The sequence below is a fragment of the Arthrobacter sp. NQ4 genome (assembly GCF_029077345.1).
Classification (GTDB): Bacteria; Actinomycetota; Actinomycetes; order Actinomycetales; family Micrococcaceae; genus Arthrobacter.
Genome location: NZ_JARETC010000006.1, coordinates 57,672 through 258,940 on the forward strand (window position 1 = coordinate 57,672; position 201,269 = coordinate 258,940).

The 201,269-nt window shown below is 64.0% G+C and carries 165 protein-coding genes, 7 tRNA genes, 2 pseudogenes and 1 riboswitch (1 of these 175 only partly in view); of the genes and pseudogenes, 94 read left to right on the forward strand and 80 right to left on the reverse strand.

Features of this window, described 5'->3' with window-relative positions; all coding sequences use genetic code 11:
* From PUN51_RS12025 to PUN51_RS12050, 6 genes are all read left to right on the forward strand, one after another.
* Positions 1-443, forward strand: the 3' portion of a protein-coding gene (locus tag PUN51_RS12025; protein WP_275181063.1) for a hypothetical protein. The gene continues 118 nt to the left of window position 1, outside the view; 443 of the gene's 561 nt are visible here — the last part of the coding sequence; its start codon lies off the left edge, out of view; the stop codon is at positions 441-443.
* Between the two features lie 9 nt (positions 444-452).
* A complete protein-coding gene (locus tag PUN51_RS12030) occupies positions 453-1,430 on the forward strand; it encodes an aldo/keto reductase (protein WP_275181064.1) in 978 nt (325 codons plus the stop codon).
* Between the two features lie 6 nt (positions 1,431-1,436).
* Positions 1,437-2,462 (forward strand): nucleoside hydrolase, encoded by a 1,026-nt coding sequence (locus tag PUN51_RS12035; RefSeq protein WP_275181065.1) that lies wholly within the window; start codon positions 1,437-1,439, stop codon positions 2,460-2,462.
* A gap of 186 nt (positions 2,463-2,648) precedes the next feature.
* A complete protein-coding gene (locus tag PUN51_RS12040) occupies positions 2,649-3,545 on the forward strand; it encodes an ECF transporter S component (protein ID WP_275181067.1) in 897 nt (298 codons plus the stop codon).
* A gap of 10 nt (positions 3,546-3,555) precedes the next feature.
* Complete coding sequence (locus tag PUN51_RS12045; RefSeq protein WP_275181069.1) at positions 3,556-4,338, forward strand: energy-coupling factor transporter transmembrane component T; 783 nt, start codon at positions 3,556-3,558, stop codon at positions 4,336-4,338.
* The gene (locus PUN51_RS12050; RefSeq protein WP_441296770.1) at positions 4,331-5,911 is read left to right on the forward strand and encodes an ABC transporter ATP-binding protein; all 1,581 of its coding nucleotides are present in this window, start codon (positions 4,331-4,333) and stop codon (positions 5,909-5,911) included. Before PUN51_RS12045 ends, PUN51_RS12050 begins: the two co-directional genes overlap by 8 nt.
* Before the next feature lie 12 nt (positions 5,912-5,923).
* Here the strand turns inward: PUN51_RS12050 and PUN51_RS12055 are convergent, their stop codons facing one another.
* The 9 genes from PUN51_RS12055 to PUN51_RS12095 all read right to left on the reverse strand — a co-directional run bounded on the left by PUN51_RS12055 (position 5,924) and on the right by PUN51_RS12095 (position 16,059).
* The gene (locus PUN51_RS12055) at positions 5,924-8,089 is read right to left on the reverse strand and encodes a 3-hydroxyacyl-CoA dehydrogenase NAD-binding domain-containing protein (RefSeq protein WP_275181070.1); all 2,166 of its coding nucleotides are present in this window, start codon (positions 8,087-8,089) and stop codon (positions 5,924-5,926) included.
* Positions 8,086-9,363 carry a thiolase family protein gene (locus PUN51_RS12060; RefSeq protein WP_275181071.1) on the reverse strand — a complete coding sequence of 426 codons (1,278 nt, stop codon included), beginning with the start codon at positions 9,361-9,363 and terminating at the stop codon, positions 8,086-8,088. Before PUN51_RS12060 ends, PUN51_RS12055 begins: the two co-directional genes overlap by 4 nt.
* 121 nt (positions 9,364-9,484) lie before the next feature.
* On the reverse strand, positions 9,485-10,819 hold the full coding sequence (locus PUN51_RS12065) for an HRDC domain-containing protein (RefSeq protein WP_159632161.1): 1,335 nt from the start codon (positions 10,817-10,819) through the stop codon (positions 9,485-9,487).
* A gap of 12 nt (positions 10,820-10,831) precedes the next feature.
* Positions 10,832-11,524, reverse strand: a complete 693-nt coding sequence (locus tag PUN51_RS12070) for a DUF3000 domain-containing protein (protein WP_224025723.1) — start codon at positions 11,522-11,524, stop codon at positions 10,832-10,834.
* 58 nt (positions 11,525-11,582) lie between these two features.
* A complete protein-coding gene (locus PUN51_RS12075; RefSeq protein WP_224027128.1) occupies positions 11,583-12,680 on the reverse strand; it encodes a threonine aldolase family protein in 1,098 nt (365 codons plus the stop codon).
* Between the two features lie 42 nt (positions 12,681-12,722).
* Entirely contained in the window at positions 12,723-13,469 is a 747-nt protein-coding gene (locus PUN51_RS12080; protein ID WP_275181072.1) for an SDR family NAD(P)-dependent oxidoreductase, read from the reverse strand.
* Positions 13,466-14,833: a DUF6421 family protein gene (locus PUN51_RS12085; protein ID WP_275181073.1), complete on the reverse strand. Its 1,368-nt coding sequence runs from the start codon at positions 14,831-14,833 to the stop codon at positions 13,466-13,468. The genes PUN51_RS12080 and PUN51_RS12085 overlap by 4 nt, the downstream gene beginning before the upstream one ends.
* Before the next feature lie 201 nt (positions 14,834-15,034).
* Positions 15,035-15,553 carry a peptide-methionine (R)-S-oxide reductase MsrB gene (gene msrB, locus PUN51_RS12090; RefSeq protein ID WP_275181075.1) on the reverse strand — a complete coding sequence of 173 codons (519 nt, stop codon included), beginning with the start codon at positions 15,551-15,553 and terminating at the stop codon, positions 15,035-15,037.
* A gap of 14 nt (positions 15,554-15,567) precedes the next feature.
* Positions 15,568-16,059 carry a hypothetical protein gene (locus tag PUN51_RS12095; protein WP_159632156.1) on the reverse strand — a complete coding sequence of 164 codons (492 nt, stop codon included), beginning with the start codon at positions 16,057-16,059 and terminating at the stop codon, positions 15,568-15,570.
* Between the two features lie 232 nt (positions 16,060-16,291).
* On the opposite strand from PUN51_RS12095, the gene PUN51_RS12100 reads away from it, so the two are divergent.
* From PUN51_RS12100 to PUN51_RS12115, 4 genes are all read left to right on the forward strand, one after another.
* Positions 16,292-17,575, forward strand: coding sequence for an alpha/beta hydrolase family protein (locus PUN51_RS12100; RefSeq protein ID WP_275181077.1), 1,284 nt, complete (start codon positions 16,292-16,294; stop codon positions 17,573-17,575).
* A 1-nt stretch (position 17,576) separates the two neighbouring features.
* Positions 17,577-19,151: a succinic semialdehyde dehydrogenase gene (locus PUN51_RS12105; RefSeq protein WP_275181079.1), complete on the forward strand. Its 1,575-nt coding sequence runs from the start codon at positions 17,577-17,579 to the stop codon at positions 19,149-19,151.
* A gap of 36 nt (positions 19,152-19,187) precedes the next feature.
* Positions 19,188-20,078: an SDR family oxidoreductase gene (locus tag PUN51_RS12110; RefSeq protein ID WP_275181081.1), complete on the forward strand. Its 891-nt coding sequence runs from the start codon at positions 19,188-19,190 to the stop codon at positions 20,076-20,078.
* 66 nt (positions 20,079-20,144) lie between these two features.
* Entirely contained in the window at positions 20,145-21,920 is a 1,776-nt protein-coding gene (locus tag PUN51_RS12115; protein WP_275181082.1) for a multicopper oxidase family protein, read from the forward strand.
* A 24-nt stretch (positions 21,921-21,944) separates the two neighbouring features.
* Here PUN51_RS12115 and ybaK read toward each other — a convergent pair whose 3' ends face one another.
* The 3 genes from ybaK to PUN51_RS12130 are packed head-to-tail and all read right to left on the reverse strand — an operon-like array spanning position 21,945 to position 23,875.
* Complete coding sequence (gene ybaK / locus PUN51_RS12120) at positions 21,945-22,457, reverse strand: Cys-tRNA(Pro) deacylase (RefSeq protein WP_275181235.1); 513 nt, start codon at positions 22,455-22,457, stop codon at positions 21,945-21,947.
* 10 nt (positions 22,458-22,467) lie between these two features.
* Positions 22,468-22,920, reverse strand: coding sequence for a SufE family protein (locus tag PUN51_RS12125; RefSeq protein ID WP_159632150.1), 453 nt, complete (start codon positions 22,918-22,920; stop codon positions 22,468-22,470).
* Between the two features lie 28 nt (positions 22,921-22,948).
* Complete coding sequence (locus PUN51_RS12130; RefSeq protein ID WP_275181083.1) at positions 22,949-23,875, reverse strand: sulfurtransferase; 927 nt, start codon at positions 23,873-23,875, stop codon at positions 22,949-22,951.
* Between the two features lie 215 nt (positions 23,876-24,090).
* Here PUN51_RS12130 and zapE point away from each other — a divergent pair, with 215 nt between their 5' ends.
* On the forward strand, positions 24,091-25,128 hold the full coding sequence (zapE, locus tag PUN51_RS12135; protein ID WP_224025730.1) for a cell division protein ZapE: 1,038 nt from the start codon (positions 24,091-24,093) through the stop codon (positions 25,126-25,128).
* Here zapE and PUN51_RS12140 read toward each other — a convergent pair.
* The 7 genes from PUN51_RS12140 to PUN51_RS12170 form a co-directional block, all read right to left on the reverse strand.
* Positions 25,125-26,351 carry a benzoate/H(+) symporter BenE family transporter gene (locus PUN51_RS12140; protein ID WP_275181084.1) on the reverse strand — a complete coding sequence of 409 codons (1,227 nt, stop codon included), beginning with the start codon at positions 26,349-26,351 and terminating at the stop codon, positions 25,125-25,127. The two genes, zapE and PUN51_RS12140, sit on opposite strands and share 4 nt — an antisense overlap.
* 141 nt (positions 26,352-26,492) lie before the next feature.
* A complete protein-coding gene (locus tag PUN51_RS12145) occupies positions 26,493-26,756 on the reverse strand; it encodes an antitoxin (RefSeq protein ID WP_159632146.1) in 264 nt (87 codons plus the stop codon).
* 148 nt (positions 26,757-26,904) lie between these two features.
* Positions 26,905-26,976 (reverse strand) — tRNA-Val (locus tag PUN51_RS12150).
* Between the two features lie 33 nt (positions 26,977-27,009).
* Positions 27,010-27,082, reverse strand: a tRNA-Gly gene (locus PUN51_RS12155).
* A gap of 58 nt (positions 27,083-27,140) precedes the next feature.
* Positions 27,141-27,212, reverse strand: a tRNA-Val gene (locus PUN51_RS12160).
* Positions 27,213-27,249: 37 nt separating this feature from the next.
* Positions 27,250-27,320: transfer RNA gene (locus tag PUN51_RS12165), tRNA-Cys, on the reverse strand.
* Positions 27,321-27,367: 47 nt separating this feature from the next.
* Positions 27,368-27,440 (reverse strand) — tRNA-Gly (locus PUN51_RS12170).
* A 338-nt stretch (positions 27,441-27,778) separates the two neighbouring features.
* Here PUN51_RS12170 and PUN51_RS12175 point away from each other — a divergent pair.
* The 14 genes from PUN51_RS12175 to hisF all read left to right on the forward strand — a co-directional run bounded on the left by PUN51_RS12175 (position 27,779) and on the right by hisF (position 39,085).
* Positions 27,779-27,850 (forward strand) — tRNA-Val (locus PUN51_RS12175).
* Between the two features lie 104 nt (positions 27,851-27,954).
* Positions 27,955-28,809, forward strand: coding sequence for a cytochrome (locus PUN51_RS12180; protein WP_224025732.1), 855 nt, complete (start codon positions 27,955-27,957; stop codon positions 28,807-28,809).
* A 77-nt stretch (positions 28,810-28,886) separates the two neighbouring features.
* Complete coding sequence (def, locus tag PUN51_RS12185; protein ID WP_159632144.1) at positions 28,887-29,489, forward strand: peptide deformylase; 603 nt, start codon at positions 28,887-28,889, stop codon at positions 29,487-29,489.
* Positions 29,486-30,406: a methionyl-tRNA formyltransferase gene (gene fmt / locus PUN51_RS12190; RefSeq protein ID WP_275181085.1), complete on the forward strand. Its 921-nt coding sequence runs from the start codon at positions 29,486-29,488 to the stop codon at positions 30,404-30,406. Before def ends, fmt begins: the two co-directional genes overlap by 4 nt.
* Positions 30,403-32,034: an RsmB/NOP family class I SAM-dependent RNA methyltransferase gene (locus PUN51_RS12195; RefSeq protein WP_275181086.1), complete on the forward strand. Its 1,632-nt coding sequence runs from the start codon at positions 30,403-30,405 to the stop codon at positions 32,032-32,034. Before fmt ends, PUN51_RS12195 begins: the two co-directional genes overlap by 4 nt.
* A 49-nt stretch (positions 32,035-32,083) precedes the next feature.
* On the forward strand, positions 32,084-32,761 hold the full coding sequence (gene rpe / locus PUN51_RS12200; RefSeq protein WP_224025735.1) for a ribulose-phosphate 3-epimerase: 678 nt from the start codon (positions 32,084-32,086) through the stop codon (positions 32,759-32,761).
* Positions 32,762-32,800: 39 nt separating this feature from the next.
* Positions 32,801-32,949, forward strand: a riboswitch (FMN riboswitch).
* Positions 32,950-33,120: 171 nt separating this feature from the next.
* Entirely contained in the window at positions 33,121-34,260 is a 1,140-nt protein-coding gene (gene ribD, locus PUN51_RS12205) for a bifunctional diaminohydroxyphosphoribosylaminopyrimidine deaminase/5-amino-6-(5-phosphoribosylamino)uracil reductase RibD (protein WP_275181087.1), read from the forward strand.
* Entirely contained in the window at positions 34,260-34,922 is a 663-nt protein-coding gene (locus PUN51_RS12210) for a riboflavin synthase (protein ID WP_275181089.1), read from the forward strand. Before ribD ends, PUN51_RS12210 begins: the two co-directional genes overlap by 1 nt.
* A complete protein-coding gene (gene ribB, locus PUN51_RS12215) occupies positions 34,919-35,704 on the forward strand; it encodes a 3,4-dihydroxy-2-butanone-4-phosphate synthase (protein ID WP_374114938.1) in 786 nt (261 codons plus the stop codon). The genes PUN51_RS12210 and ribB overlap by 4 nt, the downstream gene beginning before the upstream one ends.
* Positions 35,701-36,435 (forward strand): GTP cyclohydrolase II, encoded by a 735-nt coding sequence (gene ribA, locus PUN51_RS12220; protein WP_224025737.1) that lies wholly within the window; start codon positions 35,701-35,703, stop codon positions 36,433-36,435. Before ribB ends, ribA begins: the two co-directional genes overlap by 4 nt.
* Before the next feature lie 33 nt (positions 36,436-36,468).
* The gene (ribH, locus tag PUN51_RS12225) at positions 36,469-36,957 is read left to right on the forward strand and encodes a 6,7-dimethyl-8-ribityllumazine synthase (RefSeq protein ID WP_224025738.1); all 489 of its coding nucleotides are present in this window, start codon (positions 36,469-36,471) and stop codon (positions 36,955-36,957) included.
* A 104-nt stretch (positions 36,958-37,061) separates the two neighbouring features.
* A complete protein-coding gene (locus tag PUN51_RS12230) occupies positions 37,062-37,325 on the forward strand; it encodes a phosphoribosyl-ATP diphosphatase (protein WP_009358176.1) in 264 nt (87 codons plus the stop codon).
* A gap of 82 nt (positions 37,326-37,407) precedes the next feature.
* Entirely contained in the window at positions 37,408-38,268 is an 861-nt protein-coding gene (gene hisG, locus PUN51_RS12235) for an ATP phosphoribosyltransferase (RefSeq protein ID WP_159632138.1), read from the forward strand.
* A 40-nt stretch (positions 38,269-38,308) separates the two neighbouring features.
* Positions 38,309-39,085, forward strand: a complete 777-nt coding sequence (hisF, locus tag PUN51_RS12240) for an imidazole glycerol phosphate synthase subunit HisF (RefSeq protein ID WP_141160745.1) — start codon at positions 38,309-38,311, stop codon at positions 39,083-39,085.
* 81 nt (positions 39,086-39,166) lie between these two features.
* Here hisF and PUN51_RS12245 read toward each other — a convergent pair whose 3' ends face one another.
* Positions 39,167-39,811: a TIGR03085 family metal-binding protein gene (locus PUN51_RS12245; protein ID WP_275181091.1), complete on the reverse strand. Its 645-nt coding sequence runs from the start codon at positions 39,809-39,811 to the stop codon at positions 39,167-39,169.
* Between the two features lie 112 nt (positions 39,812-39,923).
* On the opposite strand from PUN51_RS12245, the gene hisI reads away from it, so the two are divergent.
* The 11 genes from hisI to pyk all read left to right on the forward strand — a co-directional run bounded on the left by hisI (position 39,924) and on the right by pyk (position 55,289).
* A complete protein-coding gene (hisI, locus tag PUN51_RS12250) occupies positions 39,924-40,379 on the forward strand; it encodes a phosphoribosyl-AMP cyclohydrolase (protein WP_255175222.1) in 456 nt (151 codons plus the stop codon).
* A gap of 114 nt (positions 40,380-40,493) precedes the next feature.
* Positions 40,494-42,056, forward strand: a complete 1,563-nt coding sequence (locus PUN51_RS12255; RefSeq protein WP_224025741.1) for an anthranilate synthase component I — start codon at positions 40,494-40,496, stop codon at positions 42,054-42,056.
* Entirely contained in the window at positions 42,056-42,709 is a 654-nt protein-coding gene (locus PUN51_RS12260) for a Trp biosynthesis-associated membrane protein (protein ID WP_275181098.1), read from the forward strand. Before PUN51_RS12255 ends, PUN51_RS12260 begins: the two co-directional genes overlap by 1 nt.
* Before the next feature lie 105 nt (positions 42,710-42,814).
* A complete protein-coding gene (locus PUN51_RS12265; protein ID WP_141160741.1) occupies positions 42,815-43,102 on the forward strand; it encodes an HGxxPAAW family protein in 288 nt (95 codons plus the stop codon).
* Positions 43,102-43,923, forward strand: coding sequence for an indole-3-glycerol phosphate synthase TrpC (trpC, locus tag PUN51_RS12270; RefSeq protein ID WP_275181100.1), 822 nt, complete (start codon positions 43,102-43,104; stop codon positions 43,921-43,923). The genes PUN51_RS12265 and trpC overlap by 1 nt, the downstream gene beginning before the upstream one ends.
* 122 nt (positions 43,924-44,045) lie before the next feature.
* Positions 44,046-45,365: a tryptophan synthase subunit beta gene (gene trpB, locus PUN51_RS12275; RefSeq protein WP_159632131.1), complete on the forward strand. Its 1,320-nt coding sequence runs from the start codon at positions 44,046-44,048 to the stop codon at positions 45,363-45,365.
* Positions 45,362-46,210 carry a tryptophan synthase subunit alpha gene (trpA, locus tag PUN51_RS12280; RefSeq protein ID WP_275181104.1) on the forward strand — a complete coding sequence of 283 codons (849 nt, stop codon included), beginning with the start codon at positions 45,362-45,364 and terminating at the stop codon, positions 46,208-46,210. The genes trpB and trpA overlap by 4 nt, the downstream gene beginning before the upstream one ends.
* A 2-nt stretch (positions 46,211-46,212) precedes the next feature.
* Positions 46,213-47,379 (forward strand): prolipoprotein diacylglyceryl transferase, encoded by a 1,167-nt coding sequence (lgt, locus tag PUN51_RS12285; protein WP_275181107.1) that lies wholly within the window; start codon positions 46,213-46,215, stop codon positions 47,377-47,379.
* Positions 47,380-47,639: 260 nt separating this feature from the next.
* A complete protein-coding gene (gltB, locus tag PUN51_RS12290; RefSeq protein ID WP_275181109.1) occupies positions 47,640-52,253 on the forward strand; it encodes a glutamate synthase large subunit in 4,614 nt (1,537 codons plus the stop codon).
* Positions 52,246-53,703 (forward strand): glutamate synthase subunit beta, encoded by a 1,458-nt coding sequence (locus tag PUN51_RS12295; protein ID WP_159632128.1) that lies wholly within the window; start codon positions 52,246-52,248, stop codon positions 53,701-53,703. Before gltB ends, PUN51_RS12295 begins: the two co-directional genes overlap by 8 nt.
* A gap of 77 nt (positions 53,704-53,780) precedes the next feature.
* Positions 53,781-55,289, forward strand: coding sequence for a pyruvate kinase (gene pyk / locus PUN51_RS12300; protein WP_224025746.1), 1,509 nt, complete (start codon positions 53,781-53,783; stop codon positions 55,287-55,289).
* A 126-nt stretch (positions 55,290-55,415) separates the two neighbouring features.
* Here pyk and PUN51_RS12305 read toward each other — a convergent pair whose 3' ends face one another.
* On the reverse strand, positions 55,416-56,021 hold the full coding sequence (locus tag PUN51_RS12305; protein ID WP_009358190.1) for an ANTAR domain-containing response regulator: 606 nt from the start codon (positions 56,019-56,021) through the stop codon (positions 55,416-55,418).
* 202 nt (positions 56,022-56,223) lie between these two features.
* Here PUN51_RS12305 and PUN51_RS12310 point away from each other — a divergent pair.
* Positions 56,224-56,305, forward strand: a tRNA-Leu gene (locus PUN51_RS12310).
* 549 nt (positions 56,306-56,854) lie between these two features.
* Positions 56,855-57,586: a GntR family transcriptional regulator gene (locus PUN51_RS12315; RefSeq protein WP_275181115.1), complete on the forward strand. Its 732-nt coding sequence runs from the start codon at positions 56,855-56,857 to the stop codon at positions 57,584-57,586.
* Positions 57,587-58,352: 766 nt separating this feature from the next.
* Here the strand turns inward: PUN51_RS12315 and PUN51_RS12320 are convergent.
* The 7 genes from PUN51_RS12320 to PUN51_RS12350 form a co-directional block, all read right to left on the reverse strand.
* Positions 58,353-59,165, reverse strand: a complete 813-nt coding sequence (locus PUN51_RS12320; RefSeq protein ID WP_275181117.1) for an ABC transporter ATP-binding protein — start codon at positions 59,163-59,165, stop codon at positions 58,353-58,355.
* 36 nt (positions 59,166-59,201) lie between these two features.
* On the reverse strand, positions 59,202-59,963 hold the full coding sequence (locus tag PUN51_RS12325) for an ABC transporter permease (protein ID WP_275181119.1): 762 nt from the start codon (positions 59,961-59,963) through the stop codon (positions 59,202-59,204).
* 72 nt (positions 59,964-60,035) lie between these two features.
* On the reverse strand, positions 60,036-60,818 hold the full coding sequence (locus PUN51_RS12330) for an ABC transporter permease (protein WP_275181121.1): 783 nt from the start codon (positions 60,816-60,818) through the stop codon (positions 60,036-60,038).
* 39 nt (positions 60,819-60,857) lie between these two features.
* The gene (locus PUN51_RS12335) at positions 60,858-61,841 is read right to left on the reverse strand and encodes an ABC transporter substrate-binding protein (protein ID WP_275181122.1); all 984 of its coding nucleotides are present in this window, start codon (positions 61,839-61,841) and stop codon (positions 60,858-60,860) included.
* 741 nt (positions 61,842-62,582) lie between these two features.
* Entirely contained in the window at positions 62,583-63,980 is a 1,398-nt protein-coding gene (locus PUN51_RS12340) for an MmgE/PrpD family protein (protein ID WP_275181124.1), read from the reverse strand.
* Between the two features lie 9 nt (positions 63,981-63,989).
* Positions 63,990-65,450: a 4-hydroxyphenylacetate 3-hydroxylase N-terminal domain-containing protein gene (locus PUN51_RS12345; protein ID WP_275181125.1), complete on the reverse strand. Its 1,461-nt coding sequence runs from the start codon at positions 65,448-65,450 to the stop codon at positions 63,990-63,992.
* 129 nt (positions 65,451-65,579) lie between these two features.
* Positions 65,580-66,827 (reverse strand): flavin reductase family protein, encoded by a 1,248-nt coding sequence (locus tag PUN51_RS12350; RefSeq protein ID WP_275181127.1) that lies wholly within the window; start codon positions 66,825-66,827, stop codon positions 65,580-65,582.
* 532 nt (positions 66,828-67,359) lie between these two features.
* On the opposite strand from PUN51_RS12350, the gene PUN51_RS12355 reads away from it, so the two are divergent.
* Together PUN51_RS12355 and PUN51_RS12360 are read left to right on the forward strand one after the other, a co-directional pair.
* Positions 67,360-69,342 carry a flavin-containing monooxygenase gene (locus tag PUN51_RS12355; RefSeq protein WP_275181128.1) on the forward strand — a complete coding sequence of 661 codons (1,983 nt, stop codon included), beginning with the start codon at positions 67,360-67,362 and terminating at the stop codon, positions 69,340-69,342.
* A complete protein-coding gene (locus tag PUN51_RS12360) occupies positions 69,339-70,742 on the forward strand; it encodes a carboxylesterase family protein (RefSeq protein ID WP_275181130.1) in 1,404 nt (467 codons plus the stop codon). Before PUN51_RS12355 ends, PUN51_RS12360 begins: the two co-directional genes overlap by 4 nt.
* 498 nt (positions 70,743-71,240) lie before the next feature.
* On the opposite strand, the gene PUN51_RS12365 is transcribed toward PUN51_RS12360, so the two are convergent.
* The 8 genes from PUN51_RS12365 to PUN51_RS12400 form a co-directional block, all read right to left on the reverse strand.
* Complete coding sequence (locus PUN51_RS12365; protein WP_275181132.1) at positions 71,241-72,221, reverse strand: NAD(P)H-quinone oxidoreductase; 981 nt, start codon at positions 72,219-72,221, stop codon at positions 71,241-71,243.
* Positions 72,222-72,452: 231 nt separating this feature from the next.
* Positions 72,453-73,958 carry an NAD-dependent succinate-semialdehyde dehydrogenase gene (locus PUN51_RS12370; protein ID WP_275181134.1) on the reverse strand — a complete coding sequence of 502 codons (1,506 nt, stop codon included), beginning with the start codon at positions 73,956-73,958 and terminating at the stop codon, positions 72,453-72,455.
* A gap of 60 nt (positions 73,959-74,018) precedes the next feature.
* Positions 74,019-74,840: an HpcH/HpaI aldolase family protein gene (locus tag PUN51_RS12375; protein ID WP_275181135.1), complete on the reverse strand. Its 822-nt coding sequence runs from the start codon at positions 74,838-74,840 to the stop codon at positions 74,019-74,021.
* Positions 74,825-75,610 carry a 2-oxo-hept-4-ene-1,7-dioate hydratase gene (gene hpaH / locus PUN51_RS12380; protein ID WP_275181137.1) on the reverse strand — a complete coding sequence of 262 codons (786 nt, stop codon included), beginning with the start codon at positions 75,608-75,610 and terminating at the stop codon, positions 74,825-74,827. Before hpaH ends, PUN51_RS12375 begins: the two co-directional genes overlap by 16 nt.
* Before the next feature lie 2 nt (positions 75,611-75,612).
* Positions 75,613-76,704: a 3,4-dihydroxyphenylacetate 2,3-dioxygenase gene (hpaD, locus tag PUN51_RS12385; RefSeq protein WP_275181139.1), complete on the reverse strand. Its 1,092-nt coding sequence runs from the start codon at positions 76,702-76,704 to the stop codon at positions 75,613-75,615.
* 106 nt (positions 76,705-76,810) lie between these two features.
* Positions 76,811-78,322 (reverse strand): 5-carboxymethyl-2-hydroxymuconate semialdehyde dehydrogenase, encoded by a 1,512-nt coding sequence (hpaE, locus tag PUN51_RS12390; RefSeq protein ID WP_275181140.1) that lies wholly within the window; start codon positions 78,320-78,322, stop codon positions 76,811-76,813.
* A 28-nt stretch (positions 78,323-78,350) separates the two neighbouring features.
* Positions 78,351-79,025: a GntR family transcriptional regulator gene (locus PUN51_RS12395; RefSeq protein WP_275181142.1), complete on the reverse strand. Its 675-nt coding sequence runs from the start codon at positions 79,023-79,025 to the stop codon at positions 78,351-78,353.
* Positions 79,018-80,481 (reverse strand): fumarylacetoacetate hydrolase family protein, encoded by a 1,464-nt coding sequence (locus PUN51_RS12400; protein WP_275181144.1) that lies wholly within the window; start codon positions 80,479-80,481, stop codon positions 79,018-79,020. Before PUN51_RS12400 ends, PUN51_RS12395 begins: the two co-directional genes overlap by 8 nt.
* A 191-nt stretch (positions 80,482-80,672) precedes the next feature.
* Here PUN51_RS12400 and PUN51_RS12405 point away from each other — a divergent pair, with 191 nt between their 5' ends.
* The 3 genes from PUN51_RS12405 to PUN51_RS12415 all read left to right on the forward strand — a co-directional run bounded on the left by PUN51_RS12405 (position 80,673) and on the right by PUN51_RS12415 (position 84,620).
* Entirely contained in the window at positions 80,673-81,566 is an 894-nt protein-coding gene (locus PUN51_RS12405) for a VOC family protein (protein WP_275181146.1), read from the forward strand.
* Positions 81,567-81,779: 213 nt separating this feature from the next.
* The gene (locus tag PUN51_RS12410) at positions 81,780-83,144 is read left to right on the forward strand and encodes an MFS transporter (protein WP_275181148.1); all 1,365 of its coding nucleotides are present in this window, start codon (positions 81,780-81,782) and stop codon (positions 83,142-83,144) included.
* Between the two features lie 204 nt (positions 83,145-83,348).
* A complete protein-coding gene (locus tag PUN51_RS12415) occupies positions 83,349-84,620 on the forward strand; it encodes an NtaA/DmoA family FMN-dependent monooxygenase (protein ID WP_275181236.1) in 1,272 nt (423 codons plus the stop codon).
* Here the strand turns inward: PUN51_RS12415 and PUN51_RS12420 are convergent.
* Complete coding sequence (locus PUN51_RS12420) at positions 84,617-85,588, reverse strand: LysR family transcriptional regulator (RefSeq protein ID WP_275181150.1); 972 nt, start codon at positions 85,586-85,588, stop codon at positions 84,617-84,619. The genes PUN51_RS12415 and PUN51_RS12420 overlap by 4 nt on opposite strands.
* 148 nt (positions 85,589-85,736) lie before the next feature.
* Here PUN51_RS12420 and PUN51_RS12425 point away from each other — a divergent pair, with 148 nt between their 5' ends.
* Both PUN51_RS12425 and PUN51_RS12430 read left to right on the forward strand, forming a co-directional pair.
* Positions 85,737-87,344, forward strand: coding sequence for an FAD-binding oxidoreductase (locus PUN51_RS12425; protein WP_275181152.1), 1,608 nt, complete (start codon positions 85,737-85,739; stop codon positions 87,342-87,344).
* Positions 87,345-87,574: 230 nt separating this feature from the next.
* On the forward strand, positions 87,575-87,724 hold the full coding sequence (locus PUN51_RS12430; RefSeq protein ID WP_275181153.1) for a hypothetical protein: 150 nt from the start codon (positions 87,575-87,577) through the stop codon (positions 87,722-87,724).
* A 127-nt stretch (positions 87,725-87,851) separates the two neighbouring features.
* Here the strand turns inward: PUN51_RS12430 and PUN51_RS12435 are convergent, their stop codons facing one another.
* Together PUN51_RS12435 and PUN51_RS12440 are read right to left on the reverse strand one after the other, a co-directional pair.
* Positions 87,852-90,479, reverse strand: coding sequence for a trehalase-like domain-containing protein (locus PUN51_RS12435; RefSeq protein ID WP_275181237.1), 2,628 nt, complete (start codon positions 90,477-90,479; stop codon positions 87,852-87,854).
* Between the two features lie 513 nt (positions 90,480-90,992).
* Positions 90,993-91,526: an NUDIX domain-containing protein gene (locus tag PUN51_RS12440; RefSeq protein WP_275181154.1), complete on the reverse strand. Its 534-nt coding sequence runs from the start codon at positions 91,524-91,526 to the stop codon at positions 90,993-90,995.
* Between the two features lie 942 nt (positions 91,527-92,468).
* Here PUN51_RS12440 and PUN51_RS12445 point away from each other — a divergent pair.
* The 17 genes from PUN51_RS12445 (at position 92,469) to PUN51_RS12525 (ending at position 108,935) form a co-directional block, all read left to right on the forward strand.
* Positions 92,469-93,410, forward strand: coding sequence for a 3-carboxyethylcatechol 2,3-dioxygenase (locus PUN51_RS12445; RefSeq protein WP_275181155.1), 942 nt, complete (start codon positions 92,469-92,471; stop codon positions 93,408-93,410).
* Positions 93,407-94,267 (forward strand): alpha/beta fold hydrolase, encoded by an 861-nt coding sequence (locus tag PUN51_RS12450; RefSeq protein ID WP_275181156.1) that lies wholly within the window; start codon positions 93,407-93,409, stop codon positions 94,265-94,267. Before PUN51_RS12445 ends, PUN51_RS12450 begins: the two co-directional genes overlap by 4 nt.
* Positions 94,267-95,067, forward strand: coding sequence for a 2-keto-4-pentenoate hydratase (locus PUN51_RS12455; protein WP_275181157.1), 801 nt, complete (start codon positions 94,267-94,269; stop codon positions 95,065-95,067). The genes PUN51_RS12450 and PUN51_RS12455 overlap by 1 nt, the downstream gene beginning before the upstream one ends.
* The gene (locus PUN51_RS12460; protein WP_275181158.1) at positions 95,060-95,512 is read left to right on the forward strand and encodes a nuclear transport factor 2 family protein; all 453 of its coding nucleotides are present in this window, start codon (positions 95,060-95,062) and stop codon (positions 95,510-95,512) included. Before PUN51_RS12455 ends, PUN51_RS12460 begins: the two co-directional genes overlap by 8 nt.
* Positions 95,509-96,261, forward strand: a complete 753-nt coding sequence (locus PUN51_RS12465; RefSeq protein ID WP_275181159.1) for an HpcH/HpaI aldolase family protein — start codon at positions 95,509-95,511, stop codon at positions 96,259-96,261. Before PUN51_RS12460 ends, PUN51_RS12465 begins: the two co-directional genes overlap by 4 nt.
* The gene (locus tag PUN51_RS12470) at positions 96,258-97,901 is read left to right on the forward strand and encodes a bifunctional 3-(3-hydroxy-phenyl)propionate/3-hydroxycinnamic acid hydroxylase (protein WP_275181160.1); all 1,644 of its coding nucleotides are present in this window, start codon (positions 96,258-96,260) and stop codon (positions 97,899-97,901) included. The genes PUN51_RS12465 and PUN51_RS12470 overlap by 4 nt, the downstream gene beginning before the upstream one ends.
* 122 nt (positions 97,902-98,023) lie before the next feature.
* Complete coding sequence (locus PUN51_RS12475; RefSeq protein ID WP_275181161.1) at positions 98,024-99,019, forward strand: ABC transporter substrate-binding protein; 996 nt, start codon at positions 98,024-98,026, stop codon at positions 99,017-99,019.
* A 168-nt stretch (positions 99,020-99,187) separates the two neighbouring features.
* On the forward strand, positions 99,188-99,955 hold the full coding sequence (locus PUN51_RS12480; protein ID WP_275181162.1) for an ABC transporter permease: 768 nt from the start codon (positions 99,188-99,190) through the stop codon (positions 99,953-99,955).
* Positions 99,952-100,725 (forward strand): ABC transporter permease, encoded by a 774-nt coding sequence (locus PUN51_RS12485; protein ID WP_275181163.1) that lies wholly within the window; start codon positions 99,952-99,954, stop codon positions 100,723-100,725. Before PUN51_RS12480 ends, PUN51_RS12485 begins: the two co-directional genes overlap by 4 nt.
* Entirely contained in the window at positions 100,715-101,551 is an 837-nt protein-coding gene (locus PUN51_RS12490; RefSeq protein ID WP_275181164.1) for an ABC transporter ATP-binding protein, read from the forward strand. The genes PUN51_RS12485 and PUN51_RS12490 overlap by 11 nt, the downstream gene beginning before the upstream one ends.
* Positions 101,548-102,243 (forward strand): TetR/AcrR family transcriptional regulator, encoded by a 696-nt coding sequence (locus PUN51_RS12495; protein WP_275181165.1) that lies wholly within the window; start codon positions 101,548-101,550, stop codon positions 102,241-102,243. The genes PUN51_RS12490 and PUN51_RS12495 overlap by 4 nt, the downstream gene beginning before the upstream one ends.
* Positions 102,240-102,953, forward strand: a complete 714-nt coding sequence (locus tag PUN51_RS12500) for an SDR family oxidoreductase (RefSeq protein WP_275181166.1) — start codon at positions 102,240-102,242, stop codon at positions 102,951-102,953. The genes PUN51_RS12495 and PUN51_RS12500 overlap by 4 nt, the downstream gene beginning before the upstream one ends.
* Before the next feature lie 779 nt (positions 102,954-103,732).
* Positions 103,733-104,575 (forward strand): fumarylacetoacetate hydrolase family protein, encoded by an 843-nt coding sequence (locus tag PUN51_RS12505; RefSeq protein ID WP_275181167.1) that lies wholly within the window; start codon positions 103,733-103,735, stop codon positions 104,573-104,575.
* A gap of 20 nt (positions 104,576-104,595) precedes the next feature.
* The gene (locus tag PUN51_RS12510; protein ID WP_275181168.1) at positions 104,596-106,191 is read left to right on the forward strand and encodes an FAD-dependent monooxygenase; all 1,596 of its coding nucleotides are present in this window, start codon (positions 104,596-104,598) and stop codon (positions 106,189-106,191) included.
* 18 nt (positions 106,192-106,209) lie between these two features.
* Positions 106,210-108,189: a flavin-containing monooxygenase gene (locus tag PUN51_RS12515; RefSeq protein ID WP_275181169.1), complete on the forward strand. Its 1,980-nt coding sequence runs from the start codon at positions 106,210-106,212 to the stop codon at positions 108,187-108,189.
* Positions 108,190-108,443: 254 nt separating this feature from the next.
* Positions 108,444-108,647 (forward strand): hypothetical protein, encoded by a 204-nt coding sequence (locus PUN51_RS12520; protein WP_275181170.1) that lies wholly within the window; start codon positions 108,444-108,446, stop codon positions 108,645-108,647.
* A gap of 24 nt (positions 108,648-108,671) precedes the next feature.
* Positions 108,672-108,935, forward strand: coding sequence for a hypothetical protein (locus PUN51_RS12525; protein ID WP_275181171.1), 264 nt, complete (start codon positions 108,672-108,674; stop codon positions 108,933-108,935).
* Positions 108,936-108,997: 62 nt separating this feature from the next.
* Here the strand turns inward: PUN51_RS12525 and PUN51_RS12530 are convergent, their stop codons facing one another.
* The 5 genes from PUN51_RS12530 to PUN51_RS12550 form a co-directional block, all read right to left on the reverse strand.
* Complete coding sequence (locus PUN51_RS12530; protein ID WP_275181172.1) at positions 108,998-111,007, reverse strand: flavin-containing monooxygenase; 2,010 nt, start codon at positions 111,005-111,007, stop codon at positions 108,998-109,000.
* Between the two features lie 105 nt (positions 111,008-111,112).
* Positions 111,113-111,904, reverse strand: a complete 792-nt coding sequence (locus PUN51_RS12535; RefSeq protein WP_275181173.1) for an IclR family transcriptional regulator — start codon at positions 111,902-111,904, stop codon at positions 111,113-111,115.
* Between the two features lie 67 nt (positions 111,905-111,971).
* Positions 111,972-113,564 (reverse strand): bifunctional 3-(3-hydroxy-phenyl)propionate/3-hydroxycinnamic acid hydroxylase, encoded by a 1,593-nt coding sequence (locus PUN51_RS12540; RefSeq protein ID WP_275181174.1) that lies wholly within the window; start codon positions 113,562-113,564, stop codon positions 111,972-111,974.
* A gap of 3 nt (positions 113,565-113,567) precedes the next feature.
* Positions 113,568-114,506 (reverse strand): fumarylacetoacetate hydrolase family protein, encoded by a 939-nt coding sequence (locus PUN51_RS12545; RefSeq protein ID WP_275181175.1) that lies wholly within the window; start codon positions 114,504-114,506, stop codon positions 113,568-113,570.
* 3 nt (positions 114,507-114,509) lie between these two features.
* Positions 114,510-115,397 (reverse strand): VOC family protein, encoded by an 888-nt coding sequence (locus PUN51_RS12550; protein ID WP_275181176.1) that lies wholly within the window; start codon positions 115,395-115,397, stop codon positions 114,510-114,512.
* 278 nt (positions 115,398-115,675) lie between these two features.
* Between PUN51_RS12550 and PUN51_RS12555 the strand changes: the two genes are divergently transcribed.
* Together PUN51_RS12555 and PUN51_RS12560 are read left to right on the forward strand one after the other, a co-directional pair.
* The gene (locus tag PUN51_RS12555; protein WP_275181177.1) at positions 115,676-117,046 is read left to right on the forward strand and encodes an MFS transporter; all 1,371 of its coding nucleotides are present in this window, start codon (positions 115,676-115,678) and stop codon (positions 117,044-117,046) included.
* On the forward strand, positions 117,039-117,653 hold the full coding sequence (locus PUN51_RS12560; RefSeq protein WP_275181178.1) for a carboxymuconolactone decarboxylase family protein: 615 nt from the start codon (positions 117,039-117,041) through the stop codon (positions 117,651-117,653). The genes PUN51_RS12555 and PUN51_RS12560 overlap by 8 nt, the downstream gene beginning before the upstream one ends.
* Before the next feature lie 308 nt (positions 117,654-117,961).
* Here PUN51_RS12560 and PUN51_RS12565 read toward each other — a convergent pair whose 3' ends face one another.
* Positions 117,962-118,990, reverse strand: coding sequence for an acetylxylan esterase (locus tag PUN51_RS12565; RefSeq protein ID WP_275181179.1), 1,029 nt, complete (start codon positions 118,988-118,990; stop codon positions 117,962-117,964).
* A 159-nt stretch (positions 118,991-119,149) separates the two neighbouring features.
* Here PUN51_RS12565 and PUN51_RS12570 point away from each other — a divergent pair, with 159 nt between their 5' ends.
* Both PUN51_RS12570 and PUN51_RS12575 read left to right on the forward strand, forming a co-directional pair.
* Entirely contained in the window at positions 119,150-119,881 is a 732-nt protein-coding gene (locus PUN51_RS12570; RefSeq protein WP_275181180.1) for a FadR/GntR family transcriptional regulator, read from the forward strand.
* A gap of 137 nt (positions 119,882-120,018) precedes the next feature.
* The gene (locus tag PUN51_RS12575; protein WP_275181181.1) at positions 120,019-120,780 is read left to right on the forward strand and encodes a glucosamine-6-phosphate deaminase; all 762 of its coding nucleotides are present in this window, start codon (positions 120,019-120,021) and stop codon (positions 120,778-120,780) included.
* A gap of 47 nt (positions 120,781-120,827) precedes the next feature.
* Here PUN51_RS12575 and PUN51_RS12580 read toward each other — a convergent pair whose 3' ends face one another.
* From PUN51_RS12580 to PUN51_RS12615, 8 genes are read right to left on the reverse strand one after another with little or no spacing between them, the layout of a single operon-like run.
* On the reverse strand, positions 120,828-122,084 hold the full coding sequence (locus tag PUN51_RS12580; protein ID WP_275181182.1) for an N-acetylglucosamine-6-phosphate deacetylase: 1,257 nt from the start codon (positions 122,082-122,084) through the stop codon (positions 120,828-120,830).
* A complete protein-coding gene (locus PUN51_RS12585; RefSeq protein WP_275181183.1) occupies positions 122,081-122,764 on the reverse strand; it encodes an N-acetylmannosamine-6-phosphate 2-epimerase in 684 nt (227 codons plus the stop codon). Before PUN51_RS12585 ends, PUN51_RS12580 begins: the two co-directional genes overlap by 4 nt.
* Before the next feature lie 2 nt (positions 122,765-122,766).
* Complete coding sequence (locus PUN51_RS12590) at positions 122,767-123,741, reverse strand: ROK family protein (RefSeq protein ID WP_275181184.1); 975 nt, start codon at positions 123,739-123,741, stop codon at positions 122,767-122,769.
* A gap of 6 nt (positions 123,742-123,747) precedes the next feature.
* Complete coding sequence (locus PUN51_RS12595; RefSeq protein ID WP_275181185.1) at positions 123,748-124,665, reverse strand: dihydrodipicolinate synthase family protein; 918 nt, start codon at positions 124,663-124,665, stop codon at positions 123,748-123,750.
* Between the two features lie 45 nt (positions 124,666-124,710).
* Complete coding sequence (locus tag PUN51_RS12600; RefSeq protein ID WP_275181186.1) at positions 124,711-125,517, reverse strand: ATP-binding cassette domain-containing protein; 807 nt, start codon at positions 125,515-125,517, stop codon at positions 124,711-124,713.
* Positions 125,514-127,640 (reverse strand): dipeptide/oligopeptide/nickel ABC transporter permease/ATP-binding protein, encoded by a 2,127-nt coding sequence (locus PUN51_RS12605; protein ID WP_275181187.1) that lies wholly within the window; start codon positions 127,638-127,640, stop codon positions 125,514-125,516. The genes PUN51_RS12600 and PUN51_RS12605 overlap by 4 nt, the downstream gene beginning before the upstream one ends.
* Before the next feature lie 3 nt (positions 127,641-127,643).
* Positions 127,644-128,600: an ABC transporter permease gene (locus tag PUN51_RS12610; protein ID WP_275181188.1), complete on the reverse strand. Its 957-nt coding sequence runs from the start codon at positions 128,598-128,600 to the stop codon at positions 127,644-127,646.
* Between the two features lie 21 nt (positions 128,601-128,621).
* Entirely contained in the window at positions 128,622-130,262 is a 1,641-nt protein-coding gene (locus PUN51_RS12615) for an ABC transporter substrate-binding protein (protein ID WP_275181189.1), read from the reverse strand.
* A gap of 150 nt (positions 130,263-130,412) precedes the next feature.
* Between PUN51_RS12615 and PUN51_RS12620 the strand changes: the two genes are divergently transcribed.
* Positions 130,413-131,318 (forward strand): DUF4862 family protein, encoded by a 906-nt coding sequence (locus PUN51_RS12620; RefSeq protein ID WP_275181190.1) that lies wholly within the window; start codon positions 130,413-130,415, stop codon positions 131,316-131,318.
* Here the strand turns inward: PUN51_RS12620 and PUN51_RS12625 are convergent.
* Entirely contained in the window at positions 131,275-132,981 is a 1,707-nt protein-coding gene (locus tag PUN51_RS12625) for a sialidase family protein (protein ID WP_275181191.1), read from the reverse strand. The genes PUN51_RS12620 and PUN51_RS12625 overlap by 44 nt on opposite strands.
* 173 nt (positions 132,982-133,154) lie before the next feature.
* On the opposite strand from PUN51_RS12625, the gene PUN51_RS12630 reads away from it, so the two are divergent.
* Positions 133,155-136,076, forward strand: coding sequence for an exo-alpha-sialidase (locus PUN51_RS12630; protein ID WP_374114941.1), 2,922 nt, complete (start codon positions 133,155-133,157; stop codon positions 136,074-136,076).
* 378 nt (positions 136,077-136,454) lie between these two features.
* On the opposite strand, the gene pdxR is transcribed toward PUN51_RS12630, so the two are convergent.
* Positions 136,455-138,020: a MocR-like pyridoxine biosynthesis transcription factor PdxR gene (pdxR, locus tag PUN51_RS12635; protein ID WP_275181193.1), complete on the reverse strand. Its 1,566-nt coding sequence runs from the start codon at positions 138,018-138,020 to the stop codon at positions 136,455-136,457.
* 122 nt (positions 138,021-138,142) lie between these two features.
* On the opposite strand from pdxR, the gene PUN51_RS12640 reads away from it, so the two are divergent.
* The 3 genes from PUN51_RS12640 to PUN51_RS12650 are packed head-to-tail and all read left to right on the forward strand — an operon-like array spanning position 138,143 to position 141,497.
* A complete protein-coding gene (locus tag PUN51_RS12640; RefSeq protein WP_275181194.1) occupies positions 138,143-138,379 on the forward strand; it encodes a hypothetical protein in 237 nt (78 codons plus the stop codon).
* Complete coding sequence (locus PUN51_RS12645) at positions 138,376-139,857, forward strand: sodium:solute symporter family protein (RefSeq protein WP_275181195.1); 1,482 nt, start codon at positions 138,376-138,378, stop codon at positions 139,855-139,857. The genes PUN51_RS12640 and PUN51_RS12645 overlap by 4 nt, the downstream gene beginning before the upstream one ends.
* A 2-nt stretch (positions 139,858-139,859) precedes the next feature.
* Positions 139,860-141,497 carry an amidohydrolase gene (locus PUN51_RS12650; RefSeq protein ID WP_275181196.1) on the forward strand — a complete coding sequence of 546 codons (1,638 nt, stop codon included), beginning with the start codon at positions 139,860-139,862 and terminating at the stop codon, positions 141,495-141,497.
* A 675-nt stretch (positions 141,498-142,172) separates the two neighbouring features.
* On the opposite strand, the gene PUN51_RS12655 is transcribed toward PUN51_RS12650, so the two are convergent.
* The 7 genes from PUN51_RS12655 to PUN51_RS12685 form a co-directional block, all read right to left on the reverse strand.
* A complete protein-coding gene (locus PUN51_RS12655) occupies positions 142,173-145,211 on the reverse strand; it encodes an SIR2 family NAD-dependent protein deacylase (RefSeq protein ID WP_275181197.1) in 3,039 nt (1,012 codons plus the stop codon).
* 301 nt (positions 145,212-145,512) lie between these two features.
* Positions 145,513-146,541, reverse strand: coding sequence for a DUF4192 domain-containing protein (locus PUN51_RS12660; RefSeq protein WP_275181198.1), 1,029 nt, complete (start codon positions 146,539-146,541; stop codon positions 145,513-145,515).
* Between the two features lie 394 nt (positions 146,542-146,935).
* A complete protein-coding gene (locus tag PUN51_RS12665) occupies positions 146,936-147,385 on the reverse strand; it encodes a hypothetical protein (protein ID WP_275181199.1) in 450 nt (149 codons plus the stop codon).
* A 1,010-nt stretch (positions 147,386-148,395) separates the two neighbouring features.
* Positions 148,396-149,109: a YoaK family protein gene (locus PUN51_RS12670; RefSeq protein WP_275181200.1), complete on the reverse strand. Its 714-nt coding sequence runs from the start codon at positions 149,107-149,109 to the stop codon at positions 148,396-148,398.
* A 208-nt stretch (positions 149,110-149,317) separates the two neighbouring features.
* Positions 149,318-149,890 (reverse strand): flavin reductase family protein, encoded by a 573-nt coding sequence (locus tag PUN51_RS12675; protein WP_275181201.1) that lies wholly within the window; start codon positions 149,888-149,890, stop codon positions 149,318-149,320.
* A gap of 5 nt (positions 149,891-149,895) precedes the next feature.
* Positions 149,896-150,939 (reverse strand): methionine synthase, encoded by a 1,044-nt coding sequence (locus PUN51_RS12680; RefSeq protein WP_275181202.1) that lies wholly within the window; start codon positions 150,937-150,939, stop codon positions 149,896-149,898.
* 20 nt (positions 150,940-150,959) lie between these two features.
* The gene (locus PUN51_RS12685; protein WP_275181203.1) at positions 150,960-151,952 is read right to left on the reverse strand and encodes a DUF1852 domain-containing protein; all 993 of its coding nucleotides are present in this window, start codon (positions 151,950-151,952) and stop codon (positions 150,960-150,962) included.
* 122 nt (positions 151,953-152,074) lie between these two features.
* Here PUN51_RS12685 and PUN51_RS12690 point away from each other — a divergent pair, with 122 nt between their 5' ends.
* From PUN51_RS12690 to PUN51_RS12715, 6 genes and pseudogenes are all read left to right on the forward strand, one after another.
* Positions 152,075-153,016, forward strand: coding sequence for a LysR family transcriptional regulator (locus PUN51_RS12690; protein ID WP_275181204.1), 942 nt, complete (start codon positions 152,075-152,077; stop codon positions 153,014-153,016).
* 1,335 nt (positions 153,017-154,351) lie between these two features.
* Positions 154,352-155,266 (forward strand): LysR family transcriptional regulator, encoded by a 915-nt coding sequence (locus tag PUN51_RS12695; protein ID WP_275181205.1) that lies wholly within the window; start codon positions 154,352-154,354, stop codon positions 155,264-155,266.
* Positions 155,267-155,399: 133 nt separating this feature from the next.
* Complete coding sequence (locus tag PUN51_RS12700) at positions 155,400-156,497, forward strand: tartrate dehydrogenase (RefSeq protein ID WP_275181206.1); 1,098 nt, start codon at positions 155,400-155,402, stop codon at positions 156,495-156,497.
* A 133-nt stretch (positions 156,498-156,630) separates the two neighbouring features.
* Positions 156,631-158,115, forward strand: a complete 1,485-nt coding sequence (gene dctA, locus PUN51_RS12705; RefSeq protein ID WP_275181207.1) for a C4-dicarboxylate transporter DctA — start codon at positions 156,631-156,633, stop codon at positions 158,113-158,115.
* Position 158,116: 1 nt separating this feature from the next.
* Positions 158,117-159,292, forward strand: coding sequence for a glycerate kinase (locus tag PUN51_RS12710; protein WP_275181208.1), 1,176 nt, complete (start codon positions 158,117-158,119; stop codon positions 159,290-159,292).
* Positions 159,293-159,479: 187 nt separating this feature from the next.
* Positions 159,480-159,769 (forward strand): annotated as a pseudogene (locus tag PUN51_RS12715) (pyruvate kinase); the annotation flags it as partial.
* Between the two features lie 104 nt (positions 159,770-159,873).
* Here the strand turns inward: PUN51_RS12715 and PUN51_RS12720 are convergent.
* Positions 159,874-160,614, reverse strand: coding sequence for a hypothetical protein (locus tag PUN51_RS12720; RefSeq protein ID WP_275181209.1), 741 nt, complete (start codon positions 160,612-160,614; stop codon positions 159,874-159,876).
* A 609-nt stretch (positions 160,615-161,223) separates the two neighbouring features.
* Between PUN51_RS12720 and PUN51_RS12725 the strand changes: the two genes are divergently transcribed.
* Positions 161,224-162,669: an aldehyde dehydrogenase family protein gene (locus PUN51_RS12725; protein WP_275181210.1), complete on the forward strand. Its 1,446-nt coding sequence runs from the start codon at positions 161,224-161,226 to the stop codon at positions 162,667-162,669.
* A 129-nt stretch (positions 162,670-162,798) separates the two neighbouring features.
* On the opposite strand, the gene PUN51_RS20840 is transcribed toward PUN51_RS12725, so the two are convergent.
* Positions 162,799-162,966 carry a BBE domain-containing protein gene (locus PUN51_RS20840; RefSeq protein ID WP_374114942.1) on the reverse strand — a complete coding sequence of 56 codons (168 nt, stop codon included), beginning with the start codon at positions 162,964-162,966 and terminating at the stop codon, positions 162,799-162,801.
* An 835-nt stretch (positions 162,967-163,801) separates the two neighbouring features.
* A complete protein-coding gene (locus tag PUN51_RS12730; RefSeq protein ID WP_275181211.1) occupies positions 163,802-164,686 on the reverse strand; it encodes a helix-turn-helix transcriptional regulator in 885 nt (294 codons plus the stop codon).
* A gap of 130 nt (positions 164,687-164,816) precedes the next feature.
* Here PUN51_RS12730 and PUN51_RS12735 point away from each other — a divergent pair, with 130 nt between their 5' ends.
* The 5 genes from PUN51_RS12735 to PUN51_RS12755 all read left to right on the forward strand — a co-directional run bounded on the left by PUN51_RS12735 (position 164,817) and on the right by PUN51_RS12755 (position 168,620).
* Positions 164,817-166,190, forward strand: coding sequence for an MFS transporter (locus PUN51_RS12735; RefSeq protein WP_275181212.1), 1,374 nt, complete (start codon positions 164,817-164,819; stop codon positions 166,188-166,190).
* Positions 166,191-166,220: 30 nt separating this feature from the next.
* Complete coding sequence (locus tag PUN51_RS12740) at positions 166,221-166,652, forward strand: (R)-mandelonitrile lyase (RefSeq protein ID WP_275181213.1); 432 nt, start codon at positions 166,221-166,223, stop codon at positions 166,650-166,652.
* Positions 166,653-166,662: 10 nt separating this feature from the next.
* A complete protein-coding gene (locus PUN51_RS12745; protein WP_275181214.1) occupies positions 166,663-167,520 on the forward strand; it encodes an aldo/keto reductase in 858 nt (285 codons plus the stop codon).
* Positions 167,521-167,656: 136 nt separating this feature from the next.
* Complete coding sequence (locus PUN51_RS12750) at positions 167,657-168,241, forward strand: flavodoxin (RefSeq protein ID WP_275181215.1); 585 nt, start codon at positions 167,657-167,659, stop codon at positions 168,239-168,241.
* Between the two features lie 58 nt (positions 168,242-168,299).
* The gene (locus PUN51_RS12755; protein ID WP_275181216.1) at positions 168,300-168,620 is read left to right on the forward strand and encodes a carboxymuconolactone decarboxylase family protein; all 321 of its coding nucleotides are present in this window, start codon (positions 168,300-168,302) and stop codon (positions 168,618-168,620) included.
* 380 nt (positions 168,621-169,000) lie between these two features.
* Here the strand turns inward: PUN51_RS12755 and PUN51_RS12760 are convergent.
* From PUN51_RS12760 to PUN51_RS12795, 7 genes and pseudogenes are all read right to left on the reverse strand, one after another.
* Positions 169,001-170,007 (reverse strand): annotated as a pseudogene (locus PUN51_RS12760) (PEP/pyruvate-binding domain-containing protein).
* A gap of 88 nt (positions 170,008-170,095) precedes the next feature.
* A complete protein-coding gene (locus tag PUN51_RS12770; protein ID WP_275181219.1) occupies positions 170,096-171,976 on the reverse strand; it encodes a PEP-utilizing enzyme in 1,881 nt (626 codons plus the stop codon).
* Positions 171,973-172,830: an HAD-IIA family hydrolase gene (locus PUN51_RS12775; protein WP_275181220.1), complete on the reverse strand. Its 858-nt coding sequence runs from the start codon at positions 172,828-172,830 to the stop codon at positions 171,973-171,975. Before PUN51_RS12775 ends, PUN51_RS12770 begins: the two co-directional genes overlap by 4 nt.
* Positions 172,827-174,329, reverse strand: coding sequence for a pyruvate/oxaloacetate carboxyltransferase (locus PUN51_RS12780; RefSeq protein WP_275181221.1), 1,503 nt, complete (start codon positions 174,327-174,329; stop codon positions 172,827-172,829). Before PUN51_RS12780 ends, PUN51_RS12775 begins: the two co-directional genes overlap by 4 nt.
* On the reverse strand, positions 174,326-175,678 hold the full coding sequence (locus PUN51_RS12785) for an acetyl-CoA carboxylase biotin carboxylase subunit (RefSeq protein WP_275181222.1): 1,353 nt from the start codon (positions 175,676-175,678) through the stop codon (positions 174,326-174,328). Before PUN51_RS12785 ends, PUN51_RS12780 begins: the two co-directional genes overlap by 4 nt.
* On the reverse strand, positions 175,675-176,217 hold the full coding sequence (locus tag PUN51_RS12790; RefSeq protein ID WP_275181223.1) for an acetyl-CoA carboxylase biotin carboxyl carrier protein: 543 nt from the start codon (positions 176,215-176,217) through the stop codon (positions 175,675-175,677). The genes PUN51_RS12785 and PUN51_RS12790 overlap by 4 nt, the downstream gene beginning before the upstream one ends.
* 130 nt (positions 176,218-176,347) lie before the next feature.
* A complete protein-coding gene (locus PUN51_RS12795) occupies positions 176,348-177,127 on the reverse strand; it encodes an IclR family transcriptional regulator (RefSeq protein WP_275181224.1) in 780 nt (259 codons plus the stop codon).
* A 202-nt stretch (positions 177,128-177,329) separates the two neighbouring features.
* Here PUN51_RS12795 and PUN51_RS12800 point away from each other — a divergent pair, with 202 nt between their 5' ends.
* From PUN51_RS12800 to PUN51_RS12815, 4 genes are read left to right on the forward strand one after another with little or no spacing between them, the layout of a single operon-like run.
* Positions 177,330-178,682 carry an MFS transporter gene (locus PUN51_RS12800; RefSeq protein ID WP_224025920.1) on the forward strand — a complete coding sequence of 451 codons (1,353 nt, stop codon included), beginning with the start codon at positions 177,330-177,332 and terminating at the stop codon, positions 178,680-178,682.
* 43 nt (positions 178,683-178,725) lie between these two features.
* Positions 178,726-180,714 carry an acetoacetate--CoA ligase gene (locus PUN51_RS12805; protein WP_275181225.1) on the forward strand — a complete coding sequence of 663 codons (1,989 nt, stop codon included), beginning with the start codon at positions 178,726-178,728 and terminating at the stop codon, positions 180,712-180,714.
* Complete coding sequence (locus tag PUN51_RS12810; protein WP_275181226.1) at positions 180,711-181,607, forward strand: amidohydrolase family protein; 897 nt, start codon at positions 180,711-180,713, stop codon at positions 181,605-181,607. Before PUN51_RS12805 ends, PUN51_RS12810 begins: the two co-directional genes overlap by 4 nt.
* 31 nt (positions 181,608-181,638) lie before the next feature.
* On the forward strand, positions 181,639-182,400 hold the full coding sequence (locus PUN51_RS12815; RefSeq protein WP_275181227.1) for an SDR family oxidoreductase: 762 nt from the start codon (positions 181,639-181,641) through the stop codon (positions 182,398-182,400).
* Positions 182,401-182,681: 281 nt separating this feature from the next.
* Here the strand turns inward: PUN51_RS12815 and PUN51_RS12820 are convergent, their stop codons facing one another.
* From PUN51_RS12820 to chvE, 8 genes are all read right to left on the reverse strand, one after another.
* Positions 182,682-184,268, reverse strand: a complete 1,587-nt coding sequence (locus PUN51_RS12820; RefSeq protein WP_275181228.1) for an IclR family transcriptional regulator — start codon at positions 184,266-184,268, stop codon at positions 182,682-182,684.
* Positions 184,269-184,752: 484 nt separating this feature from the next.
* Entirely contained in the window at positions 184,753-186,192 is a 1,440-nt protein-coding gene (locus PUN51_RS12825) for a sugar porter family MFS transporter (RefSeq protein WP_224025924.1), read from the reverse strand.
* Positions 186,193-186,560: 368 nt separating this feature from the next.
* Positions 186,561-187,493, reverse strand: a complete 933-nt coding sequence (locus PUN51_RS12830; RefSeq protein ID WP_275181229.1) for an intradiol ring-cleavage dioxygenase — start codon at positions 187,491-187,493, stop codon at positions 186,561-186,563.
* 47 nt (positions 187,494-187,540) lie between these two features.
* Positions 187,541-188,479: an aldo/keto reductase gene (locus tag PUN51_RS12835; protein WP_224025926.1), complete on the reverse strand. Its 939-nt coding sequence runs from the start codon at positions 188,477-188,479 to the stop codon at positions 187,541-187,543.
* A 130-nt stretch (positions 188,480-188,609) separates the two neighbouring features.
* Positions 188,610-189,689, reverse strand: coding sequence for a maleylacetate reductase (locus tag PUN51_RS12840; protein ID WP_224025927.1), 1,080 nt, complete (start codon positions 189,687-189,689; stop codon positions 188,610-188,612).
* Between the two features lie 69 nt (positions 189,690-189,758).
* The gene (gene mmsB / locus PUN51_RS12845; RefSeq protein WP_224025928.1) at positions 189,759-191,000 is read right to left on the reverse strand and encodes a multiple monosaccharide ABC transporter permease; all 1,242 of its coding nucleotides are present in this window, start codon (positions 190,998-191,000) and stop codon (positions 189,759-189,761) included.
* Positions 190,997-192,535 carry a multiple monosaccharide ABC transporter ATP-binding protein gene (mmsA, locus tag PUN51_RS12850; RefSeq protein WP_224025929.1) on the reverse strand — a complete coding sequence of 513 codons (1,539 nt, stop codon included), beginning with the start codon at positions 192,533-192,535 and terminating at the stop codon, positions 190,997-190,999. The genes mmsB and mmsA overlap by 4 nt, the downstream gene beginning before the upstream one ends.
* 72 nt (positions 192,536-192,607) lie before the next feature.
* Positions 192,608-193,768: a multiple monosaccharide ABC transporter substrate-binding protein gene (gene chvE / locus PUN51_RS12855; RefSeq protein WP_275181230.1), complete on the reverse strand. Its 1,161-nt coding sequence runs from the start codon at positions 193,766-193,768 to the stop codon at positions 192,608-192,610.
* A gap of 307 nt (positions 193,769-194,075) precedes the next feature.
* On the opposite strand from chvE, the gene PUN51_RS12860 reads away from it, so the two are divergent.
* The 7 genes from PUN51_RS12860 to PUN51_RS12890 form a co-directional block, all read left to right on the forward strand.
* Complete coding sequence (locus PUN51_RS12860; protein ID WP_275181231.1) at positions 194,076-195,683, forward strand: IclR family transcriptional regulator; 1,608 nt, start codon at positions 194,076-194,078, stop codon at positions 195,681-195,683.
* 153 nt (positions 195,684-195,836) lie between these two features.
* Positions 195,837-196,919, forward strand: a complete 1,083-nt coding sequence (locus PUN51_RS12865; RefSeq protein ID WP_224025931.1) for a Gfo/Idh/MocA family protein — start codon at positions 195,837-195,839, stop codon at positions 196,917-196,919.
* Positions 196,916-197,806 carry a sugar phosphate isomerase/epimerase family protein gene (locus tag PUN51_RS12870; protein ID WP_275181232.1) on the forward strand — a complete coding sequence of 297 codons (891 nt, stop codon included), beginning with the start codon at positions 196,916-196,918 and terminating at the stop codon, positions 197,804-197,806. Before PUN51_RS12865 ends, PUN51_RS12870 begins: the two co-directional genes overlap by 4 nt.
* Positions 197,807-197,896: 90 nt before the next feature.
* The gene (gene iolG / locus PUN51_RS12875; protein WP_224025933.1) at positions 197,897-198,910 is read left to right on the forward strand and encodes an inositol 2-dehydrogenase; all 1,014 of its coding nucleotides are present in this window, start codon (positions 197,897-197,899) and stop codon (positions 198,908-198,910) included.
* Between the two features lie 138 nt (positions 198,911-199,048).
* Positions 199,049-199,297: a hypothetical protein gene (locus PUN51_RS12880; protein ID WP_224025934.1), complete on the forward strand. Its 249-nt coding sequence runs from the start codon at positions 199,049-199,051 to the stop codon at positions 199,295-199,297.
* 68 nt (positions 199,298-199,365) lie between these two features.
* On the forward strand, positions 199,366-200,052 hold the full coding sequence (locus tag PUN51_RS12885; protein WP_224025935.1) for a substrate-binding domain-containing protein: 687 nt from the start codon (positions 199,366-199,368) through the stop codon (positions 200,050-200,052).
* Positions 200,053-200,148: 96 nt separating this feature from the next.
* The coding region (locus PUN51_RS12890; RefSeq protein ID WP_275181233.1) for a thiolase family protein at positions 200,149-201,269 on the forward strand (1,121 nt) is incomplete at its 3' end.

The following is a 201,269-nucleotide window of genomic DNA, read 5'->3' on the forward strand; positions in this document are numbered from 1 at the left end:
AGAGCAAGACCGAGGAAACCGACGTCCCCGATGCCGGTGCTGCAGACGGCCTCCTGGACGCCTTTGCCGCACAGTGCGCCGAGGACGGCTACGCGGAGATCCCCAACGAGGAGCAGTTTTGGGTGGTGGCACAGTTCGCCCTCAAGACCAGGGAAGGCACCGACCGGGACCGCCGCCTTGAGCAAAAGGCCAAGGACGCCCTCATCGGCCACCTGGCCTGGCGCGGCCTGGGAACGGTTGAGCGGTCCGAATTCACCGACTACAAGCTGAATATCTTCTGCCTGTGCCCGGACGTCAACAAGGCAGTCAACGCCATCAAGGTGTGCGCCCGCGGCGAGGACCTCGACTTCACCAAGCTCAGCATCGCGGCCGCCCCGTTCAACGACCCCGACCAGTACAAGCTCAAGCACTCCGCCAAGACCGCCAGCAGCTTCAGCCTCTAGGAGATCCCCGTGACCAGTTACCGCCGCGTTGGAAAATCAGGCCTCACCGTCTCCACCGTTGGCCTGGGCTGCAACAACCTGGGCCGCGCCAACACCGCCACGGAGTCGCAGGACGCCACGGACGCGGTGGTCAACGCCGCCATCGACTCCGGCATCACGCTGTTCGATGTGGCAGACAACTACGGCAGGGAACCGGGACTCAGCGAAACCATGCTGGGCAAGGCCCTCGGCAGCCGGCGCGGTGACGTGGTGGTTGCCACCAAATTCGGGATGGATGCCAAGGGGGCCAATGGTCCGGACCTCGGCGCCCGTGGTTCCCGGCGGTACATCATCCAGTCGGTGGAGGCCTCGCTGCGGCGGCTCGGTACCGACTGGATAGACCTTTACCAGTTCCACACCCCCGATCCGCTCACGCCCATCGACGAAACCCTGTCCGCGCTGGACACCCTGGTCCGCAGCGGCAAAGTCCGCTACATCGGCCACTCCAACCGCTCCGGCTGGCAGATCGCCCAAGCGGAATACGTGGCCCGCGAACTGGGCACCGCACGGTTCATCTCCTCGCAAAACCACTACAACCTCCTGGACCGGCGCGCCGAACTGGAGGTGACCCCGGCGGCGGAGGAATTCGGCCTGGGCGTCCTGCCATACTTCCCGCTGGCCAACGGCCTGCTGACCGGCAAGTATTCGCCGGGCCACGCTCCGGAAGGATCCCGGCTCAGCCACACCCGCACCAACATGGTGGACGACGCCGACTGGGACCAGCTGGGAAGGTACAGCGCCTTCGCGAAGGAGCGCGGCCTGACCGAGATCGAGGTGGCCTTCTCCTGGCTCGCCGCCCAGCCCTCGGTGGCCAGTGTCATCGCCGGCGCCACCAGGCCGGAACAGGTCCAGCAAAACGCGGAAGCGGCGGACTGGGTGCCCACCCCGGAGGACCTGGCCGCCCTGGACGGGATCTTCCCCGCCGTGCCCAAGGTCGCGCTCTTCTAGGCAACAGTGCCCGCCTACCTCCTGGACGTCGATACCGGCATCGACGATGCCCTGGCCCTTGCCTATCTTGCCGCCCTCCCGGACACGGAGTTCGTGGCGGTCACGGCCACCCCGGGCAACGTCGACGCCGACCAGGTGGCGCGCAACACCCTCGCCCTGCTGGAGCTGTGTGGCCGCCCTGGAGTGCAGGTGGCGGTGGGTGCCCGGAAGCCCCTGTCCATCCCCCTGATCACGACCCCGGAAACGCATGGGCCGCAGGGAATCGGCTACGCGGTGCTGCCTGAACCATCAGGACAGCCCAGTCGGCAGAACGCAGTGGACCTGTGGATCGAACATGCCAGGGCCAGGCCGGGGGAGTTGACCGCGCTCATTACCGCCCCGCTCACTAACTTCGCCCTGGCCCTGCGGCAGGAACCGGCACTTCCGGACCTCCTGGCCAAGGTGGTGATCATGGGCGGCGCCTTCTACCACCAGGGCAACACCACGCCCACCGCCGAGTGGAACACCCACGTGGATCCGCACGCGGCCAAGGAAGTCTATGCCGCCTACCGCGGCCGGCCGTTGGAGAAACTGCCCATCGTCTGTTCGCTGGACACCACTGAACGCATGGAAATGCACCCGGCCCACGTCAAGGCGCTGGCCCGGGCTGCAGGTGCCGCCGTTCCGGAACTGGTACTCCCGGAAGACCCAGAGGGCCGCCGCAGCACTTCCGACAACACCCTCATCAGGCACCTTTCGGACGCCCTGCGCTTCTACTTCGAGTTCCACCGGCTCTACGACCAGGGCTACCTGGCCCACGTCCATGACTTCTTTGCCGCCGGCGTGGCCGCCGGCACCCTTGAGTACGCCGCGCGCCCGGCCACGGTGGACGTCGAAACGGAATCGGCGCTCCTCATGGGAACGACCGTGGCAGACTTTCGCGGGCTCTGGGGCGCACCACCGAACGCCCGGATCGTGTCCGCCAACAACCCGGAGCAGGCGTTCGGTGAGCTGGTGTCCGCTGTGGGGCGCCTGGCCCGGAAGACGGGGTGAGGCAGGGGATCCACGGCCGGCGCGGCAGGAACATCCTGCCCGGGACGCTGCCGGAGGATGGCCGGTAGAATGGGCTCCGGACCGGCCCGGCGCAGTTGCCGCCGGCTGCTGCCGAGGTGACATAGGCAGCCACATCCCGGCCCGGTACTGCCGGGCCACTGCCTGCACCCCAAAGGAACAGTCCCCATGTCATCGCCCTCTTTGACGCTTCCGTCCCAGGAACGCCCCGCGGCCCGCCGCCGGCTGCTGGAGATCCTCGGCGCCCTGGCCATTGCCGCCACCTACGTCTACCTGGTCCTTAACCAGCCCGCAGACATCACCGGTGGTCCGGGCAGCGCATCGGCCCTGATCGCCCTCACCGGTTTCCTGGCCGGGGCGGTCCTGCTGATCGTCGCCGTGCTGCCCACCCTTCCGGCCTCCACCCTGGTGCTTATCCCGGTGGCGCTGGTCCTGAACATCGTGCTGGGCCAGTTTGTCGGCAGCACTCTTGTTCCCTTCTACCTCGACGCCATCGGCACAGTGCTGATCGCCGTCCTGGCCGGCCCCGCCGCCGGCGCCGCCACTGGCGCGCTCAGCAGCATCGTCTGGTCCTTCTTCAACCCCACCGTGCTGCCGTTCGCGGCCGGCGCCGCGCTCATCGGCTGCCTGGCCGGGCTCGCGGCACGCTACGGCCTCTTCCGCCGCTTCTACCTTGCCCCGGTTGCCGGCTTCGTCACCGGGATCATCGCAGGCGTCGTGTCCGCCCCCGTGGCTGCCTTCGTCTTCGGCGGAACGTCGGGCGTGGCCACCGGCGCAATCGTCAGTGCCTTCCGGGCCATGGGGGACACCCTCCTGGCCGCCATCACCAAGCAGGCACTCCTGTCCGACCCCATGGACAAGGCCATCGTGTTCACCATCGTGGCCGTCCTGGTCTACGCGCTGCCGCGCCGGACGCGCCAGCAGTTCCCCTTCATCCGCCGCCACCGGGTGCTCGCCGGCAGCAGCCCGGCCCCGGCGCCGCAGACGGGTGCGCACGCCGACGGTTCGAAGCAGGCACCGGGTAATGCGTCGGGACCGGCCAGCGATTCAGCGCTGAACGGCTGAGCCGGGCACCGTGACAGCATCCCCGGCGGGCAGGACCGCGGCCCCGGCCAGGCGGGAGCGGATCAATCCGCTGACCTCACTTGCCGCTGCCGCCAGCACCGCGGTCATGACGACGGCGGCAGCAAACTGGGTGCTCTCAGGCACCGTGGTTGCCGCCTGCCTTGGCCTGTCGCTGGCCAGGGGCGCGGCCCGCCGCGTTGTGCCGGCTGCTGCGGCAGTCCTGGTCCCGCTCGGCCTGTCACTGCTGGTGCTGCACGGCCTCTTCTTCCCGGAAGGAAGGACTGTGCTGGCGGAGTGGGGACCTGCCCGCATCACGGCAGAGGGCCTGCAATTTGCCGTGCAGCGCATTCTACAGCTGGCCGCCGTGGTCCTGGCCCTGCTGCTGTTTTCCTTCAGTGTCAGCGTGCCGGACCTGGTGGCGGCGTTGTCGGCCCGCGGCGTGCAGGGCCGGTTCGCTTTCGTGCTGGCCTCCACCCTGACCCTGCTGCCGGCCATTGCCGGCCGGGCGCGCCGGATCCGGCAGGCCCAGGAATCGCGCGGCCTGGTCATCTCCCGCGGCCCGCTGTCCAGGATGGCCGCATTCCGGCTGCAGGCGGTTCCCTTGGTCCTGTCCCTGATCGAGGATGCAGGGACCCGGGCTGCTGCCCTGGAAGCGCGTGGACTGGGCAACCCCGGACCACGGACCACCTACCGGGAAGTGCCCGATTCCACCGCCCAGCGGGCAGTGCGGGCCGTCCTGGTGGTGGCGGCCCTGGCCGCAGTGGTTCTCCGGGTGGTGCAGGCCGGTGCCTGAACGCATGGCGGCTGCCGGCCGCGCCGTCCCCCTGAACAGCCCCGTGATGGCTGCCGGCATCAGGGACTTTACCTTCCACGACGGGCATGCCCCCGCCCTGCATGACCTGGCGGTTTCCGTTGCGCCGGGCTCCTTCACGGCCATCCTGGGCGCATCCGGGAGTGGCAAGTCCACCCTGGGCCGATTGCTGGCCGGCTGGCTGGCACCGGGCGGCCACGGCACGCTGGCGGGGTTCCTTGAGCTGGCCGGCACGCGGCTGGACTTCGACGGCGGCACCGGGGACCCACGGATCGATCCCGCCCAGTGGGGCCGGCAGGTGGGTTTCGTGCCGCAGGACCCTGCGGGCGTCCTGTCCACCGTCCGCGCCACGGTGGCCGAGGAACTCGCATTCGGTCTGGAAAACACCGGCATGGACCGTGCCGGGATGAAAACCGCCGTTGAGCGCACCGCCGCGCTCCTGGGACTTGCCGGCCAACTGGACCAGGACCCTGCCAGGCTGTCCGGCGGCCAGCTGCGGCGCCTGGCCATCGGCTGCGCGATCATCCCCGGACCTCCGGTGCTGGTCATGGACGAGCCCTTCGCCTCCCTGGACGCGGCAGGGGCCAACGACCTGGCCGTGTTGGTCCGGGACCTCCTCCAACAGGGCACCGCCGTCGTGATCCTCAGCCAGGCGGTTGACCCGCTGCTGCTGGAAGCCGGCACGTGGCTGGTGCTGGCGGGCGGCACGCTCACCGCCGGCGGACCCCCTGCCGCCCCCGGGTCCGGCTCCGGGCTCCTGCCACCGGCCATCCGGCGCCTCGACCTGGAAGCCGCTGCGACGCCCAAGCCCGGGCCCTCCAGCCGCCGGGCGGAGGAGCTGCCGGCGGGGCACGCGGCGCTGGAGCTGCGGGGGGTGTCCTTTGGATACCCGGAAGCGCCCGAACGCCGCCGCAGGCGTCGACGGCAGGAACCAGGGCCCGACCGCCGGGCAATGGTGCTCCAGGACATCAACCTGGCAGTCCATCCGGGGGAAATCGTAGCTGTCACCGGCCCCAACGGTGCCGGGAAATCAACGCTCCTGCGGCACTTCAACGGCCTGCTCCGTCCCACCGCAGGCACAGTCGTGGTCCGCGGCGGCGACATCGCGGGAGCTCCGGTGGGAAAGACAGCGGCGTCCGTCGGCCTGCTCTTCCAGCAGCCCCGTGACCAGCTGTTCGAACGCACGGTGCTGCGGGAAGTCGGTTTCGGGCTGGACCGCCTGTTCGGCCCGGCGATGGCGGCCGATTACGCCGCCGCGGCACTGGAAGCTGTGGGACTCGCAGGTGCGGCCCGGGAACATCCTGCCGAGCTGCCGGCGTCCGCCCAGCGACTGTTGGCCCTGGCCACCGTCCTGGCGCGCAGGCCTGCCGTCCTGGCGCTGGACGAGCCGACGGTGGCGCTGGACGGCGACGGACTCGCCCTGCTCGACACAGCCGTACGGTCGGCAGCGGAGGCGGGCGCCGCCGTCGTGCTGGTCACCCATGAACTGGGCTATGCACGCGCGGCGGCGCACCGCATCCTGGCGCTCGACGGCGGCCGGCTGGTACCGGCCTGACCCCGAGTACGCCTAGTCCCGGGACTTGCTCGACGCGACGCCGGGCGCCAGGAAGCGCTTGCCGTTGACCCGCTCCGATGCGCCCACCCGGTCCAGGTACGGCGTAATGCCGCCCAGGAACATGGGCCAGCCAGCGCCCAGGATCATGCACAGGTCGATGTCCTCGGCGCCGGCCACGACGCCCTCGTCCAGCATGAGGCCGATTTCCTCTGCCAGGGCATCCTGGACGCGGCGCAGCACCTGCTCCGCGGTGGACGGGCTGGAGCCAAAGGACATCAGCTCAAGCGTGGACTGGGGGATGGCCCGGGAACCGTCCGGGGCGGTCTCCCACAGTGCCTTGACGTTGTTGTCGATGAGCTTCTTGAGGTTGTCGGAAACCGGGAAGCGGTCGCCGAAAGCGGCGTTCAGGGACTCCTGGACATGCTGCGCCACGGGCAGGCCCACCATGGCCAGCAGCGTGAACGGGGTCATGGGCAGCCCCATGGGCCGCAGCGCAGCGTCCGCCACTTCCGCGGGGGTGCCCTCGTCGAAGGCAGCTGTTACTTCGCCCATCAGCCGCAGCAGGATGCGGTTGACCACGAACGCGGCCGCATCCTTGACCAGCACGCCGGTCTTCTTCAGGGCCTTGGCCAGTTCGAAGGCGGTGGCGAGCACGGCATCGTCGGTCCGCGGGGCGCGGACGATCTCCAGCAGCGGCATGACGGCCACCGGATTGAAGAAGTGGAAGCCCACCAGCCGCTCCGGGTGCTGCAGGTCCGCGGCCATCTCCGTCACTGAGAGGGAGGACGTGTTGGTGGCCAGGATGCACTCCGGCGACACGATGCCCTCCAGTTCGGCGAAGACCTGCTTCTTGATGTGCAGTTCCTCGAAGACGGCCTCGATCACGAAGTCGGCATCCGCGAAGGCTTCCTTTGACACCGAGCCCGTCACCAGCGCCTTGGTGCGGTTGGCAGCGTCCTGGCTGACGCGCTTCTTCGCCAGCAGTTTGTCCACCTCGCCATGGACATAGGCCACGCCCTTGTCCACCCGGGCCTGGTCGATGTCGGTCAGGACCACAGGCACCTTCAGCTGCCGCGCGAAGAGGAGTGCCAGCTGGCCGGCCATCAGGCCCGCGCCCACCACGCCCACCTTGGTGACGGGCCGGGCCAGCTTGCGGTCCGGAGCGCCGGCGGGGCGCTTGCCGCGCTTCTGCACCAGGTCGAGGAAAGCGTAGACGGTGGAGCGGAACTCGTCCGCCTGCATGAGCCCGGCGAGGGTTTCGCACTCCAGAGCGGCTGACTCCGCAGCGGTCATGGTGCGGTTCGCATCGAGGATGTCCAGGACCTTGGCGGGGGCAGGGGAAGCGTTGGACGTCTTGCCTTCCACGAACTTCCGGGCGGCATCCACGGCAGCGGTCCAGCGGGCCGCGGCGTCAGGGGAAGAGGGGTCGACGGCGTTGGGCCGCTCCGGGACCACGTCGCCGGAGATGACGCCCGCGGCCCAGGCCAGCGACTGCTCCAGGAAGTCGGCAGGTTCGAAGAGCGCGTCCGCGATTCCGAGACCGAACGCCTGGGCGCCGGAAAGGGTCCGGTTGTTGCTCAGCGGGTTCTCGATCATCACCTTGACGGCGTTTTCGGGCCCCACGAGGCGGGGGAGGATGTACACGCCGCCCCAGCCGGGTACCAGGCCCAGGAAGGCTTCCGGCAGCGCCAGGGCGCCGGCACCTGTTGACACCGTCCGGTAGGTGGACTGCAGGGCAATCTCCAGGCCGCCGCCCAGGGCGGCGCCGTTGATGAAGGCGAAGCTGGGGACGCCCAGGTTGGCCAGGGTGGCATAGACGTCGTGGCCCAGTTGCGCCATCCAGAGTCCGTGCTCGCGCTTTTCCAGGGACTTCACCGCGGAAAGGTCGGCTCCGGCCACCAGGTAGTGCGGCTTGCCGGTGACGCCCACGCCCACGATTTCCCCGCGGTCGGCACGGTCGCGCAGGCCTTCCAGCACCGTGCCGAGCTCCACCAAAGTGTTGGGGCCAAGGGTGGTGGGCTTGGTGTGGTCAAAGTCGTTGTCCAGGGTGACCAGGGCAAAGGTGCCCGGGCTGGGCTTCCCTGCAGTTCCCGGCAGGGCGATGTCCTGGACGTAGGAGTGGGTCACGGTTTCGTTGGGGAAGAGGTCCGCCAACGTGCGGAAATCTGCGGCGCTCATGCCATGGCTCCTTCGGAAGCGGTAGCAGCGGTGTCCCCGGCGGGAGTTCCACTGTAGTCGGGGTGGTGCGGGTTCTCCCAGATCACGGTGCCGCCCATGCCCAGGCCCACGCACATGGTGGTCATCCCGTAGCGGACCGACGGATCTTCCTCGAACTGGCGGGCCAGCTGGATCATCAGCCGGACGCCGGAGGACGCCAGGGGGTGGCCCACGGCGATGGCACCGCCGTAGCGGTTGACCCGGGGGTCGTCGTCGGAGATGCCGTAGTGGTCAAGGAAGCTCAAAACCTGGACGGCGAATGCCTCGTTGATTTCGAACAGGCCGATGTCCTCGATGCCCAGGCCGGCGTGCTTCAGCGCCTTCTCGGTGGCCGGGACAGGGCCGATGCCCATGACCTCCGGCTCCACCCCGGCATAGGCGTAGCTGACCAGCCGCATCTTGACGGGCAGGCCCAGTTCGGCGGCGGCTTCCGAGGACGCCAGGACGGCGGCGGTTGCGCCGTCGTTCAGTCCGGCGGCGTTACCGGCGGTGACCCGGCCATGGGCACGGAACGGGGTGCGCAGGCCGGCGAGGTCGTCCAGGGTGGTGCCGGGGCGCGGCGGTTCGTCCTTGCTGTGGACAGTCCAGCCCTCGCCGGGCTTCCGGGCGGCAACGGGAACCAGGTCGGGCTGGATCATGCCGTCCCGGTAGGCGGCTGCCAGCTTGTCCTGGGAGGCCACCGCATAGGCATCGGTGCGCTCCTTGGTGATGGCGGGGAAGCGGTCATGCAGGTTCTCGGCGGTGTTTCCCATGTTCAGGGCTGCCGGGTCCACCAGCCGTTCGGACATGAACCGTGGGTTGGGATCGGCGCCCGAGCCCATCGGGTGGTGGCCCATGTGTTCCACCCCGCCGGCGATGACGACGTCGTAGGCGCCGAAGCCGATGCTGCCGGCCGTGGTGGTAACAGCGGTCATGGCGCCGGCGCACATGCGGTCGATGGCGAAGCCGGGAACCGTGCGCGGCAGGCCGGCCAGCAGCGCGGCGGTCCTGCCGAGGGTGAGGCCCTGGTCGCCGGTCTGGGTGGTCGCGGCGATGGCAACCTCATCGATCCGCTCCGCCGGCAGCGACGGGTTGCGGCGCAGCAGGCCGCGGATGCATTTCACGATCAGGTCGTCGGCCCGGGTCCCGGCGTAGATTCCCTTCTCGCCGGCCCTGCCGAAGGGTGTGCGGATGCCGTCCACAAAGACGACGTCGCGGACAGTGCGCGTGGATGCGCCGCTTCCGTGCTGGCTCACGTGTAACTCCTCATCGAGATGTGGCGCGCCGGGTGCATGCCGGAGGGCGGCAGCAGCCTGGCGTCGGTCACACCGATGTTACTCGTGAGTAACTTAGCCTGCAAGGGGTGGTGCGGGACAGTTACTGGCCGCCGGCCGCGGCGACAGGTTTGGCTTCCTTGGGCGGCAGCGGCTGCGGGTTCAGGAATGCGCCGGCGATCAGCGGTGCACTGAGTTCCACCTGCCACCCGCGGGCCCCGAGCGCCCGCAGCTCAGCGGCAATGGAATCTTCGGTAACGATTGCTGGAGGCCGCCACGCCACGCGCCGCAGGTAGTCGGGCGTCAACAGGTTCTCCAGCGGCAGGTTCAGTTCCTCTGCCTTGGCCTGGAGGAGGGGCCGGGCAGTGGCCAGCCTGGCGGCGGCTTCGGGATCGCGGTCCGCCCAGACCCTCGGCGGTGGCGGGGCGTTAGTGGGCAGGTGCAGGGGCGGCAGTTCCTCCAGGTCCCGTGCTGCGGCGATGCAGCGCAGCCACCGTGGAGCTTCGCGCTGGGCCGCGCGGCCGTGGAACCCCTTGGTGCTGAGCAGTTGCGGGACGGTGGCGGGCATGGCCTTCGCCGCCGCTACCAGGGCGGAGTCCGGAATGAGCCTGCCCGGTGCCACGTCGCGTTTTTGCGCCAGGGAATCGCGTTCCAGCCACAACTCGCGGACAGCGGCCAGTTGGCGGCGGTCCCGGATCTGGTGCAGGCCGGAGGTCTTCCGCCAGGGGTCCACCCGGGGCGGAGCGACGCCGGCTTCGAGGATGGCGGCAAATTCCTGCTCGGCGTACTCCAGCTTCCCGTCCGCCTGGAGCAGTTCAATGAGTTCCTCGCGCAGTTCGGTGAGGACCTCCACGTCCAGGGCGGCGTAGCGCAGCCACGGCTCCGGCAGGGGGCGGGTGGACCAGTCGGCGGCGGAGTGTTCCTTGGCGAGCCCGAATCCCAGGAGCTGTTCGATGACAGCTGCCAGCCCCACACGGGGAAGCCCGGCCAGGCGTGCGGCCAGTTCGGTGTCGAAGAGCTTGTCCGGCCACATCCCGAGTTCGGACAGGCAGGGCAGGTCCTGGCTGGCGGCGTGCAGGATCCATTCGACGCCGCGCAGGGCGTCATTGATAATGTCCAGGTTTCCGAAGGGTTCGGGATCGATCAGCCAGGTCCCGGCACCTTCGCGCCGGATCTGGACCAGGAAGGCCCGCTGGCCATAGCGGAACCCGGAGGCGCGTTCGGCGTCAACGCCTGCAGGGCCGGTGCCGGCGGCAATGGCGGCGGCGCAGCGCTCCAGGCCGGACTGGGTTTCGATGACCAGGGGAACGCCGTCCCGGGGTGCGTCAAGATCGATGATTTCGGGGATGGGGCTGTCAAAGCCCTCCACCGTGATGTGGGGTGCGGCAGCAGCAGCCGGGACGCCGGCTGTGGTGTTTTCCGGAATGTTTGGGGTCATGATGCCCCCAGTTTACCGGGCTGCCCCATAACCGTTCTGCTGGCCCCGGCGCCGGGGCGGAAGGGCCGTCACACCGTCGGGCAGTGGTGGCAGGCCCGCGAACGTGCAGACCATGTCGGACCAGGCTTCCAGGTGTGCCTGGACATCGGAGGAATCCGGCGTCCAGGAGGCCCGGAGCTCGATGTCGATGGAACCCGGGCGTTCGGCCAGGGTGCCGAAGCTTTCGGACAGGACGCGGGTGGCTGTGCCGCCGGCTGCCCTGTAAGCGGCCCTGTGGTTCTCCAGCGCTTCGACCAGCCACGTCCATGCCACGGTACCCAGCATCTGGTCGTTGCCCATTTCCGGTTCCAGTTCGGCCCGTATATAGGTCACGATGCGGAACTCACCGTCCCAGACCGCTGAGCCGTCCGGATCGTGCAGCAGGATGAACCGTCCGGTGGCGAGTTCCGTCTCATCGTCGTCCGTCGCTCCTGCGGCGGCGGTCCCGGATGCTGCTGCGAAAGCCAGTGCCGCCGGTCCGTGGACGGGCGTGGAAAGGCTGCCTGTGCCGGGGGCCATGACTTCGGCACCGAGTGCGACGGCGAACGGAGCCAGCCGCGCAGGGGCAGGGATTTCGGCCAGGTGCAATTCCTTGCGGCACCGGGCTTTCCTGAGGGTTCCCAAGGCGTGGAGGAAATCCGGGGGAACCTGGTCAAGTGCGTTCACCTTGGCAGATTACGGGGCCGGGCGGCGCCGGGCAGGCAGGCTCGCCGTCAACGGACGGTCACCCTGCCTGGCCGTCCCGGTAATCCCGCAGTTCATGGCCGATCGCGGCGGCAAAGGCATCAACATCCTCCTCGGTGGTGTCGAAGGAGCACATCCAGCGGACTTCCCCTGCTGCCTCGTCCCAGTCGTAGAAGCGGAAGGAACTGCGCAGCCGGTCCGCCACGCCGGGTGGAAGGACGGCAAAGACGCCGTTGGATTCCGTCTTCTGGGTGGGGCGGACGCCCTCAATGATGTCGACGGCGTCCCTCAGCCGGGAGGCCATGGCGTTGGCATGCGAGGCGGAGCGCAGCCAGAGGCCGTCTTCGAGCAGGGCGATGAACTGGGCGGACATGAACCTCATCTTGGATGCCAGCTGCATGTTCATCTTGCGCAGGTACACCAGGCCGTGGGCGGCCTCAGGGTTCAGCGCCACCACGACCTCGCCGAAGAGCAGCCCGTTCTTGGTCCCGCCGAAAGAGAGGATGTCCACGCCGGCGTCCCTGGTGAAGGCCCGCAGGGGGAGGTCCAGGTGGGCGGCGGCGTTGGCCAGCCGTGCCCCGTCCATGTGCAGCTTCATGCCCTTTGCGTGGACATGGTCGGCGATGGCCCGCACTTCCTCAGGGGTGTAGCAGGTGCCCAGTTCAGTGGTCTGGGTGATGGAGACGGCCAGCGGCTGCGCACGGTGCTCGTCGCCCCAGCCCCAGGCCTCCCTGTCGATCAGCTCCGGGGTCAGCTTGCCGTCCGGGGTGGGGACCTGCAGCAGCTTCATGCCGCCGATGCGCTCGGGTGCCCCGTTCTCATCCATGTTGATGTGGGCGGTGGAAGCGCACACCACGGCGCCCCAGCGGGGGAGCAGGGACTGCAGCGAAAGGACATTGGCGCCGGTCCCGTTGAAGACCGGGAAGCATTCGATGCCCGGGCCGAAGTGTTCAACCATCAGTTCCTGCAGCCGTGCGGTGTAGTCGTCCTCGCCGTAGGAAACCTGGTGCCCCTCGTTGGCTGCAGCCAGGGCTGCCAGCACCTCGGGGTGGACGCCGGAGTAGTTGTCGGAGGCAAAGCCGCGCACGCTGGGGTCGTGCAGCCGCAGCGTCGAGCGTGTTTCTGCTGTTGTCGTCATAGGGTTGCTCACGCTTTCAGTGTAGGTACAGTTATGGCGGTATCAGCCCGCCAGCCGGAGGCGGACCCCGTTGAGTTCGGCGGACGGCGTGCCGAAAAGGAGTACGACGGCGGCGGCCAGGTCAGCCACGTCCGTGGCCCCCGGGAATTTCCGCTCGGGGTGCGCGCGGCGCAGTTCGTCGTCAACGAGTGCCTTGACCACCAGGATGGTGGCAGCAGCCAGGTGTCCGCCGTCCCCGGCGGCGCGGCGGAAGCCATCCGCCATGGCCATGGTCCAGGCTTCCGCGGCGGCCTTCGCTGCAACGTAACTGGCCACCGCGGCGGTTGGTTTGTCCAGGGCGGTGGAGGACACCATGGCAAACCTGCCGGCCGGAGATGCGGCGATGTCGTCGAAGAAGACGCGGGAGACGTTGCGCAGTGTGGTGATGGCCCCGCGCTCCAGGAAGTCCCAGTCGTCGTCGGACTGGTCGGCGATGCCCTTGGCCCCGCGCCAGCCACCCACCAGGTGGATCACGGCGTCAACGGGCCCGACGGCGGCGCTGACCTCCGCGCGAAGCTGCCGGACGGCCTGGAGATTGGCGAGGTCGCACGTGAAGGGGGTGACGCCGTCGCCCGCCTTGTCCGCAGCCTCCGTGATCCTGGCCTGTTCCGATCCCACGGTGGCCACGCGGTGCCCGGCCGCAGCCAGTACGCGCGCAACAGCGACGCCGGATGCGCCGCTGCCGCCCGCCACCAGGACGGTCAGGGACCCGGTGGTGTGGGCGGCAGCGGCGGTGCCGGAAGGGGTCACAGGGCTGAGTGGCCGGTGATGCCGGCGGTTGACTCAATGACGGGGCGCATCTTCTTCTCCAATGCCTCGTAGAACATGGACAGCGGGAATTCGTCGTCCAGGACCTGGTCCGTGAGGCCGCGGGGTGTTCCCGCCAGCGGCAGCGCGTCCGGCCCCTTGGCCCACACGGAGGCCGGGTTGGGGGTGACGGTTGCGGACACCAGCTGGTAGGCCGCCAGCCAGTGGGCGGTCTTGGGCCGGTCGATGGAGCGCCAGTACAGGTCATCGATGCTGGCTCCCAGGGCGATCACAGCGTCCGCCACCTCATCCCAGTCGATGGTAAGCCGTGTGTCCGTCCAGTGCAGTACGTGCTGCTGGTGCAGCCAGGCGAAAAGGAGCTGGCCACCCAGGCCGTCATAGTTGCGGACCCGGCTGCCGGTGATGGCGAAGCGGAAGATGCGGTCGAAGATAATGGCGTACTGCACGAGCCTGGCGTGCCGCCGGGCCTCGGGGTCGGCGTCGTCGTCCTTTTCGATCCGGACGGACTCGCGGAACGCGGTGAGGTCGCAGCGCAGCTCCTCGAGCGAGTACAGGAAGTAGGGCATCCGCTGCTTGATCATGAAGGGATCGAAGGGCAGGTCGCCGCGCATGTGCGTCCGGTCGTGGATCAGGTCCCACATGACGAAGGTGGCCTCGGTGAGGTCCTGGTCAGCGAGCAGTTCGGCCGCGCCCTCCGGAAGCTCCAGGGAGGTGATCTCCGCGGCCGCCTTGAGCACGCGGCGGAACCGGGCAGCTTCGCGGTCGGCGAAGATGGCACCCCAGGTGAAGGTGGGGGTCTGGCTGACCGCTACCGTCTCGGGGAAGAGGACGGCCGAGTTGGTGTCGTAGCCGGGCGTGAAATCGACGAAGCGGATGGGGACGAACAGCTTGTTGGAATAGTCGCCGGCTTCCAGTCCCGCGATGAACTCAGGCCAGATCACTTCGACCAGCACGGCCTCAACCAGCCGGTTGCTGCTGCCGTTCTGGGTGTACATGGGGAACACCACCAGGTGCTGCAGGCCGTCAATGCGCTGCTGCTGCGGCTGGAACGCCAGCAGGGACGACAGGAAGTCCGGGACGGCGAACCCGCCCGCGGCCCATGCCCGGAAATCAGCGCAGGCGGCCTCAAGGTACTCCGCGTCGTGGGGGAAGGCAGGGGCCAGCGCCGTGAGGGCCTCCACGATGGTTTCCACGGACCGGGCTGCCGACGTGTGGTCCGCGGGCTCGGGGACGGAACCGTCCTGGACCTGGAGGGCCTGAAGGGCGGTGGCTGCGCCCTTCAGCCGCAGCCAATCCTCGTTCTGCGCGGAAATACCGGTGACGGCGGTGGTCAGGGTTTCTGTCATCGTCGGCTGCCTTTCTGGTTACTTGCTTCTCTGGTGAGCGTAACAAGCAACCAGCAGGACTTATGCCCGAAGGGTCGTTGAATAAGATATTCTTAGCCTATGGTCCGGCTGGGGAGGAACGAGACCGGCCCCCGGCTGTGGGAACAGCTGGGGGCCCGTCTTTTTGGACGGGTTGCGGGGACTTCCCGTGGTGCTTATCGCTTAGCCCTGGGGTCCGTCGCTGGCTGCCTCTTTGGCCACGAGCCGGAGGGAGACCGAGTTGATGCAGTAGCGCTGGTCGGTGGGCGTTCCGTAGCCCTCACCCTCGAACACATGGCCCAGGTGTGAGTCGCAGGCGGCGCACCGCACTTCGATCCTGTCCATGCCCAGGGTGCGGTCATGGATGTAGCGCACTTTGCCCTCAGTCAGAGGGGCCCAGAAGGAGGGCCAGCCGCAGTGGGAATCGAACTTCTCATTGCTGGTGAACAGTTCAGCGCCGCACGCGCGGCACTGGTACACGCCCTCCGTATGCGTGTCCCAATATTCGCCGGTGTATGGCCGTTCCGTCCCCGCCTGGCGCAGGACGTGGTATTCCTCCGGAGTCAGTTCCTCCCGCCACTGGGCATCACTTTTTTGGACTGCGGCCTCGCTGTCCGCAGCCTCCTGTGCGCTGCCGTGCTGCGTTCCGGCGCCAACGCCCGGTGCCTTGTTGCCGAAGATGCTGTTTCCAAAGATGCTCATAGCTTTCCCAACGCTTAGGAGTCGCCGATAAATCCCGAGCCCGCGTACAGGTGGAGCACGGGGACGCCGAGTTGGTCCTGGGCCTTGTTGGCCCAGTCAGTGTGGAACGTATCGGCCACGGCATGCGGCCGCGTGATCACCACGGCCTGGGAAGCGCCGGTTTCGCGGACCTTGGCCACCAGGCTGTCAACGGCCTTGCCGTCCACCACCTGGCCGGTCACGCCGGAGCCCAGTCCCTCGAGCGCTGCCAGGGAGGCCGCCAGGGTTTCGTCGGCGTGCGCCCGTTCGGTGGCGGCATCAGGGTTGCGGGCGGCGAGCTCGCGGAAAGCCTTGGCAACGTCCAGCATGGACAGGTTCTCAAGGAAGTCCACCAGCAGGTGCCGCTCGGTATTGGCCGGGACCAGGACCAGCAGGCGGCTGTCCGCACCATCTACGAGCCGTTCGATGTTAACGCGGTCGTCCGCGCCCAGGGGTTCTTCAGTCAGGATGACGATGGGATCACTCATGGCCTTAGCCTAGTCCCGCCCGCTGGCCCCCGCACTGCACCTGCCTTTGGACTGCGCGGGCCCTTGAACTGCACCGGCCCCTGAACTGGACCGGCCCCTGAGCTGCACCCCAGCCCGGGTCCCTCCCGGGCCGGCCCGGCGTCGCCGTGCGCCCGGGTGCGGGAATGCGGGTATCTGCGGCAGGGCCGGTAAGAATAGTCCCATGGCACCTTTCCGGCGAGCGCGCCCTGCAATGACTGCATCCACCAGGGAATCCGTTGGGGTGTCGCCGGGGGCCAAATGGGCCGTTGGCGGCGCCATCGCCGGCGGCTCGGTGGCAGGCCTGCTGGGAGCGGGTTCCTCGGCGCTCGCCGTGTATTTCGCGCGGCGGGTCATCACTCCGGCACGGCAACGGGCGGCCGACAAGGAAGTCCTGGCGGTGATCCGGGACCGGCAGAAGCTGCAAGTGATCCTGGCTGCCGATGATGACACCACGGTGGACGGCGTCTACGGGTTCTTCTTCGACGGCGGCAAAGGGCACGCACGGATCGGCCGCATCGTCTCCTACTCGCCCGCCGAGCGGACTGTGCTGCGCGAGGTCGAAGCCGTGTACAGCGGGGATCTCTCCACCGCCCGCTGGGGATGGTGGAGCGGTGCCACCTACCCGGACCCGGCCGCCGTCGGAATCCCTGCCGAGGACGTCCTGATTCCCGTCGAGCGCGGCGAAGCTCCCGCCTGGCTGGTCCGGGCAAAGGGAACTGCCCGGACCTGGGCCATCATGGTGCACGGGCGCGGTGCCACCCGGCAGGAAGCGCTGCGGGCCGTGGGACCCGCGCTGGAACTGGGCCTGACCAGCCTGCTGGTGTCCTACCGGAATGACGGGCTGGCACCGTCAGCCGATGACGGCCGCTATGGCCTGGGCTCGACGGAGTGGCAGGATATCGAGGCTGCCATCGGGTACGCGCTGGCCAACGGTGCCGAGGAAGTTGTCCTGTTCGGCTGGTCCATGGGAGGGGCCATTTGCCTGCAGACTGCCGATCTCTCCCGCCACCGCCACCTGATCAGGGCGATGGTGCTGGACGCACCGGTCATCGACTGGGTGACAGTGCTTGCCCACCATGCGCAGCTGAACCGGATTCCGTCGCTGGTGGGCAGGTACGGCCAGCTGATGCTGGGCCACCCCCTGGGACGCAGGCTCACGGGCCTCTCAGCGCCCGTGGACCTGAAAGTCATGGACTGGGTGTCCCGGGCCGTCGAGCTGCGGACGCCAACACTGATCATCCACAGCGTCGACGACGAGTACGTACCGTACGGGCCGTCCGCCCTGCTGGCCGAGCGGAACCCGGAGATGGTGACGTTCGAGACGTTCAACCACGCACGGCATACGAAGGAATGGAATGTGGACCCCGAACGCTGGGAACGGCTGGTGAAGGCCTGGCTGCGCCAGCAGCTCGCTCCGCGCCTCAATCCCGGCTCCGGCCTGACCCCTGGACGCATGGCAGAATCACCGGCCCAGCCCACGCAGGCGGGTGGCTGACATGGCGAAAGCACGCCCGGCAGGAACTGTGACCGGCCGCGGCAGGGAGCTGGCGGCGGAGCTTGCCGGGCTGGTGGCGTCGTCGGGCCCCGGCCGGCCGGCGCAGGCCTCGCACTCGCCCTTCGACGGCTCAGTGGTGGGTGAAGTGCCCGTATGCACCCCGGACGACGTCCATGCCGCCGTCGAAACCGCACGCATGGCGCAGCGGCAGTGGGCAGCCCAGCCAGTCGCCGAACGCCGTGCGGTGATCCGGCGGTTCCTGGCGCTGCTTTTGGACCGCGAGCAGGACGTCCTAGACCTGGTCCAGGCGGAGAGCGGCAAGTCCAGGTTGAGCGCCTTCGAGGAGTTCGCGGACGTGGTCCTGACGGCCGGCTATTACGAGCGGACCGCTGACCGGTATCTCCGCGCGCGCCGCCGGAAGGGCGCGGCCCCGGTCCTCACGCGCACCACGGAATACCGGATGCCCAAGGGGGTTGTGGGTGTCATCAGCCCCTGGAACTATCCCTTGACCCTTGCGGTTTCGGACGCCATCCCGGCCCTGCTGGCGGGCAACGGCATCGTCCTGAAGCCTGACTCGCAGACGCCCTTCACGGCCCTGCTGATGCTCAGCCTCCTGCGGGAGGCGGGCCTTCCGGCGGACCTGTTCCGGATCGTCACGGGACCGGGCACGGAAATAGGGCCTGCCTTGATCGGGCGGGTGGACTTCCTGATGTTCACGGGATCCTCCAGGACCGGCAAGACCGTCGCCAGGCAGTGCGCTGAGCGGCTGATCGGCTTCTCCGCCGAACTGGGCGGCAAGAACCCGATGCTGGTGCTCGCGGATGCGGACGCGGGCAAGGCGGCCGCCTGCGCGGTGCACGCCTGCTTCTCCAACTCCGGGCAGCTGTGCGTCAGCATTGAGCGGATCTACGTCCATGCCGACCTTTATGACCGGTTCCTGGCGGCGTTTACAGCCAAGGTGAAGGGCATCCGGATGGGGTCCGGACCGGACTGGGACATTGGCATGGGGTCCCTTATCAGTACGGCACAGGTGGAGCGGGTGGACCGCCACGTCCAGGATGCGCTCGCAAAAGGCGCCCAACTCCTGGCCGGAGGACGGCGCCGTCCGGACCTGGGTCCGCTGTTCTATGAACCCACCGTCCTGGCCGGCGTTACGGATGAGATGCTCGTCGCCCGGGAAGAGACGTTCGGGCCGGTGGTTGCCGTCTACCGCGCGGCCGACGACGACGCCGCCGTCGCCCTGGCCAATGACTCCGACTTCGGGCTCAACGCCAGCGTCTGGTCCGCCCGCCGCGGCGAAGCAGTGGCCCGCAGGCTCCAGACGGGGACCGTCAACGTCAACGAGGGCTACGCGGCCACCTGGGCCTCCCACGATGCACCGATCGGCGGCATGAAGGACTCCGGCGCGGGCCGCCGCCACGGCCGGGAAGGCATCCTCAAGTACACGGAACCGCAGACCATCGCTGTGCAGCGGCTGCTCGGGGTGGCCCCCGCCCCCGGGATGTCCAACCATGCCTACGCGCGGATCATGAAAGGGGCCATCACGTTGATGGGCCGCCTTCCCCGAAACCGCTGAGGACACAGCCTGTGCCAACACCCGAGGAGAACTGAGATGGCCAAAGGAACACGACTTTCCGGTGCAACACTGTTGGTCACGGGAGGGGGAAGCGGGCTGGGCCGCCGCCTGGCACTCGGCGCCGCCCGGCGCGGGAGCCGGGTGGTGATCTGGGATGTGGACGCGGCAGCGGGAGCTGCGGTCCGCGACGAAATCCGGGCCGCCGGCGCGCTGGCTGAAGCCCACGCCGTGGATGTCACGGACCGGGAGGCGGTCAAGGCCGCCGCAGCGGGGACCGGGCCGGTGGATGTGCTGGTGAACAACGCCGGGGTGGTCAGCGGGAAGCGGCTCCTTGATGCGACGGAAGAGGCCATCCAACGGACCATGGACGTCAACGTCATGGCCCTGTACTGGGTCACCCGTGCCTTCCTCGGCGGGATGGCGCAGCGCGGGCACGGCACCGTGGTCACCGTTGCCAGTGCTGCGGGGATGGTGGGCGTCGCCCGGCAGACGGACTACTCCGCCAGCAAGTTCGCCGCATTCGGTTTCACCGAGTCACTCCGGGCCGAGCTCCGGGCGGACCACACCGGGGTCAACACGCTGGTGGTCTGCCCCTACTACATCAACACGGGGATGTTCGACGGCGTACAGACCCGTTGGCCCCGGCTCCTCCCCATCCTCGAGGAGGAGGACGTGGCAGCTGAAGTCCTTGACGCAATCGAGGCCGGCCGCCGGAAGCTCGTCCTGCCGCCCTTGGTGAACCTGCTCCCGGTCCTGCGGATCCTTCCGGTCGGCGTCTTTGACCGGCTCATGGACGTGCTGGGCGTCAACCGCACCATGGACCACTTCACGGGCCGTTCCGGCAGCCGCGCGGGGGAGCCGGTCCGGGAAGGCCCAGGGCGGGCCCCGGCCCTTTCCCCGGAAGGGGACACTCGGCCCTGGCGCTGACAAAGAGAGCTGCCTACCGTCGGCTGCAAGGGGGGAACCATCAAGGCAATTGAAATGGGGCCCACAATGTATCTGACAAGGCGGCAACTCCTGCAAGCCGGCGCCGCAGCCGGTGCGGCCGTTGCGATGCAGCCGTATGGACCGGGAAGTGGGCGGGCAATTGCCACGCCAGGACAGGCCGGCCTATTCACCGAGCAGCTTCCAACGCTGGCCGAACTGGGCGTCCTGGACATGAGTGCCGGCGGCACTGCGTCTCTCTGGATGCGAAACGCCCAGCACCGCTTCCAGGCCGGCATGGGCGTGGCCGACACCCTGGCGTACCAGGACGGGACCTCCTCCCGTACATATTTGGGCCCGGTCATCATCGCCCGGAAAGGAACCCCATTCAGCCTCACCGTCCATAACGGGATCGAACGGCATCCCCTTGGCTACGCCGTCGACGCGGAGCTCGTTCCTCCCGGCAGCAACGATGCTGCAGCGCCGAGGACGTCCGTGCACCTCCACGGAGGCAACACCAGGCCAGAGTACGACGGCGGCCCCGAGCAGGCATTCCGGCCCGGCGCTTCCTACACGTACAGGTATGGCAACGACCAGGACGCAGCCGGTCTCTGGTACCACGACCACGCGCTCGGCATTACGCGGTTGAATGTCTATGCGGGGCTGGCCGGTGGCTACCTGTTGCGGGACTCAGGTGGATCAGGAATAGATACCGGCGACGGTACCCACCTGCCCCCGCCGCCCTATGAAGTTCCGCTGATCATCCAGGACAAAATGTTCAACCCCGACGGCACGCTTGCGTACCCGCCGAACCCGGACCTTTCCACTGCCGGCGGAACACCGCGTCCCTGGGCGCCGGAGTTCTTCGGCGACGCGGCAATAGTCAACGGCAAGTGGCGGCCGAATCTCGACGTGGCCCGGGGGAAGTACCGGCTCCGCATGTTCAACGGCTCCAATGCCCGGTTCTACGACCTCAAGTTCACAGTGGATGGCGCGGCGCTCGCCTTCTTCCAAATAGGAACGGACGGCGGCCTGCTCAACGTACCGGTCAGGCTGAACAGGCTGCTCATGGGACCGGGCGAGCGGGCGGATATCGTGATCGATTTCGCCGGACACAAGCCCGGCACACGGGTTGTTCTGGCCAACAGTGCCCGCGTCCCCTACTCGGACGGCCCCGCCACCATCCAGCTCGGGGGACTCCCGCTGCCGCAAATCATGCAGTTCACTGTGACATCCCAGGCCGGATACACAGCGCCGGTGCCTGGCAGCCTCCGGGACTGTTCCATCACCGATCTGGTGGCCAGGACCCCGGAGGCCATCAGGCCCATGGCACTGGTGGAAGTGGCCAACGCCGCCGGGGTTCCCCTCATGGCGCTCCTGAACAACCGAAAATTCGAGAGCGAAGACATTCTCCGGGTCCGGAGCGACAGCCTCGAAGAATGGGAACTAATCAATACCACGGGGGACGCCCACCCGATCCATGTGCACTTCACCCAGTTCCAGGTCCGCGACCGGCAAAAATTCGACGTCGACGGGTACCTGGCAGCCACCGGCTATGTAGACCCAGGGACCGGCCTGGTGACGCCGGGCCGCGGCAGCGCCGTTCCGGTCCGGCCCTTCCTGATCGGACGCCCCAAAGGGGCGCCGGCACATGAGCAGGGCTGGAAGGACACGGTCATTGCCATGCCTGGGGAAGTCACCAGGATCCGTGTTCCGTTCGGGGCAGGGGCGGCGGACGGAGCCCCGCTGGCCATCGGCTCATCCTTCAATGGCGAGTACGTCTGGCACTGCCACATCCTGGAGCACGAGGACAACGAGATGATGCAGCGGTACATCATCGAGTAGCGGGATGAACCACCCCTGCTGCGGCTAAGCCCGGAGGTTGCCTGCGGCCAGGGAGCCGATGGGAGCCGTGACGGCGTCTGTCAGCCTGACCAGGTCAGCGGGCGCCAGCTCGATGTCCAGGCCCCGCCGGCCGCCCGAGACCAGCAGGGTCTCCAGTGCCAGGGCACTGGAATCCAGCACCGTGGGGGAAGGCTGGCGCTGGCCGAGCGGGGAGATGCCGCCGAGGACATAGCCGGTGCGGCGCTGTGCTGCAGCGGGATCTGCCATGGCGGCCTTCTTGGCCCCCAGCGCCATGGCCATTGCCTTCAGGTCCAGGGTTCCGCTGACGGGAACAATGCCCACCGCGAGCCTGCCCTCCACGTCCACCATCAGGGTCTTGAAGACGCGGGACGGATCGATCCCCAAAGCCTCGGCTGCCTCCACACCGTAACTCGCCGCCGAGGGGTCATGGGTATACGGATGCAGCACAAAGGGAACCCCGGCCGCGGTCAGGGCCGCTGTGGCCGGGGTTCCCTGGGAGTTGTTCCTGCGTGCCATGACGGCGGGGTCAGGCCTGGCTGCGGGATGCTGCGGCAACCTTGCGCTTGATCCTGCCCAGCATGGCGGTCATGCCCCGCATGCGCAGGGGGGTGATGGCGCGGGTGAGTCCCAGCAGCTCCGGCATGTCGTCCGGAACCGACAGGATCTCGTCCGCTGTCAAACCGTCCAGGCCCTCGTGCAGCACCCCGGCGAAACCGCGCGTGGTGGGCGCCTCGGGCGGTGCCTTGAAGAACAGGCGGACGGCGCCGTCGTCGTTGGTTCCCGTCTCAACGGTGAGGAACAGCGGCGACTGGCATTCCACCACCTGCTCCAGGAGTTCGGGGTGGTCCTTGAGCCGGTCCGGGAGTTCCGGCAGTCCTTCCGAGAACTCCAGCAGCAGCTGCAGCCTCTCGGGTTCGGACAGGGCCTGGAAATCGTCCACGATCGCCGCCAGGGCGGAAGGCAAAGCTTGAGTAGTCATCGTTCCAAGTCTACGCGGGGGAGCGGGGTCAGGCTCCGACGGCGACGGGAACGGAACCCCGCTCGGCGCCCTTGACGATCGGCACGCGCACGGCGTTGCCCCACTCGGTCCAGGATCCGTCGTAGTTGCGGACGGTCTCAAAGCCCAGGAGGTACTTCAGGGCGAACCAGGTGTGGCTGGACCGCTCGCCGATGCGGCAGTACGCCACGACGTCGTCGCCTTCAGCCAGGCCGGCTTCGCCGAGGTAGATGGCTTCCAGTTCCTCCCTGCTGCGGAAGGTGCCGTCGGCGGCAGCGGCGCGTGCCCACGGGATGGACGCTGCAGTGGGGATGTGGCCGCCGCGGAGGGCACCCTCCTCCGGGTAGGCCGGCATGTGGGTGCGCTGACCGGTGTACTCCTCGGGGGAGCGGACATCGATCAGGGGACCGGTGCCCAGGTGGGCCAGGACGTCATCCTTGAAGGCGCGGATCGGGGCGTCGTCACGCTCCACCACCGGGTAGTTTCCGGGAGCGGGAGCTGGCCGGTCCCTGGTCAGTTCGCGGCCTTCGGCAACCCACTTGTCCCGGCCGCCGTCCAGCAGACGGACGTCCTGGTGGCCGAACAGCGTGAAGACCCAGAGGGCGTAGGCGGCCCACCAGTTGGACTTGTCGCCGTAGATCACCACGGTGCTGTCGCGGGAAATGCCCTTCGACGCCGCGAGTTCAGCAAAGGCGGCACCGTCAACATAGTCGCGGGCCACGTCGTCGTTCAGGTCAGTGTGCCAGTCGATCTTGACGGCGCCGGGGATATGGCCGGTTTCGTACAGGAGCACGTCCTCGTCGGACTCCACCACGACGAGTTCGCCGCGGGCCACGGCACCGCTTTCAACGGCGGCAGCAAGCCACTCAGTGGAGACCAGCCGCTCCGGGTGGGCATAGGCTGCGAACTTCTCATTCTGTTCAACCGGGTAGGGCATGGCTTGGCCTTTCACTAAGAGCACGGGAAACCGCGGAACATGCATTGGAACCTGTTCCCACACTAACCAGCGCCCGTGGGGTTGTCCGTATTCCGTTAACAGGGCGAAATGTTGCCTTCATCACGCCCCTGGGCGTGAGGCCGGCGCCCCGCCCGGGTAGGGCCCGCATTGCCGGTATCCTTTCTGGGGACCAACCACCAGCAGAACGGACCACCTTGGTACAGATCGAACAGCTTGCCGCCCGCACTCCGGCAGTATCGGTGGACGAACTCCTTAAGGGCTTCTACCCCTCGCCCCGGTTTGGGGAGGTTTCCTTTTCGAGCTACCGCCCCGACCCGAAGCAGCCCAGCCAGGCCGCCGCCGTGCGTGCCCTGGAGGGATTTGCCGACGGCGTGGGGTCGGGCAACGGAGGCGGGCTTTTCAAGAAGCTGTTCGGCAAGAAGGACGAATCCAGGGCGGGAATCTACCTGGACGGCGGCTTCGGCGTGGGCAAGACCCACCTGCTCGCCTCCCTGTGGCACGCGTCGCCCGGCCCCAAGGCCTTCGGTACGTTCGTGGAGTACACCAACCTGGTGGGCGCTCTTTCCTTCCGCAAAACGGTGGACGCGCTGAGCAGCTACCAGCTCGTGTGCATCGACGAATTCGAACTGGACGATCCCGGCGACACCGTCCTGATGTCCCGTCTCATGCGTGAGCTGGCTGACGCCGGGGTCAAACTTGCCGCCACGTCCAACACGCTGCCCGGCTCCCTGGGCGATGGCCGGTTCGCCGCTGTGGACTTCCAGCGCGAAATCCAGGTCCTGGCGGACCAGTTCGACGTGATCCGCATCGACGGCGAGGACTTCCGGCACCGTGGCCTCCCGGCCGCGCCGGCGCCGCTGAAGAACAGCGAGCTCAACGCGCACATGAAGGCGGAATTCGACGGGAAGACCGTGGCCCAGGATGAGTTCTCCACCCTCATCCACCACCTGGCCGGCGTGCACCCCAGCCGCTACCGCCAGCTGATCCACGGCATTGACGGCGTGGTGTGGCGCAACGTGGAAACCATCACGGAACAGGCTGTGGCGCTGCGGTTCGTGGTCCTTGCAGACCGGCTCTACGACAAGGATGTGCCGATCCTGGCCAGCGGCGTCCCCTTCGACAAGCTGTTCACCGAAGAGATGATGGCCGGCGGGTACATGAAGAAGTACTTCCGCGCCGTCTCCCGCCTCACTGCGCTTGCTCGTGAAGGCCAGAACCACGAGCCCTCCTAGGCGGACTTCTTCCCGGGCCGGGGCCGCAGCGCCAGCCGGACCAGCAGTCCGGCCAGCAGCGCCCAGAAAGCAGACCCGATCCCGGCGAACGCCAGGCCGGACGCGGCCATCAGGAACGTGACGGCCGGGGCAATCCGGTCGTCCGGGTCCGCCAGGGCTGCCGAGACCGCCGAGGCGAGGGTGCCGAGCAGTGCCAGCCCGGCAACGGCTTCAAGCATCCCGGCCGGCGCTTTGCTGACCACCGACACCAGGGCCGCCGAGAAGGCAGCCAGCACCAGGTAGGCCAGGCTGGACGTGAAGCCCGCGATCCACCTCCTGCTCCGGTCCCCGCCGGCTTCCTCGCCGGCGGCCAGGGCAGCACTGAGCGCCGCGAGATTGATGGCGTGGCCGCCGAACGGGGCCCCCGCAACAGTTCCCACCCCCGTGACGAGCATCGCCGGGCGCCACGGTGCCTCATATCCACAAGACCTCAGCACGGCCACCCCGGGAATGTTTTGCGAGGCCATCGTCACCACGAACAACGGGAGCGCAAGGCCCGCCATCGCCTGGAGGCTGAACGCGGGTGTGGTCCAAGCCAGTGCCGGGACCAGGCCTGCCGGTTCAACAGGGGTTCCGGCAGATACCAGGGTTATTCCGATCACGCCCAAGGCGGCCAGCAGGGCTGCCGGCACCGCCCAGCGCGGGGCGAACTTCATCATCAGCAGCCAGCACAAGATCACCGGCGCTGCAAACGCCGGGGCGGAGCCGAGGGCCTTGAAGGGTGCCAGGCAGAGCTGGAGCAGGACACCGGCCAGCATGGCCTGGGCCAGGGAAGTCGGGATACGGGCCATCAGCCTGCCAAGCGCCGGCACCAGGCCGGTCATGGCCAGCAGCAGGCCCGCACCAAGGAAGGCTCCGACGGCGGCCGGCCACCCGCCGTCGGGCACTCCCGATGACGCAAGCAGTGCTGCGCCCGGCGTTGACCAGGCCAGTGTCACCGGGACCCTCGAACGCCAGGCGAGCACCAGCACGCCGAGTCCGACGGTGAGCGTTACGGCCAGGAGGCCGGACGGAGCCTGGGCAGGATCAGCGCCGACTGCCTTGAGTCCGGCCAGGACCACGGCAAAGGATGAGGTGAAGCCCACCAGCGCGGTGACGATCCCTGCGACCACCGGCCGGGAATCGGTCCGGGTCGGTCCGGGCTTGGTTGCCGTGGTGGGGGCGGGAGACGGAGACTTGGGCATACCGGCAGGTTACCGGCCCGGGTTTGGCAACCGGCAATTCGGGGCGGCGAATGTCGCCGTTAAACGCCAAAGGTGCGGGCGCCGCCTCCCGGCGGGACCCGCACCTCCTTGACGTGCCGGGCAAAGCCCTGGCCAAATCCTTTACGGAGCCCTGTCAACCGGCGGAACCGGATTTCCAGGAGCTGCCGGGGGAACCTGCTCGGCGGCAGGTTCCTGCCCCGGGGTGCCGTTCTTGTCAACGAGCTTGGAAGCGCCATCCTGGATCTTGTCGACGTGGCCTGCGTACTTGCCGCCGGTCCTGGTGTCGACGAAATCGCCAGCCTTGGTGATGCCGTCCTTGATGGCCTGCTCGTTGCCGCGGATGAGACCCTGAGCCTTGCCCTTTAGATCGTCAATCAAACCCACGGGCACCTCCCTTCTATCGCGGAGCCAGGTCGCTCCTCGCGCATTCGATCCTATCCGGGCCCGGGAGGCGTGCCAAGGGAATCACGTTCGCCAGCAGCGGATGCGGCTTAAACGAAAAAAGCAGCTCCGGAGAGCTGCTGTTCGTGTGTGGGCGATACTGGGATCGAACCAGTGACCTCTTCCGTGTCAGGGAAGCGCGCTACCGCTGCGCCAATCGCCCGGAACCGGAAGACCGGCTTATGGGATATAAGAGAGCGGACGACGAGATTCGAACTCGCGACATCCACCTTGGCAAGGTGGTGCTCTACCAGCTGAGCTACGTCCGCATTGTGCAGATTGTTCCGGAAAAATCCGGCGGTTCTGCCAGCAAGTTGCCTTGCCGAGTGGGCGATACTGGGATCGAACCAGTGACCTCTTCCGTGTCAGGGAAGCGCGCTACCGCTGCGCCAATCGCCCATTGCATCCGGAAACCCGGAAACCATGGTTTTCACCGAGGTGGGTACGGGATTCGAACCCGTGTATACGGCTTTGCAGGCCGCTGCCTCGCCTCTCGGCCAACCCACCGTGTTAGCGTCAATTCCGAAGAATGTTTGCTGTGACAGTGTCCTGCGAGCGGACGACGAGATTCGAACTCGCGACATCCACCTTGGCAAGGTGGTGCTCTACCAGCTGAGCTACGTCCGCATTTTGGAGGCTTGATTCCTTGCCGTTTCCGGCATTTCCTCGCGTTCCAACGAGTAAAAACAATATAGGAGGTTCCGGGAAACTCCAAATCGCCCCGGCGCGGCCGGCCCGCATGGGCCCAACAACCGCGGAATTGCGCGAAATTTTCGAGTTACAGGCGTGTAATTCCGGCCAGGGTGAGTACGGCCGCCCCACCTTGTACTGCCCGATGCGCTGCTTTCGTGCAGGCGCGGGCGGGGGTGGACGTGGCTGCAGGACCCCCGTGGAGCATGGCTTTGCGTGTGGCGCCGGCCGATTTTTCAATTGGGGCAGACGTGGGCTAGCATTCAAATGCATCGGGGCGATTGGCGCAGTGGTAGCGCGCTTCGTTCACACCGAAGAGGTCACTGGTTCGAACCCAGTATCGCCCACCGCAGAGGTCCGTTTCCGCTCATCAGCAGCGGAAACGGACCTTTTTTGCGTGCGGCTCCTGCCGCCGGAGATTTTGTCGGCCCCCTGTGAAAGAGTCTTTTGTATGACTGATCCGCTTCTTGCCCACGCCACCGAATACGGCCGGATGTACGCACGGTCAACGTCTGAGCAGTTCTCGGTTCCTTCCATCACCACGGTGATCAGCCAGCAGCCGCACGGCCTCGATGGCTGGTTCGGCTATATGGGTGCCAGCAGCCTGGCCAACGATCCGCTGCTCTCCGACTGCCTGGGGAGCCCGGCCAAAATCAAGCAGGCCATCAACCGTGCGGCAAAGGCGGCCGAAACGTACCGGGACGACGCCGCCAGGCGTGGGGACCGCGTACATAACTACTGCGAGCAGGTGGCCCTCCGGGCGCTCGGACGCCCCCATTCCATGAAGGAAGCCCGCGATGCCCTGGCCGCCAACGGGGAGGAGGCTTTCGCCGTGCGCTTCGACGAATGGTGGGAACTCTTCCGCGTGGAGCCCATCGCCCCGGAAATCACGGTCTGGAACAACTCGGTGGGATACGCCGGAACCCTTGACCTCGTGGCCAGGATCAACGGACGCATCTGCCTGATCGACTACAAGACCAAGGGCACAACCCGGGACGGTCAGGTCAAGCCCCTGGATGACAAGGTGGTGATGCAGCTGGTTGCCGGCATGAAGGCGGAAGAAAGCCTCGTGGATCCGGAGGCGGGGACCTGGGAGCCCTGGAAGTACGGTGAGGACCCGGTCCTGCTGGCGGTGGCCATCGGTGAAACGGAGGTCCGCCCCGTCCGGGCCAACCCTGAGGTCCTCAAGCACCACTGGTGGAAGTTCTGCGCCCTGCGCCGCGTCTGGGAACTTTCCGCGGACACCATCAGCGCGGGCACTGCGCTGCTGCCCATCGCACCCCCGCCCCTGGCCCGTACTGCCTAAGGAGACGGTGCACGTGAAGAGACTGCACCTAAACTGGACAGGTTCACTTTCCCGCCAACCGTGAGGACACCCAGCGCATGGCTATTCTGAATATCCGCATCATCGGCGATCCTGTGCTGCGCACAGTTGCCGATCCCGTGACGGAATTCGGACCCGACCTTGCCAAACTGGTCGCCGACATGACCGAGACCATGGAGGACGTGGAAGGAGCCGGCCTTGCCGCTCCCCAGATCGGCGTCAGCAAGCGCATCTTCACCTACCGGATCGACGGCGTCGAGGGCCACATCATCAATCCTGTCCTGGAGAACAGCGAGGACTACCAGCCGGACCACGTGGAGGGCTGCCTGTCCATCCCGGGCCTGGGCTTCCCGGTCCGCCGTTTCCGCGCCACCCGTGTCACCGGCGTTGACATGCACGGCAACCCGGTCACCATTGACGGCGAGGGGATGCTGGCGCGCTGCTTCCAGCACGAAAACGACCACCTGGACGGCATCCTTTACACGGACCGCCTCGAGGGCGAGGACCGGAAGGCGGCGCTGAGGTCCATCCGCAACGCCAATTACGACGCCGTCGCCGGACGGACCACAGCCAAACGCGCCAAGAGTGTGGGGTCAAGCTTCGGCGGGACCAGCTTTGGCGGAACCAGCACCCCCGGCTCCAGCTTCGGCGCAGCCGGGTGAGGGTCCTCTTCGCGGGGACACCCGCCGTCGCAGTTCCCTCCCTGGACGCGCTGGTCAACGCCGGCTTCAACGTCGTTGCCGTCCTGACCCGGCCCGACGCGCCGCTGGGCCGGAAACGGGTGCTGACGCCGTCGCCCGTTGCCCAGCGGGCCGCGGAACTGGGCATCGAGGTCATCCGTGCCGCACGCGTCGATGCCGAGGCCATAGCCAGCATCAGCGCGGTGCAGCCGGACGTCGCGGCCATCGTCGCCTATGGCGGACTGGTTCCCCGCGATGCCCTGGGCATTCCGCGGCACGGCTGGGTCAACCTGCACTTCTCCCTGCTGCCCGCCTGGCGCGGGGCGGCGCCGGTCCAGCGGTCCATCATGGCCGGGGACGACGTCACCGGCGCAGTGACGTTCCAGCTTGAGGAAGGCCTGGACACCGGGCCTGTCTTCGGCACCCTGACGGAGTCCGTCAAGCCCCAGGACACGGCGGGTGACCTTTTGGAACGGCTGTCCCACAGCGGCGCGGTCCTGCTGGCCCAGACGCTTTCTGCCATCGATGCCGGAAAAGCAGCGCCGCAGCCACAGGCCGGCGATGTCACGCTGGCGCCGAAGCTGACCCTGGAGGATGGCCACCTGAACTGGGCGCATCCGGCCCTGGCCATCAGCAGGCAGGCGCGCGGTGTCACCCCCGAGCCCGGTGCGTGGACCGTGCTGGACGGGCAGCGGGTCAAACTTGAGCCGGTGCGGCTGCGGCCGGATGTTTCCGGGCTTGCCCCGGGATCCGTGGCACTGCGGGACAAGGCCGTGTTGGTGGGGACAGGTTCGCACGCGGTGGAACTTACCCGGATCCAGCCCGCCGGGAAAAAGATGATGGCCGCCGCCGACTGGGCGCGCGGTTTGGCTTCACTGGAGAGCGTGGTGTTCGAATGACCGGGTCCGGAGGCAATACAGGCGGACGGGGAAGTGCCGGGGGACGCAGCGGCGCCGGGAAAGGCGGGCAGGGCGGCAGCGGCGGACCTGCCGGCGGCGGCCGTGGCAACGGCGGTCCCCGGGACGCCAGCCGGCGGAACGCCAAGGGGCGGGAACGCAACCGCGGGCCGCAACGGAGCTTCACCGACCAGGCGCCGTCCCAGCGCACCAGGCGTGCAGATCCCGCACGCCTGGTGGCCTTCGAGGTGCTCCGCGCCGTGGCGGCGGAGGATGCCTACGCCAACCTGGTCCTGCCCGCACGGATCCGGCACCACCACCTGGACAAGCGGGACGCCGGATTCGCCACCGAACTGAGCTATGGGGCCCTCCGCGGCCAGGGAACCTATGACGCCATTTTGGCGCGGTGCGTGGACCGCCCCCTGGCGCAGCTTGACCCGGCTATCCTCGATGCCCTCCGCATCGGTGCCCACCAGCTGCTTGCCATGCGGGTCCCCGCCCACGCTGCCCTGGACCAGACCGTAGGGCTGGCCCGCGCAGTGATCGGGGCCGGACCGTCGACGTTGATCAACGCCGTCCTTCGCAAGGTCGCCGCCCGGAGCCTGGAGGAATGGCTGGACCTGCTGGTGGAAGGCGAAACCGACGCTACGAAGGTAGCCGCGGTGAGGTACGCCCACCCCGAGTGGATCGTCCGGGCCATGCGCCAGTCCCTCGTCGCTCACGGCCGTTCAGCAACAGAGATCGACGACCTTCTGGAAGCGGACAACGACGCACCTGTGGTTAACCTCGTTGCCCTGCCCGGCCTGGGCAGCCTGGACGAAGCGCTGGAAAACGGCGCCACCCCCGGGGAGCTGGTTGAAGGCTCGGCGCTCTCCAGCGGCGGGGACCTGGGCCGCCTGGCCTCCGTCCGCGCCGGTACCACCAGGGTGCAGGACGTCGGTTCCCAGCTGGTGGCCAGGGCCCTGGCCGCGGTGGACCTCGGTGCACCCGGGGGAGCGGGCGGCACGGGAAGTGAACCCACGGCCGGTGACGCTGAAGCATGGCTTGATCTCTGTGCCGGTCCAGGCGGAAAGGCAGCGCTCCTTGGTGCGCTGGCACACCAGCGGGGCGCCACACTGCTCGCGAACGAGCCCGCGCCGCACCGGGCCAAGCTGGTCAGCCAGGCACTGTCCGCCGTTCCGCACGACAGCTGGCAGGTCCGCACCGGTGACGGCCGTGAAGTGGGCGGTGAGCAGCCCGGGCGGTATGACCGTGTCCTGGTGGACGTTCCCTGCACGGGCCTGGGAGCATTGCGCCGCAGGCCGGAGTCCCGGTGGCGGCGCTCGCCCAAGGACATTGCAGATCTCGGGCCGCTGCAGCGCGAACTGCTGGCCTCGGCCCTGGGTGCCGTCCGGCCAGGGGGAGTGGTGGCCTACGTGACCTGTTCACCGCATCCCGCCGAGACAACAGCCGTCGTTGACGACACCCTGCGCAAGCGCCCTGACCTGGAACTCCTCGATGCCGGTGCGGCCCTGGACGCGGTCAGCCTGACCGGGAGCCTGGGCGCCGGCCACGAGTCAACGGCGCAGCTCTGGCCCCATATCCACCACACCGACGCGATGTTCCTGGCCCTGATAAAGAAGAAGGCCTGACCGGGCAGAACGCCTGGGTTTCCCACCACGCACCTTGAAAGGCACCCCCGTGACGCAATGCTGCATCAATCCGAGCATCCTCTCCGCCGACTTCGTGAACCTTGAGGCCGAACTACAGCGGATCAGCAATGCCGACGCCGTGCACGTTGACGTCATGGACAACCACTTCGTGCCCAACCTGACCATCGGGTTGCCCGTCGTGCAGCGGATCCAGGCCGTCAGCCCCGTACCGCTTGACGCCCACCTGATGATCGCCGACGCGGACCGCTGGGCGCCTGGTTTCGCGGACGCCGGCCTGGCCTCCGTGACGTTCCACGCCGAAGCTTCCATTGCGCCCATCAAGCTGGCACGGGAACTGCGCAGCAGGGGATCCAAAGCGGGCATGGCCCTGCGCCCGGCAACCCCGGTGGAGCCATACCTTGACATGCTGCCGGAACTCGACATGCTGCTCATCATGACGGTGGAACCGGGCTTCGGCGGCCAGGCGTTCCTGGACATCACCCTGCCCAAGATCCGCAGGGCCCGCGCGGCCGTGGAGGGCTCCGGGCTGGGGGTGGCCATCCAGGTTGACGGTGGCATCACGGAAGAGACCATTGCCCGGGCCGCCGAGGCCGGGGCGAACGTCTTTGTGGCCGGTTCCGCCGTCTACGGCGCCGACGATCCGTCCGCTGCCATCGACCTGCTGCGCGCCAAGGGCAGCCGGACATTACGCGCGGCGACGGAATAACCGGGAGCCCATCCCGGTTGTGGCACAATAACAACACACATACGTGCTCCGGGGTCGGTGTAAGTCCGAACCGGCGGTGACAGTCCGCGACCCGCGCGCCGTTGTTCTCCCAGGAGGGCTCCGGCAAACGGTTGAACCGGTGGAATTCCGGTACCGACAGTTAAAGTCTGGATGAGAGAAGCACGTACAGCTGTATCTGCGCAGCCTTTTGGCTCCGCAGCGTTCTGCTGTCGTATCCCCGGAGCCATCGCGGTTCGACAGGGAAGGAACGACACACGAATGAACCCCCAGCGATGGCTCTTAAACGCCGTAAGTCCTGCCGCTTCAAAGGCAGGCCACACCTCCGCAACGGCAGCCGCATGACGGGCGCCGTAAAGCTTCAGCCCGCCGCCGGGGTGGTCACCGCCTTCAGCGCCGCCGAAACCGCGGCCATGGAGCAGGCCCTCCAGGCAGCGCTGAAAGGCCCCCGCGGCGCGAATCCCCTGGTGGGCGCCGTCGTCGTAGGCGCTGACGGCAAGCAGCTCGTTGCCGGCTACCACCGCGGCGCCGGCACCGCACACGCCGAAGCCGACGCGATTGCCCAGGCCGCCGCCGTCGGACTGGACCTGTCCGGCTGCACCATGGTGGTCACGCTGGAACCCTGCAACCACGTGGGCCGCACCGGACCGTGCACGGAGGCGATCATCGCGGCCGGGATCACTGATGTGGTCTATGCCGTGGATGACCCCCACGATCCCGCTGCCGGGGGCGCGGCAACACTGCGCGCAGCCGGCGTCAGGGTCCGCAGCGGCCTGGGTGCCGACGAGGCCCTGGACCTGAACCGCCAGTGGTTCGAGGCGGTGGCTGCCAAGCGGCCGTTCGTCACCCTGCACATCGCGCAGACCCTGGACGCCCGCATCGCTGCCGAAGACGGCACCAGCCAGTGGATCTCCAGCCCGGAGTCCCTGGCTGACAACCACGGGATCCGCAGCCGCATCGACGCCATCCTGGTGGGCACCCAGACCGTGATGGTGGACAACCCCCGGCTGACCGCCCGGGACGCCGCCGGCAACCCCGCGCCCAAGCAGCCGGTCCGTGCCGTCATGGGTCTCCGCGATATTCCGGAGGGCGCCGCAATCCACGGCGACGATGGCCTTGCCGTCCACCTTCCCACCCGCGACCCGCGCGAAGCCCTGTCCATGCTGTACTCGTCCGGCATCCGGCACGTCATGGTGGAGGGCGGGTCCAGCATCCTCAGCTCCTTCCTGGCGGCAGGCCTGGTGGACGAACTGATCGTTTACCTGGCGCCCACCCTGCTGGGATCGGGCACCCCCGCACTGAACGGGCTGGGCATCACCAGCCTTCCCGACGCCCAGCAGTGGGAATGGGACGCGTCCGACGGCGGCGCGGTCCGGACGCTGGGCCGGGACCTCAGACTCCACCTCAGACCGCAACGGCACGTTGCACTTGACCACCCACCAACCCGCACAGCCGCGGAGCCAGCCCAGGGAGGCTACTGATGTTTACCGGAATTATTGCCGAGCAGGGGCAGGTGCTGTCCGTCGAGCGCGACGGCACCACCAGCGCCACGGTCCGGCTGCACGCGCCCGCCTCCACCGAGGGCCTGGCCCTTGGGGGCTCCATCGCCGTCAACGGGGTCTGCCTCACGGCAACAGCGATTGACGGCAAGGACTTCAGCGTCGACGTCATGGGGGAGACCCTGGTCCGGAGCACCATCGGCGAGCTCACTGCAGGGGACTCCGTCAACCTGGAGCGTTGTGTTCCCGCAGGCGGCCGCCTGGACGGCCACGTGGTGCAAGGCCACGTGGACGGCGTGGGCGTCCTGCTCGAACGGGAACCGCAGGGCAACTGGGAGCGGCTGCGCTTCGGCGTCCCCGCCAACCTGGCCCGCTACATCGCCGAGAAAGGCTCCATCGCCATCGACGGCGTCTCCCTCACCGTGACGGCGGTCAGCCCGGCCGCAGAGCAGGAACCCTGGTTCGAAGTGGGCCTGATCCCCACCACCCTCGCCGAAACCGGCCTGGGCACCAAGACCACCGGCAGCCGGGTAAACCTTGAAGTCGACGTCCTGGCCAAATACACCGAACGGCTCCTTGCCTTCAGCAGCGCCGCCGCACCGGCCGGCAGCGGCGAAGCTGCCACCGCGGGAGGTGCACGGTGAACGCAGCAGTACGCCTGGAACCCGCCGTGGCCCATGACCCCGTGACCAACGCCGTGACCGGCACCCCGGCATCCGGTGACCCGGTGACCGGCCGGGCATCGTCCGCGCCCGCCCGGGGACTGGACCCCATCGCGGATGCCGTGCGCGCCATGGCCGCCGGGCGTCCGGTGCTGGTGGTCGACAACGAGGACCGCGAAAACGAAGGCGACATCATCTTCGCCGCCCAGCACGCCACGCCCGCGCTGATGGGCTGGACCATCCGGTACAGCTCGGGCGTGATCTGCGTGCCGTTGACCGGGGACCGCGCGGACGCACTGGCACTGCCTCCCATGACGGCTGTCAACGAGGACGCGAAGGGCACTGCCTACACCGTCTCCTGCGACGCGGCCGTCGGCGTCAGTACGGGAATCTCCGCAACGGACCGGGCCCTGACCGCGCGCATCCTGGCGGACCCGCAGGCCGGTCCGGCATCCGTGACCCGGCCGGGGCATATTTTCCCGCTCCGTGCAGTTGACGGAGGTGTGCGGGAACGCCAGGGCCACACCGAGGCCGCTGTGGACCTGTGCCGCCTGGCAGGCCTTGCACCCGTCGGGGTGATCGCGGAAGTGGTGTACGACGACGGCGAAATGATGCGCCTGGACGGGCTCCGTTCGTTCGCAGCTGAACATGGGTGCCCCCTGATCTCCATCGAGGACCTGGTGGCGTATCTTGAAGCCGGGACCGGGGGAGCACCGGACGAGGATGCCCGGGCGGTCCCGGGTGAAGAAAAGGAGAAACGATGACGGCAGCGGCAGCCAGCGACGACAGCCAGCACAATGGTCACCGGAAGCCCCACGCGGTGTCCGGTGAAGCGCCCCATCCCGTCAGCGGAGGGCCCGTGGTGCAACTGCCCACCGCCTTTGGCGACTTCGTGGCGCAGGCGTGGACAGACCTCGTGACAGGCGTGGAGCATCTGGCCGTCAGTTCCCCCAATGCTCCCACCGACGGAAAAGCTCCCCTTGTCCGGCTGCATTCCGAGTGCCTCACCGGGGATGTTTTTGGTTCCTACCGTTGCGACTGCGGGGAACAGCTCGCCTTCGCGCTGGAGCTGATCCGGGACAACGGCGGAACCCTGCTCTACCTCCGCGGCCAGGAAGGCCGCGGGATTGGCCTGGCCAACAAGATCAAGGCCTACGCGCTGCAGGAAGCGGGCTTTGACACCGTCGAAGCCAACGAGCAGCTGGGCCTTCCCGTTGATGCCCGCTGCTACAAGGCCGCGGCCCAGATCCTCGCGGAAATGGGCCTGCATGAAGTCCGGCTGCTGAGCAACAACCCGGACAAGCAGAACAGGCTGGCCAAGGCCGGGGTGACGGTCGTGGAAATGGTTCCCACAGAGGTCCCCTCCCGCGAACAGAACATCCGGTACCTGCGCACCAAGAAGGACCGCATGGAACACCGGCTGGTGCTGGACACCCAGGTGGCTCCCGTGCCTGTGACGGCCCCCGAAACCCCTTACGACCACGAACAAGACTGACGTCTTCACGAACGAACGGAACACAACAAACCCATGAGCGGACACGGCGCCCCCGACATTGACCTCAGCACCCTCAACCCGGCTGAAACCTCGCAGCTGAAGCTGGCCATCATTGCAGCCAGCTGGCACACGCAGATCATGGATGGCCTCCTGGACGGTGCACTCCGCGCCGCCAAGGATGCCGGGATCGCCGAGCCCACGGTGCTCCGGGTTCCGGGCAGCTTCGAACTTCCCGTGGCCGCCGCGCGGCTGGCACCGCACTTTGACGCCGTGGTGGCCCTCGGCGTCGTGATCCGCGGCGGCACGCCGCACTTCGACTACGTCTGCCAGGCTGCGACGTCGGGCCTCACCGACGTCAGCGTCTCCACCGGCGTGCCGGTGGGCTTCGGCGTGCTCACCTGCGACACCGAACAGCAGGGCCTGGACCGCGCCGGCCTGCCCGGCTCCAAGGAAGACAAGGGCCACGAGGCCGTCACCGCGGCACTGGCCACCGCCGTCGTCCTCAAGCAGTACCGCAGCTAAGCGGCACTCCGCTGCACGGGCGCGGTGTGTATTCCCTCACATCGCGCCCGTCATGCAACCGCCCGGGAAGCGCCCCCACGGCCGCAGCAAGTAGGCTGGAGGGCGTGAAGAATTTCGAGACGCTGTTCGCTGAGCTCAGCGAGAAGGCAGCCACCCGCCCGGAAGGCTCCCGCACCGTCGCTGAATTGGAGTCCGGTGTTCACGGCATCGGCAAAAAAGTCGTTGAGGAAGCAGCCGAAGTATGGATGGCTGCCGAATATGAATCCGATGAAGCTGCGGCCGAGGAAATCTCCCAGCTGTTGTACCACCTGCAGGTTCTGATGCTCGCAAAAGGCCTGACCCTGGAAGACGTCTACAAGCATCTGTAGCCACCGGCCGGCGCTTTGCCGCCGGCCTCCTGTGGCCTGCATTGCCTGAAGACCCAGACCTTCCACCCAGAAAGAATTTCCCATGCTGCGAGTAGCCGTCCCCAACAAGGGCTCCCTGTCCGAAGCCGCCTCCGCCATGCTCTCCGAAGCCGGATACCGCCAGCGGCGCGACAGCCGCGAGCTGGTCATGGTTGACCCCGACAACGACATTGAGTTCTTCTTCCTCCGCCCCCGTGACATCGCGGTTTACGTGGGCCGGGGAACGCTCGACGTCGGCATCACCGGCCGCGACCTGCTGCTGGACGCCGAGGTGGAAGCGGAAGAACTGCTTCCGCTGGGCTTCGCCGCCTCCACGTTCCGCTTTGCCGGCCCGGTGGGCGATTTCAGTTCCGCCGCCGAACTCGAAGGCAAGCGCCTTGCCACCAGCTACGACGGACTGCTGCGCAACTACCTGGCAGAACGTGGCATCAATGCCAAGGTGGTCCGGCTCGACGGCGCCGTTGAATCCTCCGTGCGGCTCGGCGTTGCGGACGCCATCGCCGACGTCGTGGAAACCGGCAACACCCTCAAGGCCGCCGGCATGGAAATCTTCGGCGAACCCATCCTCAAATCCGAAGCCGTCCTGATCCGTCGCACCGGCGCCGGCGGCGCCGCCAACGGCACGGCCAAGGAGATCGAGGTCCTCATCCGCCGCCTCCAGGGCGTCCTGGTGGCGCGCCAGTACGTCCTGATGGACTACGACATCCGCAAGGAACTCGTGGAGAAGGCCGCCAGCCTGACTCCCGGCCTCGAATCGCCCACCGTCTCCCCGCTGCGGGACTCCGACTGGGTAGCCGTCCGGTCCATGGTGCCCAAAAAGGAAACCAACCGGATCATGGATGAACTCTACGACCTGGGCGCCCGCGCCATCCTGGTCAGCAGCATCCACGCCTGCCGCATCTGATCACCGGCTTCCCCAGCACCACCGAATATCAGGAGTTCCCATGGCAGTAGCAGTACGGGTCATTCCCTGCCTTGATGTCGACGCCGGGCGCGTCGTCAAGGGCGTCAACTTCGAGGGCCTCCGCGATGCCGGCGACCCCGTGGAACTCGCCCACCGCTACGACAACGCAGGCGCCGACGAACTGACCTTCCTCGACGTCACCGCGTCGTCCGGCAACCGGGAAACCACGTTCGACGTCGTCCGGCGCACCGCCGAGGAAGTCTTCATCCCGCTCACCGTTGGCGGCGGCGTCCGCGGCGTGGCCGAGGTGGACAAGCTCCTGCGCTACGGCGCGGACAAAGCCTCCATCAACACCGCGGCCGTGGCGCGCCCGGACGTCATCGACGAGATCACCCGGCACTTCGGTTCCCAGGTGCTGGTCCTGTCCGTCGACGCCCGCCGGACGCGCCCCGGATCCCAGCCGACGCCGTCGGGCTTCGAAGTGACCACCCACGGCGGCCGCACCGGCACCGGGATCGACGCCATCGAATGGGCCCGGGAAGCAGCCGACCGCGGCGTCGGGGAGATCCTGCTGAACTCCATCGATGCCGACGGCACCAAGGACGGCTTCGACCTCGAACTCATCAAGCTGGTCCGGGCCGCCGTCAGGGTCCCCATCATCGCCTCCGGCGGTGCCGGGGAGCCGGCGCACTTCCCGCCCGCCGTCGCGGCCGGCGCGGACGCCGTCCTGGCTGCGTCAATCTTCCACTGGGGCCCGGACAACATGATGTCCCAGGTCAAGGACGCCATCCGCGAAGCAGGCTTCGAGGTCCGCTGACCTGTCTGCCCACCCAACTAAGTAGCGCTAAGTGCCGTTATGAGCCCTCATAACGGCACTTAGCGCTACTTAGTTGGGAAGTCAGAGTCCTACTTCGGCTGACTGGAGGAGGACGACGGCGTCCGGCTGGCCTTCGAACGTGACCAGGGCGTGGCGCGTGCGGCCGTGGGCGTGCATCAGCAGCTCGCCCGGCTCGCCGACGATGGCCACCGAAACGGGCGCACGTTTTGCCACGTGCCGCGGCCCGGACGGGCGGACCAGGACAATGCCCAGGTCCACGCCGCGGTAAAGGATGGCGGCGCGTTTGACCAGTTCGTCCCAGAGCGCGTCCGAGTAAGCCTCGTCCAGTGCCCGGGGCGCCCACCGGTCCACGGCGCGCCGGACGTCCTCCGTGTGCACGAAGTACTCGATCAGGTTGGCGCTTTCGTCCAGCGCCCGGATGCTCATCGGGGAGAGGGCCGGCGGCCCGGCGCGGAAGGTGTTCACCAGCCGGGCGTAGTCCTCGTTGCTGGTGAGCTTGGCGGCCAGCTTTGCGGTGGCCTGGTCCGAGGCCTTGGCCAGGCGCTTGATGATCAAACCGAGCCCGACGGCGGCCTTCCGCTCGCGCAGGTAAAGGTGCGCGGCAAGGTCCCTGGTACGCCAGCCCTTGCACAGCGTGGGCGCATCAGGGCCGGCCGCAAGCAGGGTTTCGGCCAGGACTTCTCGGGACGGTTCGACGAAATGCATCACTTGTGAAACTAGCACGAGTGGTGTGGAGATGGGCAGCACTGCGGCGGCCGGTGGCGTGCCGTTGTTCACAACAGGAGACCGGCCCGGCGAAGGCACTAGACTTGACCCGATGTCTGAGCAGCCAACCCCCGTCCAAACCGCAGGATCCGCCGTGTCCGCGCCCGTGCAGTCCGTGCCGGCGCCTTCCGTTGAATCCGCCCCGCCGGCAAGCCCGCTTCCCGAGGAGGTGGCCGCCGCGCTCAAGCGCGACGGTGCAGGCCTGGTGGCCGCTGTGGTGCAGCAGTACGACACGAACGAAGTGCTCATGCTTGGCTGGATGGACGACGAAGCCCTCCACCGCACCATGACCACCGGCCGCGTGACGTTCTACTCCCGCTCCCGCCAGGAGTACTGGCGCAAGGGGGACACCTCGGGGCACGTCCAGTGGGTCAAATCCGTGGCCATGGACTGCGACGGCGACGCACTGCTGGTGCGCGTCGACCAGGTGGGCGCCGCCTGCCACACCGGCACCCGGACCTGCTTCGACGGCAGGGACCTCGACGTGGTGGCCGGCCAGGCAGGGTAGGCGGCAGCCGCAGCCCGGCCGGCGTTTCCACCCGGCGGCGGCCATCCCAGCAAAGCACAACCAAGGTGCCGGCAACGCCGGCCCTTTTTGAAGAACAGGCGGACAAGCACAGCCATGCAGGACCTCGGAACCATCAGCCCAAGCCTTGAGGAGTTCCGGGAACTCGCCGGCCACAGCCGCGTCATTCCCGTCCGGCTCAAGGTCCTCGCCGACGCCGAAACCCCCATCGGCCTGTACCGGAAGCTGGCCCAGGGGCAGCCCGGCACCTTCCTCATGGAATCGGCTGCCGTGGGCGGAGCCTGGTCACGCTACTCCTTCATCGGTGCCAGGTCCCGCGCCACGCTGACCACCAAGGACGGCCAGGCGCACTGGCTGGGCGAGCCGCCCGCCGGGGTGCCGGTCAGCGGCAGTCCGGTGGACGCCATCCGCGACACCATCGATGCCCTGCGCACGGACCGGTTCGAGGGACTGCCGCCCTTCACCTCCGGCCTCGTGGGCTTCCTCGGCTGGGAAACCGTCCGGCACTGGGAGCGTCTGGTCAGTCCGCCGGAGGACGATCTGCACCTGCCCGAGATGGCCCTGAACCTGGTCACGGACATGGCGGTGCACGACAACGTGGACGGCACGGTCCTGCTGATCGCCAACGCCATCAACTTCGACAACAGCTCCGAGCGCGTCGATGAGGCCTGGCACGACGCCGTGGCCCGGGTCAAGGAACTCCTGGCCAGGATCAGCGCCCCCGTGGTGCAGCCTGTGTCCGTGCTGGCACCCGCTGCCCTGGACTTCGCCTCGAGCGTCCAGGAACGCTGGGATGAAGCCGAATACCTGGCGGCCCTGGACCGAGGCAAGGAAGCCATTGTCGACGGCGAAGTCTTCCAGGTGGTGATCTCGCGCCGCTTCGAAATGGAGTGCAAGGCATCCGCCCTGGACGTCTACCGCGTGCTCCGGAACACCAACCCCAGCCCGTACATGTACATCTTCAGCCTCGAAGACGCCGAGGGCCGCGAATACTCCATCGTCGGGTCCTCCCCGGAAGCGCTGGTGACGGTCACGGGCGAGGAAGTCATCACCCACCCCATCGCCGGCTCCCGCCCCCGCGGCAAGACGGTCGAAGCGGACAAGGCCCTGGCCGAGGAACTGCTGGCGGACCAGAAGGAACGCGCCGAGCACCTGATGCTGGTGGACCTGTCCCGCAACGACCTCTCCAAGGTCTGCGTTGCCGGCACGGTGGATGTCACCCAGTTCATGGAGGTGGAGCGCTTCAGCCACATCATGCACCTGGTATCCACCGTGGTGGGCAAGCTCGCCCCGCAGGCCAAGGCTTACGACGTCCTGAAGGCCACGTTCCCGGCCGGCACGCTCTCCGGAGCCCCCAAGCCCAGGGCGCTGCGCCTCCTCGATGAACTGGAACCGCACCGCCGCGGCATCTACGGCGGCGTGGTGGGCTACCTCGACTTCGCCGGGGACATGGACATGGCCATCGCCATCAGGTCCGCGCTGCTCCGGGAAGGGCGCGCCTACGTCCAGGCCGGCGGCGGGATCGTGGCGGACTCGGTGAACCCCACCGAGGCCATGGAAACCGTCAACAAGGCTGCCGCCCCGCTGCGCGCAGTCCACACCGCCGGATCGCTGCACAACATTTCGGCGGAATCCCTGCCCGGCGGGACGGATTCCTGATGTCGGAGTCCGGAGTAACTGCGGGCAAGGCCGGCAAGGCAGGCAAGGCGCGGAAGAACCGCAGCACGCCGGTGTGGGCACGCAAGTCGACGCTGGTGATGCTGATCGCCCTCCTCGCGCTGGCCGCCTTCGGCACCACCACCCAGACCTGGATGACTGCCACCCTGGACCCCAACCAGGTGGGCCAGGCTGCCGCCACCCAAAGTGCCATCCAGGTGCAGGGCAGCAAGGCCGCCACCACCGTCACGGCCCTGGCCCTGGTGGCCCTTGCCGGGGGACTGGCAGCGGCGATCGCTGGCCGGATCGCACGGTGGATCATCACCGCCATCATCGTCCTGGCCTCAGCCGGCGTGGTCACCGCCGCGGCAACGGTCCTGGCGGACCCCCTCTCGGCCGCGCAGGGAACCATTGCAGGCGCCACCGGGATCTCCGGCAGCCAGGCGCACGTGGAGCTCACTCCCTTTCCGGTCCTCGCCGTCGTCGCCGGCTGCCTCCTGGCGCTGGCAGCCCTCCTGATCCTGCCGGCGTCCCGTTACTGGAAGACGCGCACCAAATATGACGCGCCCGGCGCCGCGGGAACCGCTGCAGCGGCAGGGCCGGTGGACGAGATTGACAGCTGGGACCGGCTTTCCCGCGGCGAGGACCCAACGTAAGGCCTGCGGCCACCACCGCCGGCGCGGGCGTCGGGCCCAGCGGTACGCGGTCGGCGGCCAAAAAATGGCAGAATGTAAGCAGTATCCACCCTGAGGAGATTTTCCATGAGCAAAGCACCTGCGTCCGTTTCCAAGTCCGGCACCCGCCAGGTCGCCCCGGGCGCCATTGACCACAGCCAGGAACTGGGCCACGGCAACAGCCCGGCAGCATGGACCTGCGTCATCGTCATGCTCGTCGGCGCCCTCATCGCAGCCATCGCCTTCGTCATCGCCAGCACCCCCATCTTCATTGGCGGCGCCGTCGTCATGGTGATCGGCCTGATCCTCGGTTACGTCATGCGCAAGGCAGGCTACGGCGTCGAAGGCAGCAAGCTGAAGAACTCCGGCCACTGATGGCGACTGTTCTCGACGACATCAACGCCGGTGTCAGGGAGGATATGGAGGCCAGGAAGCGGCTCGTTTCCCTGGCTGAGCTGAAGGACCTGGCCCAGGCAGCGGCACCCGCCCGCGATGCCTGGGGGGCCCTCGGCGGAACCTCCCCAACCCGGGAACAGCTGAAAGTCATCGCCGAAATCAAGCGCCGGAGCCCCTCCAAGGGCGATCTCGCCAGCATCGGGGATCCGGCGTCGCTCGCCCGGCAGTACGCCGACGGCGGTGCCTCCGTCATCAGCGTCCTCACCGAACAGCGCCGCTTCAACGGGTCCCTGGCCGACCTTGACGCCGTGCGCGCCGCCGTCGACATCCCGCTGCTGCGCAAGGACTTCACGCTCGACGAGTACCAGATCTGGGAGGCCCGTGCCCACGGTGCCGACCTCATCCTGCTCATCGTGGCCGCGCTTTCCGATGCCCAGCTCACGGAGTTCAGCGCCCTCAGCCGCGAGCTCGGCATGAACGTGCTGGTGGAGACGCACACGGAAGAAGAAATCGAGCGGGCCGTCGCGGCCAACGCCCGGATCATCGGCGTCAATGTGCGCAACCTGAAGACGCTCGACGTCGACCGTTCTGTTTTTGCCTCCCTGGCAGGAATGATCCCCGCCGAGGCCGTCGTAGTTGCCGAATCAGGCGTCCGCGACGCGGACGACGTCACGCATTACGCCGCCAGCGGCGCCAACGCCATACTGGTGGGCGAGGCCCTGGTAAGCCACGCCACGCCGCGGGAACGCATCGCCGAGTTCACTGCCGCCGGCGCCGCCGCCATCGCTGCCCGCAGCTAAGGCACGCACCATCGAGCCTCCTGCGGGGCAGCAGCACGCTGGCCCGCGGGACAGGCACCCGTTCCGGCCCGGTACCGGAACTGCACACTTTTTGACCACCAACTTCGAACAGGACAGGACTGATGGCTGAAGCACCCTCAGGAAACGCTGACAACACCACCGCGGAAGCATTCCTGCAGGGGGGATCCCTCCGCCACGCCCCGGGGCCGTACTTCGGCAACTACGGCGGCCGATGGATGCCCGAGTCCCTCATCGCCGCCCTGGACGAACTTGAAGAGACCTTCAACAAGGCCAAGGACGACCCCGAGTTCCGCGCCCAGATCGCGGACCTGAACAAGAACTACTCCGGCCGCCCGTCCCTGCTCACGGAAGCCAAGCGGTTCTCCCAGCACGCCGGGGGAGTACGGGTGTTCCTCAAGCGCGAGGACCTCAACCACACGGGCTCGCACAAGATCAACAACGTCCTGGGCCAGGCCCTGCTCGCCAAGCGCATGGGCAAGACCCGCATCATCGCCGAGACCGGCGCCGGCCAGCACGGCGTGGCCAGTGCCACCGCCGCCGCCCTCATGGGCCTGGAGTGCGTGGTGTACATGGGTGCAGAGGACTGCCGCCGCCAGGCGCTGAACGTTGCCCGCATGGAGCTGCTGGGGGCCAAGGTCATTCCCGTGACCAGCGGGTCCCAGACCCTCAAGGACGCCATCAACGATGCCCTCCGGGACTGGGTAGCCAACGTTTCCACCACCCACTACCTGCTGGGCACCGCCGCCGGAGCCCACCCGTTCCCCGCCATGGTCCGCTACTTCCACGAGGTCATCGGCGAGGAAGCCCGCGCACAGATCCTCGAGCAGGAGGGCAGGCTCCCGGACGCTGTCTGCGCCTGCATTGGCGGCGGCTCCAACGCCATCGGCATCTTCCACGGGTTCCTGGATGATCCCAGCGTGAAGATCTACGGGTTCGAGGCCGGCGGCGAAGGCGTGGAGACCGGCCGGCACGCCGCCACCATTACCCTGGGCAAGCCCGGGGTGCTCCATGGTGCACGCTCCTACCTGATGCAGGACGACGACGGGCAGACCATCGAGTCGCACTCGATCTCCGCCGGACTGGACTACCCCGGGGTCGGCCCGGAGCACTCCTACCTGGCCGATATCGGGCGGGTCAGCTACGAGCCCATCACCGACGGCGAAGCGATGGACGCCTTCCGGCTCCTGTGCCGCACCGAGGGCATCATCCCCGCCATCGAGTCCTCGCATGCGCTGGCCGGAGCCATCAAGGTGGGCCAGCGGCTTGCCGCCGAGGACGCCGCTTCCGCCGGTGAAAAGATCATCATCGTCAACCTGTCCGGGCGCGGTGACAAGGACGTGGCCACCGCCGCCGAATGGTTTGACCTGTTGGACAAAAATTCCGCCGAATCGGAAATCGGCAAAGAGGGGGAGCAGCTGTGAGCAGCGCAGACATCGCCAACCAGGCTGAGACGGCCAGCAAGTCGGCAGCAGCGATCGACAGGGCCCGTTCCCAGGGGCGCTCGGCGCTCATCGGCTACCTTCCCGCCGGCTACCCCAGCGTGCAGGAAACCATCGCCGCAGGCATCGCCCTGGCGGAGAACGGAGCCGACCTGATCGAAATCGGCATCCCCTACTCGGATCCGGTCATGGACGGGCAGGTCATCCAGGCCGCCACCACCGAGGCCCTGGCCAAGGGCTTCCACGTCAGCCAGGTGTTCGACGTCGTCGCCGGCATCACCAGCAGGACCGATGCTGCCGTCCTGGTCATGACCTACTGGAACCCCGTAGTCCGCATGGGCGTGGATGAATTCTCGCGCCGGCTCGCCGAAGCCGGCGGCGCCGGGCTCATCACCCCGGACCTCATTCCGGACGAAGCCGCCGAGTGGATGGCAGCCTCTGACAAGTACGGCCTGGACCGGGTGTTCCTGGTGGCACCGTCCTCCACGCCGGAGCGGATGCAGCGCACCGTGGACGCAAGCCGCGGGTTCGTTTACGCCGTATCCATCATGGGCGTGACGGGCGCACGGACATCCGTCAGCACCGCCGCCAAGGATGTTGTGTCGGCAGCGCACAATGCAGGCGCCGAACGCGTCTGCGTGGGGCTTGGCGTCTCCACCGCTGACCAGGTCCGTGAAATCGCAACCTACGCCGAAGGCGTTATCGTGGGCACCGCCCTGGTGGCCGCCCTCCGCGACGGGGGAGTGGACGCCGTCGGCGCCCTCACCAAGGACCTCGCCACGGGGCTGACCCGGGAATCCGGCCTCACGCAGGAAACCGGGGCGTAGCCATGCAGCCGCTCCTTCAGGCAACCGCCCTGGCACCCACGTTGCTGTCCGCCAGCATCCCCAGCCCGGACTGGTCCGGCTTCGACATCCCCCTCCCGTGGGGCAGCCTGCGGATCCACGCCTACGCGCTGTGCATCCTGGCCGGCATCGTCGTAGGCCTGTGGCTGACGTCCGTCCGCTGGGCCAAGCGTGGTGCCCCTGAAGGCAGCGTCTGGGACATCGTCATCTGGGCCATCCCCTTTGGCATCATCGGCGGCCGGCTCTACCACGTGGTCTCATCCCCGGACGCCTACTTCGGCCCCGGCTTCGACGGCACCGGAGACCTCTCCCTGATCCCGCAGATCCAGCGGGGTGGCCTGGGAATCTGGGGCGCCGTCGTGCTCGGCGCGGTGGGTGCCTGGATCGGGTGCCGCCGCAGCGGCGTCAAGCTGAGCGCCTTCGTCGATGCCGCAGCACCGGGACTGCTCCTGGCACAGGCCATTGGCCGGTGGGGCAACTACTTCAACCAGGAACTCTTTGGCGGCCCCACCACGCTGCCGTGGGGCCTGCAGATTGACGCGAACAACCCCAACTTTCCGGCCGGCATGCCCGCCGACACCCTCTTCCACCCCACGTTCCTCTACGAGTCGCTGTGGAACCTGGCCGGCGTCGTGATCCTGCTGGCCCTGGACCGGCGCTTCACCTTCCGCCGCAGCAGGCTCTTCTGGCTGTACGCCATGTACTACACGCTGGGCCGCGTCTGGATTGAAGCGATGCGCATCGACGATGCCGAGCAGATCAGCATCTTTGGCATCACCACCAGGCTCAACGTCTGGACCAGCATCTTTGTGTTCCTGGCAGCCCTGGCCGCCTTCATTCTGCTGGGCCTCAAGGGCCGGCCGGATCCGGACACCGTGTACCTCGCCGGCCGTGAACCGGACAAGGCCGTGGCAACGGGACCACATGCCGGGACAGTCACAGAGGTCCGTGATCCGGACAATGTTGTCTCAGATAGTGATTCGCGTGGTAATCTCCCTGATAACCACAGCGGTTCCAGGCATGCTTCCGACCCCACGGAAGAAGCCGAGGCGGCACCGGCCGGCCGAAAGCCCGGAGCGGATGCGACGGCTGCCGGACACTCCGGCAGCACAGCCACGGAACCCGCACCGGAGGCCGGCACCGGCAAGTAGGCGCCGGCCAGGCAGGGCAGTAGAGCCACCGCTCGAAGAGCCCGAAACCACAACGTCGTGGCATGGGGCACCGTCCGTACAGCGTGAAGCTGCTGTCCGGTGTTGCCCCGGGCAGGGGCCTGCGTAACCGTTAGTTCAGCAGGCTGCGCTGACCTACAATTTCCAGTAATCAACACTTTGTTGTGCCCTTGCAACGGCGCCGACGAGTGGGGCCAACGGTGTCCCTTCCATACGCACGATCAGGAGGAAGGACGTCTCCCATGACCCAAACTCTTAACACTCCCAGCTGGTCCGAACCGGATCAGCCCGGGGCTGCACTGTCGCCGTTCAAGCGCTTCGCCGCCATGCCGGAGGCCGCCGGGCTGTACAACCCGGAACAGGAAAAGGACGCGTGCGGCCTCGCCATCATCGCCACCCTTCGCGGCGAACCCGGGTACGACATCGTCGATGCCGCCCTCACCGCGCTGCGCAACCTTGAGCACCGCGGTGCCGTGGGCGCCGACGAGGGAACCGGCGACGGCGCGGGCCTGCTCATGCAGATCCCCGACGAGTTCTTCCGGGCCGTCACCGAATTCGAGCTGCCGGCACCCGGCCAGTACGTTGCCGGCACCGCCTTCCTTCCGGCCGAGCAGCGGGAGGCCGACGCCGCCAAGACAGGCATCGAGGGACTGGCCGCCGACGAGGGCCTGAAGGTCCTCGGCTGGCGCGAAGTGCCGGTAGTTGCCGACCTCGTGGGCGCCATGGCCCGTGCCTGCATGCCGTACTTCTCCCAGCCGTTCCTGGCATCCGCCAACGGTGAGGAACTGGACCGCAACGAACTGGACTCCCGCGCCTGGCGCATCCGCAAGCGCGCCCAGAACAAGTTCGGCGTGTACTTCCCGTCGCTGTCCTCGCGCACCATCGTCTACAAGGGCATGCTCACCACCGCCCAGCTGGAGCCGTTCTACCCGGACCTGTCGGACAAGCGCTTCAAGACCAAGCTCGCGATCGTCCACTCACGCTTCTCCACCAACACCTTCCCGTCCTGGCCGCTCGCGCAGCCGTTCCGGACCATCGCCCACAACGGTGAAATCAACACCGTCAAGGGCAACCGGAACTGGATGCGCGCCCGGCAGTCCCAGCTTGCCAACCCGCTGCTGGGTGACTCGCCGGAAGAGCTGTACCCCATCTGCACCCCCGGCGCCTCCGACTCCGCCTCCTTTGACGAGGTAGCGGAACTGCTGTGGCTGTCCGGCCGCCCCATCACGCACTCGATCATGATGATGATCCCTGAGGCCTGGGAAAACCACGCCACCATGGATCCGGCCCGCCGCGCCTTCTACGAGTACCACTCGCTGCTGATGGAACCCTGGGACGGCCCCGCCGCCGTCTCCTTCACCGACGGCAACCTGGTGGGCGCCACCCTGGACCGCAACGGACTGCGTCCCGGCCGCTTCTGGATCACCGAGGACGGTCTGATCGTCTTCGCCTCCGAGGTGGGCGTGATCGACGTCGAACCCTCCAAGGTGGTCAAGAAGGGCCGTGTGTCCCCGGGCAAAATGTTCCTGGTGGACACCGAGGCCGGCCGCATCATCGACGACGAAGAGGTCAAGGCCGAAGTCGCTGCAGCCAACCCGTGGGCCGAGTGGGTCAAGGACAACCTGATCGACCTCAACGACCTCCCCGAGCGCGAGCACGTGGTGCACACCGCCGCGTCCGTCAACATCCGCCAGCGCACCTTCGGCTACACCACCGAGGAACTGAAGATCCTGCTGGGCCCCATGGCCCGCACCGGCGCCGAGCCCCTGGGTGCCATGGGTTCCGATACCCCGGTGGCCGTGCTGTCGAAGCGCCCGCGCCTGCTCTTCGACTACTTCGTGCAGTCCTTCGCGCAGGTCACCAACCCGCCGCTGGATGCCATCCGTGAAGAACTGGTCACGTCGCTGACCTGCGCCATCGGACCCAACGGCAACCTCCTGGACACCAAGCAGGTCCGCCAGCCGCAGGTCCAGCTGCCCTTCCCGGTGATCAATAACGACCAGCTCGCCAAGATCGCCAACATCGAGGACGCCGACGGCAACCGCGTGGCCATGAAGGTCCGCGGCCTGTACCGCCCCGAAGGCGGCGAGAATGCGCTCCGCGCCCGGCTCACCGAAATCTGCGAGCAGGTCTCCGGTGCGATCAACCGCGGTGTCCAGTACATCGTGCTGTCCGACCGTGACTCCAACGCCCAGTGGGCGCCCATCCCGTCGCTGCTGCTGGTCAGCGCCGTGCACCACCACCTGCTGCGCAGCGCCAACCGCACCAAGACCGCCCTGGTGGTCGAGGCCGGCGACGTCCGCGAGACGCACCACGTGGCCGTCCTGATCGGCTACGGCGCCTCCGCCGTCAACCCGTACCTGGCCATGGAATCCGTGGAGCAGCTCATCGCGGCCGGTGACGTCACCGGGGTGACCCCGCAGGACGGCGTCTACAACCTCATCAAGGGCCTGGGCAAGGGCGTCCTGAAGATCATGTCCAAGATGGGCATCTCCACGGTGGCCTCCTACACCGGCGCCCAGACCTTCGAGGCGCTGGGCCTGGGCCAGGAACTGGTGGACGAATTCTTCGCCGGCACGCACTCCCAGCTGGGCGGCGTGGGCCTGGACGTCATCGCAGCCGAGGTCTCCGCCCGCCACCAGATGGCCTACCCGGAAGGCGGCATCGAACAACCCCACCGCCCGCTCCTGGGCGGCGGCGAGTACCAGTGGCGCCGCGACGGCGAGCCGCACCTGTTCAACCCGGAGACCGTCTTCCGGCTGCAGCACGCCACGCGTGAGCGCCGCTACGACATCTTCAAGGCGTACACCAGGGGAGTGGACGACCAGTCCACCAACCTCATGACCCTCCGCGGCCTGCTCAAGTTCAAGAATGAGCGCCCGTCCGTTCCCCTTGAGGAAGTGGAGCCCGTCTCCAGCATCGTCAAGCGGTTCTCCACCGGCGCGATGAGCTACGGCTCCATCTCCCAGGAGGCCCACGAGACGCTGGCCATCGCCATGAACCAGCTGGGCGGCAAGTCCAACACCGGTGAGGGCGGCGAGGATGTGGACCGCCTGCTCGACCCGAAGCGGCGCTCTGCCGTCAAGCAGATCGCGTCCGGCCGTTTCGGCGTGACCAGCCTCTACCTGACCAACGCCGACGACATCCAGATCAAGATGGCGCAGGGTGCCAAGCCCGGCGAAGGCGGCCAGCTGATGGCGCAGAAGGTCTACCCGTGGGTTGCCCGCACGCGGCACTCAACCCCCGGCGTCGGGCTGATCTCCCCGCCCCCGCACCACGACATCTACTCGATCGAGGACCTGGCGCAGCTCATCTACGATGCCAAGCGTGCCAACCCCTCGGCCCGTGTGCACGTAAAGCTCGTCTCCGAAGTGGGGATCGGCACCGTGGCCTCCGGCGTGACCAAGGCGAAGGCCGACGTCGTCCTTGTCTCCGGACATGACGGCGGCACCGGCGCCTCGCCGCTGAACTCGCTCAAGCACGCCGGTGTTCCCTGGGAACTTGGCCTGGCCGAGACCCAGCAGACGCTCATGCTCAACGGCCTGCGCGACCGCGTGGTGGTGCAGGTGGACGGCCAGCTCAAGACCGGCCGCGACGTCGTCATCGCTGCCCTGCTGGGCGGCGAGGAGTTCGGTTTCGCCACCGCTCCGCTCGTGGTGGAAGGCTGCATCATGATGCGCGTCTGCCACCTGGACACCTGCCCCGTGGGCGTCGCCACCCAGAACCCCGAACTGCGGGCCCGCTTCAGCGGCAAGCCGGAATTCGTGGTCAACTTCTTCGAGTTCCTCGCCGAGGAAGTCCGCGAAATCCTGGCCGAGCTTGGATTCCGGAGCCTCGAGGAGGCCATCGGCCACGCCGAGGTCCTGGACACCCGCGACGCGGTGGACCACTGGAAGGCCGACGGCCTGGACCTGGACCCGATCCTGCACGGCCTCGAGTTCGACGACGATGCGCCGCTGCGGAACATGACCGGCCAGAACCACGAGCTGGACAAGCACTTTGACCAGCGCCTGATCACCATGGCCACCGAGGCCCTGACCGACCGCAGCCCGGTGAAGATCACCGTGGACGTCATCAACACCGACCGTTCGGTGGGCACCATGCTGGGCCACGTGGTCACCAAGACCTTCGGTACCGATGTCCTGGCCACGGACACCATCGACGTCACACTGAACGGCACCGCGGGCCAGTCCCTGGGCGCTTTCCTGCCCGCGGGCATCACGCTGCGGCTGTACGGCGACTCGAACGACTACGTGGGCAAGGGCCTGTCCGGCGGCCGGATCATCGTCCGTCCGGACCGTACCAACGTGTTCAAGGCGGAGACCAACGTCATTGCCGGCAACGTGATCGGCTACGGCGCCACCAGCGGTGAGATGTTCCTGCGCGGCCAGGTGGGCGAACGCTTCCTGGTGCGCAACTCCGGTGCCACCGCCGTCGTCGAAGGCATTGGCGACCATGGCTGCGAGTACATGACCGGCGGCCAGACGCTGATCATCGGGCGCACCGGCCGCAACTTCGGCGCGGGCATGTCCGGCGGTACCGCCTACGTCCTGGACCTGCGGACCACCCGCGTCAACAAGCAGGCGCTGGAGTCCGGCGAACTGCAGCTGCGCGAGCTGGACTCCGAGGACCGCGACATCGTCCACGGCCTGTTGGTCAAGCACGTGGAAGAAACTGACTCCCAGCTGGCGGCACGCCTCCTCGAGAACTTCGATGACACCGCCGCCCGTATCACCAAGGTGCTGCCGCGCGACTACGCGGCCGTGCTGCAAACCCGTCTCGACGCCATCGAAGAGGGCCTTGACCCCGACGGCGAAGAAGTATGGTCTCGAATCCTGGAGGTTACCGGTGGCTGATCCACGCGGATTTCTGAAAGTACGCCAGCGTGAAACCCAGCCACGCCGCCCCGTTCCCGTCCGCATCATGGACTGGAAAGAGGTATACGAGGCGCAGGAAAAGGGCACGCTGAAAGCCCAGGCCGGACGCTGCATGGACTGTGGTGTTCCCTTCTGCCACCAGGGCTGCCCGCTGGGCAACCTCATCCCCGAGTGGAACGACCTCATGTGGCGGGACAAGGGCGATGAAGCTATCGAGCGCCTGCACGCCACGAACAACTTCCCCGAGTTCACCGGCCGGCTCTGCCCGGCGCCCTGCGAGGCGTCCTGCGTGCTGGGGATCAACCAGCCCGCCGTGACCATCAAGCAGGTGGAAGTGTCGATCATCGACGAGGCCTGGGACAACGGGTGGGTCAACCCGCTGCCGCCGGCCCGCCTCACCGGCAAGACTGTTGCGGTGGTCGGCTCCGGCCCCGCCGGCCTGGCCGTCGCCCAGCAGCTCACCCGGGTGGGCCACACCGTTGCCGTCTACGAGCGGGACGACAAGATCGGCGGCCTCCTGCGGTACGGCATCCCCGACTTCAAGATGGAAAAAGAGCAGGTGGACCGCCGCGTCGAGCAGATGAAGGCGGAAGGCACCCGGTTCCGGACCGGCGTGTCCGTGGGCACCGACGTCACCTGGGAGCAGCTGCGCAGGCGCTACGACGCCGTCGTAGTGTGCACGGGTGCCACCGTTCCGCGTGACCTGCCCATCCCGGGCCGCGACCTGGACGGCGTCCACTTCGCCATGGACTACCTGGTGCCCGCCAACCGCGCGGTGGCCGGGGAAACCATCGAGAACCAGATCAACGCCCACGGCAAGCACGTGGTGATCCTGGGCGGCGGCGATACCGGTGCCGACTGCCTGGGCACCGCCCATCGCCACGGCGCCGCCTCCGTCACCACCCTGGCCATCGGCAAGCAGCCGCCGGCCGAGCGGGCCAGCCACCAGCCGTGGCCGACGTTCCCCACCCTCTTCGAGATGGCCAGCGCACACGAGGAAGGCGGCGAACGCACCTACCTCGCCTCCACCGTCGAGTTCGTGGGCGAAAACGGCAAGCTCACCGGGGTCAAGGTGGCCGAGACCGAGTTCGTGGACGGCAAGCGGCTCCCCAAGGCCGGCACCGAGCGGATCATCCCCGCCGACCTGGTGTTCCTGTCCCTGGGCTTCACCGGCGCCGAACCTGCCGGCATCACCGAACAGGTGCACGCTGAATTCGACGGCCGCGGCAACGTGGCACGCGACGGCTACTACATGACCAACACCGAGGGTGTGTTCGTTGCCGGTGACGCCGGCCGCGGGCAGTCCCTGATCGTGTGGGCCATCGCCGAAGGCCGCGCCGCCGCCGCCGCGGTGGACAAGTACCTGATGGGGAGCACCATCCTTCCCGCACCCGTCGCGCCAACGGACCGCGCCATCGCTGTCCTCTGACCACTGTCCCGGGGGATGCATCGAGGGTTCACCTCGCAGACAACTTAACCAATGCAAGAGACCAATAGGGTAGGTATATGAGACGCGCAAAAATTGTGGCTACGTTCGGCCCGGCAATTGCCAGCTACGAAAACACCCTCGCGGTGCTGGAGGCCGGCGTTGACGTCGCCCGCATGAACATGAGCCACGGTGACTACACCGTGCATGACAACACGTACGAGAACGTCCGCAAGGCCGCGTCCGACCTGAGCAAGGCAGTGGCCATCATGGCCGACCTGCAGGGTCCCAAGATCCGCCTGGGCCGCTTCGTTGACGGCCCGCACGCCCTCGCTGTTGGCGACATCTTCACCATCACCACCGAGGATGTTCCCGGCACCAAGGACATTTGCTCCACCACGCTGAAGAGCCTCACCGAGGACGTCAACGTGGGCGACGCCCTGCTGATCGACGACGGCAAGGTGGCGCTGCGCGCCATCGAGGTCGACGACGTCAAGGTGGTCGCCGAGGTAACCGTCGGCGGCATGGTGTCCAACAACAAGGGCATCAACCTCCCCGGCGTGGCAGTCAACGTCCCCGCGCTGAGCGAAAAAGACGAGGATGACCTCCGCTGGGCCATCCGCCGCGGGGTTGACCTGGTGGCGCTCTCGTTCGTCCGGGATGCCTCGGACATCACCCGCGTGCACGAGATCATGGACGAGGAAGGCCGCCGCGTGCCGGTCATCGCCAAGATCGAAAAGCCGCAGGCCGTGGAGCAGCTGCCCGAGATCATCGACGCGTTCGACGCCATCATGGTGGCCCGTGGCGACCTCGGCGTGGAACTGCCGCTGGAGGAAGTGCCGATCGTCCAGAAGCGCGCCGTGGAACTGGCACGCCGCTGGGCCAAGCCGGTCATCGTGGCCACCCAGGTCCTGGAGTCCATGATCGACAACCCCCGACCCACCCGTGCAGAGGCGTCCGACTGCGCCAACGCCGTGCTGGACGGTGCTGACGCCGTCATGCTGTCCGGTGAGACCAGCGTGGGCAAGTACCCGATCGAGACGGTCAAGACCATGGCCCGGATCATCGAGTCCACCGAAGTGCATGGCCTGGAGCGCGTTCCCCCGCTGGGGACCAAGCCCAAGACCCGTGGTGGCGCCATCACGCGTGCCGCCGTCGAAATCGCCGACCAGCTGGATGCGAAGTACATCTGTACCTTCACCCAGTCCGGCGACTCCGCCCGGCGCCTCTCCCGCCTGCGGCCCATCAAGGCCGTGTTTGCCTTCACCCCGGTGGAGCACGTGTGGAACCAGCTTGCACTGACCTGGGGCATCCAGCCGGTGCTGGTCCCCATGGTGGGCCACACCGATGAGATGACGTCCCAGGTTGACCGCAGCCTGCTGGAAATGGACCTGGTGGACGACGGCGACCTGGTGGTCATTGCCGCCGGTTCACCTCCCGGAAAAGCCGGCTCCACGAACATGCTGAAGGTCCACAAGGTGGGCGACCTCGCCGATGCCGGCAGCCAGGGCGGCGAGCCCGGCAGCAACCGTGAAAAGCTCGGCCCCTGGCCGGAAAAGAAGAAGAAGAACCAGGCCGCCCAGGCCTAGGCTTCACCGAAAAGGACCCCTGCCGGTTGGCAGGGGTCCTTTTTCGTTGTGGTGGTTGGCTGGTTCGGTGACCTGCCTGTGCGAGGCTGGCCCGCCGTCGTGCGTTTCCGCGGGCCAGCCGAAGCGCTAGTTGACCTGGTTGATGATGGTTTCGGCGACCTCACGCATGCTGAGGCGGCGGTCCATGGAGGTCTTCTGGATCCAGCGGAAGGCTTCCGGTTCCGTCAGGCCCATCTTGGTGGTCAGCAGGCTTTTGGCGCGCTCGACGAGCTTGCGGGTGGCGAACTGCTCCTGGAGGTCCGACACTTCACTTTCGAGGGCCTTGATTTCCTCGTGGCGGGAGAGTGCAATCTCCAGGGCCGGGATGAGGTCAGCAGGCGTGAACGGCTTGACCACATAGGCCATGGCGCCGGCGTCGCGGGCACGCTCCACCAGTTCCTTCTGGCTGAAGGCGGTTAGCAGCACCACGGGGGCGATGCGGGCCTTGACGATCTTCTCGGCCGCGGAAATGCCGTCCATGACGGGCATCTTCACGTCCATCAGGACCAGGTCCGGCTTCAGTTCCTCGGCGAGCTGGACGGCCTTCTCGCCGTTGTCCGCCTCACCCACAACGTCGTAGCCTTCACCGCGCAGGATCTCGATGATGTCGAGGCGGATGAGGGTTTCATCCTCTGCCACAATGACGCGGCGCGCCGGCTGGGACGTGGGCTTGGACTCCGTCTGTTCAGTCACGGGATCTCCTTGAAAAGGTACGGCGGGACATCACTATCTTAGGTGCCACCGCGGCTGTACTTGGCTTGCAGGGGTTCGTTTGCGGCGACGGCGGCGCGATTCTGGAATTCAGCCTATCTGCATGTAGAGTAATTCCGCGTACGTGAAGCGATCGCGTTGCTCACAGTCAGCTGTGGGCGTACTTCGGCTCCACGTAATCCGCGCCCGAGTGGCGGAATTGGCAGACGCGCCGCACTCAAAATGCGGTATCGAAAGGTGTGTGGGTTCGAGTCCCACCTCGGGCACAACAAATCGCCTCGTCAGGGGCGATTTTGCTTTAACGTGTGTACAAAGCTTGCGCTGGGGTGCCTCTGACGCTAGGAGTGCGGGCGTTGGCCTGGCTGCCGCGGGGCCTATTCAGATGTGTGGGTGGCGGGTTCAGGACCTTGGCTGGTGGGTGCTCCGCCTGCTGATTGCTGGGATTATGCGGTTCCTCGCTTCCGGTTTTATCGGGTAGACCCGGGGTGGCTTACACCTATTCATGGGCCCGGGGGAGCGGGGACTACATGACCGCTGTGCGGTTGACTGGAGGCCTTCGTCCGGAGCTTCAACGACGTAAAAAGGACCACGGGTTCTTCCCTTTGTCCAGCCAAAGGGGGTGTGGACACTGTCCACACTGTGTCTGCTTTCGTTTTATGGTCGGGACCGATCCTGCAGAGAGTTGATCGGTGGAGGGGCCCAACACGAACCGGACGTTGATCTTCGGACGAATCTAAAACAGAATGCAAATCGCAGGCATAATACATTAGCGCGCGGTGGTGACATGTTTGCGTAATTTAAAGTATATTGCAGTCATGGCACGAAGCGGCAATTCTGAAACCCTCAGCACGGGCGTACGCGACCGGATACGCAAAGACATTCTGGCGGGGCGCTGGCTACCGGGGCAAAATCTGCAATTGATGCCCCTGTCAAAGCAGTATGCGACCTCCAGCACCGTCGTGCGGGAAGCCCTCACCCGACTCTCTGGTGACCGGCTGGTGGAGCTCAAGCCGAATCGTGGCTTCTTCGTTCCCCAGATCTCGCTCGATGAGCTGCGGGACTTTAACGAGTTGAGGTGCCGTGCCGAGGAGTACGGTATCCAGCTCGCCATCGAGCGGGGCGACCTGCATTGGGAGTCTGAGGTCTTCGCCGCCCACCATATGCTGGAGCGCATTCCGCGCTTCTTGGACGGGACCCTGGAGCTGAATCCTGAGTGGGTCGAGGCTCATGACAACTTCCACAAGAAGATGCTGTCGGCGTGTGGGCTGCCCGTACTGATCGACCTGACCTCCGTGTTGGCCGATGAGAACTCGCTGCACCGCCGCTGGTCGGCGCCTTCAAAGAAATCCGTGAACCGCGACATGGACCAGGAGCACCGAGAAATCCTGCAGGCCGTTGTGGACCGAGACGCCGAGTTAGCAGGACGGTTGCTGAGAGAGCACTACACGAGGTCCATGAACAACATTCTCGAGGTGGGGTTCCTTCCGGAGGCGCAGCGAGTCGCCCAGACTGAAGGTCTGTCGGATGTGACCCAGACCTCAGCTTGATGAAGCTACTTCATCATCGTGCTTCAGAGAGACTAGTGCCCCAACCTGCGATCGGTGAAAGGGAACTGGCCTTGAATAACGCTCTTCACTACCCGCTGATGCCGCACATCTGCTGATCAGGAAACACTCCACTTGTGTGGCGTCGGGTACTGCTGGACGGAGACGTCGACTTTGCTCCGCATCGTTCCGGCATGCACTGACGTTGCCTCTTAGCAACGATGCCATGGGCCTAGCCGGCCACTTGACGCCGCATCCTACGGGCTGAGAAGCCATGCTTTTCGTTCGTGGATAGGTGGAGCTCGGAGAGTTCATTTGGCCGTGCAGGCATTGGGGAAAGCGCACTAATCAGGGGAAGGCGGATGAACAACGCGCTTGGCAGTCCTGCCGACTGCCGGCATTTGGCTTCGAAAGTGGCCGGCACAAGGGCAGCTAACCTACTGATGTGCGGTGGGTCATTCCGCCGGCAACATTTCCGCGACAGTATGTCGGTGCCGCCAGCATCTTCGTGGAGCGCCACACGGACCTGGATCACGTCTACGACGAGGAGCCGTCCCCCGTTAAATTGGTGGGACGACGTCCGCGCCTGAGCCAGGAGGGGTTCGACCGCGACTTCAGTGAGATTCGCGGACATGGCTTTCGGCTCGGGGGAGACGGCCATCAGGGTCAGGTGAACAGCCATTGTCACTGTAGGCAACTTGCGCACTCGCGCACATCGCACTTTCGCTGACGGCCGACCTCCCTTCCGGAACGAAACGCCAAGGTGCGGCTACTTGCGAAGCCGAGTCAGGATGCGCCCGCGGGCGTCCTGGAACCGGGGGTCCGCTTTAGTGGCAACTTGATCGCGGTGCGTGCCGAAGCCGGTCTCGATCACGTCCACGACAGTGGCCGGCTTCTCGGCGATGACGATCACCCTGTCAGCCAGATAGATGGCCTCGTCCACGTCGTGAGTCACGAGCATAATGGTCACTCCGAGCTTCTCCCGGAGGTCGATTACCAGGTCTTCGAGGTCAAAGCGTGTTTGCGCATCAACGGAGGCGAACGGCTCGTCCATCAGCAGCACCTTGGCGTTGTACGCCAGTGCACGGGCGATGGCCACACGCTGCTGCATGCCACCGGACATCTCCCACGGGTACTTGTTCCCTTGGCCGCCCAGCCCGACGGCATCCAGGGCCTCATCTGCAGCTTTGTTGCGCAGGGGCTTCTTCTGACCGCGCCCTTGCAGCGGGAAGGCGATGTTCTCGCGGGTGGTCATCCACGGCATCAGGGACCTCGAGTAGTCTTGAAAGACCACCGCCACATCACGGTGCGGTCCCTCGAGCGTATCTCCGCCCACCAGGACTTGGCCGGCCTTGGGCTTGAGTAGACCGGACAGGCCTTTGAGCAGGGTGGTTTTGCCGACGCCGGACGGGCCGACAATCGAGACGAATTCCCCGTTGCCGACAGTGAGGCTGAGGTTCTCGATGATGCACTTCTCATCAGCACCCTCCCCGTAGCCCAGGGAGAGATCTGTGACGTGCAGCAGGGTATCTTCGCTGACGCGTGTCAGCGTACCGCCGGGGACGCTTTCGGTGTTAGGCATGATTCAGACTCCTTGTAAAAGACGTGTCGTGGCGCATCAACGGGCGCCGGATTTGTGATACCAAGCCAGGATCTGCCTGTCGATCAGGCTGAAGCCGATCACGAGGATGTAGCCGATGACACCCACCAACAGCGCCCCACTCCATGTCTCTGGGATCCGGAACGTGCTGGAGGAGTGAAGGATGTAGAAGCCCAGCCCGACGTTGGAGGCGAAAAGCTCGCTGACTACCATGACGACGATGCCAATTGGCAGCGCCACACGTATGCCGGCGATGACCTGAGGCATGGCTCCCGGAAGCACCACCCGGCGGTAGTAGAGCATCCGCGGGATACCGAAGACGCGGGACACCCGGCGCACCCCGACCTCCACGCCCAGGCTTCCGTCGATTGTGTTCAGCAGGATCGGCCAGACGCAGGCGAGGGCTACGGCATAGATTTTCGAAGCTGAGCCCAATCCGAAAATGCCGATAATCAGCGGAACCAAGGCGGACTGCGGCACGGAACGCACGAAATGTATATAGGGGTCGAGGATTAGCCGCAGCCGTTTTGTTTCGCCCAGGATGAGTCCCAGGGCCACACCCACGACACTGGCGATCAGCAGCCCTAGCGCCAGGTTAGAGAGACTTGAGCCCATGGCCTGCAGCAGCACGCCGTTGGTAAGGTCCCGGCCCATCACGCCGAGGATCCGCGAGAGCGGGGGTACAAACAGGTTGGTGCTGTTCGCCGAGGCGAACCACCAGAGGACTACTAGTAAAACGGGCAGCCAGAGCCGCCACAGCACGTTTGTCAAAGTTCTCATATGACGCTCCTGGTCGGTTTGAGCTCGATGCACTGGAGGTTTATCGGAGGGGTTGTGCTCGTCGTCGAGGGCTCAGTCATCACTCTGTCTGTTCCACCGGAGCAGCCGCCCCTCTGCCCTGCCCAGTAAAGAGGCCACTAGCCATCCGAAGATGCCCGCGAAGAACAAGTAGGCGAATGCGTTGTCCCAACGCTCTGCCTCCTGCGCGAGCGTGATCAATCGTCCCAGCCCCGGCACCTGGGTCAAGACCTCGACTCCAACCGCGGCCAGTATCGCGATGGACGCTGAGATGCGCACGCCGGTGGCGATGAATGGCAGAGCTGACGGCAACAAGACTCTTCGGAACCACAAGCCCTTCGGGATCTGAAAGACCGTCGCAGTGGATACGATGCCTGGATCCAGTCTTCGAGATCCGAGGATTGACTGCACCAGTACGGGCCAGACCGCGGCGAGCACGACCATGGTGATCTTCATGTTCGTCGTGGCACCCAGCACCAGCATCATCACCGGCATTAGCGCGATGGTCGGAAAGGCGCGGCCGAATTCAACGATCAAAGCGGCTGAGCGGCCCAGCGGACGGACCGTGCCGATCAGCAGCCCCAGGACGACGCCGATTGCGCAGGAGAGCAACCAGCCCGCCAATGCGGCGAAGAGCGTGTAACCGAAGCCCACCCAGAAGTTGCCCGTGGTGACCACGGTGAAGATGGAGGTCACAATATCGGGGACGCCTGGGGTGATTTTGGGCAGAAGCCCGCTCATCACTGCGAACTGCCAAAGAAGCAGAATCACTACCAGGGTAATCACTCGCTGGAGGGTAAGCGTCCATTTAACGCTGGGCTGGCCGGTGAAGGCCATTGGAGTGGTTGTAGTTGTAGCCATGGCTCAAATCTCCGCTCAGGCGCGCGGAGCTCCTTCCCACAAGATCTCATCAACGCTCTTGGGCTTGGAGGCCATGCCGAACTTTTTCAAGGCGTCCGTTGTTTCCTGTGACACCTTTGGATCAACAGCCACTTGCTGCTCGACCAGCGGGCCCTTGGAATTTTCGATGGAGTTTCCAGTCACCTCGCTACGCACCTTGTAGACGGCATCCGCGTTGCCAGGGTCGTTGTAGAAAGCGACAGCCTTGGCCATGGCCTCATTGAACTTTTTCGCGGTCTCACCATTTGTCTGCAGCCATGGGTCCGTGGCCGCCCAGAGAGTGATACCGAGCCCAGCGCGATACTGACGGGAAGGGTTCGCGATCACATGGAAGGAGGCATCAGAGATGACTTGGTTGTAGAAGCTGTCCGCCGGAAAGATTGCATCCACCTGGGAACTGGACAGTGCGGTACGCATTGACGCATAGGGCAGTGCGACCTGCTTGACGGTATCCAGATTCACACCAGCGTCCGTCAGTGCCTGCAGAACCGGCACATTGCCTCCGGAACCGAGTGAGTTGAAGGCGATTGTCTTGCCTTTCAAGCCGGACAGATCGGTGATGCCGCTGTCCTTGCGCACAACCACACCGGAGGTGTCGACCACCTTGGAAATGAGACCCGCACCGGAGATCAGCTTGATGGGCAGGTCCTCAGCAGTAGCGGTTACAGCTGCGTCCCAAGAGACCGTGCTGATCGCAGCCGATCCTCCTACAAGCTGGCTGAGGTTGTCCTGGGCGGTGCCGCCCGGCCGGATATCTACATCCAGACCAACTTCATCGAAGAAGCCCTTCTGCTTCGCAATGTACAGCGGCTCGTAATTAATGGGTGCATGCAGCACGGTGATCTTCTTAGCCGAGGCGGGCTCAGCCCCCCCGCCGCCGCAGGCCGTAACAGCCATGACACCTGCCAACGCCATGGCCAGGGCGGCCCTACGGGGCAATATCGGGGTCATTTTCTTCATGCGCCTTCTCGCTTTCCAATCTGAGGGTGATATGACACTCTCGTACAGAGAATGCATAAAGTGAGGATAACGTAAATGTGGTCCACTGCACAGTCTTTTCCGTGAGCCGCGTCATACAGTGTGGAAGGTAAAGAGAAAAGCTGTGGGCGCGGTGTGTTTCCGTGACTGTGCAGCGACACTGGGTTCCTTACGCAGCAGCATTAGTCACTGATGTTGCTGCTTTCCGTGTGGGTGCCTTCCGGATTCGCCACTGCAACATGATTTTTCCCGGCTATCCCGGTGATCGTGCGGACTCCGCATTCAAGCAGGGCAGCACCGTCATTGGCGCTCAGGAGCTCCGTGTTCCGTCTCGTTTGTCCTTCCCTTCTGTGGAAGGGCAACCATGTGCTTCGCGAAACGGGTTGCTTGCTGTGGCGGCTGCCCTTTAGCAAGAGTCTCTTTGTGTTCGCGTCAGGTGACAGATCTCGATGGCTGGCTTTTCTGCCAGTTCATTGCCAGGTGGGCACCCGGTCCAGCAGCACATATGCCGCCCGTGTTGCAGGCAGAGGCCGACTCCTGACGACAGGGGGCGGGGCAGGTTGACAAGAGCAGATCAGGCTGCAGGCCGAGACAGACGGAGAGGCTCACGCAAGGTAGCTGCCTCGTACTCGGTTAGTGCGTAGCCCCGCGCCTGCAGCTCCGGAATCAGCAGATTGCGTTCTGACCCATACCGCCCCAGGCTGAATCAAGGTTCCTTCGAGATCAGCGCTGCCCGGCCGGCTCCGCCAGCAGGGCAGCCAGCTCGGACATGTCCTCCAGCTTTTCCAAATGGTGGACCAGCTCAAGCACATGGTCGGCAACCGAGTCCTCAAGAGTTCCGTTCCACGCGATGTTGCTGCGGAACTTGGCCTCTATGCGCTCACGGTTCAACGGAGCGAAGTGAATGTCCCCAAGCACCCGGTCGACACGAATGCGGTGGCGATCGCCGGAGGTAAGCCGCACCTCGACCTCAGCCGTCTGGGCCTGTTCGCGAGGTAGCGAGCCGATGATCTCTATCTTTTCCAACATCCTCTGCAGCGCTGGATCGCGCATGTGCGCCTCGTTCATGTGCTGCAGGCCAACGGTTCCGTACATCAGCGCCGTGGCCACAGCGAACCTGATGCTGAAGGCGCCCGAGACCTCCGGGCAGCTTCCAACGGTGAACTCCTGCCCGACGAAGCCGGCCTTTGTCTGCGGATTCACAAAGATCTGGATTCTCTCCAAATTGTCGGGAGCGATTCGATACGCCTCCACCAGCTGCACGGTGGCATCCAGCGACGCCTGGCTCGCCCGGCACGTCGGCCATGGCTTAATAACGGCATCGGCGTAGAACTCCTGACCGAGGCCCTCGGTGATCTTTTCAGGTTGCGGCGTGGTGCTCCACTGGGCCAGGAAACCAAAACGTCCCCCGATCGGGTCGTGAGGTCCCCGGAATCCCGTGGCGGCCAGCTCAGCGGAGAAGACAGCGTTGCGAGCGGACAGGGAGATCGGCAGCTTGAACGCCAGTGTCTTGTCGTTGATGTTGTCGATGGTCCCGGAGACTTGGTTGATGACCAGCCCAAGCCCGTGATGCAAGGTGGCAGCGTCGTGCCCCATTAGTAGTCCGGCCGTGGCCACGCCGCCCAGGGCATTGATCGTCCCAGTGTTGTCTCCGCCGCCGTAGACATCGAAGCCGGTGGCATGACCGAGCCTCGCGGCCAGATCGTCTCCATAGATAAGTGCGGTGAGCAGGTCCCGACCACTGCGTCGTCGGGCCTCAGCCACGGCGAGTGCCACGGAGACGGTAGTGCCCGTGATGTGCGAGGGGATCTGCACCCCCTCGGCGTGGTCGGCCCCGACAGGCTCGAAATCATATGACCTCATCAGGGCCGCGTTAGCCAGAGCGGCATGCATCGCGGGTACCTTGGCGCCCGTGGTCAGAACGGTCGACTCTGGGCGGCCACCCCAACCGGTGACGAGGTCGATCAACGAGGAGCTGCCTTCAGCCTGAGTACCGGCCGCGATCAGACCCAGAGCGTCCAAAACACGCGTCTTGGCCCGATCGATTGCTTCCGAGGGCAGCGACTTGAAGTCCGCTGCCGCAAGATGGTCGGTCAGGACCGCCGTAAGTGTCTTGTCCATCGCCTTGGGTTACGCCCGGCCGGCCGTGGGAACCTTTTGACGATCCAGGAATTCCCATACCGTTCCCTTGTCTCCATTGCGCTGGCCCTTGATGTGCTCGAGCATGCGTGCCCGTCCTACGGAACCAAGGTAAAACCGCTCATACAGCTCGATGCGCGAACCCAAGGCCGATCCAGCGAAATCCCAAGCGGTTCGGAAGATCCGGGAACGCTCTTGAGCGCTGATGCCCCCGGCTCCCGGAAGGTACTTCTCGAGCATAGGAGCCAACTCCGGGTTATCGAACGCCGCCAGGGAGGGAGTGGCCAGCAGATTGTGCGAACCCAACGTTTTGATGATGTCGTTCACCCGGATCATCCATTCCGGCATGATCGTGCGCAGCACACCGATATCATCGTGCACGAAGTAGGCACCACCGCCCCAGTCATGGGCTCGGCGCTCAGCGGAGTCGATGATCGCCCGGGTCATCACCAGGAAGCCGTGAACCTCACCAAGCATGGTAGTGACGTCCGGCCGCGCACCCGACCCGGTGACCCGGGCCATCTCGGCGAGCAAATCGTAGGCAAACTCCAGCTTTACAGCGGCCCGGATGGCCGTCTGCTGCTGGGTGCATCCGGTAGCAGTTCCTTGGTTCACCGAGTTGTAGAGATCCAGCTCCCCATCAATGAAGATACGGTCGTGGGGGATGAGCACGTCATTAAATATGACCACTCCATCCTGCTCGTCAAACCGGGAGGAGAAGGGCCGGTCCTCGCGGGAGGCATCTACACCGTAATGATCACGGCAGATAATTGCGACGCCCTCGGCCGCTACGGGGATGGCGAAGGACAGGGCGTACTTCTCGTATCCGGGCTTGATGGGAGTTGCCGGGTAAACATAGATTTCATCGGCGATCGGGCCGAGGGTCGCCAGAACCTTCGCGCCGCGAACGATCACACCCTTCTCCGTGCGATCCACCACCTGAAGTGTAAGGTCTGCGTTGGCTCCGTCCAGCTCACCGATCGATTTGTCGATGTTGGCGTGCACGATGGTGTGTGTGAGGGCCAAGTCATTCTCGGCCACGTACTTCTGGTAGGCCTTGATTCGCTCGAAGTAGATTGGATCGGAGGAGGCCTTTTCCCAGAGGTCTGTGCGGGAGACGTGTCCAGCCAAGACCACGTTCACGTAGTCGGGAGTGCGCCCCAGCATGCCCATGGAATAGCGGGCGAACCGGTCAAAGGCACGGTGCCGGCGTTCGATGTCCTCCTGGTTGGCGGGACGCAGGTGAGATACCGAGATCATGTCGCCGCTGTCGGGACTTTCGAACAGGCAGTCGTCCCAGTGCTCCCATTGGTAGTCGAAGTATTCGGCCATTCCTGCAAGGGAGCCGGCGAAATCCGGATGTTCAGTAACATCGATCTGCTCGTTTCCGTACCAGACCGTGCGTCCGTCCTTAAGTCCCTCTACGTATTCATATCCACGTCGTGCTCCCATTGAGCTCTCCTTCATCTCTAACGTCAGGTGAGACACAGGACGCCTAGCGGACGCCCCGATTTGTTCTCATGTTGGTTGTTTTGCTGTTGACGGCCATCTGACCGGCGGTCCGCGCGCCTTTGGGATGGATCAGGCCGAGCGCAGGCCGGCTGCGGTGTACCGGCGGTAGTCCTTGGCAGCCGGACCCGCCAGGGTGCGACTGACTTCTGCTGCTGCCTCCTGAAGGGCCGTGGCCCATTCCCGGACCGTGGCCGCATCCACGCCCGACGGCAGGTTGCCGAGCCGAATAACAAGTCCGGAGTTGGTGGGCTCACCTGCTTCGGGGGCAAAGACTGGTACGACCACAGATGCGAGGTCGATATTGGTGTCTACCTCGTCCAGCGCGCATCCGAAGTATTGGCGGCTTTGTGCGATGGTGGTGCGGACTGCGCGATCACGAGCGGGCGTCAGCTCTGCGCCGGCCCATTCGGCCAAGGCTTCGTTGAGTTCGTCATAGCCTGCCGGATCGTGGTTGATGCGGGAGACGGCGTATCCCTGCTCGCGCACGCGGGTAAGAGCTTCGCGATAATAGGTGAGGACAGCCTCGTCCTGCGGGAAGATCCGGCCCAGCCAGGCAGTGACCTGGTCTGGGCTCCATGCCACGGCGGCCTCGCCCAGCGGTGGGATCAAAGGGATCCGGACGCCGATGCGTTCGTCCGCGTCGGTGCTGCCGCCGTAGGATGTGGCACCGATCGTTTGGTCCAGGGAACTGATCTGGACCAGAGCTGCGGCCGAGCAGCTGAACCTCTGGGCAAGCTCATCGAGCTGTGGACGAGCGGCTTCCGCCAACCGGACTGCCGAAATCAGTGACTCGTCCACGTGAGCCGACAGGCCGGTGGTCGAGAAGCCGCCGTAGCCGCCTTGGAAGAACAGTAGCGGTGTCACACCTCGGTCGACGGCGAGGTCGTCGACCGAGACCAGGGTGATGTAGTGGTCACCGGCCTCCACTTCCTCAGTGATTCGCCCATGGATGTGCGCGACGGCGCCGTCGATCATGGGGGCGCCCCAAGCCGAGAGAGTCCATCCGACCTTGTCGAACTTTTCCGGATCCTTAGACGCGAGACTGCGGCAGGCCTGCATCTGGTCGTGGGCGAACACCGAGATGCAGACATGGTCTGCCTCACGCAGCTTCGGGTAGGTCGATGATGTGGTCATGGGCATGAAGGCGACCAGCGGGGGCTCCAAGGAGACTGAGCTGAAAGTGCCTACGACCATACCCACGGGCGTTTCGTTGACCATGGCGGAGACTACGACGACGCCGGTTGGGTAATGACCCATGACGTCGCGGAATGCGCGGGGGTCGAAATGCGGCCTTTGGTCCACCTCAGCAATGCTCATGGTGTCCTCCTGGGAAGGGTTGTGTAATCGGCTCCACCAGTTTGCAATATCCGGCGGAGAATATATTTGATGTCTACGACCATAACGCGCTGGCGCCAAGGAGTCCACCATCAATTTCTGGCACATGGGGGAGAGGGCCGCGGCAGGCTGAGAATATATTCTCGCTTGCGTAATGCAGCGTCACCGGCATACTATTTACCTAGATGTGATGCAAAGTACTAACTCGTCGCCACGAAAGGGTGCCCTGCCTCACCCCACGCACGGCACGGCACCCTGAGGATTTTTCCGCAGGGGGCGGTTTGAGCAGCATTCAGAGGTTGGGCAGCGACACGGGCTCCGTGATGCCCTCACGGAGCCCGTGTCGCCTACGGCGGTCAAACCCGGGATCTATAACCGGTCGCTAGTCCTGCCGTCCTAAGTAAAAGGAGGAGGCCGTCCGGGGGCGGCAGACCTTCCTCGACAAGCGTCCGCCGGGTATGCCCGGCTGACCGCGCTTTACCACCCTAACCACGCTTCATCTCGAGGAGATCTTATGGCGAGCAAGCCCACCAACGGTGACCTGTACTGGACAGAGGAGTACCCGACAATCACCGAGTCAGATGAATCTCTGCAGGCGTACCTCGCAGGGGCTGAAGCTCCTGTTCTGCTGGCAGCGTTGGCCACCACCTTGCAGGATCTATCTTTTGTGCCAGCCGAACTATCCCCGCCGCTTCCCCCGCTGGGCACGGCGCTGCTGCCCCATGGAGGGATGTCTCCCGAACAGGTCCAGCGTGCCCAGGATCTGGCGCTGAGCGGATTGAAGCGGCTGAGAGATGAGGGAATCCGCAGCGTGCAGCAATTGAGCGCTGAAGATACTTCCGTGATTTTGGATTGGTTCACCGGCGGCCGCGCCGCCAGAGACCGATCGTGGATGGGACAACTGAAGCATGAATTCGCCCCTGCTGCAGATCGCAACGGTTCGGCTGAATGGAACTATGCCGACTACCCCGACCACCGCGCCGTCACGCCATTCACGACCCTGATAGTCGGTGCAGGCATCTCCGGCATCGCCGCCGCCTATCGCCTGCAGGAAGCTGGGCTGCCATATCGCTGGATTGAGGCTTCGCACCGGATCGGCGGCACGTGGTGGAAGAATCACTATCCGGGTGTGCGTTTGGACACCCCCACCTACGGCTACAGCTTCTCCTTCGCACAGCGGGTCGACTGGCCGAACCAGTTCGCCGCCGGCGCGGAGGTTCTGGATTACTTGGAGACACTGGCGGAGAAGGCCGACTTCACGGAGGGGATCGAGTTGAACACGTCCCTGACGTGCGCCGTCTGGGATGAGGACTCGGCGACTTGGAGGGCCACCACGCGCACCAAGGACGGTCATGAGACTACCGAGAGCTACAACGCGATCATCACCGGTGTGGGGCAGTTGGATCATCCCTTCATTCCGACCTGGCCGGGGCAGGCTGACTTTAAGGGAGCCCAGATGCATTCCCAGGAGTGGGATCATTCGGTGGACCTGAAGGGCAAGAAGGTGGCGGTAATCGGCACAGGCGCCTCCGCCTACCAGATCGTCCCGGCCATCATCGGCGATGTGGACAAGATGTACCTGTTCCAGCGCAGTGCTCCCTGGATGCTGCCGGCACCGACCTACCACGAGGCGATGTCGGACGCCGCCCAGTGGCTGCACCAGAAGGTCCCAGCTTACGGACAGCTGTTCCGTCTCTTCGTCACCGCCGGCGGTATTGAAGGGCGCATGGAACTCGCAAGGGCTGAGGAGGGCTGGGATGGTGCACCCCTAAGCGTTTCAAAGGCCAACGAGGAATTTCGCCAGGCCATCATCGAACGCATGCGCGAGCAGTATGAAGGCCGCCCTGACCTGCTGGAGAAGGCGATCCCGAATTACCCGCCGTCGGCCAAGCGCATGCTCCGCGACAACGGCGTGTGGGCCGCAGCCCTGCGCGAACCACACACGGAAGTCATCACAGAAGGTTTGACATCCTTCACAGAGACCGGACTGGTCACCGACAATGGACGAGAACTCGATGTCGATGTTGTCATCTACGCGACCGGGTTCCGCCCGTCAGATTACCTCGACCCCATCAAAATCGTAGGCCGCCACGGCTTGGAGATTCATGACTACTGGGGCGGGGACGCGAAAGGCTTCGCCGGCATCACCGTTCCCAACTTCCCCAACCTGTTCATGCTGCTTGGCCCCAACACCGGCGGAGTAGTCGCCGGAGGGCTGCATTTCATGATCGAACGCGCGGCGGAGTACGCGGTCGAGGCCATTCATCAGATCCTGGATCACGACGTGCGCGCCCTGGATTTGAAGCAGGAGGCGTTGGACGAACACATAGCCTGGGTCGACGCTGAGAACGACAAGATGACCTGGGGCCAGCCGTACGTGAAGACATGGTACAAGAACAAATTCAATCGGGTATCACAAGTGTGGCCGTTTCAAACCACTGAATACTGGCGTATTACGGAGCAAGTGAACAGTAATGACTACGAGTTTCTGAAGTGACTGCTCTTGACGTGACAGTCCGGTACGCCCGGCTGTCCGACCCCGATAATAGGTTCTCCGAGGCCGAGCCTCTCACGGCGACGGCGGAAGGACTGCCCGCACCGGTCGGGCCTCTGGCCTTCCCGCAGCTGCCAGGCGGATTGAACGCGCTACTGGGGGCAGCCAACAGCGAGGTCGCACAATCGCACGATGCCTTCCAGCTGCGCGTGCAGGCTCCAAAGATGGCTGAGGGGCTGCCTGTGGTGGTATTCATACCCGGTGGCGGGTTCACCACGGGGACGGGCAATGCCCGGTGGTTCAGTGCCCCTTCGCTGGTTCACGACGACCGGTGCGTGTTGGTCACCGTCAACTATCGGATCGGCATCCTCGGACATCTGGGAATCGATGGAAACCCACTTGACTCCCAGCGGCCGCTGCGCGACCTGACCGTGGCTCTGCGCTGGGTCAAAGAGAACATCCTGCTGTTCGGCGGAGATCCGGAAACGATTACTCTCGCCGGCGACTCGGCGGGGGCATGGTACGCCTACGCGCTTTCCACTCTTGAGGAGACCCGCGGCTTGTTCCGCCGCACCGCACTGATCAGCCTCCCGTGGGAGCCTGCGTTGACAGTTGAACAGTACCGGGACAGGTGGTCACTGGCCACCACCTCGCTGTCGGGCTGCGGCGGACTCGCTGAGGCCTCGTGGGAATCGGTTCTCCGCGCCCAAGCCAGCCTCGCTAAGGCCTACGCCGGTCGCGGGATGCCATTGATGCCAGCCGTCGGCGATAATCTGGGTGCCGACCTCCACAACTACTCTGTTACTGCATCGAAGCTACATGTCGAATCACTGGCGATTCTCTCAACCTCGGAAGAATGCGCAGCTTTCCTGCTCTCCGTCCCTGAGACGGCCTTCCCGGATGAAGCCGCCGATGGCTTCACCCAGACCCGGTTCGAGAACCCGGACGCGGTGCGCGACTGGGTCGACCGCAAAGTCCCCGGGGCGTCCGCCAAGGCCCGGATGGTGGAACTGATGACCCTACACCAGTTCCGGCTCGCGAACCTGGAACTGGCCAAGGCTGCTGCATGTGCCGGCCTCACCGTGTATCTGGCCGGGTTCTCCGTGCAGAGCCCGCTGCCGGGCGCAGGCAGCCCCCACTGCATGCCGATGCCGTTCCTGTTCGATTCTCTCCGGCAATGGAACGATGCACCCATGCTGGCTGGCCTGGAACCGAAGATATTCGCCACCACCTCGGAAGCCTTGAGGGGCTGGTTCGCGGGGTTCATTCACGACGGCCGCATCCGTGTGGCGAACGAATACGGGACTCCTTTCGCCGTCTCCGACCCCCTCCGTCTGGAGTTCGACGGCGGCCAACCTCACTACGACGTTCCCTCCGAGCTCGGGCTGGTCGCTCGTCGCTGAAAGAGCTGCCCAGCCGTTCCTGCGCTTCAAAACCGGCAAGACCCAGGACCGCGTTTCCTGGTTCCACAATCCCAATCCATGGGAAGGCCGATTAACTAGCTGAGCTTCTACGCAGCGGACGGGCAATAGGCTTGGACATGTCGTATGAATCGCGTGGCTTTCAATCAGTGTCCGATAGGGCGGAAGGCAACAGGGCGGATAGAGGCGGCGACTGGGACAGTCCTGGTCCCATGGCGTCGATCTTAGTTGGGAGGCAAACATGCGCAACATCTGGTCCGCCGCCAACCCCAAGGTCGAACGGCGGCGGCATCACCGAAGGAGGCTTCCTCCGCGCGCTCCCGGACCCGACAGGGAAACCACAATAGGGACGCACCTTCGGCAGCCCCAATCTCGCCGAACGCCGGCTTCGCTTCGCTCCTTGCCGCCGAGAAGCCTGCGGCAAAGGTAAGCAAAGGATGCCGTCTTCAAATACCCAATACCTACGGCACCTCCACCGCTCTAATCAGTTTCTCGGCAGTCCAGCAGGATCTTGCCAATATGGACCCTGCTGTCGAAGTGGACGTGAGCCGTACTTACTTCAGAAAGTGGGTACACCCTTTCTGTTACCGGTTTGATGGCTCCGGCCGTGAGGAGCGGGAGGACAAGACGTTTCACGCTTGCCATGATGGCTGCCTTCTGCTGGGGGGAGCGGTCCCGCAGCAGGGTCCCTGACACGGATGCCTTTTTCTTCATTAGGGCTGCGAAGTCCAAAGTGCCTTCAGGACCGCCTTGCATACCGATGGTCACGATCCGGCCGAATGGCGCCAGGGCTTCAACATTCTTGGGCAGATACTTTCCTCCCACAGTATCGAGGACGATGTCTGCGCCACCTTCAGCAAGCATCCTTTTGGCGAAGTCCTCTTCCTTGTAGTTAATCAAGATGTCAGCACCGAAGCTATGGGCCACTTCGAGCTTCGCACCGCTGGACGCCGTGACTGCTACCCGCCCTCCAATAGCCTTGACGAGCTGGATCCCGAAGACTCCAATACCCCCAGAGGCCCCGTGGATCAGAACCGTCTCACCGCGAGCGAATCGGCCTGTGTCACAGATATTCGAGACCAGCGTGGCGGCAACCTCTGGTACCCCCGCGGCTTCGATCAACTCGATTCCCTGCGGAATCGCCAAGACATGCTCCGCGTTGACGGCAACGTATTCCGCGTATCCGCCGGACGCCAACAGTGCCATGACGTGATCGCCCCGTACGAAGCCGTCCACACCAAAACCCGCTTCTGCAATGGTTCCAGAGACTTCCATTCCGAAAATTTCCGAGGCGCCTGGGGGAAGGTTCGAGCGTCCAAGCCGCTGCAGTGAGTCAGCCCGGTTCAGACCGGCTCCTGCTACGCGGATGAGAACCTCCCCGTCGTGTGGTCTTGGGTCCGGGAGTTCCTCCACGACGAGGGTTTCTGGGCCGCCGGGTGTTCTGAAGCGAACAGCTTTCATGTTTCGTCTTCCTAGGTCTAAGAAACTTAGGGTGCCAATTCGACGGGCCCGGACATGTCGAATGGCGGGTGCATTCTGATCCGTCAGCCGTGGTTATTCCAACTGGCCGGACAGCTACGACGACGCAGGTTGTTGGAACATCTGTTGGTGCTGCCGCGATGACGTCGAACGGGTTCCCGCTGCGGGCCAGCATCCGCAGATAGCGTCACGTCCCGCCCCTAATTCGCCTGGCTAGTGGGTGTAGGGGTCGTTGATGCCGATGTATTGGGTGGTGGTGTATTCGGCGATGCCTTCGGAGCCGCCTTCGCGGCCGAGGCCGGATTGTTTGACGCCGCCGAAGGGTGCTGCGGCGTTGGAGATGACCCCGGCGTTGAACCCGACCATGCCGAATTCGATCTGCTCTGCTACCCGGAGCAGCCGGTTGAAGTCGCGGCTGTACAGGTAGGAGGCGAGGCCGTACTCGGTCACGTTGGCGAGTTTGATGGCTTCTTGTTCGGTTTTGAAGGTGGTGACCGGGGCGACGGGGCCGAAGATTTCCTGGCCCAGGATCGCGGCGTCGTTGGGGACGTTGGCCAGGACGGTCGGCTGGTAAAAGTAGCCGGGCCCATCCACCGGGGCTCCGCCCGTGACCGCGACGGCCCCGGCCCCGACGGCGGCAGTGACGAGGGAGTGGACGTCGTCACGGGCGCCGCCGTCGATGAGCGGTCCCACCTTGGTGTCCGGGTCGGTGCCGCGGCCGGTGGTCAGAGCGCCCATTGCCGCGGCGAACTTCCGGGTAAATTCCTGCGCCACCGCCTCGTGGACGAGGAAGCGGTTGGCCGCGGTGCAGGCTTCGCCCATGTTCCGCATCTTCGCTGCCATGGCCCCGTCGACGGCGGCATCGAGGTCTGCGTCTTCGAAGACGATGAAGGGGGCGTTCCCGCCCAGCTCCATCGAGGTGCGGAGGACGTTCTGCGCGGCGTCGGCCATGAGGCGTTTTCCGACCGGGGTGGAGCCGGTAAAGGAGACTTTCCGCAGGCGCGAGTCTTTCAGGAGCGGCCCGGAGATCCCTGAGGCGGAGGAGGAGGCGACGACGTTCAACACCCCTGTGGGGAGGCCGGCGTCGAGCATGGTTTGGGCGAAGTACTGCGCGGTGAGGGGGGTGAGTTTGGCGGGTTTGAGGACCATGGTGCAGCCGGCGGCGACGGCGGGGGCGACCTTGCGGGTGGCCATCGCCAGGGGGAAGTTCCAGGGGGTGATGAGCAGGCAGGGTCCGACGGGTTTGTGCTGGACCAGGATCTTGTTCTTCCCCTCCGGCGTCGTGAGGTAGCGGCCGTAGTCGCGGACGGTTTCCTCGGCGAACCAGCGCAGGAATTCGGACCCGTAGGTGACTTCGCCGCGGGCTTCGGCCAGGGGCTTGCCCATTTCCAGGGTCATGAGCAGGGCGAAGTCTTCGGCGCGTTCGGTGACCAGGTCGAAGGCGCGCCGCAGGATCTCGGACCGCACCCGCGGGACGGCGCGGGCCCAGGCGGCCTGGGCGGCGTCGGCGGCGTCCAACGCGGCGACCGCGTCTTCGCTCGTGGCCGAGGCGAGGGTGGCGAGGACCTGCCCGGTGGCGGGGTCGTGGACGTCGAATGTGCCGCCGTCGGACGCCTCCACCCACTTCCCGTTGATCAAAAGACCTGTGGGCACCGAGGCGAGCAGGGACGCCTCACGCTCCGCCGGGACGGCCCGGGAGGTTGCGGGTGAAGAAGTCATGGGTGTCTCCTAGGAAAGTGTGGGCCGGGGGTGGGTCTGCCGGCTAGCCAACCCCGGGGCTTAGTAGCTGGCGGGGGTGCCGCCGTCAGCAGGTTTGATGTACTGGGCGGCCAGGGCCTCGGAGCCGCGGGCCAGGAGGGCGACGTCGGCGCCGACCAGGATGAAGTCGGCGCCGTTTGTGAGGTAGTGCTGGGCGGTGTCGGGGTTGAAGGCGTTGACGCCGGCGGGTTTCCCGGCTGCCGTGGCAGCGGAGAGGCAGTGTTCGACGGCGGCACGGACCTCGGGGTGTTCCTGCTGTCCCAGCAGGCCCATGGAAGCGGCGAGATCGGACGGCCCGACGAAGACGGCGTCCACGCCGTCGACCTTGAGGATGTCCTCGACCGCTTCGACGGCGGCACTGGATTCGATCTGCACGGTGACGCTGATGGTTTCGGCGGCGCGGGCCAGGTAGTCCGGGACGCGGTTCCACTTGGCGGCGCGGGCCAGTGCCGAGCCCACGCCGCGGACGCCTTGGGGCGGGTAGCGGGTGGCCGCCACCGCGGCTGTGGCCTCGGTCACCGAGTTGACCATGGGTATCAGCAGGTTGTGCACGCCGAGGTCCAGGTACTGCTTAATGACCACGGTGTCGTTGACCGGCGGCCGGACCAGGGTGTGGACCGGGTACCCGTGGGTGGCCTGGAGCTGGGCGAGGATGGATTCGAGCCCGTTGGGGCAGTGCTCGGCGTCGACCAGCAGCCAGTCCAGGCCTGCGCCGGCGCAGAGTTCGGCGATGAGCGGGCTGCCGGAGCAGACCCACATTCCTGCCAGCGGACGGCCTGCGCTGCCTTTTTGCTTTTCCGCAGCGAGGGCGGACCGGAAGGTGTCTTCTATTCGAAACGGCATGTCACGCTCCCCAGGGGTCCGTAGTCGGCGTGGACGGTGTCGCCCTTGTAGACCCACATGGGGCGGGTGAAGGAGCCGGCCAGGATGATGTCCCCGGCCTTGAGCGAGTCGCCGTGGGCGGCGATTTTGTTGGCCAGCCAGTGGACGCCGTTGGCGGGGTGGTCCAGGACGCCGGCGGCCACACCGGTTTCCTCCACGGTCTGGTTCTTGTAGAGGATCGCGGAGACCCAGCGGAGGTCGACGGCGTCCGGCTTGACCGGGTTCCCGCCGATCACCATGGCGCCCATCGCGGCGTTGTCCGAGATGGTGTCCACAATGGTCCGGCCCTCCATCTCGATCCTGGAGTCCAGGATCTCGAGGGCCGGAACCACGTAGTCGGTGGCCTTCAGGACATCGAAGATGGTCACTCCGGGGCCTTTGAGCCCGTCCTTGAGCACGAACGCGAGCTCCACCTCCACCCGCGGGTGGGTGTACTGGTCCCATTCCACGGAGCAGCCGGTGTCCAGGACCATGTCGTCGAAGATGGCGCCGTAGTCCGGTTCGGTGATGCCGGTGGCGGCCTGCATGGCCTTGGACGTGAGGCCGATCTTGCGCCCTACCAGGGTCCGGCCGGCCTCCTCATTGCGGCGGCGCCACAGCTGCTGGACGGCGTAGGAGTCCTCCACGGTCATGTCCGGGTAGCGGGCGGTCAGGCGGGGGACAGGGGTGCGGGTCCGGCCGGCTTCCACCAGCTCGTCCGCGATGGCCTCAATCGTCTTTGGCTCCAGCATGGTTAGACCTGGACCCCCAGCTTGAAGCCCACAGGGTCTTTGCCGGCGGCCGCGTCTTCGGGTTTGCGGGTGTAGGAGAAGCCGTCGGCGCCCACGGTGACGGCCATCTCGGACTTTTCCTCGCGGACGATGACCGGCTGCGGGTTGCCGTCCAGGTCCAGGACCAGGGAAGCCTCGGTGTACCAGGACGGGACCACGGGGTTGCCCCACCAGTCGCGGCGCTGGTTGTCGTGGACGTCCCAGGTGATGGTGGGGTTGTCCGGGTCGCCGGTGTAGTAGTCCTGGGTGTAGATCTCGATGCGGTGGCCGTCCGGGTCCAGGATGTAGAGGTAGAAGGCGTTGGAGACGCCGTGCCGGCCGGGGCCGCGTTCGATCCGGTCGCTGATGCGCAGGGCGCCCATCTTGTCGCAGATCTGGATGATGTTGTGCTTCTCGTGGGTGGCGAACGCGACGTGGTGCATGCGCGGGCCGTTGCCGCCGGTCAGGGCGGTGTCGTGCACGGTCTGCTTGCGGTGCATCCATGCGGCGTACGTAACGCCGTCGGAGTCCTTGATGTCCTCGGAGACCCGGAAGCCGAGGTCCTCCAGGTACTTGCGGCCCTTGGGGACGTCGGGGGTGACCTGGTTGAAGTGGTCAAGGCGGACCAGTTCGCCTGCGGAGTAGAGGTCGTAGCGCTGGGTGAGGCGTTCCACGTGTTCCACCTCGTAGAAGAACTCGTAGGGGAAGCCCAGCGGGTCCTCCACGCGGACGGAGTCGCCGATGCCCTTGGTGAAGCCGTCCTTGCGGCGCTCCACCCGGCAGCCGAGTTCCTTGTAGTAGGCCTCGGCGGCGTCCACCTCGGCGGGGGACTTCACCCGGTAGGCGAAGGCGGCGACGGCGGCGACCGGTCCCTTACGCAGCACCAGGTTGTGGTGGATGAACTCCTCCAGGGAGCGCAGGTAGATGGCGTTCTCGTCTTCTTCGGTGACGTGCAGGCCCAGGACGTCCACGTAGAACTCACGGGACTTGGCGAGGTCGGTGACCACGATTTCCATGTAGGCGCAGCGCACGATGTCCGGTGCCGGGACGGTGGGGGTGGGAACGAAGTTGGTCATTGAATTCTCTCTTCTTTGAAAGGTGTTTTCCCCAACTGACTGGCAGTAGATGCCGTTATGGAGGCCCAAAACGACAACAAATGCGAGCTAGTTGGGCTGGTAGGGGCTAGGCGCCGAACTTGGGGGAGTGGGCCTCGTTGAGGGTGATCTGTACCGACTGCTGGGTGGTGTAGAAGTCGATGGAGCGGTAGCCGCCCTCGCGGCCCAGGCCGGAGGCCTTGACTCCGCCGAACGGGGTGCGCAGGTCGCGGACGTTGTTCGAGTTCAGCCAGACCATGCCGGACTCGATACCGTGGGCGAAGTTGTGGCCACGCTTCAGGTTCGTGGTCCAGACGTAGGCCGCGAGACCATACTTAGTGTTGTTGGCGAGTTCGAGCGCTTCTTCGTCGGTGTCGAAGGGGGTGATGGCGACGACAGGTCCGAAGATTTCCTCCTGGAAGATCCGGGCGTCAGGGGCGACGTCGGCAAACACCGTGGGCGCGACGTAGTTGCCGGCGGGGAAGCCTTCGGCGCGTCCGCCGCCGGCCAGGAGCCGGCCTTCGGTCTTGCCAATCTCGATGTAGCTCATGACCTTGTCGAAGTGGTTGGGGTGCACGAGTGAGCCGACCTCGGTCTTGGGGTCGCTTGGGTGACCGATCACGATGTTCTTGGCGCGTTCCGCGAAGCGGGCGACGAAGTCATCGTAGATGTCGCGCTGGACCAGCACTCGGCTGCCGGCGGTGCAGCGTTCGCCGTTGAGGCTGAACACGCCGAAGACGGTGGCGTCGAGGGCTGCCTCGATGTCGGCATCGGCGAAGACGACGGCAGGGCTTTTGCCGCCGAGTTCGAGCGAGAGGCTTTTGAACTGTGGGGCGGCTGCGGTGGAGATGGTTGCGCCCGTGGAGCTGTCGCCGGTGAAGGAGACAATCGGCACGTCGGGGTGCTTGACGAGGTAGTCGCCGGCGACGCTGCCGGAGCCGAAGATCAGGTTGAAGACGCCGTCGGGCAGGCCTGCTTCGCGGAAGATTTCGGGCCACAGCACGGCGGAGAGCGGGGTGTAGCTGGCAGGCTTCATGACAACGGTGTTGCCGGTGGCGATTGCGGGGGCGAGTTTCCAGGATTCCTGCATGAACGGGACGTTCCATGGCGTGATCAGGGCGGCCACGCCGATCGGCTTGCGGTTAACGTAGTTGATCTGGCGGCCGGGGACCTTGAAGGCATTGTCTTCCTGGCCAACAATGAGGTCTGCGAAGAAGCGGAAGTTCTCGGCGGCGCGCAGGGCCTGGCCCTTGGCCTGGGTGATGGGCAGGCCGGAGTCGTAACTTTCGAGGAGGGCCAGCTCGTCGTCGCGGGATTCGACGATGTCGGCGATCTTGTGCAGCACCCGCGAGCGTTCCCGGGGCAGCATCTTCGACCAAGGGCCTTCTTTGAAGGCCCGCTTGGCGGCGGCGACGGCGCGGTCAACATCTTCTGGCTGGGCAGCGGCGACCGTTGCGTAGTTTTCGTTGGAGACGGGCTCCTGCACGTCGAACGCCTTACCGGATGCCGAATCGACAAACTCGCCATCGATGAAGTGCTGCAGATGCGTGGGCAGGTTTGCCGGGATGTGGTGTTTGCTGGTTTCTACCGAGGTCGTCATCGTTGAGGTCCTATCTGGTGTCTGGGTGCTAGGGGGTTTGGGCGAGGTAGGCGTCCAGGGTGGCGGAGCGGTGGAGCCTGGCGGCTTTTTCGATCTGCTCTGCGTCGGCTCCGGTTTCGATGAGCCTGAGCAGGTTTTCGTGTTCGTCCACGGAGTCGCGGGCGCGGCCAGGGACGAAGCGGAAGGTCGAGGACCGGAGGGAGGCGAGCCGGTTCCAGCCGCGGTGCACCAGGTCCAGGATGTGCGGGTTGGGGCAGTGTTCGAACAGGACGGAGTGGAAGTCCTGGTTGAGCTGGGTGAAGCGGACCGGATCGAAGTGGTCCAGGCAGTCGCGCATGTCCTGGTTCACGGCGCGGGCGCGGGCGATGGCCGCGGCGTCGATCAGCGGGGCGGACAGGGCGGTGGCGGCGCCTTCGACGATGCTCAGCGTTTGCATGGTGTAGAGGTATTCGGTGGGGTCGATCCCGGCGACGGTGGCGCCTACGTTGCGTTCGAATGTCACCAGGCCCTCGGCCTCGAGCCGGCGGATGGCTTCGCGGACGGGGACCACGCTGAAACCGAGGTCCTTGGCGATGGAGCCGAGGACCAGCCGGTACCCGGGGGTGTAGGTGCCTTCCACGATCCGGGCCTTGACGGCCTGGTAGGCCTGCTCCGACTTGCTCCCGGGGGTTGCGGCCGCCTCTGTTACGGCTGTATCAGTCATCGTTCTTTCCAGCCCATTCCTTGTACCGTTCCTGCCACTCCTTGTTCATGGGGTAGAGGCCGTCCACGCTGTTGCCTTGCTTGACCATCTCGAAGATGAAGGTTTCTTCCTTTTCCTGCTGGATGCAGTCCGCCACCAGTTCTTCGGCGATGGCCGGCGGGATCACCAGGATGCCGTCGGAGTCGGCCACGATGATGTCGCCGGGCTGGACGGTGGCGCCGCCGCAGGCGATGGTGATGTCCGTGTCCCACGGGATGTGGCGGCGCCCCAGCACAGCCGGATGTGGGTTGGCGAAGTAGGTGGGCATCTCCAGGTCCGCCACGGCGGAGTAGTCGCGGACGCCGCCGTCGGTGATGATGGCAGCGGCACCGCGGACCTGGGCGCGGAGGGCCAGGATGTCGCCCACGGTGCCGGTTCCCTTTTCGCCGCGGGCTTCCATGACCAGGATTTCGCCTTCGTTCACGGAGTCGATGGCCTTCTTTTGGGCGTTGAAGCCGCCGCCGTGGGTCTTGAACAGGTCCTCGCGGTTGGGGACGTAGCGGAGAGTGCGGGCCAGTCCCACCACGCGGCGGTCCGGGCGGGTGGCCTGCAGTCCGTCGATGCTGACGTTGTTAAGGCCGCGTTTGCGCATCTGGGAGGACAGGGTGGCGGTGGCGACGGACTCCAGCTTGGCTTTCAGCTCCGGAGTGAGGGCAGGCGCGACGGCGGAAAGCCCTGCTGCTTCGCGGGAGCCGTAGGCTTCTTCCCGCTGGAGGACGTCGACCTTGGGCCGGGCACCAAAGTCGGCGAACGCCGTCGTGCCTTCCTCAACGGTGGTGACCAGCCGCCCGGTGGTGAGGCCGCCGTCGATCGTCTCCACTTCCACTTCCAGCACGTCGCCGGGCTTCGCGACCGATGCGCCGGCGGGGGTGCCGGTGAGGATGATGTCGCCCTCTTCCAGGGTGAGCAGCTGGGACAGGTCGGCGACCAGGCGGGCGAAGGGGAAGAGCAGGTCCCCGGTGGTGTCGTCCTGGACCAGGTCCCCGTTGTGCCAGGTGCGGATCCGCAGTTTGGCGGGGTCGACGGCGTCTGCCGGGATCAGTGCCGGTCCCAGGGGGGTGAACCCGTCGCCGCCCTTGGACCGAAGGTTGGAGCCCTTGTCCGCGTAGCGGAGGTCGTACACGCCGAGGTCGTTGCTGGCGGTAACGGCAGCGACATGGTTCCAGGCATCCTCGATGGAAACACGGCGGGCGGCCTTGCCGATCACCAGGGCAATCTCCCCTTCGTAGCCGAGCAGTTCGCAACCGGCGGGCCGCTCAACGGGGCTTCCGCCCAGTGCCAGCGAGCTGGAAGGCTTGAGGAAGTAGGACGGCTGCGCCGGGGTGCGGCCGCGCTGGGCGGCCCGGCTTGGGTAGTTGATGTGCACTGCGATCACCTTGCGTGCTGCTGCCAGGGTGTCGCCGTTGACCTGCTCCAAAGCCTTCTCCTCATCAGGTATGAAATCGTATACGAATGATGGCCAAGACGGATGGATAAGTCAAATAAAGCTGCAGAACGGGCGTTATTTTGCCTTATCAGTGGATAATCGATTCTTGCTGCGATACTGTTTACTGGCATGTAGCGGCGGTCACATGTCCGCCAAGCCGCCCAAGGAGTAAGGAGACAAGGATGTCTTGGGGATTGATAAGCGCTATGGGGCACGTAAGCATTCAGACGACGGACCTGGCTAACTCGGTATTTGATGCGACTCAGATCCTTGGACTGCGTGAAACGGAACGGACCGCTGATGCCGTCTATCTCGCGGCCGCTAACGTGCACCACGAACTGGTCTATGTCGAGTCTGAGGTCAACGGGGTTGATGGTTTCGGCCTCGTCGCGGCCGACGGCAACGCGCTGCGGGAAATCCGGCGGCGCGTGGAGAACGAGAACCTGACGATCCTTAGCAATAAGCCCCGCGGTGCTGGCATCGAGGACGGGTTTTCCTTTATAGGACCCGAGGGGGTCGTTTTCGAGATCTATGTAGGCATGCAGGAAAACAGCGCCCTCCAGCAGTCCTTCGGTCCAGATCGGTACGGGCACTTCAACTTCCACCCCCGTGACGTCGGCGGTATGATGCGTTTCCTGCACAGGGTGCTGGATTTCCGTCTTTCTGATGTCATCGGTGACGACTTTGCCTACTTCATGCGGTGCAACCCTGACCATCACGGCATAGCGCTGGTCCGTGGCGAGGGAACTCTGCACCACCACGCCTGGCAGACGCAGAGCATCGCAGATCTCGGAAAACTTGGTGACCGGCTGAACAAGCTGGGTCGTGAACTCATCTGGGGCCCGGTGCGGCACGGTGCAGGCCACAACATAGCTGCCTACTACGTGGAGACCTCGGGAGCCGTCGTAGAGCTTTATACGGATCTAGAGCAGATTTACGACGACTCCCGCCCTCCCGTGGTCTGGGGCGAGGACGAAAATTGGTACAACATGTGGAGCCCCTACCGCCCCATGGAATTCCGCAAGTTCGGACTTGCCCCCGTAGATTCCCGCTTCCTCAGTAGCCTCCACAGGTAGGCCACACCTCAACGGAGGTAGGGGCCGCGGGCGCGGCCCTCCATCTTGGCCACCAGTCAGCCGGGATTAAATACTTTGACCACGGTTATGCTTTATGCATTGGTCATCTGCTGTGATCTCCGTCATGCTTGAAAGAGCGCATGGAGGGGTTGCTTCGCGATAGAGCAATGTCATCGTCGGTCACCCAACTCTGACAGCTTTCGAAAAGAGATCATGTTGAAACCGAAAACCGCTCACGAGAGAAGCCAGAAACCGGCCGACCTGTCATCGAGCAGCAACCAGTCCCCGGTTGAGTCGCTGAACACCAAAGACATGCGCCGCATCCTGGGCTCCAGTCTCATTGGCAGCATAATCGAGTACTACGACTTCATCCTGTACGCGACCGCGGCATCCCTGGTGTTTGACCGGGTCTTCTTCGCCAACCTCGGCCCCGGCCTCTCCCTGTTTGCCTCCTTCGCGACCCTTGCAGCCGGATATGTCGCCCGGCCTCTTGGCGGCATCGTCTTCGGACACTTCGGTGATCGCATTGGCCGGAAAAAGATGCTGGTGCTGTCGATGCTCATGATGGGCGGTGCGACCGTTCTAATCGGGTTTCTGCCCGCCCCGGCGCAGGTCGGCGCTGCGGCGCCGATCGCACTGGTCCTTCTGCGCGTCATCCAGGGCATTTCAGTTGGTGGGGAGTGGGGCGGTGCCACCTTGATGGCACTGGAACACGCGCCCAGGAAAAAGCGCGGCCTCGCGGCAGCATTCGCCAACGCCGGCGGACCCGCCGGCGGACTGCTGGCCACGCTCGTGGTTTCCGCCGTTTCCGCCCTGACCGGGGACCAGTTCCTGGTATGGGGCTGGCGGATACCCTTTCTCCTCAGCGCCCTCCTGATCCTGATCGGCATGATCATTCGTCTTCGGGTGACAGAGACGCCGGTCTTCCAGCAGCTCGAGGCCGAAGCCACAAAGGTCAAGCACCCGCCCCTGCTTGAGGTACTCCGCAAGTATCCGCGTCTCGTCGTGGTCACACTCGTGGCAACGCTCGGATTTTATGCCTGCCAGGGACTGCTGACCGTGTGGGGAGTCTCCATGGCTGTTGGAAGTGGCGTGGACCGATCCGGGGTCCTGAACTGGAAAGGAATCGCCGCCGTGGTGACGGTGGCCGTTTGCTTCTACAGCGCCCGCCTCAGTGACCGGATTGGGCGACGCGCGGTCCTCACTGGCGCGGGCATTGGAGCCATCGTCCTCGCCTTCCCCCTGATCATGCTGCTCACGAACGGGACCTTGTGGGGCTTTGCGGTAGCAGTGGTGGTGGGCAACGGGCTGGTGCAGGGGGCGCTGGCGGGTCCCATCGGCGCATACATCTCAGAGCAGTTCCCCACCGGGGTCCGCTATACAGGAGCGTCCCTTTCCTACCAGGGAGCCTCGATGATCGGGGCGGGCTTTACGCCCATGATCGCCACAGGCCTCGTTCTTGCAGCAGGCGGCGGCGTGTGGCTGGTAGCGGTGTTTTGGATCGTCATCCTGGCGGCAGGGCTAGCCGCAGTGCGCCTAACGCGTGAAGGTTCTCGCGTGCAACTCGACGCGGTCTAAACAGCGTTCGTTAGTGAAGCCCAGTCTCCGTAGTAGGTCTCTTGGCCACTATTGTCAGTTTAGTTGAACCTATTGAGTGAAAACTTCTACCTTTACGAAACTATGGGGTGTCCCCCAAGCTGGAGTCAGAGAGGCGCTGGATCGGCGCATGACGAAAGGAACCAAGCAATGAAGCCTAAGAATCACATGGTGCTTACTACCTTTATGTTGCCTGCGGGTTATCACAAGGACAGCTGGCGGATGGAAGGAAGCCGGGCAGAAGAGCTGGGCAACCTGGACTTCGTGGCAGACCTCACAGCCATGGCCGAGGCCGCAAAGCTTGACGCCGTCTTTTTCGGCGACATCGTGCACGCCAACACGGTGATGCGGGGTGACATTAAGATGAACGGGTTCTATGAACCCATGACCGTGCTCGCAGCCTTGGCGGCCAGGACAAAGAACATCGGCCTGATCGGCACCATGTCCACGTCCTTCTGTGAGCCGTACAACCTGGCCCGGCAGCTGTGCGGCCTTGACCACATGTCCAATGGCAGGGCCGGCTGGAACATCGTGACGTCCTCGGACGGCTTCAGCAATTATGGGGTGGAGGACGTTCCGGACCCGGCGGTACGTTACCGGAGGGCCACAGAGTTCGTGGACGTGGTGCAGCGTCTTTGGGACAGCTGGTCCGATGACGCCATCATCGTGGACAGGGAATCCGGCGAGTACGTGGACCGTAGCAAACTTAATCCCATCCGGCATAAGGGCGAGTACTTTCAAGTCGAAGGGCCCATCAACATGCCGCGGTCGCCGCAGGGGCGTCCCGTGCTGGTCCAGGCCGGATCCTCAGGGCCCGGCATGGACCTGGGCTCCTCAGTGGCGGACGGGATTTACACCGCCCAGCCGTTCAAGGAACCGTCCATCGAGTTTTACACCAAGTTCAAGAACATGGTGGCGGAAAAGGGTCGGAACCCCGACGACGTCAAAATCATTCCGGGCATCCTGCCCATTCTCGGCGACACGGAGAAGGAGGCGCAGGACCTTGCCGACGAGTTGGCCAGCTACGTGCACCTCGGTAACGGCCGCAAGCAGGTGGGTGCTGACCTGAAGATGGATCTGTCGGAGTTGGAGTTCGATGAAAAGATCCCGGCCGAGTGGTTTTCCGACGACCTCAGGCTGGGGAGCCGCTACCAGATCTACCGGAAGAAGAGCGTAGACATGGGCATGACCTTGCGCGAGCTGATCGTGGATCTTGCCCGTTCCACCGGACATCAGTGGATGGCCGGCACCCCCTCGCAAGTTGCCGACCGCATGGTGGACTGGTTCGAATCGAAGGCCTGTGACGGTTTCAACCTCAACGCTCCCTTCAACCCCGGAGGCTTCAAGCTGATCTGCGACAAGCTGGTGCCGGAGCTGCAGGATCGTGGCTACTTCCGCACTGAGTACGAGGGCAGCACTCTACGCGACAACCTCGGGCTGTCCCGCCCTTCGGCTTAAACCACCACCCCCGCCAGTCCAGTGCCGCTCGGCGCCGTGCCCGCGGAGCCAAATCGTTCGACGGCCACATCCACCCATGCTTGGGCACGGGCGTTCAACCGCCCGCTCCGCGTCCAGGCCAGCGAAACGGTGGCTGGTGGGCGGGTGTCTACGCGGGGTGCGACAGCACGCTTCAGGACAACTTTCAGTTCCTCATAGGGCGCGTCGAGCATGGGCCGCTGGAAGAGAACCGCGACCCCGCGGCCCGTAGCAACGAGGGATCTGACCGTGGCATAGCTGCGTGAGCGGTGCCGGATGTTCGGAGTAAGCCCGGCGTCGCGGTACATGTCCAGGATGCGGGTAGAGATGGGCGGGGCGTCGAAGAAAATGAGTGGGCTGGCGGCCAGATCCCGAAGCGAAACCACCTCGGCCTCGCGCAGGGGATGATCCTGTGGGAGCAGGATATAGGGTTCCACCGAGAGCAACGGCGCCGTCTTCAGGGCAGGGGAAATGTCCATGTCATAGACGAAGGCAGCGTCGATGGAGCCGTTGAGCAGGCGTTCCTGAAGGTCCTCGTGATACCCCTCGATGAAGTCGACCTCCACGTGCGGGCATTGATCCGCAAAGTCGGCCAGCATCTGGGGAATGATGGTGGGCGCCAGCGACATGAAGCACCCCACGATCAACGGGCCGCGGATGTCTGTACGGTCCCTCTTCGACAAGGACGTTATGTCGTCGGCGAGGTCAAGTAGTTGGCGCGCCTGCCTGAACACCACGATGCCGGTGGAGGTAAGTGTTAGCCCCTTGGACTTGCGCTTGATGCACAACTGCGCCCCGACAATTCGCTCGAGTTCGGCGATGGACATGGAGATGGCTGACGGTGCCATGTGCAGTCTGCGGGCCGCCTCGCTCATGGTCCCGGTTTCCGCGGCGACCACAAAGTGCAGGACTTGGCGCAGCGTGATCGCCGGGTTAAGGCTGATATTCATATTGTCAATTCTACTGATGAGCATAAGCAGAAACATGGCATTTACTTGAAGAATTCTGCTTGCCATGATGAAAGAAACGCTTCAGACCGAGGCGCGCCCCAATTCGTTGCCGCACCCGCGGCACCTTCACCGAAAGTGATGTGACCTTATGGATGCCCAAGCCGCATTCCTCGACGAGGCGGAAGCCATTGTCGGCAAAGGCAATGTTGTCCGCCCCACGCCTCAGGAGGGCTACATCGATCCCTACCCCCTGAACTCCGGGCGGGCGAAGTGGCCGGGCGTTCGTCCCGGCAGTGTGGAAGAGGTCCAGGCGCTGGTCCGTCTCGCCAACAGCACGGGCGTTCCGCTGTGGTCCTTCTCCAAGGGTAAGAACCTCGGGTACGGTGGGCCGGAACCGCGCACCCGTGGCATGGTGGCGTTGGATTTGAGCCGCCTTAACAACATCCTCGAGGTCAATGATCACTTGAATTATGCTGTCATTGAGCCCGGCGTCACGTTCTTTGATCTCTTCGAACACATCCAGGAGAAGGGTTTGAAGCTGTGGATGTCCGTTCCTGCCCTCGGCTGGGGCTCCATTATGGGAAATGCGCTGGACCGGGGCTACGGCATGACGCCGATGGGGGACCATGTGCAGTCCATTTGTGGCATGGAGGTGGTCCTGCCGGACGGTGAGCTGGTGCGTACAGGAATGTGGGCCATGGACGGCACGGAACTTGGGCCCATCTTTAAAGGCGGATTTGGCCCCACTCTGGACGGTATCTTCACCCAATCCAATCTCGGCATAGTGACCAAGATTGGTCTTTGGCTCATGCCCTGGCCGGACGTGTACATCAACGGCGACGTTGTGGTGGAGCGCGAGGAGGACATGCCAAAGCTGGTGGACATCCTTACCCAGCTCCGGCGCGAGGACGTCATCCAGAACAACGCCCTCTGCGGCAACGTGGTTCGGGCAGCCACCATGAACGGTCCGCGGTCACGCTGGTACCAGGGGGAGGGGTCCATACCGGACGACCGCCTGGAGGAAATGCGCCAAGAGATGGGCATTGGCCAGTGGAACGCAAAGTTCGCGATCTACGGCGACAAGGGACTCGCCCAACGTAGGCTTGAGATCATTCGGGAACGCTTCGCTGGGCTTGAAGGGTTTACGGTCAAAGCCAGGCTTTATGAAGGTGCGGATGGCGTGCAGGTCGCCTACGAAGATATTGTGGACATGGACCGCACGCAAATGGCCGGCGTGCCCACCCTGAAGCCCTTGTCCACGGTGGCATGGGCGGCCGAAAACGGCGGCCATATCGACGCAGCCCCAATCATTCCCGCTCGAGGGGAGGAAGTGTGGGCGTTCTACCGGGAAGCCAAAGAGCTTTACCGCCAGTTCGGCTTCGACCTGTACATCGGCTACCACCTCTACCCGCGCCACATGGTGCACGTGACCATGATCTTCTTTGAAAACGACAACCAGGAACAGCTGGCCCGCGCCAGGGCTCTCTACTCAGCGCTGCTTGCCGCCGCCCGCAGCCACGGGTACGCGCCCTACCGCAGCCACGTCGACTACATGGATGTCATCGCAGACGGCTTCGACTACAACAACAACGCCATCCGCCGCCTCCAGGAGACACTAAAGGATGCGTTGGATCCCAAGGGCATTCTGGCGCCCGGAAAGCAAGGGGTATGGCCCCGGCGGTATCGCGAGGTCGGAGCGGAGGCCCCGGACGCGGCAGTCGATTCGGGCGTCCCCTTGTCAGGACGCCTGTCCTAGAGAGCCACCGACAAGTTCCCGTCCGGCCCCTCCCGCCTAGCGTCTACACCTGCATGTACGTGGTTACGCCCTCCGGGCCCATCCACGGCTCGACGATTTCGTGTGGCCGCAAAACCGGGTGGAACAGCCATGAAATCTGATTCTGCCTAATGTCCCGCTGCCGAACCCCCGCCGCATCGCCGATGCGGATCTGGATCGGCCGCTGAAGTCCACTTGAAAGGGAAATAGCGATGATTGTTCTGGCACATTACCTGAGACTGCTCTCCCACCTCAAAGACAAGCAGGACCTCGCCCTGTGGGAAGCTGAACTGGCAGCACCCACAACCAAATTGACCTCTTCTGCCTGGCTGGGCTGGTATGAAGCAGACCTCGAGGCCTGACAGAGAAGAGTTTGCAGGCGCCATGTAGTTCCCGGGAAAACTAGCTGTGAGTTCACAACTTCACCTGTCTCCAGTTAGGTGTACGAGTCGGATGTTCGTCCGGAGGCGCTAACGGGGGTGAGCGGGTTCAACTATCCTTGCTTTGGTGCCGGTCTAGTAATTGGGCGCAACGGATCAGGCCCAAGTGCGAGTATGCCTGGGGGTGGTTGCCCAGGTGGGTTTCGGTTGTAGGGTCATATTCTTCGGGCAGCAGCCCGGTGGGGCCCATGAGACTTACAAGTTGGTCGAACAGTACTTCGGCATCATCCGCGCGGTCTACTGCGAGGTAGGCCTCGATTAGCCAGGTCGTGCAGATGTGGAAGCCACCCTCCAACCCGGGCAGTCCGTCGTCATAGCGGTACCGAAAGACGGTGGGTCCTACCCGCAGCACACGTTCCACGGCCTCAACGGTTTTCAGGAACCGTTCATCAGTTACCGGTAGCAGGCCAGAAAGGCCGATGTGAAGGACTGCCGCGTCCAAGTCGGGGCTGTCATAGGCAATGGTGTACGACCCGGATTCCTTGTTCCAGCCTCGCTCGAGGACTTCGCTTCGGATGGCATCAGCGGTGGTGCGCCAAAGGGGATTAGGAACCCGTCCGTGTCGTTCGGCCGTACGTACAGCCCGGTCCAAGGTAACCCAGCACATTACCTTGGTATATACATGGTGGCGCGGTGGGCGTCGAGCTTCCCAGATTCCGTGGTCTGGTTCGCGCCAGCGGGCCAGGACCGCGGCGGCCATTTGCTCCAGCAGTTGCCACTGGAACTCGGTCAAAAGACCACGGTATTCACTGAGCCTGTGGATCAACTCTGCAATTGGGCCAAAAACGTCCAGTTGCACCTGGTGGTCCGCAGCGTTGCCGATCCGTACAGGGCGCGACCCGGCATAGCCAGGCAGGCTCTCAATGGTTGCCTCGCTGGCCATCGATTTCCCAGTTACCGAGTAGAGCGGGTGTAGCCACTCGGGGCCTGGGGCTTGGTCCAAAATGCGGGCCAGCCACCGCAGAAACCCGTCGGCCTCCTCGAGGGAACCAAGATCCACGAGTGCTTTCACCGTCATGGAACCGTCACGCAGCCAGCAGTACCGGTAGTCCCAATTTCGGATTCCACCGATTCCCTCAGGCAACGAGGTAGTTGGCGCAGCCAACACTCCACCGGTCGGCTCGTGCACCATGGCTCGAAGCACCAGCGCGGAACGCTTAACCAGCGAGGGTTTGACCGCAGGGAGCTTCAGCTTGCGCACCCAAGCCCGGGAATCGGCCCCAACACCGGCACGGCGCGCTGGCTCGCCTGCGGCATCAAGGACGAAAGTCCCCGTGTCCCCGCAGCGGAGGTTCAGGACAACCGGCCCGTTGCGTAAGTCCACGTCGGCAGTGGCCGTGGCATGACGGTCATCGGTTCTGACCGTGAAACTCACCCCAGGCGCGTGCAGGACTATAGGATCGGCGGTGCCAAGCACGTGCAAGTCAGTACCGCGGACCTCCATGGTAAAGGGGGCATTCGTGTAGTCCGGTCGTGGCGCGAAAACGATCCTGGCCGCTCCCGTGCCAGTAAGCACGCGTACCAAGCTCGTGAGACCATCCGGAGAGGGCTCCAGATAGTCCGTAATGGTGAGATCCGCCCATCGCGTCTCGACGATCATCGTGCTGTCCACATAGCGTTGCCCCAGCACCCGTGATGCCGGCACGGGCTCAACGCTGAAATGCCCGGCCGCTTCGCCGCCAAGAATGTGCGCGAACAGGGACCCGGAATCCGGCAGCGGGTGGGTCATCCAACAGATCTTCGCGTCCGGGGTTACCAGTGCGGTCGAGGAACCGTTCCCCAACAGTGAATGGCGCTCCAGGCCAACGGCCTCCTCACCGAAAAGCCAGGCCCGCCGCAATTCGAACAGCACGGCCAGAACCATCGCGAAGGCATCCGGATCCGGCAATCGGTGTTCGTCCCCGGGCCCTGGCCCGACCCGCAGGCCCAAGTCCGGACCTCGCAGTGTGGCGAGGGCCTCCTCGTCACTGGGGCCGTCCCCGGCGTAGAGCGCCGCGCTAATGCCCAGCTGCGATCGCAGGCGTTCAAGGGCCTGGCCTTTGCCTGGCGCCACCAGGGACAAATCCAAGACGGAGCCGTCCACGATGAAATACATGCCGCGGTCCCGGGCAATCCGTTCCGCTTTTGCAGTCACCCGGGCGGCGACGTCCGCAGGTTTCCCGATAAGCCGCACTGATACCCCTGCTGGTTTCCGATGGATCCTCTCGATCCTAAAGTCCTCTTCGGCTCTAACTACTTCCGCAAGGGCGTCGGTAACTTCTTGAAGGATCGGCGTTGTGGTCACGGGCTGGTCGTAGACAAAATCCATGTCGAATTCGGCACCGTGCGACCCTACGAGGTGCACCTCGGCCGGCAGCCGGGACACGGCGGCCAAATCTCGCAAGGAGCGGCCTGAAATCACCGCCGCGTGTGTGTTGGGCAGCGACGCCAGGGCGCGCAGGGCAATAGAAGCATTGCCCATCTGCAGGGACACTTTAGAGGTCCCCTCGTCGGGAGAAAGTGTCCCACCATAGTTGCACGCCACCAGCAGGTAGGGGGTGCGTGCCAGCATCTTCAGCTCATTGAGCAGCTGAGGCGACAGCTTATTTCCGGCCGAATCGGAATGAATCAGAGCCCTTAACAAGTCCGGCGGCAAGGAGCCTCCCGACCGACTGGACCCGAGCGCACCACCTGGCATGGTCATCGAGGGTTCCAGCCCTCAACAAACGGCCGGGCAGATAAAGGAGCCCTCCGTCAAAAGCCAGTTCTGCCTGCGCGCAACGGACATGATGTCATCAACTTTCACGACGACCACCATCCAAGCGTCATTCCTTGAAGGCGCCGGTGTCAAGGGTTCGGCCCAGGAGCCCGGGGTTGGATGAGCATAGGAACATACAAACTTCAAGGGAGAGTTCCCGAGACAAACTAGGACAGCCCGAAAGACCAAGTCTTCGCTGCCGTGAACACTCAGCTTGACATGACCGGACCTTCGACTTTACCCGACAGACCAAGAGGGTCGAGCCAACCGATCGCCGGGGGCACTCCGCAGAACCGCCAACTCGGGTGCAAACCAGCGGTCGGGCCGGCTACCACATTAACAGTTCTTACTGGAGCGGCCCCGGCACTAGGCGGACTGCGCCCCGGAATAGAGCTTTGCGTCGTGGGATTCCCCAAACTTACTCGGAGTGTGCACCAACTGGGTGCCGGTCATTCACTTACTCGATGCGGTAGCTTCGACCCTAAGAGCTGGTTCCGTAGTGAGGAGTCGGGACTGTTGGGGCGCCCTGACAGTTGCATCGAGCACGCTGTCCAGCCAGCTAACGCGATTACTAAAGCGCTTTGCCTTGCGCGGATCGGTCCAACGGTAGGAGTCATGCTCCCAATTAATTGTCAGCCGCCTTTGGGTGGTTAAGGCGGTGAAAGTATGAATGAGCCAGGGGGCTCCAAACCCGTCGGTGACAACGAGGTCCTGTCCTTGGTAGAGCGCCTGTAGGTCTTCGACCCGCAGCCCCGCTTCTTCGAAGAGTTCGTCAAGAGCCTGCTGTTCGGGTGTCGCCCCAGCTTCCAGAAATCCGGTAATGCAGTGCCAAAGGCCGCTGTCGTGACTCGGGCGGCGGCTTCTTCTAAACAGGGCAATTCTGCCACGCCATTGGATGACGGCGGCAATTACCCTGTGATCCGGGGGAATTTCCAATGCGGCGCCAGAGGGAACCCTGATGCCCAGGGCCGTACCGTCGCTGCCCATTGTTCCTCCTGGTCCTCCCGAGACGCCGCCGAGTTACCGCCACATGAATCACCAGCACCCAGAAGGGCGAGGAGAATACTTAAAGACAGGATAATGTATTATGGACGAAATGTAACTCCTCGGTTGGTGAGGCCACCGCCGAGTGGTGACCTGCCCGTCAGGGACCTTGACATGGATCACCTCGATAGATGCCACCGTGTAGATCCAGTCCTGCCGCTCGTTCATCCCCTCGATGACCTTCTTGGGGATGCGCGAAATGGTTGGTTCAGGCCTCGGTGGTTGCGTAGAGAAGATCGTGCGCGGCCATCCAGCAGTGCCCTCTGTTGGGCGGCGCGGTGCTCCGCTACGGTGGCGGCGCCGCTGGTGGCAAGACCGATGTGAAGGTGCCCGGTTTCCCTGTCGCAGCCAATTACAGCCTGGTGTTTCCGGGGTTGATCCTGGGCAATGCGGTGATCCCGTAGGTGTGGATTGCGTGCCTGCAAGGCTCCCGCCAGGCCGCCATCGAACATCTTCTACGGCAATCTATTGCATCAATCGAACATGTCGTGGTCGTGGGTGACCATGACTGTCACCACGCCTTTCTCCCGCCTTGTTCGGCGAGCAGCCCTCGCTGCTGTGGGCACGGTCCCATGCCGCCTTCAGCTCATCAATGCGCAAACCTTCGCCCCGAAAAGGGCCCGTGCAATCCCGATGCGCTGCGGGGGGCGAACAGTAGTTCGCGGAGTGCAACGAAGATAGACAGTCCTAAATTCGTGGGAAAGAAGTCGATCCTGCACCCCACCGGCGTCTTTCCGATGTGCCGTCAGAAAGATGGGCCAACAATTACCAACAACTTCGGGCGCAAGGAATAAACCTGCAAACGGGTCTTGCGGAATGTCGAATCTAGAATCTAGACTCTAGGGAACGACCGGGGTGTGGTCGGGATCACTGAGAGGGAAAGCAATGTCGCTTGCACTTGCCGCGTTGTCACACGCGCCATCATTTGGAAACGTCGATCCGGGCGGAACGATCTTCGCCGAAATTAATGAGGCCCTGGGAGAAGTCCGCCCATTCGTTGCGGACTTCGACCCGGACGTCACCGTCATTTTCGGCCCGGATCACTTCAACGGCGTCCTGTACTCGATGATGCCGCCGTTCGCCATTGGTGCGCAGGCCGTGGGAGTCGGTGATTACGGCACGGGGGAGGGGCCGCTTCCCGTCGATTCCGTTACAGCACGGCAACTGCACGCACTGACCATCGCCCAGGGGATCGACATCGCCCGCTCCGAGCGACTGGAGGTTGACCACGGCGTCATGCAGCCCCTGGAATTCCTCTTCGGTGCAGGTTTCACCCGTCCTTTTGTTCCCGTCTTCGTGAATGCGATCGGCAAGCCCCTGACCCCCATGGCGCGCATCCGCTTGATGGGCGAGGCCTTGGGCCGTGCTGCCCAGCAGTTGGATAAGCGAGTCCTATTGGTGGCATCCGGCGGACTTTCGCACAACCCGCCGATTCCCGAGTACGACGGTTCGCCGGAGCCGGTCCAGCAGCGGCTGGTGTCCTACTCGCCGTCGAAGGAGGACCGGGCGGCCAGGGAAGGGAAGATCATACAGGGCATTCAGGCAATTGCCGAAGGACGCGCATCCAGCGCTCCCCTTAATGAGGAATGGGACCAGAAGTTGATGAAGGTGTTCCGTTCGGGCTCCCTGAGTGACGTAGACAGCTGGGACAACGACGAATTCATCGCCGAAGGCGGAAGCGCCGCCCACGAGATGCGTTCGTGGATCGCCGCGTTCAGCGCATTGTCGACGGCGGGGGACTACCGCATGGTTGTTGACCGCTACTGGCCCGTCAAGACCTGGGGTGCCGGCTTCGGCATCACCGCTGCCATTCCCCAAGACTCATGACCCGCAAAACAATGTGGGGGGAGATTGCCGATCTTCCCCACACCCTCGAGTATGTTCAGGCAGGTCCGTGGCGGACACGGGTTCTCACGGTGGGCGCCGGCGAGCAAACCGTGGTCCTGCTCAACGGCACCAGCGGGCACATCGAAGCGTGGACGCACAACATTCGTGCACTGGCGAAGAAGTACAGGGTCATCGGTTACGACTACCCCGGGCATGGCTTTTCCACGTTGGCTGATGCCGACCTGGAAATCCCGGACTACGAGGCACATCTCCTGGAACTCCTGGACGTGCTCGGCTTGGACAAGGTTCACCTCCTGGGGGAGTCCCTGGGCGGGTGGATCGCCATCAAGTTCGCCGCGCACCACCCCGAGCGCCTGCACACCATTGTCCTCAGCGCTCCCGGCGGCCGCATGGTGGGCCCTATGTCCATGGATCGGGTCAGCCCAATCAGCCGCAGGGCCGTGGAGGACCCCACCTACGAGAACGTCAAAGCGCGGCTCCAGGTGGTCATCCACAATCCCGAACAGATCACGGACGAACTGGTGGAAGTACGGCGCGCTGTCTACGGCCGGCCGGGCTTCATCACCTCCATGGAGCACATCATGGCGCTCCAGGTTCCGGACATCCGTGCCCGGAACCAGGTGACCAAGGAAGACTACGCTGCCATCCCGGTTCCAGCCCTGCTCGTCTGGACGGACCATGAGCCGACCGGCGGCGTGGCGACGGGCGAGACCTTGGCGGCCGCAATTCCGGACGGCGAATTCACGCTGATCCGCAACGCCGCCCATTGGCCGCAGTGGGAGGATCCCGCGACATTCAACGCAAAAGCACTCGACTTCCTCAGCAGAAAGGCGTGATGAAGATGCCGGACATCATTACGGAGATCGCGGACGATCTCTACAAGGCGCGCATCACGCGCACCCCTATCGAATTTGTTCGCCACCGACTGCCGGAGAAGGACAAGGACGCCGCCTACCGCATCTCCGAGCTCGTCACCCAGCAGCGCGAAGCCGTGGAAGGCCGCCGTCGTGTTGGCCGAAAGGTTGGGCTGACCAACCCTGTGGTTCAGGAGCGTGCCGGCGTGGACGAGCCGGACTACGGCATCATCCTCGACGACATGGTCTTCGAATCCCCTGTTGAGCGGCCGTCGTCAGCGTACTTCCACCCCAAAATCGAAGCCGAACTGGCTTTCATCCTCAAGTCGGACATCCTGGACACCGACTTGGCATCTGTGGAAGCCGCCATCGATTACGTCACCCCTGCAATGGAACTGGTGGATAACCGCTATCACAGCTACAAGATGGGCATCGTGGACACGATCGCCGATAACGCCGCGTGCGAGGGAATCGTTACCGGATCTGTCCGCATCCCCTACGGCGAAGTCGACCTCAAACAAGTGGAGATGGTCCTCTACCGCGGCAACGAGGAACTGACGCGCGGCGTCGGAGGCAACGTCATGGGTGATCCCATCAACGCAGTCCAGTGGTTGGCGGAAACCTCATTGAGGATCGGCAAACCCCTTCGCGCGGGAGAGATCCTGCTCTCCGGATCCATCGGCCTGATCGTGGACTGGGATCCCAACGTCACGTACACGGCTAGGTACTCCCACGGGTTCGGAGACGTCGTCGCACACCTGACGGAGGCCGTCGATGCGTAAGATAACCGTTGAAACCCGGGTGGCCATCGAGGCGCTCGTCGCGGAACTTCTGTGGCGACTCGACCACGGCAAAGCTGACACGACGTGGGAGCTCTACACCGAAGACGCAGTTTCCACCGGCCCCCTTGGAGACATGGACGGGCGGGAGGCCATCAAGGCCTGGGGCGAACGTCGTGCCAAGGTCACGGGAGTGGTGGGCCGCCACCTCATCGGCGGTATCCGTTTGGAATGGGTAGGCGACGAACTCCATGGCTGGACGCAGTACCTGACGTTCCGCGACTCTTCGGAGAATCCGCTGATGCCCGCCAGCGTAGGTGAATTCCGGGAGGTTTACCGCGAGGTGGATGGCGAGTGGAAGATCGCGCGCCGCGAGATCGACCCCATCTTCGGCGGCATGAACGCTGCCGCGCACGCCAAGCGCCTGACGGAAAGCGCCGTCAAATGAAGTGGGAGAGCCGCGGCGGTCGGCCGCCGGCACTGTTGCACCAGGCCATCCCTTCCCTCGCCGTCACGGAGTGGGCGTTGGCTGCCGGTTACGACGGCGTGGTGGTCGACCTGCAGCACGGCGAAGTGGGACTCGAAGCAGCCTGCGCCATGCTGCGGGCCGCACCGCGGGATTCCGCCTACGCCTATGCGCGGGTGGGAAGCCTGGATCCGGCCCCCATCCTTCGCCTACTCGACAGCGGCGCACGCGGAATCATCGCCCCCACCATCGAGTCGGGCGAGCAAGCGCGAATGCTGGTGGAGGTCACCAAGTACCCCGGCGTGGGCAACCGTAGTCTCGGTCCCAGCAGGCCTGCCCTCTATAAGGGAGAGTCCTACACCGAAGCGGGCAACGTTGCAGTGTCTACCATCGCCCAGATTGAAACAGTGGCGGGCCTGAAGAACGCGGAAGAGATTGTCACGACTCCCGGCCTGGACTCCATCTACATCGGACCGGCGGACCTGGCCGTATCCTTCGGTCTTCCCGGCAGGGGAGACTGGGAGGACGGACCTGTCCGGGAAGCCATCATCGACTTGGCAGCTTTGACGAGGGAACACGGCGTGACCTTGGGCATCTATTCGGGCTCCGGTACCTATGCCGCCGACCTTCTTGACCGGGACCTCGTCGACTATGTCGGCCTCGGCATTGACCTTGTATTCCTTAGCCGTGCGGCCCAAGAATCCATCAAGACCCTGAGGGGCACAAAATGAGCGACCGCAGGGACGTTATTATCATCGGAGCCGGTCCGGTCGGATTGACCTTGGCCAACCTCCTTGGCCAGTTTGGCGTGAGTACGGTGGTCTTCGAAGGCCGCGACGAGCTCATCGACTACCCCCGCGCCGTGGGCATTGACGACGAAGCGCTCCGGACGATGCAGACCATTGGGCTGGTGGACAAGGTGCTTCCGCACACGGTCCCCGACCAGAAGATCCGCATCATCAACGGCGACCGCAAGATCCTCGCAGAGATCAACCCCACCACCCGTGAGTTCGGTTGGCCCCGACGTAACGGCTTTATCCAGCCACTCGTTGATAAGGCCCTACTCGAGGGGCTGGCGCGGTACCCCCATGTGGAGGTGCGTTTCGGTTGCCGGGTGGAGGCTTTCGCATCGGATTCCGACGGCGTCACCGCCACGGTCAGCACGCCCACCGGTGCGGAGCGGATTACGGGCAGCTACGTCGTGGGTTGCGACGGTGGCCGCTCGCTGACCCGTCAGCACCTGGGGCTCAAGTTCGAAGGCGAAACCCGATCGACGCGCGGACTCGTGATCGACGTCGCGAACGATCCCATCGGCACACCGCACGCGGTATTCGGTGGAGACCCAAGCCGCGGCTACGCAACCCTTAGCCTGCCCCACGGCATCCGGCGCTGGGAGTTCACGCTGTTTGAAGGGGAATCGGAAGAGTTGGCCGAAGATGATGAGTTCGTCTTCGCCCTGCTTGCCCCCCACGTGCCCGATCCCGCGAGCCTGGATATCATCCGCCGTCGGGTCTATGCCCATCACGCCCGGGTCGCAGAGAAGTTCCGCGTAGGCCGCTTCCTTCTGGCCGGCGACGCTGCACACGTTATGCCTGTGGTGGCTGGTCAAGGGTGGAACTCCGGAATCCGGGATGCCTTGAATCTGGGCTGGAAACTCGCGGCCGTCGTCCAGGGGAAAGCAAGTGACCGGTTGCTTGATTCCTACGAAGACGAGCGCCGGGAGCACGTGAAGGCCATGGTGGCGTTGTCGCTGAACATGGCGAACCTGGTCACAGACCACAACAGGCTCCGCACGGCTGTCCGCGATATGGCTGCCGCCGTGGTGGACCGGCTCCCCAGGGCCCGCGCACGCCTGAACAGCCAAGGCTATAAGCCTATGCCGAAGTACGATCACGGCGTTGTGGTTCCGTCGAAGCTCCCGACGTGGAAGTCCTTGCCCGACCGGGAAGACGCTCCGCGGACGGTGGGAACCCTGTTCCCTCAGCCCACAGTCCGCAGCGAGGACGGTAAGTCGGTCCTGCTGGACGATGCCACCGGCCAAGGCTGGCGTGTGGTGGTCTGGAACAACGATCCCATGGCGTTCGTGAGTGAGGTCGCGGCAGAGAAGCTCGGACGGCTTGGCGGCGTTCTGGTCCATGCAGTGCCGGCCACGCAGTTGCCGTGGGCCAAAGTTGCTGCTGCACCCGGCGTTCGCGTTGTTGGTGACGAAAGCGGCGTCCTGAAGTCCTGGTTCGACGAGAGGCCCTTCTCGGCGATCGTTGTGCGTCCGGACCACGTGGTGGCTGCGGAGTGTCTCGCGCAAGAGCTCAGCGGTGTTCTGGACGAGGTCTTCAGCGTGGCTGACGTCACACTTACGCCTCAGAACGCATAACATATTTAAGAATGCATAACCTGTTGGCAAAGGCTTAATTAGCAAAATACTGTTGCTGCAACTCGTCGCTGAAGACGGCAGGCAAAGGCCCGCGCAGCAATCACTCAAGGGAGAGCGAATCGATGAATATCAACAAAACCCGCGCAGCGGCCGTCGGCGCCGTAGCCTTGGCACTGGCGCTCAGCGGCTGCGCATCCGGATCTGTCGACGGCAGCGCCCCCGCTGCTGCGGACAGCAGCTCCGGAGCGCTCACCAAGGTCACCTACGGCATCTTCCCGTCCAACACCGTGGCAGCCTTCCAGGTTGCCAAGGACAGAGGCTTCTTCGAAAAGCATGGAATCGATTTGCAGCTGGTAGTGGGCGCAGGCAGCAGTGCGGCACAGCTGCCTGCGCTGGCGACCGGTGACCTGGACTTCATGCTGGCAAGCCCTGTGACGGCGTTGACGGCCACCACCCAGGGGCTCGATGTCCGCATCGTTGAAGGTGTCACCCAGAATGACCCCAAAATCGTTGAAGACTCCACCGCCGTGGTAGTGGGTGCCTCATCCACCATCAAATCTGCCCGGGACCTTGAAGGTAAAAAGGTTTCCGTCAACGCGCTGGGTGGCATCGGCGAGATCGGCATCCGTGAAGCCATTGCCAAGGACGGCGGCGACCCGAAGAAGGTGACCTTCGTCCAGTTGTCCTTCCCGGAAGTTGCAGCCCAGATCGAAGCCGGCCAGATCGACGCCGGTATGGCAGGCTCTCCCTTCATCCAGCAGGTAGTGTCCAAGGGCGGCCGTGTCGTCAGCGACTTCATCCACGACACCGGCCTTGGCGCCAACGAACTGGTCTCCATCTCCAGCGGCAAACTGGTGCAAAGCGATCCGGACAAGGTCAAGCGGTTCACGGAAGCCATGAAGGAAGCCCTGCCTTTCCTGACCCAAAACAATGATCTGATCCGCGACGCCATGCCGGCGGCCCTGGGCACCGATCCCGCGGCTTCGAAGAAGGCCCAACTCTCGCTCTACAACCCGGATGTCTCACAGGAGACAATCCAGTTGTTTGCGGATCTGCTCGTCAAGTACGGCATCGTGAACACCACGCCCGATGTGGCCAAGGTGATCTGGAAACCATAAAGCCGCTGGCGGGGGCCGCTCCCCCCTGCGGCCCCCGCCAGCCACTGATCGCACAAATGAGAGCAGAACAAAACCGTGGAAACGCAAAGTCCAACGCTGAGGAGCGTGGCTGTGAGTGCCCCGCCTGCGCGGGAACACAGAGTGCGTCGTGCTGACCGGTGGATTGCTGTGGGACCCTACGTCCTGGGCGTCGCCGGCATCCTGGCGGCACTCATCGCCTGGGAACTCTTCTCCGCCTTTGGCCCAGTCAGCCAGCACCACCTGCCACCACCATCGGTGGTCATTCCTACCCTCCTTAAAAACTTCACCTTCACCCAGTTCTGGCTCACCGTGGGCCAGACGATGTGGGCCTGGTTCCTTGGCCTGACCATCGCCACGCTGGGCGGCCTCGCAGTGGGCTTGCTCATCGGTTCGAGCCGCTTCCTGCGCGCTGCAACCCACACCACGGTCGAGTTCCTGCGTCCCATTCCTGCTGTAGGCCTGATTCCCTTGGCCGCACTGTTCTTTGGACCGCGGATCGGCGCCGAACTCCTGATTGTGGTTTACGGCTGTTTTTGGATTGTCCTGATCCAGGCCATGTACGGCATCACGGACATTGACAAGGTGGCCGACGACACCGTTCGCACGCTGCGGATGACGTGGCTTCAGCGGGTTCGGCACCTGGTATTGCCCACGCTCCTGCCGTACCTGATGACCGGCATCCGCCTTGCTGCCACGGTTGCCCTGATCCTTGCGATCAGTTCCGAACTCATCGTCGGTACGCCCGGAATAGGCCGGGCAGTGGCGCAGGCCCAGTTGAACGACAACCCGGCGGCGATGATCGCACTGATCCTGACATCCGGCCTCCTGGGCATCCTGGTGAACCTTATTTTCCGCTTCATCGAGCGCAAGGTGCTGTTCTGGCACAGCTCGGTCCGTTCGGAGGTGGCGGCATGATCGTCCTCAAGCGCCTCGGCATGTGGTTCGGCCTGCCGACAGTCCTCATTGCCATCTGGTGGGCGTTCACAGCCCAGGGAGCCAACTTCTTCGTTCCCAAGCCGGACAAACTGGCTACCACGTTCATCAACGTGTGGTTCAGCGAGAAGTTCTTCACCGACGTCGTGCCCAGCATGGGCCGGCTGCTCATCAGCCTTGCCGTCTCCCTGATACTCGGGGTCGCGCTGGGGATCGCCATCGGGCTCTCACGCAGCTTGCGCTGGTTCCTGGAACCCCTGCTGGAATTCATCCGGGCAGTGCCTTCAACCATCCTCATCCCGGTGCTGCTCCTGCTCATCGGCATCAATGACACGATGAAGATCACGGTGATCGTCCTGGGCTGCCTCTGGCCTATCCTGCTCAATACGATCGAAGGCGTGCGGTCCCTAGACGAAGTGCTGAAGAACACGGCGCTCGTCTACCGGCTGCGCGGCTTCGACCGCATACGCTACCTGGTGCTTCCCGGCGCTTCGCCGCTCATCATGGCCGGTATCCGGCATAGCCTTGCGGTGGGGCTTATCCTCTTGGTCGTCTCGGAAATGTTCGCGTCGACCGACGGTATTGGCTACTCCATTATCAACTTCCAGAACCGCATCGCGATCCCCGAAATGTGGAGCGGAATATTTCTCCTGGGGATCATAGGAGTGCTGCTTTCGGTGGTATTCCAGGCAATCCAGAAGCGGGTTCTGGGATGGTACTACGGTCTGAAGGAGGCCTCCAATGACGGCTAGCAAGTCGGATATCCGGCTCAGTGTCCAGCAGGTGCGCAAGGTATATAGTGCAGGCACACGGAACGAGGTGGAGGCCGTACGGTCACTGACATTTGATCTCCACGCCGGCGAGTTCGCCTGCCTGGTCGGGCCCTCCGGTTCCGGAAAGACGACGCTGCTCAAATGCATTGCCGGGCTCCTGGATCCAACATCCGGTGAAGTGGTCCTGGACGGCAAGCGCGTCTCCGGGCCCGCCGAGGGCATGGCCGTGGTCTTCCAGGAATACAGCCGCAGCCTCTTCCCTTGGTTGAGCGTCGAGGACAACGTCGAGCTGCCGCTCAAGACCTCCGGCGTGCCCAAGGCTGAGCGTAAGGACCGGGTCAAGGATGCGCTTGAGGCAGTCACCCTGTCCCACGCTGCCAAGAGCTACCCGTGGCAGCTCTCCGGCGGCATGCAGCAGCGCGTGGCGATCGCCCGTGCCGTGGCTTCCAACCCGAGCGTCCTGCTCATGGACGAGCCCTTCGCGGCCGTCGACGCGCAAACCCGCGGAGAGCTGGAGGACCTGGTCCGTGAAGTCTGGAAGCGGTTGGACATGACCATCCTCTTCGTGACCCATGACATTGACGAGTCCGTCTACCTGGCTGAACGCGTCCTGGTGTTGTCCAGCTCGCCCACTATTGTCCAGGCTGACATCCACATAGACCTTTCCGATGTCCGCAGCCAAGCTGACACACGGTCCCTGCACCGCTTCGGCGAACTTCGCCACCAGGTGTACGAGGAGGTTCAGTTCGCCAAGACCAACCCGGGCGGCGAACGGATGTCCGCCCGGGATGGGTTGCACGCATGAGCCCGCGGGCAGACGCCGAGGCAAGGAGCAACGGAGGAGACAGGCCGGAGGCAGGCAAGCGGCGCCGGGTCCACCAGTCCACCCCGGAGAACGAACGTGCCATCCTGGAAGCCGTGCTGCAGCTGGCCGTGAAGGTGGGCTACGAGGGAACGACTATGGCAGAGGTGGCCCGCGTGGCCGGACTGCCGATCGGCTCGGTGTACTGGCATTTTGAGAACAAGGAAGGCTTGTTCGCCGCCCTGATCGACTACTGCTTCGAGCACTGGAAGACGCGCCACCGCGGCCCGGAAAACAGGGCCATTCTCCGCACGAGTATCGCAGGTTCCGCGGCGAACTCCGCCGATCCTGCCAATGCGCAGGAAGCGTTCTGGATTATCGGCCTGCTCTTCGCGCTTGAGAAGCGGTTGGCGGGCAACGCGGCACGCCAGAAGTACTTGGAAGTCCGTGAGGAGATGTATGAACTCATGGTTGAGGCAGTGACGCCCGGCATCCCGCAGGAAGCGCTGGACGTCAAGCCGGATCTCGCCCGCAAGGTGGTCATGCTCGGCCGCGCTCTGACAGACGGGTTCTACATTTCGGCGTCGGCCGGGGACCAGATTGACTTCGCCGAGGCAGCAGAGCTTTCTGCCCTGGCCATGGAAAAACTCGTGCAGCACTACGCTGAGCTGGGTGCCATGGGGGAGCGGGCATGAAAAGCCAGGACCGCGTCGCACTGATAGTTGGAGGCGGACGCGGGATCGCGGGCGCAGCTATCCGGGCCTTGGCGGCGGACGGATTCCGGGTTGCTGGCATGTCCCCGTCGGGAAGTGCCATGGAACTGGCCCACAGACTGGGCGGGGTGGGTCTGGAAGGTTCCAACCGCTCCGTCGCGGATCTTGAGGCGATCACGGAGCTGGCGCTGTCCGCATTCGGGCGTATCGACGTCGTCATCAACAGCTCCGGCCACGCTGCCAGGAAGCCGGTGCTGGAGATCAGCGATGACGAATGGACCGAAGGTTACGAGCTGTACCTTTTGAACGTCATCCGGATCGCGAGAATCGTAACCCCCCATTTGCTTGCTGCCGGCGGGGGATCGATTGTCAACGTCTCCACCAGTTCACCCTATGAACCGAACCCTAACTACCCGGTCTCCGGGACTTTTCGTGCCGCCCTGGGTTCCTTTACCAAGCTGTATTCCGACGAGTACGGGCCGTCCGGGATCCGGATGAACAACGTCCTGCCTGGCTTCACCAAGGAAGACCCCGATGCCGTGCCGCCTGAGTGGACGACCCGCATACCACTTCGCAGGGCTGCAGGTACCGACGAGGTAGCCAGCGTAGTCCGTTTCCTCGCCAGCCGGGAATCAAGCTACATCACAGGCCAGAACATCCGCGTGGATGGTGGCGCGTCGCGCTCCGTCTAAGGGCTGGCACCTGAAAGAAAGGCTTTTTAAGGACTTCCCGGGTGGCGTTCTTCGGCTTCAGGGTTTCGGACGTCATCGGCCAGGATTTTGCATACTTCCTGCGGTGGCCAACCGGACCATCATGGCATTGCCCTCATCAATGGTCGTGGTTCCCTGCACCACCACGCCTGGCAGGCGCAGTTTGTCGCGGGTCTTGGATGGCTGGGCGACGGGCTGTCGCACGACCGCAGGCTGATCTGGGGCCCGGTGCGGCACGGCGCCGGGCATCACATCGCGTTTATTACGTTGAGCCGAATGGCAGGGGGTGGAGTTGTACACCGATCTGGAGCACATTCATGAGGTTAACCGTCCTCCCATCGAATGGGACCAGGGCGACCGGACGTGGTTAGACCGGTGGGGCGTCTGCAACGGCGAAGACTTCCGTTTCCACGGAGCCTTTCCCATCGCAGTGAAGTAGAACCGGACCGGGCTGCCCCTACTTCCTCGGGAGCCCGCCTCGGGAGGCTGGATGGAGGCTTCAATGTGTCCCGGGACGGCTGGCCGGCTCAATGGCAAGAGGGAGGCCGTATTCCTCCACACTGCCCGCAAGTGCGCCCCACAGCGGAGTTCTTCCCCTCCGCAATCAAGAAGCCCGGGGGCCTGGAGCAGCACTTGGTGCAGTAAAAGTGCATACGCACTTACCCTCGCTATACATTCATGGTTTAATAATGCATTATCGAACTTGATTCACAAATACAGGTACGGCCGCGATGAACGACCCGGCCGCAGAAAGGACAAATATGCGCTACGCGAGTTACCTCAATCACGACGGTCAGGCCACGTGGGGCCTTGAAGCCGATGGAGAGCTTCTGGACCTTGGGCCCAGCGGCGCCAACCTCAGCCCGTCCCTGCAAACGGCGATCGTGGAAGGCTTGCTGTCCGCCCCCTTGGCATCAGACAACGCGCGGACGCAGCCGGTGGAAGGGACCACATTCCTGCCTCTTCTGTCCACCCCCGGGAAGGTGATCTGCATCGGCGTCAACTACAGGAGCCACCAAGAAGAAACCGGACGCGACTCGGTCGGCAAGCCCACCGTCTTCGCACGTTTCTCAGATACCCTGGCTGCCCACGGCGCAGACCTGCCGATCCCCGCCGAAAGCTCCATGTACGACTACGAGGGCGAGGTTGCCCTGGTGATCGGAGCGCACGCAGACCATGTCAAGCCGGAAGAGGCTTGGAACTACATTGCCGGCTACGCAGCGTTCAACGACTTCAGCGCCCGGGACTGGCAGCGCCACACGGGCCAGTGGACCCCTGGCAAGAACTTCCCGCTCAGCGGAGCGTTCGGCCCATACTTCATGTCCGCCGAGGAAGTCGGCGACGTCACCGAACTCGTGGTGGAAACCCGGGTCAACGGTGAGGTGCGGCAGCGTGCCGCCGTCGCTGACCTCATCTTCGACATCCCCGCCATCATCGAATACGTCACCGCGTTCACCCCGCTGGCTCCCGGCGACGTCATCGTCACCGGTACGCCCGGCGGTGTGGGGCTGTTCATGGAGCCGCCCACCTTCCTGGTCCCCGGAGACGTGGTTGAAGTCGAGGTCGGCAAGCTCGGCACCCTTCGCAACGTCCTCGTTGCTTAAGGATGCGTGGAGGTAGCACCATGGAGGACTTCGAAGTTGCGGTCGTGGGGGCCGGTCCCGTTGGACTGACGGCGGCCCTGTTGCTTGCCGACGGCGGTGCACGCGTTGTGCTGCTCGAAACCGCCACGGCGCCGATGGATCTGCCGCGGGCCATCAGCATCGCTGACGAGACCTTCCGGACGATGGACCGATTGGGCCTCGCGGACGCGCTGAAGGCGGAATCGCTGCTGGGAACCGGCAGCCGCTACTTCGGGCTGAATGACAGGCCACTTGCTTCGTCCACGCCTGTTCCCTCCCGCATCGGGCATCCTGCGAAGTCGCAGTTCGACCAGCCCGTGCTCGAAGAACTGCTGTGGAACAAGGCCCGGAACCACCAAGGGATCGAGTTCCTCGCCGGTGCCCAGGTAACTTCCATCAACCGGAAATCCGACGGCGTGTGCCTCGGATTCGAATCCGACGCCGGCGCCGGCACCGTGACGGCCTCCTGGCTTGTTGGGGCAGATGGTGGTCGCAGCTTTGTCCGCGAGAGCCTGGGCATCGACCTGGTAGGTTCCACCCAGCAGGAACGATGGATCGTGGTGGACTTGCTCAACGTCCCCGGGGCACGAGAACCCTTCGCAGAGTTCCATGGCAACGGGACCCGTCCCTACGTCCTCGTTCCTGGAATCAAGGGCCGCCTGCGGCTTGAGTTCATGCTTTTCGATCACGAAGACGCAGACGAAATGACGTCCCCGGAAAAGATCCTGGAGCTGTCCAGGCCCTTCCACCCGGAGCTCCGCACCGAAGACGTCCGGCGTGCCGTGGTCTATGTAGCGCACCAGCGACTGGCTCGCACGTACCGTTCGGGCCGCGCCTTCCTGATCGGGGATGCGGCACACCTAATGCCGCCCTTCTCCGGACAAGGACTGAACGCAGGCCTGCGGGACGCCCTGAACCTGAGCTGGAAGCTGCTGGAGGTGCTCCGCGGTGTGGGCACCGACCGCCTCCTGTCTACTTACGAGTCCGAACGTCGCACCCACGCGGCCAAGATGGTCAAGGTCTCGCGCAGGACCGGCGCGGTGGTCATGGCAGTCGGGGGGGTCCGGACCAATCTCCGGGATATTGCTTTCCGTACGGTCAGCCTGATTCCCGCTGTCCACCGGTACTTGGGGTCCATGCGGTTCATTACTCCGCCGGACTACCGCAACGGCGTGGCGATCAAAGCCGGTCGCGACATTGATCGCCGAGTAGCGGCCTGGGTGGGCCTTGCCCTGAGTCAGCCTTCAGTAGCCGACATGGACGGCTTCACAGCCCCGCTGGATTCTCACCTGGGTAGCGGCTGGGCACTCATCACCCTCGAAGCCGGAAGCACCCGAGCAGTTGTGGGAAACCAGTTCTGGTCCTTGCTCGGTGCCCGCCGGCTTCGATTGGGGGGACATCCCCCCGCATCACCCGGAAATGGCAACGAGCCACTCCTGATTGATAGCGGACGGGTCCTCGCATTACCGGGGCTGACGAAACCTCACACAGTCGTGGTTCGACCGGACCGCTACGTCGCCGCCGTGTTCACAGAGCACAGTGAGCAGGCTGTCATCAACAAACTGCGGTCGTATGTCGACCCGCTCACGCCGCGCTGAACAACCAAGGAGGAAAGAATGCCCAGCATGCAGGGAACGAGGTCTGGAACGACGCGGTTTGACGACCTCTACTGGGAGGCAAACGCGGAGCCTATTGTCGAGGACGACGGCGAACTGGAAAAGATCATTGCGCAGGCGGAACTCCCCGTCCTGCTAACCGCCATCGCGGCGGCGCTGGGCGATACCTCGTTCCTCACCAGCGACTTGCAGCCGCCCCTGACGTTGGTGGACACACAGCCCCATCCGCACGGTGGCATGTCCGCGGAGCAGCAGGAGCGGGCCAAGGCCCTTGCCTTGGAGGGCCTGCGGCAGCTACGTGACAAGGCAGTCACCAGCGTGGACCTGCTGGAGGGCAACACCGTCTCGGACCTCCTCGGCTTCCTCACAGGTGGCCGCGAACACTGGCACCCGTCGCTGAAGCATGAGCTCGATCTCGCCCCGGACAAGGGCGGGGCCCCTGGCTGGCAGTTTGAGGAGGTGGCTGATGGCCGTGACTTTCCCGTCCTGATCATCGGTGCAGGTATCGCCGGGATCGCAGCAGCCTACCGCTATTCCCAGGCGGGCGTGCCCTACACCGTGGTGGAGGATGCACCCACCCTGGGTGGCACCTGGGTTAAGAACACCTACCCCGGTGTGCGCCTCGATACGCCCACGTTCGGCTATTCGTATTCCTTCGCCCAGCGGGGGGACTGGCCCCACCAGTTCGCCGAAGGCGGTGACGTCCTGGACTACGTCCGGGATGTGGCCGAGCGTGCGGGCCTGGTGGAATCCATCGAGTTCAACACCCGTCTTGTCCGCTTGCTGTGGGACGAAGAATCCCGCATATGGAAGGCGACCACCCGCCATGGCGGGCAGGAGCAGGTGCGCACCTTTGCCGCCGTCGTAAGCGCCCTGGGGCAATTGGACCGGCCGAACATCCCCGACTTCCCGGGAGCCGATCAATACCGCGGGGTGACCATGCACTCCCAGGATTGGTCGCACGACGTCGACTACCGCGGCAAGCGCGTGGCGGTCATCGGCACGGGCGCCAGCGCCTACCAGATTGTGCCCGCGCTGGCCGATGACGTTTCCGGGCTGGTGCTGTTCCAGCGCAGCGCGCCGTGGATGCTGCCGGCACCGAATTATCACGACACTGTCAGCGGCACCTTTGACTGGTTGCGGCGCAAGGTGCCCCACTACGCCCAGTGGTACCGCCTGTGGGTGACTCTTCAGGGCATCCCGGGTCGCATGCACACAGTGACTGCCGAGGACGGCTGGCAGGGCGCCCCCTTAAGTGTCTCGGCAAAAAACCAGGAAGTCCGGGAGGTGCTGATCGAGTGCCTCAAGGAGCAGTTCGCAGACCGCCCTGAACTGCTGGAGAACGCCATTCCCAATTACCCGCCCGGTGCCAAGCGGATGCTGCGAGACAACGGTGTGTGGGCTGGGGCCCTCAAGTCCGAGCGCACCACGGTGATCACCGCCGGGATTGAACGGTTCTCCGAGAACGGGATCGTAGACAAGGACGGCGTTGAACACGAGGTGGACATCGTGGTTTTCGCCACCGGGTTCAAGCCCTCGGACTACCTTGACGAGGTGGAGGTTGTTGGCCGCGAGGGCGTGGAAATCCACGACTTCTGGAAGGGTGATGCCAGGGCCTACAACGGTGTCACTGTGCCCAATTTCCCGAACTTTTTCCTGATCTATGGCCCGAACGTTGGAGGAGTGGTGGCGGGAAGCCTGCATTTCATGATCGAGCGGGCCGTTGAGTTCTCCCTGAAGGCGGTCCACGAGGTCCTGCAGCGTGGCGCCTCCGCGATCGACGTCACGCCGGCAGCTCTGGAGCGCTTTGTGGAATGGGTCGACGCCGGAAACCGCCGGATGGCTTGGGGGCAGCCTTACGTGCGCAGTTGGTATCAGAACTCGCACGGCCGCGTGTCGCAAGTATGGCCTTACACCAGTGTTGAGTACTGGGAAGCGACGGAGACGGTCAAGGCCGACGATCACGAGTTCCTTGCGTAACGTCGCTGGCTTGCTTGGCACTGGCTGAGGGAACTTGTACAGCGTGAATTCGTTTACGGCGCGAGTCCAGGAGGCAGTCGGTTGCCCATGGATTCCCAGTACTTTTCTTCATCCCAGAGGTTTTACGACCGTTTCGGATACGCGCCGCGCTGGCGCGGAAGGCCAGGGGCCCGGTGGGCGCGAGTATCACATCGACAGCGCGCCGCCCTCACCCTCGGCCGTAGAACCCCTACCCAGATAGGAGACAACCCCCGATGCACAAAATTGCGGACATTGAAGTTCAGGAAAAAGCTGGGCTGAATGAAAAGCTCGACGCCGCAGTCGCAGCCGCTCATTCTGACCCACGGACAAAGGGGGGAATGGGGGTTCTTATAACCCGTCATGAACTTCACCACTTCACCGTGACCCTGTCACCCGACGTCCCATTCGGCCTGAGCCAAGAAAAAGATCAGGCATGACGCGGAGTCTCGAAGGAGCAATCGATGCCTCCCGCTAAGGTCAGCATCCCCGGTACCACGGGAAACACTTCCGGATCCAAGGCTATGCATCCACTGCTGGCCTGGACCAACATCCGCACCGGAGCTGCCATTGCTCTCCGGCTACGCGGGGGCCGGAAGCTGGTGGGCGTAGTGGAAACAGGAACAGCCGACGGCCTCGTCATCTGGATCAGAACCGACATGAACGAGCGCAAAATGATCCACTTCCATGATTGCGAATCCGTACAGACCCTAGACGATGAATGGTAAAGGACGGCTCCACGGTTGGGCAGGATAAGGAAGTGAACCGTCAGCTGAACCGGTCCGGCTTGTCATCGCAGGAACTCGTAGGCGTCGGCCTCAATCCTGTCAGTGATCCGCCAATATTCGGTGGTTTTGAAAGGCCACACCTGGGAGACCCTGTTAAAGCGGTTCTTGTACCAGTTGGTCACATAGGGCTGCCCCCACGTCATGCGGCGGTTCTCGGCGTCCACCCACTCGATGTGCCGGTCAAGTGCTTCCTGTTTTAGGTCGAGCGCAGCCTTGTCCCGCAGGAGGAGCTGGTGGATTGCCTCGACCGCGTACTCGGCGGCGCGCTCCATCATGATGTGCAGGCCGCCCGCGGCCACTCCTGTGGTGTTGGGTCCCAGCATCATGAACAGGTTGGGGAAATTGGGCACGGTGATGCCTGCGAATCCCTTTGCGTCTCCCTGCCAGTAGTCGTGGATTTCCAGGCCGCCACGTCCAACAATCTCAATGGGATCCAAATAATCGGAGGGCCGGAACCCGGTTGCGTAAATCACCACATCTGCGTCGATGTATTCGCCCGCGTCCGTTACCAGTCCGGTCGGGGTGAACGACTCCAGCCCGTCGGACACCACCGTGGTGACGGGTGCCATGAGCGCGGCGGCCCAGACGCCGTTGTCGCGGAGCATGCGCTTGGCCGACGGCGGGTAGTTGGGGATTGCTTTGTCGAGCAGGTCCGGACGGCCCTCGTACTGGAGCTCCATGCGGCGGATGACCTCCTGCCTGAAGGCCTCGTTCCTGGGGCTGACGCTCAGGGGAGCCTTGTCCCACCCTTCCTCGGCTTCAGCGATGTTGATGCGCCCTTCGATGCCAAGGGCAGTGACCCAGAGGCGGAACCACTTGCCGTAATGGGGCACCTTGGCATGCAGCCAATTGGCGGTGTCCGACATCGGCTCATGGTAGCTCTCGGCGGGCAGCATCCAAGGAGCGCTGCGTTGGAAGACGTGCAGGCTCTCCACCTGGTCAACGATTGCCGGGATGATCTGATAAGCACTGGCACCGGTGCCAATGACTGCCACCTTCTTGCCGCGCAGGTCCACGGAGTGGTCCCACTCCTGGGAGTGCATCTGCGCGCCCGTGAAGTGCTCCTGCCCGGGCCACGTCGGGATGTGGGGATGATCGAGCTGGCCTACGCAGGTGATGATGGCGTTGAAGCGGCGGGTTTGCCGGGTCCCGTCTGCGGATGCGGTGGTGGCTGTCCAGGTCCTGGTCACCTCGTCGAATTCCGCTTTCTCCAGCCACGTGTGGAGTTCCAGTTCATCCGCAAGTTCTGCGCGGTCCACCACCGCTTCCAGGTAGTCGAGGACTTCCTCGCCCTTGGCGAACTGATGCGGCCAGTCATCGCGCTGCGCAAAGGAGAAGCTGTATCCGTAGGTTGGGGTGTCCAGCCGGACTCCGGGGTAGTGGTTCTTCCACCACGTTCCTCCAATCCGGTGGGAGGATTCAATCCAGGTATAGGGGAGTCCGGCTTCCTTGAGTCTGTATGCTGCAGCGATGCCGGAGACACCGGCGCCCACAATCAGCGTCTCAAAGGTTCGCCCATGGGAAAGCTCCTCGAAAGACCAGTTGGCCGACCCGTTCCTTTTGGGGCTGATGAGTAATTCATGCTGCATTTCTCCCGCCCAGCCCGGATCCGAGCTGGTGCGTCCGCCGGTGAACCAGTCCAGGATGTAGTCCGTCTGCTCCGCGGTTAGTTCGGCTACGGTCCGGATGTCTTCATCGCGCAGGCGGCGCAGTCCTTCGAAGGCAATCTGCCGTCCGCGGGCGATCTCGTCCTCGTTCAGGCCTCCGTGGCGTTCCGTCGTGGCGCCCATGGGTGGCAACGGTGGGGAGAGGTCCGGCTCCAGCAGCGACATGTCCTTCAACGCCGCGGCCAGCGCGACCAAGAGGACCGGCAGTTCCGCACCTTCAACGAAGGTCCATAGCTCCTGGTCGGTCTCCGTCACCTGGGCATAGGCGTCCCTGGCGTAGAGGTCTCTGAAGCGGACGGGCGAGGTCCGGTTGGCGGTGGTCGCGGGCGAGGTCAAAGCATTCATGAGTTTCCTCCTGCGCGCCTTAACGGCGCGGGTAATGACGACGTTGTCTTGGTCAGGAAATAGCGCGTTATCCGCGCGGTTACTCGGGAACTAAGAGGAGTACTGTCAGCCCCTGTGAAGGCGGAAATCGTCCGTTGCGGTGCGGACCGCCGCGACGATTTCCGTAATACGTGGTCTCATGCGCTCCGCGGGCCCGGATACAGTTACTGCGCCGAGGACTTCCCCTTTGTCATCACGGACAACAGCACTGACGCCGATGACCCCCGGTTCGCTTTCCTCGTTGTTCAAGGCCCACCCGCGGTTGGAAATTTGGGCGAGTTCGGCAAGCAAGTGGTCGCGGTCGTGGATCGCCAGATCGGTGCCGGTAGTCCAGCTCCGATCCCCTGAGAACATCCGATCCACCTCTTCTGGAGGAAGGGCCGCCAAGAGGCATTTTCCAGCCGAGGTGATGTGGGCCGGAAGGCGGTGCCCCACCCGGGAGACGGCGCGGATGATGTGCGGGCTTTCCACGCATGCAAGGAACAACGCCTGGTCTTCCTTGAGGACCAGATAGTGGGCCGTTTCCCCCGTCTGCCTGGCCAACCAGGCAAGGGTTGGCTCGATCTCGGTGCGGATGTCGCCCTTGTTCGTCAGCGCCTGCGCCAGTTGCATCAGCGCCGGACCCGCAACGAACGACTTGTCGGTCGGGTGGCGTTCCAGCAATCCGGCTTGGGCCAGGGTGGACACCATTCGGTGCGCTGTTGATCGTGCCGCGCCAAGTTCCTCAGCCACGTCAACGATGCGAATGCTGGACCTTGAACGCAGCATGAGGAGTGTGCGGGCGGCATTCTCGACGGACTCAATGGGGTACCGGTAGGCCGGATCCGTCGAGGACTCCTCGGGGACGGTGACATTCATGGGGCTCAGCCTCTTCGTATGCGGGTGGTCTGTAGCCAGCATAGACAGACCTTGGGATGCGCCGGCACTACGCATGGACAGAACCTCCCACCAGCATGGCGGCCTCTTTATCTCGGGCCAACATCCGCGCCTCCCGGCATATGTACGCCCGAAGCTTGTCAATGGACTCCTCCAAAGCCCCCGCGCCCTTGCCGGCGTCGAACACGTAGGCGTCCGGCCGGACCAGCACCCAGTCGGCGTCAGCGGCACCCAACCAATCCGCGAAGCGGCTTCCTTGCTCAACAAAGCTTCCCGGGGTGGCGTCACCCGGCCCCGCACTGATGGCGGCCACAGAGACGTCCAGCAGTTCCAAGTGACTCTCCGCGGTGGCAGACAGACCGTCCAGCACGTTCGGCTGAACCGTCAGCAGCGTCAGTGAGGAACCGAGGAGATCGTCCAAAAGGACGTCCCGGTCACCGGCAATGCGCGGTTGGACGGCCAGTCGACCGCCCAAGGGGCCGTCCACGAAACCGGCCCCGAGTTGGGGCTGAAACGGCGGATTGGCCTCGGTTTGCGCCTCCAGCTTGCGGTCGCGTTCGGCTGCCTTGGCCGGATTCGTCTCGCAGACCATCTGGCCCACACGGACAGATTCGGCGATGTACTCCGTTACGTGGGGCCGCCGGCTGTCGGTGTAGGCGTCCAGGAATTCAACCGGAGCGGTCCCCTTTAGCACCTTGTTGAGCATCCAGGACAGCGTCATGGCATCCCGCATCCCGCTGATCATCCCTTGGCCCATGAACGGCGGCATCAGGTGCGCAGCGTCGCCGGCCAGCAATACGCGGCCCCGGTTGAAAATCGAGGCCACCAAGGACTGGAACGTGTACGTGGTGGACCGGAGGAGAGTGGCTGTCTCCGGAGTGATCCATCGACGCAGCTTGGGCCAGACGTTCTCCGGCTTGGCTGCTTCCACGGGATCGGCGTCATCGACGATCATGAACTCCCAGCGGTAGTGGTCGCCGCCCAGCCAGGCCATGTGCGAGGGCTGCGCAGGATCAAGAACCTGACCGGTGTCCGGAACCCCGGGGGCAGTGGCACCCGCTTCCATTTCGACGTCTATAACCACCCAGGTCGCTTGAAATCCGAGGTCATCCCTCGCTATCCCCGCCTGCTCACGGACCAGGCTGTTGGCACCGTCCGCCCCCACAACGAAACGCGCAAGGATAGGTTCCGTGCCGCCGTCGACCTTTACCTCAACCCTGTCACCGAGCTCGGAAATGGTCCGCACGTTGGTGGCTTGGCGAACGGTCACGCCCGGGGTCGACCTGGCCGTCGCATCGAAGATGCCCTCGATGTCCGGCTGGTAGAAGTGGTACGAGGATTCCCAGCCGCTTGGAGTTTCCCAGCCACGTGGCAGGTTGGACAGGACGCTGAGGTCGGCGCGGAGCAGCAGGTATTCGCGAGCCGGAACGATTGCGTCATTGATCTCCTTGGAGATCCCCATCGCCTGCAGGATCCGCATCGCCTCATGGTCAAGGTGGCAAGCGCGGGGGAGGGGATACAGGCCGGCTTGCTTGTCCAGGACTACCACCGACCATCCCTGACGTCCCAGCAGCGTGGCCAAAGTCTGGCCAACCGGGCCATAACCGACGATCGCGACGTCATAGTTCGTGGTTGCTTCCATCTCCTACTCCAGTCCCTGGCGGCGGAAGGACGCCGGTTCCGGGGTCTTGGCCATTGTGGTGCGCTGGGTCCCGAGGCCCTCGATTTCGATCAGCACCTCGTCGCCCGCCTGCAGCCACGGAAATTCGCCTTCGCCGTGGGTGCGGCTCAGTTCAAGGATGCAGCCCGTCCCGCAGGTGCCTGAGCCGAAGACATCGCCCGGGCGGACTTCGGTGCCGCGGCTGGCGTAGGAAACCATCTCTCCGAATGAGTAGTGGACGTCAGCCCAATTGGCCCGGGAGTATTCGACGCCGTTGAGCTTGAGAGACATGGCGCGGTCAAAGCCCGTTGCCGTCCGGTACGGCTCCAGTTCATCCTTGGTGACCAGCCATGGGCCGAGCGAAGTGGCGGTGTCCTTGCCCTTCACGGGGCCCATCGACAGGAGCATTTCTTCATGCTGGATGTCGCGGCCGCTCCAGTCGCACAGGATGCTGTAGCCGATGACAGCGTCTTCGCCCTCCTCGGCCGTGAGGTCCTGCCCGCCCTTGCCGAGGACGGCGGCAACCTCGAGCTCGAAGTCGAAGCGCTCCGAGCCCGGGGTCATGGGGATTTCGCCTTCGCCCTTGAAGTTGTAGGGGTTGGAGAAGTAGAACACCGGGATCTTGTACCAGAGCGGGTTCATCTCAAGGCCGCGCGATTCCCGGCCGGCCTTGACGTGCTGTTCGAAGGCATAGAAGTCGCGGAACGTGGGTGGCGTGGCTATGGGGGAGAGGTTGCGGACCGTTGAAGGATCGACGACGGGGCCGGCCTGCACTGCTTGTTCGCCCGCCTTCCGCAGGGCTTCTTCGCCCTGTTGAATCAGGCCGAGCAGGTCATTGTGGCCTTCGATGACCCGGTAGGTGTCGTCAACAACGACGCCCACGCGAGGCAGTTCGCCTTCGCGAGTGAATCGAACGAACTTCATGGCTTAGCGTCCTCCCACCAGCAGGGTGTTTTGGCGGTACTTGGACGGGGTCGGGGCCAATCCCAGGGCGCGGAAACCTTCGGGGAGGTAGTCGTTCCACTGGTTCCACCAGACTTCGCCGTCTTCCCACACCACAGGTTCGCGGTTGTCGTCATAAATCTGTTCGATGTCGGTGTAGAGCTCCACCACGTTTCCGGAGTGCTCCTTGTAGTAGCAGGCAATGTTGTTGCCCGCGCCGTGCCGGACGGGACCCCACAGCAACTCACGGCCCAGGGCGTGTAGACGGTCCCCGGCTTTGGTGAGGTCGCTGACGCCCTGGACCTCCCATGCGTGGTGGTGGAAAGTGCCGCGTCCCTGCAGGACGGCGATGCCATGGTGCTCGGTGTTGCAGCGGAGGAAGTAGCCCCTTGAACCGCCGCTGCCGATCACATCTGAAACCCGGAAGTCCAGGACCTTGGTCAGGAATTCCACCATCCCGTAATGGTCCTGCGGATGGAAGTTGAAGTGGCCGTAACGGTTGGGACCGAAACCCTTGGGGGCGATGCCGGCCTTCTGAACGCCCAGGGAAATTTCGAAGGCGAAGCCTTCCGGACCGATGAACGTGAAGCCGTCTTCTACGCCTTCTCCGGTGGGCTTCTCGGAGACGACCAGGAAGCCCTCGTCCTCTACCCGCCGTCGTATATCCCTGAGCGCGTCACCGTTCGCGGCGATAAGTCCCAAGGCTTCTAAGCCGTCGACATCGGACTCGACATACGTCAGTTCATGGTGCACGTCTGCGGCGGCCAAGTAGGAGACGCCATCGGCTCGCTTGTTTTCGCGCAGTCCAAGAATCTGCGTGGCGTCGAAGACGGACTGTTCAAGGTTGGAGGTCCGGATTGATACCGGCCCCATTTCGGAAATTGCGCCCCAAGACATTGGTACTTCACCTCTGCGTGAATAGAATGTTTGATGTTCCAGCAAGTGGAACGTGTTCTGCTGTACGGATGTTACGAGGACGCTAACAGTTTCAGTTCCGTGATCGCAACCTATTTTTTTTGAGCTAACGGTGTGGCTTGTGCTTCAGCTCACACTTCAAGTAGCGTGTGGTCATTCCCCGAAGCAGAACATGTTCTGCTCTGCAAAACTTTCGTTTTCCCTCTACAAAGATGTGACTTGGGAAAGGACATGAAATGACAGAACCAACGTCTACCCGCAGCCCAGAGTTGCGCAGCAGCTCTCGGGAGCGCCGACGCGTGGTCTTCGCGACCGTCGCCGGCACCACCATCGAGTGGTACGACTTCTTCCTTTACGCCACCGCCGCCGGCCTGATCTTCGCTAAGGTCTACTTCGAACCCGCCGGAGAAGCCGCCGCGCCGCTTCTGGCATTCCTGACGGTTGGCATCAGCTTCTTATTCCGACCGCTCGGTGCTTTCCTCGCCGGGCACTTCGGTGACCGTTACGGCCGCCGCGTTGTCTTGATGGCTACACTGGTCTTGATGGGTGCTTCGACCGCACTGATTGGCTTGTTGCCGACCTTCGATTCCATAGGATTGATCGCTCCAATATTGCTGGTCCTGTTGAGGATCCTGCAGGGCATCTCGGCGGGAGGCGAGTGGGGAGGCGCCGCACTCCTGGCCGTTGAGCACGCCCCAACTCGCCGGCGCGGACTCTTCGGCGCGTCACCGCAGATCGGAACCCCCCTTGGGCTGCTGCTGGCGTCGGGCATGCTGGCCACTATGACCCTGATCGCGCCAGGTGAGGCTTTCCTCGAGTGGGGCTGGCGCGTACCTTTCGTCCTTTCCGTGGTGCTGATCGTCGTCGGCTACTACATTCGACGTCGGGTGGACGAGAGCCCGGTGTTCAGCGAAATGGCTGAACGCAAGAAGGAAGCCCGTGCGCCGATTGTTGAGCTCTTCAGGAATCACTGGCGCTTGGTCCTGCTGGCAGCCTTGATTCCGTCCGCAAGCCAGGCTGCCGGCTACATGACTACCGGCGGTTACATCCAGCGGTATGCCACCGATCCTGCGGGCCCGGTTGGTCTGAATCCCGGTGAGGTCCTCTGGGTGGTCACTGCGTCCGCCGTTTCCTGGCTGGTTTTCACCCTCGTTGGCGGGGCGCTCTCTGACAAGCTCGGACGTCGTAAGACGTTGCTCCTCGGCTGGCTCCTGCTTGCTGCCGCACTACTTGTCCTTTTCCCGCTGGTAAACACGGCCTCGACCGTAGGCCTCTTCGCCGGACTGACCCTGGTGACTGTTGGCCTGGGAATGGTCATCGGCCCCTTGTCGGCGCACTACACGGAAATCTTCCCTGCGACGGTGCGATTTTCCGGGGTTTCCATCGCCTATGCATTGGGCGCCATCGTTGGCGGTGCGTTCGCTCCCACCATCGCTCAGGCCTTGGTGCAAGCCACGGGGTCCACCGGCGCCGTGACGGTTTACCTGGAAGTGATGGTGGTGGTATCCATCATCGCCACCCTCCTGGTCCGCGACCGTACAGGAGTTCACTTGGGTGCAGACATGGAGGACCGGGTTGGCGGCCCCATCCAGGGAGTGAATGCCTAAGATGCTGCGACGCACGGATAGCCTGCGGCCGGACCAAATGGAGCCGGACCAGAAGAATCTCTACGAAGCCATCACGCGGGGCGCCCGGGCGCAAGGCCCGCAGCACTTCGCCCTAACGGATAACCAGGGACGTCTCAACGGGCCGTTCGGCGACTTCCTGTTGTCACCATCGGTCGGAATGGCGCTCCAAGGGCTTGGTGCCGCACTGCGCTACGAAACCGAACTGCCCGCCCGGGCGAGGGAACTCGCGATTCTCCTCGTCGCGGCCCGCCATCATTCAACCTTTGAGCGGGAGTCGCACGAGGCCGTAGCCGGGGCCCTCGGATTCAGCTGGGCCGAGTTGGATGCTATCCGGCGCGAAGACCTGACGCCGTTCGACGGAGTGGAATTGCTGGTTGGCCGCACCGTCCTGGCACTGCTCGACGGAGACCTTGGCGATTGTGCTTGGTATGAGGCGGAGGATGAACTCGGCCAGCGCATGGTCTTCGAGCTGGTGACGCTGGTGGGCTACTACTCAACATTGGCGTTGCAGCTTCGGGTATTCCGGGTGGATTCCCAAAAAGCTGCGGACAACCCGTCCAGGGGGTTGCTACCTGTCGCTGATTGAGCATCACAGGATCTCAACCAGCACCTGGCCACAGGTCCACGCATTGCCTCGGAACCGATCACCGTTCCGAGGCAATGCCGTGCTGCCCACCCCCCCCGTGGCACTGGCAAGATGTCATGGTGGGAAGGAGTGAGGACGTCGCCCCCGCCCTCGGCCGGCCACGCAGGCCCTCCAGCTATGCAGGACTTCATGCGCAGCTTGCCGAGGAATGCGTGGTTGGCCAGATCAAACGGTCACTGTTCTCAGCGTCGGAAACGCCCAACAACTGCTGCGACTCCTGTCTCAATGAGAATCCTGGCAACTGGACCCTAGTGGTTGGCCTTGAGCGTGTCGTTTAGGTATCCAAGCTGACGCACCCAATGGTGCTCTTGACCACCCTCATGGCTGTTAAAGGGATAGACGTCAATGGATTTGGCTGGCCTTTTTGCTAACTTCGAGACGATTCCCGCTCCGTAGCTGTTGAAAGAGGCAAAAATTGTGGATGGCGGGCAGACATCGTCGAGCAGCGCTACCGAGTACAAGGCCGGTGCGATGGACCTGCTGGCGAGGTGGACTCCGTCGAAGTAGTTGAGGACCTCGAACGTTTGCTTGGGACGGTCGCGGTGGCGGGCGAGGAATGTTGCGATCTCGGGGTAGGGGCCGCGCTGCGCAAGGCTGATCCCGCGTGGAAAGTCTTGGAGGAAGGGTACATCTGCCAGCACCGCCCGAATCCCATCAAGCCTTCCGGCTGCAAGCCCCGCCGCTGCGAGGGCGAGCCCCCCGCCTTGGCTGATCCCCGCCAGAACGATGCTGCTCGCTTCTACTTCGGGCAGGCCTTGGACGGTTTCGATTGCCCGGAAGGCGTCCACGTACAGCCTGCGGTAGTAGTAGTCCTCCTTTGAGCCGAGCCCCCGCGTCATGAGGCCGGGGTAGGCAATTCCTCCGGCGGAAGGGTGGGGGTCCGGGGTATCACCTGTAATCCCGCCGTAGCCTTGCCCTCGCGTGTCCATTATGAAGTGGGCATAGCCTGCCTGCGCCCACTTAGTGTCCTGCTGCACCAGGCCTCTGCCGCCGGAGTAGCCAATGTACTGGACCACTGCGGGCAGCTGCTGGTCCCGCGGCCGGTGCGCAGGGACGTGTAGCCAGCCCCGGATGCGTGCTCCTCCATAACCAGTAAAGGAGACGTCGAAGCTGTCGATGACCGACAGCAGATTTTCGACGGGCGTGACGACGGGTTGCAAAGGGAGGGCCCTGGCTTCGGTCAGTGTGTCGTCCCAGAACGCGTCGAAGTCCTCCGGCTCGGTTGTTGAGGACGTGTAGCTGCGCAGTTGTTCCAGCGGCATATCAATGGTCGGCATACGGAAACTCCATCGTCTGGGGCTTGTACTCCCGCCTCCGGAAGCGGCGGACTGTAAGATCTGGGAATAACTCAGCGGAAAGAGGACAGAGGACGTCCCATCTCCTGTATCATCAGTGTAACGAATGGCCGCCGCCGCAGTGTGGTCGAAGGAGATGACGTGACATTAACACCCGCCTCGGTATCGTCGGCAAGGTTCAGCGCGCAGATCCGCTCCCAGGCTTTGCAGACAAGGATCATGGATCTCATCCTGGAGCGTGGCTTGGACGTTGGCGATGCGCTTCCGACCGAGAGCGAACTGTCCGCTGAACTGGGCGTAGGCCGTAATACGGTGCGCGAGTCATTGAAGGTCCTGCAGGCCCTGGGCGTCATTGAGATCCGACACGGTTTCGGCATGTTTGTTGCGCCGAACAACTTCAGCGCCTTGGTATCGGGACTGACATTCCGGGGCCGCCTTTCACTCCGCCATAAGGGCGAGGAGGCGCGGGAGTTGATTGATGTGCGTCAGGCCCTGGAATCGGGCCTGATCGGATCGGCCATTGATCTTTTGACGGACGAACACCTTGCTGATCTTCGGGCCACCATGGAGGCGATGGAGGCCGCGGCGGGGCAGAGTGAACCCCTTGCCCAGCATGATGCGGAGTTTCACCGCCGTCTCTACGCACCCCTGAACAACGACCTGCTGATCAACCTGATGGACGTGTTTTGGCAGGTGTACCGCCAAATCCATGAGGCGCTGGGCTCAGGCCCGGTCAACCTTGAGGAACAAGTTCAGATTCATTGGGACATTTACGACGCCGTCGCAAAAAGGGATAAAGCTCTGGCTTCGGAACGTCTCCAGCGCCACTTCGACGGGATCCGCCGGAAGCTCAAAGACGTCGCGTCCTCCTAGCCTCACGACACCGGGGTAGAAGAAAAACACCTCTGTCGTCCCGAATCGGCGTGTGGATCGGTCCGCGCCTTTTTCGTTTCCAGCGTCTGCCGCAGAACGGCCCGATGCCCCCACCAACTAGAGAGCGCCATTTTGCCATGGAAATTTATGTCGTCCCTGACGCGCCCGCGACAGGAGTCATTGCCGCCGGTATCCTCGCCGCCGTCGTGCGCAGCAAACCCAATGCAGTCCTCGGTATCGCAACCGGCAGCTCACCCATCCCGGTCTATAAGGCGTTGGCCGCCCATGGCCTGGACATGTCACAGGTACGGGCCTTCGCCCTGGATGAATACGTCGGCCTCCGGGCAGGGCATCCGCAAAGCTATGCGGAAGTAGTCCGGCGTGAGGTGACCGAGCAACTGGGCTTGGACCCTGCTCGTGTTGCCGTCCCTGATGGCGGTGCCGCCGACCCACATCAGGCGGCAGTCAATTACGATGCAGCGATCCGGGAGGCGGGGGGCATTGACGTGCAGCTGTTGGGGATAGGCCATAACGGCCATATCGCCTTCAATGAGCCCGGCTCGGAGCTGGATTCGCGGACACGGGTGGAGGTCTTGGCGGACCGAACCCGGCAGGCCAATGCACGGTACTTTCGCTCCCTTGAGGACGTCCCCACCAGATGCATCACCCAAGGGCTGGGAACAATCCTGGAAGCCCGGCAGCTGTTGATGGTGGTCCGTGGGGCCGACAAGGCCGAGGTTCTGGCCGCGGCGCTGTCCGGTCCGGTTTCGCCCGACTGCCCCGGGTCCGTGCTGCAGCTCCACCCGCACGTGACCGTGGTGGCAGACCAAGCTGCAGCTATGCACTTGGGTGCGTGCAACGCGCAGGTGCGCGTGCAGATCGCTACGCCCAGCCCCTGATCCAGAGGACATACTGCCCCGGCGGCTGAGCTGCCGGGGTCTTTCTCTTACGGGGAGAGTGACAAAGCGTCAGACATCCCCAGGGCCGGCCGCGATAGCGGAAGGCCGCGGCGGAACACTTTGACGGGGCGGAAGTCACGGTCCACGGCCACGATGTCGGCCAGCAACCCGGAACGGAGGCTTCCGACCTCGTCGTTGAGGCCGAGGAGTGTGGCAGGGACGGCGGTGGCCGACAGCACGGCGGCCTCCGGGGCCACGCCGCCGGCAATCGTCCTCCGTACAACTTCCAACAGGGTAGCTGTACCGCCGGCGAGTGAACCGTTACTGCGAAGCCGGGCCTCACCACTGGTGACGACGACCCGTGCGGGCCCGAGGTCGTAGTCGCCATCGGGCAGGCCAGTGGCAGCCATCGAGTCGGTCACCAGAATGATGTTCGCGCTGCCAACCAAGCCGAAGACCATCTGGACGGTTTCCGGGTCCAGGTGTACGCCATCGGCCACAAGTTCCACCGCCACGGTGCCCGCTGCTGCCAGGTGCAGGCACGCGGCAACGGGCCCGGGCTGGCGGTGGTGCAGCGGCGGCATCCCATTGAACAAGTGGGTGACGGTGGGCCGGGCGCCGGCTTCACGTGGGGATGAGCGGAGCAGGTCGGCTGCTTGTGACAGTGAATCCGAGGTTGTCCGGGCACTCGCATCTGTGTGGCCAAGGGATGGGATGACGCCGAGTTCCACCAATGTTCGTACCAGGGCCTGGGCGCCGGGAAGTTCGGGTGCGCAGGTCATGGTCCGCAGGTGGCCTCCGGACCTGGCGGCAAGGTCACGGAGCAGCTGGAGGTCCGGTTCGAGGAGGAACCGCGGGTCTTGGGCCCCGCAGCGGGCATGGGACAGGAAGGGGCCTTCGGCGTGGATGCCTACGATCAGTCCCTCATCTGCGAGGACTCGTAGGGCTGCCGCGGCCCCAAGCAGGTCCTCGCGTGGCCCAGTGACCAGACTGGCCAGGAGGGTGGTGGTGCCGCTTGCGTGCAGGAAGTCCACCGCAGAACGGGCCGATGCCGGATCACCGCCCGGGAAGTCACCTCCTGCCGCACCGTGGCAGTGCAGATCGACCATGCCGGGAAGGAGCATGCTGCCGGGCGGCAGCTGCACCTCCTCAAACTTTGGAATCGTGCCGGGGTCGAAGCCGGCCCGCGGCCCGGCGTAGGTGATGCGTTTCCCGGAAACGGCGACAACCCCGTCCTCAAGAACGAGCCCGTCGCTGATTATGGTGCCGGAAAGGAGGAACGGTGACTGTGCCTGGGTAATCACTTTAGGGCGTCCGTGAACCAGCCGGTGATGGTGGCGGGGTGGGTGATGGCCGTTCCCACCACCACTGCGTAGGCGCCGGCGTCCAGTGCCTGGCGGGCCTGGGTAGGGGTGTGCAGCCGTCCCTCGGCGATGAGCGGAACACCGAAGCCTGTTGCCGCTATCTGCTCGAGAAGTTCCAGGTCGGGGCCGTGGGTTTTGGGCCGTTCGCCGGTGTAGCCGGCCAGCGTGGTTCCGATCAGGTCTGCGCCGGCTGTGGCTGCGTCAGCGGCGTCTTCAAGTGAGCCGCAGTCGGCCATGACTAGTGCGTGGGAATTTGTGTGGATTCCCTTTACGGTTTCGGCGAGGGTGAGGCCGTCAGGGCGGGCCCGCCGGGTCCCGTCGATTGCCACGATGTGTGCGCCGGCGTTGGCTACCGCCAGTGCGTGCTGGAGGGTGGGAGTGATGAAAACGCCTTCGTGTCCGTCTTTCCAGAGCCCGATGACCGGGACTTCCACCGCGGCACGAGTGTGCTGGATGTCCGCCAGGCCCTGGACCCGGACGGCCGCGGCGCCCCCGACGACCGCGGATGCCGCCACTTGAGCGGTGGTGCGGGGATCGCGCATGGGCTCGCCCGGGTACGCCTGGCAGGACACGATGAGCCGGCCCCTCAGGGATTCGAGGGCTTCGGATGTCAGGAGCATGGTCAGACCCTTTGGGACGTTTGGGCGGGTTGGTGAACGGCGGATTCAAAGGCGAATCGGGCGGCGCCGGTAATGGCGGCCGCATTGCCTAAGGCGGCGGCCCGGACCGGAAGACCGGACAGGGCCGGAAGGAGCTCGGCGCGGAGTGCTGCCTCCATGGGCGTCCACCAGCGGTCCCCGGCGTCGGCCAGCCCGCCGGACACCAGCACCACCTCCGGGTCCAGGATGTTGGCGAGGCCACCGACAGCCTGCCCGGCAGCGGCAGCGGCCATACGGATGGTTTCGGCGGCGGTGGCATCGTCGGCTTCTGCCAACGCAAAGACAGCCCGGGCGTCCGGCGTGGACGACTGCCCGGTCCGGCGGACATAGGACTCCAGGATGGCAGGACCGGACGCGATGGCCTCCACGTGCCCGGAGCGGCCGCACACGCAGGGGAGGGGCGCGCCGCCGTCGTAGGCGTACGGGGAGGCGAAGTGCCCCACGTGGCCGCCGGCATGTCGGTATCCGAGCGCAGGCTTGCCATTCAGGACGTAGCTTCCGCCGACGCCGGTGCCGAATGCCACCAGCAGTGAGCTGGAGGCGCCCGCGGCGGCTCCGGTCCACGCCTCGCCGAGCGCGTGGGCGTGTACGTCGTTCACCGCCAGGACGGACGACGCCGGCAAGCCCAGCCTTGCAGCCAAGCCTGCGGTGAGTGCCGTCCCGGCCCAGCCCGTGATGGCGTCCGTGGCAGAGACCACTACGCCGCGCCCGGCGTCGATGACCCCGGCGGAACCGACGCCTACGCACCGGGCGCTGATGCCGGCGTCGGCCGCCCGCCGGATCAGCACGGCAACAAGGCCTGCCGTGGCATCGAGGATGGCCTCGCCGCCGTCGCGGTTCAGGGTGGGGATGGTTTCCGAGAAAAGCACCTGCCCGTCCGGAGAAACAACCCCGGCAGCCGTCTTGGTTCCGCCAAGGTCAACACCAATGGCATACACGTGGGCCTAGACCAGCCCGTTGCGTTCGAGGATGACCTTGATGGCCGTCGTCTCTTCTTCGTTCAAGGCCTGCATCGGCACGCTCATGGTGTTGGACTCGATGACCCCCATAATCTGCAGCGCGGTCTTGAAGGCACCCAACCCGGCTGCTCCGCCGGAAACGCGTCCATTGGGGGTATAGACGATGTCGAAGAGGTCGGCCAGGCGGTCCTGTTCGGCCGCGGCTTTAACCCAGTCGCCGGCGCTGGCAGCATCTACGAGGTTGCGGTAGCCGCGGGGGTCCACGTTGCCCAGGCCCGGTACCACGCCCTGTGCGCCGCCAAGGAGTGCACCGTCCACCACTACTTCGTGTCCGGTGAAGATGTCGAAGTTGTCGATGTCCTTGGCGGCGAGCAGGAGCTGGCGGAAGGAGACGTCGTCGCCGGAGGAGTCCTTGACGCCGGCAATCACACCGTCCCGGCCCAGGCGGACCAGCAGGTCGGTGGGGAGCTTGTAGTGGGTACGGACGGGAACGTCGTAGGCGAAGACCGGCACGTCGACGGCGGCGTGGATGTTCCGGAAATGCGTTTCGGTTTCGTCTGCGTTGCCGATGGCGTAGTACATCGAGGTGACCACGATGGCGTCCGCCCCCAGGTCGATGACCTTCCGCGCTTCGTCAATGACGCGGTGGGTGGTCTGTTCGTTGGCCCCGACAATCAGCGGCACCGCTCCGGCGTTCGCGTCGGCGATGGTGCTGACCACCAGCGAGCGTTCGGCGTTGGTCATGTACGGCACTTCGCCGGAGGAACCCAGGACGAAAAGACCGGACACGCCGCCGTCGAGCAGGTGCTTGGTGAGGTTCCGCAGCGAGGCGGTGTCGATGGTGCCGTCTGCGTGGCGGGGGGTGACAACGGGCGGGATGACGCCAGAGAACTGGGAAGACAAAGGAATACTCCGATAACTGGTTGGGAAGAAAGTGGGACGGGTGGTTTAGGTGTGCAGCAGGCTGGGGGCGGCGCCGAGGAGCTTCCGGGTGTAGTCGTTCCGGGGGTTTTCGAACACTTGGGCAGCCGGTCCTTCCTCCACGATTTCGCCGAAGTACATGACGCAAATGCGGTCCGAGACGTAGCGGACGGTCTGGATGTCGTGGGAGATGAACACCATGCCGAGGTTCAGCTGGGTCTTCAGGTCGGAAAGCAGGTTCAGGACCTGGGCGCGGACGGAAACGTCCAGGGCGGAGGTTGGCTCGTCGGCGACGATGATGTCAGGGTCCAGCGCAAGGGCCCGGGCGATGGCAACGCGCTGGCGCTGGCCGCCGGAAACCTGCGACGGCGTGACTTCCGCTGCGGAGGCGGGCAGGCCCACCAGCGCAAGGAGTTCACGAACCTTGGCAGCGCGGGAAGCGGCGTTGCCGATCCCATGAACCTGGAGCGGGTCCGTGAGGATGTCCTGGATGGTCATGCGCGGGTTCAAGGCCGTGGCGGGGTCCTGGAAGACCACCGATACGGCGCGGCCGAACTCCTTGCGCATGGCAGCGTTGCGCTTGATGGCGGGCTTGCCGTGGAACAGCACCTGGCCGGATGTTGGCGCCTGCAGGCCGACCAGGACGGAGGCGAGGGTGGATTTGCCGCAGCCCGATTCACCCACGATGCCCACGGTTTCGCCGCGGCTGATGGTGAAGTCCACGCCGTTGACCGCCTTGACGATGTTTGGCCGGAACAGGCCGCCGGTCCTGGCCCGGTGGTGGACTTTCACGTCCTTGAGTTCGATGACCGGCTTGCCGGTGGATTCGCTCACTTGGCGTCCTCCTTAAGGTGGCTGGCCCAGTAGTGGTCCGCCCCGGCGCCCACTGCGGTAAGGACCAGCCGCTGGTTGGGATCGGCGTCAGCGCGCAGGGACCGCGGCGCGAACCGGTCACCGGGGGCAAAATCCTGCGGCGACGGCACGGTCCCCGGGATCTGGTGCAGGCGCGCTGCGTCCGCTTCGATGGAGAGCACGGCGCCCAGCAGGCCGCGGGTGTATTCGTGCTTTGGGTTCTGCAGCAGTTCGGAGGCCTGGGCGGACTCAACTACCTGGCCTGCGTACATCACAGTGATCCGGTGGGCCAGGGATGCCACGAGGGCGAGGTCGTGGCTGACGAACACCATGGCGAAGCCCAGCTGCTCCCGCAGTTCGTTGAGCAGATCCACCACTTGTTTCTGCACGGTGACGTCCAGGGCGGTGGTGGGCTCGTCCGCCACCACGATCTTGGGTGAGCGGGAGAGCGCCATGGCGATGAGGACGCGCTGGCGCTGGCCGCCGGAGAGCTCGTGCGGGTAGCTGGCAAGGGTCCGGGCCGGGTCCAGCTTGACCATTTCCAGCAGCTCGGCCGGCGTCTTCCGGCCGCCGCGGCGGGTCAGCTGGAGCATCTGGTCCTTGATCTTCATGGACGGGTTCAGCGAGCTGAGCGCGTCCTGGTAGACCATGGCGATTTGCTCGCCGCGGAGGCCTTGGTAGGCCTTCATGTTGCTGTGGCCGCTATCCGGGTCCAGTAGTTCCTTCCCGTCGAAGCGGATGGAACCGGTGATCCGTGCGGTCTTGGGCAGCAGGCCCATGACGGCCAGCGAGGTGATGGACTTTCCGCAGCCGGATTCGCCCACCAGGCCCATGGTTTCGCCTTCGCGGACGGTGAAGGAGACGTTGTCCACGATGGCTGTCTCACCGAAGCGGCCGGGGAAGCGGATGGAAAGGTTTTCGACCTCCAGCACCGTCCGGGCGTCCGCGGGGACCTGGGGGAGGCGGTCGGTGCGGTTCGCTTCGACGGCGGCGAGCAGTTCCAGCTCGCGGTCCAGCAGGGCATGCGGGTTGGCCGTGGCGGTCCTGGCGTCGGTGAGTAAGGCTGATGTGTCCTGCCGGCCCTCGGTGGGGGTTGTTCCGGAGGCCGGCAGGACGCCGTCGAGTTCGTGCTGTTCCACGACCGACGGCTGGGCAACCGAGGTGGCCACTTCCGTGTCCACCGCGGAGCCGGTGACGGCGGCGCCGGCCACGGAGGCGGCAGCACCGTCGTCGTCCTTTACCGCCGGGGCCCGGCGGAGTTTCGGGTTGACCATGGCGTCGGTAAGGCCCTCTGCGAGGATGTTCAGCGCCAGGACGGTCAACAGGATGGTGAGGCCGGCGAACGTGGTGGCCCACCAGCCGCCGGAGAGGACCAGATTGCGGCCGTAGGAGATCACGTTGCCCCACGACGGCGCGGGGTCCTGCACCCCGGCACCCAGGAAGGAGAGCGAGGCCTCAAGGATGATGGCGTCCGCCACCATCACCGTGGCAAATACTAGAACGGGGGCAGCGGTGTTGCGCACGATGTGCTTGGCCAGGATGTAGAACCGGCCGGCGCCGATGACCCGCTCGGCGCGGACGTAATCCTCGCCGTACTGGGACAGCACGTTGGCGCGGACCACCCGGGCCAGTTGCGGGGTGTAGATGATGGCGATGGCGACGATGATGGTGGGCACCGAGTTGCCGAAGGCTGCCAGCAGCACCGCGGCCAGGGCGATGCCGGGGAAGGCCATCAGGATGTCCATGACGCGCATGAGGAGTTCGTTGACGGCCTTGCTGGACGTGGCGGCCAGCGACCCCAGCAGGGCGCCGGCCAGCACTGCCAGCCCTACCGCGCCGAGGCCGATCATCAGGGATGACTGCGATCCGTACAGCAGGCGGGAAAAGATGTCCCGGCCCAGGCGGTCGGTGCCGAAGAAGTGCTCGGCTCCGGGCGGGGTGGCGGGGATGAAGGTTTCGAGCGGGTCGTGCGGTGCCAGGACCGGAGCGAAGACGGCGGCGACGGCGATGACCACCAGGAAGGCGAGGGCCAGCCGGGAGCCCCACGGCAGGGCCTTGAAGCGGAGCCCGGGGGCGCTCAGACGTTCAGCGAGTTTGCTGCGCATGGGTCACACGGTCCTGATTCGGGGGTTGATGAGCAGGTAGAGAAGGTCCACGGCGATGTTCACCAGGACGAAGGTGACGGAGATGGTGAGGACCACGCCCTGCACCAGGTTCACGTCCAGGTTGGTGATGCCGTTGAGGATCAGCTGGCCCATGCCGGGCAGCGCGAAGATCATTTCAATGACGACGGCGCCGCCCAGCAGGTAGCCGATCCGCAGTCCAAGGACGGTTACCGGGGTAACCAGCGCGTTGCGGAGCACGTTCTTGGAGACCACTTCACGGTAGGGGACACCGTTGCCGATGGCTGTCCGCACGTAGTCCCGGTCCAGCTCCTCCACCATGGAGGTGCGCACCACCCTGATAAGGGAAGCTGAGACCGGGATGCCGAGTGCCAGTGCGGGCAGGGCCATGGAATTGAGCCAGCCGCCAAAGCCGGACTCGGGGGTGGCGATTCCGCCAGACGGGAACATCGGTGCCGGGCCCAGCGCGAACCATTGGATCAGCAGGATGCCCAGCCAGAATGACGGCGTCGCCACTGCGGCGATGGAGAAAACCCGCACCAGCTGGTCCTGCCACTTGTCCCGGTACAGTGCGCCGATGATGCCGAAGACCAGGGAGACCACGACTGCGATGATGACGCCCAGAAAGGTCAGCTGCAGCGTCAGGGGGAACGCTGAGCCGATCATGGTGGCCACGGATTTGGCCGGGGGAGTGGTGACTCCCAGGTCGAACTGGAGGAGCTTTCCGAGGAAGCGGAAGTACTGCAGCAGCAGGGGATCGTTCAAGCCGTTGGCCTGGCGGTACTGCTCTTTGGCTTCTTCGCTGGCCCCTTCGCCCAGGGCGCTGCTCGCTTGGTCGCCGGGTGCGGCCTGCAGCACGAGGAACACGAGCAAGGTGATGCCCAGGACCATCAGCGGCAGGGCTGCCAGCCTGCGGCCCAGGAGGCGCAAAATCGTGGTCAATGTAGTCTCCGGTTGGTGTGGCTAGGCGGTGCGGCCCACACCAACGAAGGACACTCCGGTGGTGGGAAGGGGCTTGAAGCCGCTGAGCTTCTTGGCATCCCAGGCGCTGGGCAGCTGGCGGTGGAACAACGGGTAGAGGGGGACTTCCTCGGAAACGAGGTTGACGATCTCGCCGGTCAGCTTCTTCGCCTCATCCTTCGTGGCCTGGCCTGCCTTGGACATGAGGTCCACCAGCTGTGCCCGTTCCGGGGTGTCGCCCCAGAAGGCACGGTTCTTCATCCAGGTGTCACCGGCGTAGAACCAGCTCAGCAGCAGGTCCGCGTCATTACCGAAGACGGAAGGATCACCCGGAGCGGCAACCACGGTGTAGTCACCCTTGCCCACCCGGTCCGTGTACAAGGCGCCGGACTGGAGGTTCTTCAGCGTTACCTTCACGCCCGGGATCTTGTTCCAGGACTCGAGCATCAGCGGTGCCACGTCCTTGACCCAGGCAGTGTCCGTGGTGAGGAGTTCAAACTCGAGGTTGGTCACGCCGGCCTGCTGGAGGAGGTCGGCTGCCTTGTTGGGATCGTAGGTGTAGACGTTCTTGGCCTTGACGTAGTCCGGGTGGCCTTCCTGGAAGTACGAACTGGCTGGCTTTGCGTTGCCGAACAGGGCCTTCTTGATAATGGAGTCCTTGTCCAGGCCGTAGTGCAGGGCCTGGCGCACCAGCTTGTTGTTGAAGGGGGCAGCGTTGCAGTTGAACATCAGGAACAGCAAGCCGAAGGACTGCACGGATTCAACGGTGGCAGCGGACTTAAGCCCCTGCATATCCAGGTAGGGGACGTCTTCGATGGCCTGGACGCGGCCGGACTGCATGGCGGTGACCCGGGCGGCGGCGTCCGATAGAAGGAGCCAGGTCATGCCCTTGGCCAGTGCCGGCATAGGTCCGTTGTAGGCCTGGTTGGCCTCGAAGATGATCTTGTCGTCCTTGACGGCCGAGATCAGCTTGTAGGGGCCGGTGCCAACAGGCTTGGCATCGAAGGACTTCAGCTGGTCAGAGCCGGCCGGGAAGTTGGTGAGCGCCTTCGGTACTACCTTTACTACGGAGATGCGCGGTCCGAAGCCGGGGAAGGCGTACTTGAGGGTGAACTCAACGGTCTTGGCGTCCAGTGCCTTGACCTCCTTGATGAACGGGATGAACTGCGAGAACAGCGACTTGTTCGCAGGGTCCATCACCCGGGTGAAGGAGAAAACCACGTCCTCGGCCGTGACGGGCGTGCCGTCATGGAACATGGCTCCATCCCTGACGGTCACCTGGTAGGTGGTTTCATTGACCATCTTGGGGTCGGCAGCTGCCAGGGCGTTGTAGGGCTCGCGGGTTGCCGGATGCAGCTCGATCAGGCCCTCGAAGATGTGCAGGTTAGCGGCCATGGGGGTGGCGCCGGAGGAGGAGATGGGGTCGAAACCTGTGGAGAGGGCGTAGGAGATGCCGGCCTCGATAGTGAGGTCCTTGTTGATGGGGGAGGTGTTCTCAGCTGCGCCGGTGGTGGTGGCCGCGGGTCCCCCACAGGCGGACAGGGAGCTGGCGAAGGCTGCAGCAAGGCCCATGGCCCCGCCGAGCTTCAGGAAGTTCCGGCGGCTGGCGTCATTGACCAGCGGCAGGTTCTTGATGTTGTTCATATGCCTCACCGTTCAGAAGATGTTTATCGGATGTAGGATGTCCTAGCTCGTAGTGAAAACTGTAAGTGCGATCACAGCGAGCGTCAAGTGGACAAAAACACCGCAGGTGGCGTGCGTCTGCCAAGTACCTCTTTTTCGAATGGAGTTCCAATGTCTTTGATCGTCGGTGCCTATGCCGCCCAGCCAAGTGAACTGCGGGAGCAGTTCTACCAGGGCCTCGGAGCGCTTCCCTCGATCCGCGGGGTGGAGCTCCCCTATGGTCCCTACGGTGGCGGGGGATGGCCGGCAGGGGCGCCGCGGGGCTGGTCCGCGGTGGTCACGGCGATACCGGGAACCATGCAGAGGCTGGGTGGGTCGCCAACGTTCGGCCTGGCCTCTCCGGACACGGCCGGCAGACGGGAAGCCCTCGAATTCGCGGCCGGAGTCCGGGAGTTCGTAGTGAAGCTCGAGGATGAGGGGCATGTTGTGGAGGCCGTGGAGCTGCACTCAGCCCCACATCCCGGAGCGTCCGGGCCGATGTTCAGGGAGTCCCTCAAGGAGGTCCTGGACTGGGACTGGGGTTCCACCAGGGTGCTCGTGGAGCACTGCGACGCTCCCCGGGCCGGCAGCAGGCCGGAGAAGGGATTCCTCGCCTTCGCTGAGGAGGTGGACGTGCTTCACTCCCTCCAAAGCGATGCTGCGGGCCCGGTCGGACTGGTCATCAATTGGGCGCGCTCGGTCATCGAAACCCGGAACGCCCGCACCGCTGAAGAGCACATCGCCCAGGCCCGTGCGGCAGGCGTCCTGGCAGGCGTCATATTCTCCGGCTGCTCGCCCGTGGAAACGGAGTTCGGCTACCCCTGGATCGATGCACACCTTCCGCCGGTGGAGGTGAACGGCGCGCCGCCCTCTTCGCTCCTGGACCGCGGCCACATGGCACGCTGCCTCGCCGCCGCCGGCCCCGTGCCCGTACTCGGTTTCAAGATCGGCCTGCCGCCCGTTGGGCTTACCGCCATGCAACGAGTGGACCGCATCAGGCAGATGTGCACCCTGGTGGAGGGGAATCAACCACGGTGACGTCACCGGTGCCGACGTCGAACCGGAAGATCCGCGACAGCCGCACCATCGAGCCCGCGCTCCGCCCCTCCACCGAATAAGTGATTTCCAGGATGCCCCCACGTTCCACGTCCGCGGCCGTGACCGTGTACGAGGGGGTGAAGTAGAGCGCCTCCCCGCCCGGTGGCAGATCGGTGGCGGGAAAAGCCTCGGCCCCGGGCCCGGCGAGCCGGACCTGCGTGACTGCTGTGCTGCCGTCGTTCCTCGCCCTGCCGGTGAACGCCAGGATGTCGCCCGCCCTGTAGCCCGGGACGATAGGACCGTAGTTGAGGTCCTGCGCCTCCCGGGTGCCCAGAACCTGGACCTGCCCGGCTGAGTAGCCCTGGCCGATCTCCTTCGATGCCGGCCCCCAGTCGCCCCCGTCTTCTGCCATGACATGGAACTCGCCCACGTTCTGCCATTCGGACGGCAGGCCCGGCGTGACGGAGCGGAGTTCCATGTCGAACGCGAGGCCGCGCTCCGGCTCTGTGCCTGCCTGGACGGGGACTGCGGCAAGCTGTTCCGTCAACTGCCCCGGTGGAACCGAGACAAACACGATCTCCCGGTATCCCTGGCGCTCGTACAGTACGCCGATGTTGCCGTCCGGCAGCCGGGTGGCCGTGGAATAGGCGGAACTGCCCGCGCACAGGACCAGCCCGGCGCGCCAGGTCTTGCCGTTGTCGGTGGAGAGGCTGAGGACCGTGTTCCGCCGGAGGGCGGGGTCCTGGTTGTTGGTGGCCACCAGCCACCCGTCCGTGGGCGGTGTGGCGAGGCCCTTCACCGCCGGCAACCCGTCAAAGCGGGTGAGCGATCCGTTGTCGCTCGGGTCTGGAAGGTCCTCAACGGGAACCAAAGCGCTCCAGCTCTGGCCGCCGTCGCTGGAGGCGGCAGCCAGCCGGCGAGGCGTCGCCCGGCTGTGCAGGAGCAGGTTCCCGTCGGCCAGGGCCGCCACCTTGTTCTCGTTCGGTGCGGCGCCATGGGTCTCGGCGCCGATGAGCTCCCCGAACCTCCAGCTGTCCCCGTGGTCGTCGCTGTACGCCGAGGCGGCCATGATGGTACCGCCGCACAGCAGCACGAACTGCTGGACCAGGCGGCCGCGGAAGGGGCCGGCGTGGACCTGGATCCCTTGCCCGGCCGCGGCGAACATCCCGGTGATGTCCCCACCTGCGGGGGTGCTGCCCTTCAGTTCTGCGGTGAGGCGCCGGTGCCGCCAGGTCACTCCGTCGTCATCTGACCAACTGAGGTCGCAGTGCTGGACGGACTCGTCATCCGCGGCTATTCCCGTGGTCGACTCGAAGAACCCGGCGCGGGTGCCGGCGGCATGGAACAGGAAGATGCGGCCTGTTTCGGCGTCCACCAGCAGGCTGGGATCGCCGAAACCTTCCAAACCGGTCCCGCGCCGAACCACCTCCTGGGAGCCCCAGCTGGCTCCGTTGTCCGTGCTGCGCCGGACCAGCAGGTCGATGGGGCTGGGCAGGTCGTCAAGGTTCGGCCTGCCGTCATACGCGGCAAGGAGTGTCCCCTTCGCGGTGACGGCGAGCGCCGGAATGCGGTATTGCCGGTAGCCTCCCCGGCCGCGAGTGGCCAGCACATGCTCAACGGTGGGGCGTACAGGGGCGAACGAGGGTGGTAGGTAGGACGTCACATCTTAAGTCTAGCTTTCCTGATGACTGTGCCCTATGGTCGTAGGACGTCGTATGTAGCAAGAATCACAGTGCGGGCATCCGCGGCGGCGTTCACCTCCACTCGAGCCGCACTGCGGCGTCCAGAAAGGGCATGGGTTTGCGAATCAGCACCAAGAGAACCAGGAAAAGATCAGTGGGACAGGCAACGGGCACAGGCGCCCTGGTCCTGGCCCTGCTGGCTGGAACCGGGCTGCCGGCCCAGGCGGCCCCCATCCCGTCCACGAGCCCGACCGCGCCGCCGGGCAGTTTCCAGGAGACCAACCTTGCAGCGGACCGAACCGCCGCCAATTTCTTCTACCGGATCCCCGCCCTGGCATACCTGGGCAATGGTGTGGTCCTCGCCGCATGGGACGGCAGGCCAGGCAGCGCGGCCGACGCCCCCAACCCCAACTCGATCGTGCAGCGCCGCAGCACCGATGGCGGTCGGACCTGGGGACCCGTGCAGGTCATCGCCGCCGGGCACGTGGCCGACGCCACCGGCCCGAAATACGGCTACAGCGATCCGTCCTACATTTACGATGCCGAGGCCGGGAAGGTCTTCGCGTTCTTCGTCTACTCCAAGGACCAGGGCTTCGGCGGCAGCCAGTTCGGAAATGATGATGCCGACAGGAACGTCATTTCCTCCGCGGTCATTGAATCGTCCGACGGCGGCGCCACCTGGAGCCAGCCCCGCCTGATCACCGAGGTCACCAAGCCGGGCACCAGCAAGACCAGTCCCGTGGCGGGGGATGTCCGCTCCAACTTCGCCTCCTCCGGGGAAGGGATCCAGCTCAAGTACGGTCCCTACAAGGGCCGCCTGATCCAGCAGTACGCCGGCGACGTCCGCCAGGCTGACGGCAGCAACCGCATCCAGGCCTACAGCGTCTACTCCGACGACCACGGCGCCACCTGGCACAAGGGCGCCAACGTGGGCGACCGGATGGACGAGAACAAGACCGTGGAACTTTCCGACGGGCGGGTCCTGCTCAACTCCCGGGACAACGCCAACCAGGGCTACCGGAAGGTGGCGGTCTCCACCGACGGCGGCGCCACCTACGGGCCGGTAACGCAGGACACCGAACTGCCGGACCCAGCCAACAACGGTTCCATTGCACGGATGTTTCCCCACGCCCCGGAGGGCTCGGCAGACGCGAAGAAACTGATCTTCACCAACGCCAACTCCAAGACCGCGCGCGAGAACGTCTCCGCCCGGGTGTCCTGCGACGACGGCGCCACCTGGCCGGGCCTGCGCACCATCCGCTCCGGCTTCTCCGCCTACTCCACAGTGAGCCGGCTGGACGACGGCACGTTCGGCGTCCTGTACGAAGGCAACTACACGGACAACATGCCCTTCGCCGCCTTCGACGACGCCTGGCTGAACTACGCCTGCGCGCCCCTGGCCGTTCCCGCCGTCACCACCGCACCCGGGACCACCAAGCCGGTGGCCGTCACCGTCACCAACCAGGAAGCCGCCACGCTCTCCGGCGCGAATGCCACCGTCTACACCCCCAGCGGCTGGTCCGCCACCACGGTGCCCGTGCCCGACGTCGCACCCGGCGCCTCCGCCACCGTGAACGTTGACCTCACGGCACCCGCCAATGCCAGTGGCCCGCAGAACCTCAACGCAGCGTTCACGACGGCGGACGGCCGGGTCTCGCAGGCCACCTTCACGGCCACCGTCCCCGTGGCACCGCAGGTGGGCCTCACCATCACCGGCTCCGCGCCGGACCGTGACGTCGCGGCCAGCCCGTACCAGGCCGGCGACGTCCTCAGCTACACCTTCAACATCAAGAGCACAGCCAACGTCACCGCCAACTCCGTGCCCGTCTCCGGCACGTTCGACGCCGGATTCCTGCCGCCGTCGGCCCCCAACTGCCGGTACAACAACCTGGCTGCCGGTGCCAGCTACACCTGTACCACGGCCAGGCACACGGTGACGGCCGAGGACGTTACCCGCGGCTACTTCGTGCCGCAGGCAACCTTCAGCATCACGGCCAACGCGGCGCCGACCCTCACCAAGACGGTCTCCTTCACCGGTGCGGCCGTGGCACTGCGCGACGGCCTGGTGGCCGCCACCATTACCGGCAGCCGCAACGACGCCGGCCGGGACCTGGCCGTTCAGCCGTACAGCGCGGGGGAGGCTTTCCCCTATAAATTCGATGTCTCCAACACCAGCCCCCTGGTGGAGAAGGTGGTGCCCACCGCCGGCAACTTCAGCCCCCTCGTGCCGGACGGCCCCGGGAACTGCCGGTACAGCGTCCTGTCCGCCGGCCAGTCCTACAGCTGCGCCACACCCCGCCACACCGTCACGGCCGAGGAAGCCGCACAAGGCTTTTTCGTCCCGGAAACCTCGTGGGAGGTCAGCGCCGCTGGACAGACCACCAGGACCTACGCCGTGAACGGCGGCGAGGTGGACCTGAAGGTCCGCGATGCCAGGCTCGAAGGCACCGTCGCGGCGCAATGGACCGACAACGATGGCGACAGATACGCCTCCAGGGGCGACACCGTCACCTACACCTACACCCTGGGCAACGCCGGTAACGTGGCCCTGACCGGAGTCGCAGCCCCGGACGCCGGCATCAGCGAACCCCTCCTCGCCGCCGGCAGCAGCGTGACCGCCACCCGGGACCATGTGCTCACCGCTGCCGACATCGCCGCCGGAAAGCTGGCACCCGTCAGCTTCGAGGCCGCCGCGGACAACGGATCCCGGCACGTCACGACCTCGGTGGCCGGCGGCGCCATCCAGCTCAACCTGCAGCCCGCCCAGCCCGACACCGTGCCGGCCCTGACCGTGCAAGACTTCGAGGACCAGACGCCGCCGTTCGACCTGGGCACCTTGGACAAGTACCGCAACGGCCAGAAGGTGGTCCTCAAGGGCCTCGACTACGGGCAGTGGTACTACGTCTACCTTAACAAGCACAGCTACCGGGTCGGCTGGATCTTTCCCACTACGGACAACACGGTGGAGTTCATCCTGCCCGCAGATGTCCAGAACGGCCGCGACGACGTGGTCGTCTTGGATACGGACGACAAGCAGGTTTCCTTCGACCGGCTCCAGGTGACCCCCAAGGGATAAGCCCCGGCAGTCCAAAGCCCAGCAAAGGTTGGAACGGCCGAGGGGCTTCCATCGGCCGTTCCAACCCAATTTCGGCAATGGGAAATCCATCTTGCAGCTTCGCCGCAACAACGAGGAAACCCGTGGCCCTTGAAATCCGCTGACCCGGAAGATTCCTTCCCTACCGATAGCAGCGGAGTTGTGAAATGCCCCGTTGGTCCCGAATCCCTGGCCAGCCGTAAAACGCAGTTCGAAGCTCAACCGTGCCACACAAAGCGAGCACAGAAACCGAAGTCAGATCATCAGTCGTGCTGCTCCTACTGCCCAACTAGCCGGATCCATTCTTGGACGGCTGCCTGTCCCGACAATTCATAAAATGGTGCTGCTGTTCTGGCCGTCTCATTTGATCCGCTGGGTCAGCCTTGCAGGCAGCTCCTTCAAGGGGTGCGTGCTCTCGTTGTTCGCCAATGAGGCCAGTCGTTCCATTCCGCCTGCGATGCGTTCCAAAGGTATCGCTCCAAATCCAACCCGGATGGACGGAACATCGAGGTTCGGGTTGGAAAAGTACATCGATCCTGGATCGATCAGGATTCCATGCTCGCGTGCCGTTGAAACGAGAGCGTTCGCCGAGCGTGCCGGGTCGGTACGGATCCACAGGCTGGTGCCGCCCGGCGGCAATACCTGCTGCTCCGAGAACAGCTTTTCCGCCGCGTCGTGCGCCGTCTGCCAGCGGTGGGCCAGATCATTTTTGTATCGCCGCTGCGCACGGTGGAAGTCGCCGCTCTCGAAGAGGAGTGCGACAGCCCGCTGCAGGTGGCCAGGGGGCTGCCGATGGGTGTATCGGCGGTTGTTGCGGAGCTCATTGAGTAAAGCCTTCGGGCCGACAACATAGCCGATACGCAGGCCGGGGGCCAGAACCTTGGACATTGTTCCGATGTAAATGGTCCGGCCTGAGGGGTCCAGTGCTGCCATGGCCGGGCTTGGTTGCCCGCGGTAGCGGAGCTCGGAGTCGTAATCGTCCTCGATGATCAGGAAATCCTGTTCCTGGGCCTGCTGGATGAGTTGGAGCCGCCGGTCGACGGACAGGGTCACATTGGTGGGGTGTTGATGGCTCGGTGTGACGTAGAGCAGTCGTGCACCTGAGTATTCATTCTGTGGGACCAGTCCGTTTTCATCCACGGGAACGTCAACGATCGTCCCTCCGGCCCGATGGAAGACGTGGCGGGCATCGATGTAGCCGGGATTCTCGACGGCCACCCGGTCTCCCCAGCGGATGGTGGCCGCAGCCAGCAGCTGCAGACCCTGCTGGCTGCCCAGGGTGATAAGCACGTTTTCGGGGGAAACCGATAGGCCCCGCCCGGGAAGGACACGGCTGCACAGGACCTCTACGAGCCGGCTGTCGTCGCAGATGACGTCGTCCAGGCTGGCGTGGCGGTGCTCCGGACCCAGCGCACGTTTGAGTGCCCGCAGCCACGCCTCGCGTGGAAAGAACGAGCTGTCATGCTGGCCCGTGACGAAGGGGTAATCAAACGCATGCCAGCGGCGTTCCCGGTGCAGCTCGGGCCACGGTCCGGTCCGGGACCGATGTGCCACCCGTTCCCAGTCGACGGAGTTTTCCCATTTCTCCCTGACAGCGTCCATCGAGTTGGATTGCCGCTCAGGATGCGCCGTGGATGGCAGGAGAGAGCTGACGTAAACGCCGCGCCGGTCCGACGTCAGAAGATAACCCTCGTCCACTAGCGTCTGGTATGCGGACTGGACGGTGGTGCGGGAGAGGCCGAGATCTTCCGCCAGCTGCCGGCTCGAGGGCACACGCTCACCCGGGCGCCAAGTGCCGCGCACGATGAGCTGTTCGACAGCTTGTCGCACGCGCATGGCCAGGGACGCACCCTGGGTTGCCGGAACTAAAACAACGGGCGACGAAGGGCTGCCTGCCGTTGCAGCCCTAATCCTGATTGCTTCCACAGCTCCACTATGACACGCGATGCGCTCCAGAATCTGGACCGCTCTAGGTGTTAAAAACTGGATATTGATCAGTCCAGTTCGGTTGCAGATACTTGACTCGAGTTCCCAACAAAGGAGTTGCAGTGAAACCGAATCTCAAAAGCGTGCTGGTGGCCTTGGTGCTGCCGTTCGCGCTCCTGGTCGGAGGGGTCGTAGCGCTCGGCCCCTCCGACGTGCGAGTCGTAGGCATACCGGCGATCTTCGTCTTTATGGTTGCCCTGTTTCCCACGACCGCTGGTCTCATGGCCCTTGCCTGGAATATCTGGGACAAGCATGAGGCCTACGATGAAGACTCCGCCCCCCGGGCGGTGACCCCATGACCGCTGTTATCACCTTCGCCCTCGTCCTCCTCGCAGCCGTGGCGCTGGGCGTCTACTCACGCAGGGGAGTGAAGACAACTGAGGACTTCCTCGTCGGCGGACGCAGTTTCGGCGCCATCCTCCTGTTCATTCTTGTAGTAGGTGAGGTCTATTCCATCGGCACCGTCATCGGGTTTCCCGGGGGTGTGTATGCGGAAGGGGCCGGATTCGCCGTCTGGTTCATGGGGTACATCCTTTTGGGCTACCCCATCGGCTACTTCCTTCTACCGCTGCTTTTCAAAGCGGGACGCCGCTACAACGCCGTCACCCTGCCAGACGTCTTCCGCGGACACTTCAAATCACGTCCCTTGGAACTGACCGCGGCCCTGCTGTGTGTTGTCTTCCTCGTGCCCTGGGCGCAACTGCAGCTGACCGGACTTACCGTCGCCCTGAACGGACTGGGGCTCGGCTTCACACCCTTGGCCACGGTCCTCATTGGCGTAAGCATCGCCCTGGTTTTCGCTTTGCTGTCGGGCATCAAGGCTCCGGCGTACGTCAGCTTCGTTAAGGACTTTGCCCTCATCTTCGCGATCGTGATTGTCGCAGTCTTCGTCCTGAGTCAGAACTCATCCGTCACTGATATCGTCGCCCGTGCCGACGACGTCTCCAGCCACACCGTGATCGAGCATGGCCGTCCGCTGCTTCACACCGTTTCAACGCTGATCTTCCAAGCGGTGGGCTTCTACATGTTCCCGTTCATTATCCAGGCGATCATGAGTTCAAAGTCGGGCCGAACGGTCCGGCGCACCCAGATCTTCATGCCGCTGTACATGCTGATGTACCCGTTTCTTCTTATCGTCGCTTACTACGCGATCTCCACGGTTCCCGGCCTCACCGGCGCCCAGACCAATTTGGCATTCATCGAAGTGGCCCGCAATCTGCTACCCGAGTGGCTGGTCGGCGTTGTTGCCGGCGGTGCGGCACTGTGCGCCATCGTCGTGCTCGCGGCCTCGGCACTGTGCATCGGCACCCTGGTATCGCGAAACGTACTGGTTGGCGTCCCGGAACGACGCCAGAAATCCTTCGTACGGGTCATCATCGCGGTCTACCTGCTGGTTTCCATCGTTCTCACCCTTGTAGTTCCCAACCTCATGGGTGCACTCATTAACACTTCGTACTATGGCTTTACACAGCTCATAATCCCGGTGCTGCTCCTGATATTCGGATCCCGGGTCCGCGCCGGGGTCATGGCAGCCGGCCTCGTCGGCGGCGTGGCCACCGCCGTTTCACTGTATGTGCTGGGCGTAGACCTCGGCGGGCTGAGCCTTGGCGTGCCTGCTCTCGGCCTTAATATCGTGATCGTTGGCCTCGGCCGGCTGCTCTGGCCGAAGGCGGAGCGTAGTGAAGCGATCTGGACCCGTACCAAGGCTGCGTCCCCTGTTCGGGACACGGTCGGCATCCCTGACCAGGACCCCGAACTTGCTAAGGAGAGGATCTGAGCATGAATGAGCTGATACTGACCGGCGGGACCATCCGCACTATGGCCCATTCCGCTCCCGTCGAAGCGCTCGGCATAGCGCAAGGACGTATTATCGCCCTGGGCACCTTTCAGGAGGTGCTCATGGGACTACCCGAAGCAGACGTAATCAACATCGGGGAGCGCACCATTGTCCCCGGCCTTGTGGAGTCCCATGTCCACCCGATCTTCTTTGGCCTGACAAAGAACTGGGTCGATTGCCGCAGCCCCCTTAACAAAAGCATTGGCGAGATCGTTGACAGGCTGCGGGAACGCCTGAAGAACGGCGATACTCCCAACGGCTGGGTCAGGGGATGGGGCTACGACGATACGCTGCTCCACGAAAACCGCCATCCCACCCGTGACGAGCTCGACCAAGTCAGCGTCGACATTCCGATCGTCATCTCGCACATCTCCGGGCACTTCCTGGTCGCGAACACAAAAGCGCTCGAACTCGCAGGCGTCGAGGACGGCAGCCCTGACCCGGATGAAGGCAGATTCATCAAAGATGCACGTGGTCGGCTGACCGGCCTGATGTGGGAGATCGGTGCCGTCAGCCGTGTGCTTGACTGCATTCCCCAGCCTTCCGAAAAGGAGCTCTCGGACGCAGCGCATGTGGCGCTAACAACGGCCGCGCGCCGGGGAATGACCACAATCCATGACCTAGGGATCGGGCTGGTGGCCGGGTATGCGGAACTCGAAACGTGGGAACGCCTGGGGTCCACGGGGGGACTCCCCGTGCGGGTCGAGGGCTACTTACGCGGGGACCTCATTGACCAATTCATAGCCCTTCACCCGGAAGGGTTCCCCTACACCGTTGGAAACTTCACCCTCCGAGGGGTCAAATATTGGTCGGACGGGTCCATCCAAGGTTTATCCGCTGCGCTCAGCCAGCCCTACTCCTGCGCCAAGGAAAGCTGCGGAGACCTCCTGTTTTCACTTGAGGACCTTGTCGCTCTCATTTCCAAAGTCGACAAGTTGGGAGGGCAATGCGCCGTCCATGCGAACGGCGATCTGGCCATACGCACGGTGATCGCGGCCATTAAGGCTGTGAGGGAATCCGGAGGACGGGAGGATTCCCGACACCGTGTGGAGCACCTACAAATGGCATCCGAAAAAGATATCAATGCCCTGGTCGATGCTGGCGGTGTCGCTTCAGTGTTTGCCAACCATATTTACTATTGGGGCGACCGTCACCGGGACGTCTTCCTCGGCAAGGAGCGGGCGAACCGCATGGAACCGCTGGGGGAAGCTGTCCACGCTGGCCTGCATTTCGGTTTGCACTCTGACTGCCCCATCACCCCAATGGACTCACTACGAACTTTGTGGACCGCCGTCAGCCGGCGTACCAGTGGTGGAGAAGTCTTGGGTGAAGCTCAGAAGCTCACCGTCGCCCAGGCGCTGCACAGTCTGACGGCAGACAGTGCCTGGCTGGTCCATGAGGAGGGCCAACGTGGCACGCTGGAGATTGGCATGTTCGCCGATTTCGCCATACTGGACCGGGACATTTTCCAGGCGTCCGAACAAGAACTTGCCGAGGTTGGGGTCCTGGCCACGGTCGTGGCCGCCGAATGGGTATTCGGGAATTCAATGACTCTGGATCACAAACGCTTGAAGTCCTAGCCGATCGCGGTTGAGTCTGCAGGTAGACGCGGGGAGCTTCCAGTCGCATCCGAGTTGTGTAGGACAAGTCGGTACCACCGCGGCGGCATGGGTGATTGCCGACAGTGGCCCGCGGCGTCCCAAATGTAAGGGCGGAGTCAGTCCTCTGATGCTGGCAGCTGCAATTAGGGCGATCCGTGGATCGTCTTGTGCGCGTCAGGCTAATAGGCGGCGTGCTGTCCCGTGGCACCTGCCCACGCCGGGCGGGCATTGCGGGCGAGTGCGAGGTTGGAGGTGACCGAGATGCGGTCTGGGACCCCAATACCCACGAAGCAGCCACAGGACCGCCATTTGCGTTTTCGGCGATGACGGGCCACGGGCGGCTAGTTAGGCTAGTTTCTCCACGGTCAGTCTGGCGATGCTAATTCGACGGAAGATCTGGCGGTGAACTGGAGCCGTCTGGGATGCCGCCTTGAATCGCCCAGCGTGCAAAGACGCAACGACAAAAGCAGGAATACAGCCCCTTTCGAGGCTCTCCCCCGCCATCTCTAAAAGAGCCGATAGTGTACCTTCCGTCAACTAGGGGAGTTGCCAGTGGCTTCGCCCTAGAGCACACTCGTGGGGGGCCCACACGGCGTCTAGCGTCGGTGGGCGTTGATGACGGACTCGTCTCGGTGGCTTACGAACGCTAGGACATCATTTGCCTATGGCACCCGGCTGCCTGCGCTTCAGCACATTCTGTTCAAAAGAAGCCCTGAAGCTCTGTCGGAGTTGTTCCTTCTTAAAGGTAAACAGACGGCTTTCTAAATCAGAAATATAGCGACGCAATCGTGACTGGTCATCGGGCGAATGTGAACCGATTGAGTAGCTGACCATACACAGAAGCTTGAATGCTCTCGCCATAACCTTAGTATCCTTGTATTTGCTTGATACATATTCGAGTTGCTTGACCCACCCCTGTGGCTGCACGTCCAAAAGAAAAACCGAAGCGCCCAAAGCAGCGTCGGGATCATTGGCAAAATCTGGGTCTGATATCGCTTCCGCGAGGGCGGGCACAAGGCGTGTAGTGCTAAGTGAGCTGGCCATGCCCCCGTGGATTATCATGACGGGCGAGTATCCAGTCATCACGTTTACGAATCGTTCCCGCCGCTCCTCAGATGCCCCAAACGATGCAGCTACCTTCTCAATAGTCTTTCTGACTGCCTCAACGAGTTCTGCCGAGTCTGCAAAAAGTGACCCGAGCTTTGCCCAACCTTGGAGTACCTGGACCAGCACCTCACGCTTAAGAGAAGGATCAGCTATTAGAATCGAATCTCTGAGGGCAGTTGAAACGACATCCAAGGCCGTCGAGTAGCGATGAAAATCGGGCAGATCGTCGGGCAGAGTGAGAGGCGAGCCTTCGTTCCGCTGGCGAGGAAATGCCTCAAGATCGTCGGGAGCTTCAACCGCGTGTTCGTCGTCTTCATCCGAAAGCTCGCCCGCTTCAAAAGCGTTTTCGATCCCTTGTAATCTTTCCTCAATATCTTCTGGAGCCTCGATAGCTTTGACGGGCTCATGAATTGAGCGGGAGTTCATCACTCCGACATCCATAATTGCGAAAAACTTACTCAGGCTTGTTAGGAGGTCTATGTCGGACCTGTCAAGCGAAGGATAATGCTTCAGGACGGGTGCGAAGAGGAGTGGGTCGGACAATAGGTAGTCGCGAAATGACTTATCTTTGGTGGCCGCCTTTGCAGCGAATATAAACAAATAGCTGCTGTGAGAGAAGAATATGCGGCCTGTTTCGTGAGAAAGTACCTTACGCCGTCGCAAATTGTGGAGCAGGTCGCTGGCAGATTCTGGAATCCCGCGGTCGGCGAAGTAGCTACTTATTCGACTGACCACATCTGCTTCCGCGAGCGACCCTGCTTCACTCCGTATGAAAAATTCAGCAAGATCAGAAAGAACAGCTGATCGGAGGTCGGAATCCATGCCCCACCGAGAGTCCTCGGCAATATCTCCTCGACCTATAAGCTGGTTCAGATATAGATCTAATAAAGTTGTGTGGGAGCTATTGGGTGCAACGATGTGCCCTGCCGTAAGAACAGATATTAGCAGTGAGACCGTGAATGGAGTGCGAGGAAGGTGCTGCTGTTTGAGTATGCTGACGACGTTGTCTTCAATAGCCCGAGAGCGTGACGGTTTAGCAAGACTGACTAAATCGCGAATGTCCGCCCTGGAAAGTTCACCAACGTAACGCACAACGTGCTGCAAGCCTGCGCTCCCCAAGAGTTTGGCAAGTTCGCCTTCAAACCCTTCCTTGCAACTCAGGAAGACGGGCATTCCCGACTCGGACATGCCAACTAGTTCTTGTATCGTCTGCTCGACAATGCGGGATGAGAAGGGATGCACGTCGTCGATGCCGACAATGAGTTTAGGCAGCGGCGCTCCCTTACTCAAGACGGCTCCGGTCTCTCGTACTCGGTTTCGTAGTGCGTTTGTTAGTGGCTTTCCTCCGCGGCTCAATTCGGAAAATTCTACGAGAACGGGAGCTGACCCCAGTGCCGTTCTGGAAGCCTCTTCCAATAACCAATACAGCGCGGTGGTACGGCCAGAACCTTCTGGGCCGGCAACAATGGTTATGCCCTGAGTGGCGGCAACTTCGCGCGGATCACATCGCTCCAGCTGTTCTGAAGACGAGCTTTCTTCGGTCTGCGATTCCTTGGACGCTTGGAATTGCTCATTCGAGAGCGGCAACAATACGGGCGGCGCCACCAATTGGCTGAGAGAACGCTCATCCAGGTCGTCGAGTTTCTCGCACACGATCGATAGATCGCGAACACGAGCCGTGAGAATGTCTCGCGCGAGCTCTACGTGATTTCGTCGAAGGAGCACAGCGGAGTCATCCTCATGAAACTGCTCCAAGAAGCCCGGCAGATCCTCCCAGGAGGAACCGTAGCTCACGGGTGTGATGTGGTCAGAGCCATGAACTCGCTTTAGGCCCTCAAGCTCCGAGTCCCTGCAGAGCCGAAAGTGCGGAACATCGGAAGCCCCAAATGTCTGCCGGTGCCATCCAAGAAGTTGGGAAAAGTTGGGGTCGTCCAATCCGTCGCCGACGCCCACATATACCAAAGAGGTAACCGAGGAGGCCGCTTGTTGAAGTGCTTGTAAAGGAGCTGAGTGAAGAACGCGAGTGTAATCCGCCTCGGACAAAACTACGGAGTCGCTTTCACTCCAGACTCCATGCAGGTGGCCTACATCATTGGATGTCCGGGCGAGAACCTTTTGCATGTTTGAGGTACTAGTCCAAGACGCGGTTGACCGACCGGTTGCCTGCTCTATGAGAGTGTCATAGTTTGTCGTCAGGATCGGGCACCGCAGTTTGTCCAGGGCACGCGCCCAACTCGAGTCGACTAGGGGCAGGGCTCCAATCGTAGCTGTAAGCCAATTGTGCTTGCCCTGCGCTCCAAGTTCACCGATCTTGTTGGCGATCAAGCTGGCGGCAGAGATGAGCATATTCGTATCGCCTTCCTCTAACGCGGAGGACAAGACCATTTCGACTGTTGTTTTCCACGTTGAGCCTGCCTGTGTATGTTCAATCGCCCAGTCAATGCTTTGGCGCAGGAACCCCACCCAGTTTGCGCCATTCGCGTTACTGGAACAGGACATGGAAAGCCCTGTTCCAACAATTAGAGTCGCTCGATTCTCGGAAAACGCAGATTCCAGTCCCGAGATGATTGCGTCGCTGTCGCTCACTGATTTAGTCCCCAGCTTCATTTGAAGTCCACGCCGACGGAAAATCGTGAAGTCGGCAATAAAATCATATCCATAGTGTCTCGAGCGCTAGACCAACCTCTGATGCTGCCGTTAGCTGGGTGCGTCCCCTGCGCACACATGCCACGCGGATGAAGCAAAATCGTCGAACAAACGCGCGTTTCCTCATCTGATGACCGCCTGCCGGGAACGCCGATACCGACGTTTCGTAAAGCTGCAGAGGTCGTGCGGGCACAGTGTCGAACCAGTCCTGTGGGGTCAGACTCCCTAGCCTGAGTGTTCGCTAATCGAAGGGCAGTGCTTTGTAGGCGGTTTCTTTGTTCATGTTCCAGCCCGCGACGAGGCCGGAGCCGATCATCTGGTCACTGAGGCGGGCGAGGCGGTAGGCGGGGTCGGTGTCGAGGGCGAGTTGGAGGAATTGGTGTGCTTTGCTTCCTCGGCCTTCCCACCAGTTGATGTAGCCGATGGTGGTCAGGACGGGTGCTGCGTGTTGTGGGCTGGTGCGGGTGTAGGCATGCAGGAGCAGTTGCTGTGCCCACTCGATACGCGACCACTTCGGAGCGCCGTCCGTTTGCGCGAAGAGGATGTGCTGCATTGGCTCTTCCAAGTCCGGGATGTCGGCAATGAGGCGGTCGCGGATGGCCGGGAACTGAAGGTTGGCTACCAGGGCATGAGAGTCGTCGTCGCTGGGGAAGGATGCCGTGTCCAGCATGCCGGCCCAGAGCTTCCGAGCTTGCGTTGTTGCAGTAGTGGCCGGCACGGATCGGATGGTGTCCATGTGGTGTTCGACGGCGGCTGCATTGGCGAGTGCCTCTCTGGTGGCGGGGAGGGTGACCTGGTCGGTGGGTTGGACGGCGCTGCCGCGGTAGATGAATTCGGCATTGATTGCGCTGGTTTGGGTTGAGCTGACGGGTAGGGCGAGTTCGTGGCCGGGTTCGCCGTCATAGGGGGAGAAGGTGTCGTCGCCGACGAAGAGCCCGTCGCGGATGGTGATGCCTTGTTCTGCGAGGACTCCGGTGAGGGCTGCGATGGTCGCGGCGTGGGGTTTCGGCTGTCCGGATTGGCAGGGTTCGCTGGTGTAGATGGCGAAGAGGAGGGACGTGGCCGTGGTGTCGCTGGTGAGGTAGTGGGCGACGGTGTGTGCGTAGGGGAGTTCCTGACCTGGTTGCCGGGGAAGGTCAATCCGCAGGGTCGCGCCAACGCTGTTCTCGTTTAGGGTGATGCAGACCAGGCTTTCCTTCGGCCAGAAGCCCAGTGTGTGTCCGATGAAGCTGAGGACATCCGGGGGTGTCTTGATGGTGAGCTTTTCCATGATCCCTGTTCTCCTTGGCCCTTGGATGGCCTTGTCTCTCCGGTTGTTGGTGGTGGGCGTCGTTCTGGTAGGGGACCATCCGCTGGGTCGAGGGGCCGGAGTGCAACTTGGGGAACCGGCGCCGGGGGCGAAAACTTCACCCGCAGGGACTGGTTCCACTGCGACTATGGAGAAGTTTTCGGTTTCGGGGTCGGCGCGGTAGCGCCCTGGTTGCGCGGAGGAACCGCCCAGCGATCATGGGACATATCAGAATGACAAGCAGCGATACAGCTTCCACTTATCCATCGGACAAGGCAGATCAAACAGCATGACTACTCCACGATGGCGGAGCTGCAAGCAGTTCCCGGACCTTTAGGAACGACAAAGGGAGCGGCGCGGCTGGGGGTTTGTGGCGTCAGCGATGTTCTGGGCGCATGGCTTCGATGTCGAGTTCGAGTGCGATCTTCTGGTCCAGGGAGAGGGGACGGACGGCCGCTTGGTAGAGGGCGAGGCCTGCAGTCCAGCTCTCCCAGTGGCCGTCGCTGTGCAGTATCCCCGGGTGGCGGAGGGCGGCGGCGGTGAGGATTGCGGTGACGACAAGGTCGTAGGGTTTGTTCTCGGTTTTGCAGAACCAAGCATGGTTTCCGCGGCCGGCAGCGTTTGCGCCAGGGAGGGAGAAAGTTTCGTAGGCTTCGCCTGCTGCGGCGAAGCCGTTCAGCTTGATCCCGTGGGTTTCGCTGAGGAGCGGCAGCCCTTCACCCCGGGGTCCGCAGATTGTGACACCGGAAGCTTCGATGATTTTCGTGGCTTCGGCGACGACTTCGGGCGTGGCGGTCAGGCCGTGGAAGTAGTGGGTGTAGCCCATGCGCTGCTCCTTCGTAGTCAAGAGCGACTTTAATCCCTCAAGAAGTAGAAGGCGGAAGGCGGTAGAACGTAGCGACCTGGTTCCCTGCTATCGGGGATATCGGTGCGCTCGAAGTTAGCCGGCATAGCTGTTCGGATAGGGGGTAGAAGGGGGTGTGGACAATGTCCACACTTTTCGTCTCGAACTGCCTCGTAGAGCGTTCGGACTACTTCGGATTCCGCATGTTTCCCCGGGTTCCCAGTGTTTGCAGGGGCTGGAATGTAGTTCGAGTCCCACCTCGGGCACAACAGATCGCCTCGTCAGGGGCGATTTTGCTTTGACGTGTTGACAAAGCATGCGGTCGCGTCGCCTGACGGGTTGGGTCGCGGGCTGTAGCCTGGCCGCCGCGGGGGGTATGCAGGTGTGTGGGTGGCGGGTCCAGGACCCTGGCTGATGGGCCCTCCGCGTGCTGTTTGATGGGGTCATACGGTTCCTCGCTTCCGGTCTTGTCGGGTGGGCCCCTGGGTGGCCTACACCTATTCATGGGCCGGGGGAGAGACGACGACATGACCGCAGCGCGTTTGATTCGCGGCCTCCGATGCGAGGTTTCGACGACCCAAAAAGCACCTTGCGTTCATCGCTTTGTCCAGCCAAGTAAGTGTGGACACTGTCCACACTTACGTCTGATTTGATGCTCTGCCCGGCGCCGGCCGGGAGTTCGAGTTCTCGCAGTCCTGCTTGCCGTGACTTAGCGCAGGGCCGTCAGATGAAAGACTGTTGGACTCGGCGGTGTGCCGCTCTTCCCCGAGGCAGGTGGGAGGGTCAGCTTGAGATATATCGCTGCTGGGAGTCGGTGTCCAAGGGGCCGTAATCCGACTCTAACCTGACGCCGTCGGACGGTCAGACTGATGTCCGATTAGGGTGTAGTGCCCTCGGATTCGCGCCCTTATCGGATTTGCTTCTGGTTGAGCCAAGGTTGGCCTCCCGGAGGCTTGTCGGCGGCGCAGGCACGGCCGGTGGGATGTACCGCATCAATGCCAGCGGCGACTCCCCAGGACCGTCACAGCGGCGGTGATGGCGATGCCGAGGCCGATCGGGACGCTGAGATGGATCTGCAGCAGGAGTACTCCGATGGCGGCCCCGGCGAACATAGCGAGGACAGCGCCCAGCCGTCGGTTGAGTAACCGGGGCCGTTGCTTGCCCACAAGTGACTCTCCGGCGAGGGAGGTCATGGTGGAAGTAATGACCACTGTGGTCATGTCTCGTACGCCCAAATGCCGCGCAATCAGGGCCTGGGAGCCCATGTGCATGGCGATAAGGGCGGCAACAATGACACGAATGGACTGGTGGCCGACGTCTTCCACGATGAGAGAGATGGCAGCGGTTCCCGTCAACGCGATACAACCCGCTGTGAGAAGGAGCGTGACCCTGCGGTTCCAGCCTTTCGGGCTTGACTGGAGCGTAAATCCGGCGACCGCAGCGCCGAGGAGAAAGGCGCCAAGTGCTACCAGTGGGCCCAAAGTTGGCAGGTTCGCGGCCCCGGCCAACGCCATCGCAAGAATTACCACGTTGCCGGTCATGTTTCCGGTGAAGACGCGATCAAGTCCAAGGTAGCCGACGGCGTCAACCACACCTGTAACGAGCGTGAGGGCCATCATGAGCATCAGTCGGAACTTTTCCGGAGACGCATTTTCTTGCCGAGTAGAGGTGGTTTTAGTACCTGAGCTGGCTATGGCTGATGTCATGGTTTATGGAATCCTTCATCGTGAGGGGTGGTCTCTACGACACCCCTCGGACATGCTTATTGGTCATCGTCAATCAGGCCCTCGTCAAGGACGTGGTCGTTGGCCGTCTGTGCGTCCATGCCGCCAACCACGAAGCGCGAATGGCGGCAGTTATACTTCCGCCGTCGTGAGCCGTTCTGCTTCCTGCCTCGCATTGTTGGCGCGGCGCTCAGCCTTCAAGCTTGGAATGCTCGCCCAGGCGGTGCCATGAACGGTTGTGGTAGACCAGAGCGTCGGCGGGTTCGCCCGCTTGGACGTCACGCATTACACGGGACTCCAGGGCGTGAACGGCGATGATGGTGGAAGTCCCCACCTCCATGCGATCGATGACGGCGCAGCGCACCCAAGCGCGGACATCGTCATACACCGCTTCGCCGGTTGCAAGGGCCGACCAGCGGTGCGTCTGGTCAAAGCGGTCGGCACCGGGGGTCGCTCCCAACTTGGCCAGGTCGACGTCGTGCGCGTCCAGCAGGTGCACGACGACGGTCTCGGCGCGCGACAGCACCTCGGACGAAGAAGACAGTGCCGAGACCGAGAAGATCAGCAACGGAGGGTCCGCACTCACCGACACGACCGACGATACCGTCAGCGCCACAGGCCCTTCGCCGGCATCGGCCGTGACGACGGCGACACCTCCCGGGTGCCCACGGAACAGTGCTTTGAATTCGTCGGCCGAGAGGGAAGACGGGAAGCTTTGCTTCGGAGCCTCGAGCCACGTGTCTGCAGGGTAGGCGTGAAACACCGTTATCAGGCCCCGAACGCGGAGCGGGCCAGTTCTTCGCGAACGATGGTCGTCCCTGCGCTGAGAGCACTCAGCTTGGCCAGTGCGACATCCCGGGGGAACGGTGCCATGCCGCAGTTCGAGCTGGGGATGAGCTTCTCCGCATCGACGAACTGCAGGGCCTTGCGGAGGGTGTCGGCGACCTCCTCCGGGGTCTCGATGGTCTCGCTTGCGACGTCGATTGCCCCGAGCATGACTTTCTTGCCGCGGAGGAGCTCGATGAGGTCCATGGGCACGTGGGAGTTCTGCGATTCCAGCGAGATGATGTCGATGCTGGAGCTCTGGAGCAGCGGGAACGTTTCCTCGTACTGCCGCCACTGTGAGCCGAGCGTCGCCTTCCAATCATTGTTGGCCTTGATCCCGTAGCCGTAGCAGATGTGCACGGCGGTCTCCGCGCGCAGTCCTTCTGCCGCTCTCTCAAGCGCAGCCACGCCCCAGTCCTTGACCTCATCGAGGAAGACATTGAACGCGGGCTCGTCGAACTGGATGATGTCAACGCCGGCCGCCTCGAGTTCCTTTGCCTCCTGGTTCAGGATTGTGGCGAACTCCCAAGCGAGCTTCTCGCGGCTCTTGTAGTGGTCATCGTAGAGCGTATCCACCATCGTCATCGGGCCTGGAAGGGTCCATTTGATCGGCTTGTCGGTAGTTGAGCGGAGGAATTTTGCGTCTTCGACGAATACCGGCCGTTCGCGGCGCACCGGTCCGACGACGGTCGGTACGCTCGCGTCGTAGCGGTCGCGGATGCGCACGGTTTTGCGTTGTTCAAAGTCGACCCCGCTGAGATTCTCGATGAAGGTCGTGACGAAGTGCTGGCGGGTTTGCTCGCCGTCGCTGACGATGTCGATGCCGCGCCGGGTCTGCTCGTGGATGGCGATGCGCAGCGCGTCCTGTTTGCCCTCGAGCAGCGCATCTCCCTCCAGCTTCCACGGGGACCAAAGAGTCTCCGGCTGTGCGAGCCACGATGGTTTCGGCAGGCTACCGACAAGGGTGGTGGGCAAAAGTGTGTTCATGATTGACGATTCTCCGTGGGTCAGTTGACGAGAGCGGGGTAGTTGGCGGTCCACTGGTCCAACAGATCCTTGTGGGGCGTGATGAAGTGTTCCTCCGTGTACTTCGCCTGCGTGACCGCGAGCTGACCGCGCTCGACGCGGTCGTAAGCGATCTGGGTCCGCGAGAAATCCTGCTCGCCCAGGCTCGGCTGGTAGACGACGGCGGCGGCGGAGTTCGCGTTGTAGACCTCCGGGCGGTAGATCTTCTGGAACGTCTCCATGGTGCTGATCGTGCCGATGAGCTGCAGGTTGGAGTAGTCGTTGAGCAGGTCGCCCCGGAAATAGAAGGCGAGGGGAGCCACGCTGCCGCGGGGCATGAAGTAGCGGACCCGCAGCCCCATCTTTGCGAAGTACGCGTCCGTCAGCGAGAACTCGTCCTGCTGGTACTCGACGCCCAGGACCGGGTGATGGTTTCCGGTTCGCCGGTACGTCTTGCTCGTGGAGACGCTGATGCAGACCACTGGCGCTTGCGGGAAGCGTTCCCGGCATTCCGGGGAATCGAGGAAGTGCTGGAACAGCTTGCCGTGAAGGTCGCCGAAGTCCTCGGGTACGGTGGGCTTGCCTGAGTCAGCTGCTGCCGCTGGCAGTACGACGCTGAAGTCGAAGTCCCGGACGTAGGAGGAGAAGTTGTTCCCCACGATCCCTTGGTGGCGGACCCCGTTCAGCAGGTCGACGATCTGGATATCGAGAACCTCGAACAGCGGGAACTGCTGATCCGTACAGTCCGCGGTGAGCTGTAGCTGCACGGAAACGATTTCAAGCTCGAGCGTGTAGCGGTCCCGGTCCGGGTTGTCCCAGTCTGCGAGATCGTTGAAACGACGCCGAATCATGGTCAAGGCGTTGCGGAGGTTCTCCTGGCGGTGCTCGCCACGTGCCAGGTTGGCGAAGTTCGTCGTGATCCGGGAGCCTTCCGACGGGGAGTAGTCCTCGTCGAAGCGGGTGGTGGTAATGCTGAAGGTGAAATCGTCGGCCATGCGCTGCCAATCGTTGAAGATGGGCCGGAGACGGCCTTTCGGAAGGGGACGTGTCCATAGTGCAGCCTTTCAGGGGGTATCAAGTAACTAGGTGTTACTATGCATTCATATAGGCTTGTCCTATGGCCCAAATTTCGACCGGACTGACCCTGCAGCAGCTGCGCTACTTCATAGAAGTTGCCGCTGAGGGGTCGATCTCCGCCGCGGCCGATCTTCTCTACGTCGCGCAGCCGACCATGTCCGCTGCCATGAAGGACCTTGAGGCACGGGTGGGCCGTGCACTCCTGGTTCGCTCCGCCCGCGGGGTCACCCTCACCGCCGACGGGGTAGAGTTCCTCGGCTACGCGAGGCAGGTGGTCGAGCAGTTCGCCCTCCTCGAGCAGCGCTATCTTGGCAGGCCACCGACACGACGTCTGCTCGGGGTGTCAACGCAGCACTACTCGTTCGCGGTGGACGCCTTCGTCCGGATGGTCAAGGCCACTGAGGTGGCCGAATACGAGTTCTCGCTCCGCGAGTCCCGCACCTGGGACATCATCGAGGATGTCCGGACACTCCGCAGCGAGATAGGCATCCTCTACCGGAACGATTTCAACCGGAAGGTCATCGACAAGCTGCTCCGCGAATCCGGGCTCGCGTTCTCTCCGCTGTTCCTCGCCGATCCACACATCTTCGTTGCGCGGAACAATCCTCTCGCCTCGAAAGAGCGGGCGACTCTGGACGATCTTGCCGCCTTGCCGCGGCTGACCTTCGACCAAGGTGCGAACAACTCTTTTTACTTTGCCGAGGAGATTCTCTCCACCTTGTCCAGTAAGCAGGAGATCCGGGTCTCCGACCGTGCAACAATCTTCAACCTCATGATCGGGCTCCACGGTTACACGATCTCGACGGGCATCATCAGCGGGCAGCTCGACCCGGAGATCGTCGCCATCCCGCTCGAGGTTGACGAACGCATCGAGATCGGCTGGATCGGCCACGCCGCGATTCCGCTCACCGACCAAGCGCAGCGCTACCTCAGGGAACTGCGCGCCGTCGTCGCGGAGTTCGGCGTAGCATTGCTCGACTGACCGCAGTTGAGTGGACGGGTCTGATCTGCTCAGGCGCCATGAGGACGCGTGACGGCATGCCGGGACCTCGAGCATGCCCTTCAAGTAGTCGATCGGTACGACTTCCATGAGGATGATGTCCGTTTGTTGGCCGAGCGTTGGCCAGGCCGGCGACGACTGTCAAGGAGGATGCCGAGGCTTACCCGGAACTGGTGTCGGCGGAGTCGCCGCGGGAACTATTGACTTGCTGGACTCTGCCGCCCAAGTTCACGGCATCTGCTGCCCCGGCAATACTTTGCCATCTCCGAAAACGGGTGTGGACAATGTCCGCACTTTTGGTCTCGAACTGCCGCGTAGAGCCTTCGGACCGGTCCGGATTCCGCATGTTTTCGCGGGTTCGCAGTGTTTGCAGGGCCACGAATGTAGTTCGAGTCCCACCTCGGGCACAACGTATTCCCCTCGTCAGGGGCGATTTTGCTTTGACGTGTTGACAAAGCTTGCGGTCGCGTCGTCTGACGGGTTGGGTCGCGGGCTGTGGCCTGGCTGCCGCGGTGGCCTATTCAGGTGTGTGGGGTAGCGGGTTCAAGTCCCTGGCCGGTGGGCCTTCCGCCTGCTGAAGTGGGTTTTATGGTTCCTCGTTCCGGTTCTGTCTGGTTGGGCGTGGTTGTCCAACACTCATTCATGGCCCAGGGGAGCGGGAACGACATGACTTCAGCGAACTCGCTAAAAGCGCCTTGGGCGGCGGTCTTAGGGCATGCCAGCGAGAGTCGCGCTCTGAGGTTTGTCCTGCCAAAGGGGGTGTGGACAGTGTCCACACTTATGTCTGCTTTATCAAAGACCGCGCGAACTGCCCTTCGGGGCGGCGGAAGAGCCGCCGTCCGGTGCCATTGTCTTGAACTAGCCATAGGAGGGATCCGTCGGTGGATAGGTCGTCCACTGTCCCGGAGATCCTGGCATTCCGCCGGTCTGAAGCTAGAAGTACGACGGCGTCTCCCGGAGCCAAGTCACGCCAGTCGTAATCTCCTTGCCGGGCGAGTGCCGGTCCACAGGGTAGGACGTGGCGGGCTGGGCAGGGTCCATGGGGGTTGCACCTCCGGGGTTTGCTGGCGATGGTGAGTGGATCAGGTGAAGCGGAGGATGTAGCCGACCGTTCTGGGTCGGGCCGGTGACGTGAGCCCGGACGTCGACTGCGATCAGAATGGCGTCGTCGCTCCCATTAGAGCCGCTGTTCCTGCTGGGCGTCCAAGACCTACTTGCAATGAAGCTGATAGGCCTAGGCTATTAGTGGTTCCCTGCAGCACGGGCCAGGCCGCTCCCTAGCCGCTTGCAGGGCCCCGGACTGGTTGAGGAGTTTGAGTGGATACCCGGAAATTAAAGTACTTTCTGGCGGTTGTGGATCACGATGGTTTTAATCGGGCCGCGGAACATCTGCTGATTGCGCAACCGTCCCTTTCGCAGACGATTGCAAGTTTGGAGAAAGATTTGGGGGTTCCGCTGTTCCATAGAATCGGTCGGCGGGCTGTTCTCAGCGAAGCGGGGCAGGAACTTGTGGGTCCAGCCAGGTTAGTGATGCGTGATTTGGACGCGGCTCAATCCGCGGTTCAGGCTCTTCGAGGTATCCGGAGCGGCCGGCTGGACATTATTACGATGCCGTCCCCTGGGATCGAACCATTGACATCCATGATCGCCGGATTCACCCGTTCGCACCCGTCGGTTCGACTGAACGTGGTAGCCGCATTCACTCCGGAGGAAGTCATCGAATCGGTCCGCAGCGGCAGCACTGAGGTTGGACTCGCTGGGTCACCGAACCCCATCCGGGTCCCTGGAGTCCAGGTGCTGGAGCTGGAGCGTCAGCCGCTGATCCTGATTGTGAATCCGCAGGCCGATACCTTTCGGCCTGGAACTGCTATCCAACGGGAAGATCTGGCAGGGCACCGGTTGATCGCGAGTCAGCGTGGGTCTTTGATGCGCTGGCTTGTCGATGATGCTCTAGCCGGCGGCGTCGATTTGGAGATCGTCGTTGAGGTGGCGCACCGGACCTCTATCCTGCCGTTGGTATTGGCTGGCGTCGGGCACGCCGTTATGCCATCGTCCTGGGCCCCGCTCGCGCACAGGTCCGGGCTTCGCACCCTTCTCATCGAGCCGGTGTCCCAGCTCGACGTGGCAATCCTGAGCCGCAAACAGGACCTCACCCCAGCCGCAAGGGCTTTCCTTAAAATTGCCGAGCTGCATGTATCAAGTCCAGAAGAGGCGCCTCATCAGCATTCATAGGCCGATCCTATTTAGCGGATTGAATCTTGGTCTTGGACGCGGGTTGGTTGACGCCCGTCTACTTGAAGAGGAAGGAACGGTGTGAGCCTGCTAACGGGCAAGCACCCAATACTCAACGAGGAGACACATCACCATGAGCACCACCCAGAAGTTCAACATTGCTTCGATCCCTGCAGACGGCGTGGGCAAGGAAGTTGTTGCCGCAGGCCGCCGCGTCCTGGACGCCCTGGCCGAAAACTCCAGCGGCAAGTTCGCCTTCGACTGGACCGAGTTCCCCTGGGGCTCAGAGTACTACGCGAAGACCGGGCAGATGATGGACCCCAAGGGCCTTGATGCCCTGAAAGACTTCGACGCAATCTACTTCGGTGCGGTTGGCTGGGAAAACGTTCCGGACCACATCAGCCTCTGGGGCCTGCGCCTGAACATCACGCAGAACTTCGACCAGTGGGCCAACATCCGCCCGGTGAAGTTCCTCCCCGGCGTGCAGTCCCCGCTGCGCAGGGCCGATAACACCGAACTCGACTGGGTCGTGGTCCGCGAAAACAGTGAGGGTGAATACGCCGGCCTGGGTGGCCGCAATCTCAGCGGCCGGGGCCCTGGCAACGAGGTGGCCCTGCAGACCGCACTGTTCACCGACAAGGGCTGCGAACGCATCATGCGCTTCGCGTTCGACCTGGCCCGCACGCGGACCGTGAAGAAGGTCTCCTCGGTCACCAAGTCCAACGCCCAGCAGTACGGCATGGTCCTCTGGGACGAAGTCTTCAACCGGGTGGCAAAGGACTACCCGGACGTGCAGACCGAAAGCGTCCTGGTGGACGCCATGAGCGCCAAGTTCATCCTCAAGCCCGAAGACCTCTCTGTCGTCGTGGCCTCCAACCTGAACGCCGACATCCTCTCCGACCTCGGCTCCGCCCTCGCCGGAAGCCTGGGCCTGGCCGCCAGCGCCAACCTGAACCCGGAGCGCCGCTTCCCGTCCATGTTCGAACCTGTCCACGGATCGGCTCCGGACATCGCCGGCCAGGGCATCAGCAACCCCATCGGCGCCATCGCTTCAGCCGCCCTGATGCTGGACCACTTCGGTCTGCACGAGGAGGCCCGCCGCGTCGAGGCCGCCATCGAAACCGCCACCGGCTCCGGCCACCTCACCCGCGACGTTGGAGGCGACGCCACCACCGAGGACGTCACCGAAGCCATCATCAAGGCCTTGACGCTCGCCCCGGCAGCCGTCTAGGCAGGCAGTACTCTCCGGCGCCGTCATCCGTTAGCGGATGCAGCACGGGGCGGGCGGTGAGCCGTACCGCCCGTCCCGCGCCAATCTTTCTTCAGAACATCCTCCAGCGACATTCCACAATGAGGTAGGAATCATGGACCACATCCCCACCGCCGGCCACGCGACACCGGCCACCAAACCGCGCTGGTACCGCCAGCTCTATTTCTGGGTACTGACAGCCATTGTTATCGGCATCCTGGTCGGCTGGCTCGCCCCGGCCACCGGTATCGCCATGGAACCCATCGGCACTACCTTCGTGAACGCGATGAAGATGCTCATCGGCCCCATCGTGTTCCTCACGATCGTGGGCGGCATCGCCAGCGTCGCGGACCTGAAGAAGGTCGGCATGACCGGGCTGAAGGCGCTGACCTATTTCCAGATCGGTACCATCTGCGCCCTCGCCTTTGGGCTGGTGGCCATCAACGTTTTCCGCCTGGGCGAAGGCGTGAACGCCGACCCCGGCGCCATCAAGACCTCAGATGCGGCTGCGAAGCTGATCGACGCCGGCCAGCACCAGGAATGGTGGGAATTCATCACCCACATCATCCCCACCAGCGTCGTGCAGCCCTTTGTTGCAGGGGACATCCTGCAGATCATCTTCATCGCCGTCGTCTTCGGCATCGCCCTGAACGCCATGGGCAAGGTCGGCGCCCCCGTCCTGGATGGCGTGCAGCGGCTCACCGGGGTCATGTTCAAGATCCTGAGCTTCATCATGAAGGCCGCCCCGCTGGGCGCGTTCGGAGCGATGGCTTTCGCGGTGGGCAAGTACGGCGTCTCGTCCCTGACCAGCATGGGCGGGCTGATCGCACTGTTTTATGCCACGTCGATCCTGTTCGTGGTGGTGGTCCTCGGTTCGGTCATGGCCTTCCTGAAACTGAACATCTTCACAATGATCCGGCACCTCAAAGAGGAATACATGCTGATCCTGGGCACCTCCACGGCAGAGCCCGCTCTGCCTGGCTTGATGCGCAAGCTCGAGCACGCCGGCGTCAAAAAAGAAACCGTCGGCCTGGTGGTCCCCACCGGCTACAGCTTCAACCTCGACGGTGCCGCCATCTACCTGTCCCTGGCCGCCCTTTACATCGCCCAGGCCACCAACACCCATCTGACCCTCGGCCAGCAGCTGGGCCTGCTCGCCGTCATGCTCCTGACCTCCAAGGGTGCAGCAGGCGTGGCCGGCGGCGGCTTCATCGCCCTGACCGCCACCCTGGCCACCATCGGCACCATCCCCGCGGCCGGCATCATGCTCATCTTCGGCATCGACAAGTTCATGTCCGAATGCCGCGCCCTGGTCAACTTCACCGGCAACGCGGTGGCCACCCTGTTCATCGCCTGGTGGGACCGCACCCTGGACGCCGACCGCGTACGTCGTGTCTTCGCCGGCGAAGCCGTTGAACCGATGCCTAGCGAAGACCCGGCCCATGCCGATGACGTTGCAGCTATCGATGATGACCTCGTCCGATACGGCCACCACTCGCCCAACCACTATGACTCAGCGGCCCCGGCACCCCAGCACCTAGCCGACGTCGACCCAGCCCAGTCCGCTGAAGCCCGCCCCGCCTACTTGGAAAAAGCCTGACATGACCAGCACTACCGCCCTGAAAACCGTGCGAACACTCATCGCCCCCGACAAGTTCAAGGGCAGTCTCACCGCCAACGAGGTTGCACATGCCCTGGCAGCGGGGCTTCGCTCCGCGGCTGACAAAGCCGGTAAAACTGGAGCGATCCAGTGCGAACTGCTGCCCCTGGCCGACGGCGGCGACGGCAGCGTCGACGCCGCCGTCGCCGCGGGTTTCACTCGGCACAGCCACATCGTCGCTGGTCCGACCGGAGCTCCCGTTCAGACCAGCATCGCCTTCGACGGCACAACAGCGGTGGTAGAAGTAGCCAATACCTGCGGCCTCGCTCTGTTACCGGGCGGCAAATTGGAGGTGTTGAAATCCTCCAGTCGTGGGTTCGGCGACGCGGTCCTGTTCGCGCTCAGCCTCAACCCTGCAAGGATTGTCCTGGCTTTGGGCGGCAGCGCCAGCACCGATGGTGGCATGGGACTGCTGTCGGCTCTCGGCTTCGCCTTCTACGACGGGCAAGGTCACCAGCTCGAGGGCAGCGGATCAGTGCTGGGACAAATAGATTACGTCCGCCGAACCGTATTGCCGCAGCTGGCCGGCACAGAACTGATCGTCGCCAGCGATGTCCATAACCCCCTCCGCGGCCCCAACGGGTCACCAGCGGTCTTCGGGCCCCAAAAAGGCGCGGCAGCACAGGACGTGACATTCCTCGACGAAAGCCTGGGCCACTTTGTGACGAAGATGGCAGAAGCAGGATTCCCGGACGCGGAGGGATTGGCAGCACACGAAGGTGCGGGAAGCGCCGGAGGCATCGGCTACGCCTGCCTGCTGCTGAGCGCCAAACAGGTCTCCGGGGCTGACTACTTCCTCGACCTGCTGGACTTCAACGCCCGCAAAGACACCTGCGACGTCGTAATCACCGGCGAAGGCAGCATCGACGAACAAACCCTCGCCGGAAAACTACCCGCCGCCGTGGCCCGGCGCTCAGGAAGCCGGCCCATCATCGCCGTCGCCGGACGCTCCCTGCTCCCCAAGGAACGGTGGCCGGACATGCACCTGACCCAGGTATTCACCCTGGCCGAGTACACCGACCAGGACTCATCCAAAGACCCCCAACTCTCCGCCTCCCTGCTGCAAAAAATCGGCAAAGACATAGGAACAAACCTCCTGCAGCTCAGCTTCACGTAGCGCGGGAAACCCAAAGCACCCGCCCTGCGGTCACGGGCGGATGCCTTTTTGTGGGAGTCCCGGGCGATGATCCCCACCCCATGCAACTTCAACCGTCGGGCATCAGGGACGGCTTTAGAGGCACCGCAGGCCAAAGCAGCTTCTGGCTCAACATCAATTCCGTACAAATGAACCATTTGGTAGGTATATGAGACGCGCAAGAATTGTGGCTACGTTCGGCCCTGCAATTGCCAGCTACGAAAACACCCTCGCCGTGCTGGAAGCCGGCGTTGACGTCGCCCGGTTATCATGCAGAACGACTACACCGTGCACGACAACACCTACGAAAATGTCCGCAAGGCGGCCTCCGATCTGGGCAAGGCAGTGGCCATCATGGCCGACCTGCAAGGTCCCAAGATCCGCCTGGGCCGCTTCGTTGACGGCCCGCACGCCCTCGCTGTTGGCGACATCTTCACCATCACCACCGAGGACGTTCCCCGAATTCGCCGCGCTTCGGTTATGAGACATGCAGAGGGGGTTCAGAGAAGGAGCCGGCGCCCGAGGGCGGGATCGCTTATCGGTTCAGCTGGTCACTTGTCGGACTAGAACACGATCGAGTCGAAGACGGCGCGTGCCTCTCTCATCAGCTCCGGATTGATCGATTCGTCGATGTGGCCCACCGCGACGACAGCCCGCTTGCCGTTCAGGTCGACCACCCGGTAGGTTTCGTGTTCATTCTGGGTTGAGTACCAGCGTGAGCAGTCTTGTCTATCTTCTGAGTGGATGCATAACTTGCCGCCGTTGCAGGCTGTGATGTCCACGTTGCCCTCGACGGAGTGGTCGAACTCGAAGCCGGAGTAAGTGCCTACCATGACCTTGACGGGCGGGGTGCTTGCCGTAGACGACTGCGCCGCCATCGCATCAACGAAGGCCTTGGCCGACGGACCGAAATCGGCAAGGGCGCCCCTCCAGGTGCATGCATCCATCGCCACGTAGTACGCGGGCGAAAGAGTCAGGGAGACGGCCCATTCAGCCGGGTGATCCGGGTCGTCCTTGCCCAGGCTGTGGCCGTCGAGAGCAAGCCAGCCGTCTGGCACGGTGATTTTGAAAGGCTCCTTGTATCCGGCGACGGGGACGAGGTATGTGCCGGCGTCGATATCGCCACGCGCTGGCAGCGGCGGGACCGTGCGGGCCTCTGTGATCGGAGAACTGGTAGACGGGAGGGAAGCGTCGTTAGATTGGTACTCGCACCCGCCGAGACAGCCAATTAGTGCGATAGCCACCAAGGGCAGGAGATGGCGCGACAACTGAGCGGCCTTTTCGAGCGGTGTCACAGAACTCATTGATCCACCAGGCCGCTACAAGGTTCTGTGAGGCCCCGCAGCCGGGTGGCCCCGCGGGCGGCCCTCGATGGTGGCCGTCGGCTCAAGTCTCCTCCGGCCGAGAAACCGTGACAATGACGAACTGCCCGGAAATAGATTCGACTCATGCAATCCCGAAATGACAGGAGCGCCCTGAAGCAGCGGCGAGGAAACGCCAAGTTTGAGGTAGCTTTCACGCCCGCGTCTAACGAGCCAGAGAGATATGACGGTAGCTGACGTCTCGTAACCCTTGAATTTTTCAGGACTAGCGTCGGGTTTGGAGCGGAGTGCGGGCACTCCTCGTCGTCTGATGCCTGCGCGGGCGGCGGACGCTGGTGAGAGAACCTTCATTTGGTCCGTCCTGGCGTTGAACCCGTGGCGAGTCCCGGCCGTGTGTAGGGGGTGTTTGCCGCTCCGGGCTGGGGCTGGACGGCAGGGCTGGTGGTGAGGTTGGTGTATCAGTAGCATCGCTTTCTAACCACCCCCGATCTGCAAGTCCTCTTGGCATTACCGACCAGTTTCCCGGTTGCGCGTGCCTGCAGCGTAGGCGGGCCCCGGCGTGCAGGTGCGCCACACCGTGAGGAGACGGGCATGACCATCGGGACGCGCGGGGCAGAAGCGGGGAACTTCGTCGACGGTGAACTCATCGTCGGCTCCGAGGGGAGCGTGTCGCGGTCGCCGGCGGACGGGTCCGTTCTGGGAACGTACACCGAAGCCGACGCGGCGCAGATACAGGCCGCGCTTTCGGGCGCCCGCAGGACGTTTGACGAGACCGACTGGGCATCTGACAGGCAACTCCGGCACAAAGTGCTCAGTCAGCTCGCGGACCGTATTGAGGGTCGCAGCCCGGAGCTAACGAAGATGCTTTCGCGGGAAAACGGAAAGCTCGTCGGGGAGGCCCGCGGCGAGGTGGGAGGGGCGCCCGCGACGCTCCGCTACTGCGCGGCGCTGGCCCTAACCTCGACCGGACGCGCGGCAGAGGTCCGCGCAGGCGTTCACGTGACCTCGATGCCTGAACCGGTCGGTGTTGCAGGGGTCATCGTCCCTTGGAATTCGCCGGTCATCCTCTCGGTCCGTTCATTTGCCCCGGCGCTGTCTGCCGGCTGCACCGCGGTGGTGAAGATGCCCTCGCAAACCGGGCTAGTGAATGGCATCCTCCACGAGATCTATGCCGAGACGCCCGGTCTCCCACCGGGTGTCCTCAGCTCGCTGACCGAGTCCGGGGACCTGCTCGCACGGGAGCTTGTCGCGTCGCCGCTCGTCGGCGCGCTCTCGTACACCGGAAGCACGCGCGTGGGCCGTGAGATCATGGCGGGCGCTGCGCCCTCGCTCAAGCGGGTCTTGCTCGAGCTCGGCGGGAAGACACCCATGATCGTATTTGACGACGCCGACCTGGATGCTGCCGTGCCTGTCCTGACGAAGGGCGTGACGGTCTTTTCCGGGCAGTTCTGCATGACGGGGAGCCGGGTCCTCGCGCAGCGCGGCGTCAGCGGCAAGCTTCGGGAACGGCTCACCGCGGCCCTCGAGGCCGTGGTGGTGGGTCCCGGCGACGATCCAGCCAGTGACATGGGCCCCCTGATCGACGGGGCCAGTGCTCGCCGTGTCGACGGGTTCGTACGCAGGGCCATCGATGCGGGGGCGAAGCCATTGGTTCGTGGTGGCGTCGTCGCCGACGGCAGCGCCTTGTACCGCCCGAGTCTCCTCGAGGTCGACCGCGTGGAGAGCGAACTCGTCCAAGAGGAGGTCTTTGGCCCCGTGGCGACGTTTGAGGTCTTCGGCAGCGAGGATGAGGCCGTTGCATTGGCCAATGGCACCCGCTATGGGCTCTCCGCGGCGATCTGGAGTAGGGACGTCGATCGGCCCCTTAGGGTGGCCCGACGTCTCCTGGCCGGAACCGTGTGGACCAACTCTTGGGTTGTCATGGCCGACCAGTTCGAGGAGGGCGGGTTCAAGCAAAGCGGCCTGGGCCGCCTTAGAGGACCTCGAGCCCTCGAGGAGTTCCAGGAATACAAGACTTACGTCCACCCTGCCCGTTAGGGCGGCGGGCAAAACCTGCGATCCGGCAATCTGCATAAGGGGCTGGGGCCATGCCACGCTTCCTGGCTCTCAAAGAAGAATTCCAGGCGTTGTCAGGAAGAAGACCACTGTCGTGGTCCGCGCCCACGGTCACGTGGCCTGGGTCCCGTGGCGGATGTTGGCGTTGCAGCGGAACATGTTCTCCGGATCCCATTCGGGCTTGATGCCCGTCAGCCGTTCGTATTTTGCTCTCCATAGGCTGACCTGACACGGATCGCTGCGCTGACCGGAGCGCCCGCCTCCACCGGCGGCTATCACCTCGATGTAGCGGGGGGAAACGCGGATACCCAGCGGTACAAGCTCCTCCGCTGCGGCGAGCTGGAACAGGCCAAGCGCAGGATGAAGCAGTCTCGGGCCGGCGTAGGGGCGGCGGGACGGAAACCCGCAGCGCCGAAGCTGAGGAAATTAGACAGGGAAGACGGATTGACTACGTCGAAACTACCAAGTGGTGACGGGCTTTCCTGTTTGCCCTCAGCAAGAGGATGAACGACTCGGTCAGCGGCCGCCATTGACGTCCGGCGAGGGGTCCTCTTGCGGCCCGCATGGTGACAAATAGCGCTGTAAAAATACCGCCGGTTACCGCTGCGATTCACAGCACATGGTGCTGCCCCATCAGGGGCGATTTTCCTTTGACGTGTGTACAAAGCTTGCGTTCGTAATTCAGTTCCTTGTTCCGGTTTCTGTCGAGCGGGCACAGGGTGGACCACACCTATTCCTTGGCCGCGGGAGCGGCAGCGACATGACCTCTGCGATTTCACTGAAGAGCACCCCTGGTGAGGGGGTCTTAGTGCGTGCCCACAAGAGTCGCGCCCACAGGTTTGTCCTGCCAAAGAGGGTGTGGATAGTGTCCACACCTACGTCTGCTTTATCGAAGGCCGAGTGAACTTGGGCCCGATGTCAGGTGGGGCCCAACACGTCGTCTTCGGATGCCCTCTGCGGGTGCCGGCGGCAGTCAGGCTAGCTCTCGCCTGCCGCCCCTCTGCCTCGAAACGCTTACGATTTGAGGCACCCTGGGTTATGAGACACATGGCTCCGGTCTGTGGAGTTTGCCGATAAATGGCGGCATTCTTTGATCGGTACATGTCATGGGCGATCAAGCCGACGATGGGTTGACGGGTAATTGTTCAATCTTGGCGTTGTTGCTCGCGGCCCAGCTGGCAAGGAAGTCGAGCTGGTCCTGGGCGTGGCTGCCGGGCTCGGCTGAGTATGCGATCAGTGTCAGCCCTTCGCCGGGGAGTTCCAGCGCGTCTCCGGTAAGTTCAATCTCTCCAACGAGTGGGTTGCGCATGGTCTTTCGTGCGGTCCGGTGAAAGCGGACATTATGTCGCGCCCACCGGGTGGAGAATTCAGTGCTGCCCGCGGCCAGGTCACCGATAAGGCTGTTGAGCGCACGGTCGCGCGGGTTACTGCCGGATTCGGTGCGCATGGCGGCGGCGAAGTCATTGGCGAGAGTATCCCATTCAACAAAGAAGTCCCTGGAGCGCGGGTCCAAGAACATGAACCGTGCGAGGTTCACCGGAAGGGTCTCGGGGCTGAGGATGCCGGTGTAGAGGGCGAAGCATAAGTTGTTGGCAGCGACCACGTCGGTGCGGGCGTTCCGGACGTAGGCCGGTGTCCCGGTCATTCCGGCCAGGACTCTTTCGATGCTGGGACGCACCTCAGCCCGTGCCCGCCGTGGTCCGGATACGGGGGCTGGTGCGGCGGCTTTGGCCAGGTCGAACAGGTGGGCGCGTTCTGCCTCGTCCAGCTGTAGTGCCCGGGCGAGGGAGTCAAGAACGGAGTCCGACACTCCCCGGAGGTTGCCTCGTTCGAGGCGGGCGTAGTACTCGGTACTGACGCCGGTGAGCATGGCGACTTCCTCGCGTTTGAGCCCGGCGACCCTCCTGGTTCCTCCGTAGGCGGGCAGCCCCGCCTGGGTCGGGGTAATGCGCGCCCGGCGGCTCATGAGGAACTCGCGGACGTCGTTGGTGGTGTCCATGGGTTCTAGGCTACGGCGGGCCGCGGTGGTCTAACAGGAACTGCCAGTACACCGCACAACAGACACTCCCGCGCGCAGGAAGCGGCTGGTTTTCTGGAATCAGACCGTTCCAGAATTTCGAAAGGACACCATGTCCGTGTCTACCGCCAGCAGCCCGGCAGTGGATGCCCGGCCCAGGACATCCCTGGCCGTGGCGATGCTGGGGTTCTTCGTTGTCGCCCTGGATGCCCAGATCGTCAACGTTGCCCTGCCCGCGATCCACAACCACCTCGGCGGTGGTCTGTCGGGTCTGCAGTGGGTCGTGACCGGCTACACCCTGATGTTTTCCGCCCTCCAGCTGTTCGCCGGGACGTTCTCCGACCGGGCCGGGGCGCGGCGCGCTTACGGGCTGGGCATGATCCTCTTCGTTGTTGCTTCCGGTGCCTGCGCGATGAGCCCCTCGCTCCCGGCCTTGGTCGGGGCCCGTATTTTGCAGGGCATCGGCGCGGCGATGATCACGCCGGCGTCCCTGGCCCTGATCCGGGAGGCTTACCACGACGCTGCAGCCCGTGGCCGGGCCATTGTTTACTGGGGGCTGGGCGGTTCCGTCGCGGCTGCCGCGGGACCGGTGCTGGGCGGGCTTCTCACGCAGCTCGACTGGCGGCTGATCTTCTTCGTCAACCTGCCCGTCGGAGCCGTCTCGCTCGGCATCCTTTCCCGCGTCGCGGTATCACCCCGCCGGCCGGAACCGTTCGACTGGACCGGACAGATCAGCGCCGTCGTCGGACTGGCAGCCCTGACCTACGGCATCATCGAAGGCGCCGAGGCCGGGTACGGAAGTCCTGCCATCATTCTCATGTTCGCCGTCGCCGTCGTGGCCATCACCGCGTTCATCATCGCCCAGGCCCGGGGGTGGCATCCGATGATTCCGCTGGATCTGTTCCGCTCCCGTGCCGTCTCCACCGCACTGACCATTGCTGTGGTCACGATGGCCGGTTTCTATGGCATCGTGTTCGTTCAAAGCCTCTACTTCCAGCAGGAGCGCGGCGCTTCTGCCCTGGAAACCGGGCTGCTCTTCCTTCCGATGACGGCCCTTGTCGCCATCCTGAACCCCTGGATCGCCCGTCTCATGGCCAAGTACGGGCACGTAGCTATGATCGCCGCAGGCCAACTGATCATGGCCGGCGGCCTGGCCGGACTGTGCCTGCTGCCAGCAGACGCACCGGTCCTGCTCGTCTCAGCGCTTATGGTCCCGGTCGGGGTCGGCGGTTCCTTCACCGTCCCGTCCATCATCGCCCAGGTCATGGACAGCGTACCCGCCGAACGGGCCGGCACCGCCAGCGGCGTAGTCAATACCGCCCGGCAAGTCGGCGGCTCCCTCGGGGTGGCCATCTTCGGCGCGGTGATTGCCAGCGGCGAGTTCATCACCGGGCTGCGCGCCAGCCTCGGCGCCACCGCCGTGGTCCTCATCGTTCTCGTAGTCGCGTCTCTGGCATTCCAACGCCGGCGGCACGCAACCACCTGACCAGACCCAACAGCAACGAAAGGAGCAGGCATGCGCCTCGCAGTTCCGGGACCCACGAGTAAAGGACCGGACGAAAAGTTCACCGGCGACGTGTACCTGAACCCACTGCACTCAGCTGAAAGCCCTTCCCGGCTCGGATTCGCGATGGTCCGGTTCGCCCCCGGGGCACGGACCCACTGGCACTCCCACCCACTGGGCCAAACACTGCACTGCACCGACGGAACAGGACTGGTCGCCACCCGGGACGGGACAGTCATCCTGATGCACGCCGGAGAAACCGTCCACACCCCTCCCGGAGAAGAACATTGGCACGGCGCAACCCCGGACTCCCGCCTGTGCCATCTGGCCCTGGTCGAGCACGACGACGGCCACACCGCAACGTGGCTCGAACCCGTCAGTGACCAGGACTACCAGGCCGCCCAGTCCAAAACCCACCCACAAACAACAGCAGAACAACGCTAAGGAACAACCCATGAAGAACGTCACGCTCAACAACGGCATCAAGATGCCCATCCTCGGCTTCGGTGTCTTCCAGATCCCCGAAGAAGAAACCCAGGCCGCCGTCGAAGCAGCCCTCGAAACCGGCTACCGGCACCTGGACACCGCCGCGTCCTACGGCAACGAACAGGCCGTCGGTGCCGCGGTCAAAGCCAGCGGCATCAACCGCGAGGAACTGTTCATCACCACCAAGCTCTGGATCCAGCACGCACCCACCGGCAACGTCCAGGACGACACCAAGCAGTCCTTCCAGAACTCCCTGAACCGGCTCGGCCTGGACTACCTCGATCTCTACCTGATCCACCAGCCACTCGGTGACTACTACAGCGAATGGCGCGCCATGCAAGACCTGAACAAGGAAGGCCTCACCCGGGCCATAGGCGTCTCAAACTTCCACCCAGACCGGCTCGTTGACCTCATCGACCACAACGAAATCGTCCCGGCCGTGAACCAGATCGAAACCCACCCATTCCACCAACGCGCCGCCGACCAGGAACTCATGCGCGAACGCGGCGTGCAAATCGAATCCTGGGGACCATTCGCCGAAGGCAAGAACAACCTCTTCACCGACCCGACCCTCAGCGCCATCGCCGACGAACACGGCAAGTCCGTCGCCCAGGTCGTGCTCCGCTGGCTCATCCAGCGCGACATCGTCGTGATCCCCAAGTCTGTCCGGCCCGGGCGCATGGCCCAGAACCTGGACGTCTTCGGCTTCACCCTTACCGAAGACCAGATGAAGCAGATCACGACACTGGACACCGGCACCAGCCTCTTTTTCGACCACCGTGACCCCGCCATGGTCAGCTGGCTCGGCAACCGGCGCTACAGCTAACACCAAGGCACGCCCATTGGTCACCAGCGAGTTAGACGCCAGTCGGCGGTCCGCCCTTCAAGCGGCGGCCGCCGGCCTGACCGGCGCCCTCATCACGGCCGCAACAGCAGCCTGCACACCCCAAGGAACCCGCACAGTGCCCCCAGCAGACACAACACCGTCCCCAAAAACAGCAACATCAGGCCAGGACGGCCAACACGTTCTGCTCGCTTACTTTTCCAGGGCCGGCGAGAACTACTACTACGGCGGCCGCACCAGCCTCGATGTCGGCAACACCGCCGTCCTCGCCGGCCTGATCAGCGGCCTGATCCCGTGCGACGTGCATCGCATCGAGGCGGCCGACCCCTACCCCAACAGCTACGACGCCACCGTCGCCAGAAACTTCCGCGAACAAAATCAGGACGCCCGCCCCGGGATCGGCAACCAGCTGCCCGTCATCGACCAGTACGACACCGTCATCCTAGCCAGCGGCATCTGGAACGTCAGGGCACCAATGATCATGACCACCTTCACTGAAAACTACGACTTCACCGGTAAAACCGTCCATCCCGTCACCACCCACGCCATGAGCGGCCTGGGCAACACCGTCCGTGACTACAGTCGGTCCTGCCCCGGCGCGACGATCGGGAAAGGCCTCGCTGTCAAAGGCGAAGAAGTCCGCACCGCAGGAACCGCCATCCAATCCTGGGCGCGCGGCACCGGACTCCTCCCGGCACAGTAGCGGCGGCACGCCGGGCCAGCAGAATCTGCACCATCACACCAACTCCCAAAGGACCATCATGAGCGACTCACACCAGACCAGGGCCCAGCAACTCATTGGCGACTTCGCCCCGAAACTCGTTGACCTCACGGACAACGTCCTCTTCGGCGATGTCTGGGAACGAACCGAACTTTTACCCCGGGACCGCAGCCTCGTCACCGTCGCCAGTCTGATCACCAGCGGCAGCACTGACCAGCTCCGCGGACACCTAATCAGAGCACGGGCGAACGGACTAACCGAAACTGAACTCAAAGAGGCAATCATCCATCTCGCCTTCTACGCCGGATGGCCCAAAGCCATGTCAGCTATCACAGTTGCAAAGGAAATCTTCGCCCTCTAACGCTCCACTCATTGACGGGGACAAGCGGACGGCGTGGACGCTCATGGTGCTGCTGCTCTGGGCTAACGGTTACCGCATGGCTTCACCACGGATGAAGGCTCCGACCTCGTCGTCGGAGCCGGCGCGGGCTATATCGACTTGCTGGACTCTGCCGCAGAGATTTCCAGGCATCTGGTCCCCCGGTAGTCCTTGATGGCCCCCGAAGGGGGGTATGGACAATGTCCGCACTTTTCGACGTGCCCGGCATCCACGGTGGAGTTGGCGCGGGCAGAGCGCGGGCAGCTCGGACTAGCCTTCAGCGGTAGTGCGAACGGCAGGGGCTGCCGCACTGTGGTGCGGGCGTCCCCTGCCGTTGGTAAATGGTCCAATGACCACATTTCTTAGTGTTGGTGTGAGGCTCCGTGCGCGTGTGCAGGCGGGGTGGCCGTGCCGGAGATGCTGCCGGTAATCCAGGACATCATGCCCGCCGTCGCGTCGAAAGCCGGCTTCCGGTCTGCGTTGGACCACACTGTCTCTGGACGGCACTGAAGCAGGATCAAGTTACTGCCCTCGGGGAGTTCTTCGTCCACGGCAAACTCGATGTCCTGGGGTGCCTGATGGATCCGTTCGAGCTTCTTGCCGAGCGTGGCCAGGGCAACTACTTCGTCGTCCTGCAGGCACAGGATGTTCCGGCGTTCAGCAGGAACGTCCACCGGCGCGTCTCCGCTGCGGTATTCGATGATCTTGTTACCCAGTGACCGGTCGGCAATGCCCAGACCCACCTTGTCCACCACGAACCGGTCAGGTGTCACCTCACCACCGACCACCGACAGCCCCAGGCCCCAGCTGGCTTCCAGCACGATTTTGGAGCGGTCACCGCTGGTGGGGCTGAGGGTGAACATCACGCCTGCCGCGCGTGCCCGCACGGTCTTCTGGATCACCACAGCCATCTCGATGGCGTGGGGATCGATGTCCTTCTCGGAGAGGTAGGACAGGACCCGCCCGGCAAAGACGCTGACGTAGCACTCATGCACGTACTTCAGGACCTCGTCCGCACCCACGATGTCCACCCAGGTTTCGAACTCGCCCGCAAACTGGCGCCCACGGAATCCTCAGCCGTTGCGCTGGAGCGCACGGCCACCGCGATGTTCTCCACCCCTGTTTCGGTGCACAGCTTCGTGTAAGCCCCGCGCACTGCGTCTGCCACCTCTGCTGGGATGGGCACGTCGGCGAACCGTTGGCTGATGCGGTGCGCGGCGTCGTCGAACGCTGCCTGGTCCCGCCCGCTGCCCAGCCCGTCCAGCACGCGTCGGGTGAACTCCTTCAGTCCATCCGCCTCAAGGTAGGCCCGGTAGGCCGCAGCGGTCACGGCGAAGCCGGGTGCCACGGGCAGCCCTTCGGCCGTCATCTGGGCGAGGCCGGCGGCCTTGCCGCCCACTTCCCTGACGTCCTGGCAGGCGGGGTCGGTGAATTCGTGGATATACACAGTCAAGCTCCTAGCTGACCACTGCAGCGGTGTCGGTGGCGTGAACGGTTTCGGGGGCGGGTTCAAGTACGACGACGGTGCCCGCCTTGCCGTCGATCCTTACCCTTTGGCCGGTGGTCAGGCGGGCGGTGGCGAAGCCAGTGCCGACCACGGCAGGTATGCCATACTCGCGGCAGACAATGGCGGCGTGGCACATCATGCCTCCAATGTCGGTGATGACGCCGGTGGCTACGGCGAAGGCCGCTGCCCACGACGGCGCGGTAATCGGAGCCACCAGGATTTCGCCGGTCTGCAGGAGCGGAAGGTCCTTTTCGGAACGCAGGACCCTAACGGTGCCTTCGACGATGCCGAGGGACCCCGGGATGCCGTTGAGCTTGTCCGTGGCGCCGTCGGAGGCGCCGAGCCAGTCCTGCACGCGTTCGGTGGTGACACCGTAGTTCATCACGGCAAACGGGTCCGTGACCTGCTGCGGCGGGATGCCGTAGGCGGGCGGGGCGCTGGCTGCCTGGAGCGCTGCGACGATGGGCCGGCGGCGGGCGATTTCTGCCTGCCAGCGCTTCTTGCCGCGGGCAGGAACGCCGATGGCCCATGAGTCCACCACGTCAAAGAGAGCGGTGTCCAGCTCGAAACGGTTCAGGTAGAACATGTCTTCGGCGGTGTCGAGGAAGCCGGCATCGACCAGGAAGCGCGCCAGGTCCCACGCTTTTTCCCAAAAGACTTTGTGGGACCAGTGCTCTACGTAGATGTTGTGTTCCTCGATGTAGGGGAAGACCTTTCGGGCCAGTCCGAGCAGTTCGTCGAACTGTCGTGCTTCATCGCCGGTGAGGAGGGCCCGGTATTCGTCCACGATCTCGTCCCGCTCTTCGCGGAGCCGCTCGATGGGCCGGGAGATGTCTTCGCCGTTGGCAATCTTGAGCGCGTACCGTGAGATGCCCTGCAGCGGGATGGAGAGGTCGCTGGCCCAGGTTTCCTGGTCATGGGTGAACCCGTACTCGGCGAAGTAGTTGAACCAGGGGTCCTTGGCCTCTTCGAACGCCGCCAGCCAGGTCCGGCCGTTGGTGGATTCGGCCAGCGCGGCGAGGATGGCGTCGGGGCCGGTGTCCCCGGTGATGATGCTGTTCAGGCCGAGTTCGTGGGAGAGCGCCGCGAGCTTGCGCAGTTCGTCGTCCGGGCGGAAGGCGAGGACATCGACGCCGGCCACCATGCGGGAGATGGACTGCTCGCTGATGAGCGGGAAGGCCTGCTTGCAGAACTGGAAGAAGGTGATGTAGCCGCCGTAGCCCAGGTTCAGGAATTCGAAGTGGTACTGCCAGATGGAGAAGAATTCATCGATCAGCCGGTGGTAATTCTCGATGACGGCCATGGCCGAGGACCGGCCGCGTGCTTCCGAGACCACCTCGGCGGGGTCGTATTCGGTGAGCCGGGGGAATTCGATGGTGCGAAGGGAATCGATGGCGCCTTCCATCTTGGTCTTCCACTTTCCGTACAGCTCGTCCCAGTTGGCGTAGTAGTAGCCGGCGCGTTCCTGGAAGATGGCCACGCGCTCCCGGATCCGGGCGGGGTCCTCCACGCCCAGCGGCGAGATGTAGACATGCCCGTTGACAACCCGGACGTCCAGTCCCAGCGACACGGGCAGCGCGAAGATGCGGGTGCTGAACGTTCCCACGCCCAGGTACACGGCCTCGGCGCCGATGCTGTCGAACGGGTGGCAGCCGCGCGACCAGTGCATGGTGTCGGCGAACCAGAACTGGGCATTCTCGTGTTCAGTAGTTTCCTCGCTGGGGACGAGGTAATAGGGGTACATCGACTCCCAGCCCTCACCTCCTTCCGGCGTGGTGGACTCGTTGAAGAAGGGGAAGCGGGCTGCGCTGCCCGGGGTGGTTTCGGTCATGATCTGGCTCCTTGCGACAGTGAAAGGGAGGGTGTGAGGAATTCAAGCAGTTCGGCGACGTCCGCCAAGGCGAGATCCGGCCTGGCAGCTCCTTCGAGCGCGGCAAGCAGCCCGGGAGAGGTTGCGCCGGATAGGACCAGGGCGCTGTTGGCGCCCATGGACCGGGCGAGGTCGATTTCGACGGTGGCATCGCCCACCACGGTGACCTCCGCGGACGGGAGGCCAAGCCGGCGCAGCAGGGTTTCGCCCAGGGCGGCGGAGGGTTTTCCCAGCACCTTGGGCACGGCTCCGGCAGCCCAGCCGACGGCATTGGCGATGGCTGCCGAGACGCACACGGATTTGCCAAGGCCACCATGGAACCACGGCACGTCCACAGTGGTGTAGAGCGGGGCGCCGGCGTCGACGGCCAGGCTGGCCGCGTTAATCAGTTCCGTGCTGTACCCGTTCGCTGCCCCGACGACCACGACGTCGGCGACGTCAGGATCCCCGGGACCGGCGAGGCTCACGCCCAGGCTGCGCAGCGGGGCGGTCAGACCCTCCGCGCCGAGCGCCAGCACCCTGGCCCCCGGATGCCGGTGGGCAATGTACCCGGCGGCCGCGCTGCCGGCGGTGGCGAAATCCTCGTCCCGGATTCCGATTCCCCGTGACCGGAGGTGTGCGGCGTATTCGGCCGGGGTCTTCTCCGAGGCATTGGTACAAACGACGACGGCGTGTCCGGCAGCGTAGAGCGCTGCCACCAGCTCCGCGGCCCCCGGCATGGCTTCCCCGCCGGCACCACCGGCACGCTTTGTGCGCATCAGGCAACCATCGACATCCAGAACCCAGCCGCGCGAATTCCGTATCGGATCATTCATGCTGTAGCCCCCTGTGCGGCACTGTCGACTGCGGTACCAACTTTGTTGGAGGGCCCGCGTTGAATGGAAAATTTCGTGGTGCCGTCGCTGACGGATACGGAGGTGGAGGGCCGGTCATCCACTGCTGCGAGCAACCGCTGCAGCGTTGAGGTGGCCGAATCCTTCTTCGCGGCGTACATGGTGTCCACCTGCTCCGCGGGCATGACCGCCCGGAGCAGCAGTTCCTCGTCGCTGATCGTGGCTCCGAAGCGACGTCGCAGGTCCGCGATGGTGACGTCGCCGCCGTCGTTCATAGGCTGTTGTCCGCGTTTGGTGGCCATGGCCCTGTCCATCAGTTCGGGGTTCACGGCGCCGGGCAACGGTCCAAAGTCACCGCGGAGCAGGTCGATGACCTCATCGGAGATCTGCTTGTACCGCTCACCCGTAATAACGTTGAGGGTGGCCTGGGTGACGATGTACTGCGCAAACGGGGTCATCACGATCGGCCAGCCCAGGTCTTCACGGACCTGCACGGACTCCTCGATCACCTGGTCAAACAGGTCGGCGCGCCGGATTTCTCCGAGCTGCCGGCGGGTGGTGGACTGCACCCCGCCGGGAATGGTGTGCCGGTAGTAGGCTTCGTCGTACTCATTGGGGCTGCCGGCGGGAAGGTTCTTGATCCGCCCCTGGCGTTGCAGGTAGGCGGACGCGTTAGCCATGGCCTCCAGGTCCACGGTGACGTTATGGCCGCGGGCCCGCAGGTTATGGACCAGCCGCTGGGCTTCCGGGTGCGAACTTCCGTTGGCCAGGGGCGGCAGGGCGCAATGGATGGTCTCGATGCCGAGGTCCGCCGCGTCCAGGACGGTGATGGGGGACAGGCCCGTGGTGCTGTGCGAGTGGATCTCGTTGAGAGGGGTGGTGTTGAGGCTGGACCGCAGCAGCGGAACCAGGCTCTTCACCCGGTCCGGTGTCAGCAGCCCTGCCGGGTCCTTCAAATAGACGCTGTCGATGGCGTTGCAGTCGTCGAGTTCCTTGGCCTTCATTGCGAAGTACTCGTCCGTGTGGACGGGACTGGTGGTGTAACAGATACCGCCGATCACCTCCTCGAACCCCACCCGCTTGGCCATTTCGGCTGTCCGTTTCGCGCCCTCCATGTCATGCATCGGATCGATCACCCAAAGCCGTTTGACGCCGTTGCGGGCCAGCAGGCGGAAGGCAAGTTCGAAGACGGCGTCCGGGGTGCGGTGGAACGTGATGAACCTTTTCCCCGTGGTGAGGAAGCCGAGCTGTGTGTTGGGCATCAGGTCGCGGGCGGCCCGCAGCCGCTCCCACGGGTCCTCCTGGTGATACCGCACGGCCGTGGCCATCAAGGTGCTGGAGGCCAGCTCGATGGCGTGGTATCCCACCTGGTCCAGCAGCGGAGCGACGCCCCGGACCATGCGGGTGGTGACTCCGGTGGCACCCCAAATGCTTTGGTTGCCGTCCCGGAGGGAGACATCGACAAGTTTGACCTCGGTCATGAATTCACCTTTTCCATCATGAGTTCGTTCAGCCAGTGGGTGGTCACCGTGTTGTCCCGGAAAACCGGATGGGCCAGGATCCGGCGCAGCAGCGGCAGCGAGGTGGTGACACCTTCGATCTCGAACGCTGCGAGGGCCTGCTCCATCCGTTCGATGGCGGCGGCACGGTCCGGCGCCCACGCAACCTGCTTGGCCATCAACGCGTCGTAGAACGGCGGGAAGCGGTAGCCCTCGTAGATGTGCGTATCGAGCCTGAGTCCGCCGGCGGCCGAAGGACGCCACCGGGTGACGGTTCCCGGCGAAGGCTGCAGGTCGTTCTCCGGGTCCTGCGCTGTGATGCGGCATTCGATGGCGTTGCCGGTCAGGGTGACCTCTGCCTGGGTAAAGGAAAGTGGCTCGCCAAGCGCCGCCAGGAGTTGTTCGCGGACAAGGTCGACGCCGGTGATCGCCTCGGTGACAGGGTGCTCCACCTGCACCCGCGGGTTCACCTCCAGGAAGGCGAGCGAATCACGGTGCACGTCGTAAAGGAACTCCACGGTGCCCAGGCCCACATAGTCCAGGGCTTCGGCGATGCGCAGAGCGCTCTGGTACAGCAGCGCGCGGGTTGGTCCCGGGAGGGCTGTGCAGGGTGCTTCCTCCACCACCTTCTGATAGCGGTATTGCACCGAACATTCCCGTTCGCCGAGGTGGACGCGGTGGCCGTGGCGGTCCCCGAGGATCTGGACCTCCACGTGCTTGGCATCCTGGACAAACCGCTCCAGGAACACCGTGCCGTCCCCGAAGGACGCTTCCGCCTCGGAGGATGCCAATTGCCAGGCCTCGGCCAGTTCCGCAGTACTTTCCACGAGCTTCATGCCACGGCCGCCGCCGCCATGGGCTGCCTTGATGAGAATCGGGTAGCCGATGCGTTCGGCCAGCTGCCGCACTTCCTCGGCCGTTTGCGCGGTGCCGCCCGCAGAGACGGGAACGTCCACCGACTCGGCAAGCTGCCGGGCTGTCAGCTTGTCACCGAGTGCCCGCAGCGCCTCGGGCGACGGACCAATAAAGGTCAGGCCGTTTGCAGCGCACAGTTCGGCGAAGGCCGGACGTTCGGAGAGGAATCCGTAGCCCGGGTGGACCGCCGTGCAGCCGGTGGACAGGGCAGCCTGGATCACGGCGTTCATGTTGAGGTAGCTGTCGGCAGGCCTTGGCCCACCGATGGTCACGACCCGGCCGGCCCGTTTAGCGGCCAGGGTGTCCTTGTCCGCCTTGGAGACGCCGAGAACAGTGTCGTAGCCCAGCCGGTCGCAGGCCTCAATGATGCGGACCGCGATCTCGCCGCGGTTGGCAACGAAGATCCGGTGGTTCATGACGTGGCCCGGATGGCGAACAGCGGCTGCTCGAACTCCACCAGGTCTCCGTCCTTCACGAAAACGGCAGCCACCTCGCCGGCCGCGCCGGCGGTCACGGAGTTCATAAGCTTCATGACCTCGACGATGCACAGCACGGCATCGGCGGACACGGCATCGCCCACCTGGACGAAAGCGGGCTCGCCGGGCTTGGGAGCCCCATAGTATGTGCCGAGCATCGGTGCGGTCACGAGGATGTGACCGGCCGGAAGCGCATCAGGGCTGATGGCAGGGGAGTGGCCATTGGGGGCAGGGGAATTTACGACGACGGGTGCCGGCGCCGGGGGTTTTGGCGCGCCTGCGTCTGGTGCCGGCTCACCGGCCACCGGTGGTGCCGCAGCGGCGACGGCGGATGCAGGCGACTGGATTGCGCCGTCCGGAATGTGTCCGCCCCTGCGCACATGCAGCCGCAGTTCGCCCTTTTCGTACAAAAAATCCGTGAACTCGGTCTTGTCCAGCTGCTCGATAACAGCCGCGAGTTCTTCCAGGTCGATGTCCATGTGCGGAATGTCCTTCTGTAACGCCTGTCCTCGTTGATCAGGCCCGAATGTGGGCTGTGCCACTTGGTTCAGCGTAGGAAGGCATCCCGGTGTCCGCAACGGAATGGGAAGAGATTCCGCTCTGCGCAATCTAGGCCCTAATGTTTGCTGCTCTCAGGAGGCCCTTTTCCGTCATCGATGCCGCCTCCTGGAGCGCCTGCACGTGATCGGCAACCATCGATTTCTGGAATCGTGCGGTGGGGATGGCTGTTGTGTAGGCCGCGATGGGCTTGCCCGTCGAGTCCCTGACGCATACGCCAAGGCCGCTGACGCCCTGCTCCGTTTCCTCAAAATTTGTTGCGTAGCCTGCCTTGCGCACTGCTGCCAGCTGGCGCTTGAGGGCTGGCAGGGCGTGAATCCTGGCGGTGGGCCAGGGGGTCAGGCCGCCCCGGTAGATCTTCTCGAGCTCAATATTTCCGAGTTCGGCCAGGATTGCCTTGCCGCCTGCTGAGCAGTAGGCCGGCATGAGATCGCCCATCCTGGCTTTGACGTGGAGGGCCGACTCAGACTCGATGCCGTCAATGAAGCGGATGTGAGGCCCTGTCAGAACCATGAGCTGCACGGTGTCGTTAATATCGGCATAAAGTTTCTGCAGGGCCGGCCGGCCGACCTGCCGCAACTGGTTTACCGAGAAATTGGCTTCGCCATGAGGGGTCAACTGCGGACCTGCGCGGTACCGCCGCTCCCGGTCCTGGACGGCAAAGTCCCGCGCGACCAGCGCGCCCAGAAGCCGGTGCGCCGTGGATGGCGCGACACCCAGGCGTTCTCCGGCGGCCTTGACGCTGATGGATTCACCCCCGCGCAGGAGCATCAGCAGTTGGAGTGCGCGGTCAACGGATTCGAGCCTGGAGGGGCTTTCGGAATTTTGCATAGGAGAATACTGACACTCGACTTAGCGCTTGGCTAGCACTCAAACTCGCCCCGGCTATAACTACAATGCTGCAAATGCCTGGCGCCACGCTTGCGGCCCATAATTCTGCTGATCGAAATCTCTGACATTCTTGTGGACTCTCTCCTACGCGCGTGACTACGCTCACTGCATACCCTCATCTTTAGGCACCAAGGAAGAAGACATGGACGTCTTGACCCAAATCCGCCAGTCGCGGATGACCCGTTTCCAGGTGATGGCAGTTGCGATTGCCTTGACCCTGATCCTCATTGACGGATTCGACGTGGCCGTGATGGCCTACGCCGCGCCCAGCCTGTCGAAAGCGTGGGGGCTGGACCCCGTGACGCTTGGCTTCCTCCTCAGCGCCAGCCTGTTCGGGATGGCCGCCGGCTCCATCTTCCTGACTCCGCTCGCGGACAAGATCGGCCGCCGGAAACTGGCGCTGATCTCGCTGGTCATCATCAGCATCGGCATGGTGCTCTCCATTTTCGCCGGTGACCCCATCCAACTGATGGCGTTCCGGATCATCACCGGCCTTGGCGTAGGCGGCATGATGGCAAACCTGAACGTGCTCGTCTCTGAATACTCCTCGGACAAGCGCCGCGGCACCATCATCGGCATTTACGCGGCCGGCTACCCGATCGGCGCCACCGTGGGCGGTCTCGTGGCAGGTCCCATGATCCCCGTTTTTGGCTGGCACTCGGTCTTTATTGTCGGCGCGGCACTGACGGTTATGATGCTCCTCACTTCCTGGCGTTTCCTGCCGGAGTCCCTTGACTACCTCCTCGTCCGCCGCCCGGGGAACGCGCTGCTGAAGGTCAACGGCATCCTCGCCAAGATCGGCCGGCCGGCTTTGGCAGCGCTGCCCGCTCTCCCGGCAGCCGTCCGGGAGCAGGGAGCCGTGGCAGAGATTCTGAGCCGTCCCACGCGCTTCCGCACACTGGCACTCTGGATCGGCTATGCCTGCCTGGTGGCGGCCTACTACTTCGCCAACACCTGGACCCCGAAGATCGTTGCGGCAGCCTCGGGAAGTGACTCCCTCGGCGTGACTATCGGCGTAATCGCCAACGCCGGCGGCATCCTGGGCTGCTTCATCTTCAGCGGCCTTGCCATCAAGTACCGTAGCCGCCCCCTGCTCGTCTGGGCACTTGGCCTGGCCGCGGCCGCATACCTGCTCTTCGGTCTGGTCTTCACCCAAATCAGCGTCGCCGTCGTCGTCGCCCTCTTCCTGGGCATCCTCACCACCGCGGGGATCGCAGGCTTTTACGCCGTAGCACCTGAGGTATATACCGCCAAAGCACGGGCCACCGGCATCGGCTGGATGATCGGCCTGGGTCGCCTGGTATCCATCATTGCCCCCATCCTCGTGGGCTACCTGATCTCAGGCGGCTGGCAGCCGGAACGGATCTTTTTCCTCTTCGCCATCCCGCTCGCGGCCTCCGCCCTGTGCATTGTGTCGCTGGGCGTATCACTGAAGCGGACACAGCCTCCGGCAGTCGCGGACACCACCCTGGCCCCCAGCACACCTGCCGCCTAAGCGGAACCCACACTCTCCTCGTCAAGACTCAGAAGGAAAACGAATGCGTTCAGTTGAAACCGGCACCCTCCTGCGGGCCGCCCCCCAGCGCGAGGAATGGTCCGCATCCCGGATGGGACGCTTCCTGGCCGACGTCGAGCGGAAGACAGGGCGGACTTTCGCCTCCTATGAGGATGCCTGGCAGTGGTCCGTGGACAACCTCGAAGAATTCTGGGCCGAAGTTTGGGACCACTTCGAAATCATCTCCCATACGCCGTACGAGGCAGTTTTGGGCGACCGCAGGATGCCGGGTGCGGATTGGTTCCCAGGTGCCACCATTAACTACACCGAACACATTGTCCGTGCTGTCCGGGGCCGCCAGGACGACGTCATGGTCAAGGCCCGGAGCCAGACCGCCGGCAGTTCCGATTGGACGGGCAGACGGCTCCTGGCGGAGATCGGACGCATCCAACAGGGCCTGATTCGGCAAGGCATCGTGACAGGGGACCGCGTGGCCGGATACTTGCCCAACATCCCGCAGACCCTGGCCGCCTACCTGGCCACAACCGCCCTCGGCGCCATCTGGTGCTCCGTTCCGCCCGAAATGGGCCCCAAATCAGTGGTGGACCGCATCAGCCAGCTTGAACCGAAACTGATCATAGCTATCGACGGCTACCGCTGGGGCAAGAAAGACCTGTCGCGGGCGGACGACCTGCTGCGGGTCCGGATGGAGCTGCCGGACACCCAGGTGGTGCTGCTGCCATACCTGGATCCGGACTGCGCACTTCCGGCCAATACCATTGCCTACGCTGACTTCACCCGTGAGAACGCCGACGTCCGCTTCGAGGCCGTGCCGTTTTCCCACCCGCTGACCGTCCTGTTCTCCTCCGGAACCACGGGCAAGCCCAAGGCCATCGTGCACTCGCACGGCGGCCTCCTGCTGGAGCATTTCAAGGCCATGGGGCTGCACTTTGACATGGGCCCCAAGGACACCGCGTTCTGGTTCACCACCACGGGCTGGATGGTGTGGACTCTCGGAATCTCCACCCTGCTGACCGGCGCCGCCGTCGTCCTCATGGACGGGGATCCCAACTGGCCCTCGCTCGATGGCGAATGGTCCCAGTGGGCCGTGCTGGCTGAAACCGAGGCCACGTACCTCGGTACGGGGTCCGCCTACCTCGCGGCCTGCGCCCACGCCGGGCTCACGCCCGGCAAGACCTGGGACCTCAGCCGCCTCCGCGAGATCCAGTGCTCCGGCTCGCCGCTCGCAGCGGACGTTGCGGGGTGGGTGTATGACGACGTCAGCCCGGACCTTGTGCTTGCACCCACCTCCGGGGGTACTGATATCTGCGCCGCGTTCCTGGGCGCCAGCCCACTGACCGGTGTCTACGCCGGCGAAATGTCCTGCCGGCCACTCGGCGTGGCTGTGGAATCCTGGGACCGGGACGGACAGCCGTTGCACGGCACGGCGGGCGAGCTCGTGGCCACCAAACCCATGCCATCCATGCCGGTGTTCTTCTGGGGGGACAAGGATAACGAACGGTACACCGACAGCTATTTCAGCGCGTACCCGGGGGTCTGGCGACACGGCGACTGGCTCATCGAGACCGAACGTGGCACCTGGGTGATTTCCGGCAGGTCCGACGCCACCCTCAACCGGGGCGGCGTGCGCCTGGGCACGGCAGAGTTCTACGCAGTGCTCGATGGCCTGCCACAGGTCAACGACAGCATGGTGCTGCACTTTGAGGATCCCGCCGGGGGAATGGGCCGTCTCGCGCTGCTCGTTGAAGCCCAGGAAGGTGCCGATACGGCACAACTGGAGTCCGCTGTCCGCCGTGCCCTGCGGACGGAACTGTCGCCCCGCCACGTTCCCGACGACGTCGTCTTCGTCCCCAGCATCCCACGCAACCCCTCAGGAAAGCGGCTCGAAATCCCACTCAAGCGCATCATCCAGGGCGCCGTGCTGGGCGATGCCCTGGACCCAGGCGTGCTGGTGAAGCCCAATGATGTCGGCGAGACAGTACGGCTCATCAAGGAAGCATTCGCCGCATGACTACCACCAGAAACGCAAATCCCATGAATATTTCCGACCTCGTCGCCATCGACATGCACGTCCATATCGAAGCCGACGGCCACGGTCACACCGACATGCCTGAGGACTTCCGCGAAGCCGCCCGCAAGCACTTCGGCACCTCACACGAACCGGTGAACGTCGACAGCGTGGCCGCGCATTACCGCGAACGCAACATGGCCGCCGTCGTCTTCACCGTAGACCACGAATCACAGACCGGGCACCCACCCATCTCCAACCGTGAGATCGCCCGCCAGGCCGCAGCGCACCCGGACGTCCTCATTCCCTTCGCCAGCATCAACCCGGCCCGCGGGGAAAACGGCGTCCGGGAAGCGAAAATCCTCGTTGAGGAATATGGAGTCAAAGGCTTCAAATTCCACCCCAACCTGCAAGGATTCTTCCCGAACGATCAAGTGGCCTACCCCCTTTACGAGGCCATCCAGGAACTCGGGGTTCCCGCGCTGTTCCACACGGGACAGAGCGGAATCGGGTCCGGAATGCCAGGCTCGGGCGGAATCCGGTTGAAATACTCCAACCCGATTGTGCTCGATGACGTGGCCGTGGATTTCCCGGACCTGAAGATCATCATGGCCCACCCGTCGTTTCCCTGGCAGGACGAGGCACTGGCCGTCGCGGCGCGGCACACCAACGTTTACATCGACCTCTCGGGATGGTCCCCGAAGTACTTCCCGCCGCAGCTGGTGCAGTACGCCAACTCACTTCTGCGGACCAAAGTCCTGTTCGGCTCCGACTACCCGATGATCCCACCGGACCGCTGGATCGCCGATTTTGAGAAGCTGGCCATCAAGCCGGATGTCCGGCCGCTGATCATGCGCGAGAACGCCATCCGGCTGCTTGGCCTGGGCGCAGCCTGAACCTGCCGCAACCACCGACAAGGAAACAGCAATGTCACAACGCGTACTTATTACTGCCGGAGCCAACGGAATCGGCCTGGCCACCGCCAAGGCCTTCGCATCCGCTGGCGCCCAGGTCCACATCGCCGACATCGACGCCGACGCCGTTAGGGCCGTCACTGGCGAATTCGAGAGCGTCACCGGATCCGTGACAGACGTCAGCAATCCTGACGCCGTCGCCTCCCTTTTCGCTGATGTCGTCAAAGAACTCGGCGGGCTGGACGTGCTGGTCAACAACGCCGGCATTGCTGGCCCCACCGCTCCGGTGGAGGAATACGACGCCGGCGCGTTCGCCGCCGTCGTCAACGTGAACCTTCAGGGGACGTTCAACGTCACCCAGCAGGCCATCCCGCTCCTGAAGGAATCCGACGCCGCGTCCATCGTGACCATGTCCTCTCTGGCCGGTCGCTTCGGCTATCCGAACAGAGTTGCCTACTCCACCACGAAGTGGGGCGTGGTCGGCTTCGCCAAAACCCTGGCGATGGAACTGGGCCCGTTCGGCATCACCTCGAACACCATCCACCCGGGTGCCGTGGACGGTCCCCGCATCATGAGCGTCTTCGAAGGCCGCGCTTCCGTCTCCGGCCGCACCGTCCAGGAAGAAATCGACTCCGCCATGGCCAACCAGTCCGTGAAGAAGTTCATCAACCCGGACGACATCGCCGCCCTGATCCTGTTCCTCGCAGGCCCGCACGCCCGCACCATCTCCGGCCAGATGTTCCCCATCGATGCCGACTCCAAGGCAGCCGTCTAAGCACTGCCCTGATCCACCGCAGACGCTCCAGCCACAGACACATACACCCGAAACTCCAAGCCCTCCCGCCGGGCGGCCGGCTGTTGGTATGGACGAGGGCGTGCTCACGGTGGGCTTGCGGTTCTGGGGACAATGTCCACGCTTTTCGTCGCGGACTGCCTCGTAATGCCTTTGGACTGCTCCGGGCCCGCCAAAGAGGGTGTGAACACTGTTGCCTGCCCGGCGCGGGCCTGAAGTTCGGGTGCTCGTTTGATCTGCCAAAATCCAATCAGCTTTGGCTTTCAGCGGGTTAGGTTGACCGATTGAATGCAGTCATCCGGTGCGCCAAAATATCTTGAAAGCTGTCGTGCTCCATCGCAGGCCAATTCGATGATGCCGGGAGAGGATTCCGGTTGATGGAGTATGGCGTCTCGGAGGCCGCTGACCGAGAGGGAGGCGATGACATGGCCACGGTGATCAAAGATTGGGGCACCGACGGCTGCCATCCCGGTGGTTACTTCGTCGTCGCTCAAGGCGAAGCCGGCATCGCGGATTTCTTTGAGCTTTCCATAGAACTCCGTTCGGGATCGAGCGCCCAAACTAAATTCCGCGCTTTGGCTCAGGAGCGCAGCATATTCCTCCCAGGATGGGGGAGTGTCGAAAGCCAACAGTGCGCGCGGGGCGGCACCGATATGTAACGGCAAAGAGCTTCCAAGGGCCAACCGGCGACTGTTCACTCGCCTACCGTCTATGCGCTCGATGCACACGGCCCGGGTACCGCTCCTGATGCACAGGAGTACTGTCTCCCCGGTTTCATTGTGGATTTCGCGAAGGACGGGTATCGCAGCCCGGCGCAAGTCTAGTTGGCTTAGGAGACTTCCCGCCAAGGAAATCATCTTACTGCCGACGCGATAGGAACCGCGGTGGCCGATCTGTTCTATCCAGCCTGCCTCAACAAGGGTTCCCAGCATGCGGTAGACCGAGCTGATGTGTTCGCCTGTGAGGCTGGCCAGTCTGGCCGAGGTTGCCACTCGTTCGCGAGCCAACGCGTCCATCAGCGAGCTGGCCTTCGTCAGAACCGATTCCTTCGACTCTGGCGCATCAGACTGCTCATTGGCGCTTGGGACCACCCTGAAGTCTTTCATAAGATCGGTCAGGGTCTGCGCGGCGGCTGCGAGCACGGTCTTGGCTTCTTCCTGCAGCTTGACTACGTGGTCCACCAGGCCCGCCGCCGTCAGCGCGCCGAAGATGCTGCCGTCCGCATTGAATACGGGAAATCCCACGGCTGCGATCCCATCGACAATCTCGTTGGATTCCATCCTCCAGCCCTCGCGTTTGGTATCTGCGACCAGTTGGCGGAGTGTCTCGGCGTCAACGGGCGTCCTTGACGCCAATTTTTTGTAGGGGGCTTGGGCGAGGACCTCTTCGAGTATTTCCGGGGATTGCCATGCCAGGAGGACATGTGATGCGGCACTAGTGTGAAGGGGCAGGATCCGGCCGGATGAAAGCTCGTGGAGATCAACTTCAGTGGAATCTACCTGCTCCAAGCAGACGGCTGTGCCGTTGCGTGGTATCCAGAATGCAGCAGTTAGACCAAGCGAAGACTGGATCCCCTCGAGCAACTTGATAAGGGCTTCATGATCGAGGAGAGCGTCGGTTGCCGCGTCCGCCAACCGCAAGATCCCCGTGCCCAATTCAACGAGTCCGCCAGGTGCACGGCGGAGGATTCCAGACTCTTCCAGTGATCCGATGATCCTATACACCGAGGGCCGCGGTTCATCGATAGCTTTTGCCAGATCTGCCGGGGTCGAGGGGCCGAGAACGGATGCTTTATCCACCAATTGTGTGGCCTTAAGGACCAGCTGAATCAGGTTTGCCGATTGTGGCATGTTTGCACCTCTCGATCGAACAACCAAGCACTAACAGGCGGTGTGAATCGGGAGAGCCGCAAACGAACATCATTCTGCTTCGCACCAAGTGGAAAACTGCGGTGGGACGAGCACTGTTCCATGGTGGCGACACTCGCCGATGGTAGTGCGCGAACATCCTGTCCACTATATGTGATGTGGACCGCCATGAGAGGTCGCTGAACACATAGGCTGTCGCGGCGGTGTCGCTATGGCGGTGTCGATACCGGCGTCCTGCTTCCCAATGCGTAGATGGCACCACCTGTTAAGAGCAGGGCTGCAACGGCTAGGGCAACACGCCAAAACCACGGAAAACAGTTCCGGACGGCGCCAGATAGCGTTGGCGTCAAGCCAGGCCAACACCGTGTCGCGGGTGCGGAACGGAGTTGAGGATGGCGGCCGCCAGCTCAAGAACGGACGTGGAACGGGACGTCGAGTGGTCCGGATCGCTTAACGCCTTCGCCATCTACTTCGGGTTGCTCAAAGTCCCGGATCTGAAGGTTTCTTCGAACTCTTCGAGGCTGCGGCCTTGTGTCTCGGGTAGGTATTTGACGGTGAAGGCGATGGCAACGAATCCAATCACTGCGAACACGAGGAAGGTTCCGAATCCCATCACTGCTACGAGCGGCGGGAAGACTAGGGCAACTGCAGCGTTCGTCAACCAAAGCACCAGAACAGACGCGCCGATCATGAGTCCACGCATGCGGAGGGGGAAGATTTCAGAAATCATGAGCCAGGCCAGCGGCCCGATTGTTGCCTGCATCATGGCGATGAACATGAGGATGAACGCTAGAAGGATCCAGGGGCGGATCAGGCTGTCCTGGGGCACGAGGATGCCCACCAGCCCGACGCCGATGTGGGCTGTGGTTGTTCCAATGAATCCCGTGATCATCATGCTGCGGCGGCTGACGCGGTTGATGATGTAGAGGGCAACGAGCATGGGCAGGACAGATGCGACGCCGTTGAGAACATTGAAGCTGAGGGCGGCATTTCGGTCAAACCCTGCCTGTTCCAGGACTTGAGTGCCGTAGTACATCATCGAGTTGATGCCCGTGAGCTGTTGGAAGATACCGATGCCGAAGCCGATAAAGAGCAGGCGTCGGGTCCACGGCGTTGTGAGGACCTCTTTCCAGGAGCCGAGTCGCTCAAGTCGCTCCTCTTCAGCGAGTTCATGGACTTCCGCCATTTCAGCGGCCGCACGCTCAGGGGAGCGCATGGTTCGAAGAACTTCGTGGGCTTCGGCGTCCCGCCCCTGAGAGACCAGCCAGCGGGGGCTTTCCGGCATCCTAAGCATTCCGAAGAAGAGCACGAATGCAGGTATGGCCGCCACTGAAAGCATGTAACGCCATACATCAGGGTTACTGCCGAACGTGTTGCCGATGATTGCGTTGATCAGGAAAGCCAGGAATTGGCCGGTGACGATCATGAGCTCGTTACGCGAAACCAGGCTGCCTCGTTTTTCGAAGGGTGCCACCTCGGCCAGGTACACGGGTACCGTCACGGATGCACCACCAACTGCCAGGCCCAGGACGAACCTGAAGGCAAGCAGTACGTCAAAACGCAGTGAAAATACAGAGCCGGAGGTTCCGATGAAGAAGAGGACCGCGAGGGCAATGATGAAGCCCCGGCGGCCGTATCGGTCGGAAATTCGTCCGCCGAGGAAGGCGCCGGTTGCAGCGCCGATGAGCAGGACGAAAGTGACCAATCCTTCTTCCCAGGGAGTGATGTTGAAGTAGCTGCTTATGAAAGAAAGCGCTCCGTTGAGCACACCGGTGTCATAGCCAAAGAGAAGGCCGCCGAAGGTCGCGATGACGGCTACCATCCCGAGACGTTTGTTGTAGCTCCCCTTTTCCAGTGGCGGCAAATGCCTGGTGCCGCGTTGAGGGATTGTGTCGAGATGTGCCATGTCAGCGCTCCTTTAGAGTGCAGTCAGATGAAAATGATGGTCGCGTTTGGGTACGCCGTTGTCCACCGTTCGGTTGCCGTCCGCATTGGAAAACCAGATTCTGAATCGGTGATCCCGCCAACCGAGGACCAGCTTCCTACGCCGAAAAAGGACGAAGATCCTTGTGGCGTCTTGGGCGTTACGCCTACCGGTGCCGGTGCGGATGGAGTGGAGCCGGCCTAAGTTGGGGGATCTGGCCTGAACGCCCGGGAACCGGGCTGGGAGCAGGGGTGCTTGTTCCCGGGCATTCGGCTGCTGTCTCCTTGCGGAGTCGGCGGCATTTGAACGCGACACCTGGTGGATGAACCACCAGGCAGAGTGGTGCGAACCTAGTCCGCTGCCGGCGGCAGGACGATGTCAAAGCGGGTCCGTGCCCAGGCATGTCCCCCGAGTTCGCGACCGTCGGGAGTGGGAGTACCCGGGTCCTGCTGTACGAAGTCTTTGATCAAGGACTCCTTGACGCCGAAGACGGTGTCGTATTTCAAAAGCTCATCGCCGCGGACAAAGATGTGGGTAACCAGGGTCCGAAGTCCGGGTTTGGTGACCATGAAGTGAAGGTGTGATGCGCGCATGGGGGAGCGGCCGACAGCTTCAAGCATCTTTCCGACCGGCCCGTCATGCGGAATGGGGTAGGGGGTCGGGGTCAGTCCCCAGAAGCGGTAGTTTCCGTCTTCGTCGCTGTAGAGGTGGGCGCGGCCGGAGACGCGCTGGTCGCTGTACTGGACGTCGTAGAAACCGTCTTCGTCGGCTTCCCATACCTCGATGCGGGCGTTGGGGACGGGGTTTCCGTCGGTGTCCTTGACCGTTCCTTCGACCCAGCAGGGTTCCCCCGGGGCTGCGCCGGCGATGTCTCCGCCGTTTTCAATCCGGGGGGCATCTTCGACGAAGAAGGGTCCGAAGACTGTGGCTTCGGTGGCGTCACCGTAGGCTTCGTTGTTGACGTTGATGGTCTGCATCGATGCTCCGAAGACGTCTGAGAGCAGAATGAACTCTTGTCGCCGGTCGTCGGTTATGTGGCCGGCGGCCGTAAGGAACTCGATGGCTTTGTTCCACTCTTCCTCTGTGAGCCTGACATCACGGATGAAGGCATGCAGGTGGGTTACGAGGGACTGCATCAGCTGCTTCAACCGGGGGTCCTGGCAGTCTTCGAATGAGCGCAGCACGTTGCGGACCAGTTGTTCCTCGACGTTTTGCTGGGCCGCGGACACCTGCCCGGAGCCGGGGGTGCTTTCGGTTTCTGGGACACGGGTTTGCTGGGTCATTGTGGTTTCCTCGTTGTTGTTGTGATGTCGAGTATGCGGTCCGGGGCTTAGGTTTGCGATGCCTCGTCGAGCAGCTGCAGCTCCTTGTCACTCAACTGCAGATGCAGTGAGTCGAGAAGGGTGGAGAGCTGGACGGTGGTGCGTGCGCTGGCGATGGGGGCGGCCACTCCTTCCTGGGCGGCAAGCCAGGCCAGCGCGACGGATGCCGGCTCGGTGGCGTGTTCTCCGGCAACGGCACGCACCGCTTCAATGACCTTCCGGCCCTGGGGGGTCAGGTACTTCTGCGCATCGGAGGCGCGGGGGCTTTCGATGTCTTCCTCGCCGGTGTATTTGCCGGTCAGGAATCCGTGCGCCAGGGAGTAGTAAGGCACGACGGCCAGACCGTGGGTGCGCGCCAAGGGCAGGATGTCGGCTTCTATGCCGCGTTCGACGAGGTTGTATTGGGGTTCAATCACCATGGGGGCATGGAAGCCTTCGTCGGCCGTGATGTTCAGCCAGTCTTCGATCCGCTCCGCCGTGTAATTCGATATGCCGACGCAACGGACCTTGCCTTGGTCTACCAGCTCCGACATCGCCGCGATGCTCTCTACGAGGGGCGTGCTCGGGTCGTCGAAGTGGGCGTAGTAGATGTCGATGACATCGATGTCGAGCCGGGTCAGGGAGGCGTCGATGGCAGCTCGGATCGTCTCCGGGGCCAAACCGGCGAACTGCGGGTGGTGGCTTACCTTGGTGGCAATGACCAGGTCGTCGCGGTCGGACCGTCCCGCCAACCATTTCCCGATGATTGTCTCTGACTCTCCTCCGGAGTTACCTTCGGCCCAAAAGGAGTACGAATCAGCGGTGTCCAGGAAATTGCCACCACCGTTTACATAACCGTCGAGGACGGCATGCGATGTTTCGGTGTCTGCGGTCCATCCAAAGACATTCGTGCCGAGGGCCAATGGGGATACGGCTATTCCTGGGGCAATGGTCCTTTTGGTGACCAAGGTCTACCTCCTAGTGTTTCTGCAAGTTTGCGATTGGGCGGGTGGTTTGCCGGGGGCCGCACGGACCCTCCGATAGTGACTGGCTGGTTCACTACCGAGGGTCCGTGATCCTGCCTTCTTATCCGGTGGATTAGAAGGTGGGGTTAGCGCTCGGCGGCTTGCCTGCCCATGCTGCATGCAGAATGCCGCGGACATCATCGAAGGTGATCGGGCGGGGGTTGCCGTAGGACCGGCTGGTCACTTCTTCGGCGATGCGGTCGATGTCTTCTTCCTTCATGCCCAGCTCAGCAAGGGTGCGGGGAGCACCGAGTTCTCCGGCGATCTGCCACAGTCTCTCGGCGGGGTCTGCAGCCCCACCAAGGGCGCGGGACAAGGCGGCGGTAGCATCGGGGGCTGCCGGTTGGTTGAAGGCCAGAGCGTGGGGGAGAACGACCGTGTGGGTCTGGGCGTGCGGCAGGTTGAGGGTACCGCCCAGTGCGTGGCACAGCTTGTGGTGCAGGGACATCGTGGTGGCGCCAAGGCAGGCGCCACAAAGCCAGGAGCCGTAGAGGGCATTGCTTCGGGCTTCAGGGTCAGAGCTGTTGGCTACGATGGCCGGCAGCGCGGCTGCGAGTGCCCGGACGCCTTCCTCAGCCATCAACGAGATGATCGGTGTGGCATCAGGAGCGTAGAGGGCCTCCACAGCGTGGGCGATGGCATTGATGCCGCTGGTCACCGACATGCCGGCAGGCAGGGTAGCTGTCAGTTCGGGGTCGTAAACGACGCTGCGGGGCAGGACCCGGGGATCCTTGCCTGTTTCTTTACGCCCGTCGGTCGTCAGCCCCCACACGGGGGTCATTTCTGATCCTGCGTAGGTGGTGGGTACGGCAACGATGGGCAGTCCATGTTTGAGTGCGATTGCCTTGCCGAGCCCGATGGCCGAGCCGCCGCCGACGGCTACGCAGCCGTCCGCACCGACCCTGGCGGCTTCGTCGCTGGCGCGCTGGGCTACCTCGTTCGGGACGTGCATGACAGCTTCGGGGAGCACCCCGACGCAGCGGTCACCGAGTGCCTGGGCCACCCGGTGGCCGGTGTCTTCCTGTTCCGGGGAGCAAAGGACCAGGACTCGCTTGAGCCCGATCTGGTCGAGTTCCTCGGGCAGGGTTGCCAGGGAATTGACGCCGAAACGCACCCGCATGGGGAGGGCTTCGTACACAAACTGGTGGGTCATCGGGTGATTCTCCTTAGTGGGAACTTCTTTGGTGAACGGGGGTGTTCACCGGTGGTTTTCGAGGAAGGGTTAGCGTGAGCCGGCGCGGCGCTTGTTGAAGATGTCGAACGCGACGGCGAGCATCAGGACCAGGCCCTTGACGACGGACTGAACCGACTGGTCGATACCCATGAGCTGCATGCCGTTGCTCATCACGGCCATGATGAGACCGCCGGCCATGGCGCCGACGACTTTGCCGACGCCGCCGGTAACGGCCGCGCCGCCGATGAACGCTGCAGCGATGGCGTCGAGTTCGAACATGTTGCCGGCTCCTGGCTGTGCGCCGTTAGAGCGGGAGGAGTAGACGATGCCGGCCACGGCGGACAGGAAGCCCATGTTCACGAAGATCCAGAAGTTGACGCTGCGGACCTTGACGCCGGACAGGGCTGCGGCGACGCGGTTGCCGCCGATGGCGTAGACCTGACGGCCGAAGACGCTTCGCTGCATGATGACGCTGTAGACCATGATGAGGATGGCAAGCATGATCAGCACGACCGGCATGCCGCGGGCGATGGCCAGCTGCCAGGCGAAGACCATGACTGCGATGGCGATGACGAGGATTTTGGCGATGAACAACGGAAATGATGGGACGACCTGGTTGTAGCCGATCAGGGTTTTGCGGGTCCGGTACTGGTTGAAGGCGTAGCCGATCACGGCTATGGCGAAGATGAGGAGGGTGAAGATGTCGTATCCGGCGCCTCCCAGGAGGCCGTTGAGGAAGCCGGAAGCGATTTGGCCGTAGTCAGCGGGGAAGGGGGAGAGGGAGACGTTGTTCAGTACGACCAGGGTTAGGCCGCGGAAGAGGAGCATGCCTGCGAGGGTGACGATGAACGCCGGGATGCCGACGTAGGCGACCCAGTAGCCGTGCCAGGCTCCAATGGCCAGACCCGTGGCGAGGGCGGCGACGACGCCGACCCACCACGGTTGGCCGTGCTGGATCACGACGGTCGCCGAAACGGCGCCGGTCAGAGCTACGACCGAACCCACCGACAGATCGATGTGCCCTGCGATGATCACGATGACCATGCCGATCGCCAGGATCAGGATGTAGGAGTATTGCAGGACGATGTTGGTGATGTTTCCCGGGCCCAGCGAGGCGCCGCCGGTGAGCGCGGCGAACAGGGCCACGATTGCCACGAGCGCGATGTAGATCCCGCTGGTGCGCAGGTTACGGGTGAACAGCTCCCGGATTTCGCTGGTTCCGGTATTGACGACCGCTGCTGCGGCCGGCGCATCTTTCCTTTGGGATCCCCGGGGGGCCGTCACGGTCATGCTGTGAGTTCCTTCTCTTTGGTCATGAGTGTCATGAGGCGTTCCTCGGAGGCTTCGGCCTTTGGTAGCTGGCCGGTGATCCGGCCTGCAGAAAGCGCGTAGATGCGGTCGCAGGTGCCGAGCAGTTCGAGCAGGTCCGAGGAGATGACCACGACTGCCTTTCCGGCGTCCACGAAGCTGTTGATGAGTGTGTAGATTTCGTATTTCGCGCCGACATCAATGCCGCGGGTGGGTTCGTCCAGGATCAGTACCTCAGGGTCCGTGAGCAACCACTTCGAGAGCACGACTTTCTGCTGGTTCCCGCCGGAGAGTTTGCCGACGATCGATTTCACGTTGGGGGCCTTGATGTTCATCGATTTCATCGCGAACTCGGCAGCGCGCGCTTCTTCGTGATGGTTAACGAAGCCCCAGCTCGCCAGTTTTCCCAGTGCTGCGGCTGAGACGTTGCGGGCGATGTCGTCGATGAGGTTCAGGCCGAAGGCTTTGCGGTCTTCGGTGGCGTAGGCGATCCGGGCCTCGATGGCTGCGGCGACGGATCGGGTGTGGATCTCCTTGCCGTGCATGAAGACTTTGCCTGATACGTACTTGCCGTAGGAGCGGCCAAACAGACTCATCATCAACTCGGTGCGTCCGGCGCCCATGAGGCCGGCGATGCCGATGACCTCTCCGGCGCGGACTTCGAAGCTCGCCCCATCGACGACCAGGCGGTCCTGGGTGGGGTGCTTGACTGTCCAGTCCTCCACCCGAAGAACGACCTCGCCCGGGTTTGAAACGCGGTCGGGGTAGAACGCTTCGAGGTCCCGGCCTACCATGCCGCGGATAATGCGGTCGACGTCCACGTCGGGATCTGCCATGTCCAGGGTTTCCACAGTCTTTCCATCCCGGATGACGGTGGTGTGGTCCGCAATCGCTTCAATCTCATTGAGTTTGTGAGAAATGATGATCGAGGTGATGCCACGATCGCGAAGCGCGCGGACCAGGTCAAGCAGGTGGGCGGAGTCATTGTCGTTGAGCGCAGCGGTCGGCTCGTCGAGGATAAGAAGCTGCACTTCCTTGGACAGTGCCTTAGCGATTTCGACCAGCTGCTGCTTGCCAACGCCAAGCTGTCCGACGGGGGTGGTGGGCTCTTCCCGCAGACCGACGGACGCGAGGAGTTCGGCGGCCTCGGCGTTCGTCTTGTGCCAGTCGATCAGTCCTGAGGCTCCGCGGCGCTCGTTGCCCAGAAAGATGTTCTCGGCGATCGACAGGTCAGGCACGAGGGCCAGTTCCTGATGGATGATCACGATGCCGGCATGTTCTGAATCTCGGATGCCGGAAAAAGAACACGTCTGCCCCTTGAACAGGATGTCGCCCCCGTAGCTCCCGGCGGGGTAGACGCCGGAGAGGACTTTCATGAGGGTGGACTTGCCTGCACCGTTCTCGCCGCAGATGGCGTGGACCTCTCCGCGTTCCACAGCCAGCGAAACGCCGGACAGCGCTTTAACGCCGGGGAAGGTCTTAGTGATGGATTGCATTTCCAGGATGTGGTCGGCCATTGGCCCGCCGTCCTATCAGTCTTGTAGGGAGAAAGGGCCGGGAGGGGCACTGGGTGCCCCTCCCGGGGGCACTTACTTAAGGCGGCCGGCTGCAACCTGTTCAGCGGTGTAGTAGCCGGAATCGATCAGGGCGGACTTGGTGTTGTCCTTGTAGATCGGCTGGATCGGGACCAGGAACGAGGGGACGATCTTGGACCCGTTGTCGTAGGACTTGGTGTCGTTGATCTCAGGGTCTTTTCCAGCCAACAGGTCCTGAGAGGCTTTCACTGCCTGGGCGGCCAGGGCGCGGGTGTCCTTGAACACCGTGGAGAACTGGACGCCGTCGTTGATGGACTTGATGGAGGCAACCTCGGCGTCCTGGCCGGTGGTGACAGGCATGGGCTTGGGCTGTGACGAAAGTGTCGGGCCGTATCCGGCGTTGCGAAGGGCGGTGATGACGCCGCGTGCGATGTTGTCGTTGGGGGTGAGGACACCGTCCAGCTTGGCGCCGCCGCCGTTGTAGCCGGCGGTTAGGAGGTTATCCATGCGCTCCTGCGCCTTTTGTTGCGACCAGTTTTCGGTTGCCACCTGGGAGAGCTTGTTCTGCCCCGACTTCACCACGAGCGTGCCGTTGTCGATGTACTTCTGCAGCACAGACATGCCGCCGTTGAAGACGAAGGTTGCGTTGTTGTCATCGAGCGATCCGCCGAAGAGCTCGATGTTAAAGGGGCCCTTTGCGGATCCTTCGGTACCGTCCTTGTTGAGCACGCCCAGCCCAATGAGGAGCGATGTGGCCTGCTGAGCCCCGACCTTGAAGTTGTCGAAGGTGACGTAGACGTTGACGTTGGGGCTGTTTCGAACGAACCGGTCGTAGGAAACGATCGGGATCTTCGAGCTTGCCGCCTGCTGCAGTTGCGGGGCCAGTGCCGTTCCGTCGAGCGGAGCCAGGATCAACAGGTTGGCACCTTTGGTCATCATCTGGTCCACCTGCCGCTGCTGGGTGGGGATGTCGTTGTTGGCGTACTGGAGGTCCACCTGGTATCCGGCCTTTTCAAGGCCATCCTTGATGGCCTTGCCATCGGTGATCCACCGCTCTTCGTCCTGGCTGGGCAGGGATACGCCGATTCGGGTGTCGCTGGCTGCCTTGGGAGCACTGCCGGCGGCGGCGCCTCCACCGGCACCTCCACCCGCGCAACCAGCAAGTACCAGTGATGTGACTGCTGTTGCTGCGAACAAGAAAATCTTCTTAAACACCGTTCTCCTCCTTTGGAGAGCCGCGTGACGCTTGAAGCGTCTGATCTGCTTCGGCCTTCGCCGAGCCTGAATTGGGGATGTGATTGCGAGCACTTAGTGCCGTACAATGGACATCATGTTCGCACAGTACCAGCTATTGAAGCTAGTGGTGTTCTAAATTACATTTCGACGGGCCAGTTGAAAGCCTTTCCGGAAAGGCTTGAGGGCAGCGAACATCCTTGACTTGAAGGAGTCAGGCGCGGCGCATCCGCGCGAGCGATGACGCGAGTGCTAACTGTCCCGGGAGGGGCAAGAAAAGAGGCGGTTGGTGAACACCATTCAGCTGTTGATGAAGGCCAGCCAGGTCATAGACGAACTGGCTCGAATCGGCCAATCAACACCGGCGGAACTGGCCAAAGTAGTGTCCGAGCCCCGGCCGACCGTTTATCGGATCGTCGCAGCCCTGGAGCAGGAGAAACTCGTACGGTCGGGCGGTGACGGCAAACTTGAGCTGGGGACTGGAATTCTCAAGCTTGGTGACGCTGCGGCGGACGCCCTTGTGGACCGCTCAGAGCTGCGGTCGCAGCTGCGGTGGGTCCGCGGGCAGCTTGGCATGAGCGCGTTTTTCTGCGTGCTGCGGGAGTACGGCGCTGTTTGCCTGGATCAGATCCAAGGGGCGGACGTTGACCTGCTCGGCCTTGCGCCGGGTCGCACCCTCCCTCTGCACGCTGGCGCCGCACCGCAGGCGCTGCTTGCGTTTGGGTCACCCGAATTCCGCGAGTCCGTGCTGGCCTCGGGGCCATACCCGAGCATCGCTTCACAGACACCGCTGTCCGGCGAACAGTTGCGGGAAAGAGTGGACCGCACGGCCCGCCGCGGATGGAGCGTTGAGGACAGCGAGGTCATCGAGGGCGTTGCCTCAATCGCCGTTCCTGTGTTCCGCCGGGACGGCACTCTGCTTGGGGCCATGTCCGTCGCCGGCCTTCGCGCTAATGTCCAGGGGCAGGAAGAGAGAGCTCATCGGATACTCAATGCCGCCGCCAAGACCATCGCGGCCTCCATGGCGCAGGAAGACCCCAACGACACGCGGGACGCTTCGCGTCTGGATCCTCCCGAAGGCTCTGAACGGGACTCGCCGCGCGCGCCCGCAGTAATCGCCAAAGCCAGCGCATTGATGAACGCTCTCGCCGAGGAACGGATTGCCACCTCTACCCGGCTGACGGAACTTCTTGAGGAACCCCCGAGTTCGGTCTATCGAATGTTGGCCACCCTGGCGGAAGCCGGCTGGGTGGAACAGATCGGACACCGCGGGGCGTACCGCATCGGAAGCAAGCTGCTGTCCCTCTCCAGCGAACTTACCCAGCGCTTGGATATTCGTCGCGCAGCGGCTCCTGTCCTGCGCGAAATCCATGCAAAGACGGGGGAGACGACCTTCTTGTGCATCCGCAGCGCTACGCGGGCTGTCTGCATCGAGCGTATCGATGGGATAAGGGTCAACAGCAGGGTCCTGAAACTCGGCGAGTCCCTTCCACTGCATGTCGGCGCGGCACCCCGGGCCTTGCTCGCGTTCGAGGACCGCTCGTCCTGGGACGATTACGCAGCAATTGTTGCCAACAGCGGAGAGCCCTGGCGTGATGTCAGAACCCGATCCGAGTTCTATTCAGGCCTGGAGCAGATCCGGGGCCAGGGCTTTGTGATCAGCGATAACAATGTGACCCCGGGAATCGCGGCCATCGGAGCCCCTGTCTTTGACCATCGCGGTGGGGTAGCCGCCTCCTTGTCTGTCAGTGGCCTTCGCGAGGGCATGCTGTCCCGGCCGGTGGGCGCTGAACCTATCGTCGATCTCGTCCTCGCGGGGGCCCGCGCGTTGTCCGAGTACCTTGGGGCGCCGGCTGTAGCCAAAGCGGATGCAGACGTGTCACATGTCATAGCTTGACCCGCCGCCCCGTCCGTGACATGCTTCCGGACAGGGTGTCCACTAGGTGACACTGAAACTCAATTTCTCGGCGTGACAGACATCGCTTACCGAACCTGCACGCACACCACCGAAATCGCACCAACCTGGGTGCTCAGTCGAAGGAGACAAGCGTTGGAACCGATCGTCGTAGGACTCTTAGGAATCACACACCCGCACGCTTCTGCCCGGGTTCGCGCCCTGCGTGAAATCGAGGGCGTTGAGGTACTCGCAGCCGCTGACGAGGATTCCCGGCTGAAATACTTCACCGATAAGTACGATATGGAGCCGCGCGACATCGATTCGCTGCTCCAGGATGAGCGCATCAACGCGATCATGGTCCACTCCAAGAGCAAGGACATGGTTCCCCACGCGCTCCGGGCCCTCGCCGCCGGCAAATCCGTCGTCGTCGAAAAGCCCGGCGGAGGCACCGTCGAGGACCTCGAGCGGTTGGCCGAGGCCGAAGCCAAAGCCGCCCCCGGCCTCGTTGTGCAGGTCGGTTACAACGTGCGCCTCGCACAGTCCATCGCCGAGGCCAAGAAGCTAATCGCGGACGGCGTCATCGGTGAAGTCGTCTCGGTATCCGCCCGCGGCGCCGCCCTCGTCGGTGAACACCTGACCGCGCACCTGAACCAACCCGCGGACATGGGCGGCGCCCTCTGGATCATCGGATGCCACATGCTTGACTCCCTGGTCCACATGTTCGGCGCCCCCGACTCGGTCAACGCGCGCGTCCACAAGTCCGGCCGCCTCTCGGATGAGAAGAGCCGCGAGGACTCTGCCGCCGTCCTGCTGAACTACCCGGACATGTCGGTGACCTTCAGCTTTGACGGACACGACCACCTTGAGTGGTTCGAAAGCTCCAGGGTCTCCGTCTACGGGACGGGCGGCATGCTCGAAATCGGCATACTGCCCCAGAAACTCCGCGTGTACGTGGACCAGGACCGCGCCGGGTGGCGGGCCGGATGGACCGAATGGACCCAGAGCTACTTCACCCCGCCCTTCGCCCGGACCGAACTCAATAAGTTCTCGGAACTTCCGGAACTGGAAAACATCAGCAACTTTCACCCTGAGATGCGCGGCTGGGTCGACAGCATCCGCACAGGCGCGCCGGTCGTCGCGCCCGTCGCTGATGCCCTTGCCGTCGCCCGGATCGTTGAGGCATGCTACCGCTCCGAGAAGGAGCAGGGAGCATCCGTCGAGGTCGAGAGCGCATGAACTCCCAGAACGAGGAAACCGTGACTCCACAGCTAATTGCCACCTGCTGGGTGAGTGCAGGGGACACCGCCCCCGGCCTCCCGGACGAGACCAGCCCCATCCCGATCGAGGAGCGCATCGAACTGATCGCCCAGACCGGATGGTCCGGCATCGGTTTGGTGCACCACGACCTGCTGCAGGCCCGCCGAACCATCGGCTACGCCGAACTCTCCCGGATCATCCGCGAGGCAGGAATCGACATCGTCGAGGTGGAGTTCCTGAACGGCTGGTGGACCACCGGTGCCGAGCGCGCCGAATCCGACATCCAGCGCGCCGAATTGTTTGAAGCCGCGAAGGCCCTGGGCGCGCGGCACATCAAGGTCGGAGCCGGCGAGACAGACAACCCTCTTCCGCTGTCGACGATGGCCAGCGCCTTCGCTGATTTGGCGGACGAAGCTGCCGAATCCGGTATGCGGCTGGCACTGGAGGCCACGCCTTTCTCCCACCTGCGCACAACCCAGGAAGCGGTCAAGGTCGTCACACACTCCGACAGCCCGGCCGCGGGTCTGATGATCGATATCTGGCACACCCACAGGTCAGGACTCTCACATGACGACCTCTGGGACGTCGTACCCATGGACAGGGTTTTCGCCGTGGAAATCGATGACGGACACAAGGACGTCGTCGGCAGCCTCTTCGAAGACACCATCAACAACCGCGCCTACTGCGGCGAAGGGGACTTCGACACTCGCAGGTTCATCCGACGAACACTGGATGCCGGATACAAGGGCCCCTGGGGTGTGGAGATTATCTCCGCCGAACACCGCAGCCTCCCCGTAGCGGAGGGCCTCAAACGAGCCTATGAGACCGCCATGAACTGCTTCCCCAGTACCGTAAACGCCCGCTGACCAGCACCGCGCACGAGGCCGGCCCAGTACGGACCGGCTCTGAACACGCATCGGTGTAAAACCGACTCCAACTTTCTGAAAGGCCACACCATGTCCAACGACAAGCGCCTGCGTCTGGCCCTTTTCGGCTCCGGCCGCATCGGGCAGGTACATGCACGCAACATCGCAGCACACCCGAACATCGATCTCGTCCTGATCGCTGACCCCTTCATCGACGGGGCACGCCGTCTGGCGGAAAGCACCGGTGCACTCGCTGTGCAGGACCCCGAAGAAGTCTTCGCAGACACCAGTCTGGACGGGGTCATCATCGGCTCGCCCACCAGCACTCACGTGGACCTTATTTCCCGCTCGGTAGCCCGAGGCCTTGCCGTGCTCTGCGAAAAGCCCATCGATCTGGATATCGACACCGTCCTCGCGTGCCGCGAACAGATCAAAGACTCCACTGTCCCCATCATGCTCGGGTTCAACCGGCGCTTCGATCCCTCCTTCGCTGCTGTCCGCGCCAGGGTGGAAGCCGGAGAAATCGGCAAGCTGGAACAGCTCACCATCACCAGCCGCGACCCCGAGCCAGCGCCACGGGACTACATCGCCGGATCAGGCGGCATCTTCAGGGACATGACGATCCACGACCTGGACATGGCCCGTTCCTTTATCCCGAACATCGTCGAAGTCTCCGCAGTGGCGTCCAACGTCTTCAGCAAAGACATCGAAGAGCTTAACGACTTCGATTCCGCCGTAGTGACTCTGCGCGGCAGCGAAGGCGAGCTCATCACCATTACCAACTCCCGTCACTGCGCTTTCGGCTACGACCAGAGGCTGGAAGCATTCGGGCCGGACGGCATGCTCTCGGCGGCCAACGTCGCGCCCACCACCGTCCGCAAATCCGGTGCCAAAGGTACAGAAGAAGCTGACGCCTACTACCCCTTCTTCCTCGAACGCTACCCGCAGGCCTACTACGCAGAGCTGGATGCATTCGCGCACTCCATCCGGAGCGGGGCAACCACCTCACCGAGTTTCGCCGACGGGGTTTCCGCCCTGATCCTGGCGAACGCGGCAGCAGAATCCGCCGTCACCGGCAAAACTGTGAGCGTCGTCGAGCTCTAGCACTCCACATTGGGGGTTCGCATCGCCGATGCGAACCCCCAATCGCAAATCGCTACGTTATTCAGTTCTATCGCTTCAGGCTGCCCGTCCCCGCCGGCGAATACTGCCGCTATAGGCAGCCCAGGATCAAGGAGACCCATGGCAACCGGTAAATGGGCCTGGACTGTCAGCGAAGGCGACGTCGTCGCATGGGCTGACAGGAAGCAGCGCCTCCACGGAACAGTCGTGGAAGCTGCACCCGAGCTCGGCGTCGCATGGATCATCGACATCGTATACGGGGAACGCCACATGGTGATGATGCAGGATCTCCTTCCTGAATCCCCGGCTGCCCCCGGATTCGCCGTCCCGTTGTCTCAGTTTCAGGCGCCTCAACGGCCGACAAGCTAATAAGAATCCGGGGTAATTCGGCACCTTCCCATCACTGAGAAGCACCACGAGAAAGAAACGAACCCCTAGTGAAAGTCTTTAGCTCTCCGGCCGTCAAAAAGGCCCTCGATGAAGTCATCGATCTGTTCCAACAGGCAACATCAGTCGACGTTAAGGCTGTCTTTGAGCCAACAGGCCAGCTGCTTGGACGCATAGAAGCCCGTGAACCGTTCGATGCGATGATCGCGGTAAGCGGCTCGTTCGCGTCGTTGGGGCCCGTAATCGATGCCAGTACCCTGACACCTGTGGCTCGCGCCGGCATCGGTGTCGCCGTCAACGGCGGCACTTCAGCTCCTGACATCTCGACGGCCGAATCCTTCATCAAGACCATCCGCGGCGCCAGGTCGGTAGCCTACTCCGGTATCGGAGCCAGCGGAGCCTACTTCGCGACACTGCTGGAAGTCCTGGGCCTCAGCGAAGAAGTCGGCTCCCACGCCACCATCGTCAAAAAGGGTTACGTCGCCGAAGCCGTCGTGGACGGCACCGCGGATATAGCAATCCAGCAGCTCAGCGAACTGCTGTTCGTACCCCAAGCCCACATCGTCGGTCCACTGCCCCCCGAGTTCCAGCACTACACAGAATTCTCTGCGGCAGTAAGCGCCGACTCCACTACACCAGTGGAAGCGCAGTCCTTCGTATCCTTCCTAGCCTCCCCGGCAGCACAAGCCAAATACCTGCAAACGATGCTCGAACTGCCAACGGCCCCCGGCAAATAGAGCGCCCTTCCGGAGCTGACCTTCCAGGCCCGGCCGAAACGGCCCACCGCCGACATTTTGTCTTCTCCACCATGACAGCGAAAAGAGACAACCCCGATGAACCAGGCTTTTGTGTACGACGCTGTGCGCACCCCCTTTGGAAAGTTCGGCTCCGGCCTCGCCGCCGTCCGCCCGGACGACCTTGCTGCGCACGTGATCAAGGAATCCGTCAAGCGGGCGCCGTCCCTCGACGTCGAGCGGATCGATGAGGTGGTGTTCGGCAACGCCAACGGTGCCGGTGAGGAGAACCGCAACATCGCCCGGATGGGCACGCTGCTGGCCGGGCTCCCGGTTTCCATCCCGGGCACCACGGTGAACCGGCTCTGCGGTTCCTCCCTGGATGCCGCCATTATTGCCTCCCGCCAGATCAATGCCGGTGACGCCGACCTGATGCTCGTCGGTGGCGCCGAGTCGATGTCCCGCGCGCCCTGGGTGCTGCCCAAGACGGAGAAGCCGTACCCGGCCGGGGACATGACCCTGGCGTCCACCACGCTGGGCTGGCGCCTGGTGAACAAGGCGATGCCGAAGGAGTGGACCATCTCCCTGGGCGAGGCCACCGAGCGGCTCCGCGAAAAGTACGGTGTGAGCCGCGAGGCGCAGGATGAGTTCGCCGCCGCCTCGCACAACCTGTCCGCCGCCGCCTGGGACGAGGGCTTCTACGACAACCTGGTCACCCCGGTCCCCGGCACGGACCTGGTCCGGGACGAAGGGGTGCGCCCCGGCTCCTCCGCGGAGAAGCTCGCGGGCCTCAAGACCGTGTTCCGGGCAGAGAACGGCACGGTCACCGCGGGGAACGCATCCCCGTTGTCCGACGGCGCCTCCGCGGCTTGGATCGGGTCCGAGGCGGCCGCCGGGCTGCTGGGCCTGGACCCGCTGGCGCGTATCGCCGGGCGTGGCGCGCACGCCAATGATCCGCAGTACTTTGGCTACGCCCCGGTCGAGGCGGCGAACAAGGCCCTCGAAAAGGCGGGGATCGGCTGGGAGCAGGTGGGCGCTGTCGAACTTAACGAAGCCTTCGCCGCGCAGTCCCTGGCCTGCATCAACGCCTGGGGCGTCGACCACTCGATCGTGAACCGGCACGGCGGGGCGATTGCCATGGGCCACCCGCTGGGTGCTTCCGGGACCCGGATCCTGGGCACTTTGGCCCGGTCCCTGCAGGCCTCCGGCGAACGCTGGGG

What these genes read in the sequence shown, in the direction of transcription:
- PUN51_RS12245 (WP_275181091.1), bottom strand. Translation starts at nt 39,811, where the DNA reads ATGCATTTCGTCGAACCGTCCCGAGAAGTCCTGGCCGAAACCCTGCTT.
- PUN51_RS12460 (WP_275181158.1), top strand. Translation starts at nt 95,060, where the DNA reads ATGCGTAAGATAACCGTTGAAACCCGGGTGGCCATCGAGGCGCTCGTC.
- hpaD (WP_275181139.1), bottom strand. Translation starts at nt 76,704, where the DNA reads ATGACCAACTTCGTTCCCACCCCCACCGTCCCGGCACCGGACATCGTG.
- PUN51_RS12495 (WP_275181165.1), top strand. Translation starts at nt 101,548, where the DNA reads ATGAGCCCGCGGGCAGACGCCGAGGCAAGGAGCAACGGAGGAGACAGG.
- PUN51_RS12125 (WP_159632150.1), bottom strand. Translation starts at nt 22,920, where the DNA reads ATGACTACTCAAGCTTTGCCTTCCGCCCTGGCGGCGATCGTGGACGAT.
- PUN51_RS12395 (WP_275181142.1), bottom strand. Translation starts at nt 79,025, where the DNA reads ATGACTGATACAGCCGTAACAGAGGCGGCCGCAACCCCCGGGAGCAAG.
- def (WP_159632144.1), top strand. Translation starts at nt 28,887, where the DNA reads ATGGCTATTCTGAATATCCGCATCATCGGCGATCCTGTGCTGCGCACA.
- PUN51_RS12605 (WP_275181187.1), bottom strand. Translation starts at nt 127,640, where the DNA reads ATGCGCAGCAAACTCGCTGAACGTCTGAGCGCCCCCGGGCTCCGCTTC.
- PUN51_RS12075 (WP_224027128.1), bottom strand. Translation starts at nt 12,680, where the DNA reads ATGACGACAACAGCAGAAACACGCTCGACGCTGCGGCTGCACGACCCC.
- PUN51_RS12255 (WP_224025741.1), top strand. Translation starts at nt 40,494, where the DNA reads ATGCAGGACCTCGGAACCATCAGCCCAAGCCTTGAGGAGTTCCGGGAA.
- ribH (WP_224025738.1), top strand. Translation starts at nt 36,469, where the DNA reads ATGAGCGGACACGGCGCCCCCGACATTGACCTCAGCACCCTCAACCCG.
- dctA (WP_275181207.1), top strand. Translation starts at nt 156,631, where the DNA reads ATGGACCACATCCCCACCGCCGGCCACGCGACACCGGCCACCAAACCG.
- PUN51_RS12325 (WP_275181119.1), bottom strand. Translation starts at nt 59,963, where the DNA reads ATGAGAACTTTGACAAACGTGCTGTGGCGGCTCTGGCTGCCCGTTTTA.
- PUN51_RS12475 (WP_275181161.1), top strand. Translation starts at nt 98,024, where the DNA reads ATGAATATCAACAAAACCCGCGCAGCGGCCGTCGGCGCCGTAGCCTTG.
- PUN51_RS12530 (WP_275181172.1), bottom strand. Translation starts at nt 111,007, where the DNA reads ATGAATGCTTTGACCTCGCCCGCGACCACCGCCAACCGGACCTCGCCC.
- PUN51_RS12775 (WP_275181220.1), bottom strand. Translation starts at nt 172,830, where the DNA reads ATGAATGATCCGATACGGAATTCGCGCGGCTGGGTTCTGGATGTCGAT.
- PUN51_RS12110 (WP_275181081.1), top strand. Translation starts at nt 19,188, where the DNA reads ATGGCCAAAGGAACACGACTTTCCGGTGCAACACTGTTGGTCACGGGA.
- PUN51_RS12375 (WP_275181135.1), bottom strand. Translation starts at nt 74,840, where the DNA reads ATGCCGTTTCGAATAGAAGACACCTTCCGGTCCGCCCTCGCTGCGGAA.
- PUN51_RS12260 (WP_275181098.1), top strand. Translation starts at nt 42,056, where the DNA reads ATGTCGGAGTCCGGAGTAACTGCGGGCAAGGCCGGCAAGGCAGGCAAG.
- PUN51_RS12780 (WP_275181221.1), bottom strand. Translation starts at nt 174,329, where the DNA reads ATGACCGAGGTCAAACTTGTCGATGTCTCCCTCCGGGACGGCAACCAA.
- PUN51_RS12180 (WP_224025732.1), top strand. Translation starts at nt 27,955, where the DNA reads ATGACTGATCCGCTTCTTGCCCACGCCACCGAATACGGCCGGATGTAC.
- PUN51_RS12740 (WP_275181213.1), top strand. Translation starts at nt 166,221, where the DNA reads ATGCGCCTCGCAGTTCCGGGACCCACGAGTAAAGGACCGGACGAAAAG.
- mmsA (WP_224025929.1), bottom strand. Translation starts at nt 192,535, where the DNA reads ATGGCCGACCACATCCTGGAAATGCAATCCATCACTAAGACCTTCCCC.
- PUN51_RS12815 (WP_275181227.1), top strand. Translation starts at nt 181,639, where the DNA reads ATGTCACAACGCGTACTTATTACTGCCGGAGCCAACGGAATCGGCCTG.
- PUN51_RS12565 (WP_275181179.1), bottom strand. Translation starts at nt 118,990, where the DNA reads ATGCCGACCATTGATATGCCGCTGGAACAACTGCGCAGCTACACGTCC.
- PUN51_RS12105 (WP_275181079.1), top strand. Translation starts at nt 17,577, where the DNA reads ATGGCGAAAGCACGCCCGGCAGGAACTGTGACCGGCCGCGGCAGGGAG.
- PUN51_RS12550 (WP_275181176.1), bottom strand. Translation starts at nt 115,397, where the DNA reads ATGGGGCCGGTATCAATCCGGACCTCCAACCTTGAACAGTCCGTCTTC.
- PUN51_RS12585 (WP_275181183.1), bottom strand. Translation starts at nt 122,764, where the DNA reads ATGCTCCTGACATCCGAAGCCCTCGAATCCCTGAGGGGCCGGCTCATC.
- PUN51_RS12870 (WP_275181232.1), top strand. Translation starts at nt 196,916, where the DNA reads ATGAACTCCCAGAACGAGGAAACCGTGACTCCACAGCTAATTGCCACC.
- PUN51_RS12615 (WP_275181189.1), bottom strand. Translation starts at nt 130,262, where the DNA reads ATGAACAACATCAAGAACCTGCCGCTGGTCAATGACGCCAGCCGCCGG.
- PUN51_RS12335 (WP_275181122.1), bottom strand. Translation starts at nt 61,841, where the DNA reads ATGAAGAAAATGACCCCGATATTGCCCCGTAGGGCCGCCCTGGCCATG.
- hpaH (WP_275181137.1), bottom strand. Translation starts at nt 75,610, where the DNA reads ATGCTGGAGCCAAAGACGATTGAGGCCATCGCGGACGAGCTGGTGGAA.
- hisF (WP_141160745.1), top strand. Translation starts at nt 38,309, where the DNA reads ATGGCAGTAGCAGTACGGGTCATTCCCTGCCTTGATGTCGACGCCGGG.
- PUN51_RS12405 (WP_275181146.1), top strand. Translation starts at nt 80,673, where the DNA reads ATGTCTTGGGGATTGATAAGCGCTATGGGGCACGTAAGCATTCAGACG.
- PUN51_RS12490 (WP_275181164.1), top strand. Translation starts at nt 100,715, where the DNA reads ATGACGGCTAGCAAGTCGGATATCCGGCTCAGTGTCCAGCAGGTGCGC.
- PUN51_RS12040 (WP_275181067.1), top strand. Translation starts at nt 2,649, where the DNA reads ATGTCATCGCCCTCTTTGACGCTTCCGTCCCAGGAACGCCCCGCGGCC.
- PUN51_RS12805 (WP_275181225.1), top strand. Translation starts at nt 178,726, where the DNA reads ATGCGTTCAGTTGAAACCGGCACCCTCCTGCGGGCCGCCCCCCAGCGC.
- PUN51_RS12465 (WP_275181159.1), top strand. Translation starts at nt 95,509, where the DNA reads ATGAAGTGGGAGAGCCGCGGCGGTCGGCCGCCGGCACTGTTGCACCAG.
- PUN51_RS12520 (WP_275181170.1), top strand. Translation starts at nt 108,444, where the DNA reads ATGCACAAAATTGCGGACATTGAAGTTCAGGAAAAAGCTGGGCTGAAT.
- PUN51_RS12690 (WP_275181204.1), top strand. Translation starts at nt 152,075, where the DNA reads ATGGCCCAAATTTCGACCGGACTGACCCTGCAGCAGCTGCGCTACTTC.
- PUN51_RS12525 (WP_275181171.1), top strand. Translation starts at nt 108,672, where the DNA reads ATGCCTCCCGCTAAGGTCAGCATCCCCGGTACCACGGGAAACACTTCC.
- mmsB (WP_224025928.1), bottom strand. Translation starts at nt 191,000, where the DNA reads ATGACCGTGACGGCCCCCCGGGGATCCCAAAGGAAAGATGCGCCGGCC.
- PUN51_RS12535 (WP_275181173.1), bottom strand. Translation starts at nt 111,904, where the DNA reads ATGAATGTCACCGTCCCCGAGGAGTCCTCGACGGATCCGGCCTACCGG.
- PUN51_RS12645 (WP_275181195.1), top strand. Translation starts at nt 138,376, where the DNA reads ATGACCGCTGTTATCACCTTCGCCCTCGTCCTCCTCGCAGCCGTGGCG.
- PUN51_RS12500 (WP_275181166.1), top strand. Translation starts at nt 102,240, where the DNA reads ATGAAAAGCCAGGACCGCGTCGCACTGATAGTTGGAGGCGGACGCGGG.
- PUN51_RS12725 (WP_275181210.1), top strand. Translation starts at nt 161,224, where the DNA reads ATGACCATCGGGACGCGCGGGGCAGAAGCGGGGAACTTCGTCGACGGT.
- trpB (WP_159632131.1), top strand. Translation starts at nt 44,046, where the DNA reads ATGGCTGAAGCACCCTCAGGAAACGCTGACAACACCACCGCGGAAGCA.
- PUN51_RS12810 (WP_275181226.1), top strand. Translation starts at nt 180,711, where the DNA reads ATGACTACCACCAGAAACGCAAATCCCATGAATATTTCCGACCTCGTC.
- PUN51_RS12435 (WP_275181237.1), bottom strand. Translation starts at nt 90,479, where the DNA reads ATGCCAGGTGGTGCGCTCGGGTCCAGTCGGTCGGGAGGCTCCTTGCCG.
- PUN51_RS12140 (WP_275181084.1), bottom strand. Translation starts at nt 26,351, where the DNA reads ATGCCCAAGTCTCCGTCTCCCGCCCCCACCACGGCAACCAAGCCCGGA.
- PUN51_RS12830 (WP_275181229.1), bottom strand. Translation starts at nt 187,493, where the DNA reads ATGACCCAGCAAACCCGTGTCCCAGAAACCGAAAGCACCCCCGGCTCC.
- PUN51_RS12470 (WP_275181160.1), top strand. Translation starts at nt 96,258, where the DNA reads ATGAGCGACCGCAGGGACGTTATTATCATCGGAGCCGGTCCGGTCGGA.
- PUN51_RS12800 (WP_224025920.1), top strand. Translation starts at nt 177,330, where the DNA reads ATGGACGTCTTGACCCAAATCCGCCAGTCGCGGATGACCCGTTTCCAG.
- PUN51_RS12115 (WP_275181082.1), top strand. Translation starts at nt 20,145, where the DNA reads ATGTATCTGACAAGGCGGCAACTCCTGCAAGCCGGCGCCGCAGCCGGT.
- PUN51_RS12210 (WP_275181089.1), top strand. Translation starts at nt 34,260, where the DNA reads ATGTTTACCGGAATTATTGCCGAGCAGGGGCAGGTGCTGTCCGTCGAG.
- gltB (WP_275181109.1), top strand. Translation starts at nt 47,640, where the DNA reads ATGACCCAAACTCTTAACACTCCCAGCTGGTCCGAACCGGATCAGCCC.
- ribD (WP_275181087.1), top strand. Translation starts at nt 33,121, where the DNA reads ATGACGGGCGCCGTAAAGCTTCAGCCCGCCGCCGGGGTGGTCACCGCC.
- PUN51_RS12415 (WP_275181236.1), top strand. Translation starts at nt 83,349, where the DNA reads ATGTTGCCTGCGGGTTATCACAAGGACAGCTGGCGGATGGAAGGAAGC.
- PUN51_RS12650 (WP_275181196.1), top strand. Translation starts at nt 139,860, where the DNA reads ATGAATGAGCTGATACTGACCGGCGGGACCATCCGCACTATGGCCCAT.
- PUN51_RS12315 (WP_275181115.1), top strand. Translation starts at nt 56,855, where the DNA reads ATGGCACGAAGCGGCAATTCTGAAACCCTCAGCACGGGCGTACGCGAC.
- PUN51_RS12100 (WP_275181077.1), top strand. Translation starts at nt 16,292, where the DNA reads ATGACTGCATCCACCAGGGAATCCGTTGGGGTGTCGCCGGGGGCCAAA.
- PUN51_RS12700 (WP_275181206.1), top strand. Translation starts at nt 155,400, where the DNA reads ATGAGCACCACCCAGAAGTTCAACATTGCTTCGATCCCTGCAGACGGC.
- PUN51_RS12340 (WP_275181124.1), bottom strand. Translation starts at nt 63,980, where the DNA reads ATGGACAAGACACTTACGGCGGTCCTGACCGACCATCTTGCGGCAGCG.
- PUN51_RS12555 (WP_275181177.1), top strand. Translation starts at nt 115,676, where the DNA reads ATGACAGAACCAACGTCTACCCGCAGCCCAGAGTTGCGCAGCAGCTCT.
- PUN51_RS12660 (WP_275181198.1), bottom strand. Translation starts at nt 146,541, where the DNA reads ATGGAAAAGCTCACCATCAAGACACCCCCGGATGTCCTCAGCTTCATC.
- PUN51_RS12790 (WP_275181223.1), bottom strand. Translation starts at nt 176,217, where the DNA reads ATGGACATCGACCTGGAAGAACTCGCGGCTGTTATCGAGCAGCTGGAC.
- PUN51_RS12320 (WP_275181117.1), bottom strand. Translation starts at nt 59,165, where the DNA reads ATGCCTAACACCGAAAGCGTCCCCGGCGGTACGCTGACACGCGTCAGC.
- PUN51_RS12540 (WP_275181174.1), bottom strand. Translation starts at nt 113,564, where the DNA reads ATGGAAGCAACCACGAACTATGACGTCGCGATCGTCGGTTATGGCCCG.
- PUN51_RS12665 (WP_275181199.1), bottom strand. Translation starts at nt 147,385, where the DNA reads ATGGGCTACACCCACTACTTCCACGGCCTGACCGCCACGCCCGAAGTC.
- PUN51_RS12880 (WP_224025934.1), top strand. Translation starts at nt 199,049, where the DNA reads ATGGCAACCGGTAAATGGGCCTGGACTGTCAGCGAAGGCGACGTCGTC.
- hpaE (WP_275181140.1), bottom strand. Translation starts at nt 78,322, where the DNA reads ATGACGACCTCGGTAGAAACCAGCAAACACCACATCCCGGCAAACCTG.
- PUN51_RS12620 (WP_275181190.1), top strand. Translation starts at nt 130,413, where the DNA reads ATGTCTTTGATCGTCGGTGCCTATGCCGCCCAGCCAAGTGAACTGCGG.
- PUN51_RS12670 (WP_275181200.1), bottom strand. Translation starts at nt 149,109, where the DNA reads ATGACATCAGCCATAGCCAGCTCAGGTACTAAAACCACCTCTACTCGG.
- PUN51_RS12195 (WP_275181086.1), top strand. Translation starts at nt 30,403, where the DNA reads ATGACCGGGTCCGGAGGCAATACAGGCGGACGGGGAAGTGCCGGGGGA.
- PUN51_RS12330 (WP_275181121.1), bottom strand. Translation starts at nt 60,818, where the DNA reads ATGGCCTTCACCGGCCAGCCCAGCGTTAAATGGACGCTTACCCTCCAG.
- ybaK (WP_275181235.1), bottom strand. Translation starts at nt 22,457, where the DNA reads ATGGCACGCAGGAACAACTCCCAGGGAACCCCGGCCACAGCGGCCCTG.
- PUN51_RS12430 (WP_275181153.1), top strand. Translation starts at nt 87,575, where the DNA reads ATGATTGTTCTGGCACATTACCTGAGACTGCTCTCCCACCTCAAAGAC.
- PUN51_RS12755 (WP_275181216.1), top strand. Translation starts at nt 168,300, where the DNA reads ATGAGCGACTCACACCAGACCAGGGCCCAGCAACTCATTGGCGACTTC.
- PUN51_RS12420 (WP_275181150.1), bottom strand. Translation starts at nt 85,588, where the DNA reads ATGAATATCAGCCTTAACCCGGCGATCACGCTGCGCCAAGTCCTGCAC.
- PUN51_RS12455 (WP_275181157.1), top strand. Translation starts at nt 94,267, where the DNA reads ATGAAGATGCCGGACATCATTACGGAGATCGCGGACGATCTCTACAAG.
- PUN51_RS12355 (WP_275181128.1), top strand. Translation starts at nt 67,360, where the DNA reads ATGGCGAGCAAGCCCACCAACGGTGACCTGTACTGGACAGAGGAGTAC.
- msrB (WP_275181075.1), bottom strand. Translation starts at nt 15,553, where the DNA reads ATGAGCATCTTTGGAAACAGCATCTTCGGCAACAAGGCACCGGGCGTT.
- PUN51_RS12265 (WP_141160741.1), top strand. Translation starts at nt 42,815, where the DNA reads ATGAGCAAAGCACCTGCGTCCGTTTCCAAGTCCGGCACCCGCCAGGTC.
- PUN51_RS12785 (WP_275181222.1), bottom strand. Translation starts at nt 175,678, where the DNA reads ATGAACCACCGGATCTTCGTTGCCAACCGCGGCGAGATCGCGGTCCGC.
- PUN51_RS12710 (WP_275181208.1), top strand. Translation starts at nt 158,117, where the DNA reads ATGACCAGCACTACCGCCCTGAAAACCGTGCGAACACTCATCGCCCCC.
- PUN51_RS12795 (WP_275181224.1), bottom strand. Translation starts at nt 177,127, where the DNA reads ATGCAAAATTCCGAAAGCCCCTCCAGGCTCGAATCCGTTGACCGCGCA.
- pyk (WP_224025746.1), top strand. Translation starts at nt 53,781, where the DNA reads ATGAGACGCGCAAAAATTGTGGCTACGTTCGGCCCGGCAATTGCCAGC.
- PUN51_RS12085 (WP_275181073.1), bottom strand. Translation starts at nt 14,833, where the DNA reads ATGACAGAAACCCTGACCACCGCCGTCACCGGTATTTCCGCGCAGAAC.
- PUN51_RS12820 (WP_275181228.1), bottom strand. Translation starts at nt 184,268, where the DNA reads ATGCCACAATCGGCAAACCTGATTCAGCTGGTCCTTAAGGCCACACAA.
- lgt (WP_275181107.1), top strand. Translation starts at nt 46,213, where the DNA reads ATGCAGCCGCTCCTTCAGGCAACCGCCCTGGCACCCACGTTGCTGTCC.
- PUN51_RS12445 (WP_275181155.1), top strand. Translation starts at nt 92,469, where the DNA reads ATGTCGCTTGCACTTGCCGCGTTGTCACACGCGCCATCATTTGGAAAC.
- PUN51_RS12440 (WP_275181154.1), bottom strand. Translation starts at nt 91,526, where the DNA reads ATGGGCAGCGACGGTACGGCCCTGGGCATCAGGGTTCCCTCTGGCGCC.
- PUN51_RS12425 (WP_275181152.1), top strand. Translation starts at nt 85,737, where the DNA reads ATGGATGCCCAAGCCGCATTCCTCGACGAGGCGGAAGCCATTGTCGGC.
- PUN51_RS12545 (WP_275181175.1), bottom strand. Translation starts at nt 114,506, where the DNA reads ATGAAGTTCGTTCGATTCACTCGCGAAGGCGAACTGCCTCGCGTGGGC.
- PUN51_RS12505 (WP_275181167.1), top strand. Translation starts at nt 103,733, where the DNA reads ATGCGCTACGCGAGTTACCTCAATCACGACGGTCAGGCCACGTGGGGC.
- PUN51_RS12745 (WP_275181214.1), top strand. Translation starts at nt 166,663, where the DNA reads ATGAAGAACGTCACGCTCAACAACGGCATCAAGATGCCCATCCTCGGC.
- PUN51_RS12510 (WP_275181168.1), top strand. Translation starts at nt 104,596, where the DNA reads ATGGAGGACTTCGAAGTTGCGGTCGTGGGGGCCGGTCCCGTTGGACTG.
- PUN51_RS12685 (WP_275181203.1), bottom strand. Translation starts at nt 151,952, where the DNA reads ATGGCCGACGATTTCACCTTCAGCATTACCACCACCCGCTTCGACGAG.
- PUN51_RS12735 (WP_275181212.1), top strand. Translation starts at nt 164,817, where the DNA reads ATGTCCGTGTCTACCGCCAGCAGCCCGGCAGTGGATGCCCGGCCCAGG.
- iolG (WP_224025933.1), top strand. Translation starts at nt 197,897, where the DNA reads ATGTCCAACGACAAGCGCCTGCGTCTGGCCCTTTTCGGCTCCGGCCGC.
- PUN51_RS12825 (WP_224025924.1), bottom strand. Translation starts at nt 186,192, where the DNA reads ATGGCACATCTCGACACAATCCCTCAACGCGGCACCAGGCATTTGCCG.
- PUN51_RS12350 (WP_275181127.1), bottom strand. Translation starts at nt 66,827, where the DNA reads ATGAGCATTGCTGAGGTGGACCAAAGGCCGCATTTCGACCCCCGCGCA.
- PUN51_RS12575 (WP_275181181.1), top strand. Translation starts at nt 120,019, where the DNA reads ATGGAAATTTATGTCGTCCCTGACGCGCCCGCGACAGGAGTCATTGCC.
- PUN51_RS12840 (WP_224025927.1), bottom strand. Translation starts at nt 189,689, where the DNA reads ATGACCCACCAGTTTGTGTACGAAGCCCTCCCCATGCGGGTGCGTTTC.
- PUN51_RS12365 (WP_275181132.1), bottom strand. Translation starts at nt 72,221, where the DNA reads ATGAAAGCTGTTCGCTTCAGAACACCCGGCGGCCCAGAAACCCTCGTC.
- PUN51_RS12450 (WP_275181156.1), top strand. Translation starts at nt 93,407, where the DNA reads ATGACCCGCAAAACAATGTGGGGGGAGATTGCCGATCTTCCCCACACC.
- PUN51_RS12770 (WP_275181219.1), bottom strand. Translation starts at nt 171,976, where the DNA reads ATGACCGAAACCACCCCGGGCAGCGCAGCCCGCTTCCCCTTCTTCAAC.
- PUN51_RS12485 (WP_275181163.1), top strand. Translation starts at nt 99,952, where the DNA reads ATGATCGTCCTCAAGCGCCTCGGCATGTGGTTCGGCCTGCCGACAGTC.
- hisI (WP_255175222.1), top strand. Translation starts at nt 39,924, where the DNA reads ATGTCTGAGCAGCCAACCCCCGTCCAAACCGCAGGATCCGCCGTGTCC.
- PUN51_RS12730 (WP_275181211.1), bottom strand. Translation starts at nt 164,686, where the DNA reads ATGGACACCACCAACGACGTCCGCGAGTTCCTCATGAGCCGCCGGGCG.
- PUN51_RS12560 (WP_275181178.1), top strand. Translation starts at nt 117,039, where the DNA reads ATGCCTAAGATGCTGCGACGCACGGATAGCCTGCGGCCGGACCAAATG.
- PUN51_RS12515 (WP_275181169.1), top strand. Translation starts at nt 106,210, where the DNA reads ATGCCCAGCATGCAGGGAACGAGGTCTGGAACGACGCGGTTTGACGAC.
- PUN51_RS12410 (WP_275181148.1), top strand. Translation starts at nt 81,780, where the DNA reads ATGTTGAAACCGAAAACCGCTCACGAGAGAAGCCAGAAACCGGCCGAC.
- PUN51_RS12370 (WP_275181134.1), bottom strand. Translation starts at nt 73,958, where the DNA reads ATGACTTCTTCACCCGCAACCTCCCGGGCCGTCCCGGCGGAGCGTGAG.
- PUN51_RS12720 (WP_275181209.1), bottom strand. Translation starts at nt 160,614, where the DNA reads ATGAGTTCTGTGACACCGCTCGAAAAGGCCGCTCAGTTGTCGCGCCAT.
- hisG (WP_159632138.1), top strand. Translation starts at nt 37,408, where the DNA reads ATGCTGCGAGTAGCCGTCCCCAACAAGGGCTCCCTGTCCGAAGCCGCC.
- PUN51_RS12680 (WP_275181202.1), bottom strand. Translation starts at nt 150,939, where the DNA reads ATGAACACACTTTTGCCCACCACCCTTGTCGGTAGCCTGCCGAAACCA.
- PUN51_RS12345 (WP_275181125.1), bottom strand. Translation starts at nt 65,450, where the DNA reads ATGGGAGCACGACGTGGATATGAATACGTAGAGGGACTTAAGGACGGA.
- PUN51_RS12065 (WP_159632161.1), bottom strand. Translation starts at nt 10,819, where the DNA reads ATGACCCCAAACATTCCGGAAAACACCACAGCCGGCGTCCCGGCTGCT.
- PUN51_RS12130 (WP_275181083.1), bottom strand. Translation starts at nt 23,875, where the DNA reads ATGCCCTACCCGGTTGAACAGAATGAGAAGTTCGCAGCCTATGCCCAC.
- PUN51_RS12095 (WP_159632156.1), bottom strand. Translation starts at nt 16,059, where the DNA reads ATGAGTGATCCCATCGTCATCCTGACTGAAGAACCCCTGGGCGCGGAC.
- ribA (WP_224025737.1), top strand. Translation starts at nt 35,701, where the DNA reads ATGACGGCAGCGGCAGCCAGCGACGACAGCCAGCACAATGGTCACCGG.
- trpC (WP_275181100.1), top strand. Translation starts at nt 43,102, where the DNA reads ATGGCGACTGTTCTCGACGACATCAACGCCGGTGTCAGGGAGGATATG.
- PUN51_RS12055 (WP_275181070.1), bottom strand. Translation starts at nt 8,089, where the DNA reads ATGAGCGCCGCAGATTTCCGCACGTTGGCGGACCTCTTCCCCAACGAA.